Below are 179,110 nucleotides of genomic sequence, written 5' to 3'. Positions count from 1 at the left end.
GTCGCATTACTCATGCCGTGTTCACGGCAAAGGGCGGCAACAGGTGTACCAGATTCAGCCTGCTTCAAGATGGACATGATTTGGCTGTCAGTAAATTTAGATGTTTTCATGCAGAATCTCCTGCTTATATCTTAAGAGAAAATTCTACTTTTAAATCCTATTATTTTTAGGGTGGATTACCGATGGATTTCAGAAATCCAAGATGCAAAGAATAAAAGATATACGCAAGCTTTTAAAAACATTTATATAAGTGCTATAAAACCAGCAAGTGGAAAATTTGAATTTATTATTAAGCATGACCTATTTGAGAGCATAAATCATCGTATAGAAGTATCTTTTAAAGATAGTACAACTATAAGTCATTTTAAAACAGCTACTCAAAGTCTAAATATTAAAAAAGATATGTCTATAGAGGTACTTGAGGATTGGGTGAAAGGCTTACAATCCACTCATCAAAAACTAAAAACAGAAAGTGAAAAATTAAAACTTGAAGATTTGACCTTCGAGGTAATAAAAGTGGGTCAAAGTCACCGAAAAAAACTTCCTAACTTTATTGAAGCATTTTTATCAATTTTGGAAAATCAATAAGCCCTTTTATTAAGTAAGCTTCCTGTTGTTATTTGTACTGATTAAGGGTGATATTGCTAAAATAAATCAAATCATTAGCGATGTAATTGTTTATATACCCATGCCAGAAACTCGTTTTTATGCCTTATCGGAGGTGCTAAATTAATATTGATTATTTGCCGACTCCCAAATTTACCGATAATTTTAGAAGGTGAATCAAGCCTGACTCCTGTTTTTTGATCCTGCTGTATTTCTGAAAAAAATTCTAATAATAGATCGAGCTCCGCCTTAGTTTTGAAATTTGGTTGCTCTGCCATAAAGTTATAAACCTGCTGTAACATCTGAAAATTAACGGCACTTTTCATTTTTCATTGCTCCAGCAAGCATATTCATTCCATAATATATACCCGAAGAATTTTAAAAATATTCACTGCATTTGTTAGCTGATTGTTCACATTTAGTTATAAAAAAAACCCACCTTGCAATGAGTTTTTAATTTCTTGTTTATACGTCAATCACTGTTATAAAAATCAACCACAACTTGCATGAGTGATTTTTTTAGAAACTGGATCAATCGTAACTGTAATATGAAGAAAATATTTGATGATATGAGCCAGATTTTAATTAAATATAAGACAGCGAATATAGGATTCAATGCCAGGACTCTATTTACTGCTCACTTTATTTTGGCAAAGACTACAAACATAAATATATAAAAAATCCATAATAACGACTATTTTTTTTTATAATAATTCTAATTGAATATATGTTCTTCTTTTCCGAGTAGAAGTCTAGGCATGTGTAATACAAAACTTCTATTCATTTTAAAGAACAAACTTACTCAAATCAGTTGAGGTCTAATGATGATAAAAACAACTCTAAGCGTATTGGGACTATCTCTAGTGTCTAGCCTTGCTTTAGCTTCTGATCCATTACATGGCACTAAATGGAAAACCATCGATGATGAAACCAAAAAGCCATTATCGATTGTTCAATTTTCTGAAACCTCGAACGGTGTCCTTTCTGCAAAAATTCTAGATGTACTGGACGGTACTGAAGGTAAAAAATGCACGAAATGTGTAGGTAAATTCCATAATAAACCAATTGAAGGTTTGCAGATTGTTTCAGGTCTGAAAAAGACTGCAAAGAATGTTTATGATGGCGGAAAAATTATCGATCCTAAAAATGGTAAAACCTATAGTTTTAGTGTCAAATTATCCAATGATGGTAAAACCTTAGCGGGTCGTGGCTATATTGGTATTTCGGTTTTAGGACGTAGCCAAACCTGGATTCGTATGAACTAATCCTGATTGATGTATCAAAAAAAAAGCGACTGATTAAAGTCGCTTTTTTATGGGAGGATTACCATGTCTGCTCCTCCCGTTATTTAATAATATCGGGAGGTATGCAGATGATGCTAGCCCATATTGAATCAATATTAAGCAATATCTTCCAGTAAATTTAGTTCCTGACGCATCAATTCCTGTAATTTGAATTTTTGTGCCTTGCCTGAAGCAGTCATTGGAAATTCAGTAAAGAAGCGGACATATCGCGGTACTTTATTGTGAGAAATATGCTCTGCACAATACCTACGAATCGCTTCTTCATTTACCTGATGATGCTCGTGCAGAATAATACAAGCGCAGAGTTCCTCACCATATCTGGCATCCGGTAAACCAATGACCTGTACATCAGAAACGTCTGGATGGGTATACAGAAAATCTTCAATTTCTTTCGGGAACAGGTTTTCACCGCCACGAATGACCATATCCTTAATCCGGCCTTTGATTTTAACAAAGCCTTCTTCGTCCATTTCTGCAATATCACCAGTATGCATCCACTTGGCAACATCAATCACTTCTTGAGTCTTGTCCGTATCTTCCCAATAACCGAGCATGACTGAATAGCCGCGTACACAGAGTTCACCGAGGTTTCCACGTGGGACAACTTTGCCATTTTCATCGACAATTTTGATTTCAAGGTGTGGATGAACCCGGCCAACCGTACCGACACGACGTTCCACAGAATCTGCTGTTGAACTTTGCGCACTCACAGGCGCTGTTTCAGTCATACCATAACAGATGGTGATTTCTGTCATGTGCATGCGTTCAATCACGCGCTGCATAATTTCACGCGGACACGGGCTGCCCGCCATGATGCCGGTACGTAAGCTTGAAAGATCGAATTCATCAAACTGTTCATGTTCCAATAGGGCAATAAACATGGTCGGAACACCATACGCTGCGGTACATTTCTCTTGCTGGATGGTTTTTAAAGTGTCGAGTGGATTAAACACAGCCGATGGATACACCATGGTTGAACCATGCGTAATGCAGGCCAAGTTCCCCATCACCATACCAAAACAATGGAATAAAGGCACCGAAATACAAACCCTGTCTTGGGGTGTTAAATGAATCGCTTCACCGACAAAATAGCCATTATTCAAAATATTATTGTGCGTCAGCATGGTTCCTTTCGGATTACCCGTGGTGCCGGAAGTAAATTGAATGTTAATGGTTTCATCAAACTGCAAATCAGCGGCAATGGCATGTAACTGATCTAACTGTGCAGCCGTCGGTTCTGGCAACAAGTCAGCAAAACGGTGAATACCGGTATGCTGCTCATGGTCAATTTTAATAATGTGCTTTAAATGCGGAAGTCTTTTGGAAGAAAGCAGTTTATCTATTGATTGGGTAATTTCAGGGGCAATCTTCGTCAAGATGTCCTGATAATTACTGCTCTTAAATTGAGGTGCAATCACCAATGCCTTGCAGGATACTTTATTCAGCACATATTCAAGTTCACTGCTTTTATACGCTGGATTCAAATTGACTAAAATCATACCGGCTTTAAAGGCTGCAAATTGTGTAATGGTCCATTCCACACAATTAGGCGACCAAATCGCGATTCGATCGCCCTTTTCCAAGCCTAACTGAAGCAGGCTGCAAGCAAATGCATTGACTTGATCCTGTAGCTGTTTATAGCTTAAGCGTACATTTTGATGCACGCTGACCACAGCATCTTGTTCAGCATATTGCTGACAGGCCTGATCAAACTTTTCACCAATGGTCATCCCAAGTAAAGGCTGACTGCTTGTTCCATAGGCATAACTTAACCGTACTTGTGTCATTGAATCACTCTCCTTGATTCTTTGTAATTATGATTCTTTCACTTTAATTGTTTTGACTCAGACGACTTTCCCAAACAGCCTTATTTTTTGTGTTTAACCGATCAATGTCCCTCCTTTTAAGCAAACTCCACTTACACAAAAATCGGCAATCTGTTTGACAAAATAGTCTTTATAGGCCTGATCAAACCTCACATTTTTGGAAGGATTTAACGGTTCAATCACCACAAAAGTCATGGCACCCACCACACACAGGGCTGCGGTATTTAAATCCTCAAATCCAAACTCACCATTGATTTTACCTTCGGCAAGTATTTCATTAATGCTTTGTTTAATCAGTTGCTTACTACGAAAACGCTCATGTTCTATCGAAGGATCGACAGGTTCAAACATCAGCGAATACGCAAGCTGGGGACTGTTCAATGCACGTTTAACGAAAGTTGATACGGCCTTATGTAATTTTTCAGCGACTGGCAGATCACTTGCAGCAATGTTATTCAAAATTTGAATTTCATGCTGAATGGCATCCGACAATACTTCAATTAACACTTGGCTTTTATTATCGAAATAACGATAAACCAGACCACTGGAAACGCCAGCACGCTCAGCAATCGCCTGAATTTGCGCATCTTTAAATCCCCCTTGAGCAATCAGTTCACGAGCAGACTGCAAAATCGTTTGACGATTTTGTTCCATTCGTTCCTGCATCAATGATGATCTTTTATAACTCATAATCGTATTCTCAACCAGATAAAATGAATTGTAAATCATTTTGTGAATTTATATTCACTTTTTTGAAAAATAGTTGTATTGTAAAAATCAAGCACAACAAAAATGCTTTTTGGAACAACAAATATAACCATCAGGATGAATGAAGAAATGAATCTACAAAGCTTAAATTTCGGTTTGGATGAAACGCTAGTTGCCTTACAAGATTCAATCGCAGCATTCTGTGCAAAGGAGATTGCACCGATTGCTCAGCAAGTTGACCAAGACAATGAATTCCCTGCTCACCTTTGGAAAAAATTTGGTGATATGGGACTGCTTGGCCTGACTGTAAGTGAAGAATACGGTGGTACTAACCTGGGTTATTTGGCCCATATTATTGCCATGCAAGAAATTTCCCGCGCATCAGCATCGATTGGCTTGTCCTACGGGGCACATTCTAACTTATGCGTAAACCAAATTAAGCGAAATGGTAGCGAAGAACAAAAACAAAAGTACTTGCCTAAACTGGTTTCCGGTGATTTTGTCGGTGCTCTGGCGATGTCGGAGCCAAATGCCGGTTCAGATGTCGTTAGCATGAAGTTAAAAGCTGAAGATAAAGGGGATCATTACCTGTTGAATGGTTCAAAAATGTGGATCACCAATGGTGGTGATGCTGACGTATTGGTGGTGTATGCTAAAACTGATCTTCAAGCCGGTTCTAAAGGCATGACAGCTTTTCTGGTTGAAAAAGGCATGCCAGGTTTTAGTCATGGAACTCATTTAGATAAATTAGGCATGCGTGGTTCAAACACCTACCCGCTTTTCTTCGACAATGTAGAAGTGCCGAAAGAAAACGTGCTGGGTGGCGTGGGTAACGGCACCAAGGTGTTAATGAGCGGTTTGGACTATGAACGTGCAGTTTTAAGTGCAGGTCCACTGGGTATTATGGATGCCTGTTTAGACACGGTGATTCCTTATATTCATGACCGTAAACAGTTTGGTCAGGCGCTGGGTGAATTCCAGTTGATGCAAGGCAAAATTGCCGATATGTATTCGACTTGGCTGGCATGTAAAGCGCTGGTTTATGCCGTGGGCGCTGAATGTGACAAGGCAGAACATAGCCGTAGCTTACGTAAAGATGCAGCAAGTGCGATTTTATATGCTGCTGAAAAAGCCACCTGGATGGCAGGTGAAACCATTCAGACTTTAGGTGGTAATGGTTATATCAATGAATTTGCAGCGGGTCGTTTATGGCGTGATGCCAAACTTTATGAAATTGGTGCGGGAACTTCTGAAATCCGTCGCATGCTGATTGGTCGCGAACTGTTTAATGAAACAGCTTAAATCACGATTCATAAGCACACTGAATAACAAGGAAGTTCGAGAATGAATATATTACAAAGCAAAATTAATATTCGAAGCGAAGATTTTAAAACCAACCAAGCTGCCATGCAGATTTTGGTCGATGATTTAAAACAAAAAGCGCAGCAAATTGCTTTAGGCGGCGGTGAAAAAGCCCGTGAAAAACATTTGGCACGCGGCAAACTGTTACCGCGTGAACGGGTTGATCATCTGATTGATGCCGGAACTGCCTTTTTAGAAATTGGGCAATTGGCGGCTTATAACGTCTATCCCGATGATGTGCCTGCTGCGGGCGTGATTGCCGGAATTGGTCAAGTGAATGGTGTCACCTGCATGATTGTGGCCAATGATGCTACGGTAAAAGGTGGAACCTACTATCCGCTCACGGTGAAGAAACATTTACGTGCCCAAGAGATTGCTGAACAAAACCATTTACCGTGTATTTATCTGGTTGATTCAGGTGGTGCTTATTTACCGATGCAGGATGAAGTATTCCCGGATCGTGATCACTTCGGTCGTATTTTCTATAATCAGGCCCGTATGTCGAGCCAAGGCATTGCCCAGATTGCCGTGGTGATGGGTAGCTGTACCGCAGGCGGTGCTTATGTGCCGGCTATGTCGGACGAAACCATTATCGTGCGTAATCAAGGCACCATTTTCTTGGGTGGTCCTCCTCTGGTAAAGGCCGCGACTGGTGAAGTGGTCAGTTCTGAGGACTTGGGTGGCGGTGATGTGCATACCCGTCTTTCTGGGGTAGCCGATCATCTGGCTGAAAATGATGAACATGCGATTGCGATTGCCCGCAACATCGTGGCGAACTTAAATAAAAAACCCAATAAAACCGCAGATCAAATTGAAGTACCATTATTTGATGCAGATGAGCTGTACGGCATTGTACCAAGTGATGCGCGTAAACCTTTTGATGTGCGTGAAGTGATTGCCCGTATTGTCGATGGTTCACGTTTTGATGAATTTAAAGCCCGTTTTGGTACGACATTGATCACAGGTTTCGCTGAACTTTTTGGTATGAAAGTCGGCATCATTGCCAATAACGGTATTCTATTTTCAGAATCTGCACAAAAAGGTGCGCATTTCATTGAACTGTGTACCCAGCGCAATATTCCCCTGCTCTTTATTCAGAACATTACCGGTTTTATGGTTGGTCGCCAATATGAAAATGAAGGCATTGCCAAAAATGGCGCCAAACTGGTGATGGCGGTTGCCAATGCCAATGTACCTAAACTGACTTTGGTGATTGGTGGTTCATTTGGTGCCGGTAACTATGGCATGTGTGGTCGTGCCTATTCTCCGCGCTTCCTGTGGACTTGGCCAAACTCGCGTATTTCGGTGATGGGCGGTGAACAGGCTTCAAGTGTTTTATCAACCTTAAAACGCGACCAGATTGAACAAAAAGGTGAAAGCTGGTCAGCCGAACAGGAAGATCAATTTAAACAACCGATTCGTGATCAATATGAGCGCCAAGGTCATCCTTATTATGCATCAGCGCGTCTTTGGGATGACGGTGTGATTGATCCTGCGCAAACGCGTCAGGTGTTGGGCTTAAGCCTGGCAGCTGCTTTAAATGCACCTATTTTACCAACCAAATTTGGCGTGTTCCGCATGTAAGGGGTAAAAATAATGAGCTATCAATTTTTACAACTCGAACAACAGAATCAGGTCGCTACGGTTTGGATTAATCGTGCTGAACTCCATAATGCCTTTAATACCCAAGTGATTGAAGAACTGCATGCCTGCTTTCAGTCTTTAAATGACCGTGATGATGTACGTGTGGTGGTTTTGGCGGGTCGAGGCAAAAGCTTCTCGGCCGGTGCCGACCTGAACTGGATGAAACAGGCGGGACAAGCTTCGCAAGTGGAAAATGAAGCTGATGCGCTGAAACTGGCGAAAATGTTACAAAGTCTGGCGACTTTAAAACAGCCAACCATTGCCCGGGTACACGGTATTGCTTTTGGTGGCGGTATGGGTCTGGCTTCAGCCTGTGATATCTGTATCGCCAGCACGGACGCCAAATTTGCTACCTCTGAAGTCCGTCTAGGTCTTGCACCTTCGACCATTAGCCCTTATGTGATTCGTGCCATTGGTGCCCGCCAGGCTTCGCGCTATTTCTTAACCGCTGAACGGATTACCGCTGAACAAGCCAAGACTATTGGTTTAGTGCATGAAGTCACTCCTTCTGATGAATTAGATGACAAGATTGATGAAATTGTTCAAGCCTTGCTCTTGGGTGGACCTGAAGCACAGACAGCATCGAAACAACTGATTCAACTGGTCGACCAACAGGTATTAACCGAAGAATTACTGCTGCAAACAGCGCAACATATTGCTCATGTACGCCAGGGATCAGAGGCGAAAAATGGCTTGAGTGCTTTTTTAGATAAGCAAAGTCCTTCCTGGATTATCTCTACAGCACAACAATAACAAGGATCATACAATGTTTGAAAAAATCTTAATTGCAAACCGTGGTGAAATCGCCTGCCGTGTGATTCGTAGCGCAAAAAAACTTGGAATCGCGACGGTAGCGGTCTATTCCGATGCCGATGCACAATCGCAACATGTCAAACTGGCGGATGAAGCCATCTATATTGGCGAATCCCCAGCGGCACAAAGTTATTTACAGATTGATCGCATTATTCAGGCGGCTGTAAAAACTGGTGCTCAAGCCATTCACCCAGGCTACGGTTTCTTGTCTGAAAATGACCAGTTTGCCGAAGCCTGCCAAGCCAACAACATTACTTTTATTGGTCCACCAGTCGCAGCCATTTTGGCCATGGGTTTAAAAGCGACTTCTAAAGCCTTGATGGAAAAAGCCGGTGTTCCGCTGACACCAGGTTATCATGGCACTAATCAGGATGCTGATTTTCTAAAACAACAGGCCGATATGATTGGCTATCCGGTGCTGATTAAAGCCAGCGCTGGCGGTGGCGGTAAAGGCATGCGTCTGGTTGAACGCAGTGAAGATTTCTTAGGTTCACTGGCTTCTTGTAAAAGCGAAGCTAAATCCAGCTTCGGTAATGATGAAGTTCTGATTGAGCGTTATGTGATTAATCCGCGTCATATTGAAGTACAGGTATTTGGCGACTCACACGGCAACTATGTGCATTTATTTGAACGGGATTGCTCGGTACAGCGCCGTCATCAAAAAGTGCTTGAAGAAGCGCCTGCCCCATTGGTTTCACAAGACAAACTCGATGCCATGCGCCAAGCTGCCATTGATGCCGCGCGTGCGGTCGATTATGTCGGTGCTGGCACGGTCGAGTTCATTGTAGAGCAAGACGGCACCGCCTATTTCATGGAAATGAACACCCGTCTGCAAGTTGAGCATCCGGTCACTGAAATGATCACCGGCGTTGATCTGGTGGAATGGCAATTGCGTGTTGCCTTTGGCGAGCCATTACCGAAACAGCAAGATCAATTAAAAATTCATGGCCATGCCATTGAAGCCCGCGTCTATGCAGAAGAACCTGAAAAAGGCTTTATTCCTGCAATTGGTCAGATCAGCTATCTGCACTACCCTGAACAAAATCAGCATGTTCGGGTCGACAGCGGCATTGTTCAAGGCGATGAAATCAGCAGCTATTACGATCCGATGATTGCCAAACTGATTGTCTGGGGCGAAAATCGTGAAGCCGCTTTATTGCAAATGCATCATGCCTTAGGACAGTTCCATGTCGATGGTTTGGGCAACAATATTGCTTTTCTGGACCGCATCATTCGCTGTGACTCTTTTAAAAATGCCAAACTGGATACCAACCTGATTCAGCGTGAAGATGAGTTCCTGTTTAAAAATATTCAATCACTGCAACCTGAGCTGGTCGTGGCGACGGCATTGACCGAATTATTGTTGCGTTTTAGCAAAAATAAAGCAGCGAGCAATCCAGTTTGGCAAAGTGAAACGCTATGGCGCGTCAATATCAGCCCAAGCTATGCCATTAAGTTGAAGCTCGATGAAACACTTGTTCAAGTCAATTTAAACGCTGAAAAAGAAGGTTTTGTGGCTGAATATCAAGGTGAAAAATTCCATATTTCTGGACAACTGTTAAATAGCAATACAGTACATTTCAACATCAATGGCAAACAGGACAAAATTGCGTTTAGCCAAAATGCACACGGCCTCACCATTTTTAAAAATGGTCAAAGCCACAAGTTTGGTTATCTGAATCAGAAATTCAGTTCTGAGGACGCGCAAAGTACTGAAGGCAACTTAAAAGCGCCAATGCCAGGCGTAATTACTCAAGTTCTGGTTGCGGCGAATGATCAGGTGAAAAAAGATGATGTGCTGATGACCCTTGAAGCCATGAAAATGGAATATTCAATTCGTGCACCACATGACGGCATTGTCGCAGCTTCCTATTTCCAAGCCGGTGACCAGGTCAAAGCCGGTGATGAGCTTGTGGAATTTCAGGTACTGGTGGAGGAAGTTGCATGACTGATTTCGTCAAAATTGTAGAGGTCGGGCCACGCGATGGCTTGCAAAATGAAAAAACACCGCTGACGCTAGATGACCGGAAAAACCTGATTCTGGATTTAATGAAAACCGGTTTGCAGGCAATTGAAGTGGGTTCCTGTGTTTCGGCGAAATGGGTTCCGCAAATGGCAGACAGTGATGCACTGTTTGCCCAATTGCCGCAAGATCCGAACATTCAGTTCAGCTTGCTGACACCGAATTTGAAAGGTTTTGAGTCTGCACTGGCTGTGGGATGTAAAGAGGTTGCGGTGTTTACCGCAGCTTCTGAAAGTTTTACCCGCAAAAACATCAACTGTTCCATTGATGAAAGCTTTGAGAAGTTTGCCAATATCATGGCAGCTGCCAAAGCCAATGATATCAAGGTTCGTGGTTATGTGTCCTGTATGGTCGATTGTCCTTATGAAGGCGCTATTGATCCTCAGCAAGTCGCCAAAGTCAGCAAACGCTTACTGGATATGGGCTGCTATGAAGTGTCCTTAGGGGAAACCATCGGTACTGCCACCCCAGATCGGGTGAAAAAAGTGTGGGATGTTTGCCTTGCCGAATTAGATAGCCAGGTTTTAGCCGGTCATTTTCATAATACTTACGGTATGGCGATTGCCAATATCTATCAATCGCTTAACCAAGGCATTCGGATATTTGACTCTTCGATTGCCGGATTAGGTGGTTGTCCCTATGCCAAAGGTGCTTCGGGCAATGTGGCCACAGAAGACTTGTACTATTTATTGTCCAAGATGGGTTTTGAAACCGGTATTCACCTGGATGCCTTAATGCAGACCAGTCGCAATATCAGTCAGGTATTAAACCGCAATAATCCATCGAACTATGCCAATGCCTATTGGCAAACAAAATGTGCCTGACACAAAGCGACGATTGTTACATTGATGAAAAGTTAAAGTTGGTCATACAAAGGACTGACCAGGAATAAAAAGAGGGATCAAATGCCAAATAAAGTTTATGAAAATGCACAGGCTGCATTACAAGATATTGTTCAGGATGGTCAAACCCTGGCGGTCGGTGGCTTCGGTTTATGTGGTATCCCGGAAGCGTTAATTGCGGCACTCAAAGACACAGGTGCCAAACAACTGACCTGTATTTCCAACAATGCCGGCGTGGATGGTTTCGGTTTGGGTCTTTTACTGGAAACCAAACAAATCAAAAAAATGATTTCATCTTATGTTGGTGAAAACAAAGAATTTGAACGTCAATATTTAAACGGTGAACTGGAAGTCGAACTGACTCCGCAAGGTACACTGGCTGAAAAACTTCGTGCTGGCGGTGCCGGTATTCCTGCCTTTTTTACCCAAACCGGTGTCGGTACTTTAATTGCCGAAGGTAAAGAAGTTCGTGAATTTAATGGCAAAGAATACATTCTGGAAAATTCCTTAACTGCCGATATTGCCTTGGTCAAAGCCTATAAAGCCGATAAAGCAGGGAATCTGATTTTTCGCAAAACCGCACAAAACTTTAATCCGGTCTGTGCCATGGCTGGCAAAATCAGCATTGCTGAAGTCGAAGAAATTGTGGAAATTGGCGATTTGGATCCTGATGAAATTCATCTTCCCGGCATTTATATCAACCGGATTATTTTAAACCCCCATCCTGAAAAACGCATCGAACAAATGACATTAAAAGCGGAGGCTGTATAAATGGCTTGGACTCGTAATGAAATGGCACAGCGTGCCGCTTTGGAACTGGAAGATGGGTTCTATGTCAATTTAGGGATTGGCTTACCGACATTAGTGGCGAACTATATTCCTGAAAATATGGATGTCTGGTTACAGTCAGAAAATGGCTTGCTCGGGATTGGTGAATTTCCAACGAATGATACGGTCGATGCCGATCTGATTAATGCCGGCAAGCAAACGGTCACTGCCCGTAAAGGCGCAGCTTTTTTCTCAAGCGCTGACTCTTTTGCCATGATTCGCGGTGGTCATGTCAATATTGCCATTTTAGGTGCCATGGAAGTTTCCCGAACCGGTGATTTGGCCAACTGGATGATTCCGGGTAAAAAAGTCAAAGGCATGGGCGGTGCCATGGACCTGGTTGCCGGTGTACAAAAAGTGGTGGTGTTGATGGAACACTGTGCCAAAGATGGCACGCCAAAAATTGTGGATCAATGTTCCCTGCCGTTGACCGGTAAAGGCGTGGTACACCGGATTATTAGCGACTTGGGTGTACTCGATATTACCGCTGACGGGGTCAAACTGGTGGAACTGGCGAAAGACGTCAGCTTTGAAGAGATTCAAAAAGTTACTGGTGTCAAACTGCTTTAATAATGCTGTCTTGATGTGAGCCTCTACTCTCCTTCTCCCCTTAAAGCTGACTAAAGTTTTAAGGGGGAAATTTTTTTGGTATGGAATACTGGGTCGAACGCTTAGCTATATTCCAGCTACTTTTTAACAATAAAATATAGAATTAAGGGCATGTAACTATGCCCTTTTTTATGCTGAGTTTCATGCGATATCGCTTTAATAAATATCCCGCTGATAACGTCCTTCAAGTTTCAGTTGTGCTAATTGTTCAGTACCTAGAAGCCTTAACAAGGCTTGCTCAACTTCTTGCGCCATGCTTTTAAACTGCCACATTAAAACGCTTTAACATTGCAAAATTTGATTTACCTAAAGAAAGTACTTACCCGTATCCGCACATCAAGATGTGCTGGGTAATAGTGGTAAATATGCCTTGGTTGATGGTCGCTGGTTACACGTCCGTCAGGTTCGTGCTCTGATACAAGCGCCTGCAGCTAAACCTGCTGAAACAGCAAACACTCAAAAACCGGGCACTAAAAACTTTACTTATGGTTTAACGGTTGAAGTTACTGAATAGTGTTTATAGACAGATAAAATCTAAAAATGATTCATATAAAAAAGCCTCCATTTGAAAATAGAGGCTTTTTTATTAATAGTTATAGAAAATTAAAAGTTATAGATCGCTACCATATTAATTCGATTGTCTTCACCTGTTTTACCACCAGTGGTTGCTGCTTCTAAAGCTGTACGCTCACCATAGACATATTCCAGACCAAAACTTAGAGGCTTGGTTGGACTATAGAATACATTAGCCCATGCTTGCCATAAGTCTTTATTGGCTCTGGTAGCATTTGATTCTGCTTCAGTAGCCGGTGTTGAGGCGATAAGTGCATCAATATAGTTTTGATCTTTATCAAAAGTCATATAACCATATCCCAAAGTACCGCGTAGTTTTTCATTAAACTGTTGGGTCAAACCGACAGTAATCGAATCAAACTCACTTTGTAACAGATCACCATTTGCGGCTTTAACCACACCACTATTGGTAAAGGAAACAAAACTGCTGTCGCCTTTGACATGGTAATAATCAGCTTTTAGGGTTGTTCCCGGCACCACATCATACTTGGCACCTAGGCCTACACCCCATGCCATTTCTTCATCAGAATTAACACGTTTTTCATGACCCATGGCACGTGCACTGATGTTGAAATTATCAGCAAACTGATGGTTTAATCGTGCCGTTAATGCAGGAAAACGCTGTGTGCTTAACTTATCTTTCGGATCTTCAGCCGCTAATACCAAATTGGTTTGTGGACTAAATTTGCTGGTATAACGCACTTGTGGTGTCCGTTTCACAGCACCACCAACGAAAGCCAAGGCATCAATGGTTTCAGGCATATAATCCGGTACTGCAAAGTTTGACCAGGTTTGCCCCATCAGCCAGTTACCATAATTCACATAGGCGTGACGGATACGCAAATTATCAAGGTTGGCTCCACCCAGGAAGTCAACTTCAATTTTACCCTTCACCTCTTGCTCAGCAGCCTGAGTTTTAAAATCCAGACCTAAACGCGTTGCAGATAAAGTCGATCTGAAACGATCACTATTCCCAGCAGTACCTTCCAGTGGCACGCTATTGATCTGGTTATATGGCATATCCACACCACCACCTTCAGCCTGATAGGATGCATCTGCACGGACATTACCATACAGATTAAACTCTGCACCTTTGGCAGTTTTCAGTACAGGGGTTGCTGTAGCCACAGGCGCTGGGCGTTGAACTGCTGCAATAGCAGTTGCAGTCTGTACTGTCTGTACTTTTTGCTGTTCAACAAGGTTACGTAAAGCTTGAACTTCCTGTCTGAGCTGTTCAATTTCTTTTTGCTGTTGGGTTTGGGCTTGGGCCGCTACGCTGACTCCACCTAGACTTAGGGCAATCATGCTCATCATGAGCGTACGTTTCATTGTCGGTTGCGTGGTGTTCATCCTAAACTCACTTGTTATTGTTCGATCAAATATTAGCAATAGATTTTCACTACTGCGATGGCAATCTATTTCACTTAGACTATGGTCTTTATTGAAAATGATAAGAAATTATTGGGTTACTTTTCGCGTAATTGGTTTAGGTTCAACCTCATGCGCTGTAAGGGATTGACCATCGACAGACGCTTTTAAATTAACCAGATAAATGGCCACGGCAGCAATAATTCCAGGAATAGCGATGGCCAAAAAATTTATTTGATGAGGTAATTCAAAAGTGAGCAAGGTGCCAGTTAAGACAGGTCCAACAATGGCACCAATTCGTCCAATTCCTGATGCCCAGCCCATACCTGTTGAGCGAACTGCAGTTGGGTAAAATTGTGCAACAAAGGTATAAAGCAGAATTTGTGAGCCGATGGTTGCTGCGCCAGCAATGGCAATCAGAACATATAGCACCGCTTGTGGGCTGTTAAAACCAAGCAAGATTAAAGCAATCGCACCCACAGTAAACATAATGCTCAGTACCGGTTTTAAATGGAATTTATCTGCAAGTACTCCGCCACCAATTGCACCGATCATGCCGCCAATATTCAGGGCAAACAGGAACATTAAACTTGCACCCAATGAATAACCAGCCTGAATCATCAGTTTTGGTAACCAGCTACCTAATGCATAAACCATAAGTAGACACATAAAGAAGGCTGCCCAAAACATTAAGGTACTGAACATACGGCCTTGCTGAAATAACGCGCGTAATGGAGCATCATCACCCACAGTCGGTTCATTCAGAACAAAAGTCGTTTGTGGACCAATCTCTTGTTCAGGTGCAATTTTTTTCACAATTACACGCGTCTTTTCTGTTTCACCCTTTTTGGTCAAAAACATTAGGGATTCTGGGAGAAATTTCCAAATTAAAGGCAAGGTAAATAAAGGAATACTGGCGATATAGAACATGATTTTCCAGCCATGATCCGCAACTAGCCACGCACCCAAGAGTGCTGAAGCCATACCACCAATGGCATAACCACTAAACATAATGGCAACCAAGGTGCTGCGAATACGTTTAGGTGCATATTCTGTCATCAGCGCAACCACGTTTGGCATGACTCCGCCAATACCCAGTCCTGCCAAGAATCTTAAAATTCCAAATTCAGTCGGTGTGGTTGCAAATGCGCCCATGAAAGTAAAACCGCTAAAAATGGCAATACAGATCATGATGGTTTTTTTGCGACCCAGTTTGTCTGAGAGTGTGCCAAAACTCATGGCACCAAACATCATGCCGAACAAAGCAGTACTGGCCAGTAATCCAGCTTGTACTGAACTGAGTGCCCACTCCTGCATTAAAATTGGTAATACGACGCCGTAAATGACTAAATCATAACCGTCGAAAATAATAATCATTAAACACCAAATCAGGACTCCCCAATGAAAAGGGGTAAATTTGGCTTCATCCACTAAAGTATTTATGTTCAGTTTATTGGTATTCACTTTGCGCTCCTGCATATGAATCTTTAGATTTGTGGCAACAATGCAGCAAAGCGTTTTTTTTGTCCAAAACCGATTACATATATATTCATACCTTAAAAGTTAGACGAGTGGGATTAAAAACGAAAACAATACTTTATAGATATCTAAAAACTGGATTCTGCCGGTTGTGAGATTTTATTTTCTCTATTGAGCTTTATTTTTCTGAAAAAAATATGCCTACTGATCAAATATAGACAACTTGATCGGTAGGCATATTTCAAAAATCACGGTCTGATTTGCAGATGACAAGGCTAAAAATTAAGGCTAAAAACTGTAGCGAGATGAGACCTTGGTCTGTTAAATCACGGCACGATCATAAACAATCGCTTCAAGGTCATAAACCTGATAAATACAATCAAATAATGAGCGGATATCTTCACTTTCATCCATGCTGCGTATCGCCAGAAAAATAGGACTCACAGCAGCATCATCGAGTAAAGGAATATAATGCAAATGCGATAACTGAATGGTTCTAGCGCTTTCAGGAACAACGCAAATCCCTTCACCTGCTGCAACCAGTCCCAAAGCCAGCTGAATTTCACGTACCTCTTTTAAACTTTTTGGATCGAGACTGTATTCCGAAAAAAGCGATCGGACTTGCGTAGAAAAGTTAGGTTTGGGGTGACTTGGGTATAAGAACAGGTTCTCATCCACAATATCGGTCAGAAAGACGCCTTTCTTTTGCGAGGCAAGTGGATGACTGGCATGCACCGCGACCATTAAAGGCTCTTCGCGTAAAAGGATTCGTCTAACTGCAGGATCCGAAATTCGTAGTCGACCAAAGCCTACATCAATCCGCCCTTCCTTGAGCGCCTGAATTTGATCTTTGGTGCTCATTTCAATCAGTTCAATTTTTAAATGGGGTTGTTGCTGACGAAATAAATACACTATTTTCGGTAATAAACCATAAAGTAGAGAACCGACAAAACCCAAAGTTACAGTTTTTTCGACCATTCCCACACGCTGGGTCATAGCCTTGATTTCTTCGGCATTAGACAAAAGTTTAACAGCATGTTGATAGAAGAACTGCCCCGCTTCAGTGGTTAGTAATGGTCGACTTCCACGCTCAAAAAGCTGTATACCCAGCTCAGCTTCAAGGTTTTGTATCTGACGGCTTAAAGGAGGCTGAGCAATAAACAGTTTTTCAGCCGCTTTGGTGAAACTTTGTTCTTCCACCACAGCAACAAAGTATCGTAAATGTCTTAGTTCCATAATCAACCATACCTTTAAAGCATAATAAAATGCAAATTTAATCTTAGACAGCAAATGTTTATTCTTTTAAGGTATACCACATGAGATAGACAAAGCAAGATTGGGAAGCTTAAAGATGTACAAATCCATAGAAACGTTGCTTGTTGAAATTCCAACCATCCGTCCGCACAAGATGGCTGTGGCAACCATGCAAACCCAAACATTAGTGTTGGTAAAAGTCACCACTGAAGATGGTTTCATCGGTTGGGGCGAAGCGACCACGATTGGTGGATTGGGATATGGCGATGAAAGTCCGGAAAGCGTTAAAACCAATATTGAAACATATTTTGCACCGTTACTGAAATCACTTTCAGGTCTGAATGTCGCTCAAACGATTAAAACCCTTAAACGCAATATCAACGGTAACCGTTTTGCTAAATGTGCCATTCAAACTGCACTACTGGATATTCAGGCACAACGCTTAGGTTTACCGTTAAGCGAAATCCTCGGTGGCCGTCTGCGTGATAGCGTGCCAGTACTTTGGGTACTTGCTTCAGGTGATACTGAGAAAGACATTGCTGAAGCGAAAAAAATGATTGAGCTGAAACGTCATAACGTATTCAAACTCAAAATCGGTTCACGTCCTGTAGAAGACGATGTTGCCCATGTTTTAGCAATCAAGAAAGCTTTGGGTTCAGACATCTCGATTCGTGTCGATGTCAATCGTGCCTGGTCAGAACTTGAAGCGGTTAAAGGTATTCAGTTATTGCAAGATGGCGGTGTCGACCTGATTGAACAACCATGTGCAATTGAAAATCTGGATGCAATGCAGCGTTTAACCCGTCGCTTTGATATTGCCATTATGGCGGATGAATCATTATACGGTCCGCAGAGTGCTTATCAGATTGCCCGTAACAACGGTGCATCAGTATTTGCAGTAAAAATTGCCCAGTCAGGTGGTCTGATTGAAGGTTGTGAAGTTGGGAAAATTGCCAAACTTGCAGGCATTGATCTGTACGGTGGCACCATGCTTGAAGGACCAGTCGGTACGATTGCTTCAGCGCATGTATTCTCAACTTTCGAAAGCTTGGCCTATGGCACAGAGTTATTTGGCCCACTGCTATTGACTGAAGAAATTTTAAAAACACCGCTTCAATATCAAAACTATGAGTTGGTTTTACCAACTGTACCAGGTTTAGGTATCGAACTGGATTTAGACAAAATTGACAACTTACGTCGTCAGTAATTGAAGGAGTTAGACATGCTTTTCCAAGTACGCATGGATGTAAATATTCCGCTAGATATGCCAACTGAACAAGCCAACCAGATTAAAGCGGTTGAAAAAGCTTATTCACATGATTTACAGCGTCAAGGTAAATGGCGTCATATCTGGCGCATTACGGGTCAGTACTCAAACATCAGTATCTTTGATGTCGAGAGCAACGAAGAACTACACAATATTTTACAAGGTCTTCCTCTATATCCGTATATGAATATTGAAGTGATGCCATTAAACCGCCATCCTTCTTCTATTCATGAAGACGACCGCTAAGTTTTAAACATGCAAGATGGCGAACTTCTTCTCCATCTGCGCAAAAGCAGCATTCAAAGGGTAATTAAACAAGGATTGTGGCAGCCAGTGATCTCAAAACAAACACTGAGAAACTAGCCACCCAAAACCATACTTCCAAGGAGTAACAAAATGGATCGTCAAACGATTGAAAATGTAGTTAAAGCTTGTAACGTGGACACTTCTGAAGGTCCAGTAAATGCACGCGTACAACAAGTACTGGTACGTTTAGTTACAGATTTATTCCAAGCGATTGAAGACTTAGATTTAAGCCAATCAGAAGTTTGGAAAGGTATTGAAACTATTATCGACATTGCAAAAGCAGATGAGTTTGCATTGATGGGTTCTGCAGTAGGTCTTGAACATTTCCTTGACTTACGTGCTGATGAAGCAGATGTAAAAGCAGGTTTAACTGGTGGTACGCCACGTACGATCGAAGGTCCACTTTATGTTGCAGGTGCACCTGAATCAACTGGTTTTGCACGTATGGACGATGGTTCTGAAGAAGGCAAAATCCCGACGCTTATCATCGACGGTACAGTAACGGATACTGATGGCAACATCATTCCGGGTGCTAAAGTTGAAGTATGGCATGCAAACAGCCACGGCAACTATTCATTCTTTGATAAGTCACAAAGCCACTTTAACCTACGTCGCTCAATCTTGACAGACGAAAAAGGTCAATACACTGCGCTTACTACTATGCCTGTAGGTTATGGCTTAAACCCTGAAGGTCCACTTCAAGGCGTATTAAACCAGATCTCTCGTCATGGTCAACGCCCTGCTCACGTGCACTATTTCATCTCTGCACCGGGCTTCCGTAAATTAACGACCCAGTTCAACATCGAAGGCGACAAATACCTTTGGGATGACTTCGCATTCGGTACACGTGAAGGTTTGGTTGCAGAAGCTGTTGATGTTACTGATGAAGCTGAAATCGCGCGTCGTGGCTTGAAAGGTCCTTTCAAACACATTCAATTCAACGTCGTTCTTCAACACGATAAAGAAGGTGCACCTTCTACTGAAGTTGAACGTCGCCGCGCAAGCGCTTAATAAGCTCATGATAAGGAACCGAGATGTCAATTTCATGACATTTCGGGGACTTACCCAAATTTGGAAAGTCGGAGAACGGACATGCCACGTATTCCTGTAATTAACACCAGCCATCTCGATCGCATTGATGAATTACTTGTTGAAAACTATGAAACAGGTGAATTCAAACTTCATCGTTCAGTATTCACAGATCAAGCCTTATTCGATTTAGAGATGAAATATATCTTTGAAGGCAATTGGGTTTACCTGGCACATGAAAGCCAAATTCCGAATAATAACGATTTCTATACCACTTATATTGGCCGTCAACCAATCATCATTGCACGTAACCGTGCAGGTGAATTGAATGCCATGATTAATGCCTGTTCACACCGTGGCGCACAATTGTGTCGCAACAAGAAAGGCAATAAAGCGACCTATACCTGCCCATTCCACGGTTGGACATTTAACAACTCGGGTAAATTGTTAAAAGTTAAAGATCCTTCTGATGCAGGCTATTCAGACTGCTTTAACAAAGATGGTTCTCATGACTTGAAAAAAGTTGCCCGTTTTGAAAGCTATAAAGGTTTCTTGTTTGGCAGCTTAAACCCAGATGTTCCATCGCTAGAAGAATACCTTGGCGAAGCGACTAAAATCATGGACATGATTGTAGGTCAGTCTGATCAAGGTCTTGAAGTTTTACGTGGTGCTTCTACCTACACTTATGAAGGTAACTGGAAGTTAACTGCTGAAAATGGTGCCGATGGTTACCATGTGTCTGCAGTACACTGGAACTATGCTGCAACGACTCAGCAACGTAAAGAAAAAGAAGCTGGTGATAACATTCGTGCCATGAGTGCGGGTTCTTGGGGTAAACAAGGCGGTGGTTCTTACGGTTTCGACAATGGTCACATGTTACTTTGGACCCAATGGGCGAACCCTGAAGACCGTCCAAACTTCGCTAAAGCAGAGGAATATACCGAGAAATTCGGTGCTGCAATGGCGAAATGGATGATCGAGCGTTCTCGTAACCTGTGTATTTATCCAAACGTCTATTTCATGGATCAGTTCGGTTCACAAATTCGTGTACTTCGCCCGTTATCTCCAAGCAAAACTGAAGTGACCATTTACTGTATCGCCCCTGTGGGTGAAGACAAGGAAGCGCGTTCACGCCGTATTCGTCAGTATGAAGACTTCTTTAATGCTTCAGGTATGGCAACTCCAGATGACTTGGAAGAATTCCGTGCATGTCAAGCTGGTTATGCCGGTATTGCGCTTGAATGGAATGATATGAGCCGTGGTGCAAAACACTGGATTCAAGGTCCAGATGATGCAGCCAATGAAATTGGTTTGAAACCAAAACTTTCAGGAATTAAAACTGAAGACGAAGGTTTGTATCTTGCTCAGCATGAACACTGGTTACATCTGATGAAAGACGCGATTACTTCTGAAAAAGAACTTGCTGCAACTGAAGGAGAAAACGCATGAGCGCGATTACTTTAGAAAAAATTGCTCAATTCCTCTACAAAGAAGCTCGTTTTCTGGATGATGAACAATGGGATGACTGGTTACAGTGCTATGCCCCATCAGCAGAATTCTGGATGCCATCTTGGGATGATGATGACAAACTGACTACAGATCCTCAGTCTGAAATCTCTTTGATTTATTACCCTGACCGTCAAGGTTTAGAAGACCGCGTGTTCCGTATCAAGACTGAACGTTCTTCTGCAACCATGCCGGATACCCGTACCAGTCACAACATTTGCAATATTGAAATTGTTGAGCAAAACGGTGATCAAGTAACTGTGCGTTTTAACTGGAATACTTTGAGTTTCCGTTATAAAACCAATTACAGCTACTTCGGTATGTCACGTTATGTGATTGATTGCTCAAGCGAGCAGTTCAAAATCTTGAACAAATACGTGGTTCTCAAAAATGATTACATCAATCAAGTGATTGATGTGTATCACCTCTAAGACTGCTCCCACAGACGAAAAAACCTTTCAGCCAGATGGAAAATTGGCTGAAAGGTCCAGATTTAAAGATTTATATAGGATATTCAGCCATGTCAAACCACAATGTTGCACTTCAATTTGAAGATGGCGTTACACGTTTTATTTCTGTTTCAGACGGAGAAACCCTGTCAGACGCAGCTTACCGTCAAAAGATCAATATTCCTTTGGACTGCCGTGACGGTGCATGTGGAACGTGCCGTGCGTTTTGTGAATCAGGTTCATATGACATGCCTGAAGAAACTTATATTGAAGATGCATTAACTCCTGAAGAAGCAGCTGAAGGCTACATCCTAGCTTGTCAGTGTAAACCGACTTCAGACGCAGTATTCCAGATTCAAGCGTCATCAGAAGTTTGTAAAACTGAAATTCATGAATTCCAGGGTACTTTGGCTCGTGTAGAAAATTTATCTGACTCGACCATCACCTTTGACATCCAGTTAGACGAAGGTCAGCCGGATATTCATTTCCTTGCTGGTCAATATGTCAATGTGGGTATTCCGGGAACTACTGAAACCCGTTCTTATTCTTTCAGCTCTAAACCGGGTAACCGTTTAACCAGTTTTGTGGTACGTAACGTACCAAACGGCAAAATGAGCGAATTTTTAAGTGCCAATGCCAAAACTGGCGACAAAATGACCTTCGCGGGTCCATTTGGTAGTTTCTACTTACGTCCAGTGACTCGTCCTGTGTTAATGCTTGCAGGTGGTACGGGTATTGCACCATTTATGTCAATGTTGCAAGTGCTTGAAGAAAAAGGTTCAGAACATCCAGTACGTTTAGTTTTTGGTGTAACCAATGACTTTGACTTGGTGGCCATTGAAAAACTGAATGAACTGCAAGAGAAATTCCCGTGGTTCGAATACCGCACAGTGATTGCTAACCCAGAATCTGCACATGAGCGTAAAGGTTATGTGACAAGTCATATTGAAAATGACTGGTTAAATGCAGGCGATGTTGATATTTATCTATGTGGCCCTGTAATGATGGTAGAAGCCGTGCGTGGCTGGTTAGAGGCTGAAGGCGTTAAACCTGCAAGCTTCTTATTTGAAAAATTCTCTGCAAACTAAGTTTAAGAGACTGAGCCGGAGAATAAAATGAATCGTGCAAAAAGATTTGAAAATAAAGTTGTGATCGTAACCGGTGCCGCTCAAGGCATCGGTCGCGGTGTCGCGCTGCAAGTTGCCAGCGAAGGCGCACAAGTCGTTATGGCTGACCTCTCCCCATATGTGGAAGAAGTGCTGGCTGAAATTGAAGCCACTGGTGGCGATGCGATTACCGTCAAAGCCAATCTGGAAACTTTTGCCGGTGCCCAGTCAGTCGTTGAAAAAGCATTGGACACTTATGGCCGTGTTGACGCATTGATCAACAACGTGGGTGGTGCAATCTGGATGAAACCTTTCGAAGAATTTTCTGAAGAGGAAATTATCAAGGAAGTGAATCGTTCATTGTTCCCGACCCTGTGGTGTTGCCGTGCAGTGTTACCTGAAATGATTAAAAATCAAAAAGGTACTATAGTTAACGTTTCATCTATTGCAACACGTGGTATCAACCGTGTGCCTTACTCTGCTTCTAAAGGTGGCGTAAATGGTTTAACGGCTGCCCTCGCCTTTGAACATGCCAAAGATGGTATCCGTGTCAATGCGGTGGCAACTGGTGGTACAGAAGCGCCACCACGTAAAGTGCCACGCAATGCTAATCCTCTGACCGAGTCAGAAAAAGAATGGATGCAACAAGTCGTGGATCAAACCATTGACCGTACTTTCTTGGGGCGCTACGGCACCATTCAAGAACAGGTGAATGCGATTGTATTCCTGGCTTCAGATGAATCTTCATATATGACAGGAACTGTGGTTCCTGTAGGTGGTGGTGATCAGGGTTAAACCTGATCTCATCAAAATTCAACAGGATCATTGAAATCTAAGCATGGAGGCAATAGCGCAATGACAACCCTGTTACAAACATTAAAAGATGACTGGTCCATTTCAGCCACGGTCGCAGGATTTTTGGCCGTGCTGATCTCCTATTCAGGTCCACTCATCATTTTTTTCCAGGCTGCCCAAAAAGCGCAAGTCTCCAGTGCCATGATGATTTCGTGGATTTGGGGAATTTCAATTGGTGCAGCAGTTGCCGGTATTTTTCTTTCGATTAAATACAAAGTTCCCGTGATTACCGCATGGTCTGCACCGGGAACGGCATTATTGGTGACCTTGTTCCCCAATATTTCATTGAATGAAGCCATCGCCGCATACATCACTTCTGCTGTGGTGATTTTTTTGATTGGAATTACCGGTTATTTTGACAAGTTATTGAAATGGATTCCCCAAGATGTCGCAGCTGGCATGATGGCCGGAATCCTTTTTCAGTTTGGTCTGGGACTGTTTACTGCAACTAATACCATGCCGATGATTGTTTTTGGCATGCTGATGGTGTTTCTCATTGCAAAGCGTTTAGTGCCACGTTATGCCATGGTTTGGGTGCTTGTTTCAGGTGTAGTTCTGAGTCTGGTTTTAGGCAAGATGAATCCGGTTGATGTCCATTTCACCCTCGCCATTCCGCAATTGATTGCCCCTGAATGGAGCTGGAATTCAACCCTGAATTTAGCCATTCCGCTGATTCTGGTCAGTCTTTCCGGTCAGTTTTTACCGGGTATGGCCATCATGAAACTCAGTGGTTATGACACTCCGGCTAAACCGATTATCACGGTAACCAGTATTGCATCCTTGGCAGTCGCTTGTGTCGGTGGGATTACCATCGTTCTGGCCTCGATCACGGCTGCTTTATGTATGGGTAAAGATGCACATGAACTGAAAGACAAACGTTATATCGCCGGAATCGCCAACGGTATTTTTTACATTTTAGGCGGTTTATTTGCCGGCAGTATTGTCATGTTGTTCAGCTTACTGCCTAAAGAACTGGTCGCTGCATTAGCAGGCCTTGCTTTACTGGGTGCGATTGCAACCAATATTTCTGTCGCGATGAAAAATGAATCTTATCGAGATGCAGCTCTCATCACCTTTTTAGCCACTGCCTCAGGCATGCATTTTTTAGGGCTCAGTTCCGTATTTTGGGGTATTTGTATCGGTATCATTGCGCATTTAGTTTTAAATAAACGTGAACCGAATAGCACTGCTCTCCCTTCAACTCAAAGCTCTAAAAGTTAATGGGCAAATGATTGTCTAGGAAACATTATGATTGATAAAAGCTCCGCTTCACTGACTGAAGCACTTTCCCAAATTAAAGATGGTGCAACCATCATGATTGGTGGTTTCGGTACGGCTGGACAACCGGCTGAACTGATTGATGGCTTGATTGAATTGGGTGTGAAAGACCTGATCATCGTCAACAACAATGCCGGTAATGGCGATTACGGTTTGGCTAAACTGTTAAAAACCGGTGCGGTACGCAAAATCATCTGCTCTTTCCCTCGTCAGTCAGATTCCTATGTATTCGATGAAATCTATCGTGCCGGCAAAATTGAACTGGAACTGGTACCGCAAGGCAACCTGGCTTGCCGTATTCAGGCTGCAGGTATGGGCTTAGGTCCAATCTACACCCCAACCGGTTTTGGTACGTTGCTAGCTGAAGGCAAACCGACCCTGAACTATGAAGGCAAAGACTTTGTGCTGGAAAACCCGATCAAGGCTGACTTTGCCTTGATTAAAGCGCATAAAGGCGACCGCTGGGGCAATCTGGTATACCGTAAATCGGCACGTAACTTTGGCCCGATTATGGCCATGGCAGCCGATGTCACCATTGCCCAGGTTTCTGAAGTGGTTGAACTGGGCGCACTTGATCCAGAGCACATCATCACCCCGGGGATTTTTGTTCAACACGTGGTTGCAGTAAAACCTGCACAGTAATTGGCATTGGAGTATTAAAAGATGAGTTATACCAAATTAAGCCGTGACCAGATTGCTGAACGTGTGGCACAAGACATTCCTGATGGTGCTTATGTGAACCTCGGAATCGGCTTACCGACCAAGATTTCCAGCTACCTGCCTTCAGACAAAGACGTGTTTTTACATTCTGAAAATGGTTTATTGGCCTTTGGTCCTCCTCCTGCTGAAGAAGACCGTGATCCAGAGTTAATTAATGCCGGTAAAGAATTTGTCACCTTGCTTGAAGGTGGTTCATTCTTCCATCATGGTGATTCCTTCGCCATGATGCGTGGTGGTCACCTGGATATTGCTGTGCTTGGAGCATTCCAGGTCGCTGAAAATGGTGACCTGGCCAACTGGCATACCGGTGCACCTGATGCGATTCCTGCAGTGGGCGGTGCGATGGACTTGGCTGTTGGTGCAAAAAAAGTCTTTATCACTACAGACCACGTGACTAAAAAAGGCGAGCCAAAAATCGTCGCTGAGTTATCTTACCCTGCGACTGGCTTGAAATGTGTCGACCGCATTTACACCGACCTCTGCGTGATTGATGTCACCCCTGAAGGTATGAAAGTGATTGAGAAAGTTGAAGGTCTGTCATTTGAAGAATTGCAGTCATTGACTGGTGCCAAACTGATTGATGCGACTCAAGGCTAATACACTTTAAATAAAATTTTAAATCCCCCTAATTCCCCCTGAGAGACTTAAGCATTGCTTTAAGTCGATGTGCAAGAAAAGGAGACTTTATACCCAAGCGCAAATCATTTTGAAGCTGGGTAAGTCTCCCTCCTTTTCAGGAGGGATTAAGGGAGCTAAAAGGATTACACAATGAAAAACGCATATATCGTAGATGCCATCCGTACCCCATTCGGCCGTTATGCCGGTGGTCTGGCTCCTGTTCGTGCCGATGACCTGGGTGCACTTCCAATCAAAGCCTTGATGGAACGTAACCCGTCAGTGAACTGGGAACAGGTTGATGACGTAATTTATGGCTGTGCCAATCAGGCCGGCGAAGATAACCGTAACGTTGGTCGTATGTCATCTCTGCTTGCAGGTCTGCCTTATCAGGTGCCTGCAACGACGGTCAACCGTTTATGTGGTTCATCACTGGATGCTGTAGCAATCGCTGCACGTGCCATTAAAGCTGGTGAAGCCAATCTGATTATTGCCGGCGGTGTGGAATCCATGAGCCGTGCGCCCTTGGTGATGGGTAAATCGGAAACTGCCTTTGGTCGTAGTCAAAAACTTGAAGACACCACCATGGGCTGGCGTTTTATTAATCCAAAACTGAAAGAAATGTATGGTGTCGAAACCATGCCGCAAACTGCTGAAAATGTGGCTGCACAGTTCAACATTAGCCGTGCAGACCAAGACCAGTTCGCTTTCTCCAGTCAGCAGCGCACAGCAGCAGCACAAGCAAAAGGTTTCTTTGCCAACGAAATCGTGCCTGTGGTGATTCCACAACGTAAAGGCGAACCCGTTGTAGTGGATACTGATGAACATCCACGTGCTTCAACAACATTAGAAGCTTTAACCAAGCTGAAACCGGTGGTGAAAGCCGAAGGTACGGTGACGGCAGGTAATGCTTCCGGGATTAACGATGGTGCAGCAGCCCTGCTGATTGCTTCGGATGATGCTGTAGCACAGTATGGCTTAAAACCACGTGCCAAAATTATTGGCGCAACGGTGGTGGGCGTTGAACCTCGCATCATGGGCTTTGGTCCTGCACCTGCGATTAAAAAGCTGTTGAAACAAACCGGTTTGACTTTAGAGCAGATGGATGTCATTGAGCTGAATGAAGCCTTTTCTGCTCAAGCCTTGGCGGTAACCCGTGACCTAGGTTTAGAAGATGGTTCAACCAAAGTCAACCCGAATGGTGGCGCGATTGCTCTGGGTCATCCCCTCGGTGCATCGGGTGCACGTCTGGTGACGACTGCTTTAAACCAGCTGGAACAAACGGGTGGCAAGTATGGCCTTTGTTCAATGTGTATTGGTGTTGGTCAAGGTATTGCCTTGATTATTGAACGCGTTTAAAAAATAGAATCCTTCAAAAACCTTTCCTTGCTGTGCTTTTTTTTATAGCCATATTTAAATTTTGTACAGCAAGGATTGAGGAAGGATAAGTAATAAAAGGAATATCTATGCCAACTTTTAGCTCGAATGGTGCTGAAATCAATTACCAAACCTTTGGTAATGTGACTAAACCTGCGATCATTTTTTCAAATTCGCTTGGGACGAATTATGCAATGTGGCAACCTCAAATTGATCATTTTAAAGATGATTTTTTTGTGATTTGTTATGACACACGCGGTCATGGTGCATCATCAGCTCCACAAGGTCCCTATACCCTTGAGCAATTGGGTCAAGACGTAGTGAACCTGCTTGATCATCTTAATATTGAAAAAGCTGTTTTTTGTGGTATTTCAATGGGTGGCTTAACGGGTCAATGGCTTGCCGTTCACAAGGCCAAACGTTTTAACCAAATCATTGTCTGCAATACTGCAGCGAAAATTGGTCAAGAACAAGCGTGGAATGAACGCGCAGCACTGGTACGTGAGCAAGGTTTACAGCCGATCGCTTCAACTGCAGCTGGGCGTTGGTTTACGGATAAATTTATTCAAAGCAATGCAGCAGAAGTTGAGAAGTTGCAAAACAGCTTGGCAGCTGGTAGCGCCGAAGGTTACGCAAGTTGCTGTGAAGCTTTGGCAAAAGCAGATTTACGTGAACAGTTAGAAGAAATTCGTGTACCGGTACTGGTTATTGCAGGTCAAAAAGATCCTGTGACCACAGTTTCAGACGGTCAATATATGGTCAATCATATTAAAAATAGCGCGTTATTTGAAATTAATGCCTCGCATATTTCAAATATTGAATGTCCAAACGAGTTCAATCAGGCTGTTCAGCAGTTTATTGCTCAATAGAAAAATAACACAATTAGCCCTCACAAATTTGTGGGGGCTTTTTTTATAGCGGCTCAAAAGTAAAATTGCAGTGCTCTATAAAACCTATAAAAACCTGAATAATTTATGATACGTTTGTTTAAATCAAAAACAAAGAACTGAAAAAAATGCCAAAAATCGTGATCTTTTCCGGTGCAGGAATGAGTGCAGAAAGTGGAATCAATACATTTCGTGATCATGATGGGCTCTGGGAAAACCACAAGATTGAAGATGTCGCGACACCCGAAGCATGGCAAAGAAATCCGCAACTGGTGCAACGCTTTTATAATGCACGACGCAAAAGTGTTTTGGAAACACAGCCCAATTTAGCACATCAACTCATTGCCAAAATTCAAGACTTTGCAGAGTGTTATGTGATTACCCAAAATATAGATGACTTACATGAACGTGCTGGAAACCGGCATGTTTTACATTTACATGGCAATATTCGCTTGGCCAAAAGCTCTGCGCCTGGTGCCCAGTATTCTGAGACTTTCTATCCGATCCAAGGCTGGGAATTAAACCTGGAACGAGATAAATGTCCGCAAGGCTATCCGCTGCGTCCGCATGTGGTCTGGTTTGGCGAAGCGGTTCCGGCTTATGAACACGCCATGCAACTAGTTCAAGATGCCGATATTTTTATCGTGATCGGATCCAGTCTGGTGGTTTACCCAGTTGCCGGACTGATCCATGAAATACCTGAAAGCTGTGAAGCGTATTATATTGACCCTAAAGCCGATCACCTTCGAGTACCGCAGCAATATCATTTGATTCCCCAAACAGCAACTCAAGGTATGCAAAGCCTGTTTAGCCAGCTTGAAGAAAGATTTTCCAATAAAAGCTAAAATGAGAGAATTTTGTCCTTCAATCTCTGCCCGATTGAAACGAGATATCATTCAGGTCATTCAACTCAACAAAAGATTTGGCAGCATTATTCCATTTTATCAGTTAAAAAAGATGTCATGAACAATACCCTTTCATGACATCTTCTGTATTAATACATTGCTGCAATGATTATTTTGCTTTTTTATAAATTGAGCCTGAACCCACCAAATTTCCGGTTTTCTCGTCAATCGCAAAATCAACCACACCGGCACCTGCATTCACCTCAAGTAAACCATTCTTGCTGACTGAGGCAGGAACAGGATTTTTCTTTTCCGTTTTACCGGTTGCTTTGTCTTTTAATGTATTGGTAATGAAATAATTGTCACCATTTTTGCTAATCTCGAGTGAATTTTCAAGTTTTGGATTTTCTAGGGTATTTTTCCAAGTGCCCTGATAATCTGGTGCTTTGGCACAAGCAGTTAATAGAAGTAATAACGTGATTCCTGAAAAATATTGAATATATTTCAAAATGTTGACCTTGAGTATTGCAAAGCGGTCATTATAGAAAAAACAATCTTTCGGTTAAGCGGGTTCTTGTTGGCAAACCGTTTCAGCAGTACGGCATCTGTTTTGCTTTCGTCATTTTTTGAAATTTATATCCACATTTCATTCATAAAAATGAGAAAACCCATCATTTGATGGGTTTTCTCATATTCTAGCTAGACGTGATCTTATGCAGTTTTTTGCATGCTACCTGTTTCTTCAAATTTTGCATGCCAAGACAAAGCTTCTTGCAAAATATGCGGCGTGTGTCCGCCCTTTGCACAAGCACGGTCAAAATAGTCGTTTAAAGCTTCGCAATAGCTTGGATGTGCACAGCAGTCAATAATTTTACGGGCACGTTCACGCGGTGCCAAGCCACGCAAATCTGCCAGACCTTGCTCTGTCACCAATACATCAATGTCATGTTCAGTATGATCGGTATGACTGACCATTGGAACCACCGATGAAATTGCACCACCTTTAGCAATCGACTTGGTCACAAAAATTGCAATATGCGCATGACGAGTAAAGTCGCCTGAACCGCCAATTCCGTTCATCATTTTGGTACCGGTGACATGGGTCGAATTTACGTTGCCGTAGATATCAAACTCAAGTGCCGTGTTAATCGCAATAATCCCTAAACGGCGGATGATTTCAGGATTATTGGAAATTTCTTGCGGACGTAGCACAATCTTGTCTTTGTATTGTTCAAAGTTGCTCATGACACGCTTGGCACAAGCGTCAGAAAGCGTCATTGAACAACCTGAAGCAAAGGTCATTTTTCCAGAATCAATCAAGTCGAAAGTACAGTCCTGTAAGACTTCCGAGTACATTTCCAGATGATGGAAGTTTGAATGCTCAAAGCCCGAAAAGACTGCGTTGGCAATTGAACCCACACCTGACTGTAATGGACCTAGATTTGCCGGCAAGCGCCCTGCTGCCACTTCATTCTCAAAGAATTGAATCAGGTGTTGGGCAATCGACAAGGTGTCGCTATCGGGTTCATCCATATTGAAGGATGTATCAGGAATATCATTCAGTACAATCGCGGAAATCTTTTCCGGACTCACCTGAATGCCGATTGTACCTATACGATCGCCGGCGTGAATCAAGGGAATCGGTGCACGGTTTGGACGGGCTTTGGGCACATAAATATCATGCACACCTTCAAGTACAGGATTGATTGTATTATCAATTTCGATAATGACATGATCAGCCATTTCAATAAAGTTAGCCGAGTTACCGCATGAACCTGTTGGAATAATCTGACCATCTTCTGTAATGGCAGTTGCTGCAATGACAGCCACATTAATACGCGGTAAATTATGATGACGAATGTTATCTGCCATTTCAGACAGATGCTGATCGATATACATCACTTCGCCGGCGTTAATGGATTTACGCAAGCCCGGATCGGCTTGATAGGGATAACGACGTTGAATGGCATGCGCTTCATTTAAACGGCCATCAATTTTATTGCCTAAACTTGCACCAGTTGCCAGGGTGATTTTTAAAGGATGTTGCTGAGCATAATCAGCCAAAGCCAAAGGGACTGTTTTGGCTTCACCGGCACCACCAAAACCACTTAAACCCACTACAGCACCGTCTTGAATCAATTCAATCGCTTGTTGAGCAGACATTATTTTGTCGCGAAGGGAGACTAAGCGAATGCGTTCTAAACCATTCATAATAAAAATCTCAAAAAATACACATATTGTTTACCACCATCCCAGCACGCTGAAATGGTGGCTTTTATTGCTTATCGCATCTGTTCGTTATTGATGTTCTTAATAGCAATGTTTTTTTAATAAATAGAGTTTAGATCAGTTCAACCGCAACCGCAGTCGCTTCACCACCACCAATACATAAACTGGCAATCCCTTTCTTGCCACCAGTACGTTTTAACGCGTGAATCAAGGTCACAATAATACGTGAACCCGATGAACCCAGTGGATGTCCGAGTGCACACGCACCACCGTTCACATTGACCTTGGCTTCGTCTAAATTGAAAGCATCCATAGCCGCCATGGTCACCATCGCGAAGGCTTCATTAATTTCCCAAAGATCAACTTCTGCAGCAGTCCAGCCAGTTTGCTTTAAGACTTTCTCAATTGCGCCTACGGGAGCAATACTGAATTCAGAAGGATGCTGAGAATGGCTGGCATAAGCGAGAACTTTAGCAACGGGTTCAAGTCCACGTTCAGCTGCAATTTCTTCCGAAGTAATCACCAATGCAGATGCACCATCGCTGATTGAGCTGGAGTTTGCCGCTGTAATGGTGCCATCTTTTTTAAACGCTGGACGTAAAGTCGGAATTTTGTCTGCTTTGGCATTCAGTGGTTGCTCATCTTGCTCAACCACCACATCGCCCTTACGGCTCGATACGGTTACAGGCGCAATTTCAGCCTTGAAATAACCATTATTAATGGCAGTCACGGCTTTATTTAAAGAGCTGATCGCAAAAGCATCTTGTTGCTCGCGGGTATAGCCTTTTTTATCTGCCATTTCTTGTGCAAGGATGCCCATAGAAAGACCGGTTTCTGCATCTTCCAGACCTTCCTGGAACATGTGGTCTGTGGTTTTACCATGTCCCATACGGTAACCGCTACGTGCTTTTTCCAGTAAATATGGTGCATTACTCATGGATTCCATACCACCGGCAACCACAATTTGTGCAGAACCGGCTTTAACAGCATCGGCAGCTTGCATCACCGCTTTCATACCCGAACCACAAATTTTGTTGATGGTGGTCGCACCGGTAGAATCAGGTAAGCCTGCCTGGCGCATGGCTTGACGTGCCGGACCTTGCTTTAAACCCGCAGGTAAAACACAGCCAAAAATCACTTCATCAATATCTGTAGGCTGTAAGCCTGAACGTGCCACCACTTCTTTAATGACCACTGCGCCTAAATCGGGTGCGGTACATGCAGAAAGTGCACCTTGAAAACCACCCATCGCTGTACGTACACCATTCACAATAACAATCATTTTTTCCATCCTAATTTATAAATTTTGTTGTTTGATATGAGCAGAAGACCCTGCCCATATCATTTCCTTTTATGCAAGTAGAGGTTAAACCCAAGTGCTGAGCTTAAGATTGAGCAGTAAAGTAATCTTCTGGCAATTGCATCATCAAGTTTGAACCGGCTTTAATTTGGGCAATATGTGCAGTTAAGCCAGGTAACACTTTCTCTGCAAAGTACTGCGCCAAAATAAGTTTGTTTTGATAGAACGCTTCTGTTTTAACTTGAGCCGCCTGCGAAATTTTCGCAAACATATAGCTGAAGCTAAGTAAGCCCACAGCATGCAAGTAATTTACCGCAACACCATTGGCAAAATCAGCTGCGCCTTTCGCCTGCTCCAAAATGAACTGGGTAATCGCTTCCACTTCGGTACACGCGTTTACAGTCGCGGCTTTAATCGCCAGTGAATCATCCAGTGTAGCGACAAATTCACGAATTTCAGTGATATATTCAGCCATATTCGCACCATTGTTGCGAATGGTTTTACGACCGATTAAATCCTGCGCCTGCACACCGTTAGTGCCTTCATAAATCTGTGAGATCCGCAGGTCACGAACGCACTGTTCCATGCCCCATTCACGGATATAACCATGACCACCAAACACCATTTGTGAATCAAGTACAGCATTCAATGCCGTATCGGTTAAATAGGCTTTGGCAATTGGGGTTAACAACGCCACACGGTCATTGGCTTTTTTAACCGCTTCAGCATCACTCGAAAATTTGGTGATATCCAGTTGCTGACCGACATAGACCGCAAATGCACGCGATGCTTCATTGTTAGCACGACCGTTAAGCAACATACGACGCACATCACCGTGTACCAGAATCGAATCGGCTGGTTTCTCTGGTGATTTCACCCCTGTTGCACTGCGGCCTTGTAGACGGTCTGTCGCATATTGCGCCGCATTCTGATAGGCAAACTCAGATGCGCCTAAACCTTGAATCCCCATAGACAGACGTTCATAGTTCATCATTACGAACATGGCTGCCAGACCTTCATTTTCTTTACCCACAAGAAAACCTTTCGCAGCATCAAAGTTCAACACGCAAGTTGCAGAACCTTTAATCCCCATCTTGTGTTCAATCGAACCGGCACCCATGCTATTGCGTTCGCCCAATGAACCATCTTCATTCACGAGGAATTTCGGCACGATGAATAACGAAATACCGCGTGAACCTGCAGGTGCATCCGGTGTTTTAGCCAGTACCAGATGAATAATGTTTTCTGATAGGTCATGCTCACCACTGGTAATGAAAATTTTGGTTCCGCTAATGTCATAAGAACCATCTTCATTGCGTTCAGCTTTGGTTTTAATAATGCCTAAATCAGTCCCTGCATGCGGTTCAGTCAGACACATGGTGCCTGACCATTCTCCAGTATAAATTTTAGGTAGATAGGTTTGTTTTTGCTCTTGAGAGGCGTAGTTGTTCAATGCCATGCCTGCGCCCACAGAAAGTAGCGGGTAAAGCATAAACGAGGGATTGGTCGCCCAAATCATCTCATCGGCAAGCACCGTCAGCATTTTCGGCATGCCTTGGCCGCCCCATTCTTCTTCCGCACCCAAGCCAATCCAGCCGCCTTCTGCATATTGTTTAAATGCTTCTTTAAAACCTTTAGGCGTAGTCACAACACCATTGCTAAATTGAGCACCGCCTTCTTCATCACTTGAGCGGTTTAAATCCAGAATCACATTTTTAGAAAATTTTGCCATTTCTTCTAAAATGGCATTGGCCGTTGCCATGTCAATGTGGGCTAAGTCGTCATTGCCTTGCCAAAAATCTTCAGCCTTAAATACATCATTTAAAATAAAATCCATGTCTTTAAGAGGTGCGTTATAAATAGGCATATTGCTTTCCTTGGGTGAAGACTTCACATTGAATATTGAAGTGCTTTTTTAAGTTGTAAGAACCTAAACTGAAAATAACGAGCTTTATTTCAACCCATATATATTTAAATAAAATTTGGGCGTTCAAACCGGCTTTCAATATCCATCAGGAGAAATGGCATTGAGCTAAAATCCAGTTTGAAGGACAGCCCCATAAGGGTTTAAGAGTTAAAATGTGTTCATCATCTGATGTTCACTCGAATGTTTGCTGAATAAAACATCTTTTCTGTAATTGACTTTGAATTGAACGATTCATCCTAAAACCTAATCTTTAAATATACGGTTGAAATACTGTTTGATCAGCACATTATTCTGTTTGCGTTTAATCGGTGATTTCACGTTTCAGCGCAAAAAGACAATAAAATAATTATGGATCAATTGGAATTTTATTGGCGATTATTGACCTCTCAGGTTCTCATTTATTGACTTTTAATTTTCGCTATGCAATTGAGAGCTATCAAATTCAGAATAGGGTTAAATATAAATATCTATTTTAAATATTAATTTTTACCCATACCCGACAATGGTGGAATGGTCATCACGATTTTATGGGTATATGTTGAAGGCGCTTTTTTTAATGTCTGCTTGGGACGATTGCAATGAATACAGTACGCCAACAAAATTTTCTATTACGTAAAGAGAAAATTTTAGCCATGGCAGAAACGCTGTTGCTGGATAACAATCAGGATATTACGCTTGGAGAGTTAGCCTCTGAACTGGATATTGCCAAAGGTACAATTTATAAGCATTTTAAAAGCAAGAATCAGCTGTATTTAGAATTGATTATCTTGAATGAAAAAAGACTGTTAGAAATTTCAAAGAAATATAAAAATAATATTAAAACCTATGTCTCCCAGTACATGCTTTACAACATGTTAAATTCCAACCGCACGATTTTATTACATGTGATTGAAGACCGGTTAACCAATAATGAAAGAAAATTAAAAGAATTATTTGAAGAATTATATCAAGTCCGTGAAGAACGGATTATTGAAATCAAAGACATGACCGATGAATATTTAAAATCATTAGATAGCGCCATGTCGATTCGCGATTATTTATCTTATATCTGGACGGTGACTTATGGTGCCTCGTTATTACTCAATTCCACCCATTATCAAAAATCCATTGGTTCACGTGAACGCTTAATCAAGCTGTATATTAATCAGGCGCTCATGACTCCGGATAAAATTTCTTCGGTGGATTAATTCGGTAAGTTACTAATAATCCATGATTGAGCTGGGGGTTCTGATTAGTGATGAATGATTCCATGAGCTGAACCATCGAGTTCATTCATTTGACTGAATAATTCATGACACATCTGACGCAGCCATTGATGGCTGGTTTTATGATGACAAGACATATGCCAATATTGTTTAACCGCATAGGTGGGAAAGGTAATCGGTGCTTCAAAAATTTGTAAATTCCCACGCGACAATAAGACCTCACTTAAATAATAAGGCACTGTCGCAATTGCATCGGTTTCCTGAACCACCAGCCCGACCCCTAAATAGCTCGGTAAACGCATCAAGATATTACGTTTTAATTCTAAATTTAACAGCTCATTTTCAATATGGTAATGCCCCATGCCTGCATCAATATCAATATGCTGTTCACTAATATATTGTTCCGTGCTTAAACGGTTTCCACTCAGCCTTGGATGATCCTTGGAAGCAATCACCACATAATATTGCTCAAATAATTTTTGCTGATAAAAACCGTTTTCCAGATTCGGTAAAAAACCAATGGCTAAATCAATTTCCCCATTGGCCATTTGATAACTGGTTTCAGAAGTAATCGCACGCACATTCAAGCGAATATGGGAGGCATGTTGTTTTAAATACTGGGAAATTTTAGGCAATAACACCAAATGCGACACATCGGTCATGGCAATGGTAAATTTTTGCTGCGAGGTCGACTGATCAAAATTAATGGTGAAATTGTTAATGATCTCAACCTTACTCAGCGCCTCACTCACCAAGGGGAAAAGCTGTTTGGACAGTTCGGTCGGCACCATCTCGTTGCCAATTCTTAAAAAAAGCGGATCGTTATAATGCTGACGGATTTTATTCAGGATATTACTGACCGTCGGCTGGCTCATCGCCAGATATTCAGCTGCAACTGAAACACTTTTATATTTATAGATATAAAGAAAAACACTGAGTAATTTACAGTCAAGTTCAAACACGAATCAAAATCCCTGATCTTCTATTTTTAAAACTGCTATATCATCTGCTTTTTTCGACCTATTTCCAATGTTCATTTATATCGAATATGGCATGCAATTGTAATTAAATTGATACTTGATCATATACGCGTGACTAAGAATTAAATATTTTTTATTTATGAATCAAGCTCTAAACTGTATATCTTTTCGTCTAAGGCTTCGGTAAGATCAGTTTCAATAGGTGATAAAAACAATAGAAATATCACTTAAAACAAAAATGACATTCAAGAATAAATAACAGGAACAAGGTCCTCTATGGAAAACCAGACGTTTGATTATATTGTCATTGGTGGCGGCAGTGCCGGTTGTGTATTGGCGGGGCGTTTATCCGAAAATCCAGATATTTCAGTGTGTTTATTAGAAGCTGGCAGTCATGGCAATACATGGACGGTGAATACACCCGCTGCAGCCGTGATCAGCATACCCACAAAAATCAATAACTGGGCCTTTGAAACCGTGCCGCAAAAAGGTCTGAATGGCCGTAAAGGCTATCAACCACGCGGGAAATGTTTGGGTGGCTCATCTGCCATTAATGCCATGATTTATGTGCGTGGACATCAAAAAGACTACGATCAATGGGCAGAACTCGGCAATCACGGTTGGAGTTATCAGGAGGTGCTGCCCTACTTCATTCGCTCGGAAAATAATCATGATATTGAAAATGAATATCACGGCAATACCGGGCCATTGTCGGTATCGAATTTGCGCACTGACAGCCCATGGCATGAGCGTTATATTACGGCAGCCAAAGAACAGGGTTATAAAATTCTGGATGACTTTAATGGGGCGGAACAGGAAGGTTTAGGCGTGTATCAAGTCACGCATATTAACGGTGAGCGCTGTAGTTCAGCACGTGCCTATTTATTTCCGCATTTGCAACGCCCCAACCTGACCATTTTCACCCATGCATCCACGCAGCGCATTTTAATTGAAAATCAGATTGCGGTTGGCGTCGAAGTTAAACATGCTGGTCAAATCAAACAGCTGCGTGCCAATAAAGAAGTGTTGTTAAGCGCAGGTGCGATGCATTCACCGCAGATTTTAATGCTTTCCGGTATTGGCGATGAAAAAGAGTTGTCTGAGCATGATATTGAGGTGACTCAGCATTTACCGGGTGTCGGTAAAAATTTTCACGATCATCCCGACTTTATTTTTAGTTATACCGTCAGTGAGATTGCCGGCACTTTTGGCGTGTCACTGGCCGGTACGATCGATCTGGTGAAACAAATTTCGCGCTATCGTAAAGAACGCCGTGGCATGCTCAGCACCAACTTTGCAGAATGTGGCGGCTTTTTAAAAAGTACACCTGAAAAAGACATTCCGAATCTACAGCTGCATTTTGTGGTGGCTTTGGTCGATAACCATGCCCGCACTTTCCATGCCAGCCACGGTATTTCCTGTCATGTTTGCCTGCTGAATCCGAAAAGTCGTGGCAGCATTAAAATCAGCGGTCCAAGCATCGATGATCCTTTGCTGATCAATCCGAATTTCTTTGATCATGAAGATGATATTGAAGATATGGTCAATGCCTATAAGGTCACAGAACAACTGATGCATTCACCGGCCTTAAAAAGGCTGCATAAAAAAGATCTGTTTTGTGCTTCGGTCAAAACCGATGATGAAATTCGGCATATTTTGCGTGAACGTGCAGATACCGTGTATCACCCGGTCGGCAGCTGTAAAATGGGCGTTGATGAAATGGCCGTGGTTGATCCGCAGCTTTGTGTCTATGGCATTGAAAATTTACGTGTGGTGGATGCCTCCATCATGCCAAATGTGGTCAATGGCAATACCAATGCGCCAACCATCATGATTGCTGAAAAAGCGGTGGATATGATACGCAATAAACAATTGCACGCTTAATTCAAACAGCAAGCTCAATTTATTCTCACCTCACTTAGAGTGACTTGTTGACATATTGGAACTCTTCATAAAATATTTATAATAAATTCAAAGTTATAAGCAAAGTGAGAATAACCAAATCATAATCAAAAATTCAGGTTATTCTCTCTCACCAAAGGCAAAGGATATGTAAGATGTTGAATCACAAAATGGATCAAAATACAGATCAAAATATCTCGATCGAATTACAGCAATTATTCGAGAAACAACAACAGGCATTTACTGAAAACAGTTACCCGAGTTTAGAACAGCGTAGACAGCATCTTAAAACCTTGCAGCAATTGATTCTGCAGAATAAAACCGAGATTAATCTGGCGATTAGCCATGATTTTTCCAACCGAAGTCATTCTGAAACTGAAATGTTCGAGGTCATGACCAGCGTACTCGGCATTAAATACGCGTTAAAAAATTTGAAAAAATGGATGCGTCCCAGCAAACGTCATATTGGTATTCTTTTCCAACCTGCGACAGGTTATGTCCTGTATCAACCTGTCGGTGTGGTGGGTATCGTTGTGCCATGGAATTATCCGCTGTTTTTAGCCATTGGTCCCCTCTGCCAAGCACTCGCTGCAGGAAATCGAGTCATCTTAAAAATGAGCGAATATACGCCTGAATTTTCTGCATTATTCAAGCAACTGATTGCGCAAGCCTTTCCTGAGGATTTGGTTAGTGTGGTCAATGGTGATGCAGAAGTTGCACAGAAATTTACTCAATTACCTTTTAATCACATCTTATTTACCGGTGCCAGTGAAGTCGGTAAACATGTGATGCGTGCAGCAGCCAACAACCTCACACCAGTGACGTTGGAACTCGGTGGAAAGTCTCCAGCACTGGTTTTAGCCGATGCCAATATTCGTGAAAGTGCACGACGGATTGCCTTTGGCAAAGCCATGAATGCCGGACAGACCTGTGTTGCGCCCGATTATGTGCTGATTCCTGCGCAATTGCAGGCCCAATTTATTGAAGAATATGCGACTGCGATTCAGGAGTTTTTTCCAAAATTAGCCGATAACCCTGATTACACCGCGATTATTAACGAGCGACAGCTCAATCGTTTAAATCACTATCTTGAAGATGCAACTGCAAAAAATGCGACTGTTCATGTCATTACCGATGCCTCTTCAGGACGACGTTTAGCACATTATGTTTTAAGCAATGTCACAGATGATATGCAGGTGATGCAAAATGAAATTTTTGGTCCATTATTGCCAATTGTTACTTATCAGCAGCTTGATGAAGCGATTAACTATATTAATCAAAGACCGCGTCCTTTAGCTTTATATTATTTTGGTTATAACAAGCAAGAGCAGCAAAAAGTCCTCATGCAAACCCACAGTGGCGGTGTTTGCCTCAACGAAACCTTGGTTCATGTTGGACAGGAAGATTTACCCTTTGGCGGTGTAGGTACATCAGGACTGGGTAATTATCATGGCTATGAAGGATTTGTCACCTTTAGCCATGCGAAAGCTGTGTTTAACCGACCGAAATTTAGTTTGATGCGTCTGTTCTATCCGCCTTATGGCACATTTATTCAAAAACTGATTTTAAAACTGTTTATCCGTTAAGGTTTTGTGATTCATACAAACTGAATAAAAAAGGCTGAAGATCAACTTCAGCCTTTTTACTTATCATCAGAAAAATTCGTGCCGCATTAATCAGCAGAAATATCTTCAAATAAAACTGAAGATAAATAACGCTCACCCGCATCCGGTAAAATCACCACAATGGTTTTTCCGGCATTTTCAGGACGTGCAGCTAATTGTGCTGCCGCTGCCATTGCTGCACCACTTGAAATACCCACCAGAATACCTTCATGTGTCGCAGTTTTACGCGCCCATTCAATCGCTGCTGAACTTTCAATCGCAATGACTTCATCAACCAAATCCAAATCCAGATTTTTTGGAATAAAGTTTGCGCCAATACCCTGGATTTTATGCGGTCCCGGCGTTAATGGCTCACCACGTTTAGTTTGTCCAATAATCGGTGATTCAGCCGGTTCAACAGCAACCGAATAAAGCGGCTGATTTTTTACCTGCTCAAAATAACGTGAAATACCTGAAATGGTACCGCCTGTTCCTACACCCGAAACTAAAATATCAACTTTACCACCGGTTGCTTCCCAAATTTCAGGACCCGTAGTTTGCTCATGAATTTTAGGGTTGGCCGGATTTTCAAATTGTTGCGGTAAATAATACAGTTCCGGTTGTTCAGTGGCTAAACGCACTGCTTCATCCACAGCACCTTTCATGCCTTTAGCCGGTTCAGTCAGAACCAGATTTGCGCCAAATGCCTTTAAAACTTTACGACGTTCAACACTCATACTTGCAGGCATGGTTAAAGTGATGTCATAACCTTTTGCAGCCGCTACGAATGCAAGTGCAATCCCGGTATTTCCACTAGTCGGTTCGACAATATGCATCCCAGGTTTAAGCAAACCTTTTTCTTCAGCATCTGCAATTAAAGCGGCACCTACACGACATTTCACAGAAAATGCAGGATTACGGCTTTCAATTTTAGCCAGTACCGTTGCAGGTGAAGAAATTGAACGATTGATACGAATTAAGGGAGTGTTGCCAATAGATTCAGCATTATTACTATAAACCGCAATGCCTAAATTATTTGGTGTTGGAAATGCAGAATCTGTACTCATTTTAACTCCTTGAGCGATCTTTTGATTTTAAAGTCATGCCTTTCATCATAAGCCATTTAGACCCTGAAGATAAGATTTTCTATTCCAATTTTTTTCGCTTTAAGTATATATTTAAGCCTAAAAAACAAATATTTTTTCACATCCTCACAGCTGGGTTTTCTTAAATAGTTACAACTTAAATGACTTATTTGTCGTCAATAAGATTTGTATTTATCCTTGTTATTGCACACAATATCAAGCAAATGAAAACTGATTTAGGGAATACAATGTCTAATAAGGGTTATAGCCGATTCTATCGACAATTTACGCAAAAGATTCTAGATAAAATCGTGACACCTCAAGTCTTAGGCAATACTGAAGAATTAGAAAAAACCATAGAACAGCAACTCGATAAAAAAATAATTTGTTATGTTTTACAAGATGCGTCCATCAGCAATACCGTCATCATTGATACTGAAGCCCAAGCACGAAAACTGCCTTCGGTTTTTACACCGTTAAGCATTCAGGAGTTTAAAGAAGATGACTCCATTCTGGCTTTAAATGTACCGAGTTCCAAAAATGAGGCCTACCATTATTCGGCAAAACTCATTCGACTGATTGAAGCTTTGGAAAAATACCCTGAATACGATATTGAACTGGTACCGGTCACCGTTTTATGGGGACGCTCACCTGAATATGAAAATTCCTGGTTTAAAGCTTTATTTGCGGATGCATGGGCGACCCCATCCAAACTAAAACAAGCCTTGAATATTTCATTATATAGTCGTGAAAACTACATTGAGTTTCATAAGCCGATTTCGCTTAAATCCGCGATTGAAAAAGCCAAAATTGAACATCCGAATTTTTCACCCGCGCATTCTATTGTCAAAGAACTCAATACCAATTTTAATAAACATAAAGAAGCGATTTTAGGTCCCGACTTATCGGACCGTCGTAATCTCATTAATAAGTTAATGAAAACCGAAACGGTTCAAGATGCGATTCGCAAAGAAAGTATTGATCATAAAATTAGTATGTTTGAGGCAGAAAATCGCGCTAAAGGTTATTTAACCGAAGTGGTTTCTGATTTTTCATATTCCACCTTACGTTTCGCGGAACTTGCCTTGACCAAGTTATGGACGCAACTTTATGACGGTATTAAAGTGCATAATTTCGATACGGTGCGTGAATTAGCGAAAGATTATGAAATTGTCTATACGCCATGCCATCGCAGTCATATCGATTATTTATTGCTCTCTTACGTGATTTTTAACCGTGGACTCATGGTTCCACACATTGCCGCGGGAATTAATTTAAACCTGCCTGTTGTGGGACAAATCATGCGTGGCGGTGGTGCCTATTTTATTCGCCGTACGTTTAGTGGCAATGAGCTTTATACTTCGGTTTTTAAAGAATATTTACACAGTCTTTTATCGCGTAACACGCCTTTGGAATATTTTATTGAAGGTGGACGTTCACGTACCGGGTTATTATTGCCGCCTAAAAAGGGCATGCTTTCGATGACAGTACAAAGTCATTTACGCGGTGCGACCAAACCGATTGCTTTTATTCCGACCTATTTTGGTTATGAAAAGCTGATGGAAGGTACCTCGTACTTAAATGAACTGAATGGCAAACCCAAGGAAGCCGAATCGATCTGGGGCATTTTAAGTTCAGCGCGTAAAATTGAAAAAGTCTTTGGACAAGTCCATGTTAATTTTGGCGAACCCATTTTTCTGGATAAAATTTTAACTGCCAATCACGCAGATCAAATTAAATTAAATATTAATGATGAATTACCTCAACCTGTCGTTCAAACCGTGAATCAGGTTGCGAGTTCAATTTTAGAAAATATTAATAAAGCGGTCGTAGTTAATCCTATTTCACTGATCTCACTGATTTTACTCAATGTTGAAAATCATGCTTTAAGTGAACATGATTTAATCTCGCAGATTGATCAATATCGTCAATTATTAAATGACGCAAAATACGATTCCAGAATGATGATGACGGAATTATCCAGCGCAGAAATTATTCAATATGCTAAAAAATTAAAACAGGTTGAAACTTTTAGTCAAAATAATGAAAACTGGATTCGTGTGGCTGAAAGTCAAAAAATTCTGTTAAGTTATTTTAGTAATAATATTCTGCATTGTTTTATTGTTCCTGCATTAATCGCCATGCTGATTCAATCTTATAAAAAGATCTCATGTCACTATTTAATCGATAACGTTAAAAATATCTATCCCTATTTTAAAGAAGAGTTTTTCTTAAAATGGAATCTTGATGAACTGGAAAATGAAATTGGATTAATTTTAAATAGTTTAGAACAATTAGGCTGGATTGTTCAGCAAGACAATACGGTATCCATTGCATTAGATGAACAGATGCAAAATAAGCTGTTATCACTTGCGCATCTATCTAGCTCTAGCCTGAATAACATGATTATGATTTCAGAATTACTCAAGCAGTACGCTCCGACTCAAGCGCTGAGCATGAAAGAGTTAGAGAAAATGGGTAAAGCAGTATTGCAAAAACTTTTCCAAACTCAAAAAATTCAATCTGGCTATTATTTTGACAGTGCAACCTTAAAAAGCTTTATTTCAATACTGAAACAAAACAGCCTATTAAATATTCAGGATGATCATTTTGTGATGAGTGATGATTTTGAAGAAAAAATGTCGGCCATTTTTAATTGGTATGACCTTGATACTCGTCAAGCCATAATCGAAGCGCTTCATTTTAATGAAAAAGAATTAAAACAATTTAAGCAACCGGCTAAAAAATAAGTTCCGCATTTTTAGCGCTAAAATAAGGCATGGAGTTAAAACTCCATGCCTTATTTTATTTATATAAGAATATTTGATATTTAGCTTCATTAAAAACCATTGAAAATATTCCTTTTTCCTCATGTATTCAATTATGCAGCCCTTATACTGCGTATATGACTGATGAGTAGTATGGAAATGCTGTATGAACACCGATCTTGAAATTGCCTCTATGCATGGTTCTGTCGATATCGTTGTCACGATATTAAAATCACTCGCCAATACAGATCGCCTACTTATTTTATGTCATCTTGCTAAACAAGAACTTAATGTTTCGCAAATTGAAGAAATGACCCAAATTAATCAACCCACCTTATCTCAACAGCTGATGATGTTACGCAAAAGTGATGTAGTTTCGACCCGTCGTGACGGAAAACAGATTTTTTACTCGATTAAGGATGAAAAAATGGTGCAGCTGTTAAATACTTTATATGATTTGTATTGTCCTAAAAATATAATTTAATTAAATGAATATCAATTATTTATCTTAGTCATTTGAATAGCTTAAGACTTCTTAGCATTTTTTATGCATAATATATCTAAAATAGTGATTTAGTTTTAGATATGTCAGATTTAAAGACTCGCTTAACGACGTTGTTGCCCGCTTGGCAATGGCTGCAAAAATACAATCAAGCCAAATTTAAATCTGACCTGCTTTCTGCACTGATTGTCATTGCAATGCTGGTTCCGCAAGGTATGGCCTATGCCATGCTTGCAGGCTTGCCACCTATTATGGGTTTATATGCCAGCATTCTGCCGATGATTATTTACGCCATGGTCGGTGGTAGCCCTACGCTATCGATCGGTCCGGTTGCCATTATTTCCATGATGACCTTTGCCACTTTAAATCCACTATTTGAAGTCGGTTCTCCGGTTTATATACAAGCCGCCTGTCTGCTTGCAGTGATGGTCGGTGTGATTTCATTATTGCTCGGGATTTTTAGATTTGGCTTTCTGATTCAACTGATTAGCCATCCCGTGATTAAAAGTTTTATTATTGCTTCCGCTTTGCTGATTGCTTTAGGTCAATTCAAATTTCTGATCGATGTTCCTTTAAATGCCAATAATGTCCCTGAATTTTTGCTGAGTTTGTGGCAGTACATTCGCTATAGCAATATTCAAACCTTTATTTTTGGCCTTCTTGCTTTATTATTTCTCATCTATCTACCTAAAGTTTTAACCTCTAATGCCATTCAAAGTCGCATCGGCCCAACTGCTTTTATTTCCAAAGCATTGCCTCTGGTATTGGTGGTTGTTTCAATTGCCGCGGTTTATTTTCTAAATTTGCAACAGTACGGCATCAAAACCGTAGGAGAAATACCTTCAGGATTTCCCCCTATTACTATGCCATTTTGGAATTTGGACTTGGTCATCACCTTATTACCGGGTGCTGCGATGATCGCCATGATTAGCTTTGTCGAGTCTTTATCCATCGCACAAGCCACTGCATTACAACAGCGCAGTCATTTAAACAGCAACCAGGAACTGGTAGCTTTAGGTTTAGCCAATTTAAGTGCAGGTCTGAGTTCTGCTTTCCCCGTCACAGGCAGTTTGTCACGTACCGTGGTAAATGCGGACTCTGGTGCTAAAACTCCACTCGCAGGTGTGATGTCATCACTGCTGATTGTTCTGGTCAGCCTTTATTTCACCGGATTTTTTCGTGATTTGCCTTTAGCCATCTTGGCAGCGACCATTATCGTTTCTATCTGGAAGCTGGTCGATTTCAAACCGTTTATTGAAACCTGGCGTTATTCAAAAGCCGATGGTATCGCGATGTGGATTACTTTTTTTGGTGTGATCTGCATTGATATTACGACCGGTTTAATTATCGGTATTGTCTCCACCTTTATCCTTTTATTGTGGCGTATCAGTCGTCCACATATTGCAGTGATTGGTCTGGTTGAAGGCACGCAGCATTTTAGAAATGTGCAACGTCATCAGGTACTGACCTCTACCAAAGTTATTTCCCTGCGTATCGATGAAAATCTTACCTTCTTAAATACCAATACCTTTAAAGGTTTTTTAATTAATGCGATCAGTCCCTATGCTGATTTGGAACATGTGGTGATTAACTGTTCGAGTATCAGTGCAATTGATTTCAGTGCTTTAGAAATGCTGGAAGATATCAATGCCGAATTTAGAAAACTTAATATCAAATTGCATTTTTCGGAAATCAAGGGTCCAGTGATGGATAAATTACAGCATTCAAAACTGTTAAAGCATTTAAGTGGTCAGATTTATCTGTCCCATTTCCAGGCCATGCAGCAGCTTTCACCTGAAGTTTTTTTAAATGAATGAGATAAATACATAACTATAAATAGATCCAGCCTGTTCACAATCATGGGCTGGATTAAATCTAGTCCATGATGGTGAATAAATGAATCACTTCTAGAAAAAAATCCGACACAATATTTGAATTTTTCGACTTGAAAAATATTTAAAAATAAAAATATCAACTTTAAAAATAAGTATTTAGTTTTTATATAAAAATTATTTTTTAGCAGCAACTCTTTTAGGTATAAAATGGGAGCATATTTGTGAATTTTTTTAGTCCTCGTATTTGTAACAAGGCACCCTTATGTTCTCTGCTTTAATGCGTTTGAGTTTAGTCTCCCGAATTATTATCGCCATTATTTTAGGTATTGGTGTTGCTGTTTTGTTCCCTAATGTGGCTCCCTATTTAAGCCTGTTGGGTGACTTGTTTATTAAAGCTCTTAAATCTGTTGCACCTATATTGGTTTTTGTGTTGGTTTTATCGTCTATTGCGAATTTTAAAGTCGGACATAGCGCTAAAATCAAACCGATTATGGTGATGTATAGTGTTGGGATGTTATTGGCTGCATTAAGTGCAGTAATTGCCAGTATCATTTTTCCAAGTACCTTGTTTCTGGATATCCCTGCAAACACAGACTTGCAACCGCCAGGTAGCCTGATTGAAATCTTAAAGAATCTTCTTTTAAGTTTTGTGGCTAACCCTGTTGTGGCGATTAGTGAAGCGAACTTTATTGGTATTTTGGCTTGGGCTGTTGCTTTGGGTGCTGCATTCCGTCATGCCAATGACACTACAAAAGTGCTGCTCACCGATGCTGCAAATGCCGTAAATACAGTGATTCGTCTGGTGATTAATTTTGCCCCTGTTGGTATTTTTGGTCTGGTTGCTGTCACCGTTGCAGAAGCCGGGTTAAGTACGTTTGAAAGCTATGCACAATTATTGGCTGTGCTGATTGGCACCATGTTTTTTGTGGCATTGGTGGTTAACCCAATCATGGTGGCATTTGTTACCCGTGCAAACCCCTATCCGCTGGTTTTACAATGTCTACGTGAAAGCGGGATTACCGCATTCTTTACCCGTAGTTCGGCTGCAAATATTCCAGTGAACCTGGATTTAGCCAAACGTTTAGGCGTGAGCGAATCTACCGCGAGTGTAGCTATTCCGCTCGGTGCAACGATTAACATGGCGGGTGCCGCAGTCACCATTACCATTCTTACCTTAGCCACGGTCAATACTTTGGGTATTTCGGTTGATTTCACCACCATGCTGGTTTTATCTGTGCTTGCAACCGTTTCTGCTTGTGGTGCATCGGGTGTTGCCGGTGGTTCTTTACTGCTGATTCCTGTCGCGTGTGGCCTGTTTGGCATCAGTTCAGATATCGCCATGCAAGTGGTTGCCATTGGTATGGTCATCAGTGTTTTGCAAGATTCGACTGAAACTGCATTAAATTCTTCTACAGATGTGCTATTTACTGCTGCTGTTGACCGCGGTTTAGATTAAGATAGTCATTATTAAGATTTTTTTATGACGTCATGCCTCTTCAAACTTTACCGCTTTGGGTTCAATTAGGTGCTTTTTTTCTTGCAATGAATGCAGGAATGATTAACGTCCTCGGACTGATTACCGTATTACATCAGTCCGTTTCACATATGACCGGTAATGTCAGCATGTTGGCCATGGCTTTGCTGCATTGGCATCCTGAACAGATCCTCTACTTGAGCTTGGTTGTCCTATGTTATGTGATCGGCTCCTGTTATAGCGGATTGATACTGGGAAATAGCCACTTTAGCTTAGGACGCCGTTATGGTTATCCTTTAAGCTTGGTGGCTTTTTTTATTGGTCTGTGCTGGTTTCTACTGCCCTATTTCCCCCGTTATGCCCTGCTTTGGGCGTGTGCAGCGATGGGGGTGCAAAATGCCATGATCAGCCATTACAAAGGTGCAATTATCCGAACCACCCATTTGTCTGGTGTTTTGACCGATTTGGGTTTAGCGTTAGGTTATCGCTTACGTGGCTTAGATGTAGATCGCAGACGGATTATTCTCCATTTAGCCATTTTATTTGGCTTTTTCATGGGCGGCTTAGTTGCCAGCATGATTTATCCTTATTTAAAATTAAATTCATTCCTTGTCCCTGCGCTGTTAAGCTGGATGCTTAGCGCCGTATATTGGGTTATTTATTTTCGTTATCGACGTAGTCAAGAGTAGTTTCGGAATTTATTATGGTCAAAAATGCATTACAGGCTCAATTGCTAAAAGCCGGTTTAGTCGATAATAAAAAGGCTAAAAAACTGTCTAAACAGGCGGTTCATGAGCAACGTACTGGACAAAGCAACGAAGCCGAATTGAAAGCGAAAATTGCGCAAGATAAGCAAGAGAAACTCGCGAAAGACCAAGCCCTGGATTTAGAGAAAAAACGTCTGCTGCAAGGCAAAGAATTAAAAGCTGCCATTATCCAGATGATCAATCAGCACAAAATTCGCGACATCGATGGCGAAGTGGCTTATCAATTTATTGATGACAGCAAAATCAAAAAGATTTATCTGAATCAGCAAATTTATAATGCGCTGGTTTCAGGTTCATTGGTGATTGCCAAAGAAAGCGAAAGTTATGCCGTTTTGCCTAAAGCTTTGGCAGATCGTATTAATGACAAAATGGAAGGCTTCATTATTGTCAATAATTCTGAAAAGAATGAACAAATCACCGATGAAGAAGATCCATACGCAGCTTATGTGATCCCTGATGATTTGATGTGGTAAGTTCAGCTTATCTTTTTATCTGTAATTAAAAATAGCGATGTCAATATGGGTATTGGCATCGTTCCAAAATTAAAAACAAGATGGAATAAAATTCCAAAAATACTCGCTGCCTGATCTCAACATGACACAAAGTCGTTAATTCAGTTTGGGTTCATGTAGCTAAAACGTTATCTTTAGCGATGATTAAAACATAACTATATAAACTATAAAGAATTTTTAATTTTCTATATTGAGGGTGCAGTTTTGCAGCATTTTGCTTTTATCCAGAATATTCAAGATTGGTCAGATCAATATCCATGGTTGGAGATGCTGACCTCTTTAAGTATCTTGATTTTCCTGGCAGTTCTTGCAAATTTTATTGCCAAGCAGGTGGTGGTTCGGGGTATTCGCAAGCTTGTCTCCAAGATGAAGTCGGCGAATTCGAGTATTTTTGCTGAACATAATGTTATCCGCCGTATTTCCAACATCGTGCCTGCGATTGTGATTATGAATGGCATCGTGACAGTTCCGCACCTTTCAGAAAAAATAGTCACTTTTGTTCAAATGGGCGCGCAAGCCTTTATTTTCCTGACTCTGGCACTGGCCATCAGTGAATTTTTAAGCATTTTCAATCTGATTTATCAACGTAATCCAAAATCAAAAAATAAGCCGATTAAAGGCTATTTACAGCTGGTTAAGCTGATTATCTTTATTGTCTGTGGCTTGATGATTTTAGGCACGTTCCTAGAAAAAGATGTCTTTACCTTGCTCGCAGGCTTTGGTGCCATGGCGGCAGTGCTGATGTTGGTGTTCCAAAATACCATTCTGTCTTTAGTTGCTTCAGTGCAGATTTCATCTTATGACATGGTGCGGGTTGGCGACTGGATTGAAATGCCGACCCTGAATGCAGATGGTGATGTCATTGATATGTCATTACATACCATTACCGTGCAGAACTTTGACAAGACTTTTACCACCATTCCGACCAACAAACTGGTGACGGATACCTTTAAAAACTGGCGTGGCATGGCTGCTGCCGGTGTGCGCCGTATCAAGCGATCAATCTATATTGATCAGAGTAGCGTGCATTTTATGACAGAGCATGAACAGCAAAAACTTAAAGAGTTTTTATTGCTCGATCAATACTTAAATACCAAACATAATGAACTGGAAAGCTTCAATCAGCAATTGTCGAATCAGGCTTCCTATAATCAGCGCCGTTTAACCAATTTAGGAACATTTCGTGCTTATATCGAGTTTTACTTAAAACAGCATCCCGGCATCGCACAAAATCAGTCTTTAATTATTCGCCAATTACAACCAACTAGTGAAGGTTTGCCGCTGGAGATTTATGCTTTTACAAATACCACTGTATGGAAAGATTATGAAGCGATACAATCAGATATCTTTGATCACCTGATTGCAATTATTCCAGAATTTGGTTTGAAAGTGTATCAGGCTCCTTCTGGCGCAGATTTTAAGCAATTTGCCGCTGTTTCAGCACCGGTAGCAGAACAAAATGATCCATCAGTTTAAGTTTTAAATTAAAGAGAATGTTATATGTTGCAGTGGTTTGAAAAACTGGTTGATCCTTATCCCACCAAAGGTTTAAACGAACCACTTCCAACGCGCTTTTTCCCTTTTGTCTGGCAAGCTGCAAAAGGCGTTCGCCGGTATTTGCTGTTGCTGGTGTTATGTACCGCAGGCGCTGCAAGCTTTGAAGCCATTCTTTATTCAAAAATTGGCGATTTGGTCAACTGGTTGAGCAAGAGCCAACCTGAAACATTTTTAGCTGAGCATACGCAAAATTTGACCCTTTTGACCTGTATTTTGCTGGCCAATATTTTATTCGCCAGCATGCAATCGATTATCAAGCATCAAATTTTATACAGTTCCTTCCCGATGCGCCTGCGTTGGCGTTTTCACAACCTGCTTTTGCTGCAAAGTCTGGATTTTTTCCATAATGATTTTGCCGGCCGTTTATCTGCCAAAGTCATGCAAACTTCGCTTGCGGTACGTGAGTTCTGGGTGATTTTGGGTGACATGCTGGCTTATGTGCTGATTTACTTTGTCACCATCAGTTTTGTTCTGGGCGCAATTTCCCCTCTGCTGATTTTGCCACTTATGCTGTGGTTGGTGCTGTTTATTACTGCTGCCTGCTATTTCATTCCACGCTTAAGCAAAATTTCCAATAAACAGGCTGATGCACGTGCGGTAATGACCGGTCGTGTAACGGATGCCTATACCAATATTCAAACCGTAAAACTGTTTGCCCATGCGGGTCGTGAAAGTCAGTATGCCAAAGAATCCATGCAAGGCTTTATGATCACGGTTTATAAGCAAATGCGCTTAGGGGTTCGGTATGAAATCAGCATTAATTTACTTAGTGTGGTTTTATATGTCGGTGTTTTAGGAACAGCGATTTGGCTCTGGATCAATGGACAAGCTCAGCTGGGTATTATTGCTGCGACTACCGCGATGATCTTAAAACTCAACAGTATTGCTGAATTTATGATGTGGCAATCTTCCGCACTATTTGAAAATGTCGGTACCATTCAGGACGGCATGAAAACCATGGGTCGCCCGATTAGCATTCAAGACAAAAAAGATGCTCAGCCCTTACAGGTACAACACGGTGAAATCAAATTTGAAGATGTGTGTTTTGCCTATAACAATAAAAATATCATTGATCATTTAAATTTAACCATCAAACCGGGTGAAAAAATTGGCATTGTTGGCCGTTCCGGCGCAGGTAAATCGACCCTAATTCAACTGTTATTGCATTTTTATACCCTGAACCAAGGTCGTATTTCGATCGACGGTCAAAACATTGCAGATGTGACTCAGGATAGTTTGCGTAAAAGCATTGCCTTGGTGACGCAAGATACCTCTTTATTGCACCGCACTGTGGCTGAAAATATTAAATATGGTCGCCCACATGCAAGCGATGAAGAAATGTTTGAAGCTGTTCGCAAAGCCAAAGCAGAAGATTTTATTCCGCAACTTACCGACTTGCGTGGTAAAACGGGTTATGAAGCCTATGTGGGTGAACGTGGTGTCAAACTCTCGGGTGGACAACGTCAACGCGTGGCGATTGCACGGGTATTTTTAAAAGATGCGCCAATCTTGATTTTAGATGAAGCGACCAGTGCTTTAGACTCCGAAGTTGAAGCTGCAATTCAATCCAGTCTAGATGATTTAATGAAAGGTAAAACTGTCATTGCGATTGCCCATCGTCTGTCGACCATTGCCCAGATGGATCGTTTAATTGTACTGGATGAAGGGAAAATTGTGGAACAAGGCACGCATGATGAACTTGTTGCCCTGAATGGTATTTATGCGCATTTGTGGCAAAGACAGACCGGCAGTTTTTTGATAGAACAACAAGCATTGAAGAAAAAGGAAGCGCATTAATGCTGTATTTAGAAGATATAAAAATCGGTGATCGTTTCATCAGTCGTGAATATGAAATGACCTTGGAAGAAATCAAGCAATTTGCGCATGCGTATGATCCGCAAGTTTTCCATACCGATGAAGATCAAGCTAAAGAGCATCCTGTTTTTCAAGGGATTGCAGCCAGTGGCTGGCACACTTGTGCAGTGACCATGCGTTTATGGACAGAATGTTTTCCTGTCGCTTACGGCCTGATTGGCTCGGAATCCAACCTGCGCTGGCCACGACCAACTCGCCCTGGCGATAAAGTTCATGTTGAAGTTGAAATTGTTGCGATTACGCCATCAAAAACCAAAACTGACCGCGCTATAGTGAGCTATGTTACTCAGGCATTGAATCAAAATAATGATCTGCTGCTTATCTCTACAACGAAAATTGTGGTTTTTAAAAAGGAATTTAAACCTGTTTAATTGATGGCTTTGAACAAGTTGTCGAACAATTTTAATAGGATGCTGTTTCTTTTCATGCCAATATGAAAAATTAACAAATAGAAAAAACGACTAAAGTGCAATGGATAGCGCATGAAAACGATTTCTCCAAGACAAGATCAAGGAATACCCGGAGTTTACGGTCTGCTCCTTTTAGATGTGGTGTCACGTTGGGGCTACAATGCAGAAGCATTGTTTACCCCTTTTCATTTAAGCAGCGAGCAGTTGGCGGAGCCAAATTTTCGTATTCCAACGCCTGTTGCAAATGAACTGGTTAAACATGCATTACGTTTAACCGGTGAACCGACGCTGGGTTTTCATTTGGGTACCCAAATGCGAATTTCCATTCATGGTTTTATTGGCTATGCCATTATGACTGCGCACGATATTAGCGATGCCTTGGTCTTGGCCAACCGTTTTATACAGCTACGGTTGCCCTTTTTACAGCTTTATTTTTCTACCTTTGGTGACAAAGCTACGCTGCAATTGCAATGTGATTTTGAGATTGAGCCTTTAAGAACTGAAATTGCCATTGCCTTGACTTTCGGTATTATCACCATGGCAAAAGCCTTGACTGGCTGTGATAAATTATCTGGCGAGATTGATTTCGATTTCCCAAAACCGCCCGGTTTTGAACGCTATATGGCAAAATTTCCATCGCATACTTTCCGTTTTGAACAACCCCATTTATTGTCTAGCTTTGATAAAAAATACCTGAGTTTAAAAATGGTCAATGCTGACCCGCTTGCCAGCCAGATTGCGATTAACCAATGTGAAGCTGAACTCTCAGCATTAGGTGAACGTCGACGTTTGGCCATGCGGGTGCGTGATATTTTGACCAATTCAGAACAACATTATTTAAGCATCGAAAATGTCGCGGATCGATTGCATATGTCCGATCGTACTTTAAAACGCCAACTGGCTGCCGAAGGAACCTCTTTTTCTACCTTGGTCGATGAAGTGCGTTATCGTCATGCAACCTCGCTGCTTTCCCGAACCGATTACACCTTAGAGCTAATTGCAGATGAACTGGGCTATAGTGATGTGGCCAATTTTAGTCGTGCTTTTAAGCGTTGGAGTGGCCGCAGTCCAAGCAATTGGCGCAAAGATCCCTATTTATAAACTTTTGTTTTTATCAAAAAACCTGTATAAAACATGGCAAAAATGATTTGAATATTTTAAAGGAGTCATCAATGAATCACCCTTCAGAATTAAAGTACGCCAGTACGCACGAATGGGTCAAAATTGAAGGTGATCTGGTTGTTACCGGTATTTCCGACCATGCACAGGATGCTTTAGGGGATTTGGTCTATGTGGAAGCGCCAGAAGTAGGCCAGCAAATCACCGCTGGTGAACAAGCCGGTGTGGTGGAATCGGTTAAAACAGCTTCTGATATTCATGCACCTGTTTCAGGCGAAGTGGTTGAAGTGAATCCAGCGCTTGAAGATGATCCAGACTTTGTCAATGATGATCCGTATGGCAAGGGCTGGATTTATAAAATCAAGCCAAACAATATGGCGGATGTCGAAAAGTTACTTTCAAGCAGTGAATATGAAGCAGGTTTATAATCCTGTTTTAAATAAAAAAATCAGTCTTTCGGGCTGATTTTTTTATTTCAGGTAATTTTAATTTTAAAAAATTACTTAAAAATCACAATATGATATTAAGCACCAATAAAAACACCAATATTGCTTAAATTGTTATATTACATTATTACAATGCTGTACTTTTTAGCCATATTCTTCTAGAATTAATCCCATCCAACGATGATCTGACTTATCTTCAATTACAAAAAATGATTTATAACTAAAAAATAGTGACCTCGATAAGCCTCTTTAGTCGTCTTTTTCTTATAAATTTAGGTAAATCATGACTCCAGTAAATACACAACAGTTATGGAATAAGTCCTTTATTCTATGTCTCGCCAATAATCTATTTTTGTTTATATTTTATTTTGCACAAACTACAATTTTACCAATTTATATTGTAAATGAATTAGATGGAACTTTAGCGCAAGCGGGTTTAGCCATGACGCTATTTATGGCCTCATCGATTGCCGTTCGCCCCTTTAGTGGTTTAATTATCGAGAAAATTGGTCGAAAAAAAGCGCTTTATATTTCAGAAACTTTGTTCTGTCTTTTTTCATTTGCCTATATTTTTGCAGATAATCTGACTTTTCTTTTAGTCATCCGCCTGTTACATGGTATCTGGTTTAGTATTTTAACCACGGTTACCGTTCCGATTGCCAATGACTTTATTCCTGCAAACCGTAAGGGTGAAGGCATGGGATATTTTGTCATGTCAGTCAACTTGGGGATTGTACTGGGTCCTTTAATTGGTCTTAGCTTGATTCAGCCACTGTCTTATCAAATGGTTGCAGCAATTTTAGCCGGAATTATCTGCGTAGGCTTTGCATTTTGCTTCCTGATTCCAATTCAAGAAAGCATAAAAAGCCAAGTTGAAACCGTTAAACGTAAATTATCTGTTCATGATTTTGTTGAAAAGAAAGCCTTGCCCATTTCTATTATGGCCATGATCGTCTCTTTTTCTTATGCCAGTATCATGTCCTTCATTTCGACATTTGCAGAATCAAAAAATTTACTGTCTTATGCAAGTTTATTCTTTGTCATCTTTGCGATTTCCATGATGAGCTTGCGACCCATCACCGGGAAAATTTATGATCGTAAAGGGCCAAATTATGTGGTTTACCCTGCTATTGCGCTATTTTCCATTGGGCTGATTGTTTTAAGCCAAATCAATAGCGTGACTGGATTGATGATTGCAGCGGTATTTGTCGGTATGGGCTTTGGTTCAGCTCAACCCTGCTTGCAAACCATTTCCATTCAGCATTTACCAAAAGATCGAATTGGGCATGCAACCTCAACCTTCTTCACCTGTTATGACATCGGTATTGCGATTGGTTCAATCTTGCTGGGTGTGGTGATTGCTCATCAGGGCTACAGCTTTGCCTATCTGCTCTGTGCATTGATCACGGCATTAAGTTTGGTTTTTTATAAATTATTTGTAGATCGTAAACATACAGCAGCATAAAAAAACTTCAAACCAGACTCATCTAATAGAAATATGCATCAGCCTAAAATTGGATGATGCATATTTTTTATAGTTTCACTTTATAATATTAAAATATTCCTCAACTAAGCTTGGTTCATCTCCTTGGTTTCACTTTCTTCAGGATTACTTTCCTGCATCATGCTAAATGATGATGCTGAACCAGATACAGATTGATCATCTCTAGGACTTTTTAACTTGATCTGTAAACGCAACTCATTCATGGAATCTGCATTACGCAAGGCTTCTTCATAACTAATCGCACCTTCATTATACAAATCAAATAAGGCCTGATCGAAAGTTTGCATGCCCAATTCACGGGATTTTTTCATGATTTCTTTGATTTCATGCAATTGGCCTTTCAAAATAATATCGCCAATCAAGGGAGTATTCAGCAAAATTTCAATGGCAGCACGACGACCACTGCCATCTTGAGTTCGCACCAGACGCTGGGAAATAATCGCTTTCATATTGGAAGACAAGTCCATCAGCAATTGATTTTTTCGTTCTTCCGGGAAAAAGTTAATGATTCGATCAAGCGCCTGGTTGGCATTATTGGCGTGTAGCGTTCCTAAACATAAATGCCCGGTTTCCGCAAAAGCAATCGCATGTTCCATGGTTTCGGTATCACGGATTTCACCAATCAAAATTACATCGGGTGCCTGACGCAAGGTATTTTTCAAGGCATTGTGCCATGAGTGGCTATCTACACCCACTTCACGGTGAGTCACCATCGATTTCTTATGCTTATGGACATATTCCACCGGATCTTCAACGGTAATGATATGCCCGGCTGAATTTTCATTACGATGATCAATCATTGCTGCTAAAGACGTGGATTTACCTGAACCAGTAGCTCCAACGACAAGGATCAACCCGCGTTTTGCCATCATTACGTCTTTTAATGTTTCAGGCAGTTTTAACTTGGTGAAATTTGGAATTTCCGCGGTAATGGTTCGAATCACCATGCCGACTTGTAACTGTTGTTGAAATACATTAATCCGGAAGCGTGAAACATCGGGAACGCTAATGGCAAAATTACATTCGAGTTCTTTTTCAAATTCCTGGCGTTGTTTTTCATTCATTAAACTGTAGGCAAATAATTTTGTCTTATCTGCAGTTAATGTCTGTTGCCCAATTGGTTTCATTAAGCCTTGATGTTTAATGCTGGGTGGAAAATCGGCTGAAATAAATAAGTCCGAGCCGCCATATTCCACCACTTTAGTCAGCATATGAAATATTATTTTACGCGCTTCTTCCAATAATTCCGCACTATACATATTTTTCCCCATTTAAAATTATTTCAAGTACTCAGCAATATCTATATTAAATTGTATTTATTAAACAATTAGTTATTACTGAGTATCAATTTCAATTATTGTGCCTAAAGAAGCGATATGACTCAAATTTGTTAATTCCAAGCAGTTAAAAGAATTAATAAAAAATGTATAGAGCATCAACAAAGCATTGTTCTAAATTTAAACAGACAACATAAATGTGCTTATAAGAAACAATAAAGCCCCGATCAACGGGGCTTTATTAGAAAATAATCATGCTTTTTAAAAATATTAAGCACTACGTTTTAATTGAGTAATACGCAATGAATCTGCAACATCCAATAAAAGTTGCTGGGTTTTATCCCAACCTAAACAGCCATCAGTCACAGATTGACCATAGGTCATCTCACATGAAATCTTTTGCTGGCCATCAACCAGATAGCTTTCTAGCATCACGCCACGAACATTGCTTTGTAGATGTTCATCTACAATGGTACGTAAAACTTCAGGTTGCAATAAGGGATTTTTGTGACTATTACCATGACTGCAATCAATCACCAAGGCCGGCAATTCACCTTTAGCTTTTTCTTTAATGTTCTCGATTTCAGCCAATTGGTAATTAGGACCCGAATTTGCACCGCGTAAAATCAAATGCGCTTTTCGATTGCCTTGTGATTCTAAAATACAAGGCAATCCTGATTGGCTCATTCCTAAGAATTCATGTGGATGTGAAGCCGATTGAATGGCATCAAGCGCAATTTGAATTGAACCATCCGTGCCATTTTTGAAACCAATGCTGTAAGGCATGTGGCTTGAAATTTCACGGTGAATTTGCGATTCGCTGGTACGTGCACCAATTGCACCCCAAGCCAGTAAATCATCGAAATATGCGGTTGCCATCGGGCTTAAAATTTCCGATGCAATCGGCAAACCCATTTCTATAATTTGCAGATATAACTCACGTGATTTTTCCAAACCCAATTGCATGTTGGATGAACCATCTAAATTTGGGTCATATAAAAAACCTTTCCAACCAATCGTGGTACGTGGTTTTTCAATATAGGTGCGCATCACCAGAAAAATCTGATCTGATACTTGGCTTTGTAATTGTTGTAGTTTTTCAGCATATTCAAGTGCAGAAATGGGATCATGAATTGAACATGGACCGGTCACCACCATCAAACGATGATCTTTGCCATCTAGAATATTTTGAATGGTTTGACGCTGCTCGGCAATTTGTTGAGCCAGTTTTGCAGATAAAGGAAATTGTGCCTTCAATTGATCAGGCAAACTTAAAGTGGTTTCTTTTGCAGTTGTTTGCGTTTGTTGTAAAGCAGTATTTAAAGCATTCATTGGTCTTTCCTGGGGACTTTTTTCAGTCCAATCTTTTATTTGAGCGTTATGGGTCTAATGGATTGCAAGGCAAGAGTCATCGTTTGACTAAAGTAAAACCAATAAGAGTTGCTAAAATATGAGTAATTTAATGTTTTCATGCGCTAACTCCAAAATATATAAAAAATAAAGCATAAAAAAACCTGATCAGGGTTGCCGATCAGGTATTAACTTGGTGGGCAACCATTTCTTGCCCGAACGCGTTCAGGCAATTATCTAAATTGCCAAAAATAATAACGTGCGTTTGAGATGACTGGTTGCTTTAACATCTTTATTTCTTCAAAAAAGTATGTGTCTCAAAATTAAAATACGCTGTATTCATCAATTTGACAAGAATTTTATATAAAATAAAAATACATAAATTAGTCAACTTTTACTTATATATTGTTTAAAAATAAAGCTTGGCCATCAAACTTCAATTTCATCGTTTTTTATTTTTACATTTTTTAGATCAATTTTTTAATATCTGAATCCTGCTGGGCAGTTTCTATAAAAATAAAAGACCATCCATTGGCATTAAAAGATAAAATGCGTTCTATACCGAAGGCTTGATGTGTTTACCACATATAACGAAGGATGTATTCATGTTCCAACATGTTGATAGTTATGCAGGTGATCCAATTCTTTCTCTTATGGAAGAGTTTGGAAAAGACCAACGCTCTCATAAAGTTAATCTAAGTATTGGACTTTATTACAACGAAGATAATATTGTTCCTCAATTAAATGCCATTAAAGCCGCCTATAAAAATATTGAAGCGAGCAATTATCAGGTCAAGCTCTATTTACCTATGGATGGTTTGAAGTCTTATAATCAGGCTACTCAAGCCCTTGTTTTAGGTCAAGATAGTCCAGCCCGTTGTGATGGTCGTGCGGTAACGATTCAAACTTTGGGCGGTTCTGGCGCACTTAAAGTGGGTGCCGATTTTCTTAAAAAATATTTTCCGGAATCTGATGTTTGGGTCAGTCAACCAACGTGGGAAAATCATATTGCCATCTTTAATGGGGCTGGTATTCACTCGCATTTCTATCCTTATTTTGATGCAGTGACCAATGGTGTTAATGTGCCAGCCATGCTGGAAAAATTAAGCCAGCTTCCGGCAAAAAGCATTGTGCTGTTACACCCATGTTGCCATAACCCGACAGGTGCAGATTTAACAGCTGCTGAATGGGATCAAGTAATTGAAGTATTAAAAAAACAGGATCTGATTCCTTTCCTGGATATTGCCTACCAAGGTTTTGGCCAAGGTTTAGAACAAGATGCTTATGCCATTCGTGCTTTAGATCAAGCAGGCATGAATTTTATTATTAGCAATTCATTCTCTAAAATTTTCTCACTCTATGGTGAGCGTGTGGGTGGCTTAACTTTTGTTTGTGATGATCAAGCTACTGCACAAAAAGTATTGGGTCAGTTAAAAGCCACTGTACGTCGTATTTACTCAAGCCCTCCAACTACAGGTGCCTTGTTGGTGGATAATGTTCTGAATGATGCTGATCTGACTGCACAGTGGGAAGCTGAACTGAAAGAAATGCGCGAACGTATTATTAAAATGCGTCAAATTTTGAATGAGAAATTAAGCCAAGCTTTGCCTGAACGTGACTTTAGTTATCTGGTCAAACAGCAAGGTATGTTTAGCTACACAGGCTTAACGGCTGAACAGGTTGATATCTTAAAAGATCAATATGGTATCTATCTCGTTCGCAGTGGTCGTATGTGTGCAGCCGGTCTAAATTTAAATAATATTGATTATGTCGCTGAGTCTATTGCAGAAGTCATTAAAGCCACTGCTTAAACAAGCTGATATAAAAAAACGGGCTATATATGCCCGTTTTTTTATTTTAAAGAAGATTAATCTTTAAAATGTACGACTGTACGAATTGATTTACCTTCGTGCATCAAATCAAAAGCTTCATTAATTTTGTCTAGACCCATGGTATGCGTTACGAAAGGTTCAAGTTGAATCTCGCCTTTCATTGCATCTTCAACCATGCCCGGAAGTTGTGAACGACCTTTCACACCACCAAAAGCTGTGCCTTTCCAGGTACGACCAGTAACCAACTGGAACGGACGGGTCGAAATTTCCTGACCTGCTCCGGCTACACCAATAATCACGGATTGTCCCCAACCACGGTGTGCACATTCAAGCGCAGAACGCATCACATTGACGTTACCAATACATTCAAACGAATGGTCTACGCCCCAACCGGTCATTTCAACAATGACTTCCTGAATCGGTTTGTCATATTCTTTTGGATTTAGGAAATCTGTCGCACCAAATTCTTCAGCCAGTTTGAATTTGTCTGGATTGGTATCAACCACAATAATTCGACCCGCTTTAGCTTGGCGAGCACCTTGCACAACCGCAAGACCAATACCGCCTAGACCAAACACCGCAACTGAGTCGCCTGCTTGAACTTTTGCAGTGTTATGTACCGCACCAATACCTGTGGTTACGCCACAACCCAATAAACATACATGTTCAGGATTTGCTTCCGGGTTGATTTTCGCCAAAGACACTTCAGCAACCACGGTATATTCACTGAAAGTTGAACAACCCATATAGTGATAAATCGGCTGACCATTATAAGAAAAACGTGTTGTACCATCTGGCATTAAGCCCTTACCTTGAGTCGCACGAACTGCGACACACAGGTTGGTTTTTCCAGATTTACAGAATAAACATTCACCACATTCAGCGGTATAAAGTGGAATGACGTGGTCGCCCGGTTTAACACTGGTCACGCCCTCGCCAACTTCTACCACAATGCCGGCACCTTCATGACCCAATACCGCCGGAAAAACACCTTCAGGATCCTCACCGGATAAAGTAAAAGCATCGGTATGACATACGCCGGTATGGGTGATTTTCACCAAGACTTCACCTGCTTTCGGTGGAGCAACATCCAGTTCAACAATTTGAAGCGGTTGACCCGGACCAAATGCGACTGCAGCACGTGATTTCATGAAATAGCATCCTTTATTTGATTATTTAACAGATGAGCTACAGTAACCGCTTTTTATTGTCCGATTCAACCTATAACATGATGATAATATGTACGTATAACTTTATGACTTCATAACAATTATGCAAATTAGACACTCTACTCAAGCTGTCTTACTTTCATTTGCAGTCATCACACTGACAGGATGCAGTTTGCCGATGAATGAATCAAAAAAGCAGTTTCCAATTCAGGTTCATGCCGAGCACTGGTTAAACGGTTCCAATGTTGATACACAAATTACTCAGGGCTTAACTGCCTATCTGTCTTTAGATGATGCTTTTATCAGTATTGCCTCAAGGCTGCATCTGATTAATAAAGCCCAATATAATATCGATTTGCAATATTACATCTGGGAAGATGACTCGATTGGTCACATGATGCTGGCTGAATTGCTCAAGGCCGCAGATCGGGGGGTAAAAATCCGTTTATTGATTGATGACCAGAATGGTTCTCAACTCGATGCAACCTTAAAACAACTGGCACAGCATCCCAATTTTGAAATTAAAATATTTAATCCTTATACCTTTAGAGCTAGAAAATTACGCTTATTTGATTATTTTTTTCGTTTCAACCAAATCAATCACCGTATGCACAATAAGCTGATTATCGCAGATGGCGCCATTGCGGTTACCGGTGGGCGCAATATCAGCCGTGAATACTTTGATGCAAGTGAAAATTTCCAGTTTACCGACATGGATATTCTGTTCTATGGAAATGCAGTCGACCATGCCAATCAAGTATTTCAAGACTTCTGGAATGATGATTTAAGCTATTCAGTCCAACAACTGCTGGGCGATGCCAAGCCAGAACAACTTGCCAAATTGCGCAAATATTATGAACTGACCGCTTTACAAAAAGATCAGCTGAAAAAACGGATTGAATTGGCAGAAAAACAAATCAATCAGCACTTAAAAGACAGTCCCATCAATTGGGCAAAAGCATATTTTGTCGCAGATTCGCCGGATAAAATTCGTGGAAAGACAACTCATGATCAGCTCATTTATCGTCAGATGCTGAATATTATGGGTGAACCGAAGCAGCATCTTGAACTGGTTTCTGCCTATTTTGTGCCGACCCGTCAAGGTACAGATTATTTAGCCACGCTGGTCAAAAACGATGTTGAGGTTCGAGTATTGACCAATTCATTCTTGGCCAATGATGTTCCTTTGGTACATGCCTTTTATAAAAAATATCGTCATGATTTATTGCAAAGTGGGGTCAAACTTTATGAGTTTAAGCCCTATATTGAACGACATAAACGTACCTGGTATGAAGTGGTCACAGGCAATGTGATTCCCGCCAAAAATAAAAATGCCTCAAGCTTGCATGCAAAATTCTTTGATATCGACGGTATGGTGTTTATTGGTTCATTTAACTTTGACCCACGTTCAGCCAATTTAAATACTGAAGTCGGATTGGTGGTTGAATCAGATGTGCTTCAAAATCAGATTTCTACATCACTGGATCAATACCTGCCGCAAATTGCTTATGAATTAAAACTCAACCCACAAGGGGAAGTCATTTGGCTGGATCATCAAAAAAATGGTTCTATCGTTGAATACAATCAAGACCCTGAAAGCACCAAATTCCAAAGATTTGCAATGAAAGTGGTGTCTTATTTCCCGATTGAATGGTTGATGTAATGACAATCGAATGACATCAAAATACACATCGTGCTTTTAGTTCCAGTGGTACTTCAATATTGTTATGACTTATAAGATCTTGAAGGCTATTTATACATATTTCAGATCAATCAACACAATGTTTTACTCATTTCCTGATTTGCTTTAACATTCCACTTTTCGAGTTTTTAACTCATTTATCTCCTGATCGTGACCCTCTGCAATGCAATTTTTTGATTTAAGTCGTCAATTTAATTTAAGTGATATTTTAACCCCCTACAAAACACTGAATCAGCTTGGACAACAAGAATGGTTTTTAGCCAAAGTCCGTGTGGAATATGACTGCTTATCTGATTCTGAAATTCTTGAAGGTCAGGCTGTTTTGAAATCCAGTGAAAACACTCAACTGGAATTGGAATGGATAATTCAGGATACCGGTGCAGAATTGCAGGTCTTATTTAAAGGCATTGAAACTGAAGCAAATGAAGAAACCTTACTCTTGGTTAAAGGTGCTCAAATTGTCGATAGTGAACAAAAGAAAATTTCTGTACAAGCTTTAAGTCTTTGGATTGATGGCACATTACTACCGATGCTACCGAATATTCGCCGTGAAATTAAATCCCGTTTAAATTTATGGGACTATGTTGAATATGATGGATAGGGGTTGAAATCTATTCAAACTGAATTAAACATCTTTATTTAATTTTTGAAACTCGATTTTGGCATGAATGACCAGTCAGATCGCTAAAAACTGTATTCAACTTTTCCTCATATTACTGAATAATATTGAAAATAATAAAAAGGGAAATCAAAATGAATCATCATGAATGGTCGCATATTCACAAAGTCGTGAATGATGCGCAAAAAGCAGCAATGCACTGCTCTATTGCCACTGTTGATGCATAGTTGCAACCCACCATCACGCCTATAGGCACTTTATTTCTTAAAGACAACCAAACCGGTTTTTTCTTTGATACTTATGCTGAATCTTTTAAAGAAAATTTGCCCCAGAATAATAAAGCCTGTATTCAAGCGATTAATAGCAGTCGATTATTTTGGTTGAAATCTCTATTAAAAGGTCAATTTAGTGATTATCCGGGTGTGCGGCTCTATGTCGAAATCGGGGAACTACGCCCTGCTACTCATGAAGAATTAGCTCAAATTTCACAGCGTATTCAAAGTCTGAAATGGACTAAAGGCAGTCAACTCATCTGGTCTGATTTTACTCAGGTACGGGATTTTAGCGTGCAGTCTTTTAGATGGGTTAAATATCCAAAGATGATGCCATTCAATATTTAAACTTACTTATAGTAGGCCTATTTCATTAAATAACTGACTATAGGCTTCAGCTTTTTTCTCTATAGCGAGTGGATAAGCGCGTGATGAAGATGGCATACGATATAAAGTCAGGTTGCGTTCAGCAAAATAAGCTTTAGAGGATTCACCAATCACCGGTTTAAGTGTTCCCTCAGGCATAGAAAGCATTAAAGTATCGGTGGCTTTATCGCCTGTGGTCATAATGCTGTGACATTGAGGAATCTGTTGTAGCAGCTTGGCTATATCAGTCGGCTTGGCGATTTGCAGAAATTTATCCGAAGCATTGCCTTTGAGGCGAACGATTTGATAGGCCGTATCAAAAATTGCAATGCCTTTTTCCATTAAAAAGTCACGGATCTGCTGTTCCTTGAAATTTTTATTCGCGATATCTAAAAAGTGTTCTTTATTTTGAAAGAAAACCAAACCAAAAATCTTCCACATGTCATTTTGATAGTTTGGATAATAGAACTCCATTTTCCAGCGGCTTTTAGGCGGTGGAAAACTCCCCATCATGAGCAATTTGGCATTTTTGGGTAAAAAGGGTTTAAGTGGATGAGTTTCAATTTCCAGTTCGGTGGTCATAACAGCCCATTTATCAATCTTTAGCCTAATTTAAAACATTTGACGGATTTTATCTGCCACCTGTTCACCCCAAAGTGCATAAATTTCCTTACTTGGATGAAAGCCGTCTGCTGCCATTTCCAAGTTTAAGCTTTTAAATCGTGCCAGATCATATTCAATCCATTGCATATTAGCTTGCTGCTGCACGAATTTGCCAAGAGTTTTATTCATGCCTTTGGCATATTGTCCAAATAGCCATGCCAGTGGATTGGGTAAAGCTGGAAACATGTTCATCGGCGGCACACCAGCGGCAATAATCAATTCAGGTATAAATTTCTGGTTAATCTCTGCATAAAGTTGTTGCTGTTTTTGAATCCAGTTTTTAGGGGGTGTTAGTTTAGTAATGTCATTTACCCCGACAGAGGTAATCACCACATCAAAGTGTTGAGCCGGCATATTTTGGGCAGTTTTAATGACTTGTCCTGTGGTATGCCCTGTTTTCGCTTCCAGCGTATAACTGATTTGGTATTGATCTTTTAACTGATTCAACACAGCACCCAATAAAGCATCCTCCTGAATTTCAACCCCGACACCTGCTGCTGCCGAATCGCCTAAAATTAAAATAGACAGCGGTTTTCCTGTTCCGATAATCCCCTGACGGTTTCCTTCGGGTTCTGCTAAGCGTAAAGTATTTTTTTTGACTGCATTGCCTTGAATAATCAGGGATGGAATAAGGGCGATAGTCGAAATTTTTAAAAACATAAAGGATGCAAATAGCAGAAAAATCCAGATCAATATATGATTTTGCCTTGTTAAAAGCATTGACCCAATGTGCATATTGTTAGAAATATCACGAGCGTCTTCATTTGCTTGATCTTTTTGTTAATACGATTCGAGCATGATCATTTCATTGATCAGAGGTTAATAATAAGCCGTTACTGTTTCATCTAAAGCGGAACTTCTATTCAGGATATATCTTCTTTCAATTATTCTAAAAATTCAGTTTGATCTGATTAGACTAAAAAATCAGCTTTTCAGTAAGTTAATAAATATTTATTCATAAAAAAGCTAAAGGACTGCATTTTTTGGAAAAATTACTTACTTTTTTTCTGGAATTCATATTAAAGTATCATTTGGAAATTTAAACACGAAACTCTCATAAATTTATTATTGACTTAGCGAAGAGTAATCAATATGGACTATTGGAATAGTGTTTTATTAATAGCAATAATTGCAATAGTTGGGCTCAGCGTTATCACCTTGATCGTCGGCTGTAAAATTTGGAAAAATCTTGTCGTTACGCTTATTATTGCAACTCTTATCAGCTTTCTCATTTTATGCGCGATTAGCTTTTTGTGGAGTCAGGGTATTTATGTACCTTGGAGCAATAATAATCTTTGGAATGAGGTTTTGACTGTTGAAATGGGACTCATGAGTTTTGTCATAGGTGGCGTGAGCACTTTCATGATCATGTTAGGCATCCTGATTTCTAAAAATAATAGATAATTGCGTCGCTATGACGATCTGAATGTTTATTAAAAAAATCCTGGAAAAAATAAAAGGCGCATTCAGCGCCTTCAATTCATTCGCTCCTCAACCCAACTTATTTACCCACTTTAGTGGCAATACTTTCATTGCCAAACCTAATGGCAACCAAGGCCATTCTGGGACATAAGCTTTGACGGGTGCTTTTTCAATGGCTTTCACCAGTAAATGCGATCCTGTTTTTTCATCGACTTCAAAAGGTAATTTCTTCGCGCCTTCATTCAGTTCAGTACGAATATAACCCGGGAAAATGGTGGTGACTTTAATGGGCGTATCAATCAGTTCTGCACGAATACCTTCAGCCAAGTGTGCAACCCCTGCCTTGCTTGCACCGTACGCAGTTAAATGTTTTGGCATGCCACGCATTGCACTCATCGATGAAATCATCACCAGATGACCAGAATTTTGCGCACGGAAAATTTCAACAGCCGCTTCACATTGCGCTAAAGCAGAAATAAAGTTGGTTTCTACCGTGGCACGGTTAATTTCAAAATTGCCTTTGCCAATACGACGACCATCTCCAACACCTGCGTTTACGATCACACGGTCAATCGTGCCAAATTCCTCTTTGAAAGCTTTAAACACTTCAAAAACTTGATCGTAATTGGTCACGTCCAAAGTTTTTGCAATCACTTTAATGCCATATTTGCTTTCAAGTTCTTGCTTTAAAGTTTCAAGACGCTCCAAACGACGTGCGCAAATAGCAAGGTTATAGCCTTTTTGTGCAAATTCACGTGCCATTCCCGCACCAATACCTGAGCTTGCCCCAGTAATTAAAATCGTTTTTGCCATGATCTATTCCTTGTCTATTTTTTTAATATCAAATCCATGTCAGTAATTGAGGATCTTCAGCTTTAATAAAATGATGTTCGTTTAAACTCAATAATTGCGGCTCGTTTCCAACCAGACGTAATGTGGTCATACTGGTATTGGTAATCGCCCAGTTCAATGCAAAAGTACGATTTGGATTAAGCTCGAGTAATTTTCCTGCCGCCACCGAAATCACCCCACCCGAGGTAAATACCACGGCATAACGCGGTTTGGTTTTTGCCAATTCATCACATAAATTTTGTAGTGCTGTTTCTACACGGCTTTTAAAATCCGGCCAGGATTCATCATATTCATGGTGATAGTCACCACCGGTCCAGCGTTCAATAGCACCTTCAAAAATTTTGGCTAAATACGCCCGTGGATTGACTTCATTTTCGACATCCTGTTTTAACAAATGCGGTTCATTAAAACGCGGCTCATATTGGGCAAAAACCTGTTGATGGTTGAACTCGTTCCATGCACTGTCGGTTTGAATTTCTGCCTCGGGAAAACATTCAGCCAAAGCAAGATTGGCAGTTTGTTGATGGCGCTGCATTGAACCGGCAACGACATAAGGTTCTTCTTTCAGAATTTGATTGAAATACTGACCCAATAATTTCGCCTGTAATTCGCCATTCGGTGAAAGTTTGTCATAACTTTCCGCACCAAATGAAGCCTGTCCGTGACGAATCAGATAAATTGTGGTCATTTTACTTTTCCTAAAATTTCCTGAAGTTTTACTTTATATTTTTGTGCAATGTCATTGGCTTCGAACTTCTGTTTACCAATCAGTTTTAACGCACGAATATGTAAAGCATGAATGACGATCCAGAAATCTTTAAATGCGGGATTATTGGTTTGTTTATGATGATAACGGTAATAAATTTGTTGCGCGATCACGGCTAAACGGAAAATGCCGAACACTTCATAGAAGGTCCAGTTTTCAGGCTGAAGACCTGTTTTTTCTAAATAATAATCTACCACTTCTTTACGGGTAAACATGCCTTTTAAATGGGTGGGCTGACGACGTGTCACTTTAAAAATTTGATTGTCAGTCTCTTCTACCCAATATGCCAAAGCTGAACCCAAATCCATCAGTGGATCGCCCAACGTTGCCATTTCCCAGTCCAGCACGCCAATGACCTGAGTGGGATGATTCGGATCTAAAATCACATTATCAAAACGCCAGTCATTGTGGATGATGCAGCTGGTCGAATCCGCAGGAATATTGTCTTTGAGCCAGTTACGTACATATTTAAATGAAGGTACATTGAAGGTTTTGGCTTTTTCATAACGTGCATCCCAACCTTCAACCTGACGACGACAATAACCGTCGCCCTTACCCAGTTTTTCCAGCTCTGTCCCTTGATAAGGTACTTGATGTAGTTCAATCAACTTATCAATCACATTGATACACAATTCGTGAACTTGAGCTTCGTTAAAATGCAGTTCTTTGGGTAAATTGGCCCGTGGAATAATGCCTTCTATGCGTTGCATGACATAGAAGTCACAACCAATCACGGATTCGTCCTGACACAATGCCACCATTTTAGGCAATACAGGATAGAACGGTGCCAGATTTTTTTGCATATTGTATTCACGTGCCATGTCATGAGCCGATTTGGCTTTAGTCCCTTTAGGCGGACGCCGTAGAATTAAATCAGCATTGCCGTATTTCAAATGGTAAGTCCAGTTTGAAGCTCCACCTGAATATTGAGTGACTTCTACCTGCCCCTGTAAATCAATCCCTTGTTCCTTTAACCAGTTTTCTACTGCGGTTACGTCCAGTTCTTCGCCCGGACGAACATTTCCACTCACATCAATGACTGACATTGTTATTTTCCTAAATCTTCAATTTCAAAAGACTTCTTACATTATCTTATTTATACCTTTTTCATTTTCTATTGACAGGAAAATTTGTACAAAGTTGTAAGAAGTCTCATCTACAATATTTTTTAGATATTACTTGCGACGTGAACCGTAACCACGTTTTGCCAGTTCAAGTTTGGCAATCATGCCTTTATGCACTTCATCGGGACCATCGGCCAAACGAAGGCTACGTGCTTGAGCAAAGAAACCAGTCAATGGTGTATCACGTGAAACACCTGCACCGCCGTGAATTTGGATCGCCATATCCACCACTTTCTCCAATACACTTGGCGCAACCACTTTAATCGCAGAAATTTCAGTTAAAGCAGCCATATTGCCTAGAGTATCCATTTTATAGGCTGCATATAAAGTTAAAAGACGTGCTTGATCTATGGCAACACGTGCTTCGGCAACACGTTCCAGGTTACCGCCCAATTTTAAAATTTCTTTACCAAAAGCAGTTCGGCTCATGCCACGGTCAATCATCAATTCTAATGATTTTTCTGCCGCGCCAATACAACGCATGCAATGATGAATACGTCCTGGTCCCAAACGACCTTGGGCAATTTCGAAACCTTGTCCTGCACCGCCAATAAAGTTGGCAACTGGAACATGGACATTATTGAAACTAATTTCGCCGTGTCCATGTGGTGCATCATAATCACCAAATACCGGCAACATCCTTTCAATTTTTACACCCGTAGTTTCTACAGGAACCAAAACCATGGAATGTTGATGGTGACGGTCTTTGCTTTCATCTGGCGTATGCGCCATAAAAATGATGATTTTTGCGTTTGGATCGCCCAAACCTGAGGACCACCATTTACGACCATTTAAAACAATTTCATCACCTTCAATGACCGCCGTCGCCTGCATATTGGTTGCATCACTTGAAGCGACATTGGGTTCAGTCATACAGAAAACCGAACGAATTTTTCCTTCCAATAATGGGGTTAACCATTGCTGTTTTTGTTGTTCAGAACCATAACGCCACAACACTTCCATGTTGCCACTGTCAGGCGCATTACAGTTAAAAACGACCGGTGCAATTAAACTGCGACCTGTCAGTTCGGCAATATGGGCATATTCCTGTACAGATAAACCTTGGCCTAAAACAGGATCAGGCAGAAACATATTCCAAAGCCCAGCTACTTTGGCTTTATCTTTAAGAACTTCTATTTGCGCTGGCCACTGCCATGTGGTCCAGTCACCACCTTGATTCAGCGTATGAACTTCATTCCAAAATTCAGTTTCAACCGGTTCAATTTCATTTTTTATAAAGGTTTTGGCACGTTCTACAAAATCTTGTGCACGTGCTGATAATTCAAACATGCTAACTTCCCTCTAAATATTGTCATCACTGCTCTTTACAACACCTTAGCTTGAAAACTACTATGAACAAAATGATTTAATTCAATATAAGACTATGAACAATATTCATAATAAAAGTACGATGAGTAGTACCGTTGATATGGCAATTTTCCACCGTATCGATATTAATTTATATCCACTTTTTATTGCGATTTATCAGCAAAGCAGTATCTCTAAAGCTGCTCAAATTTTATGTATCACCCAATCTGCTGCCAGCCATGCTTTACAACGGCTAAGACAGCATTTGCAGGATGATTTATTTGTCCGTGCAGGCAGCAAAATGTTACCCACACCTTTTGCTGAACAAATTTATCCGGTGATTAAAAATGCCTTGATTGCAATTCAAAGCATTTCAATACAAAAACAAAATTTTGACCCGAGCATGGTACAGACCTTAAAAATTGCCGTGCATGATGAAATCGAGCCGATTATTTTCCCTAAACTGGTGGAACATTTTCATCAACTCAATTTAGCGATTCAATTTTCAAGTATTAAGTTAGACCGTAAAAATGTCCTTACCGATCTTGCCACTCAGCAGATTGATTTTGTGATTGATTTAGAACAAAACTTTGGCGACAAAATTCAATTTGAAAAACTGGTACAAGACCAATTTGTGGTGTGTACTCAACAGCAAAGCATGACCGAAGATATTTATCTGGCCTCACCGCATATTGGCGTTTCATCACGACGTACCGGGGTTTTGGTGGAAGATATTTATTTGAACCGAAAACAACTTTCCCGTCAGATTTTTTTACGTTGTCAGCATTATTCAACTGCCCTGCAGATTTTAAGCCAGCAGCCTCAAGCTATTCTTACCATTCCTAAAAATATATTGGTTCATTTACAACTGGCCGATGGTTTGAATATTTTTGATGTTCCTGTAGAACTTCCAAATATTGATTTGGGAATGTATTGGAATAGTGATTTAGAATTAAATTCACGGCATAGTTTTTTGCGAAGCGAAATTTCTAAAATCTTTGCTTAGGCTATTTTGTATAGATATATTTATTATACTTAGGCTATTTATCAGTGACGTATAGTCTTTAACAGTTTACAAAATGCTTAGGCTATTTTTATTACTACAAAATAAAACACTGATTGTTTAGCTTTTAAGCCGTGCAAATAATGGCTTTCACCTACAATGCTCCATCTCCAAGCTGTGTCGATATACGGCTAATTCTTAAGGATTTGGGTTATAACTTTGTTGCATCTCTCTACGACCTGGCAAATTGTGCTAGGGCTATTCGCTTTATGTATTTCCTATTATTTACTGCATAAAATTACCATTTACTTAAAGGATATATTTCGTCCGTTTAAAAAAGGTAAAAAATATTGGTGCCGTGTTAATGCAGTGAGCGACGGCGATACCCTCACCTGCTACCGTTTTAATATCAGACGCTCTGAAACCAAGTTACGCTTTGCTTATGTGGATGCACCTGAATCTAGTCAAAGCTATGGCAAGGAATCCAAACGACTGGTCCAAAGCATGGTCAAAGATAAAATGGTTCGGGTCAAAATTACCGATATCGACCGTTATGGACGCTGTGTCGGTGTGGTCTATCGTTATCGTAAAAATATCAATGAAGAGATGGTTAAACGTGGTGCAGCTTGGGTCTATGAAGAATACATCAAAGATAAAAAGCATCTACACTATATGATGTCACTTCAAGACAAAGCCAAAAAACAGAAAAAAGGTTTATGGAAAAGTTCCCGTCCTGTACGTCCGAGTGTTTATCGTAAACAGAATAAATAACAGGATTAAATTTTTATTATAAAAAAATATCAGATGGCTTTAGATCAGACGCGCCAATTCATTATATATGAGTTGGCGGAATTCTTTCATACACAGTTTAATTTCAGTATCGTTAAGTGAACTAAAACCAAGTACAAAACCATATTCACGATCATATTCATAAAACTGGCTTAGACGTGTAATTGCAATATTGTGTAATTCTGCACCATTTACTAATGCTTGTTCAAGGGTATTTGGAATCTCTGCTTTAAAATAACATGCAAGCTGCATACTGGGATGATGCTGTTTCACAAAAAAAAATTCAGATAAATACAATTCAAAACAATTCATAAATGTTTGGTAGCGCTTTAAATAGAGCTGCTGCATCTGTCTTAAATATTCAGCGTAGTGTCCGCGTTGCATAAAATTTCCAAGTAAAACCTGAAAATATTGAGACGGCGCACTGCCATCGATATAATTGCGATAGCGCTTAAAAGGCTCAATTAACGCTTTGGGTAAAATCAAATAAGAAAGTCTTAAACTCGGTAGAATATATTTACTAAAAGAACCCAGATAAATCGTTCTTTGGTAAGGGTCTAAACCTAAAATGGCGGTGTTTTGACTTTTATTCAGTAACAGTGAATCATAGTCATCTTCAAGAATATAACTATTATTTTTTTCTGCATATTCAATAATTTGTTCTTTGCGTGTTGCACTCATTTGAATGCCGCTGGGATACTGATTCGCCGGAGTCACATAAATTGCTTTTGCATCCTGAATATCGTCACAATCCTGTATTTTCAAACCTTCACGATCTAAACCCATACATTTTAAATCCAGATTCATATGCTTAAAAAGTTGATAGGCATTCGAATAATATGGATTTTCCATAATGATTTTATCATTCGGATTAAATAATACCCGTCCACAAAGATATAAAGCTTGCTGTGTGCTATTCACAATAAGCACTTGCTCTGCAGATATTTGGGTATTACGATTTAAATTAATGTGCTGGGCAATTTCCTGACACAATAAATCATCACCAGCAGCATTATCTTTTAAAAAAATATTTAATCCATATTGGCTTAGCGCATTTTTTTCAGTTTCGTACCATTTTTTAAACGGGAAATTACGTATTTCAGGCATGCCATCGGCAAAAAAATTCAGGTTTTGATCAAAAAATAGATTTTCTAATTGCTCGGTATTCTCTGGAAGTCGGTATTCAACTGCTTCAGATGCTAGCTGTTCTACTTTTACGTGTGCCCTAATAAACGTACCTTTGCCTTTAATCCGTTGCAATACACCTTCTTGTTCTAATTGGGCATACACTTTTTCTACCGTGTCACGAGATATCCCTAAATATTCGGATAAAAACCGTGTAGATGGACATTTAAAATCGGACTGCAGGTTTAATTTTGGCAAGGTTGCTTTAATGGCTAAATATATTTTGGTTCTTAATTTATTTTCATTGGTCTGTGCAAAATTTTGGCTTAACAATTGGATAAATTCATTTTGTTTCATTTCACAACCTGCACGCATCCAACTTATATTTATTTCACAATAATCAAAAATGCCTTATCGAAACAAGGCATTATTTTCAGAAGGTCTTCATCCTGCGAGCGAATCATCTATTGATTTGTACCTTGGCTGCTTCAGCCAGCTTCTTCTGATGTGAAGGCATATACTCTGGCTCATTGGTTACTGCCAGGAAGAAAAACCCAAGGAACATGCAGCCTAATAACAGGCTAATTCCCACCACTAAATACGGGAAAGGTTTTTTAGGTTCGTTCATTAACATACCTCAATTTCGATTCAAGATTGTTTTTAAAGATGGTTTCAGTAAATTCACCAAAGACGGATAATTTTTCAAAAAGATGTTCGCTATACATTAAATCGTCAATCAAATGCGCTGCATCATCTAATTTCATATGAAACTGGCGGCTGACTAAAGGTGCATTTTCCTGCGCGATGCTTTGACAGACTTGTGCCAATTCTGGTGTCTTTCTTTTCCAGAATAGTTTTTTAAAATCAATTTCCGGCAAATTAAACTGGTTATGATCCAGTACAATTTCATCTATCCGGACTTGGAATAAACTTTCTAATTGTTGTTTTGTGGCCGGATTCAGCCCACTTTGTCCGATCATCGTCAGATGCTGACAAGCAGGATCAAGTAATGCTTTAGCTAAAGCATATATTCCAAATTCAGCCGCATTAAATTCTGTTGGCACCAAATCCAGACATAGATTCATTTCAGTAACCGATTGCTGATTTTCCAGTTCTAAAGCATCGAGACGGAAATAATGCGCATAGACCTGTTCAACAATATTTTGTCGTGGAGCGATATAAATCGTATTTTGATTCAACACTGCATGAATAAAAGGCGTAAATAAATAACTTAGGCTATTTTCTAAAGTCGAACTTTGAATGATGTAATTATGGGATGATTGCTGCGCAGATCGAACCGCTAGGCTTTGCTGAAGAATAACATCAAATTCGTCAAGGGATTCAATCCCCAGTCGTTGCAAAATTTTTGTAGAATCAATTTGAGTAAATTCAAAAAAATCTAAAATAAATTGGAAGCTTAGGCTTCGCAGCATGATCGCCTCGGACAATACGCACTATAAAATGAATAAACATAATATAGAACTTAAACCTCGATAAAGTGGTCTGCTCTACAAAAACAAAGTGGTCTGTTTTTAGCAGACCACTTTTAAAGTAACTTTCTTTCGTTATTAAATATAGGCCAACTGAATTAAGAGCCGGAATGCCCCAGCCACTAGAGCTAAAGCAAAAAATCCGCCTAGCCACAAAACAATAAACCACTGGGTTTGTGAGAGTTTCATATTCACTCCTTAATGATAGCCTTTATCACCAATTCGTACTTTATCGCGGAATACCCAATAGGATAATCCTGTATAAATCAGAATAATCGGAATCAAAAGCAGTGCACCAATTAAGGCAAATAACTGACTGCTTTGCGGTGCAGCTGCATCCCAAATCGTAACGGATGGCGGAATGATATAAGGCCATAAACTGATGAGAAAACCGGTATATGCCAAAAACACCAAAGCCAGAGTGTAGATAAATGGACTGAGTTCTTTGCGTTGCTTGCAAGCGCGTAAAGCCAGAAAGGTAAACACCAAAACCAGAATCGGGACTGGACTAAAATAAGTGAGTTGCGGTTGATTGAACCAGCGTTCTGCAATTGCCGGATGCGCCAAAGGTGTATAGATACTGACGCCGCCAAAAATAATAAATAAGGCAATAATCATCTTCGGCATGAGTTGATACATTCGATTTTGCAAGTCCGCATCAGTTTTAAAGATCAGCCAGCCACAACCTAAAGTGGCATACAGCACCACTACACCGATACCCGTAAAGACTGAAAATGGCGTTAACCAGTCCAAACCACCTCCGGTATAGATTCTATTGGTGGTTTTAATCCCTTGAATATATGCACCCAGAATAATCCCCTGCAAAAATCCGGTTAAAATGGAACCGCCAATAAAGGCCATGTCCCAAAGATGTCGGTTACGTCTGGATTTAAAACGGAATTCAAAAGCCACGCCGCGGAAAATAAGTGCAATCACCATCAGAATGATGGGGAGATATAGCGCAGAAAGCACCGTCGAATACACCAGGGGAAATGCAGCAAATAAGCCTGCCCCACCCAATACCATCCAGGTTTCATTGCCATCCCATACCGGAGCAACAGTATTCATCATCACGTCACGTTCTTGTTGGGCTTTAAAGAAAGGAAACAAGATGCCGATGCCTAAGTCAAAACCATCCAGTACCACATAAATCAGTACACCAACGGCAATAATTACAATCCAGATAAAAGATAAATCAATCATTTGTCATTCTCCTGGTGATTGTCGAGAGGTGGACCATCCAGCTCTTCATCGGTACTGCCCAATGGACGATGTGAGGCTTGAATGACCTTTTCTTCACTATGCGGTACTGAATGAACAAATTCCGGACCTTTATGCATGATTCGCAACATGTAATAAATGCCGATCCCAAAGACCACGCAATACACCACGACAAAAATAATCAGGGTTAATCCGACCTGTTCTGCCGATACCGGTGATAACGCATCTTTAGTCCGCATTACACCATAGACCACCCAAGGTTGACGTCCCACCTCTGTCGTAAACCATCCAGCCAGCATTGCAATAAAACCGGAGGGTCCCATAATCAGTGCAAAACGGTGAAACCATGGACTTTCATAGAACCGGCCAGTTTTCCTAAGCCATAAACCGATTAGCGCTAATAACAGCATCAACACGCCCAGACCTACCATGATCCGAAAGCTCCAAAACACAATGGTTGAATTTGGTCGGTCTTCAGGTGCAAACTCTTTCAAGCCCTGAACTTTGCCATTCATGGAATGGGTTAAAATCAGGCTTCCCACATTTGGAATACCTATCGCATATTTGGTTTCTTCTGCCTGCATATCTGGAATACCAAATAAGTACAAAGGCATGCCTTCATTATGATTGGTTTCCCAGTGCCCTTCTATCGCAGCGATTTTTGCAGGTTGATACTTTAAGGTATTGATACCATGCATATCTCCAATCAGAACCTGCAAAGGTGTAAGAACCAATATCATCCATAAAGCCATGGAAAAAGACGTTTTGACCAATGCATCACGGCGACCTTTGATTAAATGCCATGCTGCTGTGCTCGCAACCAGCAAGGCCGATACCAAGAATGCAGCCATTGCCATATGCGCCAAGCGATATGGAAACGAGGGATTAAACACAATCGCAAGCCAGTCCTGCGGCACGATAATGCCATTTTCAATGCTGAAACCTTGGGGTGTCTGCATCCAGCTGTTAGAAGACAGAATCCAAAACATGGAAATACAGGTGCCGACTGCCACCATGACGGTGGCAAAGAAATGTGCCCGAGGACCAACACGCCCCCAACCAAATAGCATAATGCCCAGAAATCCGGCTTCCAGGAAAAAGGCACTCAGCACCTCATAGGCTAAAAGTGGTCCGGTTACACTGCCTGAAATACGGGAAAATTCACTCCAGTTGGTTCCGAACTGGTAACTCATGACCACGCCAGAGACCACTCCCATACCAAAGGCAATGGCAAATATCTTGACCCAAAACTTGAACAGGTCTTGATAGACCGGATTTTGAGTTCTAAGCCAGCGCCACTCTAAAACAGCAAGGAAGCTCGCTAGACCAATCGAAATTGCAGGGAAAATAATATGAAACGAGACGGTGAAAGCAAATTGGATTCGTGCCAGTTCAAGTGCGGTTAATCCTAGATTCATAACATCACCTTTTTAAATTCGTTAATGTGGTGATTGAGCACGCAGATACACAGTCGCGCTATTTTGTTGTTTTGACCTGTTTCAGAATACCCTCGAAACTTCATTGAAGTATGTTGATTTATTATTTCACCATCATTTAAAAAAACTAAAATTTGGGCAAAAGCTGTCTGTTTCCTCGCATATGAAGGAAAGAAATGAATATTCATACTGATCTCGATAAAATGGTTGGTCAGTTGCACGTCTAAAATATGGAATGCAATTTTTATAGAGATAAAGGCGGAGCTCGACCCTGCGGCATTAAAAATAGTCGTTGCAGCTCGAAATAAACGTGTTTAAAGGTCTGTACTAATACGGAGACAGGCAACTGAATTCGATCCATCCCTATTTGAATAGCAAAATCAGAGGTCACAACCAAGTCAACATAGACCTTACAATACTGACGTAGCAACCCACGACGTAGAAACAAAATTCTATTCCAAACATATATACACTGGACGATTCACTAGAAAGTGTTTGAACCTATACTTTAAATTCCAAGCACTTCAATACACTCTTCCCCCTACTCACTACAGTTTATAAAGAAGCATTTTAAAAGTGGTCTGAATTCATTTATGTGATGGGTCTTTTTTTGCCTATAAATCCTGCTTTCAGCTTGCTTAATACTTGAACAACCGTTTAAAGAGGCGTAAAGTTTAATTAATTTAGTTACCCTAGCTAACTATTATGTCTCCCCAACTTAAATTCCGTGCTTCATTATTGCGCTGCGCGCGCCTAATGAGTGATGAAATCAATACCATTTTATTGCCCCATCAATTGAATTACTCCTTATGGCAAGTGCTGTATGTGATTCAGTTAAAACAAGGCTGTACCTCTATCGACATTGCGGAATATCTGAATGTCTCCAAGCCCTCCATTGCAAAACGTATTCATGCACTGATGCAACTGGAAGTACTTGAACACGTGGATACTGAAGATAAACGGCAAAAGAAACTGATCCTGAGTGCAAAAGGTATAGAACTTTTTCAAATTTGCTCTGAAAAAATGGATGTGTTTGAACAAAAACTGTTATTGCCAGTAGATCAAAATTCACAAAATTGCACATTAGACACCCTTCATACACTTATGGAACATCTGCAAGAGCTTAAATCAGGTACACAACCATGAATGAAAATGCTCCCTTATGGTCAAAAAATTTTATTCTTGTCAGCTCGATTAACTTTCAGCTTGTACTGACTTTCTATTTGTTGGTGGTGGTTATTGTCGGTTATGCTGTTGCTGAACTCGGTGCCACCACGGCACAAGCAGGTCTAGTCTCGGGTTTATTTATTGTCGGTACGCTGATTGGCCGTTTGTTTGTTGGTAAATTTCTGGAACGCTTTGGACGTAAAACCACGCTGATGGTGGGTTTAACCGGCTTCCTGATCTTTTCTGGCTTCTACTTCATGAAGTTCGATGTCGGCATGCTCTTGCTTGTACGATTTATGCATGGCTTTATGATGGGCATGGCCTCCACTGTTTTAGGCACCATCATTGCACAAATATTGCCGCCAACTCGTCGTGGTGAAGGCATTGGTTACTACAGCATGAGCAGTACTTTGGGAACGGCGATTGGTCCTTTCCTCGCCATATGGATGATGCTGCACATTGGTTATGATGCCATTTTTATTGTTTCAAGCATTATCGCGGTGAGCTGTCTGGTGGTTGCTCTTCTGATTCAAGTGCCGAATCTTCCGCAACAAAACAACCCACTGGATATTTCTGTACCCGCTAAGAAACCCAGCTGGATTTCCCAATTTATTGAACACAAAGCACTGCCGATTTCATTCATTATGTTATTGGCTTCCATTTGCTATTCAGGTGTGTTGTCCTTCATCAACTTTTACGCCAAAGAAATTGATCTGGTTGAAACAGCCTCTTTTTTCTTTTTGATGTATGCCATTGCCATCTTGATCTCGCGTCCATTTACCGGCCCACTAATGGATCGTAAAGGCGAAAATATCATTATGTATCCTGCTTTTATCATTATGGCAATTGCTCTGGTTTTATTAAGTCAGGTGCAAAGTTCGTTTATGCTGTTGCTTTGTGCGAGTTTACTGGGTTTCGGTTATGGCAACATTCAGTCAGTTTGCCAAACGGTTGCGGTAAAAAGTGCCAGTATTGAGCGTATGGGTTTTGCCACTTCGACCTTCTTTATTTTTCTGGATGCAGGTTTAGGGTTTGGTCCTTATTTCATTGGTCAGGCACTGGATTACATCGACTATTCACAACTGTATTTCTACAGTGCAATGTGTGTTTTAGTCTGTATCGTCATCTACTACCTATTGCATGGTCGCAAGGCAAGTAAACACCAACACGCCTCTGCTTAAAACAAGCCTCTAAAAATAGCGATGATAGAAAGTTCCTTCTATAAAGACAGATTCAAAAAAGAGAGGTCATATTGACCTCTCTTTTTTATTTTTTTCTTATAAAATCAACAATTATTTAAAGACTTTAAAACGAACTGCATCATCCATGTAGCCTTTGTCTTTGGCTTCACCTTCTACAGAACCAAACACGAGCTGGGCACGAAGTTTCCAGCTTGCAGGAATATTCCATTCAGCATGCACTTGTTCATCCACAATCGGGTTGTAATGCTGCAGTGATGCACCTAAACCATCCGTATGTAACGCAGTCCAAGTCGCAAATTGTGCAATTGCTGTGGAATGTTCTGCCCAAACCGGGAAATTGTCGGCATAAGATGGGAACTGCTCTTGCAAGCCTTTAATCACATCCATATCTTCAAAAAATAAAACCGTACCGACACCGGCAGCAAAGCTGTCCATTTTGGCACTGGTTTTTGCAGCAGCTTCTGCATCTGTTGCATAAGACTTGAGTTTTTCTTTTACAAAGCCCCAAAATTTTTCGTGCTGCTCATTAAATAAAATTACGGCACGTGAAGATTGCGAGTTAAAAGATGATGGACTTTGTTTAATAGCATGTTGAATCAATTGAGTTAAATATTCTGGGCTTTGCTCTACATTTTTACCCACTGCATAAATGGTACGGCGTTTATTAATTAAATCTAAAAACTGATTCGACATTGAATGAAATCCTTTGATATTTCCTCGGGAAGATTTGAAACAATCTGCTTACACTGTTAAGAAAATGTGAAATATCAAATTTTATAACCATGCAGATGCAAATTTATTGCTGTCCTACCATATGCAATAATAATTCCAATATCTAGTACATTTTATTGATAATTAAATCTTTAATTTTTTATATAGAATCTTGCCTACAATTTAGCTAGGTCTTTGATAAATTCAGCAACCATAAAAAATCCCCCAATATTTGGAGGATTCTTATTACATTTTAGGGTGTTTTAGAATTTAGCATTCAAGACACTTTGCGATACCTTATGCTTCCAGATATCACGTAAGGTTGGCAAATAGAATTTTTCACCAATTTCAACCAGTTCAGCATCAATCAATGCATGAATTTCATGCATAAATAAATAATCCAATTCAACTGTTTTCAGCATCTTATTGGTTTTAGCAAACTCTTTACGTTTTTGTTGCGCAGTTTTAACCAATTGATCGGCATAGTTCTTATTTTTAAATTGGCTAATTGCATTTAAACGTAATTCAATTACGCCCCAGCCACTTAACAGTAATTTGAACAACTCAAAATCTTTTGTGGTCGATTCCCAGGTCATTTCATCCAAATTTTCATCGTTAGGAAGCACTGGAAGAAGCAGTTCCATCACACTCGGAAAAATTTTTTTAAAATTCAAAATAAATTTAACAGGATGCTCACCCGGATAATCCTTAAATTGCACCTTTTTCTGAACATCTGTTAAATAAATATAGAGCATTAAATTTTTTCCTAGATAAATTACTGTTTTATATAGCCTTATTTTTTGCCTTGCAAAACTAATGCAAAATAAGTGCAAAACAGTAATAAAAAACGAAATACATTTTAGCAATTATGACAATTTATTCAACGCTAAATTGAGCTTTATACATCTGATCAATTTGAGGCATACTCTTATGAAATACTTTGTTGAAAAAATTAGGTAGCGAGATTTAGTTTTAAATTTCATAAGATCAAATTCACATTCCATTAAGTTAGTTCAATTCCATAGAGACTTTTAACTCATGCAAAAATTCGACGGTAATATTAAAAATATCCCAGTATTGACTGATGAAAAATTAACACAGCAATTAATCCCCGCTCGTTTTATTCCTGAAACGCCAGATGAACTAAAAGATAAAAATGTTGTTTATATTTTTGACAGCGAAGATTCATTCAATCTGACTTACGATGAGTTGGTCGAAATTGTGAGTAAAGCAAGAATGGCTGGGCCTAGAATGATTCCAGTGCTGGGAACAGTAAATTAATCACAAGGAGAATATAGATATGGAAGAGTATAAAGTTTCTTTTTATTTAGATAATGAAACGCTAGATTTAGAGTGCGAAGGAATATTTAAAGCCACCAATAAAAGTGAGGCAATTAACAGGGCGGCTAAAGAGCTAAATCCTACAGACAAAGGTTTTCATACTATAATGATATGGGGAAGACCTGATTAAATTTTTTTTACAAACCCTCAATAAATATGTATTTATATATTAAGACTAACTCTTTAGATTGGTCTTTTATTTAATTGCCGATGAGTCAAAAATACTCACGACAACTTTCCCATCAAATATAAATACTTTCGTAACAAGGCTTAGTAATGACAACCGATGTAGATCTATCGTTAGCAGAATTCCAGCACCTTTGTAGACAACAAATTGAATATTTGGATGCTATTAGTAACTTACAGTCATTTCAGATGGTTAAAATTAAAACTCAAATAAAAAATTTAGAATACGCAAAAAAGAAAAATTACAAGAATAAGATCTACAATATTATTTTAACGGATGGAAAAGTTGAAATTCGTGCTCAATCTGATTTTCATATTATTGAAAACATAAAAGATAATGATTTTGTTGAAGTTATCTGTTTCTGCCAACCCACAAAAGATTATAAAAATGAATCATTAGAAATGTCTGCCAATATTATTTCAGTCCGTACGCTGAGCAAAGAAGAAGTACCTTCTGATATCAATCATGCCACTACAATATTAAAAAGCCTAAATTTAAAACCTAATCGCTTTCCTAGAGATAATAATAGAATAACTTTAAGTTTAATTTATTCATCTTCTAGTGCGGCACAAGTACATCAGGATTTTCTAGGAGCATTAGGCGATTTTAAGCACGAGATTGAAATTGAAGAACTTAAGACACGATTCAATAATATTGATGAATTATTGGCGACTATTGAGATGGCAAAAGGAAATGTAATAGCCATTATACGTGGCGGTGGTGACAGTAATGATTTAATGATTTTCGATGAAGACAAGGTCTTGCAAAAAATTGCTGATCTTAAGTCTTATCGTATTGCAGGTATTGGACACAGTGCGGATAATAACTTAGTCAATGCTGTAGTAGATTATTCTGCAACAACCCCTACTGATGCAGGAAATCACCTTAAAGAGCAATTGATGCAAAATAAACGTGATATGTGGGAAATTTCAAATTTAAGACAAAATTTTAAAAACTTAGAAGCTAATGTATTAGAGCTTGAAACTAAAAACAATGAATTACAGAATAGGATAGTTGCCACAAGAATGCCAACTAAATCCACAAATATTAATAATATACTTATTGTGGTAATTGTCGTTCTAATTTTAATTGTAATCGTTAAATAATTTTTAAATTATTAATGGAAATAAAACCCTCAATTGAGGGTTTTTTCTTCCGGCCATGCTTCACTTAATCGCTCAACATCAATTGCGTGGCCATCTGCTTTTTCTGCCATGCTTCTATATTCTGCTGTGCAAGCTTCGAGTAACTTTGAGTTGGTAACGGTGTACTCAATGATGGTTTCTTTGGAAGCTGTGGACAAACGTTTGTTGGCTTCGCTGAGTTGCTTTGACAGCCCACTAGCAGCCAGATCAGCACTACGAGCAGCAGCATTCGCATCTTGTATTTTTTTAATCGCATTCTGTTCGACCTCTATTATTTTTGCTGACCATGTTTGCATGATGGTGACTTTTTCTTTTTGAGCCTGATCAATCGCATCTTCATAAGGTTTAATTGCTTCTGCAATATCAGCTTCGCGCTCTGCTTCACTGTGCTCAAGTGCCAAGTGTTTCCATGCACCAAAGGCAACTGCTAGTGCAAGTAAGGCCAGCAGCACCACAATCACAGCTTTGTAGAATTGGGCTAGAAAGAGATCCAGCATCGTCTAGGCCTCCGTCACTTTCGTTGCAGATACGTTTTTGATAATTGGCAGTTGATAGCGAATAGCAGCTGGACGATTAGTTTTCCCATACCAGTAATACTCAAGATCCTTTGGATCAAAAGTCGCATAACAGACCATATTGTCCTGATTGCCACCATAGCCAACGATCTTACCTGCCGGTGTAATACCGACAACAAAGAACACATGACCACCGCCTGAACGTGTTTTTGTAGCGATACAACCATAGGCTGGTTTGGCTAATTTTCGTTTTTCATCACGATAGGCTAAAGCTCGATACCATGCTGATGGATAAGGTACACCGGCACGCTTTAAACAAATCGCAGTAAATACGCCACACCACGGTGTTTCATCTTCTGACCACCAAGCTTTGAGCTCTTTTAACCAGTTAATGATGGTCGGGTTATGACGGGTTTTGCTTGTGTCTTCTTTTAGGCCATTATGTTTATAGGCTTCTATCATCCAGGCTAATTCAGGTGCTTGCTTTGTCATTTCTTCCCATTCCCCCAAATTGCAAGAAATGCAGATTTAATCTCATGCATAACTTCACTTATAGGTTTCCCCTGCAGTAATGCAACAGACTGGTAAACAATACCGATCCCCAGCAAGCCAAATACTGCGAAGAACAGCATGATTGCGCCTTGGTACATCGTGGATACATGGAGTAAGTCGAAGTATTCGATGAACGCTGAACCGCCATATAAGCTGACAGTTACACTGGCCATGAATTTGACGATGACATTCAGTGAGACTTCTATCTTTCCGTCTTTATCAATGTCACCACTCAGGACCAATGCCAAGATTGCACCAACGACTGCAGGTACGATCTTAATGATCCAGGGGATGGTGTTCTCTTGCATAACGCTCTCAATACAAATGCTGAATTAATGCATTCATCATTCATTTTTTAGTGTCAGTTACGCGAACCCTACACGGGATTAATTTGCTTAATATATTGTTTAATCTATTTATTATCCTTCATTAATAGCAGGAGTAACATAGTGGAAAATAATTCATCTCTTGAAGTCTTTGGTAAGTTTCTCCAGCTTCAACAACAGCCAAATAAACTATCGGAAGAACTTTTTAAAAATGGTTGGTATCCTATAAAATTAATTGCGAGGGTAGAAAAAGATCCTCAAGAAAGGATTGATGGATATATGGAGCGTCTTATAGCAGGTCGTTATTATGATCAAATAAAAAAAGAATATTGTTATGAGCAGTATCCGGATAGAGCCCATATTTTAAAAGAAGCATTTCTTTTATTTGAACAAGAAAGATATATCGCTTGTATTCCATTATTTTTAGCTCAAGCCGATGGAATAGCTAAAGATTTTGGAACGCATGGTGTTTTTGCTGGTAAGGAAAAAGATGAAGCAATTCTAGAGAAAAAAAAGTTCTTGTTTTATATTTCTAAAAAAATTGGAAACAATACCTCAATAAATAATAATTTAATGAAATTATTTTATAGCTCAATTTTTATTGGAATTGAAGAATATAAAAATATAAGTCTTATAAAACATACCGATACTACTAACACTTTAGAAAATAATTCTTTAAATAGGCATGGAATAATGCATGGTAATAAAGAATATCTCAACTATGGCACAAGAACCAATGCTCTAAAAACGATTAGTTTTATTTTATTCGTTATTAATCTTATTTCAGATTTTAAACAATTAGAGTTAGATCAATAAATTCATTAACATACCCTACTACTTATTATTAAAAAACCTACTATCTTATTTTCATAGATAGTAGGTTATGCATCTGACCTCTTTATTTAAACAAGAAAAATATTTATTTCTTATTTTCCAGATTCAAGTATTCAAAATTTTGGAGTGCACATTATTTAATTTTCAAACGCAAAACGCCCTATATCTGCATCCTCACGTTTCTTGTTCGGCAGATAAATACCATGCTCTGCTTGCTTCACACGTTTTTCACGCTGACGTAAACTTTGCATCGCCTGGACTCTACTAATCCGGCGTGATGGGTTTTTCTGGTTGAATGCCTGAATCTCTGTCCAGATTTCCTTTTGGCCATCTGCATCATCACGCTGAATGGCACGGACATAATCGGTCATCAGTTCAGTGCGACGCTTATCCAGGCGCTTGGTATGAGAGTAAATCGCGCTACGTCCTTCGGTGGCCAAGCGCACCTCACTTGGGCTAAAACCAATAGCCTGTGATGCAAGGCTTAACATGCCGACTTCATCTTTAATCATGACACCGGTTTTATCCTGGGCACCTTCGGTCGCATAACGAATAGATCTCAACGGAGAGCGTAAGAATACCGGTGACATGGTTTCCACCCCTCGCATACCGTGTCCTTGCCCTATTTCAGCCAAGCCTTTAAAGGTATTGGTTAGAATCCCTACCACTGGGCCTAATCCACTCATCACCATAGCATCACTAAAGTCTTTACCTTCTAGCCCATCCTGCACATCAGGTAATAACAAATTATTGATTCCAACACGACCAGACAAATCCGCTGGCCCAAACCGTGAAGCACCCTTCATGAGAACTTCTGAAGTTTTTGTACCCAGTGCATCGGCTAGTGCATTACGCAGTGCAGCCTCTGCATCCCATGGCTCATCGTCATCGCTTCCAAGCATTGAAGCCACTGCCAAAATTGGACCAACCAAAGGCAAACCCATTACACCAGCAAATATGGTGTGCATTCCGATAATACCGGCTAAGGCACGTTGAGCTTCACGGCGTGCTTCTGGGGTTTCACCTTTAAGCGACTGGTGAGCTGTACGCGCTAAGGTGTAAATCATGTTCTGGCCAAACTGTTTAAACAGAAAAATTACTTTGGCAATATTACCTTGCATGATCCGTGGCCGGTTACCTGAAGAATAATCGAAGTGGCCCTTATAGGTAGAATCCATTGCTTGTTCAAAAGCCTGATCGTGCATTGAACCGCTTTCACGCGCCAACCGGTAAGCTGCAATAAATGTCACTTCACGGTTAAAACGTTCGGCATTGTGGAACAAAGTACTTGCGACTCGCATAATCGGACGTAGTTTCCACATCACCCCACTGTCTTCACCTTGGGCAATACCAGCTAAGTCATGTGCCATGGTCACATCGATCACACCACGACGCACAGCTTCTTCATAGGCCTTGAGCTCATCGCCTTTCAGAATCTTGCCAATATCATTTTCCCAGTTCTTTGGGTTGATCCCATTAATCGATACGCCTTTGCGGAAATCATTTGATGCCTGAGCCAAAGCTGCGCCAGCCTTATCATATCCCCACTTAGCACCCATCTGAGGATAGGCCACCAATACTGTTTGCAAGGTGTTTACTGCTGCTGATGCCGGTGATAAGCCCAAGTAATATAAAAAGCCCAAACTGGTTAAAGCTGTAGATAATGGATGTGAATTCGCCTCCATCATGTTTTTATGACGTTTATTCATCTCATCGATAACTTGTTGAGCTACCGGCTGATCATAGTCATCATCAATTTTGGCCTGTTCTGTGGCATGCTTCTGCATCCCATCCAGCATTTCTTCAAGTTGATCTTTATAGCGCAGCTTGGCCAGATAGCTACCACCGTGAAACATATTCTGTGCAAAGGCACGGCGAGCATCCTGGCTAAAACCTGCAGTACCTTTACGGTGTACACTGTGTTTGGCATAACTTAGGTCTGGCAATGATTTCAAATACAATTGCCCTAAAATGTCCTCAAGCTCTGCCTGACGTTGTGCATTCAAACCAAAGCTGCCTAATTCATTGAACAGGTTGGTCATAAAGCCACGCCCTACACCATCACGTGCAGCATCATATTCCTTATCCAGCATTGGCTTATGTACTTTGGCATTCGGATAATCACCCTGCAGGATCTCACGCAGTTTATGTGCTTCAGATAAGGTTTCAGCACGACTGACACTAATCACCTGATCTTTTGTGTCACGAACAAGTACTACATATTTACCAAAACGCTGTAATGGGAAGTACACGCCCTGCGTATAGCCAAAGAAATTAGCATCCATCTGCTGCAGTAATTCAGTCTTTTTCTGATTACTCATACTTGAGCGTAAAATACGTTCCTGAATCGCCTGACGCACATCCCTGTGATGTTTTTTATAAGCATCACGTGCTTTTCTATATACCTTTTTCGCATCATCAGACAGTGCATCAAACTGTTTTTTCAGCTTGGTGTATTCTGCAACATTGTCACCTGGCTGATATGGTTTGGCCGGATCGATCTTGGTCAAGGTTGCATCGTGCATGACATTGGCCAACTCTTTTTCATCTTTCAAATCTGCCCAACGGCGTGCCAGATCATCGGAGAGTGCAGCCACTTCGTTTTGATCAGCATCCATCATCGCCACCATATCGTTATATGGCTTCAGCTGTGGTAATAATTTTTGATATAACTCTGTCAACTGACGACGACCCAGTGCGCCAAGAACATACTGCAAAGCATGTGTGGCTTTATAACCTGCCTCGGTTTTAAGTTTGTCACGGCCCTGCTTATTCATATTGCCAACCAGATTCTGAATAATCTGCTGAGCATTGGCTTGGCGACTGAACAATACAGCATTGTCCACGGTTAGACGGTTACTGCCGGTCTGCTCAAGACGTTCTTTAATATCAAGTCGGTCCTGTGCGGTACCATTCATAAAGGTCTGTGTTAAAACAGCGCGTTCAAGTGTGGTTGAACCGGCTGTAGGTGTATAGATACTGGACAGCTTGATCGGATGCTGACGCGCATTGCTTGCCAGGCGTTCAAAGTCATCCCGGGTAAATTCCTGGGTAGACGTGTGTGTACTTTCCTTGATCCGTCCGGTTGCAATGCCTTCAAAAATATCTTTTTCAGCATTGTATTTGACGCTCTTGATTTCAGGATAAACTTCTGCCACAGCTTCATAACTTGCAAACATCATCTGTTCGATGTTGTGTACATGATCACCCTCGATCCAGTCTAAAGGTTTTACTACCGGATTACCTTTCACTTGGTTTGCGTGTGGTGCCAAGTGCTTTGTAGTACCAAATTTTAAAGCACTGGACAGCATATTTTCCAGGCGACGTGTCATGGCACGATCAGACAGGCCCACCGGATCACCGATAAATACCAGGTCATTGTTATGCGCATAGTTCGCTACTAGGTTATAAACCTCTTTACCACGACTACCTTCACTCAGTTGTGAAGCATTAACCCAAACATCATTTCCATTTTGCGCTACCACAACCATTTTTTTGTTCGGCATATACACCTGGAACAATTTGTCATAACGGCCATTACTGTTATGTGTCGGGATTTCTTCAACCACTAGCTCACTGTTAAGTTCAGCTGCAATCTCTGCAAAGTCAGACTTTGCAGAGATTGGCAATTGGAAAGCATCATTGTCTTGCGATAGTGCAGTCCAGACACTTGCAAGGCTGAAATCCAGATTCAAACGCTTGTCACTGGTACGATTTAATGCCTTACCTTTGGCTTTCTGTGTTCTGAAATCCTGGTTAGATGCAATCATGCGTTCAGCCAGGGCAACCATATCGTTAGGCGTTAAATTGATATTCATACCCAAACGATCAAAAGCCCATGCCTTCACTGCACTCACGACCTTATCAATAAAGCGCTTGATTGCACTTTTTTGCAGGGCATTCATCTCTTGCTGAGTCGAAGCCAGGGTTAAAAGATAAGGCAGGTATTCCAGCTGCTGTGTTTTGGTATCAGTTTCACGCTCTGCCAGGTGTTTTGCTTCAAGTGCAAGCGGATGTTTACGCTTGACCATATCGTTGAAGATACCCATAAGGTCAGCATACTGTTCCGGATCCATGGTGTTCTGGAATCCACCGTGGCCACCAAGTTCATGCAGAAAGGTTGGGATAATACTGGCTTCATTCAGATTATTTGCAACCAAGGTGACACGGCCATTCTGATAAAAGCCTTCTACACCTGGTTCATTCACAGTACTGACAATATCGAGCAGTCCACGTTTTTCCAGACTAGAGATTGTCTTTTCACCAAAACGCTTAACCAAGGCTTCACGCACTTGTTCTGGTGTACTGCCATGGTCCTTCTGACCATCTACACGACTATAAAGCCGTTGACCTGTTTCAGTCTTCTCGGTTTGCAGTCCACCGATCAGATCATCAAAGGCCTGATTAATTGCGACACGTTCTTCACCAGATGGAAAAGGTCGCTTCACGCCATAAGGTGTAAGGATACCTACATTTTCAGGACCATAATTCAGGAAAGGACTACGCGCATTTTTTGCAGCGATCTTGTCTTCAACATAGCCCTGGAATGCACGTGCTGACATTTCGTGTGGCGTGGTCCAATAATCACTACCACGACCTTGATCCAGTTCTTTGGCATTCATGGCAAATTCAGTCGGTACAGACTTGTACTTGGTCGTGCTTTGCTGTGCTTCAGCCAGCATCTTTAAACGACCGAGATAGCGACTCATGCTGCCGCGAAGATAGTCTAGTACTCCCTTAAAGTCAGCATTAAATCCTGATCGACCACGGACAGCTTTAAAAATCTCATTGATCTTGTCCAGTGCATCATTAGTATGGCGGTACCCACCAAAGGTACTACGGCTTTTCGGATTATTGCGTGCCTCTGTTTCGAGTAACTGACCTGTGATAATTAGCTCTGCTGCAGTGTCGAACTCTACCAACTGGTCTGCAGAGGCAGGTTTATTAAAACGTTTGTAGTACTGCGGATCGAGCTGCTTGGTTAAATTCTCACGGATAGAATTTAGCTTATCCTGAATTTCATCACGTGAACGTGCCACAAACTCGTCTGCTGCCTGTGTATCTTCAATATAAGCCTGTGACTTTCTAAACATTGTTACCATGAGCTTTTCAAAGTCATTGCGTACATCTTCACGTACACCAGACTTCACCACCTTAAAACCATGACTTGCAAAACGATCTGCTGGATTCGCTTTCACATTCAAGCTACGTGATCCATCCTCATGCTGGATCCATGCAGAACTTGCTGAACCATCCTGACGTGATAGATAGTGATCGAATGCATGCCACCATTCATGGGCAAGCGATCCAGCACCATTCATTTTAGTTAGGTTAATCACGACACGACTAGATTCATAGTGTGCTTTAGCACTACTTAAGCCTTGGCCACGTGCGCCAAACGCCAGTGCAAGTTCTCCATTCAGGCTTAAAGCTTCCGGTGGGATGTTCAAGACTTCAGCAAGATCCATCAGGCCATCAAATGCATCATTCAATAATTCCTGACGTTCTACCTGGTTATTCCAGTTACCGAACTCCACACCCCGGAATCCAAATACACGGCTAAAGTCAGAATCTTTTGCATCCCCTTCACGGCGGGCCACACCTGTACGTTGGGTATTCTCGGGACGCGGCAAATCCAGTTCACCAAATGTGGTATTAGTCTCTAAAATTTCCTGGGCATGACGTACCAGGTATTCATTTGCTGCATCACGGGTATCAAACAACTGCTGAACAACCTGTACATGTTTACGGTCTGATACGGTTCGGACAATGATATAGCCTTTTTCCCCATCTTTCGTATCGGTGGTGACACGATGCTTCATAGCGACCGCTGCAACAGGTAAAAACTTCTCAGCTTCTTCCTGGCTGTTAAACATCTGATTGGTAAGACGACGGTTATTACCCATCCAGTCCTTATTTTTGGTATCTGAAATCGTCCACTTGCCGACTTCAGCTGGATTGGATGATGCTGCAATTTCAGAAATATCAAAACGCTTTGCCCAAGTTGGACGATCATCTTTAGGTTTTTCTGCTGCAGGTTTTTTACCAGTTTTTACTGCAGTATCTTTACGGGCACCACCAATTTTTTCACCAAAGTCCTGGATGACTTCTTTTGGTTTTGTAGCAGCAGGTTTTGAACTTTCCAGTTTTTCCGGAGAGTTGGATTTTACTTCTGTTGTTTGCGTTTCTGCATCCGAGCTTTCATTAGTGGCTCGTTGTCCTGTTCCGCCAGACGTGACAGTGTTTCGGTCATCAGGTTGCGGGCTTGCGAAGATGTCTTGTTGCTTGTCTGTTTCTTGTTGATCGAGTCGGTCAAGGGTCTCACCTCTTAATTGAGTATTGTTTTTAGGCTTATCACCAAACAGATTTTCACCATTCGATTGCTGCATGGCCTGTTGTGCATAATGATTTAGTGCATCTGCCACACGTTCACGGCCACGTGCCCGGGTATATTTATCACCACGATAGAATACGCTTAAGAAATCTAACGTTACCGGATCTACCGCACCACTAAATATATCATCCTGCGCTACGAGATCGGCAAGTTTTGTGCTGGTGACACGTGCTTTTTGGACAAGGTGTACTGCTTCCACCAGATTCGGAGTAACATCCAGATCTTTAGGAATCTGGCCATTGATAGCCATATCACGCATTTTTGCCCAGAACCCAGCAACATCAGTCAGTGCATTACCAATAGCCTTGATATCAGATTCAGTGCTTTCAAATACCTGATCGACAATGAAGGTGTCATTGTAGGCCGCTGCTACCAATGCCGCATTGATACGACGCTGACCATCCTGAGTCAGTCCGGTACCAGCACTAAGCATTTTTCCACGTTCACTGGTGGGTACCAGCTCAGTCACAAAGCGGTTCACAAAGTCACGATTAGCCGCATTATTGATATCACCACCACGGTATTGATCAAGCAGATCCACCACTGTTTTTGCATCTACCATAGCCTGTTCGGTCGGACTCATGGTAAGAGTGGTGCTTTCATTGGATTCACGGGTATAGTCACGCAATTCCTGGTCACTCATGGCTGTCGTACGCTCACGCACCAGTACAGGATTTTTCATATCCGATACATCATAGCCTTGCTCAGACAGCCATTGTTTATAGGCTTCACCTTTTCCAGTTTCATAGGCTTTACGGATGGCTAAGGTGCGTCCATTGCCTGATTCCACCACACCTTCTGCAGATACAATCGGTGCACCGCTGGCAGTACTTGGATTTTCACCAAGCAATTTTGGATTAAGGTTGCTGGCAATGTCATGCACTTGAGCAATTGAAGTAGGTCGGCTGCGGTCACGTGGTTGCAAGTGTTGAGGAAAGTTTAGATTGACTGCGCCATTGGCATCATTGGATGTGATTAAACTGTCTGCTTCTACCACCTTGTGACGTACTTCAATTTCACGGTTGGTACCAGGTGTATAAACCTTTTCAGTTTTACCTTGAGCTGCTGTATTGGTACCTTTATTTGTGAGGGGACCATCATCATTATTTTTTAAATCACCTGCAGGTTTTTTGGTATCCCCATCTTTTAGCCAGGTCTTGAACTCATCTTTGCTCATGGCACGTACAGGTCCGACATTCCAGCCATCATCAAAGTTAGATGAATAGGCCTGAATCGCTTCTTCCTGCGAGTTAAATCCCATCATGACCTTATGTTCATCAAAGCCACCTGTTTTCTGGTCAATCTGATCCACAATAAAAATCTGATCTGATTCTGGGTTACGGCCTACATAGGTATCAATATTTTCGTTGTCTGCGCCGATACTGCGTTTGAAATATCCGTAATGGTCACTCATGGTATGCGCCCATTCCTTTCCATTAGGATCGGTACCACGACGTTCTGAACCACGCGGATTTTCTACAGCAATATCTAAACCATGAACTTTAATATGCCCTTTCTTATAATTACCCGCCTCGATCTGTGCCTGAGTAGGTTCTGGTAAATCGTTCTGAATACTGGTTGCAGCTGCATGTGCAGCTTGATCAATAGGGTTATCTTCCTGCAACTTAGCAATTTGCTTACGCAATTGTGCTTTTTTAGGTACAGATTTTTCTGTAGCTAGCTGCGCTTCAAGTTCAGATACTCTGGTTTGATTATTGCTAGTTTGAATCTCATTTTGGGTAACCTGACCCGCATTAATTTGTGCAGTACTTTGTCCATTAGATTGTTCGCTATTACCTACCCATTCACCGCTATGTTGATCCTTAACAGCCGTGACTTTACCGATAAAGGTTTTCGGATTGTAGTCGATCTTATAATTTGGATTATTCTTAACCTTGTCATATTCACGGTCAGATAATTCATAACTGCCTGAACTTTCGATTTCGTCAGCAATAGCAGTGACACGCGCATTCGTTAGACCATGGGTTTCACGTACACGATCATTTGCTTCTGTGAAGATTTCAGGGTTTTCTTCACGCATTCTTTGACGGACAGCGTTTACTTTTGCGATAGAGCGATCCATCTTGGCAAAGTTTTCACGGTGATTTTCAACAGTAGACTTTTGTGGGCTGTCGATATTTACATCACTCTGTGCCTGAATAGAAAGCTCATTCTGTAATTTAGCAATCTGCTTACGAATCTGAGCCTTTTTAGGTACGCTTTTTTCAGTGGCAAGCTGTGCTTCTAGTTCAGTTACTTTGGATTGTGCACCAAGTAGTTTGGATTTTACTTCGCTAGTTTGGATTTCATTTATACTTTGGTTGGATGAGATCGTCCGACCTGCATCAGATTGCGCAGGTTGTAGCCCCTTCTGCGCTGCTCCTGTTTTTGTTCCCATTGCAGACGCTGCAGCGGTGTCATGTTGTTCAGAAAGTGGTTGGCTTCCATTGTCAGCCTGTGCATTTCCTGGCTGTACCGCTTCATTCTGAGTGCGTCCAATATCGGTGACTGGTGCATTCTGTTCTCCTTGTTGACGTTGCTTCAGTTGCTCAATGGCTGTTGTGACTTCTGACCCATAAGTACTTTGTTTGCCATGGATCTGTTCCGGTGTGAGATCTCGTACCGTATCTGCTGCCCGTTGTAGTGGTTCATTATTATCTGTTGTTTTTTCAGTTGAATTAGAAGATGGTTCAGCTGCTGCTTGTGCCTGCATCTCAATTTGCATCTGTTGAGACATGCCACTATCTACTGCAGTGGCTGCAGCAGCAGACAATGGCCCCAAGTTCGGATCAATGCCCATCTGTTCCGATGGTTTTGGTGCAGACTGCGGTGATTGCCCACCGTAATTGATCAGGTTATCGGCATCAGTAGACATCTGATCATATTCAAAATTCTGACGTGTCTGTGCTTGCTCTGTGGCACCTTGTTGACCAGCAGGAATATATTCACCTTGTAGGCCATTATAGCTAAGACCAGGTGCACCACCATTCCCACCGGTTGGCACTGGTAGCATTGGAGTACTGCCATTAGTATCTGTATCGTCGCTGGCTTCTGGATTCCCAGTATTTGGCTGACCTGCCCATTTAGATGCTTGACTGGTCCCTGCTACGGTACCACCCATGGCCATACCTGCCAGAGTGCCCATAACGATGGCATCATCTACACCTTCAAAGAGATCCTTGTCTAAGGCATAATTTTGTAGCACCTGCTCAGTCACTGACTGCGGCATTTCTTCAAGCAGACCTTCACTGATTGCACCGAGTACTACGCTTTTAGGAATACTCGAGAAGGGAATTTGTGAAATTTCACCAGCTACCTGTTCAGGCTTTACCCCCCGAGCCATCAGCGTATCTACATCCTCAAAACCTAATTTTCTGGCAACTGTACCACCAAGAAAGCCAAGCAAACTTCCAGCGACACCAGTACCTGCAGCTGCAGCAGTTTGTTTCCCAGTCAATAGACCATCCTCAGTTTTCTGACGGATCTGTTCAGCTTGAGCACCGGCCATGACCAGACCTTCGCCTGCAGCACCCGCAGCAACCGGATTAATCAGGCCTCTAGACGCTACATTTAGTCCACGACCTGCCAAACCGCCTAGTGCCATAGAAGGTAATGATTCAACCACTGTATTTGTAATCATGGATGGGTTGGATAAAGCTACTTTGGTTTTATCAACAATCCCTTCTGCATCAGCAAACTCTTGTGATTGAACCTTCGCATGATCGGTTTTTTGATCCTGCCAGTACTTTTGTCCATCACCCAGTTTGAAATTTTCTGAAAGATTATCTACAGCTTTACCGGCACGACCACCGGTATACAGATCGGCAACACCCACTGCAACATCTGGTACCGCTGCCAGACCACCCATCAGTGACGCACCTAAATCACGAACATGGCCACCAAAGCCTTTATCTACTGCCTTAGCAGTACTTGGATCAAACTTGGAATTTTTATCTTTTGAAGCTGACGTTGTATTTGCCACAGGCTTGGCAGTACTGGGATCAAATTTAGATCCACCTTGCGCATTTATTTTGGTGATATTCTGGTCATCTAAGAAAGGATTATTAATAGCGTTGGAATCAGGCATGACACACTCCTATGGTATGTCTGAATCATGCTATTTCTGCTTTGTACTGGTCGAACCCTACAAAACTATTGCATTCATAATGATTTCGGTACTTAATAATCTATAAAAAATGAGGGATAACATAATGTTAAAAAAAGTGATTTTAACAAGCCTAATATTTGGGTTTTCATTACCGTATGTTCAGGCCAAGAATTACTACAAATGGGTAGACAGTAAGGGGAATGTCACCTATTCGAGCAAGCCACCACCGGCAGGTGCAAAACAGCAGAAGATTGAAACTTTAAGATCACTCGGATCTACACCAGCGGCTTCAACCCAACGGAAAGAATTTAAATCTAATGCTTCTATACCTGACACTTATGTAAATCACTATCAAAATAGAACGGCATATAAGGCACCTCGTCAGCCTGAACGTAGTGCAGAAGATGAAGCTTTAAGACAAAAAATAATTAAGGAAGCCAGTACTCCATATGCAGGAGCAAAGGGCTTAACAGGTAGTCAGCTAAGAACATTAGCAGCTATGAATGGCGTGGATGTGCCTGCTGACAATTCAAATTCAAGAAACTCTTATTCAGCACCCACATCACCTCCAACACAAGCACTACCCCCAACCCATATGACTAGTTGTGACGGATCAGGCTGTTGGGATAATCAAGGCAACCGTTATAATGGCAATAATGGCACTTATTATAATAATGGTCGTATGTGCCGAGATATTGGCGGGCAAATGCAATGTAATTGATAAAAAGCCACCATTAAGGTGGCTTTTTATTTAAGGGATTGGTACATATTCTCCGTTGACTACATAGGCCCGGTTGCCATTGGCATCCTCAACCACCTGGTAATTTTGAAACTGCTGTGCCGCTTTCCCTTGGCCTTGTTGTGAGTTACCAAGCTCAACATACTGCTTTGTTTGAGTATCAAAAATCTGTTGTGGACGATTGACCATGACACCAGCTTCCTGATCCCATTCCTGACCACCGCCAACAGTCATGTAACGATCTTTACCGCTTTGGTCCTTCGCACCAGTTAATCGGTTGATACGCTGCATGATAGATTGACGTTGCTCGTCTGTTTCAGCCTTATCGTACATTTCATTGAGTTTTTCAACACGTGCCGCATTACGAATACCAAAGCCTTCCTTAGATTCAGTTAAGGTCATTTCACGATTAAACTTACTCTTGTCATTTTCCAGGTTGGCACCAAAACGCATATTCTGGCCATTCTCACCCAACACGGCACGTTCGTTAGAACCTTGTTCACGCATCATGGTTTGTGCAATATTTGCAGTATTATTTGCAGTATTGTTAGCCTGACTGGTGGCATTGTTGGCATCGGTGTTATACATCGTCACCGCACGGCCATCCTCACCAGTCTGCATTTCTGCAAGCTGTGAGCGTTGACTTGAAGTCATGCCACGTGCGCCCTTAATCGGTGCCTGGATTTGCGCCAGTACATTACGACGTTCTGCTTCCTGGGCATCATTACGCTGCGGCCGGTCAGGGTACTGAATACCAAAACCCTGGCCACCGTTCATTGACTGCTGAATAGCACGATCAATTTGTTCTTGTGATGCACCCATTTCACGTGTATTGGCCATAAAATTAGCCACACCTTTTGGATCATTGGCCCGACCGGTAATGCCTGACGACTGTAACTCTGGCACACCTTGAGAACGTGCTTGTGCTGCTGCTTGAGGGTTGGCATAGCTAAAGCTGTTGCCCTGCTGATTGATTTTATAAGGATCATTCCCGGTTGCTTGTGGTGCTGCTTGTGCACCAGGATACATAGCATCATTCAAGCCTTGCTCAAAACTTGGTTTTGCGGCTGCCTGTTGTGGTGGAGCAGCTGCCGCCGGTGCTTTATTTTTCTGTGCATTATGTGCAGCAAAACGCGCTTGCTGTGCTGCCAGGTCTGCTTTTGCCTGGTTGAGTTGTTTGTCCGGGAAGCGTTGGCCAAGCATACCAAAAGATGCTGCATTGCCTACATCAGACATAACACCAGTTGCACGAATACCAAAATTCGCCAATTCTCCTCGATTCGCATTCGGATCTAATCCCATACGTGTCGCATAGTCCCCGGTATCGGTATTAAAGCCTTCTACAGCACCGCCAATCATGGAACCAATACCATGCAAAACACCTAAGCCTTTTGCAGCACCCAAGGCTTTACTTCCGGCACGTTCCAGGAACCCAGGAGGACGCACACCACCGCCACCGGTTGCTGATGTGGTTGCCGGTAAATTAGATACTGGTCGTGACTGGCCTTCAATTGTCCGACCTGTTGTTTGCATTGATCCACCTGGCTGTTGTGGCGTAGCCTGTCGTCCAACAAAGTCCTGAGCATGTGCGGTCGATGGAGGCGGATTAGGTACACGCGCCTGACCCTCAAACGTCTGACCAATCTTTGCTTGTGGTACACCACCTTGTTGTGGTTGACGACCAAGAAACTCTTGTGCATGTCCGGCTGAAGGTACATTAGTTCCGCGACGAGCTTTACGAATATCATCTGCAGATGGGTAAGGCGATACTAATCCACCATTCGCAAAGAACAATTCAGGCTTGTTTTCCTGACCACCACGACCAATACCAAAACCAACTGTCGGCTGATTAACCTGCGTATGGGTTTGATCTTTCATTTGTTCCAGGGCTTGCACACCCACCTGATGAACCTGGTCAGGCGTGAGTTGGAATTCACCGTTACTGAGATTAACGTCTGTGGGCCGTCCTAGACGAGCTAGGTTTTCCTCCCCGATGGCATCGGTTGAATCTTTAGGCATAATATAAGAACCACTAGGCACGGTCTTTTTAATATCGTCAGATGTGCCAGTGCCTTTACCTTCAATCATGCCACCTTTGGAACTGTTGGGCTGCTTAGACTTGCCCTTTTGCTGAATTCCAAACATAAAAACGCCCTAAATTTTCAAATTTTATCCATTATGGAAAACATAAAAATTTAGGGCGAACCTTACAGGAATGAATCAATAGTTATAGTTGTGGCTTTCACTCTTACTATTACTGGTTGATGAAGAAGTACTTGCAGATCCGCTACCGCTGATACTGGCTGATACGTGTGCTGCACTCATGGCACCGGCAGCAAGCTGTGCCGTATATTGGCCCATCGCTTTGGCTGATTCAAGTGCAATGTTTGCTTCCTGAATCGCTTTCTGCATTTTGGCTTCATACTCCTTGAGCTGCATTTCAGCATAAGCAATATTGGTCCGAGTATTCATGTCAGCATAGCGTGACTGCATTTCTGCTTGGCTGACTTCCAAACCGGCTGATGCTCTCCAGGCATCAACTTCTGCACTGAATGCAGCTGTATTTTGCTGAACCTCTGACAAATTTGCCTGTAGTTCTGCTTTGTATGCTTCCAGATCGGCTTGATACTTGCCAATCCATACACGTGCCGCTTCCATTTTTAATTGGATCTGCTGACCTTTAACATTGGCCTTGGCTTGTACGCCTTGAATCGTAGACGCATAAGCACGTGCTTGGGCATCGAATAAACCTGCCTTGCTTGTTTCACCTCTGATCTGTGCTTCATAGGCTTCGACCTTGACCTTTTCCGCATTGATCTGTTCACTGTAGGCTTGAACATCGGAACGATACGCATCAAACTGGTTTTTAATCACGTCGGCACGAACGGATGCACCTTGTACCAATGCCTTATAGACTTCCACGTTGGACAATACCGCATCCATCTTGGCCTTGTAGACCTGAACGTATTGCTCATTGATCTGTCCTACAGCGGCTTGCGCATCAACTGCGGTTTTATATGCTGTGAGTTTTGCAATCGCGCCATCGAGCTTGATTCTGTAAACATCAGATAAAACTTTAAAAGATTCATTCTGCGCATTAAAAAATGCAATCTGCGCATTAAAAACGCTCATTTGGCTTTCAGCGTTAAATTTGGCCACTTCAAATAAGCGATTGGCAACATTGTTAAAGATATTCGTAGTCAGCTGCTCAAGTGCCATGCCTTGTTGCACCAAGAAACGGATCTGCTCGATCTCCATCTTTGACGCTTCAATCAGAATATCCCGATTCAGTTCACTGGCTTTAAGCTGCCCTTGTTCACGAATACTTGCCACTTGCTTGACCAACATGCCAGGTGGCATAGAAAAATTACGTGTAGCCCAATCATTAACGACCTCTTGAACAGCACGTGACGTTTCACGGCTTTCACGGCTACGCGCCCGATTAAACAATGCTTCTTCAATCGGTTTAGGTAATCCGGTACCACCTTGCATCCCCTCTTTAACGTAGTCTGAAAGGCCCTCTAATAATTCCGATTCATACTCTGGTTCCGCCCACTCAATAAATACATCGGGTACAGTGAGATCGCTAATTGATGGGGGGATACCATCAAAGTTAGGCAGTTCTGGAAATTCAAAAGTCGGAATCTCAATCTGTTTCAGTTCATCCATTTCAGGCAGGTTTAAAACAGGTGAATCCGGAATCTGAACATCGGTATCAATAAACGGGCGTACAGGTACTTCAATATTAGCGATACCTGGTGCGCTTGGTAGCTCTATCGTCGGCATGACCGGTGCATCAGGCATATTCAGATCATCTAAATCCAATTCACTAAGCAGGTTCTCAATGCTTTGAAATTCAGGCAATGTTGGTTTGTCGAGCTTGATCGATGTAAATTTTGGTGAATCCGACAGATCGATATTTGGTACCGGTGTTTCGGGTATCTGCATTCGTGTCGGTGGGTCAATCTGTGCGACTGTAACTTCTTTAATACCGGCAAGCGATTGGGATAATTCATTGCGATAGCGTGAAGAAACACTATCGAGCTTATCCATTTGATCCATTACCGTAGTAATGGCTGCATCCATCACCCCATCCGGCTCAACTCTTGAGGTAATACTCATTATATTCTCCTGTTGGTTTTGGTAAATTCCATGGATAGCGCGTTAATTTTTGCGGATTGTGCTGCAATTGAAATTGCAAACGCAAAATGCCGTCCACGTAAACCACGACCAAACACCACACGACCATTGGTAAGATGATCGGCTACTTCATTTGCCAATAGATAACGATATGTAGAAGGCTGACCGCTTTGTGTTGTGGTTACTGCGATACTTAGCTGCTTATCATCACCTGTCATTTCATATTCTAAAAATGCTGCGGTTGGGTGTACCAGGTTGTCACCAAAATCAAGTTTACCTGTTTGAATCAATCCCTGAATTGCATTGCTCGGTTGACCAAGCGCATATACCCCTTGAGCATTCCAACCATACAACTGACCATTGATCACGCTTAAACCATCGAAGGTGTAAGGCATGTATCGGCTCATTGCCCAGGTATCCGTATTCGCGGTCCATGCCTGGCCATAAGATTTACTGTCTTTAATCGTATCGTATAAAGAAAAGTAATCATTGCTGTCAGAACGTGCAATCAGTTTGCATTGTTCAACAGCACCAAAACGAATGCTGTCAATCGCATGGTTATTTAGCTGAACATTCGATAAAACCTCATCACTAAATACTAGATCATCAAAGGTGTAGCTTTTTGCATAGAGTTTATCCTGGTAGAAATCCTCTAAAAGAATGCTATCGGTGACTTGTACGGATGCAACGGTATTGGCTTGATCGGTTAATTTAAATTGATCATAGCTAGACTGCTTTGCATACCGCTTTGCTGTAATGGTTTCATTGAGTTGAATTGAATCTTTGCTATTCGCTTTAATTTTAGCGAGTGTTGCATCGCCTAAACTAATTTGATCGTCTGTGTATTCAGATAAGAATGCGTATGCTGAATCAGTAAGTTTAAATTGCTCAAGCAGGTTGGTACGCGCAATCTTTTGACTTGTGACGCTATCAGATAGCTGAAAAGCATCATAGGCGGTATGGATCACACCATTTTGATTCACCTCATCTGCAAGATGAAAAGAATCGCCAAAATCAACCCTGATACGTGTTTCTGTTAAATCCGAAAGTACCAGGTAATCTTCTGCCATCGATTTCAAGCGTAGCCAGGTTGAATCCGATAGAAAGATATTGTCTAGTGCATCGTCACGATAAATCGCCATGCTGTGCTCCATAAAAAGCACCGATGACCATTCACCGGTGCTTTAGATTTTATGATGTTGCAGTAACGCGATAGCCAATTTCAAACACATCACCGTTTTGGAATACACGTGCAGCAGGGTATTTGGTCGCAGACAGCAACACACCAGTCGTACCGCCACGTTGGTTATTGGTCAGTAGGGCAACACCAGTCACATTCACTTGTGAAGTCGTTGCAATAGTCACGCTTGCCACGCTTGCAAAATTATCAATGTATTTCTGGTCGGTTGTATCAGATGGGATAAATTGTGGACGTGTCGCATTGGTATATCCCTCAGTCAGTGAAACAATCTCACCGGCTGTTGCAGCAAAGTTCGCAGCAGTCCAATTGTCTGCCGGTGCGGTTGCACCATTAAACAATGCCAAATACGAACCTGCAGGTTTTGCTTTAGAACCAATCGCCACGTTTAACACATGGATCAGGGCTTCCTTTGGAATCAAATTTTTAGTGAAGGTCGCTTCACCACCATTGACGCGATCCATATATTCACCCGAAAGCATGAAGCCATGTTTCGGAAAGAAGATACCTTCGTCAGTTTCGTCAAAATTCTCATTGAGTGCGTCTTTCATCAAGACGCGCTGTAGTTTTGCATCCATGGTTATGGCCTATATTGTAAATAAAACCTAATTTACAACTGCAACCAATCGATCTCCAAACCCTACAAGCTGACAGGATTGTGCTGTAATTCCCTGGATGGCTTCCGATTGTAATTCTACCAATTGACCTTCTGCCGTCCCCACTACAAAACCATTCTCAGCCAGCCATACGGCACACCATGTGCCGCCCTGAGAAAGTGACTTAACCATATCACTATGCAGCAAATGACTGCTTGCATAGACAGGTGCGCGTGATGCCTTTTGTTCAATGGCCATGTTGCGCACGTCCTGACCACGGACAAACACCACATGATCCGCTTGTCCTACCCAAATACCACCATCCACCGGCTCAATAAAACGGATTCGTTGCGGAAACTGGATAAAGTTATATCTATCGTCTGTTAAGTGGTAAGTCATGGCTTCGGAAAAATACAGCACATTGGAACGTACCACCCACAAACGACCACGCCATAAGCGCAGGAAATCACCGCTTTTCATTGGAGATAGGTACTGGAAAGTCGCAGCCCGGCCCAATTCCGGCAGGGCCGGTATATCGATACTCATGGTACCAATCGGCAGTTCAAATGCCTGGCGCAATTCACCACCACCAGGATCAGTCATATAGATCCGCACATGCGTCACATTGCTGTCTAAACACATCGGCAATTGCAGTTGCACACCGCTTTTATCCAAGAGCTGAACACTCTCGATTTCAGACAAGGCTGATTCAAGCCCATTGGCCACCCAGGAAATTGCAAAACTATAATCCCCTTGATCCAGGCTGTAGCCAGTTTTTGAACTTGCTTGTGGTTGGGCCGGTGTATCGATGGTCAGTTTTTTGGCCGTGTTGCCGTCATAGGTAAATAGTCCTTGATCGCAAGCCATGCACACCAGGTTATTCAGCACGATATGCTGTACCGGACCTGGGCCGCATTCAAGTAATGGCTCAGTTTGCCAGGTATCAGGATTGACCTTGACCCATTGATCCCCCAGGGCCGCGAAACAGTCCTGGTGTAATGGCGATTGCCATAAGCAGCGTAACGCCTGGTCACTCTGCAGCTGCATTGCCTGGGACAGTTCAGCCCGGCCAGTATCCGTGAAATTGATATTCACCGCATCCCGGACAAACAGCCCAGGTGAATCCCCTTTCATTTCCAGTGCGGCATCTTCCTTGACGTTATTCACCCCAAGAAAGGCCGGTATTTTTTTTGTAGCCATACGGCCCCCTATTCGTTAATCACACCAATAAAAGCCTTGGATATATGAGTTTCATTTAATCTGGTGTAACCAAAGCGATAGTTTTGGCCGGCCAGATTCTTTAAAGAGATATTGGCATATTCAGCATCCCCAAAGACAACCTTACAGGCATCTTCATATACAACGGTACCATTCTCTGGATTCGGTGAGAGTGAATAAAATGCAGGCGTATGCTGTTGATCATGTAGTTTCACCGCACGATCCATCACCGAACATCCCATGTTATAAAAGTTTTCTCGGCCACCGTCCTTGTTGATGGTGTATTCCTCTACTGGTGGAGGTTCGCCACCATAAGAGATAAGGGTGATTCCGGTAGGAGGGTGTACGATATTGGATACGTCTGCAGGTAATCCACCGATCCAGTCACCATAATCGGCAAAGTCTGAATTTTCCTCTGTTTTGTAATAATAGATTTCGGCCCATACCGGAAAACTATCTACCGGCCACGGTCTACCATTACGCGGCATGGTCTGTTCAATCGTGACCCAATGCCAGGAAAAATCATAGGTCCAGAAGCCATAGGAGTTGGGATCGGTTATTCCATACTGGCGCAGTGTTTCCCGATAAGATCCTTGATCATGCCATTCCTGATGGCCGTAAAAACTTATATTGCGATTAAGATAGGGAATGATAAAGCCCTGACGCATCCCAATATTGCCGGTGCTTTGCTCTGTGCGCTTATGGGTGTAATAGCGTCTACGTGTCAATATACCTTCGGTAGATCCGTAAAAACCAAAGTTAGCAAAAGGTTTCCCCCATCCCTGATCCTTGCCTTCAATAGTCGTGGTATAGACTGACCCCGGTATTTCCTTGCGATTGTCGAAATCAGTTGAGTAATAATCACCGCCATTATAAACACCACCTGTCAGGCGTTTTTCTTCCCAATTCCCGACAATCATGCTTTCTTCAAAATTGGAAATCGTTTTCTCTGTAAACTTGCGGTCATCCCGATAGTTCTTAATCACCTTTAAGGTGTCACCAATGTAATAGGCAAAAATAATGGTATCGATATATGGGTAAGTATCTTTATCACCTAAAGGCTTAAAGTTCATGGAAACACAGCCACCTTCAAATGGTTCAGGTAGTTTTATCCGTTGTCCTTCGTGCAAGTAACCCTCATTGGTGATGACTAGACCTGCTTTACTCTGAGCGATTGGATCAAGGCGCAAGTTATCCCAATACTCAATATCAGCCGCACCATTTCGACTACGCGCCCGGTCCATAATTTCAGATTCATCGACACGTCTGATTTTGTAACGAATCGATGCAAGTTGACCAGGTTCAGTGCTTTCTTTTAATGCGTTAAATAGCCTGGATAGATATTCACTTAATAAGTCGCGTTCATACGTGGACCAGTCTTGTGATACCTGCTTACTTTTAGCCCATCCCCGATTCTCAGCCGAAAGCATTTGGAAGCGAATCATAAAAGTATAGCCATAGCAAAAACCGTCATCCGAATAGTCAAAACAGGTATTTATCGCTTCGGTACAATCCAGATTACTACTCCACCCACATGCGGAAGAATAAGCTGAATATTGAAAGAATTTACCTGTATCACCTAAACGGATAATTGCGCCGGCACGTACCCACCGATAAAACTCTGCACCCAATGGAAAGCCCTCACCGCTTGGCATACCGCCAAAACGATTCAGGATTTTCTCAATTTCACTATCCCCAATAGTTTCAATATACTCGCGGAAGGCTGTGGTAGTCGTTGCCGGCACCAATGGTAAAGGCATTGCCCATATCCCGACATTATTAATCTTGATTAACCACGGCTCACGCTTCTCATCAAATGCTACCAGGTCTGTATCATTGAATTGAAAGTTGTATTGATACTGGCCATTGGTCGGTGCTCGGCCAGTGTATCCAGGCAAGCAGCAGTTTTCGATTTCTGGCCGGATCTTTTCGCTCACTTCAAAAGGCAAGGTATAACGCAGCTGCTCGTATATATCCTCTTGTGGTAGCTTCTCGAAATCCTGACGACCATAAGCCCCAACAATTTGTACGACCTGAGCCATACTGCCGCTATACCAGGTCGCATGTTGCTGTTGATACTGACTGTGTTCTGTTCGTCCGGGTCGATTACGCAGTATTTCAGGAATGAACATTTGAAAATCGGGTGCATAGGTACAGCGGAATCGCTGCATATCTAGATAATCCGGCCCCATACCTTCATAGTTGGTCATTCTGCGCCGTGTTTCATTACTGAATCGAACACCGATCCCGGAACCATCTTGAGAAATAGCATTCATTACGATGCCGGAAAACAAAAAAGGGATTTCCAGGTGCGTAAAACCGTCCTCTTGTGTAGCTGTGGTCCTTGTACCCGGTTTAAAGGCAATAGCCCTGAATACACCACCACTATCCGTCAGGATTACGCTGCCGCCATCTGGCAAAACACGGGTGTATTTCAGGCTTTCCAGTTCAGAAATAGCCTTGAAGTTGGTGAGCTTCTTGGCACAGTTATCAATAAAAGCCTGATCTTGATCTGTTAAAGGCTCACCATAACTGAACAGTCCATATGGTTTAGGTTCGTGCATGTACTTCGCTCACAACTGTTTAAAATAGGCCGCCTTTACGGTAGTTATCGCTGTTGCCATCCGGCCTGATGTAATGTACGGCAGGTTTAATATCTGGTATGCCAATCGCAAGCGAACTCAATCCACCGACCTGAACTGTCTGTTTAGGAATGGCCGGTTCGTATTTACGCATCCAGACTTGTAGACGGCCCTGGAAATTATCCCGATCATAGATAGCGACCTGAGCACTGTCAAAACCCTCAGTCCGTATCTCGCGCACACGGTCACTGATCCATGCGGTACCGTAACGGCTCATCACACCGCCACCTAGAACAAAAGGCACATGCGCACCAACACGTAACCCTTTCCACATATACGGTGTATCGCCATTTAATCGTGTACCCATAGACTGTGACAGCAAGCCAGTCATTTTGATTTCACGATGGAAGTGATCAATAGCAGGCTTGCCCAATTCAGATAAATTAAACCCTTTTGGTTGCGGCATGATACGCGGTTCGATATGTTTAATCTTTGCCGATCCAAACAGGGAGAATAATGGAGGACGGATAAAGGAAACATGCTGCGTACCAATCGGCCCCAATTGCCCCATACGCATATTGTTAAATCCTTTAGGCCGGATAAAGCTGCTTTGCAGCCATACGCGATGATCCCCTATCCTTAACTGACTACCCAACGCAGCAGATACACGTTGATGATAATGACTGATCCTTGGTACACCCAAAGCAATACCAGGTTTGTCCCGGCCTGCAACACCATAACCATTAATATGATGTAACGGCAATTGTTGCGGTGGATGGTTTGCCCTAGCCTGTTCAGGTGGTTTATCTGTGACCCAAATAGTTAAAGGTGAGGTGCGCGGCTTTGGTGGTACCAAGTTTTCTATCCATTCCTCCACATAAACACGTCGATTCTTATGCTCTACCCTTGGGGTGCCATATAAACGGTCATAGTATCCAGGCTCAACACGAATGGTATTGGCTGTCACGACTGCAGTGCCATATAGCGTCATTGGCTTTTCGCTATCAGGTTGAAGTACATTTTGTAGTACTGTATGCCGTTTTTCATTACCTTCTCTTGGAAAGTTATCAGTCCGCATACCAGGTGGGGAAATCCGTTTTGGCAGATAATTCCCTGCACCGATTTCCTCAATTTTATGTGTCTTGGTAAATTGAGGGATGGCCACACCATAATTTCTAAAATCTACTATTTGTTTTCGATCTGCAATCGTAGTACGGCCAAAAATCTGAGCATTCAATCCATTAACATATAAGGGCCGGGTGTACAGACCGATATATGACTGTCCGTATTCGTCCATAGCAATACCACGTGCTCGTAGCTGTGGCGTTTTATTGCGGATCTGCGGCTCACCAACACGATTCTGTGCAATCCATTTTGGAAATATCTTGGTAAAGCGTTCCTCAATGAATGCAGACCCATATCGCACACTATCAATTCCACGTGCTTCAATATAACGAACTCCAAGCTTTACTTCCGGCATTGGTATTACCGGTGCAGCAATAGAGTAATCAGACTGGATTCTCACATTGCGAATTGCATGAGATAGCATAGACTGACCAAACAGGGATTGTTCACCCAGGCTGATAAAGCGATAAATACGACGTGTGTTCTCTACATGCGGTGTCCCAAACAGTTCAAAATTAACACCTGGTAAGTTATAGCGTTTACCACTCAACCAGATAATATGGTTCGTGCTGAAATATGGAGGTTCAATACTTGGCATTCGGAATGACCGTATACCATCGGCCACCATCGTTTTAGTTGCTTCAACTTCAATCGGTGATGCCAAACCGACTGGATGTATAGTACGTGCGACATTGACAATATCTGCATATCCAAATTTCTGCATCAATGTGCCAAAGGTTGGCACCCTTCGATTACGGTTAAGGACCTGCAGCGGTTCCTTAGTGGTGTAGTCGTCATACTGCCACTTGCCAGTGGTTTTATCCTGCTCGTAATGAAATGGCGCAATATACTGTGTGCTATTAAATACCTTTTGTCTGCCCCATCGGTGATCGTGCGTTTCACCTGCAGTTAGAAATCCTTTCAGATAGATATGCTGCACAAAGTTATAAATTTCGGTTTCACCGAAAATAGTGCTGAATCCTGACGGAAGTAAGGTCTGATTTTCAGGAATAATCCGGCTACCAAATCGCGCTGAATCATGCCCGATCATACCGACAGATCGTGACATGCCGATCTGGTGATTGGATGGAAATTGCTGAAACAGACCACGTGGCTCAATATAGCGCGGATTATATTCAATCCATGCTCTACCATATCTGGCCATATCAAAATTGCTATTGGCTTCTACATAACGCAAGCCGAAAGCAACAAGGGTTTTAGCACCCCAAAGGGTTGATACATTCTCCTGCTTCACGGTTGCTTTTTGCAGGTTAAAGCTGATACGAGCACGACCTGCGGCAAAGCTCCCCAAGCCAGCTATAGGGATATATGCGCGTAGGCTCTGGATCTTTAACTGACCAAATACCAGACTATCCCGACCAGTAGTGCGCAAGTAACGTAGTTTGTTCTCAATCTTAATTGAGCCAAATGCTGTCTGACCCAAACCCTGTGGCGCAACATAACGACGTAGGTTTGCGGCCTTCGCTTCACCTGACACAAAACTATTGATGCCAGATAGTCGAATATAGTTTAAACGGTTATCGACTAACGGCTTACCATATAAGGTTGCAGCATACCCACCAGGCCGCACATAACGGTTTTTGGTAATGATCGTAAAACGACCATAGCCCGAAGCATTTAAACCCGGTGGTTGGATAAACTTATGAAAATTCCGAGCATTAGGTAAACCATATTGGTTTGATAACAAGCCAGTTAGTTGAATACGCTCATTGCGGTTACGGATAAACGTTTGACCAGAAGCAAATGAATCAAAACCAATCCCACCTATGTTCTGTTCTTCGCCACTGGCTTTATGTGCGAAATTTAAAACAATATTGTACTTAGATGAGCGATTCAGCACTTCATCAAAATTAAGGATGATATTGTATTTTGATGAAGTGTTTTGCGTCATACCAATATCTCTTATTTTACATTGTCTTGTGCTGCAATATTATGGTCATTATGCGGATCAACCGCCATTACAATATTAGGGTAGAAATGCGATCCATGCACAATAAACTTCCCATCTTCATCACTCATGGTGCGGCTCAATACTGCTTTGGTATTTCGATTAAGCACAACCACTTCACATGAAATGGGTACACCTTCATGTCGGATCTGACCTTTGATCAACGACGCGTTCACACTGTGGTCGGTTGCGGTTCCCTTGACTTCAGAATCAATACGCATTAGATTTCTCCAAGATTGATAATAATTGAGCCATGTCGAATGGATGACCCCATGTGCTTTCGCTTGATATAGGCATTACCATTTTCACTAAATATTGCTGTTGGAGGTTCTGATTTTAATGTTGAGTTAAGTACACACCGGAGCAGTGGAATTACACCAAGGTAAGCCTTCTGCACATCACGTGCATGAAAATTGCAGTGATAAACTCCATCTTCTTGATTTTTAATATAAGCGTCTGCGTATCCAGTGAATCCGGATGAATCTATACCATAATTCATCCGAGTTTCGTTTGCATTCACCGCTGCACCAGTCACATAAGTGCCGTCACGATTTTTTAAAAGCAGTAAATAGCCACCAACTTGTCCTGAGAATGTAGAGTCTGCACCACTATACCCACTAGAACTTAAAGCACTATAGTCATGACGCGCTGACAAAAACGGACAGTCTTTACCATCAAAAATCCCAAAGCCATAACATACTGAATAACCACTGTATGTGGTAGTGAGATGCTCAGGCAATGTTGTTGGCAAGATAAAAAAATTCTCATCATTACCAACCAATATCCAACCTCGCACCCCTTCAATAGCTGTACCACCTAGATTGATTGTGCCGCCACCAGTGGTATCACTGGTTGCATACACCCATCTCGCCCAACCAATAATTGCGCTAGTGGTGCCTGCTGTGCCTGTGCCGATCCAATTTTTTGTTGGTAGTACAGGATCAAATGGTGCCTGATTACCACTAATGTCATCGATACCAGTACAAGATTCCAGAATACCCACTTTCGCAAATTTGGCGCGTGTAGGTGTATGCAGCGGATCACAGGTATCATCGACCCGTAAATAATATGGGTTCTTACTGGTATCCTTTGCCTGAAAAACAGCGCGACCCGTATCACTAAACGGCATTGACCATCCGAGTGGCGCGAGGCGACAACTTAAAGTTTCAGTAATAGTTTGATCCGGTAATTCAACTAAAAACTCAACTGTGTTTTGTGTTAAACCAAGGACTTTAAACTCAGCATTTAAAACAACTTGGCTTGATCCGGAAAGCTTAATCCATTGGAAAATTTGTAGATTGTGATTGTTCGCAAACGTAGCAACTCCCACACCATCGCTGATAACCACAGAAATAATATCTTGCTCACCAAAACCATCAATCAAACAGGTCTTTAGAGCATGAACCAGATCACCCCAGGTGTTTGTAAGTTGGGGAGCATTAAAGTTTTGTGAACTAAACCACTTTACCGGACCACTCATTTCAGCTCACCATATACCGTTTCGTTTGGCCAATATCCTTTTGCTGTATGCCAGGCTTCAAATTCATTAAACAGCTTGCTTTCATCGGCCAGGACTTCTGGCTCAATTATCTGTTTAATCCAGTCCTCAATGTTGTGTGTGCCCTGTTCGCCTTGGGCGCGTGTTTCGCAGCAGAACATTTGGAATGGTGCGGAATTGATCAAAGTGAACCAATCATGTATTAGATTCACACCACCCATAACGATAGGTTCTGGCGCAATGGATTCCATATTGATAACAATTGGCTCAGGTTTGTTCTCGGACATTTAGATTCTCCAAAAGCCTACAAGAATGTAGGCACGTTTAATGGTGCTTACACCTTGTAGATCTTATTGGTCCCGTTATCCCATGTGATAATAATGTCACCACCATTCGGTGTGATCGGTAAGCCAGTTGCTGTATCCAGAAAGGCCAGCAATGGGCTTGTAGCTTCCTGCCCTGAATCCACATAGATCACGATGGCACCAATCGCACCACCAGAAACCGCTGTGAATGTTGCATCGTTAGCATCAGCTGCGCCACCAGCCGTGGTTTTACCTGTTAGCGTGACTGGACCTGCAATACGTGCAGAACCTGAAATATCAGAAAGGAATTTGTGAGTGGACGCATTGACGGTATATGCCGATGTACTAACCAGGAGCACTTTTACTGTGTCGGTTAGCCAGTTGAATTGGCCTTCAAGATAACCCTTTCGGGCTTCGTCATAGAGGGTATTCGCCATGATAATTATCCAAATAATAAAAACATGGCTTTATGATGTGAAAGTAGGGTTAGACTCGACCAACCCTACACGGGCCTTAGGAACTTATGGCCAGAAAGGTGTGACATGGTGTTCAAAATCTTCACGTACTTCACGACGTAAATTACTATCAGGTCGATCACCGAAGTAATCAATAAACTTGTACTCTGCGATCTGGGCACGGTTTGGATCCATGAACTCTGTATCTGGAACACTGAAGGCTTTATGCAATGCCCATTGCACCAGGTGTGCATGATGTGCCTGGTTAATTTCAGGCTGATCTGTATCCTCCACCATATCTACAAGCGGTAAACGATAGCCTTCAACGATCAAGGTGCCGTCTTGTTCAGGACGTGGTACCAGACGCAAACCTGTGTCAGATTGAATAGCATGTTCTGGATCACCCATTCTTGTGCGCCAGTTGCTATGATAGCGATGACTCAAAATCTCCTCAGAAGCCAACTTCACTTCACGTTCACACTGACCATCCCCAAGGTCAAAGCGCAAGTGTGTTAATTCATAGATACGTGAATCAAGCGGATACTGTGCCTGCCCTGCTATAATTTCAATACGGCAGATCGTGGTATCTTCTGATTCATGCAAAAGACGACCACGGATACAGGCCTCACGAACTGCATCATTCAGCCATGCATCCACATCTTCAGTACTATTGAAGTATGGCTCTACCAAATCACTCGCTTCGACACGAAAACGTCGACGCAATTCATTTAAGTCCATATTTAGATCACTCCAAATTGACGTACTTTCTCAACCGCTTTGTCTTTCAGCTCATCCAGCTTGAATGAGTTCGGATTTACTTTTTCACCGTATTTCGCTTCGATGTAATCCGTGACTGCCTTTTTGGTACCGAACTGCTTGATCGATTCAACCTCATTGAAGATATGGTCTTGGCGCTCCTGCTCCTTTTTTTTCTGGGCTTCCTGTTGGGCCAGAATCTCTGCAGTATCATCTTGCACTTCAGATGATGCTGTCTGCTCTGCTTCCACTTCTTTAAACTCAGGATGACTCAGAAACTGCTTGGCATAGTTGCTTGGTACCGTACGTGCAACACCACGGTTAAATACCAGCTTTGTGCCGTAGAGGTTATCTTGGTACTGCTCTTTAGGTCCCTGATAAACAATGGTCACACCTGCAACTGGTGTAGCACCGACAGACTGTGACTTGGCTTTCTGTGCAGCCACCTGAAGTTGTAATTTAACCAGCTCACCATTCAATGCAGATACATCATCAGGATCTGGCAGGTCTTTGAGCAAAGTCACTACAGCTTTAAATAGATAGTCTTTGGTTTTCTGCTCTACAGGTAACTGGTCATAAGGCAAAATACAAGGATGGGTTTTATTTTCAAGGTCTTTGATTTCACCATAGACCCAACCATCCGTCTCTTTCTGTGCTAGCCATGATTCATGTGACTGCTCAGGTGTGGTATCTGGATTTTCTAAATGCAGCTTTACGCCATATGCCAAACTTTTTTTAAGTTCTTCAGGCGTTTCTTCCCATGGCATGTGCGAATGGTCACCTATCGATGCGCAGTAAGCTATATTCATTCCATGTGCAAGTGATGCCAATAAAGCGATTTTCATAATGATTCCTCATGTGAAATATAAAAAAGGGATGGTGACTCGCTGAAAAATCATCCATCCCATAAACTTCATGTTTTTATGCTTTTACTTAACGTGGACCGGTTAATTCACCTGACACCACGATCTTGATATCAGATGCTTTGGCATTGTCTGCGCCACCAATGGTCAATGTTAAAATCGCTGATTTAGGTAATGTTACTAGCTTGGTACCGGTTGCACGTAAACGTGCCGCAGTAGCCAGTGCACCAGCACTAATGAAATACGCTGCATCCTGTGGTGCTTCTGTTGAGTCCGTACCATCAGCATATTTAAAGCCCAATGATCCAGTCACAGCTTCGGTCATCGCAGTTCCAATCAGCACCTGTGCATCATCCAGCCGGAAACCTACTGGCAGTACACCCAGTTCAATTACATCACCAGATTTCACTGCAGTATCCGAATCAGAATCCAGTACTGCACCAGCTGCATTGGTAGCCAATGAGAAAACCAAGGCTGTCACGTTGCCGTATGGCACCGCACCACCGAATCGATTGACGAATCCGCTTTTACGTTTAATTATCGCCATGAGTTAAATACTCCTAAAATTTGACGGAGGGCCGATCACTCAGCCCTGTTTCAGCCTTAGCCCTGAATCTTCACTACGGTATCGACTGCAATCACACCATGATCGGTGTACTGCATATTGCTACCATCGCCATCCACATCGACATCAAAGCGGATTTTCTTCACGCCACGAATTGTTCCGATCAACAGCTCGGCTTTATCGCCATGATCCAGATCACCCTTTTCAGACCAGAAGTACGGCACACCCGAAGTTTTGTGTGCAGCAAAGGCTTCTGCAAGCGCTTGGCCACCCAAGATGATTGAGCGATCCACCGCATGAGCTTTACCAAAACTTGCTGGTACTAGCGCTGAAGATTCAGCTTCTGAGGTGTAACTGGTCGCATACTTGATTGCATTACCTGCAAAGAAGCGAATCGCATGTGACATTTTGCGGATCAGGAAACCATTCCAGATACCCACATCACCACGGAACAATGGATGCAACTTGGCATTCGATGCACGTGCAACCGCATCAGCTTGGAACTGACGGAAGGTCGGCTGTTTTGAGAACCAGTTGTACTGTGCAGGTGAAACAAGCCAAACACGAAGTGGTGAATCCTCTGCACCATCATCCCCTTCAACCTTGATACACGGTGGTGGCAGGATCATGTCATCCAGTACCTGCTTCATAGAATCCACAGCGTCTAAGGTAAATAGATCTGTAGTCGCAATAGAAGCTTCACCTGCATTGGCAGTGAATGATTTAACACCTTGGCCATCGACCATGAAGTGACGGTTTTTGGTTGGTGCTAAAACTTTATTGACCATGATCTTATTGAACTTCGGATCATTCTCGGTCGGAATTGGCCATTCCACATTCTTAACGAAACCACGTGCCCCACACAGATGAACCAAAAGAGACATATCGCTATAGCGATCCATCAAGTCCTGAGCAATTGGGCGGCCCATACGACGGAAGTCCACCGGACTACGGATCTGCGTCATCACATTACCTAGATCCACTGGGAAACGTGCTTGGTCTACACGCAGACGATCTTCAACGATCGACATGCCGACACCACGACCTTCAGCGTATTCGCTACCCATGATTGGATAAGCATTTACTGGCTGGATCAGGTTGTATGTGACTTCATCACCCAGGCCTTTACCCAAGTCTTGAACACGTACAATCGGCATGTATTTGGAGGTTTGTTTTTTAATGGTCGCTTCTGCACTGCCTTCACCTTTTGGCATTGGGCCAATCAGGTTATTCAGCGTGCTCTTACGACGTAAGCTTTTTGCAAACAGTCCAACGGACTGTTGCATCATATTGGTTTTATCGCCGTATGCGGCATGGGTTTTATCAGTCATGGTATTCTCCACTAACAAATTTATGCACGGCGGCTCATGTACGCTTCGACTTGATCAGGGGTCCAGTTCTCCATTTCTGCGAGAAGTTCAGGGCCACTCAAATTCGATAAACGTTCATCAGCAGATAATCCGGCAGGTGAACCTGCAGGTAGATCTGTGACGCTGTGCGGTACTTTGGATGGAGCGTTCTGTACAGCTTGCTTGGCTTTCTCTACCATTGCCTGTGTCGGCGCTGGTGTATCAACCTTTTGACTGACATTGTTTTGGGTCTTAAACAAACTTAAGAGTTCAACCACCTGCTCTGCATTGCCTTTGTTCAGTACATCGTCATAGGCATTTTTTACAAAGCTTGGCTGTGCATCTTTCCATGCCTGAAATTCTTGCGATTCTGCAATCGAGTCATAATCAGGATGTTCTGTTGCGATATAAGCAAAGTGTTGCTGTTCTGCACTCAGCTGTTGCTGCTGCTTGAACGGTGCAAGGGCTTCATTCATCATGCTCTGCACTTGTGCAGATACACGCTGATTCACAAGTGCTTCAACTCCCTTGGCAATAGCTTCTTCCGAGAAGTCACCAAACATGGCCATCACATCGGCATTGTTTCCACTTGCCTCAATGACTGCCTCTGCTACAGCTGCATTCTGCTGTGCGACCTGAGTATTGCCAGGTGTCTGCTGTACTGCTAACTGCGCAGTGAGTTCTTCCACTTGCTGCTTATAAATTCTTGCTTGTTCACGGGTTTCTTGCAGTCGTTCATAAGGAATGGTGTGTTTTCCATCCTTGGTTAAGACCACAGAGTTTTCCGCATTTTCTTCAACTGGTGGCGTTGGTTCAGCGGCCGGGGGTGTTACCACTGGTTCTGAAGGCGTTGCCTCAGGTGAAGCTGTCCCTGCATCTGCTTTTACGTCTTCTGGTGTAGTGGCTGGCACACTACCTGTTTCTGCAGCTTGTTCTGCAGTCTCGCCAAATAGCGCAGCTTCTAATAAGCTTGCGCCCAGATTCGGTTGATCAGCGTTCGCGTCAATGTTCGTCGTTAAATGCTCTGTATTACTCATGCCTTTCCTGCCACTTATCGCTGTAGCCGCATATAGGTGAAGTGCTGACTTTTAAGAGTCGCTTGCTGTCGATTGCTCAACATAGGCATGAGTATTTGGGATATGGCAAGTGGTGGTCGAACCCTACACAGGGGCGAAAGATAGGCGTAAAAAAACCACTGCTTAGAGTGGTTTAATGTGGAGTGCCATGTAGTGTAGAAATTCTCAATTCACTTTTAGAACTTCTTCATTGATTGCTTGAATTAGATTTAACGACACCACAACGTGAGAATCATCGCTGCATAGATTTAGTAATTCTGCTGCGTTGTATGATGCTGCAATCACTTTAGCCATATATAACTTTTCACCGAAGCACACATCGCAACCGTTTTGACCATCAGTCTCAAGCAGTGATAGAAGTGCATAATGCTTTATTGTCATTGGCATGACTCCACATCTGCGATGGCTTGTTTTACTTGAATCCAATAAGGATCTGAATGTGAACCTGAAACCATGTATTCATATTTAGCCATTTCAATTGATTCAAAATCTTTAATGATCAACTCATGACTTTCAACCAGGCGTTTTAGCTCAAAACCATTAAGAATGATATCAACCCCATCAATATCAAAACCAACCCATTTATCATCAACTTGCTTTGCATAGAATATTGCTTCATTCCATCCATACTTCTTAACAAACTCATTCGCTTTCATTCTTATTCTCCAAAAAAAAGCCCACCCTTGGGGGAAGGTGGGCAAAAAGGGGTAAGAACCCACAGCATAATTTGAATCCCTTTTACCGACACGGATAAGGGTGATCCGATTCAAGGCACAACAACCATAAAGCCCGTCTAAACGGTTATTTAACAATGCTTCTGTTTCTCCCAAAACGTCCACACTGAATGTATTTGAATGCATGGTACTTTTATAAATGCGCCAGGATCGCGCTTCCCATATCCACTTAGCAGATTATCCTTCCCAGCTTTCGCCTGTCAGGACTACGCAAACGCCACCGTTTTAATGGCACCACAAATATCAGGCCCTGAGCGTAGGAGTCGAACCTACCGTACCTGAGGGATTGGTACGCACACCGCCTGCGGCCAAGGATAAGTGCCACTTTTAGCGTGTGTGGCTCACGCGGTCTTTCCCGATGTCATCAGTTGTTATTGTGCCCATAGCGGCTTTTATGGTTCATTAGATACTGAAAAACTTATCGACCAATATCGTGCTATGCCGTCCAACCTTCGAGCGCTTCGGTTGGCAGTCCTCTGTACAAGGCGCTCTGTCCCATGACCTTTCGGTTTCGCTTGAGTCTCACAAGCTCATCAGATGGGTTTGCTAGTCTATTCCTAGCAGTCAATTGATTGACAAGCGCACGGTACAAACGATTTCTTGTGGTTCTGCTTTCCCTGCGGCTAACCCCAGTTGCTACTTGCATTACTCCACCGCATCGGCTGCGGATTCAATCAATGTGCTCGTCTTTCCGAACCGTCAATGGAAATTCAACAAACCTTGGCTTGTTCACCGAGCGATGCTCAAAACCACCCGATATATTTATAGTAAGTCGCCGGTTTACGACGACGTGTATAAAAAAAACACAAACAGTTCAAAGTGGTAAAAATTTTAATTGCTCGACAAAAAACTCAAAGGTGCTTTGTTGAATTGACTCGGACTCGTTGTCGAAAAGCAGACTATATCGATCATCGATACGGCGGAACGAGAATGGAATACTATTGGCCGTCATACAGTACAGATTCAGTGCATCAGATGATTCATGCTCAATGGTGAACTCAGTATCATTAGTCCAACTATTCAGAAAATTATCGAAGCGCTGTGCCAGTGGTCCTTCCTCTGCATCCAACCAGTGCGGCTCATCTTCCTGCTTGGGCTGGGTGGCAATGGCCACAGCTATAGCCATGGTCAATGCAGAAAGTTTGAATGGTGGTGCACCAATAGTGCCGATATTGTTATGACTCATCTGTGCTTGGTGCCTCCGCCTTATCTGCGGCCTGCTGACCGATGGACAATGCCTCATCAATCAGCTTTACGAGTTCTTTGTACTTACTCAACCAAGCACCCAATCATTTTTATAAACCATTTCTTTAAGCACACGGATCGCAGCTGCAAATGCCACTTCTTCAGTGATGCCATTCGCTGTGATTTCTAGTGTAGGCTCTGGTGCTGCATTCACGGCAATCATGCACTTCCAATAATCCAGCTGCTCGTTGGTAACTGCCCAAACATATTCAAATGACACAGGGCCTACATACTTGAGAACTTGTTGTGTTGAAATACTCTCCCAAGGTGACATAGGTAATTCATCTCGACTGACCAAAGGACTAAAACCTGTAGTTAATGCAAAACCTATAGCATCTGAGCCCCGCTGTGACGCTTCTTTTAAAGCATCTGAAGACGCTGTATCACAATCGTTTACGCTTTGCTGAGTATTAGGATTGGCTTTGATATTAGCAACGGATCCACCAAGTTCTTTTGCTAATCGCGCTACGACCAAGTCATATAAGCCGGAAGACTTTATACGAGGATCACGAATACATTCCCGCAATTGTGCAATAAGATTTGGATCGGTGAAGGTTGAATTGTAACCGCCACCTGATCCTGAGCAAGACTTTGACCCTTCCTCTGACTCTGATGGATCTTTAGGATCTTCTGGCAAAACCTGTCCTAATTCTGCCTTAGGGCTTTCACTGATACTCACACCAACTATGCCTTCACCTATACCAAGCGCAAGAGCTTGATTCACCAATTCACTTATTGGCTCACGTAAAGCACCAGCCTTAGTAACTGCATCTGTTAGTTCTGGCGATGCACCACACTTTTCAATGGCTAAACATAGGTCATAAATTTGATTTAGGATTGGAATGCGTGTATCAAGCAGCTCATTAGCTTTTTCACTAAGTTCTTTTTTTGCATCTGTATGTGACATGAATGTCTCCTGGTGGATTATCTGTATTGATCTTTGGAATTAATGTCTTTGATATATGCATGCTCCATCAGGTACGAAGCAGCCATGATGATCAGTACGCAGACCGTCAAGGAAATAATGATCGCAGCAAGACCAAGGCGTTCCGTGTGATAGAGGATTAATGAAAAGATCAGCAAGCTGAGAAGGATCAGAAGTATTATTTTTTTCATATGCATCATCATCTCAAAGACTATGTAGATGATGATGCTGTTATGGTTTACGTCATGCTGTATAAAATTCAAGCATTTAGATATGTATTATTTCTGCCATAAAAATAGCCTCATCTGGTAATGAGGCTATTGTTTGGTGCTGGTTTACGTCTATAAGCTCAATATTCAACCAAGATTATCACTGGTACGAGCTGTCTCAATTCCTTGCAACCCAGTAGATGGCTGCTGTGGTATCGGAGGATTCATTGGACTGGTATTCTGCTGTACCTGCATCTCGGCAATACCTTCACTGCCGATCTGAGCACCTTCACCTTCTAAGTATGGCGAACGGATATCGCGTGCTGCTACTTCACCAGGTATAGGTAAGTTCGGATCATCACCCATTGGATTAGGTCGTTGATACCCAGCACCCTGCATGATGATATCGGCAATCGGTGCCGCTTGTGGTACCTGTGCCACCTGTACCGCCCCTTGAACTGCACTGTACTGCGACTGAACGCCAGTCTGCACAGCTTTAGCATCCACCAACTTGATATCACTTTCTGTCTTACGCTCTTTTAAGCGCAGCTCTTGTAGCTTGATCTCATTGCCAGATTCTTTCAGTGCCTGAGCCACTGCATCCTTAATACGTTGTTCCACTTGCTCTGGTGTAGGTGCATCCACTGCATCACGGATCGACTGAATGATGTCGCGTTTAAACGGCGTATCTGTAAGTGCAATAAGGTACGGCAGAATCGTTTGCTGAATATTTGGTGGCAATGACTTGGTAACTTCAGACAATGCGGCAAGCTGCTGTGCACGGAATCCGCTTGTACTTGGCACATCCTCAAGAATGACTTTAATGCGCGTACGCTGTACATCATTAGACAGATAGGTATAACCCATTGGATCTGTCTCCGGCTTATTAATATGCACACGACGTTCTGCAGTAATCGCATCACCTTCGATCACCACGACTTCTTCCTTGCTGCCCAGGTCTTCTACAATCATGGAAAGCAATAACTCACCAACCATGGTACGGGCTTCTTTAAAGTGATCCATGATTTTGCGTAATGCTTGGTTCGATTGATCGATTTGCAGCTGCTCTTGTCGTCCACTTGTTGCATTACCCTGCCGGCCCTGAAAGCCTGAAGTAATACTGCTGGTACGTTCAATCGAGATCCGGCTATCTTCAAGCAATTTAAACTGATGCTGATTCAACTCAAAGTCACGTTCAACTTCAAATGTTGCCCCAGTTTTGGCCATGTGCTGCTGATTCAGTTCAATGTATGCATCTGGTCGTGCAATCTGCTGCATGATCTGGCCACGTGTCATCTGTGATGCACCACGTGTAGTGGTCACACGCACCGAACTTAAACCCCAACGCAGTTTAGCCTGGGTCGAATTGATCAGGTCTTGGCTGTACTTCATGTCACGTACAAAGCCGTATGGAATGCCGGTATTGTCCTCACGGAATCCTATGAACGGTACATATGGGAAATTATCATGCGGATATGGAGTCGGCCCATCGTATAGGCAATGTGGGCCCATCCAATAGCTACGACGCATTTTAGCCACTGGTGCACGCTCTGGAATGGCATAACCATTTGCTGCAGCATAAATATGGGCTGGGTTGTTCTCATCAAACTCAACGATCCGGCCATCATCGAAGCGCAACATCGTTAATTCTACCCAACGTCGGTACCAGACTTCTGAGACATTAATCTCTTTAGATGTCTGATCGAACCAGAAACGCTCTGTCTTAGACCAGGCTTGAGCTTCACCCCAGGCATTACGCAGACCGGTAGAATTACCACCATCGATCATACTGTCATGCTGCCACCACAAAGCACCATGCCGGCCAATCGTCTCAATCAGTTCTTTATGCTGAGGGAATGCAATCTTAAGACGCTGCGGATGCACCCAACGATTACGACGCAACCAACGTGCATCACTTAAATCATCCTCTTGGGCCTTCATATCCCAATGGATTTCATTACGGTTCACGGCGACACAGCGATATGGATATTTTAGTGGATCTGCTTCACGTTTGACCTCAACCCAACCAATGCCACAGCCAATCATAGGCCGGAATGCATCACTACAGGCTTTATCTGCCTTGGATAGTCGCTCAGCCTGATTCAACTTATAGTTCAGTGCATCAGAAACATCCTGTCCACCAGGTTCGCCATTGGGTGTTACACGCCAGTCTGTCCGTGTTTCCAGCTCATGGCCTTCAATGGCACGCAATGCAGGACCGATCATATTCTCAATTGCAGGAGGAATACCGATCAACTTCATCCGTGTCAGTAGCTCACTGTCCAGCTGATTACCATCGGCATAGTCCATTTCTTTATCTGCAATAGTACGCCAGACCGGTTGCTGTTCTATCTCGTCATGGATTTCATTGAGTTCTTGAAGATCCAATGCCATTTCATCTTTAGCTTCTGGCGTATCAGTCACTGAGTTTTCGTCATTCTGCATGCTGCTACCTGTTACATTAGTCGCCAGTCGAGTGGCTCATCGTTGTAGTTATCTTGGCGTTTTGGTTCATCTTCTGCGAACCCTACACGGCTCTCCACAACATCCTCGATCATCCCTGCATCTTTAGCCTGTGCCCATTGACGCAAGGCATCTGCACCTTCGGAACAGCCATTGGCTTTGTTCGGTTGATCAATGAAGCATTTATCTGCTTTGGAGAATTTCTTCTGATAACCCTCGATCCGTTCAATACCCAACTTGCAGCCGTCTTTATCGAACCATGCATTCTTTAGATGCTTACGTGTGGACTGGATCCCATGGATAAGCTGAGTGATACGCGGCACGATGACAAAGTTATGACCAGGTAATAGTTCTTCCAGCTGCTCCATGACCGACTTATTGAAGTCACCTAAGCGCTGGTGTGCTGCATCATGTGGTAGGAAATGGGTGTGATAGAGATATCCATGAGATGCAATCTCTGCTGCATAATGTCTTAGATCTTGGCCATGCTTCTCGTAGTAGCGAATAAAACGGTCTTGGCCATTCATGATCTGTTGGTACCAGATCGCACAGCCGTCATGATTCCCGATATCCCAATAGGTATAAGTCGGTACATCCAATACTTCGATCTGACCAATACCACCGCGCTTACGCAGTGCCAGCATATCCTTGGCATAGTAGTTACCATCTTTGGCCACTTGAAATGCCTCATCCGGGAATGATGGGTATTCCTGCCACATCTTGGCACTATCGCCACGCAGGTCGTTGTCCCGTGTCAGCACATACCAGGCACGCTGATCAGGATCGAGACGCATCTTGATCCCCATTTTCTGCCGTACGATCAGCTCAACTTCATCCAGTTCTTCATGATCCCTGGCTGAGATAGTGACTTGAGTAGAATCAATCCGGTACTTGGGTTCTTGCCACCAGGCATAGAAATGGAAACGGTAGTCTTTGGATGTGAGGATTTTACGCAGCAGATAGTTTGTCTGTGCTGCCTGAACCATTGCATAGAATGATCCGTTACGTCCTTCCGCCGTGGATTCAATCACCAGCACACCATTGGTCGGTACGGTTGGGATCGAACCGGTAATAACCTCATCATCTTTGGCCGGATCACTCGCACAGATCTTACCGAACTCGGAAATCAGCATGCGGTGGATGGTACCGGAACGGAATGATGTCGCTACACGGATGCTCGATCCATTGTGGCCAAACTCAATTTCTGACTTGTTGTAGGCTTTTAAAGGAAAGCGTGCTCTGATTTCATCTGGAAGGTTGTCATAGGCAAACTTGATCTTGTCCTTGAAGATACTGAAAACCGTCGGCAAGTCCTGAGCGATAATGGCGCAGTTCTGGTTAGCATTGAACAGTGCATGGTCCAGCCACAAGATACAGATCAGCGTAGTAAAACCCAGCTGACGTGCTTTTAAAATAATATTGCGGTGCCACAACCGGTTTAAAAATTTGATCTGTGCAGCGTTCGGTTTAAATGGCAGCTCAAAGGTATCGGCTTCAATGACATTTCCCAGCTCATCTTTGAAGTCATCACCCTTAATTTTGATCTTATACAGACAGCCTGAAAAAATACGCCATTGCGGATCAGCAAGGCATCTTTCCAGTTCTTCTTTATTTGTGGGTAGTTCGGCTAAGTTGGTGTTATACATCATATAATCACCACTTTTGCACAATCATGGTGCGCTTTTATTGCACGTACGTGCATGAAATGATTTTGATGTGGGTCGTTAGTCGTTCTATTCACGTAGCATCCCCATTTTCATTATCGAACTCAGGGTCATGTGCTACAGGCTGGAATGTAGATGAATTGCTTTGCGCGATTCTGTTGATCAATGCAGTCAGGTCATCAGCTTTTTCTTCTTGCTTTTTATCCAGGCCATAGGCTTGTACTTCCAGACCAACCAAAGTCTTGAGCGTGTCGCCCAGATCCTTCATCGACTTCACTCGGTTCGGCAGCTGGATGATCTTCATGTACAGGTCATTCAGTTTGTCCTGGCCTTTGTCATCCTCTTTACGCATGACATCACCGAAGTCATAAAGCAGATTGGCGTTCTCAATCCCGATCATGTGTTCCAGTTCATCAAACAAACCCATGCACAATGAGCGTGCACGTTGAATATCTTTGCGCTGGTTTAGTTGAATGCCGGCAATGAGATTGGCATTCGCGTCGATGGTTTCTTTTTCTGTGGCCTTATATTCAGGTGAGTTGCGTACCTCAGTGCGTACCACCTGAGTGCGTACTATTGCTTCTGCTTTTGCATGAATTTTTCCATTTAAATCTCGGGTCCATTCCTGTGTCTTTGCACGCTTACGAATAGCACCATCAGACACGCCAAAGGCTTGTGCTATCTGTCTTATAGACTGCACGCCTGCACGATATTCGATTTCAATACGCTCCCAATCAGGAGCTACTTTCTTCTCTGACATCACACCACCTTTGTTTACAAGGTGATGATGGGAGTGCGCAGTGCGTACTGTCGAACCCTACAGTTTTACGTAGTGCGTACATGTTCCACGTCGTATGTTTCATGAACGAATAGGCGAAAAAAAAGCCCTGGTGGACAGGGCTAGATATTTACGCTTTGTGGAAATTTCTAATCGAACTAGACAAACTACTTTAAGTCATAAAGATTTGACTGGGAAACAGGAAACTTAAAGCCTAATTCACTAATGAGTTTTTGTAGTGTATTCAAAAACCATTTTGGAGCATGTGGTGACACAATGATTTCCTCTATTAAATCATTAGGCTCGATATCTACAGATACAATTGATGTTTTATCCTTTTTTAGAACTTCTAAAGTTTGAGCAATATTCTCATTTTTATATTCATAAATTTCGTCAATGAGTGCTTGTAATTGATTAGAAGTCTCAACAGTTGGTTCCTCATTTTTTAATTTTTTAATTTTTTCCATATTGTTGCTGTTCCACTTTTCATAATTTTTAACTTGCGAGTTTTGAATTTCCTTACATATTGCTTCCCTTTCATCTTTGCAGTTGTTATCAATTAAAAGCAGCCGATATTCTTTCTCATGATCAAATGATTCACGCTTCATAAACAAAGCACTATGGGGATTTACATTCGTAATATCCTTTAGCTGAACATCCTCTAATTTAGAATCGTATGTCACTTTGCTATAAACAATTTGATGATTATTTTTAGGTTTTAATGATTCTTTTAATAAATGAGCTTTAGTTTTTATTACTAAAGACTCTGGCGATTTGCAGTATAATTTCCACATACCTGCTGACTCAAATTCATTCAAATGCCAGCAACTTACATAAGCATAATAATTATAAACAGAGACTGCATCAGTTAATATCCCATTTACGAAGTTTATGGTACCTTCATCAAATTCATTAAGGGAATGCAAACCCTTTCTAGCCAATTCGATAAAATTAGCGGCATATCCTTCAAATGTATCTTCAAACTTATCATAACGAGGAAAAACCAACTTTTTATGCAAAATCAAATCAAGAAATTTCGATAAATCCAGATACCGCCACAAAGTGGCAGTATCATCAACATCATTAACTAAATCCATAATAACCCTATTAATTTATTATTTAGGCAAGACCATAAAACTTCGCTAACGAATCAGCCAATAGTGTACCTGCAGTAGCGATACCAATATCCCATGTACCATTGGCAGCCTTCCCCATCATTGTTGAAATCCAACCACCAACCTTTTCACCAAATCTGTTTGGCTCTGTCGGGGTAGCATCATGCTGAATTGCATCTTTTAAACTCTGAATATCAGAAAAAGCTACATTATTATCTGCGAGGTGTTTGGCCAAGGAATCAAAATCCATTCCCTTTATGTTCATCTGATTATTTTGATTAATAGTCCCACCAGATACAGTTCCAACTACACCCTGCATATTTTGAATATTGAAATGATTTACAGACATGGCTACTTCCTTTTCTTTTTTGGTAAATTTGAACCCTTTCCCTAGAATTCCATCTTCTTCTAATTGTAAAGACCAATTATAGATAATATTCCGAACCCTTGTACAAATGGACATAAGCTGAGGACGATAAACCATGATCCTTGGTTCAAGCTGTACAAACCTGTCTTGTAAATTCATAAGTGCGTTTTTAGCTTGATTATTTATTAGATATTGAAAAGAATTTCCTTCTTGCATTAGAAGATTTCTGATATCACCCACTGATTGCCTGATACTTAAAGATGTTACTACTTCATTCAGTTCATCTGGAATTATAAAAGGTATTAATCCACGCTGAGGATTAAAAGCTTTAAGCTGGCCCTTTATCTTTCTATACTTTGGAAGCTTTTTATCCCCGTAACCTTCTAATTCCAGTTCGCACCACTTTCTAAATTTTTTGATTTTCAATTTTCTTGATACTAAGAGTGCTTTATTAAGTAATTCTTCAATATCACTATTTGGGTCACCAGCTAAACTTTGAAGTTGCAACACTATTGAATCAGACAATTCAAATACCTATAAAGAAGGGATAAATAATTAAAAGACATAATAATTTATTTACCCCAAACATCAATATCCAAGATCATTTCATTTGAGTAAATCTGGATGACCACCTGACGATAGCCTTTCAATCATGAGCTGACCATCACCCGATATCAGATGTGACATTCCGTTATGAACCACTTTCATCAAACAGCCCTCCTTGAATCTTAGCCTCATGGATCCGTTCAATACTGCGTGACAGCTTACTGACCTGAGTAGCAATATTATTGGTGACATAACTCATGCTACGACCCATCTCAATGTTGCTGTACTGCATGGCATCGCTCACCATTAAACAGCCCAAATCTCGCCCTTCTTTAGGGGTTAATGTCAAAACAAGATCATCTCCGATCTCAATCTTTACTGTACCGTCATTCAGCACGGTTTTAGTGATCATGCGTGCAGGACGATGCTGTTGCACCGGCATATAAACGCCACGTTCAACGCGATTCACCTGATTGGTATCCACTAGATAACTTAAGCGATCGTCAATCTGCCCCCGGGTAAGATGTGGCAATGCAATCTGCAGAGTTTCACGTGTGATAATCTGCCCTTGGTTATGTAGATCCACACATGCTTCAAAAATCATGATAGTCGATGACTTTTTTTCGTCGTTTTGCTCTGCATCGGTATGCTTTTTGCGCTCTGCCATGAGTTTAAACCTCTGTAATCTCTATGCCATGCACTGACATCATCAAGTGCTTTTTTATACGGTAGGTATCTTTCTTACGTGTCTCTACACACTTAACGTCTTCAACAATCTGTTGGCCATTCCGCGTATAAACAAAGTCTGCAACATAACGTAGCGCTGGTTTAGTACGTGATTCACTGCTGAACTTCACCTTAGGTGCAAGCACAAAAGCCATCTGCAGCTTTAGATCCTGAATAATTCCGTTGCGTTCCATTGTCTGTAGAGTGTGATATCGCCTTTCTTCTTTCTTTGAATCAAATTTAAGGCCATTTATTTCGGTCTTGGTGTTGTTGTACTTCTGCTTTTTGTCCCCATCAGTAGCTTTAGGCTTAGCGCATAGGTGCCCTAAGCCTGCTTTCCGAAGTTCCCGATCAGTCAATACCGCAGACATAGGCTATTTATTCAGCAGCTAGATCCCAGGCGCAAACTAGCCCGGTATTTTCTGCCACAAGTTCATCCAAAGTTTTAACTTTAGGTAAGCCAGATACTGCTTTAGCTGTATTTGTTTTAAACACTGCCATAACACGACGCTCAAAATTGAAGTACATCCCCGCGCTAGCCAAGGCGAAATGTAAAAAATTAGGTTTATGATGCATTCTTTTCTCCAAAAATTTATCCCTTCAATTTCTGTAAACCTATATTGAATGGCAACGTCTTGCTGTCTAAAGAAACACCAAGTAATTTATTTTTTGGTATTCAGCGAGTGAGATTGATGTCATTGGTACCTCGCAATGTCACAACCCTTTCATAAGAGCGATTCAGGTTTTCTTCCACTGAGATTCCTTGCTGAAATCCAATTTCTAAAATTTTAATTTGATGTGAAAAATCAAAATGCCCTTTGCTAAAAAAGCCCTCAACCAATCTAAGCACAGCAACCAGATGGTTTTTTGTGTCAGAGTCGTAAAATTCTTCTACTTTTTTAAAATCGCTTAAAAATTTAAAATGCTGATTACTGGCTTCACGAAAACCAACACCAATATTTAGCCACTCTCTTGTCACAAGATCTGGACACCACTGCACTATTTGCCAAGTCCCTTTAATCATGCTGCACCTCGCCATACCAAAATTTCAGACTCTTTACGACGGTTGAAATAGGCAAAAATATTAGATTTCTCAAATTTCATCTGTGCAACTTTGCGTCCTGTTTTTTCGGCATATTGCTTAACGAATGCAGGATCCAATGACCAACAAATTGAATGATTCAACTCATCTTCATTGGTGTAGGCACGATATGCAGTCACAACCTTAGGAAGTCTAGAAAACTCTCTACGTTCACTGGTTTTCATTATTTTTTGACGGTTGCGTCTTTTGCTTTCAAATAGCTCAATCCACTGTTCTTGTTGTTCAAATGAGCCACCAGCTTTCCAGGCTGTGCCCAGAAGGTTCCAGTAGTTACTATCGTCGATAATTTTATTGTGATTGCCCTGCATGAAAGCCAGCATCAAGTGATGTGGTACCAGGCACATAGCTCGGGCAATATTGGCATCGTTATTCATGCTTATTCCATTCCACCTAATTTCACCAAAGCAGCCCCGATCAACATAAAAATAAACAATAGTGCTTTGTTCACGACACATCCCCAAAATCAAAAGCAGATTGGTGAACAGCAGGCTGACGATCCAACAAAGGTCTGGTCATATCAGATAACAAACGCTGTTCTTCTGCTTCAACCAGTGGCATAGCATTCATAATATTGCGGTACTCACGGTTACTCAGGCTCTGCTCATTGGCTGGAAGGGTGATATACAGCACCTGGTCTTCAGTCATATCAACAAACTTTAAAATCATCTTGCGACGTGACAGGTTTTTAGTGCCGGCATTGAACCAGTTTTTGATTCGGCTTAATTTGATCAGACCGCAAAACTCATTTGGATCTTCACAGTGGTGGTGAACAGGACGTGGTTTAAAGTTTGGTCCTGGTAATTCAGTAATCTTCCCCTGGTACCCTTTTAGCATTTCATCCAGTGCACGACGTTGAGCCTGCTTTTCCGAATAATTCCCCACGTAACGTGCTGCTTTTTGTGCTTCTATGTGCTGTAAAGTCATCTCAATTCCCCTCAAAGATGCTTAGTTAATTTGGCTCTACGGAATATGATGTGTAAATCTATTCTATAGAGCCTAGTTAAAATTGTTAGCTTTGTGTGGAATTTACTTCCCCATTAAGTAACTTATCAAAACAAGAATTACAGTAACCAAGTCCTAAACCAGATATTTCACCTATAGGCTTAGCTGAACAAATCTGACATACATGAGACTGTTCTATTAGTGCAATTAGTTCTTCCTCAGATAAGAAATCTGAATGCTTAACGACATTGCCAAGAATCTCCCTATGGTTATTCTTGAACAACAGTTTGGCTCTTAACATTTCAAAGCTATAACCACGACCTTGGCGATTAATAACCTTTGCTACACCATTCATTGCTTCGGTATAACCATTTGTTAACGGCTTGTCGAAGTATGCAAGTATTTCCTCTCGCCAATTCTTAACCGCTGTAACCAATGGCTTAAAGTCTTTGCCTGTTTTCTTCATCTCTGGTGGGATGATGTCAAGCCAGTCATTAAGCACTTGCTCTGCATCATTACGATTATCTTGATCGTAAATGCAGTAGAACAGCTCTTTGAGGTTATGCGCTATTGCTACGTGTGGTTCATTTGCAAGCCACATATCAGTGTTGTAGAGGCCATGTTCATCAAGGTTCTTGTATCGCATCCTAAGCAAAGATTTACGACGCATCCAGTCCTTGCCAATCGCTTTCGCACGATCTTTTGACAATTGAATACGAACTCCATCCATAGCTTGATTTGCCATGCGGACAACGTGGAACTTATCAACAATGATTGGCATATTTGGGAATACAGCTCGAATAGCATCCTTGTAAGGCTTCCACATATCCATAATAAAGCCTTCGATTGGCGCGTTCCTGTTGCGTTGTATCCAGTTAGAAACAGCAGCCTTATCGCGCGTATCAAACATATCGATGTATCGGCGTTGTTCAACATTCACGACTACAAAGCGTTGTTTGCCATCAATCTTAGTTTCATCAATGCCGATCCAACCACTTAAATCAGGCTCATATGCTTCATTTAGGCGACTAACGTACTCATTAGCTATGGAACGTACCGTCTTATCATCACAACCTATACGCTTTGCAATGTTCACAAAGGTATCGATAAAGCATTCATTTTGAATAATCTCGACGCAACGCTCTGTCATACGTGTATTTGGCTCAATACCATCAATAGGTTGAATGAACGTTCCACCGCAATCTCTGCAACGGTATCGTTTCAATACAGCCTGAACGATGACAGGCGAGCCGCGTACTGGGCCGTCACGATAGGCTATGGTCTTTGGGCCATGTTTATAGAAGTGCTTAGAACCACATTTTAAACAGCAATCAGGCTGCACTAAGTATTCAGCTTTAATGGTTAACTCTTTACCATGCTCAACACTCAGTACAGCCCAATTTGAAAGAGCTAGGATGTCAGTCATTTAATAATGTTTTCAGAATAAAAACTTAAAGATATTATATCGTCACCGATTTTTAAATGTGTATGCTCCCCATTGTCATGATGATGCAATGAAACCTCATCATCTATGTTGTAGTCTGAATGTTGCAAGACAATACCATAGCAGAGCTTATTGAGTGATGTGTTGCCAATAACATCTTCGCCGCAATCTAATTTACCTCTGTAATAATCCAAATAACTTTCAGCCTCTTCTTTTGCATCTTTTAAGTTTGAATGGTAATTAAATCCATATTCAACATCATGACTAAAAAACATGGGTTCTTTGGGAATTGACTTATTTAGACCTCTTTCACCACACTCAACTTTTACAAGTTTTTCCCACATTTTAAAGCAAGCGCCTACTAAAGGATCTTGAAATGCTCCATTGCTCATTTTGAACTGACCATCACTCAACCCAAACAGCGCAATATAATCTTCTTTAAAATCACGTTCTGTTGTATAGCTCATTTTAATTATTCCACACGATATTCCGAAATAAGAATATAACATGATTTAGTTAATTACACACGATATTCCGAATAGCCGTTAATTTTTGCTAGTTTTCTTAGAATTCGATCTACCAAAATCGACTTCCTAATCTCTATTTTTTCAAACACTCACGAATAACCTTAGGCACCTTCACTCCATCCATTTCACACTTTTCCAAGTACGATTCAGGATCATTGAAAGGATCTGGCCATGGATCGGCTATTGGTGTTGGCTTTACCTGTAAGCGCTGAGGCTTTGGCACATGACGGTTTTTCACATTCATCCGCTTTTTAAGTTCTTCCAGTGCTTGTTGAGCCACTGCATTCGGCACGGGCTGATGATCAATATCATCAGGTTCCTTTGGTTCAGCTAATTGTTTAACTGCTTTCAGTTCTTCATCAGGTTCGCCACGCTCTTTCGCTTCTGTGATCAGTCTCTTGTAAACACTGCAATACACGTTATGCACAGTATCGGTAGGCTTTAAGCTGCCATACGGCCCAACCACTGTATAAAACGCGTCCTTAGCAATACGGTTGATGCAACAAACTCGGTTTGATTTCTCGTAGTTCAGTGCTTGCAACCATGCTTCATCAGGAGTCTGGTATTCATAAACACCTTTGCACCAGTTTTTGAACTCAGGAATCGATGGTGGCCATTCGGCTGTATCAAGGCGTTTTAATCCACGAAGAAACTGTTCATAAGTTAGACCTGAAAGTTTTTCGACAAACTTCTCAATAACCTGACCTTTCTTGAGACCTGACCATTGATCAGTAAATTTCTTGCCGTACATGAGAAGCATGTCTTCAACCAACTTGCGTGCATCCAATTCACTGAATTGCTGGATGGCCTGAGTGTTTTCATGTTGAGCTAATTCATTACGCATATTTACCACCCTCCACTTCGTGCACATCACGCATTGCAGGCTGATCATCACCGCTGATCTCAGACATCCAATCGCTTACTTCGCTCTGGGTACGACCTGCTGCATTTGAAAAAGGCTTTTGTTTTTTAGGAAGAGACTTAGCTTCACGCAGATTACGTACTTCGTCTTTGTTGTTTTGAATCCAGGTAAACCACTTCACCAGCCATAGGCTTGGTGTGTTTTTGCTATCAGACTTAGCTGAGAAGAAATCACCGAAGTTTGTAAACATGGCAATCAGGTCTTGTTCAGGTAGACCAGGATTGCGCTGCTGCCCAAGTTTTATGAAATCGTAATGAATCGGATATACCTGTACACATTCCAAAATCGAATAGCGTTTGTGATCCCCAACCTGGTATTGAGAAAATTGAATGAGAGGAAAAGAAATTTTTTCTTCGCACGCATTACTACTACCACTACTATAAATACTGGTTATTGGTTCATGGTTATTGGTTAATGGTTTATGGTTTATGGTTGGTTGCTCGTCCGTTAAATTTCCGTTCAACGTTGCTTCAACGGTCGTTGGATTTTCGTTTAACCGACCTTCAACGGTCGTTGGATTTTCGCTATTCGAACGATCATCATTTGATGAACCGCCATTAGGGTCTTGTTGCTTTTTCGCTGCACGCTTTTTAGCAGATGCTTTACCAGCGTCACTAGCCTGTTTGCGCTTGCCATGGAACTCAACGATTTCACGTTCACAACGATTGTTGATGTAAGCACCATCCTCAAGAGTAAAAAACTCATCAAGAACATATTTCAAAGCAGATGTCTGATCTTCAGTTGCGCATTGCAGACGACGGGCCAAACGCTCCAAATTGGATGCATCAATTGGCTTTTCAGTGTCGTAATACATATCCAGGAGATCACGGTAAATGGCACGCTCAACCAAACTCAAATGACGCGTAGCATTATTGAAATCCCCAATATGATGCTGGTAATAATTCATAACCACTCCCCACGCTCAATCGTAAAATAAGTGCATTCAAGATTTTCTTCGTGAATAACCCGAAGGCGATTTAACGCATCTTCAAAAGAATCACACTGGTATATGGTTTGACCTTTTGTTGTGTAGCCACCACCATTACAAAATACCCAACCAAGGATGCGGTAGCGTTTCGAGCCACCCAGTAGCTTACTCATGCCACCATCCCTTCACTTGTCAGCGTCTCAACAACCCACTGTTCACCCTTGTTGGTGAATTTGGATTGTGGATAGCCTTGTTCTGTCTGCTTGACTTCGCCATAACCTTTTTTGATAAACCAATCAGCAAAAGTGCGACCTGCAATACGGCGGTCATACACACCTAGATCAGCAAGGTATTGATTAAGTTTTACAGCCGATAATCCAATCTTTTTACCAACTTGAGAGGCGTTCAAAAGGTTTTTTGTGTCGGCAACCTTGTCAAAATATTGAACTTTAGGGGCTACTATCTGGAGTTGTTGTTCTGCTGATTGCTTGGCTTTATATTGCTCCGCCCAAGCCATTGCAGCTTCGGCTGGGTCGGTGAAGTCAGGAAGTAATGCCACAGGTTGCTTTAGTGCTTCTTCCATGGCTGTCATGCGGTCAAAGACTTGAGCCTGTAATTCGTAGCTGTATGACATAGCCATGAGGCAAGCTTCACGTTTTGGGAAGCGGTAGCAAGGGCGTTGCTCACCATTTCCAGCAAGATAAGACGAGCGAAATTTTTCGCTGGTCTCTAGCCCTAAAACCTTTGGTACTTTTGCCATAAAATCAGCATGGCGAAGCTGAACTGGCTTTTCGTCAAACTTGCGGCTGTCGTTGATATAGTCAACAAGCTCAAGCGATACCATGGTCACTTGGTCTGTGTTATTATCATTTTGAATTTGTGCTAACATATTCATTGTTCATTGACTCCAAAGTTTTGAACATCAAGCTCAGTAGTTCGCGCTACTGGGCTTTCTTTATTTATGGACGATGTATTCACCGTATTCGTGGTATTGCCGAATGCTCTACTGAGATACTCATGTTGTTTCTTAAACTTTATGAGTTTTTCTATGGCTGCATTCCGAATCCATTCCGAACGCTTTATGTCGTCCATTGCTGCCAGCGCATCAATCGCTTGTAGCGCATCATGTGTCATGCGGACTGATGTTGAGTCAGTCTTTTTCCCATGCACATCAAGAAAACCTAAATCCAATGCTTCTTGCATTTCATCTACTCCCATCACGCAACATCCTTGTTGCGAACCACGCCTGAAATATGCGGATTTAAGAAGATGTGCGGATACTGGAGTTTTACTTCCGCAGGTATCCCTCTTGTCATCCAGTTTTGAACTCGCTGTTTGCTTTTTAAGCCAAGCATCTCAGCAACTTTTGTTGACCCACCAAGAGCAACAATGATGTCTTTATCAGTGCTGATAGACATTTCACTCTCCACTAAACATTTGTGTACTAGATGGTAAACGCTGTGTTTACTAATGTCAAATCATTTGTTTAACACAATTTGTTTACTGTTGAGATAATAAAACCAAGAATAAAAGGGGTTTGTTATGCACGAATCATTTAAAAGACTGCTTGAAATAAGCAATGGGTTGAGTCAGGAAGAAATAGCAAGACGTATTGATGAATCACCGCAAACGCTGACCAATTGGAAGAAGCGTGGTGTATCAAAAGCTGGGGCTTTAAAAGCGGCTGCTGAGTTTGACTGTTCTGCAAACTGGATTTTAAGTGGTGTGGGCGATAGCTCCAGCAGTGATGTTTCTCGTGTTGTTGGCTGGGATAGCTCCACCCCACTAGATAGTGATGAGATTGAGATACCATTCCATAAAGATGTTTTGGTGTCTTGTGGTTCAGGTTCGCTTAGCGAAATATTAAATTCGGAATCAAGAAAACTAAGACTAAGCACCTCAACATTAAGGCGTTATGGTGTTGATCCAGCAAATGCACTTGCATTAACAGCATTCGGCAATTCAATGACTCCAGTCATAAATGATGGCGCAACGGTTTACGTTGATATAGGCAGAAAAAATGTTATTGATGGCAAGATTTATGCAATATGCCACGGTGGTCTTTTTAAGTTTAAGTACCTATACAGAATGCCAATGGGCGGCATAAGGATTGTTAGTGCTAATAGTGACGAATACAAAGAAGAAGTTTTGACGCAGCAAGAAATTATTGACCAGGAGTTTGAAGTTATTGCTTACGCATTTAACGTGCAAAATTCGCTACCATAGATAAGTAAACAAAATGAAATTTTAAGACTGCTTATGCGGTCTTTTTTTATGTCTATATAAAACAGTTGTTTATAAATTAATTACACATTTGTTTATTTAAAGTGTTGACTACAGTACACATCATGTTTACTATTTACCTCGTACCCAATAAATACGAGATAACCATGACTCAATTCAAAACCCTAGCAACTGGCACAAACCACACAAGTCTAATTGTCTGTGATGGTGAGCTAAAAGTGGTTCGTCTTGGTGAGGTTATTGCGGTTATCACGAACTGGTAAAAACAAAAAAGCCCAGCAACTTTCGACGGGAACTGGGCTTCAACACAACGAGGTAATTATGAACCAAACCGCATCCCACAGTCAAACCCCTAAGTTTGGCCACATCCCATCAACAGGGATTCTTCGTCAGCAACCGCCTTCTAGTAAGCAGATTGCTAAGTCAAATAAACGCGCTAAAGCGAAAGCCTGGATGCAAGACACGATGGCAGTTTTAGTGGTTCTTGGAACTATTGGCTCAGTGCCTTTAATGGTTCGCAGCTGTGCAGATGATGTGGATCGTCAAGCGGTTGAGGCGGTTAAGCTTCAGGCTCAAGTTGGGGGTGTTAAGTAATGGACATGTCTCAAAAACGCAAATTGCTTATAGCTGTAGAAACACTGGCAGTTCGTCCTGGTAATGCTGACGCAGAAACTATTAAAGATGCTTTGGTTGGCTTTCAAGAATTAATCAAGGATGTAACTGCGAATCAAATCAACGTTGTTTATGCGTACGGTGAATCAAATGACTTGTAATTGTAAGGCTGACTTTACTGAAAAGTTTCTAAATCGCGTTAAAGAGGCTAATCCAGATTCAACTAATCATGAAGTTGAACTGACTGGTTACACCAATGTTTTTGGAACAAATGCGGCTGGACAAACCACGCTTGAGCTTAACGGTTTTATGCCGGTGGAAATAAAACACACGGTTAAGCATAAAAAGACTGGTGTTGAGCGAGTTAAAAAAGAAAAGACCAGCTTTCTATTTACTTACTGCCCTTTTTGCGGTGTTCCATACAAGAAAAAAGCAACAGGAGAAGCATCATGAATATGAGCACTAAACCTGAAAATAAATTCTCTGAATACCTAGGCAATGATGAGCAAGGCAATATGCGCCTTCGTCTAGGCACTAAGTTCGCCGCAATCTATGTCGAGAAAGGCAAAGATATTTACAAGGAAACCTCTAAAGGTCTTGTAAAGGTAACCCTTGAAGAATTGGTTTCTAAACCATGGATTCGTGAAAACTTCGAACGTGAACGTGCTTTTCAACGTAGTAAGGCTTTGGCCGTTGGTCTGCAAAGTTCTCACATTCCATTACGTGAACGTCGTGCATACAAAAAACGTATGGGCTGGGTTGGCGCACATTAATTTTCGATTTTTTGAGGGAAAAATCATGACAAATCAAACCCAGATCTCTGATCTACAGAATATACAGCAGTCATTAAAAGCGCCTAAGAAGCACTACAACGAATTCGGTAAATTTAAATACCGTAAGTTTGAAGACATTCTCGAAGAACTAAAACCTTTGCTCTGCAGCTTTGGCTGCACATTGGTATTAAGCGATGAGGTTAAGGAAATGGCGGGTCAACTTGTCTTGACAGCAAATGCTCGCTTTATCGATTCACACGGCGCAATAACAGAAGTTCATGCTCATGCTGGTATTGAGGCGAAAAAAGGTATGGATATGGCGCAGACCTTTGGGGTCAGCTCATCCTATGCCCGTAAGTACGCTTTGAATGGCCTGTTTCTGATCGATGACAGCAATGATCCAGATACCAATGAACATCATCGGGTAATTGAGCATGCCCAGCAAGGCAACAGAAACCAACAGCAAAAAAGCAATCAACGCCAGCAGAACGACCAGCGTCAAGGCCAACAAAATAATCAAGGGCAAATTCAACAGCAGAATACCCAGCATTCCGAAAAAGGTGATTTAAAAACTCGTTTTAACCAGGCACTTAAAACCATACCTCAGGTTGAAGATATCAACGTCCTGAATGGTGCTTTAAAAACTTTTCAAAATTCTGATTTTTATCCAACGATTCTGAAAACGTGTAAAGCACGTGCGCATCAGCTTGGTTACGATTTTACAGGTTGAGATTAAACAATGCATGACGCAAGTATTGAACAAAAGGGTTTTAACTACCTTAACCACCTACCCGATCCCATCAAACCGATGGGGTCAATTGACCGGGCAATGAGAAAGGCATTCTTTGCTTTTCTCCTCAATGATCAGTACCGCATTTTAAGCGTCTGTAAAAAGAAAAAGATTGTGACCTTGGTGCACCCTACCCGTGGTCAGGTCACGATCACCGCTTCAGAACAACTAAATGCTGAAGGTAAAAAGCGTTACCAGGTGTTTTTTAAAGTTTATTTCAAAAGGGGTTCAGCTTTTATCGACCAGCTGAACAGCCAGATTCAAATTCGCGTCGCAGCATAAATTAAGGGGAATACAAGCATGGCACAACAAAATTTATTAACGATCGATAAGCAAGAACTTGAAGTTATCGTTGAAAAAAATAAAGGGGATGCATTTCGCGCTGTAGTTGAGCAGGTTGAAGCGCAATTATTGTCGATGACTTTGGTTCAGACACGTGGCAACCAGACACTTACTGCAGAGGTACTAGGTTTAAACCGGGGCACGCTGCGTAAAAAATTAAAAAATCACGGCATGTTGAACTAATTTTCTATTCTGGACTCCGCTCATGACTAATCTTAAAGATTTAAACAGTTTAAAAATGGATAAAAACCTTGGCAAAGTACTTGATGCCCTGGTTAATGACCCATTTGGTTTATCTGCTGCACAAATTGCGAACAATTCCAAAATGTCGTTAAAAACCGTTAAAAATTGCCTTGCTGTCTTAATGCAAGATGAAAAAATTCGCTTAGATAATTTAGGTGTATATCACACCATGCAAAAAGCCAATGAGGTAGATGCTGCGCCAGTAACTCAAAAGGCGACGCAATCGGTTGTCAGTGCACAGACAGGCAAGGTAATGGAAGTGGTTAAAGAGACTATTAAAGTTGATGCCCCTACTCCACCTACACAGTCCATTAGTGCTGAAGGCTTTGACGCCAAAATCACGCCAACTAGCTTGCTTGGCATTATTCCAGTCGCACAGCCTCAGGCAGAACAGCAACCAGTGAAAGCTACAGATGATAAGAGTAAGCCAATCAAGGTGCGTATTCTCGATTTTATAAACAGTCACTGCTTACTTTCATTTAATGGTGTTACTTCATTTGAGATTGCTCAAGAACTCGAAATTACTAAACGCCAGGCTGATAACGCTTGCTATGCCCTGCAGAATCAAGGCTGCTTAAAGTCAGAAGGCGAAGCAGATAGTAAGCAATATTTTTATGTTCAGGATATTCCGCGTAAACGTGCAGAACCATGTATGAAAAAAACTCCGAAATTGGCTAAGACCACCGCTGCCTCTCCTTTCGATGGCTGGATCGAGCGTCAAGTCATTGAGACCCAGACTGTAAAGCTGACCGAAGAACAATTGGAAGAAGTACTTAAGCATGTATTCAACATGGATCAGGTCACTTTCCTGACCCCGCTTCCAGATCCTTATGTGGTGGAACTCAAAATGGAGGTGGTTCGTTGATGGATATTTCAGAACAAGATTATCAAAAAGCTGTTGCTGTTGTTATGGATTGCTCAAGTGGTAGTGTTTCAAATCTACAGCGTAAATTGTATTGGGGGTATGCTCGCGCAGCTGCTGCTATTGATCGCATGCAAGAGGAATTTATTGTTAGCCCAATGTCTGCATCTGGAAGACGTGATGTTTACCCAAGCGATATACATCAGTTATGGAAAGACCTTAATGCAGCCAAAGCTCAAGCGGTGCCGGAATGGAAAGACTACACAGTTGAATCTCCGCGCACTGATGGTCGGTATCAAATCTTCGCCAATGGTGAGCAGTTTGCGGCAGATTGGGAATCGCCTTACGGATTCTCAAGTGCAGAGGATGGAGCAGCATTAATTCAGGAATTAATCACTCACTGGTCTGTGTTGGGTGGTGATCCAGTGATCGAAGCACAGGAGCCGGCACCTTTAAAACTTGGTGATCTAGTTGAGCCTATAGACCATCGATACACGCTAGCCAGTGGTTGTGAACGCTACCCATATGCATATGTTGTGAATACAAACCCTTTTCAGCTTATGTCGGAAGAAGGCGATATGTATTGGTGTTGCACTGTTGAAGCAGGTGGATACAAGCTTATCAAATCAAATGATCAATTACCGGAAGCCGTATCCCTCAGAATGATTAGAGAGGGGTTGCTTGCACCAGTTGAAGCACAGGAGCAAAGTCATGAAAATGGGTGAATTCAACACTCTAATCAAACCGATAGAGCGACCATTGCGTAGTTTTCATTGTGGTTTTGATTATCTTGAAAAATGGATTGTAGCTGAAAGCGAATATTGTGCGGATGGGATTGATTTTAACTCTGATTTTCAGCGCGGCCATGTTTGGACAGAGCAGCAGCAAGTTTATTTTTTAGAAAATGTACTAAGAAGAATTGTGGATGAGAGTGGCTTAACCATTCGTTTCAATAATCCAGTTTGGAGTGAAACTAAATTAACAGGTGATATGCCTGATCAAACTGTTTGTGTTGATGGGTTGCAAAGATTAACAGCTATTCGCAAATTCATTAAAGGTGAATTAACCGTGTTTGGAATCAAGCATGATGACTTGCCAATGCGTGTAATTTTGCGAGATCTGCGAATCGTTATCCAGATGTATGACTTTAAGTATAAAAAGGATCTACTCAGATTTTATTTGGATATTAATAGTGGTGGAACAGCTCACACAGATAATGAATTGAATCGAGTTCATGGTTTATTAAAAATGGCACAGGAGCAAAGTCATGAAAAATAGATTTTATCTTGCTTGCTTCCGCGACAATGTTGGCTCTAATGTGAGTTTTCAGCGCAAAGAATATTCTGGTTATAACACTGACATAGATCAGGCGCATGTGTGTACTTTGGAAGAAGCTCAGCATCACTATAACTATGCACGTGAATATGACCTACCAATCTCAGCAGATCATGTTGATGCATTGGTTGTTTGGAAGGTTGATCATCAATACATCCCTACTGAAACACAACCTTTCACGGATATTCACAATACGTACGTGGCTTTCAAAAAAGGCTTATGGGATGGAAATGATGTTTATTGGTTAAATATCGATAAATGCAGCACATCAACTGATTTTGATGATACTTCAATATTTGGTCACTCAGTCGCTAAAAAATTAGATTCAAGCTATGTGGTTATTCCATTTAACTTGGCAGACAAAGCAAAACGTCGCACCTTTGATTTTAAAAAGTTAAATAAGCGAACCATGGTTTCTGGTGCTGGCCTTAAAACCCCTGAACATTTGAAAAAAGTTAGTCGCAAAAAAGAGGATACTAAAACTCGTTTTAATTGTCCTGAATGCGGAAAAATCAATTGGCAGCACAATCCTTATGATTTTGAGGGATGTAACCACTGCTGTCATGGATGGAGAGAATCAGCATGATCAATCTTGAATTAGCAAAAGACATTCGTGAATCTCTGGCAGCTCGAAAAATTGGCGGTACTGGTATTGAGTTGAATAGTGAAGAAGCTGAACTTGCGTATGAAATTTTCAACGATTACATCATGCGGAATGATGAAGCAAGTGTTGATGCAAAGTTGCCTTTTGAAGTAATCCAAATTTTGAAGGAGACTCCCTGATGGCCTGCCTTATCAAGGTATCGGAATTTATTAAGCGCGTGTATGGAGAAAAAGATTCAACCCCTCCTACTCCGCAAACCATCACACGTTCTTGCCGTCGTGGTGAATTGCCGGCAGAACAAAAAGGTAAGCTTTGGTATATTGATTGGGATATATATCAAAAACAAACTGGCGATGATCTTATTGATCGAGTACTGAATAGCTGAGGTATGCCATGGCACGACCACGCGCTAAAAGAAACAAAGACTTGCCACCCAATCTGTATCGTAGCGGTAACAATACTTGGCGTTATCGCCATCCTTTAACTGGTAAATATCACGGTATGGGTGATGATAAAACTAAAGCAGTGAATGCAGCTCGAAAGCTTAACGATATTTTAACCCCAGCAACCGATCTAGTATCGGTTGTAATGGGTGAAATAACTTTTGGTGAATTTTCTCAAAAGTTTTTAACTGAAAAACGTCGTAAAGATGGCCGGCCACTCGCTGACAACACAGTAAGAAGCTATAGCCATAGTTTAAATAGATGTACTGAGTGGGAAAATGTTGCACTTTCATCCATTACTTTGTTTATGGTTAATAAACTACTTGAGAGTCTACCTGCATCAACAAGTATTGAAACTCGTAGTTTACTCATTCAGATCTTTGATTTAGCAATAAGTAAAGGGCTTGTGACCGATAACCCTGCAGCCCAAACTATTAAGCGATATCGAATTAAACAGCGTAAACGCCACACATTGGAAGGCTTAACAGCTATTCGAAATGTATCACCTCAGTGGCTTAAAAATGCAATTGATTTGGCAATGCTTACAACCCAGCGGCGCATAGACATTATCAATATGAAATGGACTGATATTCAGGATGGTCATTTACATGTTGCACAAGAAAAAACCACAGATGATCCAGAAGATGAGTTTGAATTATTAGAAGGTGCTGGGTATGTACGGATTAAAATTAATGATGAATTACAGCGTGTTTTAGACCGCTGTAAAGATAATGTTTTAAGTCCATACATTATCCATAGGGTACCGAAAGGGAAAACTAAAAACCGTGGCCAAACTAAGGATCATTGGACACAAATAGAAGCTCAATACGTTTCTAGGGAATTCTTGAATGCAAGCAGAGCAGCCAATGCTTATCCTGAATTGAATGGTCGCCAACTGCCAAGTTTTCATGAAATTCGAGCCCTCTCAATTCATTTGCATAAAAAGGCGGGGAAATCAGCCCAAACGTTAGCCGGTCATGCAACAGAAAGAATGACTGAAGTTTATGCATCAGGACATGAGATTATTTGGAATGATGCGGATGTTGGTATTGATCTACCATTTAATGCAGATTGATCGACAAAAAATTAAAGCCACTCTTATAAGTGGCTTTTTTAATTGGCTGAACTGCCTGAAAAACTATCTGCAAAACTATATTGCAACTCATTGTTTTCTATAATATCTATAATTGCTATTTTTCCTATATTTTACAGGAATATTAGCCCCCTAATTTACATATAAAACAAAAGCTTAGATTAATTAAAAATGTATTTTAAATAAACATCAAGCATAATCAATCATCAGCAGTTAATTTCTCGCTATATTGTACGCATATATGCCTCAGATAAAAACCACTGATGATCAATAGATCAGTGTTCAAGCCTTTAGATGCTTATTTCACGTTAGCTGAAACCATATTTTCAGGGATCACCACAGCATCAAACTGTTCTGCTGTCACCAGATTCAATTCAACCGCAACCTGTTTTAAAGTCTTACCTTCTTTATATGCGGTTTTTGCCACTTTTGCTGCATTTTCATAGCCGATTACCGGATTTAAAGCGGTGACCAACATGAGCGAGTTATGCAGGAAATAATCAATTTTTTCCCGGTTTGGTTCAATACCCACAGCGCAATGATCATTAAAACTATTACATGCATCACCCAGTAATTGAATCGATTGCAATAAGTTAAATGCAATCACTGGCATAAATACGTTCAACTCAAAGTTACCCGAAGCTCCAGCGACATTAATTGTCGTGTCATTACCCAATACTTGAGCGACGACCATAGTCATGGCTTCACTTTGGGTCGGATTAACCTTGCCTGGCATAATGCTTGAGCCGGGTTCATTTTCAGGAATCCGAATCTCACCAAAACCACAACGCGGACCACTGGCTAACCATCTAATATCATTGGCAATTTTATTTAGACTGGCTGCCAATGTTTTCAAAGCACCTGATGCAAATACCGCAGCATCACGCCCTGCCAAAGCTTCAAACTTGTTCGGTGCAGTGACAAAAGGTAAATCGGTTAAGCTTGCCAATTGTGCCGCTGCTTTTACGGCGTAATCAGGATGTGCATTTAAGCCAGTTCCGACTGCCGTACCGCCTAAAGGCAACTCATATAAGCCCAATAAGGCATAATGTAAACGTTTTAAGCCATGATCGAGCTGCGCCACATAACCACTAAATTCTTGCCCCAACGTTAACGGCGTTGCATCTTGTAAATGCGTACGTCCAATTTTCACAATGTCCGAAAACTCTTTCGACTTTTCATCTAATGTATCGCGTAAACGTTGTACTGCTGGAATGAGCAGTTCATTGATCTGCAAGCTTGCTGCGACATGAATAGCCGTTGGAAAAGAGTCATTGGTCGATTGTGCACGGTTCACATGATCATTCGGGTGTACTGGTTTTTGCGAACCTAAAGGATTGCCCAGTTTTTGATTGGCAATATTGGCAATCACTTCATTACAGTTCATATTGCTTTGCGTACCTGAACCTGTTTGCCACACCACCAATGGAAACTGTGCATCCCATTTCCCAGCAATCACTTCTTCCGCTGCATTGACAATATAATGTGACAATTCATGCGGAATTTGATCTAACTCGGCATTGGTGATGGCTGCCGCTTTTTTTACCAGACCCATGGCCCGAATCATGGATCGGGGTAAGCGTTCTTGCCCAATTTTAAAGTTTTGCAAACTACGCTGTGTTTGCGCACCCCACATTGCTTCACTCGGAACTTCAACATCGCCCATGGTGTCGTGTTCAATACGTGTCTGCATCATCAACCTCATTTCCATGTAGTTTTATAACTTTCGCTAATTCAACTGTTTTGACATATTTAATGATCTTAATCAAACATTTTACAATTATAAATGATTATTATTTACATAAATTTTCTTTAACGTCCTTTTAGGGTTTGCTGATAAAAGCGCCAGGAATCTTCTATGATTTGGGTAATCGTGCGTTTAGGCTGCCATTTTAAAATTTCATGTGCTTTCCCTGCAGTTGCCCCAATCTGGTCTAATTCAGCATAGGCATAAAATGGTGCATCTATGGTTTTAATTTCGCTCTTGGTGACTTTGGCGACTTCACTCAGCAAAGCGCGAATCGATATATTCTGCCCTGCAATATTAAAAGCATCACAGGTATAGGGCTGAGTTCTGAGCCACTGTAAAGTCGCTATAATCGCATCACAACAATCCAACACATGTAAAAAGCTGCGTTCAACGGTGCGGTCCAAGGTCTGAGCTTGCTGACGTAACTCGATATAGTCTCGTTGCTTGGCTGCAGCTTGCAGTGCCAAGGGAATAATATTTTTAGGCAAGGGTGCAACAAACTCGCCTAAAACAGCATGTTCAAATGCACCCGAAATATTACTTAATCTCAAGATCGCAATTTTCCACTCACTGTCTGTGAGTGCGGTATCTCGTATGATTTCTTCTGCCATTTGTTGCGACTTGATATAAGGATTCGGATAAGAATAGTTAAAAGGTGTGTCTTCTGACAGGGTCGAACTTGACTGTCCATACACCGCCAAACTGGATAAATGAATTAAGGTTCTTACTCCAGTGCGCTGCATGGCACGCAGCAAACTCATAATGCAACTGACATTATCGTTATAGTATTCCAGCGGCTTAAGTGCTGATTCTTCAATTGATTTAAAGCCTGCGGCATGAATGACCGCTTCTACAGAATATTGTTCAAAAACTTTGTTTAAAGCCGGTGTATTTCGAATATCAATTTTGACAAATGGCACATACATGCCTGAAATATATTCAAGTCGTTCTAAGGTTTGTAAATTTGCATTGGATAAATTATCGACAATAATGACTTCTTGCCCATGCGCCATCAGGCTTAAAGCAATATGTGAACCTATAAAGCCTAAACCACCAGTCACTAAAATCATTGTATACTACCTTTTTCTTATGAAGTCTGGATGCATCAACATTGGATTGGGCATTCCTCAAGTGAATTTCAATGAGTACCTTATTACTAATTACCTCCGCTCCGACCTCGATCTATGCTTGGCATGCCCTTGGTTTAGCACAGGCTTTACACGCTAAAAACCAAGCATTTCGCGTTTTTTTCTATCAGGACGGTGTTTCTGTTGCGAATGCCTTACAGTGGACTCCTGATGATCAACGTCATCTGACTGAAGAGTGGCAAAAGTTGGCCATTCGTTTGCCGGTTTGTGTCAGTGCTGCATTGGCACGTGGTATTACCGATCAGGAAAATGCAAAACGACATCAAATTAGTCAACAAAATCTTGCTCAAGGCTTTGAATTGGTTGGACTGGGTGAACTTGCCGATGCCGTCCAATCAGCACAACGTCTGATTCAATTCTAAGACGTTATTTTTTGGAATTTGTTGCTTTTAAAAGGTAAATTGTGTGAAATCTGTACTCGTTATTTTAACTCAAGCCAATCTTGCCAATTTACAAGTGCATGAAAGCTTGTCTGCCACCATGGTGCTGGCGACTTTCGGCTGTGAAGTCAAAGTCTTGCTGCAAGATGCAGCTTTAAGTTTACTCAACTCAGAACTGCAATTTGAACAGCTTAAACATGCCTTCAAAGTAGCATCCAATATGGTCGATAGCTTTGAGTTTTATGACCTCACCCCTGTGTTAGTGGAAAAGAAAAATCAGCACGCTCACTTTGTGACTCAAGCTCAACAGGATATTGAATTTGTGGAGCTGAATAGTGAGTTTATTCAAAATTTTGATTTTGTGCTGTACTGGTAAAGATGATGAGTGAAATAATCATGTCGAATAAAAGCTTATATTTAGTGCAAAGTAATTTTTCAGCGACCCCATCGGTACTGACAAAACTCGAACAACTCTACAGCCCTGAAGATAGCGTGATTTTAATGGGTGAATCGGTATTACAGTTTCAACAGCCTTTCTTGCAACAATTGAATTGCCTCTATGTATTGGAAACTGATGCTGAAATTTTGGCAGGACAAAAAACTGAGAATATGAAGATTATTTCTTATGCCGAATTTGCAGACATTTGCCTGAACCATACCCGTTGTATTCGTTTGAACTAATTTGAGATTAATGATGAATTTAGAACTCGATCAAGATGGTCACTTAGTCGATTACACTATTTGGAATGAAGAAGTTGCTCAAGAGCTAGCAAATACTTTAAGTTTAGAACTTACAGCTTGGCATTTTGAAGTCCTGCATGCGGTACGCCAGTTCTATCAACAGTTTGGTCATTCACCTGCGACTCGCCCCTTGATTAAATTTCTGATGAAAACGGTCAGTTCTGACATTAATAATGCAGTGTTACAAGACAAATTTAATACTGGTTTGGTGGCACGTCATTTAAGCCGTTTGGCAGGTATTCCTAAACCACCGAATTGTCTATAAATAGGATTGATCCAGGTTTAAGACTGGATTTTATGTCGTTCTAAATAGCTGGTGTGATCAGCTCATTTTATTTGGCAAAGTTATTCAGCTTTAATCAAGAAACCACTTATAGCTTAATGGCACGTTCTATTTCGACACCCTTTGCCATGGAACTGACTTCAAATATTGGCGGTTTGGTTGAACTGGTAATTTTATTTACCATGATTACCGGTATTGCGGGAGTGGCCATGGCAGATATGATTTTGCTGGCTTTAAAGCTTAATTGAAGCAAAAATATTTAAAGCCAAACCACAGGTAAATAAAAACTCAATATCACCAAACACAACAGACTCACAGCCTCACAAATTTCAATACTTGCTCCGACTGTATCACCAGTTATTCCACCAATTCGCTGAATAAATTTGTAGCGTAAATAGATTAAGATGCTTATAAATATTATTGCAGTTAAAATCCCCGCCCAAGAAAAATATGCAGATGCAACCAAACACAATATAAATAGAATCACTGCGCCCGTTTTAGGAATAAATTCTGCGATTGAAGATCCTAAACCTTTTTCACGCACGTATTGGGTAGTCAAAAATAAAAATAAGGGGGCTAAACGACCCAATATCGGAAATAAAATCAGCGCAGAATAGAGTTGTTTTTCTAACAATACATACAGTGCTGACCATTTAATCAGACATAGGATAATTAAACTTAAAACCCCAATAGGACCACAACTCGGGTCTTTCATGATTTTTAATGTGCGCTCTTTATCGCCAAAACCACCGACCCAGGCATCGGCAGTATCAGCTAAACCATCAAGGTGTAAACCACCTGTCAACCAGATCCAGACCACTAAAATCAAACTGCTTAGCAAGATTACCGGCAATGCATGCAGCAGCGTGGCAATAGCAAATAAAATTACACCAATCATCAAGCCAATCAGTGGATAAAACAGTAAAGATTGACCATTTTGCTGTGTGCTCGGCATTTCTTTCAACTGAACAGGAAATGTCGTTAAAAACTGCAAGGCAATAAAAAATGGTGTCATTGCTGTTATTCCTTGAGCAAATGAATTGAAGCATCTTCATGAATTGCAAAGGAATTGAGTTGTCCTAATTCTGCAGTCATTTTTAAAATATCATCCAGTGAGTGATTTAAAGCGATACATTTTAAAAGTTTAATCACACCGCCATGCGTCACCACTAAAGCATGCTGCCAACCATTTTCCAGCATCTGTTGTTGCATTTTTTCCAGACTATTGCAGATGCGTTGATAAAAATCCTGCATATTTTCTGCATTCGGCGGACTGAATATAGTCGGTTGTTGCCAAAAATTCGCCAGTAATTCAGGTTCATTTTCATAAATCATTTGGATGGATATACCTTCCCAATCGCCAAAATGCATTTCTTGCAAACCTGCATCGTAAAAGATAGGTCGTTGCTTTTGATCGGCGACCGATTCTGCAAATAAACGGCAGCGTTTTAAGGGCGAACTAAAGATCACATCCCATTGCACCGATTTATGCATAGAATCGGGCTTAACTGCATGCCAAGACTGATCTATGGTCTGCTGCATCTGCGACCAACCCAATTCGGTTAAGTCATCATCTGTAGAACCGCGCAAGGTATGACTTAGAGTCGTTTCACCATGGCGAAGCAGATCAATCTTTAACATGTTCAATATCCTGTTGAATACTTTTAAGATTAAACCTTTTCTCCAATAACGGCTGCTTCTGCAAAAGTGGCCATGTTGTTATGCAGACTGCACGCCAGTTTAATCACGCCTAAAGCAGCTCCTGCACCACTACCTTCGCCTAAACGCAAGTCCAGTTTGAGTAATGGATTTTTTGCATTCAGTTCCTGCAATAAACGCTGATGTCCATATTCAGCCGATTGATGTCCAAACAGCATCCACTCACGGACTACAGGATTTAAACGTACCGCTACAAGTGCTGAAACTGTGGTTATAAAACCATCTACCAGCATAGGCAAACCGAGCTGTGCACAGCGAATATAGGCACCCGTCATTGCTGCAATTTCTAAACCACCGACCGAGCAAAGTGCTTTAAAGACATCCTGAGCAACATAATCTTGGTGTAAAGCGATGGCTTGGTTAATGACATTTTTTTTATGAATTAATTGTTCTTCACGAATACCCGTACCTACACCTGTGAGCTGTTCAGCAGGTTCATTCAGTAAAAAACAGGCAACTGCTGATGCAGAACAGGTATTGCCAATGCCCATTTCCCCAGCAACATAAATAGATGCACCATAAGCAACGGCATCTTCTACGCTTTTACATCCCAGATTCATGGCTTCAATACACTGCGCTTCAGTCATGGCAACGTGTTTGGCAAAATTTGCTGTTCCCGGAATAATACAATAACGTTCTACGCCTGCATATTCATAGGCATCACCCACAGAACCACAGTCAATGACTTGTAATTTGGCATTATATTCTTTAGCAATCACGCTGATACAAGCGCCGCCCGTGGTGAAGTTTTGTAGCATTTGGCGTGTCACGGCTTGTGGATAGGCAGAAATATTTTCTTCCATTACGCCATGATCACCAGCAAAAATCGTAATCCAAGGCTGGTCTACATTGGGACGTGGATTGTCTTGCAAACTTGCCAATAGCACCGCGGTATTTTCAAGTTCAGATAATGAGCCTGTTGGTTTGGTCAGTTGTAATTGATGTTCTTCAGCCAGTTTTTTTGCTTCCGCACTTGGCATTTTACACGCATCCAACCACCAGTTCATTATTTCTCTCCTTTTAAAATCATGGGAAAACCTGCAATACAAAACACCACTTTATCGGCAATTTGCCCTAACTGTTGATGCAAACGTCCCGACTCATCAACAAATTTACGGCTAAGTTCACCCATCGGGATCACGCCCAAACCTGTTTCATTACTGACTAAAATAACGTCTGACTCTAATATCGGTAAAATATCCAGCAGCTTTTGGCATTGGTGCATCTGTAATTCAGGATTTTCATGCATCAATAAATTGCTCATCCACAAGGTCAAGCAATCGACCAGAATCACTTGATTAGGTTGATCCAGCTCGATTAAACAATTGGCTAAATATAAAGGTTCTTCAATTACAGTCCAATGTGCTGGACGTTGTGCTTGATGATGATGAATACGTTGCTGCATTTCGGCATCGAATGCTTGTGCGGTTGCAATATAAGTTACATTAAGATTTGAATCTTTTGCGATTTGTTCCGCAAGGCGACTTTTACCAGAACGTGCGCCACCTAAAATGAGTTGCATCATACGTCACCCAATTGAAATTGATGAAATGGATAGAGCTGACCTTGCAATATTTTTGCGTTATATGTGCCAAAAGTCAGTTGATCGACTGGAAATTCAAAGCTTTTTTGTTCAATGCTGTTGATACGATTAAAAATTAAATCGCTATTAAAATCTTGATGATACAAACCTAAAGTAAGATGTGGACAATAGTCGAGCGGTGCAATTTCATCGCAACTTTGTCCGAGTAAATGACGCAATTTTAAAAGGATGCCATTTTCATCAATAATTTCGACAAATAAGGCACTTTCAAAACTGTTGATGCGACCTGTTTTTAATTGAATTTTATTCTGAAAATCATTTGTTAAATGTTGAATATGTTGATGCATCTTTTCAATGCAAAAATCATCATCCCAAACTGGGTTTTGCTCGGTGAGAAAACCACAAATAAATAAAGTAATGTGAAATTGACGGGTATTGGGCGTGTATAAAAAATCTGAAAAAACCGAACGCAGCTGATTTAAATACTCTAATAATTCTGGATGCTCAATTTCGATATACCATAACGAAAAATGCTCGCGTTCGCGATGCCATTCAGGATAATCCCCTGCAAGTGTAGGAACAACGGGCGTAGAAGGCTTTAAGAACACACATCAAATCACTTTAAATTCAATCACCTTATTAAAGCATGAATAATATTAATTTTCTCGAGGTGTTGATTTAGTAATATTCAACCAACAATGAATTATATTCAGCTTTTTCATACTTAAATCGTGTCACAAACTTCATTGCTTTATCAATAAATCCCCAGCCACCAACTTAGAACTATAACCGCATAAAGAAAATCACACCGGAACTGAAGATGGCTGCATATTCTTTTGATAACACAGAAAATAAACAGCGAGCAACATAAACATGATCATTAATAAATAAAATGGATAATCGCTATGCCACTGATACAAACCGGTACTGATCAATGGACCAAATACAAAACTTAAAGCTTGGGTCGCAGTACAAAAACTGGCAACTTTAACCTGTAGATGCTGTGGTGCAGATTGGGCAGCACTTGTAGTAAATGCCGGAGTAAGACAAGCCACAGCAACACCATATAAAACATAAGCACTTTGGAAAATATGAATATGTGTGGTGAGAATGGAGATCAGCAAGCCAAGCATCATGCACACCAGCCCAATCCACAATAAGCACTGCACAGACCATTGTAAAAACTTGGAAATAGCCGTTTGCATAATCACTAATGATATTCCGGCAATCAAAGAACATTGGGCAAAGTAAATTGCACTCTGCTGAGTCGAAATTTGAAATTGATCTTGTATATAAAAACCTGCGGTGAGATTTAATGTGACAATCGCAATATAGAGACTAAATCCTAATACAAACCACCCCATACTGTTCCGCAAAGAAAATGCTTTATGGTGGGTGAATATCGTATTTTCAGTGGGTATAACCTGCTCAGAAATATGAGAAACATCAGCTTCTTGGCGATCAAATTTCAGTACAACATAAAGGCTAATTACAGCAAAAATAATAAAGGCAGCCCATAACGGCGTCAGCATGCCCCAAGCCAATAAAAGCGTCGTTAAAAATGGTCCAAGCACCAAACCTGCACTATTTAATGCTCCAAACTTGGACATGGTCTGGCTGCGATGTTGTTCTGAGCTATATTTGGTCATGACATAGGTTTGTAAAGCGATTTGTGGCATCGCCATAAAAATGCCCATACTTGCCCGAGCCATCAATAACAAAGTAAACAGCAGCATCGTAGCAAGATGATATTCAAGACCATAAGCCAAAACTGCAGTAAATAAGCCCCAAGTGAGGGTCATACCGATAAAACCAACACTTAATAAACTATAAATACTGTATTTATTTTGCTGCTTAGAAATGTAGATCGCCCCGATCGCCATCAATAATGCACCTGCCGAAATCAAGGCTCCACCTTGCAGTTCGGTCATTTTCATTTGACGAACCAAAGGTGCAAGTATGGGCAAAATCATCGAGAAACAACCACCATTCGCTAGGCTTGCAGCGATAAGAATCTTATTGTTTTGATTCATTATTCAATTTAACCAAATTTTATTTTTATACACGCAACAATAGCAGCTTAATGAATTTTGTCCATTTTATATTCAACTCATATTTTTTGTTTTTTAACGGGTTAATAATTTTCAACAATCATAAAATTTTCAAGTTAGCTGTGACAAGTGATTCCAAGTTACTCAGCGTGCACACGAATTAAATTTTAAAATATTGTTTTATATAATTAATTTTTTTATATATTTTAAATGTACCGTAATATGTACTGTAAAAAATAAAAGTGACTAGGATTCTAGTCTATTTTTAGATAATTATACCAAATAAAGCATAGGTGACACGCCTCAATTTTCGGACAGGCTTTTAAGTGCTTGTCAGCAACTGAAATTTGATAGCTTAATTATTGTGTATTCTTCTTTGTTGCTGTTTGCAGTAACATAGCAAAAACATAGAGAAATGGTTTTTTTGGTGGCTCTTTTAGTCTGTACAGGGATATATAAAATATCGAAAAAACTTTAAGCTTTTAATTAATTGATCATCTCTTGACCGCTTTAAAATAAATAATCAATATAGATATACTAAAAAATACAGAGAATAACTGATGATAGATTTAACAAAGATTGTAAAAGATACAATTGGAGCAGAATCATTCTATCCACTAGAAAAAATACAAAATGCAATTTTCAGCTGTGATTCAACAGATATAAATTTTGCTAAAGACATGCTAAATACGTTCAAAAGAAATTATGAAAAGTTGAATCAACAAATTAAGAATGAAGATTTTTATGATGATTACTACTTTGATATTGAATTTAAAACTCTTTTTTTAGCAATAGACAGGTTGTATAGCTTATTAGGTAACAGCCAGTCTGAAGAAGATCGACTAGATGCTACAATATATCAATCATATATTAGAAGCCAAGATAAACACCTAAGAGCAGCTCTTGAAGAACTATAAGCTAATGCCTCTGTCAAAATCTCATCTGAATGATCTTTATCTTTAATAAAGTTTTTAAGTACTTCTGCATGCATCGCCCAAGTATCAAAGTCCTTCATTTGGATCTGACGGACTTCAATATCAATATCCAAAATAGGAAATTTAATACTTCGATTTGTTGCTAAGAAAAAATCATTCATGATGGAATCTCGGGGAAAAATTTAAGCATTAAAAAAGCACCATGAGGTGCTTTTCTTTTGGCGTTAAAAAACTAAAGTGGTTGATATTCCATAAATGCATATGACATGGTTTTTCTCATAAATCAGTTTTATAATATAAAGGTGACACTTTTATTTTTTGCTATTTAGGCTTTTTCATGAAAAACAACTCCTCATCAGATGACTCAGAATCAACCGTTTTAGGTTGGAAATTCGTTGCCATAGTTGGTGCTATAACCACTATCTTTTTTACTTTTCTATACTTAGCCATGACCAGCGACCCAGACTATATGCCTAACCGCAAACCCAAGGCAACAATCCAAGAAGCTGCCCCAACCAGCACCCCCCAACCACAAGAAAAAACCACGCCTGAGTAATAAAAGAGCAAACAACCACAAGTTCTACATATAAGCGGCATTAAAAAAGCACCCTAGGGTCAAGCCCCTCTGAAAATTGGTTGATTTTTTGAGGGGTTTTATTTTTATAAATGAAATAATTTTAATTGTATCAAGTAGTTATATTGGCTCTATTGCCAAAATCTTTGTTTGATATTTGAAGATTAATTTATCTGCGGCTCTACCAATTAAAAAATCGAACTAATATCCATATCTCATCTATCAAGATGAGCATAAAATATCTCGAAAAATAAGGAAATTTAGATATAAAGAATTTTCCGTTACAATTTGAATGCTACATCTTTTTCATAATCAATAGCCTCTAACATAAAAAGATCATTTGTTCTTAGGGTATTTATTTTTTTTGGCATTTTTATGGGTGATAAATTGAAAGAAATAACAACATTTACTGGTTGTTTTATTGCCGGAACTTTAATCCGTGTTCAAAGAAATCTTGATTTACCACATATAATGTGGAAACAGATTGAAGATATTCAAATCGGAGATTTAGTTTTATCAAGACCTGAAGATGGTACAGATATTCAGGAGTATAAGCCTGTAGTTAATACTTTTAAACTAGATAAAAAACCAGTATGGGTACTGCGTACTTTAGAGTTAGTGGCTGATTTTATTAACAACCCAACTCTTTCTTCCGAAATTATTGCAACAGCTAACCACTCCTTCTGGGTATGTGGCATTGCTTCAATTGCTGGAGAGTTAGATAGTTTAGTATTAACTCAAGGACGATGGAGCCGCCTTGATCAGTTAAATAATGGCGATGTTGTTCAGTCAAATAATAAATATTTTGTCGTGTTACATGCAACGCAATTATATCAAACAGAAGAAGCGCATATTGCATGGGCGTTAGACCCTGAAGGCGATGGCTATGGTTCAGCTTTTGATTTGAATACTATTAGAGAAACAGGAAGGATAAATGGGAAGTTTGCTTATAATTCTTATCATTCTGAGAATGAACAAGGAGAAAGTGAATATATTCCATATCTCGCTGATGTCTATAATTTTGAAGTTGAAGATTATCATACCTACTATGTCGGGACACGATCATTCTGGGTTCACAATACCAATTGTGGGGCATTTACGAACCCAAATGACCAAGTACCATAGTCTCTTTATTGAAAATTTATCAACCAATTTTCAGAGGGGCTTGCCCTAGGGTGCTTTTATTATTAATGGCAGTGTCGTGTTCCTGTACTTCTTTCATTGTGACATCCATCACTAGCTGTGCGACCACTATGCGAATAAGCTATAGTTACAACCAAAGTTAAAAGCACTAAAGCTATAATCTTGTTCAAAATATCCCTACATTTTAAATGTATAAGATTCATTTATAGCTGAAGCAGGTTATTTATAAAGCATTAAAAAACCACCCGGAGATGGCGAGAGTGTGGTTTTTATTCAAATAAGCATCGCCGCATAAGTCTCTCAATTTCAGTAATTGCAGTCATTAATAAATCTCTTTTCTTGCGATAACTTCCTAAAACACTACCCGCCAGGCTTGCATCTGCTTTAGCCAGATCAAGTTGAAGTGATAATTTGTTGTGAATATTGTTATAGCTTTGGTCTTGTAAGCGAATAAATTCTCTTGTTTCAAAGAATGCCTTAACTAATGCCCATCGCTACGGCAATAGGATTCACAGTACGACCGCTTGAACTTGTGTTGGTATATAACCATGCTCCAAATTGCAGTAACCATCCCTCTAAATCAAAACGTGACCCTTAATGCGACTTTTGTTATTTTAAGGGAATAGGAAAAGTGAGTAATAATGTGAGTAACACATAAAACCATACTCAAATTAATAGTGTTAAATCACATGATTATTCATCAATAATATCGGCAAATTTAGCACCTAAAACCCGAGCTAGATCATCAGGCTTCACCCCTATATCCAACCCTCTTCTTCCACCACTGACATATATCTTGTTCAATAACGCTGCAGACCCATCAACTACCGTTTTTAATCGCTTTTTTTGCCCGACTGGACTGATCCCACCCACCAAATAGCCAGTTAAGCGTTCGGCATCTTTAGGATCTGCCATATGTAATTTTTTAGCCCCTACTGCTGCCGCTATTTTCTTTAAACTTAATTGATGTGCAACAGGTAAAACAGCGACATAGTAAGTTTTATCATCGGTCACCAATAAAGTTTTAAAGACTTCTTTGACTTCTAAATTTAACTTTTCAGCCGCTTCTAGTCCAAAACTTTTTGCATTTACATCATGCTCATATTCGTGGATAGAAAATTCAATTTTATTTGATTTTAAAACTTTGCAAGCAGGTGTCATTTGTCGATGATATAAAAAATGGAATAAATAAATTATATGCTTTTTCAAAGTCAATGTTTAGCATGCTTAGGCTATTTTAATCTTATTAACTCATCTCTAGAACACTTTGTCTGAGAATCTAAGTGAGTAAATATCCATATACTAATTTGTATTTGAAATTATGAGAATAAAACTATTTAAATAATTTGATATTTATTATTAGGTTATGAATAAAAAATACAATAAAAACTAAAGCTTCAGTTTTCACTCAACCTTGAAGCTTCTATATTTCTTGTTGGAAGCTCTCCCCCCAAGGCAGAGCCCCTATGACTTCCTGACCATTTATAAAAAATATTCCCAAATGACGTAACCTAAACCGAATCCGATGAATGAATAAAGTGTAATGATGAAGAATACAAAGCTAGCTTTATTTTTCTTTTTTAAAAAATTCATATTGATCCTCAAGGCTTAGTCTAAATTGCATCATATTATTGCACTAATTTAGAGCATATTAAACATTAATAATTTCAACTACGATAGTACAGGCAATACAATGAGCTTAGCTGCAATACTAATTTGTCTTTAGATGCTCTTGTCTGGATTCGAGACGAGAGGAAATAGCCCTGAATCTTTACGAGCTAAAACTTCCACATTAATTAATAAACCAACCAGGTCATTTTAAAATTGGGTTGTCGCCTATTTCTCGCTCAGACTTAAATTTTTAAGTCATTGATATTTAAATTAATATACAAGAATTACAGCGGAAACACTCTGACGAATGGAATGGACATCAGATCCCTACTTTTTTGACTTCTTGTAACAAATATACTGCTAAACAAACTATAAAATAGGATTTTGGCTATAGGACATTTCCATGGCTTGGCTTATCACTAAGTACGCTATCACGGCAGGTATGATTGTACTTATTTCAGAAGTTGCTAAACGTAGTGACCGCTTAGGAGGACTAATTTCAGCCTTACCTATCGTGACGGTACTTGTGCTGATATGGATGAAACTTGAGCATCAAGATCCACAAAAAATTTCAAATCATGCTTGGTATACCTTTTGGTATGTGGTGCCGACCTTGCCTATGTTCTTAGCATTCCCCATACTTTATCAGCGTTATGGATTTTGGCCATCTATAGCCATTTGCTGTGTAATGACTGTTCTTATCTTCATTTTATGGGCTGCTGTATTGCGACATTTCGGCATTGATCTACTGTAAATAAAAGAAGGGCCATTATGTTAGTTTTCCTAAAATCAACATAATACACGCTATACGGAATGTAATTAAATTGTCATATAAAATCAGTACAATACGATATTGTAAAAAGCCCATTCACCCTCGAATGGGCTTTTTTAATGATTTATCAATTAAAGACGTATTCAAAAAATCTTAAATGTCCAGCTTATTGCCCGTTATTCTTTATTTAACAGTCGATCAAGCACGCCAAATTTTTTGAATATTTTCGCACGGCGTTTTGAATGAATATTGGCTTTATTTAAATCGCCCTCGTAATGGTCAAATACACGTTTATCCATCATTTTAAACCATAGCGATGGAATTAAAGCCGGCAATAACATGGTTGCATAACCACTTGGCAGTTCAGGCGCTTCATCAAAATTACGTAGCGCCTGGAATGGACGTGTAGGATAGGCATGATGATCTGAATGGCGCTGTAACTGGTACAAAAACAAATTGGTGGTAATGTTATTATTATTCCAGCTATGTTCTGGCATAGTACGCGCATATGAGCCATCTGGTTTTTTATCACGCATCAAACCGTAATGTTCAATATAGTTAATAATTTCAAATAAACTCACTCCGTAAAAAGCCTGTGTCGCCAAATACGGAATCACATCCTTACCAAACAGCTTCAACATGGTGGCATGAAAACCTGCACTCATCGCCCAGCCTTGAAACAGTTCATTTTCCTTACTAAAGAAAGATAAACCTTTGCGTTTTAAACGGTTCTTTTCAATTTCAACTGCCGATTTAATACCGCCAAATATCGTTCTTGGCCAAAACTCATAAAAGGTTTCCCCCATTTTAGACGATGCCGGATCTTCAGGTGTTGCCGCACGTTTATGATGTCCATACGGATGCTCTACCCGAAAATGGTTGTAAAACAGCGGCATTAATGTGGCATGAGAAAGATAGTGATCTTTTTTATTCGGACGGTGTGATAACTCATGGGCAGTATTGACCCCCACGCCATTAATTGCTCCCATAGAAATCCCTAACAGGATCTGATCCAGAAAAGAGGTTTCTTTACGACTCACCACATAGCCTGCAAATAGATTGGCGGCCATTTGCAAAGGAATAAACAGTTTCACAATACGGTCGTAATAAGGATCGTTCACTAATGAGGTAATTTGGTCATCACTTGGATTGTTACTGTCCTTGCCTACAATGGCATCAACACTGGGAATAATCACATGCAGCAATAGAGGACCACCTAAAGCAAATATTTTTTTCGTCGCCTTTGGACCAAACTGATAGCCTGCCAAAATCCCCATGCCAATCACAGGTAAACCCGGGCTTAATAACCACCAATAGCGTTTTTTATCGAGGGCTAAACCTGAAGCAGTTGGTAGGGTTTGAATTGGTGTTCGATTTAAATTTACTGGTGCATTCATGCTGGCGATCTTCCCTATTTTTTGTTCTACCGTTATATTTCTAGAAATGGGCCATCAAGAACAGTTTTAAACGTCCAAAAAAGCTATGCAAACGTCCTTGGCATCAATAGCCAATATTTGACCTGAAAACACATGCTTGAGTGAATCGAAGCTTTTTATAATTTTTATTAGATGATGACAGAACGATAATACATGGATGCTTTAAGTAAAATTTTTGATGATATTCATCTAAATAAATCTGAATATATTTATTTAAAACCACAAGGTGACTGGGCATATTCGTATCAGGAACAAGATGCCATGATTGGCTATGTGGTTCTGGTGGGCCATATGACCATTCAGCTTACTCCACACACCCAACTTCAGGTCGAAGCGGGTGATCTGGTGCTGATCCCTTCAGGGCAAAATCATTCTTGCCACAGCAGTCATAAAAGCAATTTAGTCGAAGCCTTGAATATCACCGAACTTTTTGATCAGAAAAGACAAGAGACCATTGAGTTTGGAAGTACCAGTGGTGAACCTGCGCTCATTTTAGCGATTCGTTGTCATATTGATACCATTATGGCGCGGCCTTTACTGAATGCCCTGCCCGACTATATTCATATTCACCATATAACTGGCAGTACCGTACCGGAATGGCTACAAATTGGCTTACATTTTTTGGCGGTGGAAGCCTATCAAATTCGTCCGGGTCGCGACAAAATTCTCGATCATCTGGTCAGTATTCTATTTATTAAATGTGTACGCGATTATATTGCACAATTACAGGATTCCAATAACTGGCTCAGGGCTTTGGCGCATACCGAACTGGCGAATGCTTTGGCTGCTATTCACGGTAAGCCTGATCAGGCCTGGACGGTAGAAAGTCTGGCTGAACAATGTTGCATGTCCCGTTCCAAGTTCGCCACCTTATTTAGCAATATCGTGGGTGAAACACCGTTGGCGTATTTACAGCAATATCGTTTTCGTTTGGCCTCACAGCATTTACGTGAAGGGCAATTATCGATTCAGCAAATTGCCCATCGTGTCGGTTATTCTTCAGAAACAGCCTTTAGCCAAACCTTTAAACGACTGTTTGATTTAACCCCTAGCCAGTATCGGCAACAATTTCAGTAAATTATTCTGGATTTGATGTATTCACCGGATTTAAGATGTTCAAAATGGCTTGAACAGGATCTTCACTATTTCCAGAAAGCAATTTCTTGTGCATGGTGATGTGCTGCATCGCCTGAATCTGTGCAGTTTCAATATTCATCAGTTTTTCAATTTCAACAGCCAAATTTTCCGGCGTTGCATCACTTTGAATCAATTCCCGAATGACTTTTTTACCAGCAATAATATTGGGTAAAGAATAATAAGGAATTTTAATCAGGAATTTGATCACCACATAAGTCAGCCAGTTCAACTTATAAAATGTCACCATCGGACGATGCAATAACATCGCCTCTAAAGTTGCAGTTCCTGATGCTAACGCCACAATATTTGAGGCATTCATGACCTGACGACCAATTTTAGATTCCGTATCTGTATTTTCCATCAAGCAAACTTTAGCGACAAAATCAGCAGGATACTGTTTTAGCAATGCTTCAATCTGCTGCTTGCGTGCATCATTAATCGCAGGAATCAAAAATACATATTCAGGGTGCTTTTCGCTCACGATTTTGGCTGCATCCAGCACCAATGGACCGAGTCTTTCAATTTCACCACGGCGGCTGCCTGGTAAAAGTGCAATATGTTTATGTTCAACGTTTAAGCCAAGTTCTTGCTTGGCCTCAATCAGTGGGTTTGTGAGCGGCAATTGACTTGCCAATGGATGACCGACAAAAGCAGCGGGTACATCAAATTGCTTATAAAAGGCTTTTTCAAACGGAAATAAACACAGCACCAAATCAATACTGGCTTTAATGCCATGTACCCGTCCCTGACGCCATGCCCAAACTGAAGGACTGACATATTGCACAGTTTTAATCGGCAGATTTTTCTGTTTTAAGCTTTTGGATAAGCGCAAATTAAAGTCCGGTGCATCAATCCCCACAAATACATCGACCGGATCTTTAGTCCATGTATCGACCAGTCCATCACGGACTGCAAACAGTTTTTTAATATCTTTTAAGACTTCAACAATCCCCATCACCGATAAAATATCCATCGAATAATAGCTTTTAAAGCCTTCTGCAATCATTTGCGGACCACCAATACCTTCAAATTCGGCATCAATTCCTTGCTCACGAAAACTACGGATGAGTTTAGCACCAAGCGTATCTCCAGACACTTCCCCAACCACGATACCGATTTTAAGCTTCCGATTTTGCAAGTGTTTATCCTCAAATTTTTTAAAGTTTAACATAGCTGATCTTTCAGATTAATCATGATAGCGGTGCAAAGCTATTTTTTCTCATCAGAAATGAGGCTTTATCGTCTTACCTGATCAATGCTATTTTCTATTTCTTTTTTTAGAATAAGTAAATCAATAATCAAGACAACGACTTATATGGAAAAGTCATAACATATGCACGTTTTTTGATATTTGGCATATAACCATGTTTGGTCCACTCGAATTTATTTTAGCAGGTGTTTTGGTCGGTTTCTGCGTTGGAATTACAGGTGTTGGTGGAGGTTCATTAATGACTCCCATCCTGATTAGCCTGTTTAGAATCGAGCCACATATTGCCATTGGAACAGACTTACTGTATGCCGCAATTTCAAAATTCTGCGGTTCAATTGTCCATGCAAAAAAAATGAATATTGTCTGGCCGATTGTCCTTTGGCTTGCTGTGGGTAGTATTCCCGCTTCGTTTGCAACCCATTGGGTTTTAGAAAATTACCTCAGTCATTCAAGTAGCTATAAAGCTGTTTTGACCATGGTCTTGGGCTTTATGTTGACCCTGACCGGTATTTCTATCGTGTTCCGCAGTCACATTGAACGCTTCTTTAACAAGTTCCGTAAGGATGTCCCTTTGGATATGACGCAGGATTTGGAAAAGGTGAACCTGCAAGCGAAAGACAAACGCGCTTATATTATCATTATGGGTATTGTACTTGGCGTATTTGTGACCCTTTCTTCAGTCGGTGCAGGTGCGTTTGGTATCATGGCGCTTGTGCTGATGTTCCCGAATTTACCGATGATCCGTATTATCGGTTCCGATGTCGTCCATGCAGTTCTTTTGACTTTAGTCGCAGGGCTTGGACACATGAGCTCGGGTAATGTAGATTTACATTTACTCGGATGGTTATTGGTCGGTTCAATTCCTGCAATTATCGTTGGAACTTTGATCAGTTCCCGCCTGCCAGAAAAAATTATCCGTAAGATTCTCGGTATTACCCTATTCGCATTAGGCATGAATTTCATGCTTCATCCGGTCAAAGCAAAACCTGTAGAAAAACCGGCTACAGCGCAAGTGATCATTATTGAAAAATCGATGAAAGTTTAATTTAACTATACGATTCATCACTTTTTTTTGACCTATATATTGATCTTTTTTATAACATTGTGAACATACATTCGTGTTATATTCAGATTGAAAATAAACTTTTGTATGATCGAACCAGTGACGGCAATGAATACACTACAGTCAAAACCTATTACACAATCTGACATCGACGACGTGAATGTGCAAAGCATTCAGCCTCTTGTAACTCCAGCTGAATTAAAAAAAGAGTTGCCTCTGACTGAACATGCCTATCAAACCGTCCTTAAAGGCCGTGAAACTATTCGCAATATCTTGGATGGCAAAGACAAACGTCTATTCGTGGTCATTGGTCCTTGCTCGATTCATGACACGGTTGCTGCACATGAATATGCGGATCGTCTCAAAGTTTTAAGCGAAAAAGTAAAAGACACCCTTTATATTGTAATGCGCGTTTATTTTGAAAAACCGCGTACCACGGTAGGCTGGAAAGGTTTAATTAATGACCCTGACATGAATGACTCTTTCAATATTGAAAAAGGTCTTCGTATTGGTCGTCAACTTTTAGTTGAACTGAATGAAAAAGGATTACCGTGCGCTACTGAAGCACTTGATCCGAACTCACCGCAGTACTACCAAGATTTAATTTCATGGTCAGCGATTGGTGCACGTACCACCGAAAGCCAGACGCATCGTGAAATGTCTTCAGGCTTATCATCACCTGTCGGCTTTAAAAATGGTACAGATGGCGGTTTAACCGTTGCGACCAATGCCATGCAATCGGTGAAACACGGTCACAGCTTCCTCGGTCTAAATGATCAAGGTCAGGTTTCAGTCATTCGCACCAGTGGTAACCAATATGCACACGTAGTTCTACGTGGTGGTAATGGCAAACCGAACTATGATGCAGGTTCTGTTGCAGAAGCTGAAAATGCTTTAGCGAAAGCCAAAGTCAGCAACAAAATCATGATTGATGCCAGCCATGCCAATTCAAACAAAGACCCGTACTTACAACCGCTGGTATTGAAAAACATCACAGAACAAATTCTGGATGGCAACAAGTCGATTGTTGGTCTTATGGTTGAAAGTCATCTTAAAGGCGGTCGCCAGGATATTCCTGAAAATCTGGATGATCTTGAATACGGCAAATCAGTGACTGACGGCTGTATTGATTGGGAAACCACAGAAAAAGCCCTGCTCGATATGCATGAAGCACTCAAAGACGTTTTATCAAATCGCTAAGAGATTTAAAACGCCATCTAACCAGATGGCGTTTCTACTTTAAACCTTAGGAAAAATTTTATCTTATGAATCAAATTGAAAATGCATTAAGCCACATCGAGAATTTCCAGTTTATTCACGAACACCTATTCACCTCAGCTCAGCCCACTGCTGAACAGTTGAAACTGATTAAAGAATACGGCGTGACCACGATTGTGAATCTGGGATTGTCTGATGCAGAGCAGCATTTAGATCATGAAGATAAAATTTGTTTAGATGTTGGCTTAAATTATATCCAACTGCCGATTTCGCCAGAAACACCGTCTGATGACCAATGTTTACTGATATTAGACATGCTGGCTCATTTAGTACAAGAACAAATGGTCTGGGTACATTGCAGCAAAAATTATCATGTCAGTAGTTTGATGTATTTATATCGTCAGTACTATATGGATATGGACATGCCTACGGCACAAGAGCTGATGCACAGCATTTGGGAACCGAATGAAACCTGGACAGGTCTCATCCATGCGGTAGCCCTACAACTGCAAGGTCGCAAAGCCACCAAAGAATTACAGCAGTCACTGATCCATCCAGATCATTTTGGCTGATGCGAAATCAAAACGGTTGCAGTCGATAAAATTCCTTCTCCACGTCCGGTAAAGCCTAATTTTTCTGTGGTTGTGGCTTTAACGCTAATTTGTGTTACATGTACATCCAGAACATCTGCAATACTTTGACGCATTTCTAAATTATGTTTCGCCAATTTTGGGCGTTCACATGCGACTGTAATATCGGCATTATTTAACACATAACCACGATCTAAAATCAGTTGATAGACATGTTTAAGCAAAACACGGCTATCAGCACCTTTAAATTTCGGATCGGTATCTGGAAAATGCTGTCCGATATCACCCAAAGCCAAAGCACCCAATAACGCATCACATAAAGCATGCAACACCACATCACCATCTGAATGCGCTTTTAGGCCTTGAGTATGTGGAATTTTAATCCCTGCCAAAGTAACAAAGTCACCTTCTTCAAAGGCGTGTACATCCATTCCCTGTCCAATTCGAATTTGTGCGACCACTTTGAGCATCCTTAAGAAATAAATGATTGAGATGTTGTATTCACGCTTTCTATTTCGCTATAGTTACATCAGCGCAACATAGTGAAATTATAAGCGATCATGCTGGTGAATACCGATATTAATCTCATTAAAACATTAAGCACATTATTCAGTATTGGCTGTTTGTGCTCAACTTTGGCTCATGCTCAAAAAATTGATTGTTCTAGCCCCAATACTTCGTCAATGAAACAGATTTGTGCTGAAAGTTTTGCCCAATCGCGAGAGAAATTAAACAATCATTATATTACTGCATTTTTGGTCAGTGATGCACCGGTTCACTTATTGGAAGATACGCATACTTTATGGTTTAAGCGTTTACAACAATGTAAAAGTCTGGACTGTTATAAGCAACAATTTGAACTGCGCATTGAAGATCTCAACTTTTATACCTCGCTCAATCAGAGTTTAACCAATCATTATTTAAAATTTGAAAATGGGCAAATTGCCAGCCAACCTGTGCATTTACAAGTCCATCAACTCAGCAAAGATAGAATTAAAATTGAAGGTATCGCCTACCGCAATCCAAACAATAAACTGGAAACACAAACTATTCCTTTTTTGGCCTATACAACGCCTGATCAGAAAAATGAAATCATGGATAATGAACACGATTGCAAATATCAGTTCGATTTTAGTAAGGCCATTTTATCAGTTAAAACAGAACAGAAAGGCTGTGAACGTTTTGCAGGTATCTATCGGATTTATGATTAATTACTCAATTTAATTTTATAAAAAGTGTTCTGCTGATGGATGATCATTCGATTCAGAAAATTGCCATTGAGACAGCTATAAACCTAGTCGCGGCTGAACATTCACAACCTTTTGGCTTTGGGGTAGATGTATATAAAGTCTCGGATAAAATTTTTATGATGACGATGATTTATCAAGGCAAAAAAATTGTCACTCTAAAATGCTCCCCGCAAGACTCTGAAATGCTGCGTGATATCTATCCGTCGATTCGTCCCGGATATCACATGAATAAAAAGCACTGGATCACGATTTATCCAGGCAAAGAAATCGCCACGAAATTAGTGCAAGATTTAGTCATTGCCTCATATGAACTGGTAATCAGTAAATTACCTAAACACCAGAAAACAGGTTTAGAAGCTAAAAAATAAAAAGCATGAAGTTAGAACTCCATGCTTTTTAAATTGCTTAAACTGGATGTTGTGAAGCGACTTGCTGACTAATCATCACAGCTGTCGCTGCGGATAATGTCCAGCCTAAATGACCATGCCCAGTATTATAAAAAACCCGTTCACGCTTTCCACGGCGTACTATCGGCATCATATTGGGCATCATCGGACGTAAACCTGCCCAAGGTACGACATTTTCAGTGGTAATATTAAAATTCTTGTTCACCCAATCGGTCAGCGGCTGAATACGATCTGCACGGATATCCCGGTTATAACCATTAAATTCAGCCGTGCCTGCAACACGTAGACGATCTGCACCTAAACGTGAAGTGACAATTTTCGCACTTTCATCCAACAGGCTCACCCACGGCGCATTCTTAATGCTGTCCTCATCATTTAAATCTAGCGTAATAGAATAACCCTTGACTGGATAGACATTGACGCGATCACCCAATAAATTTGCCAAGTGATAGCTTCCGACACCGCCACACACCACCACGGCATCCGCTTCCAATGATTCAACTGAAGTTGCATTTAAATGCATATTTTCATTACTGGCATGATAAAGCACAGTGACACCTTTGGCATGATGTTTCACATCAGTCACTTCCATGCCAAACATATATTTCACACCATATTTTTCAGATGCCTCAGCAAGCCCTTTAGTAAATTTATGAATATCGCCAGTGGCATCTCCGGGACAATAAAAACCGCCATAATATTCGCCTTTCAAACTCGGCTCTATACTTTTAATTTCTTCCAGTGTAACCGGAATTCTTTCCAAACCACCCTCAGTAAGCAAAGTATTCACCCGAGTTGCCACTTCATAATCAAGCTTGCTGTGATAGAAATGCAGAATTCCACGCTTTTCCAAATCAAACTGAATATTTTCTTGTTCAGCAACAGCAAATAAACGCTCACGGGCTAATAGCGCCATTTTTACGGTATCTCGAGTATTGGCTTCGTAATTTTTAATATTGCCGAGGAATTCCATTAACCAGCCATATTTATGTAGGTCAAATGAAGGGTTAAGTAACAGTGGTGCATTCTTATTCGACATCCACTTGATACCTTTCAGTACTGTGGCTTTTTGGTTCCAAACTTCTGCATTGCAGGCAGACAGTTGTCCGCCATTGGCAAATGAGGTTTCCATGGCTGGATATAAATGTTTATCCATGACGGTAACTTTATAGCCCAATTTTGCCAGCTCATAGGCGGAAGTAACACCGGTAATTCCTGATCCGATCACAACGATATGACACATACGACACTCCCTGGAAATGTGTATACATTTCTTTTGAGCCCCATCTGTCATTGATACCTGAGAGCTTCGATCATGACGTTAAAAACTTAACGCTGACCATCCCCTTCGGTGAGCATATTGACTGAATATGCTTCTCTCCAGATTTTTGAAATTATTACAGTCCTTTTGCCTGAGAGTTTCCGGGGTCGTTGCTCCTTCGGCGTGTTCACAGAAGAACATCTCTCCTGCAATAATTACTTATATTAATATGAGCAACTTTTGTACCATTCGCGAGCACTAAATTCATTTATTTGTTAATTAATTCATCTTAAATAAAAATATTCATACTAATCAAATAATTAAAACAAAAAAATAAATTTAAGAAAAATTAAATATCGTAAAAATAAAGTGAAATCAGTTATTCAAATTGTGCTGTTGTAGTGATTAAAATGCACCATTTTAGACACCTTATTTACATCTCTTTAATTACCGACTTTGTCATATGTTGTAATTTCAAATCAATCAAAGGTTGTCCTACATGCGCCTCAATTGGATACGATTCAACACATGCTGTTTTTGAATAACCACAGCGTTCGTAATATTGAATCAGCTCTGTTCTGGCATCAAGTACAAACATTTCATAACTGATCAAGGTTGGACAAATTGCTAATGCCTTTTGTTCAGCATATTTTAAAATCTGTTTTCCGATGCCCTGATTTTGCCAGTGTGAATTTACACAAAAAGTTCCTATTTCAACGGCATTTTTCTGAAAGGTTAAACCGATACAGGCCACTAAAGCAGAATCTAAATCTTCAACCATTTCAGCTACAAATAGAGAAAAATTCTGCTGGCTCAAACTATCCAATAACTGCTGATCATTGATTCGATCTCCAGCAACAATATCCTGTTCACTGGTCCAACTAGCACCTGTATTTGTACGATATGCCTGATTAATCAATCCTATGAGGTTGTTGATATCATTTAAATTTGCGGTTCTATATCTTAATCGCTTCATTATTTTTCTAAAAAATTGAATTGAAAGAAAATTACCACAAAGCATCATCAAACAAAATTCTATCCATAAAAAAACCAGACTTTAAGTCTGGTTTTTTTATCATTAAAGCTCGTAGCCTTAACGAGTTACTTCAGTTTAAATCGGTGCAAATGGCACAACCACATCCGCATTTTGTGCACGATGGCGCATGAAGTGATCCATCAATACGATCGCAAACATAGCTTCAGCGATTGGTGTCGCACGAACGCCTACACAAGGATCATGACGACCTTTGGTCAATACGTCCGTATCTTCACGATCGATATTAATGGTTTTACCTGGGGTGGTAATACTTGCAGTTGGTTTCAGTGCAATCGCCACACGAATGGTTTGACCACTTGAAATACCACCCAGAATCCCGCCTGCATGATTGGCAAGAAAACCGTCTGTCGTCAATTCATCACGCGATTCATGACCAAACTGTTCTGCAACTGCAAAACCATCACCAATTTCTACGCCTTTAACTGCATTGATGCTCATCATCGCATGTGCAATATCCGCATCTAAACGATCAAATACTGGCTCGCCCCAACCTACAGGAACATTCTCTGCAAGAATTTCCAACTTCGCACCACAGCTAGTGCCTTGTTCGCGAAGTGAAGTGACTAATGCTTCAAAACGTGGCACTGCATCAACATCGCCACAGAAAAATGGATTGTTTGGAACTTCATTCCAATCTAATTTTTCGGTTTTTTCCGTACCAATTTGTGTGACATGACCACGAATGTTAATACTAAACTTTTCAGCCAGATATTTTTTCGCAATTGCACCCGCAGCCACACGCATTGCAGTTTCACGTGCGCTTGAGCGACCGCCACCACGATAATCACGGAAACCATACTTTTGGGTATAGGTATAGTCAGCATGACCCGGACGGAAAGTTTGCGCAATATTGCCGTAGTCTTTGGATTTTTGATCCGTATTACGAATCAATAAACCAATTGATGTACCTGTAGTTTTACCTTCAAATACACCTGAAATAATTTCGACTTCATCCGGCTCTTTACGCTGAGTTGCGAATTTAGAGGTACCCGGTTTGCGGCGGTCTAAATCTTTTTGTAAATCTGCTTCAGTCAGTTCGATCCCAGGCGGCACACCATCGACAATTGCCATCAGGCCAACGCCATGAGATTCACCACAAGTCGTTACACGGAACAGTTGTCCAATACTATTACCTGCCATGTTCACAACTCCTTATGCTTGAACAGATTGTACAAATAAATCACGGTATTTACGGCATTGCTCTGCAGTTAAAGCAAAAATACCCGAACCACCTTTTTGGAAAGTTAACCAATGGAAATCAACAGTATTAAAGTTCTGTTTCATTGCCCATTCAGAGTTACCTACTTCAATCACGATTAAGCCATTTTCAGTTAAGTAATCCGCGGCTTGCGCCAACATTTTACGAACCAAGTCTAAACCGTCTTGACCTGCAGCAAGTGCAAGTTCTGGCTCATGTAAAAATTCAGCCGGTAAATCAGCCATATCTTCTGCATCCACATACGGTGGATTCGATACAATTAAATCGTATTGATTTTCAGCAGGAATTTTTGCGAATAAATCTGATTCCATCAATGCAACCTGATATTGCATATTGTGATGTTCAGCGTTAATCGACGCCACTTCTAAAGCTTCTTTAGAAATATCGGTTGCATCCACTTCAGATTCAGGGAAGGCATAAGCCAAGGCAATCGCGATACAGCCCGAACCGGTACACATATCTAAAATACGACGTGGGGTTTGCGGATTATTATTTTCAGGAAGATTGTTCAATGCTTCACGCACCAGACCATTTTCATCTAGGCAATAGGGTGCAAAGCGTTGGTTAATCAATTCAGCAATCGGCGAACGTGGAATAAGCACACGTTCATCCACGTAATAAGGTTTGTCGCAGAAATATGCAAGATTCAACAAATATGAAGTTGGCACTTTTTCATTGATACGACGTTCCAGCAAACTGATAAATTCAGCTTTTTCACTTGGCAGTAATTTCGCATCTAAAATTTCTGGATTTGCGTTCCAGTCCAGTGCCAGTGTTTGCAATACTAAAGCCGAACTTTCTGCAAAAAAGTCTTCTGTACCTTGACCCAAGTGTGCATCGTATTGACGTAGAGCTGAAACACCAAAACGGATAAAATCACGAATAGTCGTTAGGTTTTCAGCGGCTTCCTGTAAATGTTCAGGGCTAATTGTCAGTTGATCCACTTAAGGCATCTCCAAGGTCAAATTTTTAAAGCGCCTTATGATACCTTGTTTTAGCCGTTTTGATTAGCATTTTCATTCAAAGCAAGTAGATAAAATACAACATGAATACTATTTTAATCCGTACTCAAGCATATCTGCACGTGCCATTGTCAATTGTAAAAAACAACCCGTATAAGTCGTGTTTTTTTGCTCAAATTTATTTTTCTCAAAACCACAAACCTGATCTCTTTGCTTTAACCAGTCTTGCTGTATTTGTTTTACCAGCTGTTTTTCTGAACTTGGGGTATTCGATAGCTTTTTCTTATAGTTTTGTTTCACTCGTTTATTCTGTACTTTTGATTCATGTTTTTGACACGCAGAAATTTCTTTAATCTGACTTTGTGCGGACTTCATACAGGGTTCGTAATCTTTAGAATAACCCATGGCCCAGCTATTTACAGCCAATCCCAAACAACACAGAATAGAAAATTGAATAGTGCGTTTCATTTAAATCCCCCAAAATAATACAAATAATTTTAAAAATTTTTATCGAGTTTCTATATAGCATTTTTTTAGTCTGCTTTCAAAAACAAAGATTGAAACTAAGCAAATTGACCCAATAAATGTTCAATCTATTTTACAATTTTTCGATCTATGAGCTACAAACACAATAATTTAATGGCAATGCGCCAAAACTACTGGAATGACACAGATTCAGTCCAGGTTGAAAGCGAGAAACAATTTTTTCAGCAAACCTTGATTGAACACGGCATCTACACAGCCCCATCAGAAGATGATGCCAAATATCTGTTCTTTAGCTTACCCAGCATTATTATTGTCAAAGGTTATGCCCTCGGTTTTAAACATGACATTGTTCAAGCCATGATTTTTAAACATATTCAAGATAATAAAACCGTGTTGAAGCAAAAAAGTGACATTAAAATTCAATTCCGCATGTAAATATTTATCTAATCTACCTTCATCACAATTGCCTGTGCGGGTATCCTTCTCAAGGCTGATAAAAGTGTGAGTAACCCATTTATTTCACTCGTGTGAAAAGCGTCTAGTTCTTATAGGACTGGAGCTTTTATGGAAAATAAATTAAATATTAAGCATATTAATGCCCTGTACAGCAGGTTGAACTTTTTTAATACGTGAATACGCGGTAATATCCGCTACAATTAATTATTCTGCGACTTGCTGATTAAAGGATTTTGTTTAATGTCAGATCAGAACGATAAGCTTAAACAACTCAAAACCTCCTCTATGGATCGACGTTTATCTATTGCTAAAGCATCCTTACTAGCAGGAACGCGATGGGCGGCCTCTAGCGCAACCACCATGTTTTCCAGTGAAGCAGAAAAAGAAAAGAAACGTAAAAAAGCCATGAAAGAACAAGCTGATTATCTTGTTTCTGAAATTGGAAAACTTAAAGGTTCTATCGTTAAAATTGGGCAAATGATGGCGCTTTATGGCGAACATTTTTTACCTGAAGAAATTACTCAAGCGCTGAATACTTTAAATAATCAAACCATCGCCCTTGCTTGGCCGGCGATTAAACAACATTTAGAACAACAACTGGGTTCTAAGCTGAATGATTTAACCATTGATCATGAACCTTTAGGCACGGCCTCTTTAGCCCAGGTACATCGCGCCACACGAAAATCAGATGGTTTGGAAATTGTACTCAAAATCCAGTATCCAGGTGTAGCAGCTGCCATTGATTCAGACATGAGCCTGTTTAAAAACATGCTCAAATTGACCCGGATGGTGCCACAAACACGCGAATTTGATCAATGGTTTGATGAAGTTCGCGAAATGATGCATCGCGAAGTGAATTATGACATTGAAGCTGCGACCACACGTCGTTTTGCCGAACGTTTAAAAGATGATCCACGCTATATCGTGCCGCAGATTGTGGATGAATATTGCACCGATCAAATTCTATGTATGACCTTTGAACGAGGCGTGCCGATCAATAGCCCTGTCATGCTGTCTCTGCCTCAAGAGCGTCGCAACCAACTCGGTGAAGCTTCTCTCGAGATTGCAGTACGTGAAATTTTTGAATGGGGCGAAATGCAAACCGATCCAAATTTTGGTAATTATCTGGTGCGTTTGGGCAATGGTGAAGATAATCAAGATAAAATTGTACTGTTAGATTTTGGGGCCATTCGTCAATTTGACGAACATTTGCTGAGTGTTGCACGCAATTTAATCCAGGCCGGTTATCGTCACGATAGTGATGAAATGGTTCGTGCCATGACGGGTTATGAATTCTTTGACTCCATTCCGCAAAGCATTAAGCCAGACATGGCCAAAGTGTTTTTATTGGCCACTGAAGCATTTAGTACAACTGCTAATAATCCAGACTTACCTGAAGGTGTGATGGATGAGCAGCAACGCTATGACTGGAAAAAAAGCCAATTGCATAGTCGCGTAATGCAACGTGCATCCAAATCGATGGCATCGCGTTATTTCAGCGTTCCCCCGAAAGAATTTATGTTTATTAGTCGTAAATTCATTGGGGCATACACTTTTATGACTGTCATTGATGCAAAAACCAATGTGCGAAAGATGGTCGAAAAATTTTTATAATCTATTCTGACTAGAGTGACTGCATTGTCATTCTAGTCAACCTTATCTTTCTAGCCTGCCTTTATAATGATTAAAAACAATATTATTCAATCATTTAATAACTTTAAAATTCATTTTCAACCATTCATCCAAGTCATTTTTAATTGTCAGTCATGACATAGTCTTTTCCAAATTCGCATGTCAGCATAAAAATATAAAGAATCGAAAATCGATGGACGATAACAATGACCAATATGGTAAACAAAGCACAAGGATTTGGGCTATCACTGATCACTAAAATTGCCGGTAGCGAGGTTCTTGATCAATTCAAACTGCGTAAATTTCTTGAAAAATCGTTATATCAAGGTTCAAAAATCGGTTTTAAAACCTTAACCAAAACCCAAAAAGCATTTAAAGCCAATTCTCAGGTCAGCAAACAACGCCTTCCCAATCAACACAAGTCATTATTTGATTTAAGCTTGACTGAAGAACAGCAAATGACTTGTGATGTGATGGATCAATTTGCAGCAGAAGTGCTTTACCCCTTAGCGGCTGAAGCAGACAATAATGAAAAATTTCCCGTAGCACTTTGGCAACATGCTACTAATTTAGGACTGAATTACTATGCGCTTCCTGAAGCTTTAGGCGGTGTAGCAACGGAAAAAAATATTCTAAGTAATATCCTCATTGCAGAACATTTAGCCAAAGGTGATTTCAGCTTAACGGCAGGCTTACTGTCCACATTTAGTGTGATTAATGCGATTACCCAATGGGGTTCTGAAAAAGTTCAGTCCACCTATTTAGCAAGCTTTGTAAATGATCCCGATATTCATGCGACATTTGCGGTACAAGAAGCAACCGCTGCATTTAACCCTTTCAAGCTAAAAACCAAAGCAACTTCAATCCATGGAAAATACACCCTTCAGGGTGAAAAAACTCTAGTGTTATTAGGTGAAACTGCCGATCTATTTCTGGTGAATGCTGAACTGAATGGCTCACCCGAAGTTTTCATTGTAAAACGCGACAGCAGTATTACCGTGAAGAAAAGTCCAGCTATGGGGTTAAAAGCTGCAGAAACAGTGAGCTTACACTTTAATAATAGTCCGGCTGAATTATTAGGTGATGATGACTTTAATTACCCAGCCTTCTTGGATTTGGGCAACCTGATGTGGTGCGCCATGGCTGTGGGAACTTGTGAAGCCGTAAAAGCCTATTGCATTGAATATGCCAATCAACGTACTGCTTTTGGTGAACCTATTTCGCACCGCCAGAGTGTGGCATTTATGATTGCAGATATGGCAATTGAAATTGAAGCCATGCGCATGTTGATTTTAAACGCAGCCAGTCTCGCTGAAGCAGGTCAACCTTTTCATCGTGAATCCTATTTGTCACGTTTACTCTGTGCAGAAAAATCGATGAAAATCGGCACCGATGGTGTGCAAATTCTAGGTGGTCATGGTTTTATCAAGGAACACCCGGTTGAGCGCTGGTACCGTGACCTACGTGCGACAGCAATATTACATTCAGGCTTACATGCTTAATCTATAACAATAAGGAATCGAGCCAATGAATTTACAAAATCCTAAAAAATTTAAGATGTTGATAGATCAAGCCCATGAATCTGCTTTAAATGTCCTACGCCCCATTTCACGTAAATATGACAAAGCTGAACACAGCTATCCCAAGGAACTCGACATGTTTGCCTCACTCATTGATGGCATGAACGATGGTGGCGAAGGCATCAATGCGGGGGCAGCTGTAGGAAAGCGCGGTACTACAGAAACTGGAAATAAAAATGGCGTCAATATGTCTACCGTTCTTGGGGTCATTGAGATGTGCTATGGGGATACCGGCTTATTACTCAGTATGCCTCGTCAGGGTTTAGGGAATTCTGCCATTGCAGCAGTGGCAAATGATGAACAGCTGCAACGCTTTAAAGGCACATGGGCAGCAATGGCGATTACTGAACCCGATTGCGGTTCAGACTCGGCAGCAATTCGAACCACAGCCACTAAAGATGGTGACCATTATCTTTTAAATGGTGAAAAGATTTTCGTGACCTCTGGTGAGCGTGCCGACTCTGTAGTCGTCTGGGCAACTTTAGATAAAAAGCTCGGACGGGCTGCAATTAAATCCTTCGTTGTACCCAAAAGGACAGAAGGAATGAAAGTGGAATGCCTTGAACATAAACTGGGGATCAAAGCATCAGATACGGCTATGATTAGCTTCGTTGACTGTCGTGTTCCTGCTGAAAACCTACTCGGTCATGCTGAAATTGATGTCGCCAAAGGTTTCGCAGGTGTTATGGAAACTTTTGACAATACTCGTCCTTTGGTAGCCGCCATGGCAGTCGGTTGTGCAAAAGCCTCTTTAGAAAGAATTAAAGAAATTTTTAAAGATCAATTAGATGAAAATTACGCTATGCCCTATTTGCAAATCTCCCATATTGCAGCACAAATTTACCGCATGGAAGCTGAATGGGAAGCTGCTCGCTTACTGACCATGAAAGCTGCATGGATGGCGGATAATAAAAAGCCGAACTCACGAGAAGCCTCCATTTCCAAAGCAAAGGCAGGACGAATGTGTAATGAAATCACCTTGAAATGTGTAGAACTTGCTGCAAGTATCGGTTATAACGAAGATGAACTATTAGAGAAATGGGCGCGTGATTCAAAAATTTTGGATATTTTTGAAGGCACCCAACAGATTCAACAATTGATTATTGCCCGTCGGGAATTGGGCAAGAGTTCAAGTGAGTTAAAATAATTTCTCGCTTTTTCAAAGCATAAAATCGGCCAAAAGATGGATTTTTATCAGATATAGCGTTATAAAAATCCATCTTTTTTTATTTCTATATATTTAAGCTTATGTATCAAGTTAGACTTATTCAAGCACAAGATAATGCTGAAATTGCACGCATCATTCGCGAAGTTTCCAAAGAGTTTGGGCTTGCTCCTGAATCAGGTTTTGCTGTAGCTGACCCAATTCTAGATGACTTATACACGGTTTATCATCAACCTAATGCGCAATATTGGGTAATTGAAAATGAACAGGGTAAAATTTTGGGTGGTGGTGGTTTATCGCCTTTAAAAGGTGATCACACCATTCTAGAAATTCAAAAAATGTATTTTTTACCAGAAATACGTGGTCTAGGATTCGCCAAGCAACTTCTAGAAGAAGCTTTTCAGTTTACCCTACAACATGGTTTTCATTCTTGCTATTTAGAAACCACCAAAGAACTTTGGCAAGCCGTCAAACTTTATGAAAAATTAGGGTTTGAATATTTAAATCACCCCAAAGGCAACACAGGTCATAGTCAAGCCTGTGAAATCTGGATGGAAAAACGACTGTAATTCTTCTACATTTTTAAAAATGTTCTCGCCTTCAAAAGAACATTTTTTAATTTGGGATTTCCTAAATTCACCCTTTTGATTTTATATCCCATGTCAGCATTTGCTTACACGGAAAGCATTCATTAACCCCTATGCTAAAATCAGCAGGAGCCTTAATATAAAAATATCAGGAATCATGATGTTTCCATAATAAAAATAATAAACGATATAAGCAGGATGCATAAGGGTAAAACAGGAGTTATACCTTGTAACTAATATGAATAAGCCCCATCACGATGATGGGGCTTATTTTTGCCAAGAATTTTCAAACCTTAACAAGAATAAGCCAAAATCTGTACAGCTTCATGGGTTCGGCTTGCTAATGTTGAACTTTCAATCAGTCATTCAGGATCACTAAAATGTCTAAAAAAGCCTTATTTATTACTTCCAATGTGGGCGTAGAACAAGATGAGCTGATCAAACCGTCTGAATATTTACAATCAAAAGGTATTGAAGTGATTCATGCCGCAGAAGAACAAAAGGATGTTCAAACGGTTAAGAGTGATAAGGAACGTGCAACCTCTTATACTCCACAAACCACTTTATCTAGAGTCTCTCCGGAAGATTATGATATTTTGGTCATTCCTGGAGGAACGGTAAATGCTGATACCCTTCGATTAAATAAGGATGCTCACAAAATTGTTCAGCACTTTGCAGATAATGCAAAACCTATTGCTGCCATTTGTCACGGACCTTGGGTATTAATTAATGCGGAAAGAATTAAAGATAAAAATTTAACCTCTTATAAAAGTATAAAACTGGATTTAGAAAATGCAGGTGCGAATTGGGTCGATGAAGAAGTTCACCGCTGCAATACCAACAATTGGCCATTGATTACATCACGAAGCCCAGATGATATCCCTGCTTTTAATCAAGCCATTGTGCAAGAATTGAGTAATTAAGGAATCTTTAAGCGATGAGTCCCATTAACATAATGGGACACTTTAATTTAAGGCTTGAAACATTCAATTATTGAATACTTCATTCATAAAAATACTTCACAAATCGTTTGAATAATACTAAACATCGACTATTGACTCGTTTCACGCAGACCACTAGCATAACTTCAATAAAATTTTACTTTGGGTTTCTAACCTTGTTAATTACGCATCATTTATCTAACTTACGCTCAAAATTATCCCCTAATAATTTTTTTACATTTAAATCAACAGCTATCGTCATTACTGCTCTAGCTTTTACCGGCTGTACATCCTTTGGTGGGAGTTCAGTCGCTAAACGATCTGCCAAACTATCCACTGGCATACAAAAAGCATATGCTGTTGCACCCGATACGGCAAATCGTGTCTCTCCCATGATTATCCAAAGTGCGGACAAATATGCTGTTGATCCATTACTTTTGGCTGCCATGATCCGACAAGAATCAAGTTATAAGAACTATGCCATTTCATCCGCAGGTGCTGTTGGACTTACTCAGGTGATTCCACGTTACTGGCAACAAACCTGTCCAGGTGATTTAAGTGATGAATATCATAATATTAATTGTGGCACCTATATTTTAGCCACCTATAACAATAAAGCAGGAAGTTGGCCTAAAGCTCTTGCCTATTACAATGTTGGACCTGCAGGCTATAACTCTAGCACTAAGATGAAAAAACAAGGTGAAAAGTATGCAAGACAAGTTAAACAACATCACAACACTTTAAAGGGTGCTTTATAAATTTAATCGAAATCCTTCTTTCTATTGGATAGGAGGATATTACTCATATTCATTTGTTATATTTTAGACTCTAAGTAACGCTCGAAAACCTCGAGAAGCATAATAAGATTCTGCTCCATTATGATAAACAAAAACTCGTCCATAGCGTTTATCCGCAAAAAGAGCCCCGCCTTTCTTGCGGATATCATCCGGTGTAAATAACCAGCTTGAAGTTTTCATATCAATTGAATCTATCGCTTGCAGTTCATAATAATCATGCTCGGTTAACAATTCGACTCCCATAACTGAAGCAAGATCCAAGACTGTATTTTCAGGTTTATTGGCTTTCAGAGAATCTAGTGCTTTTTGGTCATAACATAAGCTCCTACGACCTGCTGGGCTCTCTATACTACAATCCATAAAAATATACTGATCGGTAATATGATCATGCAATACCACATCAGGCTCACCACCTATTTTCTCCATTGCATGTAATGACCACATTTCAGCGAGGCTTGTTTTCAGCTTGTGCTGGATTTTCAACCATTGCATCGCCTTATGCCGCTGCATATTTTGTTCAAATCGTATTTTTAGAATATTTAAAAGATCTGCTGTTTGTTCTGTAGTTAATTGTTCCCCCGATGAATTTATTTTCTTTCATTTTATATCGCTCTATTTTTATTTTAAATATTTTGCATGATTTTTTTCACAGACTACAAGGCTGAAAATAATGAGGAATTGTATAGATCATGTCATTTCCGCTTTTTCTTTATTCCGCCCATAAAAAATCCCCCTGCTCTACGAGTCAGGGGGATTTTAGAATAATGAGCTGGCGATGACTTACTCTCACATGGGTAACCCCACACTACCATCAGCGCAAAGAGGTTTCACTTCTGAGTTCGGGAA

General features: G+C 41.1%; 179 protein-coding genes, 1 rRNA gene, 4 pseudogenes and 1 riboswitch. Of the genes and pseudogenes, 89 read left to right on the top strand and 95 right to left on the bottom strand.

The window, feature by feature from the left end:
- Positions 1-110, bottom strand: a 110-nt coding sequence (locus tag HLH16_RS01615) for a transposase (RefSeq protein ID WP_171527972.1), incomplete at its 3' end; no start/stop codon positions are given.
- 61 nt (positions 111-171) lie between these two features.
- Between HLH16_RS01615 and HLH16_RS01610 the strand changes: the two genes are divergently transcribed.
- Positions 172-588 carry a hypothetical protein gene (locus HLH16_RS01610; protein WP_171527971.1) on the top strand — a complete coding sequence of 139 codons (417 nt, stop codon included), beginning with the start codon at positions 172-174 and terminating at the stop codon, positions 586-588.
- Positions 589-662: 74 nt separating this feature from the next.
- Here HLH16_RS01610 and HLH16_RS01605 read toward each other — a convergent pair whose 3' ends face one another.
- Positions 663-932 carry a hypothetical protein gene (locus tag HLH16_RS01605; RefSeq protein ID WP_171527970.1) on the bottom strand — a complete coding sequence of 90 codons (270 nt, stop codon included), beginning with the start codon at positions 930-932 and terminating at the stop codon, positions 663-665.
- Between the two features lie 498 nt (positions 933-1,430).
- Between HLH16_RS01605 and HLH16_RS01600 the strand changes: the two genes are divergently transcribed.
- Entirely contained in the window at positions 1,431-1,871 is a 441-nt protein-coding gene (locus tag HLH16_RS01600; RefSeq protein WP_171527981.1) for a DUF2147 domain-containing protein, read from the top strand.
- 134 nt (positions 1,872-2,005) lie between these two features.
- Here HLH16_RS01600 and HLH16_RS01595 read toward each other — a convergent pair whose 3' ends face one another.
- Together HLH16_RS01595 and HLH16_RS01590 are read right to left on the bottom strand one after the other, a co-directional pair.
- Positions 2,006-3,697 (bottom strand): AMP-binding protein, encoded by a 1,692-nt coding sequence (locus HLH16_RS01595; protein ID WP_171527969.1) that lies wholly within the window; start codon positions 3,695-3,697, stop codon positions 2,006-2,008.
- Between the two features lie 93 nt (positions 3,698-3,790).
- Positions 3,791-4,426, bottom strand: coding sequence for a TetR/AcrR family transcriptional regulator (locus tag HLH16_RS01590; protein ID WP_171527968.1), 636 nt, complete (start codon positions 4,424-4,426; stop codon positions 3,791-3,793).
- A 147-nt stretch (positions 4,427-4,573) separates the two neighbouring features.
- Between HLH16_RS01590 and HLH16_RS01585 the strand changes: the two genes are divergently transcribed.
- From HLH16_RS01585 to HLH16_RS15605, 8 genes are all read left to right on the top strand, one after another.
- Positions 4,574-5,746 (top strand): isovaleryl-CoA dehydrogenase, encoded by a 1,173-nt coding sequence (locus HLH16_RS01585; protein ID WP_131287128.1) that lies wholly within the window; start codon positions 4,574-4,576, stop codon positions 5,744-5,746.
- Positions 5,747-5,788: 42 nt separating this feature from the next.
- Complete coding sequence (locus HLH16_RS01580; protein ID WP_171527967.1) at positions 5,789-7,390, top strand: carboxyl transferase domain-containing protein; 1,602 nt, start codon at positions 5,789-5,791, stop codon at positions 7,388-7,390.
- Positions 7,391-7,402: 12 nt separating this feature from the next.
- Entirely contained in the window at positions 7,403-8,203 is an 801-nt protein-coding gene (locus HLH16_RS01575; protein WP_171527966.1) for an enoyl-CoA hydratase/isomerase family protein, read from the top strand.
- A 13-nt stretch (positions 8,204-8,216) separates the two neighbouring features.
- Positions 8,217-10,211 (top strand): acetyl/propionyl/methylcrotonyl-CoA carboxylase subunit alpha, encoded by a 1,995-nt coding sequence (locus HLH16_RS01570; RefSeq protein WP_171527965.1) that lies wholly within the window; start codon positions 8,217-8,219, stop codon positions 10,209-10,211.
- The gene (locus HLH16_RS01565) at positions 10,208-11,110 is read left to right on the top strand and encodes a hydroxymethylglutaryl-CoA lyase (RefSeq protein WP_171527964.1); all 903 of its coding nucleotides are present in this window, start codon (positions 10,208-10,210) and stop codon (positions 11,108-11,110) included. Before HLH16_RS01570 ends, HLH16_RS01565 begins: the two co-directional genes overlap by 4 nt.
- 81 nt (positions 11,111-11,191) lie before the next feature.
- Complete coding sequence (locus HLH16_RS01560) at positions 11,192-11,899, top strand: CoA transferase subunit A (RefSeq protein ID WP_171527963.1); 708 nt, start codon at positions 11,192-11,194, stop codon at positions 11,897-11,899.
- Positions 11,900-12,526 carry a CoA transferase subunit B gene (locus HLH16_RS01555; protein ID WP_171527962.1) on the top strand — a complete coding sequence of 209 codons (627 nt, stop codon included), beginning with the start codon at positions 11,900-11,902 and terminating at the stop codon, positions 12,524-12,526.
- Between the two features lie 382 nt (positions 12,527-12,908).
- Positions 12,909-13,079, top strand: coding sequence for a hypothetical protein (locus tag HLH16_RS15605; RefSeq protein WP_214646588.1), 171 nt, complete (start codon positions 12,909-12,911; stop codon positions 13,077-13,079).
- Between the two features lie 89 nt (positions 13,080-13,168).
- Here the strand turns inward: HLH16_RS15605 and HLH16_RS01545 are convergent, their stop codons facing one another.
- The 3 genes from HLH16_RS01545 to HLH16_RS01535 form a co-directional block, all read right to left on the bottom strand.
- Positions 13,169-14,488 carry a DcaP family trimeric outer membrane transporter gene (locus HLH16_RS01545; RefSeq protein WP_171527961.1) on the bottom strand — a complete coding sequence of 440 codons (1,320 nt, stop codon included), beginning with the start codon at positions 14,486-14,488 and terminating at the stop codon, positions 13,169-13,171.
- A gap of 108 nt (positions 14,489-14,596) precedes the next feature.
- Complete coding sequence (locus HLH16_RS01540; protein WP_171527960.1) at positions 14,597-15,970, bottom strand: MFS transporter; 1,374 nt, start codon at positions 15,968-15,970, stop codon at positions 14,597-14,599.
- 336 nt (positions 15,971-16,306) lie between these two features.
- Positions 16,307-17,221, bottom strand: coding sequence for a LysR family transcriptional regulator (locus HLH16_RS01535; protein WP_171527959.1), 915 nt, complete (start codon positions 17,219-17,221; stop codon positions 16,307-16,309).
- A gap of 115 nt (positions 17,222-17,336) precedes the next feature.
- Between HLH16_RS01535 and HLH16_RS01530 the strand changes: the two genes are divergently transcribed.
- The 13 genes from HLH16_RS01530 (at position 17,337) to HLH16_RS01470 (ending at position 29,479) form a co-directional block, all read left to right on the top strand.
- The gene (locus HLH16_RS01530) at positions 17,337-18,446 is read left to right on the top strand and encodes a muconate/chloromuconate family cycloisomerase (protein ID WP_131287148.1); all 1,110 of its coding nucleotides are present in this window, start codon (positions 17,337-17,339) and stop codon (positions 18,444-18,446) included.
- A gap of 15 nt (positions 18,447-18,461) precedes the next feature.
- Complete coding sequence (gene catC / locus HLH16_RS01525) at positions 18,462-18,752, top strand: muconolactone Delta-isomerase (protein WP_067722604.1); 291 nt, start codon at positions 18,462-18,464, stop codon at positions 18,750-18,752.
- A gap of 150 nt (positions 18,753-18,902) precedes the next feature.
- A complete protein-coding gene (gene catA / locus HLH16_RS01520; protein WP_131287150.1) occupies positions 18,903-19,823 on the top strand; it encodes a catechol 1,2-dioxygenase in 921 nt (306 codons plus the stop codon).
- A gap of 81 nt (positions 19,824-19,904) precedes the next feature.
- The gene (benA, locus tag HLH16_RS01515) at positions 19,905-21,290 is read left to right on the top strand and encodes a benzoate 1,2-dioxygenase large subunit (protein WP_171527958.1); all 1,386 of its coding nucleotides are present in this window, start codon (positions 19,905-19,907) and stop codon (positions 21,288-21,290) included.
- Positions 21,287-21,778 (top strand): benzoate 1,2-dioxygenase small subunit, encoded by a 492-nt coding sequence (gene benB / locus HLH16_RS01510; protein ID WP_086193257.1) that lies wholly within the window; start codon positions 21,287-21,289, stop codon positions 21,776-21,778. The genes benA and benB overlap by 4 nt, the downstream gene beginning before the upstream one ends.
- An 89-nt stretch (positions 21,779-21,867) precedes the next feature.
- Positions 21,868-22,884, top strand: coding sequence for a benzoate 1,2-dioxygenase electron transfer component BenC (gene benC / locus HLH16_RS01505; RefSeq protein WP_171527957.1), 1,017 nt, complete (start codon positions 21,868-21,870; stop codon positions 22,882-22,884).
- Positions 22,885-22,911: 27 nt separating this feature from the next.
- Entirely contained in the window at positions 22,912-23,697 is a 786-nt protein-coding gene (gene benD, locus HLH16_RS01500) for a benzoate diol dehydrogenase BenD (RefSeq protein ID WP_131287154.1), read from the top strand.
- Between the two features lie 60 nt (positions 23,698-23,757).
- Positions 23,758-24,978 (top strand): benzoate/H(+) symporter BenE, encoded by a 1,221-nt coding sequence (gene benE / locus HLH16_RS01495; protein ID WP_171527956.1) that lies wholly within the window; start codon positions 23,758-23,760, stop codon positions 24,976-24,978.
- A 27-nt stretch (positions 24,979-25,005) separates the two neighbouring features.
- A complete protein-coding gene (locus tag HLH16_RS01490; protein ID WP_171527955.1) occupies positions 25,006-25,677 on the top strand; it encodes a 3-oxoacid CoA-transferase subunit A in 672 nt (223 codons plus the stop codon).
- 21 nt (positions 25,678-25,698) lie between these two features.
- Complete coding sequence (locus HLH16_RS01485) at positions 25,699-26,352, top strand: 3-oxoacid CoA-transferase subunit B (RefSeq protein ID WP_171527954.1); 654 nt, start codon at positions 25,699-25,701, stop codon at positions 26,350-26,352.
- 171 nt (positions 26,353-26,523) lie between these two features.
- Positions 26,524-27,729 carry a 3-oxoadipyl-CoA thiolase gene (gene pcaF, locus HLH16_RS01480; RefSeq protein WP_171527953.1) on the top strand — a complete coding sequence of 402 codons (1,206 nt, stop codon included), beginning with the start codon at positions 26,524-26,526 and terminating at the stop codon, positions 27,727-27,729.
- Positions 27,730-27,836: 107 nt separating this feature from the next.
- Complete coding sequence (gene pcaD / locus HLH16_RS01475) at positions 27,837-28,616, top strand: 3-oxoadipate enol-lactonase (RefSeq protein ID WP_067722621.1); 780 nt, start codon at positions 27,837-27,839, stop codon at positions 28,614-28,616.
- Between the two features lie 146 nt (positions 28,617-28,762).
- Positions 28,763-29,479 (top strand): SIR2 family NAD-dependent protein deacylase, encoded by a 717-nt coding sequence (locus tag HLH16_RS01470; protein WP_171527952.1) that lies wholly within the window; start codon positions 28,763-28,765, stop codon positions 29,477-29,479.
- Between the two features lie 169 nt (positions 29,480-29,648).
- Here HLH16_RS01470 and HLH16_RS01465 read toward each other — a convergent pair whose 3' ends face one another.
- The 4 genes from HLH16_RS01465 to HLH16_RS01450 form a co-directional block, all read right to left on the bottom strand.
- Positions 29,649-29,987: a hypothetical protein gene (locus HLH16_RS01465; protein WP_171527951.1), complete on the bottom strand. Its 339-nt coding sequence runs from the start codon at positions 29,985-29,987 to the stop codon at positions 29,649-29,651.
- A gap of 203 nt (positions 29,988-30,190) precedes the next feature.
- The gene (gene scpC, locus HLH16_RS01460) at positions 30,191-31,690 is read right to left on the bottom strand and encodes a succinyl-CoA:acetate CoA-transferase ScpC (RefSeq protein ID WP_171527950.1); all 1,500 of its coding nucleotides are present in this window, start codon (positions 31,688-31,690) and stop codon (positions 30,191-30,193) included.
- Positions 31,691-31,820: 130 nt separating this feature from the next.
- Positions 31,821-32,990 (bottom strand): thiolase family protein, encoded by a 1,170-nt coding sequence (locus tag HLH16_RS01455; protein WP_171527949.1) that lies wholly within the window; start codon positions 32,988-32,990, stop codon positions 31,821-31,823.
- A 103-nt stretch (positions 32,991-33,093) separates the two neighbouring features.
- Positions 33,094-34,875: an acyl-CoA dehydrogenase C-terminal domain-containing protein gene (locus tag HLH16_RS01450; protein WP_171527948.1), complete on the bottom strand. Its 1,782-nt coding sequence runs from the start codon at positions 34,873-34,875 to the stop codon at positions 33,094-33,096.
- Between the two features lie 638 nt (positions 34,876-35,513).
- Here HLH16_RS01450 and HLH16_RS01445 point away from each other — a divergent pair.
- Positions 35,514-36,122: a TetR/AcrR family transcriptional regulator gene (locus HLH16_RS01445; protein ID WP_131287174.1), complete on the top strand. Its 609-nt coding sequence runs from the start codon at positions 35,514-35,516 to the stop codon at positions 36,120-36,122.
- A gap of 44 nt (positions 36,123-36,166) precedes the next feature.
- On the opposite strand, the gene HLH16_RS01440 is transcribed toward HLH16_RS01445, so the two are convergent.
- Complete coding sequence (locus HLH16_RS01440; protein WP_171527947.1) at positions 36,167-37,102, bottom strand: LysR family transcriptional regulator; 936 nt, start codon at positions 37,100-37,102, stop codon at positions 36,167-36,169.
- 294 nt (positions 37,103-37,396) lie between these two features.
- Between HLH16_RS01440 and HLH16_RS01435 the strand changes: the two genes are divergently transcribed.
- Positions 37,397-39,004, top strand: coding sequence for a GMC family oxidoreductase (locus HLH16_RS01435; protein WP_171527946.1), 1,608 nt, complete (start codon positions 37,397-37,399; stop codon positions 39,002-39,004).
- Between the two features lie 173 nt (positions 39,005-39,177).
- Positions 39,178-40,608 (top strand): coniferyl aldehyde dehydrogenase, encoded by a 1,431-nt coding sequence (locus HLH16_RS01430; RefSeq protein WP_250850209.1) that lies wholly within the window; start codon positions 39,178-39,180, stop codon positions 40,606-40,608.
- Positions 40,609-40,694: 86 nt separating this feature from the next.
- Here HLH16_RS01430 and cysK read toward each other — a convergent pair whose 3' ends face one another.
- The gene (gene cysK / locus HLH16_RS01425; RefSeq protein ID WP_214646586.1) at positions 40,695-41,693 is read right to left on the bottom strand and encodes a cysteine synthase A; all 999 of its coding nucleotides are present in this window, start codon (positions 41,691-41,693) and stop codon (positions 40,695-40,697) included.
- A 266-nt stretch (positions 41,694-41,959) separates the two neighbouring features.
- On the opposite strand from cysK, the gene plsB reads away from it, so the two are divergent.
- The 12 genes from plsB (at position 41,960) to HLH16_RS01365 (ending at position 56,441) form a co-directional block, all read left to right on the top strand.
- Positions 41,960-44,461 carry a glycerol-3-phosphate 1-O-acyltransferase PlsB gene (plsB, locus tag HLH16_RS01420; RefSeq protein WP_171527945.1) on the top strand — a complete coding sequence of 834 codons (2,502 nt, stop codon included), beginning with the start codon at positions 41,960-41,962 and terminating at the stop codon, positions 44,459-44,461.
- A gap of 184 nt (positions 44,462-44,645) precedes the next feature.
- Complete coding sequence (locus HLH16_RS01415) at positions 44,646-44,963, top strand: ArsR/SmtB family transcription factor (protein WP_171527944.1); 318 nt, start codon at positions 44,646-44,648, stop codon at positions 44,961-44,963.
- Positions 44,964-45,064: 101 nt separating this feature from the next.
- A complete protein-coding gene (locus HLH16_RS01410; protein WP_171527943.1) occupies positions 45,065-46,798 on the top strand; it encodes a SulP family inorganic anion transporter in 1,734 nt (577 codons plus the stop codon).
- A gap of 280 nt (positions 46,799-47,078) precedes the next feature.
- The gene (gene sstT, locus HLH16_RS01405; RefSeq protein ID WP_131287185.1) at positions 47,079-48,272 is read left to right on the top strand and encodes a serine/threonine transporter SstT; all 1,194 of its coding nucleotides are present in this window, start codon (positions 47,079-47,081) and stop codon (positions 48,270-48,272) included.
- Positions 48,273-48,304: 32 nt separating this feature from the next.
- Entirely contained in the window at positions 48,305-48,979 is a 675-nt protein-coding gene (locus HLH16_RS01400; protein WP_171527942.1) for a YoaK family protein, read from the top strand.
- A 14-nt stretch (positions 48,980-48,993) separates the two neighbouring features.
- Positions 48,994-49,530, top strand: coding sequence for a DUF2058 domain-containing protein (locus HLH16_RS01395; protein WP_171527941.1), 537 nt, complete (start codon positions 48,994-48,996; stop codon positions 49,528-49,530).
- A 243-nt stretch (positions 49,531-49,773) separates the two neighbouring features.
- Positions 49,774-51,045, top strand: a complete 1,272-nt coding sequence (locus tag HLH16_RS01390) for a mechanosensitive ion channel family protein (protein ID WP_171527940.1) — start codon at positions 49,774-49,776, stop codon at positions 51,043-51,045.
- 24 nt (positions 51,046-51,069) lie between these two features.
- On the top strand, positions 51,070-52,923 hold the full coding sequence (locus tag HLH16_RS01385) for an ABC transporter ATP-binding protein (RefSeq protein WP_171527939.1): 1,854 nt from the start codon (positions 51,070-51,072) through the stop codon (positions 52,921-52,923).
- Positions 52,923-53,372, top strand: coding sequence for a MaoC family dehydratase (locus HLH16_RS01380; RefSeq protein ID WP_171527938.1), 450 nt, complete (start codon positions 52,923-52,925; stop codon positions 53,370-53,372). The genes HLH16_RS01385 and HLH16_RS01380 overlap by 1 nt, the downstream gene beginning before the upstream one ends.
- 111 nt (positions 53,373-53,483) lie before the next feature.
- The gene (locus HLH16_RS01375) at positions 53,484-54,512 is read left to right on the top strand and encodes a helix-turn-helix transcriptional regulator (RefSeq protein ID WP_171527937.1); all 1,029 of its coding nucleotides are present in this window, start codon (positions 53,484-53,486) and stop codon (positions 54,510-54,512) included.
- 71 nt (positions 54,513-54,583) lie between these two features.
- The gene (gcvH, locus tag HLH16_RS01370; protein ID WP_171527936.1) at positions 54,584-54,958 is read left to right on the top strand and encodes a glycine cleavage system protein GcvH; all 375 of its coding nucleotides are present in this window, start codon (positions 54,584-54,586) and stop codon (positions 54,956-54,958) included.
- 301 nt (positions 54,959-55,259) lie between these two features.
- Positions 55,260-56,441 (top strand): MFS transporter, encoded by a 1,182-nt coding sequence (locus HLH16_RS01365; RefSeq protein WP_171527935.1) that lies wholly within the window; start codon positions 55,260-55,262, stop codon positions 56,439-56,441.
- Positions 56,442-56,545: 104 nt separating this feature from the next.
- Here the strand turns inward: HLH16_RS01365 and HLH16_RS01360 are convergent, their stop codons facing one another.
- Positions 56,546-57,739 (bottom strand): PilT/PilU family type 4a pilus ATPase, encoded by a 1,194-nt coding sequence (locus tag HLH16_RS01360; RefSeq protein WP_171527934.1) that lies wholly within the window; start codon positions 57,737-57,739, stop codon positions 56,546-56,548.
- A 288-nt stretch (positions 57,740-58,027) separates the two neighbouring features.
- On the bottom strand, positions 58,028-59,089 hold the full coding sequence (locus HLH16_RS01355) for a 3-deoxy-7-phosphoheptulonate synthase (protein WP_171527933.1): 1,062 nt from the start codon (positions 59,087-59,089) through the stop codon (positions 58,028-58,030).
- Between the two features lie 623 nt (positions 59,090-59,712).
- Between HLH16_RS01355 and HLH16_RS01350 the strand changes: the two genes are divergently transcribed.
- A complete protein-coding gene (locus HLH16_RS01350) occupies positions 59,713-60,918 on the top strand; it encodes an amino acid aminotransferase (RefSeq protein ID WP_171527932.1) in 1,206 nt (401 codons plus the stop codon).
- Between the two features lie 56 nt (positions 60,919-60,974).
- Here HLH16_RS01350 and HLH16_RS01345 read toward each other — a convergent pair whose 3' ends face one another.
- Positions 60,975-62,090 carry an S-(hydroxymethyl)glutathione dehydrogenase/class III alcohol dehydrogenase gene (locus HLH16_RS01345; protein WP_171527931.1) on the bottom strand — a complete coding sequence of 372 codons (1,116 nt, stop codon included), beginning with the start codon at positions 62,088-62,090 and terminating at the stop codon, positions 60,975-60,977.
- 121 nt (positions 62,091-62,211) lie between these two features.
- Here HLH16_RS01345 and HLH16_RS01340 point away from each other — a divergent pair, with 121 nt between their 5' ends.
- From HLH16_RS01340 to HLH16_RS01330, 3 genes and pseudogenes are all read left to right on the top strand, one after another.
- Positions 62,212-63,771: a phospholipase D family protein gene (locus HLH16_RS01340; RefSeq protein ID WP_171527930.1), complete on the top strand. Its 1,560-nt coding sequence runs from the start codon at positions 62,212-62,214 to the stop codon at positions 63,769-63,771.
- A gap of 202 nt (positions 63,772-63,973) precedes the next feature.
- Positions 63,974-64,411 carry a hypothetical protein gene (locus HLH16_RS01335; protein WP_171527929.1) on the top strand — a complete coding sequence of 146 codons (438 nt, stop codon included), beginning with the start codon at positions 63,974-63,976 and terminating at the stop codon, positions 64,409-64,411.
- A gap of 152 nt (positions 64,412-64,563) precedes the next feature.
- Positions 64,564-65,049 (top strand): annotated as a pseudogene (locus HLH16_RS01330) (pyridoxamine 5'-phosphate oxidase family protein).
- A 6-nt stretch (positions 65,050-65,055) separates the two neighbouring features.
- Here the strand turns inward: HLH16_RS01330 and HLH16_RS01325 are convergent.
- Positions 65,056-65,649 carry a uracil-DNA glycosylase family protein gene (locus tag HLH16_RS01325; protein WP_171527928.1) on the bottom strand — a complete coding sequence of 198 codons (594 nt, stop codon included), beginning with the start codon at positions 65,647-65,649 and terminating at the stop codon, positions 65,056-65,058.
- A 30-nt stretch (positions 65,650-65,679) separates the two neighbouring features.
- On the bottom strand, positions 65,680-66,390 hold the full coding sequence (locus HLH16_RS01320; RefSeq protein WP_131287216.1) for an SGNH/GDSL hydrolase family protein: 711 nt from the start codon (positions 66,388-66,390) through the stop codon (positions 65,680-65,682).
- Between the two features lie 432 nt (positions 66,391-66,822).
- On the opposite strand from HLH16_RS01320, the gene HLH16_RS01315 reads away from it, so the two are divergent.
- A complete protein-coding gene (locus tag HLH16_RS01315) occupies positions 66,823-67,134 on the top strand; it encodes a hypothetical protein (protein WP_131287218.1) in 312 nt (103 codons plus the stop codon).
- A gap of 87 nt (positions 67,135-67,221) precedes the next feature.
- Here the strand turns inward: HLH16_RS01315 and HLH16_RS01310 are convergent, their stop codons facing one another.
- The 4 genes from HLH16_RS01310 to HLH16_RS01295 form a co-directional block, all read right to left on the bottom strand.
- Positions 67,222-67,965, bottom strand: a complete 744-nt coding sequence (locus HLH16_RS01310) for an SDR family oxidoreductase (RefSeq protein WP_171527927.1) — start codon at positions 67,963-67,965, stop codon at positions 67,222-67,224.
- Positions 67,966-67,993: 28 nt separating this feature from the next.
- Positions 67,994-68,692 (bottom strand): histidine phosphatase family protein, encoded by a 699-nt coding sequence (locus tag HLH16_RS01305; protein ID WP_171527926.1) that lies wholly within the window; start codon positions 68,690-68,692, stop codon positions 67,994-67,996.
- Positions 68,689-69,816 (bottom strand): phosphotransferase family protein, encoded by a 1,128-nt coding sequence (locus tag HLH16_RS01300; protein WP_171527925.1) that lies wholly within the window; start codon positions 69,814-69,816, stop codon positions 68,689-68,691. Before HLH16_RS01300 ends, HLH16_RS01305 begins: the two co-directional genes overlap by 4 nt.
- Before the next feature lie 129 nt (positions 69,817-69,945).
- Positions 69,946-71,184, bottom strand: a complete 1,239-nt coding sequence (locus HLH16_RS01295) for an acyl-CoA dehydrogenase family protein (protein ID WP_171527924.1) — start codon at positions 71,182-71,184, stop codon at positions 69,946-69,948.
- A 94-nt stretch (positions 71,185-71,278) separates the two neighbouring features.
- On the opposite strand from HLH16_RS01295, the gene HLH16_RS01290 reads away from it, so the two are divergent.
- Positions 71,279-72,208 carry a LysR family transcriptional regulator gene (locus HLH16_RS01290; protein ID WP_171527923.1) on the top strand — a complete coding sequence of 310 codons (930 nt, stop codon included), beginning with the start codon at positions 71,279-71,281 and terminating at the stop codon, positions 72,206-72,208.
- A gap of 216 nt (positions 72,209-72,424) precedes the next feature.
- Complete coding sequence (locus HLH16_RS01285; protein WP_171527922.1) at positions 72,425-72,976, top strand: thermonuclease family protein; 552 nt, start codon at positions 72,425-72,427, stop codon at positions 72,974-72,976.
- 39 nt (positions 72,977-73,015) lie between these two features.
- On the opposite strand, the gene HLH16_RS01280 is transcribed toward HLH16_RS01285, so the two are convergent.
- From HLH16_RS01280 to HLH16_RS15985, 7 genes and pseudogenes are all read right to left on the bottom strand, one after another.
- Positions 73,016-74,476 carry an aminotransferase-like domain-containing protein gene (locus HLH16_RS01280; protein ID WP_171527921.1) on the bottom strand — a complete coding sequence of 487 codons (1,461 nt, stop codon included), beginning with the start codon at positions 74,474-74,476 and terminating at the stop codon, positions 73,016-73,018.
- Between the two features lie 103 nt (positions 74,477-74,579).
- A complete protein-coding gene (locus tag HLH16_RS01275; RefSeq protein ID WP_165541289.1) occupies positions 74,580-74,747 on the bottom strand; it encodes a cbb3-type cytochrome oxidase assembly protein in 168 nt (55 codons plus the stop codon).
- The gene (locus HLH16_RS01270) at positions 74,734-75,552 is read right to left on the bottom strand and encodes a hypothetical protein (RefSeq protein WP_131287234.1); all 819 of its coding nucleotides are present in this window, start codon (positions 75,550-75,552) and stop codon (positions 74,734-74,736) included. Before HLH16_RS01270 ends, HLH16_RS01275 begins: the two co-directional genes overlap by 14 nt.
- 135 nt (positions 75,553-75,687) lie before the next feature.
- On the bottom strand, positions 75,688-75,798 hold the full coding sequence (locus HLH16_RS01265; RefSeq protein WP_086193303.1) for a DUF2474 domain-containing protein: 111 nt from the start codon (positions 75,796-75,798) through the stop codon (positions 75,688-75,690).
- A 9-nt stretch (positions 75,799-75,807) separates the two neighbouring features.
- Entirely contained in the window at positions 75,808-76,812 is a 1,005-nt protein-coding gene (gene cydB, locus HLH16_RS01260; RefSeq protein WP_171527920.1) for a cytochrome d ubiquinol oxidase subunit II, read from the bottom strand.
- Positions 76,809-78,248 (bottom strand): cytochrome ubiquinol oxidase subunit I, encoded by a 1,440-nt coding sequence (locus tag HLH16_RS01255; protein ID WP_131287238.1) that lies wholly within the window; start codon positions 78,246-78,248, stop codon positions 76,809-76,811. The genes cydB and HLH16_RS01255 overlap by 4 nt, the downstream gene beginning before the upstream one ends.
- A 262-nt stretch (positions 78,249-78,510) precedes the next feature.
- Positions 78,511-78,591: pseudogene (locus HLH16_RS15985) on the bottom strand (DUF2946 domain-containing protein); the annotation flags it as partial.
- Between the two features lie 377 nt (positions 78,592-78,968).
- On the opposite strand from HLH16_RS15985, the gene HLH16_RS01250 reads away from it, so the two are divergent.
- Entirely contained in the window at positions 78,969-79,412 is a 444-nt protein-coding gene (locus HLH16_RS01250; RefSeq protein WP_502699783.1) for a MarR family winged helix-turn-helix transcriptional regulator, read from the top strand.
- Entirely contained in the window at positions 79,409-80,614 is a 1,206-nt protein-coding gene (locus HLH16_RS01245) for an MFS transporter (RefSeq protein WP_131287240.1), read from the top strand. The genes HLH16_RS01250 and HLH16_RS01245 overlap by 4 nt, the downstream gene beginning before the upstream one ends.
- Positions 80,615-80,725: 111 nt before the next feature.
- Here HLH16_RS01245 and HLH16_RS01240 read toward each other — a convergent pair whose 3' ends face one another.
- Both HLH16_RS01240 and HLH16_RS01235 read right to left on the bottom strand, forming a co-directional pair.
- Entirely contained in the window at positions 80,726-81,328 is a 603-nt protein-coding gene (locus HLH16_RS01240; RefSeq protein WP_131287242.1) for a nitroreductase family protein, read from the bottom strand.
- 281 nt (positions 81,329-81,609) lie between these two features.
- The gene (locus tag HLH16_RS01235; RefSeq protein WP_171527919.1) at positions 81,610-82,101 is read right to left on the bottom strand and encodes a hypothetical protein; all 492 of its coding nucleotides are present in this window, start codon (positions 82,099-82,101) and stop codon (positions 81,610-81,612) included.
- Positions 82,102-82,384: 283 nt separating this feature from the next.
- Here HLH16_RS01235 and HLH16_RS01230 point away from each other — a divergent pair, with 283 nt between their 5' ends.
- The 3 genes from HLH16_RS01230 to HLH16_RS01220 all read left to right on the top strand — a co-directional run bounded on the left by HLH16_RS01230 (position 82,385) and on the right by HLH16_RS01220 (position 83,980).
- Positions 82,385-82,627: a hypothetical protein gene (locus HLH16_RS01230; RefSeq protein WP_171527918.1), complete on the top strand. Its 243-nt coding sequence runs from the start codon at positions 82,385-82,387 to the stop codon at positions 82,625-82,627.
- A gap of 19 nt (positions 82,628-82,646) precedes the next feature.
- Complete coding sequence (locus HLH16_RS01225) at positions 82,647-82,817, top strand: hypothetical protein (protein ID WP_171527917.1); 171 nt, start codon at positions 82,647-82,649, stop codon at positions 82,815-82,817.
- A gap of 146 nt (positions 82,818-82,963) precedes the next feature.
- Positions 82,964-83,980 carry an exodeoxyribonuclease VII large subunit gene (locus HLH16_RS01220; protein ID WP_171527916.1) on the top strand — a complete coding sequence of 339 codons (1,017 nt, stop codon included), beginning with the start codon at positions 82,964-82,966 and terminating at the stop codon, positions 83,978-83,980.
- A gap of 29 nt (positions 83,981-84,009) precedes the next feature.
- Here the strand turns inward: HLH16_RS01220 and HLH16_RS01215 are convergent, their stop codons facing one another.
- The 3 genes and pseudogenes from HLH16_RS01215 to HLH16_RS01205 form a co-directional block, all read right to left on the bottom strand.
- The gene (locus HLH16_RS01215; protein ID WP_171527915.1) at positions 84,010-84,516 is read right to left on the bottom strand and encodes a hypothetical protein; all 507 of its coding nucleotides are present in this window, start codon (positions 84,514-84,516) and stop codon (positions 84,010-84,012) included.
- 3 nt (positions 84,517-84,519) lie between these two features.
- Positions 84,520-85,008, bottom strand: a pseudogene (locus tag HLH16_RS01210) (TIGR02594 family protein); the annotation flags it as partial.
- A gap of 14 nt (positions 85,009-85,022) precedes the next feature.
- A complete protein-coding gene (locus HLH16_RS01205; RefSeq protein WP_171527913.1) occupies positions 85,023-85,394 on the bottom strand; it encodes a hypothetical protein in 372 nt (123 codons plus the stop codon).
- Positions 85,395-85,535: 141 nt separating this feature from the next.
- Here HLH16_RS01205 and HLH16_RS01200 point away from each other — a divergent pair, with 141 nt between their 5' ends.
- Positions 85,536-86,228 (top strand): hypothetical protein, encoded by a 693-nt coding sequence (locus tag HLH16_RS01200; protein ID WP_171527912.1) that lies wholly within the window; start codon positions 85,536-85,538, stop codon positions 86,226-86,228.
- Between the two features lie 155 nt (positions 86,229-86,383).
- Here the strand turns inward: HLH16_RS01200 and HLH16_RS15680 are convergent, their stop codons facing one another.
- Positions 86,384-96,727, bottom strand: a complete 10,344-nt coding sequence (locus tag HLH16_RS15680; protein ID WP_250850207.1) for a PLxRFG domain-containing protein — start codon at positions 96,725-96,727, stop codon at positions 86,384-86,386.
- Between the two features lie 124 nt (positions 96,728-96,851).
- Here HLH16_RS15680 and HLH16_RS01180 point away from each other — a divergent pair, with 124 nt between their 5' ends.
- On the top strand, positions 96,852-97,469 hold the full coding sequence (locus tag HLH16_RS01180; protein WP_171527911.1) for a DUF4124 domain-containing protein: 618 nt from the start codon (positions 96,852-96,854) through the stop codon (positions 97,467-97,469).
- Positions 97,470-97,499: 30 nt separating this feature from the next.
- Here HLH16_RS01180 and HLH16_RS01175 read toward each other — a convergent pair whose 3' ends face one another.
- The 39 genes from HLH16_RS01175 to HLH16_RS00985 all read right to left on the bottom strand — a co-directional run bounded on the left by HLH16_RS01175 (position 97,500) and on the right by HLH16_RS00985 (position 135,237).
- Positions 97,500-99,632, bottom strand: a complete 2,133-nt coding sequence (locus HLH16_RS01175; protein WP_171527910.1) for a hypothetical protein — start codon at positions 99,630-99,632, stop codon at positions 97,500-97,502.
- 75 nt (positions 99,633-99,707) lie between these two features.
- Positions 99,708-101,609 (bottom strand): hypothetical protein, encoded by a 1,902-nt coding sequence (locus tag HLH16_RS01170; protein ID WP_171527909.1) that lies wholly within the window; start codon positions 101,607-101,609, stop codon positions 99,708-99,710.
- On the bottom strand, positions 101,609-102,769 hold the full coding sequence (locus tag HLH16_RS01165) for a hypothetical protein (protein ID WP_171527908.1): 1,161 nt from the start codon (positions 102,767-102,769) through the stop codon (positions 101,609-101,611). The genes HLH16_RS01170 and HLH16_RS01165 overlap by 1 nt, the downstream gene beginning before the upstream one ends.
- A 49-nt stretch (positions 102,770-102,818) precedes the next feature.
- Positions 102,819-103,403, bottom strand: a complete 585-nt coding sequence (locus HLH16_RS01160) for a hypothetical protein (protein WP_171527907.1) — start codon at positions 103,401-103,403, stop codon at positions 102,819-102,821.
- A 27-nt stretch (positions 103,404-103,430) separates the two neighbouring features.
- The gene (locus HLH16_RS01155) at positions 103,431-104,294 is read right to left on the bottom strand and encodes a hypothetical protein (RefSeq protein ID WP_250850206.1); all 864 of its coding nucleotides are present in this window, start codon (positions 104,292-104,294) and stop codon (positions 103,431-103,433) included.
- 335 nt (positions 104,295-104,629) lie between these two features.
- The gene (locus tag HLH16_RS01150) at positions 104,630-107,203 is read right to left on the bottom strand and encodes a hypothetical protein (RefSeq protein WP_171527905.1); all 2,574 of its coding nucleotides are present in this window, start codon (positions 107,201-107,203) and stop codon (positions 104,630-104,632) included.
- Between the two features lie 19 nt (positions 107,204-107,222).
- Positions 107,223-110,258, bottom strand: a complete 3,036-nt coding sequence (locus HLH16_RS01145; RefSeq protein WP_171527904.1) for a hypothetical protein — start codon at positions 110,256-110,258, stop codon at positions 107,223-107,225.
- Between the two features lie 11 nt (positions 110,259-110,269).
- On the bottom strand, positions 110,270-110,536 hold the full coding sequence (locus HLH16_RS01140; protein WP_171527903.1) for a hypothetical protein: 267 nt from the start codon (positions 110,534-110,536) through the stop codon (positions 110,270-110,272).
- The gene (locus HLH16_RS01135; RefSeq protein WP_171527902.1) at positions 110,536-111,795 is read right to left on the bottom strand and encodes a hypothetical protein; all 1,260 of its coding nucleotides are present in this window, start codon (positions 111,793-111,795) and stop codon (positions 110,536-110,538) included. Before HLH16_RS01135 ends, HLH16_RS01140 begins: the two co-directional genes overlap by 1 nt.
- Positions 111,792-112,100 carry a hypothetical protein gene (locus tag HLH16_RS01130; RefSeq protein ID WP_171527901.1) on the bottom strand — a complete coding sequence of 103 codons (309 nt, stop codon included), beginning with the start codon at positions 112,098-112,100 and terminating at the stop codon, positions 111,792-111,794. The genes HLH16_RS01135 and HLH16_RS01130 overlap by 4 nt, the downstream gene beginning before the upstream one ends.
- Before the next feature lie 47 nt (positions 112,101-112,147).
- Positions 112,148-112,555, bottom strand: a complete 408-nt coding sequence (locus HLH16_RS01125) for a hypothetical protein (protein WP_171527900.1) — start codon at positions 112,553-112,555, stop codon at positions 112,148-112,150.
- 84 nt (positions 112,556-112,639) lie between these two features.
- Positions 112,640-113,311, bottom strand: a complete 672-nt coding sequence (locus HLH16_RS01120) for a phage adaptor protein (RefSeq protein ID WP_171527899.1) — start codon at positions 113,309-113,311, stop codon at positions 112,640-112,642.
- Positions 113,312-113,313: 2 nt separating this feature from the next.
- Complete coding sequence (locus HLH16_RS01115) at positions 113,314-114,174, bottom strand: RyR domain-containing protein (protein ID WP_171527898.1); 861 nt, start codon at positions 114,172-114,174, stop codon at positions 113,314-113,316.
- Positions 114,175-114,262: 88 nt separating this feature from the next.
- Entirely contained in the window at positions 114,263-114,739 is a 477-nt protein-coding gene (locus tag HLH16_RS01110; protein ID WP_171527897.1) for a hypothetical protein, read from the bottom strand.
- 56 nt (positions 114,740-114,795) lie between these two features.
- Positions 114,796-116,088: a phage capsid family protein gene (locus HLH16_RS01105; protein WP_171527896.1), complete on the bottom strand. Its 1,293-nt coding sequence runs from the start codon at positions 116,086-116,088 to the stop codon at positions 114,796-114,798.
- Between the two features lie 20 nt (positions 116,089-116,108).
- Positions 116,109-117,143 (bottom strand): hypothetical protein, encoded by a 1,035-nt coding sequence (locus tag HLH16_RS01100; protein WP_171527895.1) that lies wholly within the window; start codon positions 117,141-117,143, stop codon positions 116,109-116,111.
- A 204-nt stretch (positions 117,144-117,347) separates the two neighbouring features.
- Positions 117,348-117,563 (bottom strand): hypothetical protein, encoded by a 216-nt coding sequence (locus tag HLH16_RS01095; protein ID WP_171527894.1) that lies wholly within the window; start codon positions 117,561-117,563, stop codon positions 117,348-117,350.
- Complete coding sequence (locus HLH16_RS01090; protein ID WP_171527893.1) at positions 117,560-118,012, bottom strand: hypothetical protein; 453 nt, start codon at positions 118,010-118,012, stop codon at positions 117,560-117,562. The genes HLH16_RS01095 and HLH16_RS01090 overlap by 4 nt, the downstream gene beginning before the upstream one ends.
- A 718-nt stretch (positions 118,013-118,730) precedes the next feature.
- Positions 118,731-119,102: a hypothetical protein gene (locus HLH16_RS01085; RefSeq protein ID WP_171527892.1), complete on the bottom strand. Its 372-nt coding sequence runs from the start codon at positions 119,100-119,102 to the stop codon at positions 118,731-118,733.
- Positions 119,103-119,189: 87 nt separating this feature from the next.
- Positions 119,190-120,068, bottom strand: a complete 879-nt coding sequence (locus HLH16_RS01080) for a hypothetical protein (RefSeq protein ID WP_171527891.1) — start codon at positions 120,066-120,068, stop codon at positions 119,190-119,192.
- 374 nt (positions 120,069-120,442) lie between these two features.
- Positions 120,443-122,740 carry a portal protein gene (locus HLH16_RS01075; protein WP_171527890.1) on the bottom strand — a complete coding sequence of 766 codons (2,298 nt, stop codon included), beginning with the start codon at positions 122,738-122,740 and terminating at the stop codon, positions 120,443-120,445.
- Between the two features lie 11 nt (positions 122,741-122,751).
- Entirely contained in the window at positions 122,752-124,407 is a 1,656-nt protein-coding gene (locus HLH16_RS01070) for a terminase large subunit (RefSeq protein WP_171527889.1), read from the bottom strand.
- A gap of 88 nt (positions 124,408-124,495) precedes the next feature.
- A complete protein-coding gene (locus HLH16_RS01065) occupies positions 124,496-125,182 on the bottom strand; it encodes a hypothetical protein (RefSeq protein WP_171527888.1) in 687 nt (228 codons plus the stop codon).
- A gap of 185 nt (positions 125,183-125,367) precedes the next feature.
- Entirely contained in the window at positions 125,368-126,297 is a 930-nt protein-coding gene (locus HLH16_RS01060; protein WP_171527887.1) for a DUF2971 domain-containing protein, read from the bottom strand.
- Between the two features lie 22 nt (positions 126,298-126,319).
- Complete coding sequence (locus HLH16_RS01055) at positions 126,320-127,207, bottom strand: AbiTii domain-containing protein (protein ID WP_171527886.1); 888 nt, start codon at positions 127,205-127,207, stop codon at positions 126,320-126,322.
- 166 nt (positions 127,208-127,373) lie between these two features.
- Positions 127,374-127,895, bottom strand: a complete 522-nt coding sequence (locus HLH16_RS01050) for a hypothetical protein (RefSeq protein WP_171527885.1) — start codon at positions 127,893-127,895, stop codon at positions 127,374-127,376.
- 4 nt (positions 127,896-127,899) lie between these two features.
- On the bottom strand, positions 127,900-128,325 hold the full coding sequence (locus HLH16_RS01045; RefSeq protein WP_171527884.1) for a DUF1064 domain-containing protein: 426 nt from the start codon (positions 128,323-128,325) through the stop codon (positions 127,900-127,902).
- A 7-nt stretch (positions 128,326-128,332) separates the two neighbouring features.
- Complete coding sequence (locus HLH16_RS01040) at positions 128,333-128,530, bottom strand: hypothetical protein (protein WP_171527883.1); 198 nt, start codon at positions 128,528-128,530, stop codon at positions 128,333-128,335.
- A gap of 100 nt (positions 128,531-128,630) precedes the next feature.
- A complete protein-coding gene (locus tag HLH16_RS01035) occupies positions 128,631-128,978 on the bottom strand; it encodes a hypothetical protein (RefSeq protein ID WP_171527882.1) in 348 nt (115 codons plus the stop codon).
- Positions 128,975-129,430, bottom strand: a complete 456-nt coding sequence (locus tag HLH16_RS01030; protein ID WP_171527881.1) for a hypothetical protein — start codon at positions 129,428-129,430, stop codon at positions 128,975-128,977. Before HLH16_RS01030 ends, HLH16_RS01035 begins: the two co-directional genes overlap by 4 nt.
- 70 nt (positions 129,431-129,500) lie before the next feature.
- Positions 129,501-129,980 carry a hypothetical protein gene (locus HLH16_RS01025; protein WP_171527880.1) on the bottom strand — a complete coding sequence of 160 codons (480 nt, stop codon included), beginning with the start codon at positions 129,978-129,980 and terminating at the stop codon, positions 129,501-129,503.
- Positions 129,981-130,065: 85 nt separating this feature from the next.
- Positions 130,066-131,424: an ISL3 family transposase gene (locus tag HLH16_RS01020; protein WP_171527879.1), complete on the bottom strand. Its 1,359-nt coding sequence runs from the start codon at positions 131,422-131,424 to the stop codon at positions 130,066-130,068.
- Positions 131,421-131,909 carry a hypothetical protein gene (locus tag HLH16_RS01015; RefSeq protein WP_171527878.1) on the bottom strand — a complete coding sequence of 163 codons (489 nt, stop codon included), beginning with the start codon at positions 131,907-131,909 and terminating at the stop codon, positions 131,421-131,423. Before HLH16_RS01015 ends, HLH16_RS01020 begins: the two co-directional genes overlap by 4 nt.
- Before the next feature lie 133 nt (positions 131,910-132,042).
- Positions 132,043-132,813 (bottom strand): hypothetical protein, encoded by a 771-nt coding sequence (locus HLH16_RS01010; protein WP_171527877.1) that lies wholly within the window; start codon positions 132,811-132,813, stop codon positions 132,043-132,045.
- A complete protein-coding gene (locus HLH16_RS01005) occupies positions 132,806-133,798 on the bottom strand; it encodes a YdaU family protein (RefSeq protein ID WP_171527876.1) in 993 nt (330 codons plus the stop codon). Before HLH16_RS01005 ends, HLH16_RS01010 begins: the two co-directional genes overlap by 8 nt.
- Positions 133,795-133,992, bottom strand: coding sequence for a hypothetical protein (locus HLH16_RS01000; RefSeq protein WP_171527875.1), 198 nt, complete (start codon positions 133,990-133,992; stop codon positions 133,795-133,797). Before HLH16_RS01000 ends, HLH16_RS01005 begins: the two co-directional genes overlap by 4 nt.
- Positions 133,989-134,714, bottom strand: coding sequence for a phage antirepressor KilAC domain-containing protein (locus HLH16_RS00995; protein ID WP_250850205.1), 726 nt, complete (start codon positions 134,712-134,714; stop codon positions 133,989-133,991). The genes HLH16_RS01000 and HLH16_RS00995 overlap by 4 nt, the downstream gene beginning before the upstream one ends.
- Positions 134,711-135,040, bottom strand: coding sequence for a hypothetical protein (locus HLH16_RS00990; protein WP_171527874.1), 330 nt, complete (start codon positions 135,038-135,040; stop codon positions 134,711-134,713). Before HLH16_RS00990 ends, HLH16_RS00995 begins: the two co-directional genes overlap by 4 nt.
- Positions 135,037-135,237, bottom strand: coding sequence for a hypothetical protein (locus HLH16_RS00985; protein WP_171527873.1), 201 nt, complete (start codon positions 135,235-135,237; stop codon positions 135,037-135,039). Before HLH16_RS00985 ends, HLH16_RS00990 begins: the two co-directional genes overlap by 4 nt.
- Positions 135,238-135,361: 124 nt before the next feature.
- Here HLH16_RS00985 and HLH16_RS00980 point away from each other — a divergent pair, with 124 nt between their 5' ends.
- The 15 genes from HLH16_RS00980 to HLH16_RS00910 all read left to right on the top strand — a co-directional run bounded on the left by HLH16_RS00980 (position 135,362) and on the right by HLH16_RS00910 (position 143,142).
- Positions 135,362-136,045: a LexA family transcriptional regulator gene (locus HLH16_RS00980; protein ID WP_171527872.1), complete on the top strand. Its 684-nt coding sequence runs from the start codon at positions 135,362-135,364 to the stop codon at positions 136,043-136,045.
- A gap of 339 nt (positions 136,046-136,384) precedes the next feature.
- On the top strand, positions 136,385-136,657 hold the full coding sequence (locus tag HLH16_RS00975; protein ID WP_171527871.1) for a hypothetical protein: 273 nt from the start codon (positions 136,385-136,387) through the stop codon (positions 136,655-136,657).
- Entirely contained in the window at positions 136,657-136,836 is a 180-nt protein-coding gene (locus HLH16_RS00970; RefSeq protein WP_171527870.1) for a hypothetical protein, read from the top strand. Before HLH16_RS00975 ends, HLH16_RS00970 begins: the two co-directional genes overlap by 1 nt.
- The gene (locus tag HLH16_RS00965; RefSeq protein ID WP_171527869.1) at positions 136,826-137,128 is read left to right on the top strand and encodes a hypothetical protein; all 303 of its coding nucleotides are present in this window, start codon (positions 136,826-136,828) and stop codon (positions 137,126-137,128) included. Before HLH16_RS00970 ends, HLH16_RS00965 begins: the two co-directional genes overlap by 11 nt.
- Entirely contained in the window at positions 137,125-137,448 is a 324-nt protein-coding gene (locus HLH16_RS00960) for a hypothetical protein (protein ID WP_250850204.1), read from the top strand. Before HLH16_RS00965 ends, HLH16_RS00960 begins: the two co-directional genes overlap by 4 nt.
- A gap of 25 nt (positions 137,449-137,473) precedes the next feature.
- The gene (locus HLH16_RS00955; RefSeq protein WP_171527868.1) at positions 137,474-138,178 is read left to right on the top strand and encodes an ERF family protein; all 705 of its coding nucleotides are present in this window, start codon (positions 137,474-137,476) and stop codon (positions 138,176-138,178) included.
- A 9-nt stretch (positions 138,179-138,187) separates the two neighbouring features.
- Positions 138,188-138,520, top strand: coding sequence for a hypothetical protein (locus HLH16_RS00950; RefSeq protein ID WP_171527867.1), 333 nt, complete (start codon positions 138,188-138,190; stop codon positions 138,518-138,520).
- A gap of 18 nt (positions 138,521-138,538) precedes the next feature.
- Positions 138,539-138,763 (top strand): helix-turn-helix domain-containing protein, encoded by a 225-nt coding sequence (locus tag HLH16_RS00945; protein WP_171527866.1) that lies wholly within the window; start codon positions 138,539-138,541, stop codon positions 138,761-138,763.
- 22 nt (positions 138,764-138,785) lie between these two features.
- Positions 138,786-139,688 carry a hypothetical protein gene (locus HLH16_RS00940; protein ID WP_171527865.1) on the top strand — a complete coding sequence of 301 codons (903 nt, stop codon included), beginning with the start codon at positions 138,786-138,788 and terminating at the stop codon, positions 139,686-139,688.
- A complete protein-coding gene (locus tag HLH16_RS00935) occupies positions 139,688-140,410 on the top strand; it encodes a DNA translocase FtsK (RefSeq protein ID WP_284729900.1) in 723 nt (240 codons plus the stop codon). Before HLH16_RS00940 ends, HLH16_RS00935 begins: the two co-directional genes overlap by 1 nt.
- A complete protein-coding gene (locus tag HLH16_RS00930) occupies positions 140,397-140,963 on the top strand; it encodes a DUF262 domain-containing protein (RefSeq protein ID WP_171527863.1) in 567 nt (188 codons plus the stop codon). The genes HLH16_RS00935 and HLH16_RS00930 overlap by 14 nt, the downstream gene beginning before the upstream one ends.
- Positions 140,953-141,606, top strand: a complete 654-nt coding sequence (locus HLH16_RS00925; RefSeq protein WP_171527862.1) for a hypothetical protein — start codon at positions 140,953-140,955, stop codon at positions 141,604-141,606. The genes HLH16_RS00930 and HLH16_RS00925 overlap by 11 nt, the downstream gene beginning before the upstream one ends.
- A complete protein-coding gene (locus HLH16_RS00920; RefSeq protein ID WP_171527861.1) occupies positions 141,603-141,803 on the top strand; it encodes a hypothetical protein in 201 nt (66 codons plus the stop codon). The genes HLH16_RS00925 and HLH16_RS00920 overlap by 4 nt, the downstream gene beginning before the upstream one ends.
- Positions 141,803-142,009, top strand: a complete 207-nt coding sequence (locus HLH16_RS00915; RefSeq protein ID WP_171527860.1) for a hypothetical protein — start codon at positions 141,803-141,805, stop codon at positions 142,007-142,009. The genes HLH16_RS00920 and HLH16_RS00915 overlap by 1 nt, the downstream gene beginning before the upstream one ends.
- 8 nt (positions 142,010-142,017) lie before the next feature.
- Entirely contained in the window at positions 142,018-143,142 is a 1,125-nt protein-coding gene (locus HLH16_RS00910) for a phage integrase Arm DNA-binding domain-containing protein (RefSeq protein ID WP_171527859.1), read from the top strand.
- A 316-nt stretch (positions 143,143-143,458) separates the two neighbouring features.
- On the opposite strand, the gene fumC is transcribed toward HLH16_RS00910, so the two are convergent.
- Positions 143,459-144,853: a class II fumarate hydratase gene (fumC, locus tag HLH16_RS00905; protein WP_171527976.1), complete on the bottom strand. Its 1,395-nt coding sequence runs from the start codon at positions 144,851-144,853 to the stop codon at positions 143,459-143,461.
- A gap of 119 nt (positions 144,854-144,972) precedes the next feature.
- Positions 144,973-145,980 (bottom strand): SDR family NAD(P)-dependent oxidoreductase, encoded by a 1,008-nt coding sequence (locus tag HLH16_RS00900; protein WP_171527858.1) that lies wholly within the window; start codon positions 145,978-145,980, stop codon positions 144,973-144,975.
- 71 nt (positions 145,981-146,051) lie between these two features.
- Between HLH16_RS00900 and tusD the strand changes: the two genes are divergently transcribed.
- The 5 genes and pseudogenes from tusD to HLH16_RS00875 all read left to right on the top strand — a co-directional run.
- Positions 146,052-146,420 (top strand): sulfurtransferase complex subunit TusD, encoded by a 369-nt coding sequence (gene tusD, locus HLH16_RS00895; RefSeq protein ID WP_131287247.1) that lies wholly within the window; start codon positions 146,052-146,054, stop codon positions 146,418-146,420.
- 43 nt (positions 146,421-146,463) lie between these two features.
- On the top strand, positions 146,464-146,814 hold the full coding sequence (locus HLH16_RS00890) for a hypothetical protein (RefSeq protein WP_131287249.1): 351 nt from the start codon (positions 146,464-146,466) through the stop codon (positions 146,812-146,814).
- 5 nt (positions 146,815-146,819) lie between these two features.
- On the top strand, positions 146,820-147,119 hold the full coding sequence (locus tag HLH16_RS00885) for a DsrH/TusB family sulfur metabolism protein (protein ID WP_250850203.1): 300 nt from the start codon (positions 146,820-146,822) through the stop codon (positions 147,117-147,119).
- A 13-nt stretch (positions 147,120-147,132) separates the two neighbouring features.
- The gene (locus HLH16_RS00880; protein ID WP_131287338.1) at positions 147,133-147,444 is read left to right on the top strand and encodes a TusE/DsrC/DsvC family sulfur relay protein; all 312 of its coding nucleotides are present in this window, start codon (positions 147,133-147,135) and stop codon (positions 147,442-147,444) included.
- 44 nt (positions 147,445-147,488) lie between these two features.
- Positions 147,489-147,704, top strand: a pseudogene (locus tag HLH16_RS00875) (LrgB family protein); the annotation flags it as partial.
- A 17-nt stretch (positions 147,705-147,721) separates the two neighbouring features.
- On the opposite strand, the gene HLH16_RS00870 reads toward HLH16_RS00875, so the two are convergent.
- From HLH16_RS00870 to HLH16_RS00845, 6 genes are all read right to left on the bottom strand, one after another.
- Complete coding sequence (locus HLH16_RS00870; RefSeq protein WP_131287252.1) at positions 147,722-148,477, bottom strand: adenosylcobinamide-GDP ribazoletransferase; 756 nt, start codon at positions 148,475-148,477, stop codon at positions 147,722-147,724.
- A gap of 5 nt (positions 148,478-148,482) precedes the next feature.
- Positions 148,483-149,103: a histidine phosphatase family protein gene (locus HLH16_RS00865; protein WP_131287254.1), complete on the bottom strand. Its 621-nt coding sequence runs from the start codon at positions 149,101-149,103 to the stop codon at positions 148,483-148,485.
- A 29-nt stretch (positions 149,104-149,132) separates the two neighbouring features.
- On the bottom strand, positions 149,133-150,188 hold the full coding sequence (gene cobT / locus HLH16_RS00860) for a nicotinate-nucleotide--dimethylbenzimidazole phosphoribosyltransferase (RefSeq protein WP_131287256.1): 1,056 nt from the start codon (positions 150,186-150,188) through the stop codon (positions 149,133-149,135).
- The gene (cobU, locus tag HLH16_RS00855; RefSeq protein WP_131287258.1) at positions 150,188-150,706 is read right to left on the bottom strand and encodes a bifunctional adenosylcobinamide kinase/adenosylcobinamide-phosphate guanylyltransferase; all 519 of its coding nucleotides are present in this window, start codon (positions 150,704-150,706) and stop codon (positions 150,188-150,190) included. The genes cobT and cobU overlap by 1 nt, the downstream gene beginning before the upstream one ends.
- The gene (locus tag HLH16_RS00850) at positions 150,703-151,332 is read right to left on the bottom strand and encodes a 2'-5' RNA ligase family protein (RefSeq protein ID WP_171527857.1); all 630 of its coding nucleotides are present in this window, start codon (positions 151,330-151,332) and stop codon (positions 150,703-150,705) included. Before HLH16_RS00850 ends, cobU begins: the two co-directional genes overlap by 4 nt.
- A 195-nt stretch (positions 151,333-151,527) precedes the next feature.
- Entirely contained in the window at positions 151,528-152,757 is a 1,230-nt protein-coding gene (locus HLH16_RS00845) for an MFS transporter (protein WP_171527856.1), read from the bottom strand.
- 578 nt (positions 152,758-153,335) lie between these two features.
- Between HLH16_RS00845 and HLH16_RS00840 the strand changes: the two genes are divergently transcribed.
- The 3 genes from HLH16_RS00840 (at position 153,336) to HLH16_RS00830 (ending at position 155,409) form a co-directional block, all read left to right on the top strand.
- On the top strand, positions 153,336-153,692 hold the full coding sequence (locus tag HLH16_RS00840) for a hypothetical protein (protein ID WP_171527855.1): 357 nt from the start codon (positions 153,336-153,338) through the stop codon (positions 153,690-153,692).
- Positions 153,693-154,047: 355 nt separating this feature from the next.
- Positions 154,048-154,266, top strand: a complete 219-nt coding sequence (locus HLH16_RS00835) for a hypothetical protein (RefSeq protein WP_067722770.1) — start codon at positions 154,048-154,050, stop codon at positions 154,264-154,266.
- 393 nt (positions 154,267-154,659) lie between these two features.
- Positions 154,660-155,409: a Hint domain-containing protein gene (locus HLH16_RS00830; protein WP_104852550.1), complete on the top strand. Its 750-nt coding sequence runs from the start codon at positions 154,660-154,662 to the stop codon at positions 155,407-155,409.
- Positions 155,410-155,471: 62 nt separating this feature from the next.
- On the opposite strand, the gene HLH16_RS00825 is transcribed toward HLH16_RS00830, so the two are convergent.
- From HLH16_RS00825 to HLH16_RS00815, 3 genes are all read right to left on the bottom strand, one after another.
- Positions 155,472-155,630 carry a YHYH domain-containing protein gene (locus HLH16_RS00825; protein WP_250850202.1) on the bottom strand — a complete coding sequence of 53 codons (159 nt, stop codon included), beginning with the start codon at positions 155,628-155,630 and terminating at the stop codon, positions 155,472-155,474.
- A 490-nt stretch (positions 155,631-156,120) separates the two neighbouring features.
- Positions 156,121-156,588, bottom strand: coding sequence for a Cys-tRNA(Pro) deacylase (gene ybaK, locus HLH16_RS00820; protein ID WP_171527974.1), 468 nt, complete (start codon positions 156,586-156,588; stop codon positions 156,121-156,123).
- 321 nt (positions 156,589-156,909) lie between these two features.
- The gene (locus HLH16_RS00815) at positions 156,910-157,020 is read right to left on the bottom strand and encodes a hypothetical protein (RefSeq protein WP_086194801.1); all 111 of its coding nucleotides are present in this window, start codon (positions 157,018-157,020) and stop codon (positions 156,910-156,912) included.
- A 421-nt stretch (positions 157,021-157,441) separates the two neighbouring features.
- On the opposite strand from HLH16_RS00815, the gene HLH16_RS00810 reads away from it, so the two are divergent.
- Positions 157,442-157,792 (top strand): DUF3147 family protein, encoded by a 351-nt coding sequence (locus HLH16_RS00810; RefSeq protein WP_171527854.1) that lies wholly within the window; start codon positions 157,442-157,444, stop codon positions 157,790-157,792.
- 194 nt (positions 157,793-157,986) lie between these two features.
- Here HLH16_RS00810 and HLH16_RS00805 read toward each other — a convergent pair whose 3' ends face one another.
- On the bottom strand, positions 157,987-159,207 hold the full coding sequence (locus HLH16_RS00805) for an alkane 1-monooxygenase (protein ID WP_171527853.1): 1,221 nt from the start codon (positions 159,205-159,207) through the stop codon (positions 157,987-157,989).
- A 192-nt stretch (positions 159,208-159,399) separates the two neighbouring features.
- Here HLH16_RS00805 and HLH16_RS00800 point away from each other — a divergent pair, with 192 nt between their 5' ends.
- On the top strand, positions 159,400-160,323 hold the full coding sequence (locus HLH16_RS00800; RefSeq protein ID WP_171527852.1) for an AraC family transcriptional regulator: 924 nt from the start codon (positions 159,400-159,402) through the stop codon (positions 160,321-160,323).
- A gap of 1 nt (position 160,324) precedes the next feature.
- Here HLH16_RS00800 and lpxB read toward each other — a convergent pair whose 3' ends face one another.
- Positions 160,325-161,521, bottom strand: coding sequence for a lipid-A-disaccharide synthase (gene lpxB / locus HLH16_RS00795; RefSeq protein WP_171527851.1), 1,197 nt, complete (start codon positions 161,519-161,521; stop codon positions 160,325-160,327).
- 226 nt (positions 161,522-161,747) lie between these two features.
- On the opposite strand from lpxB, the gene HLH16_RS00790 reads away from it, so the two are divergent.
- From HLH16_RS00790 to HLH16_RS00780, 3 genes are all read left to right on the top strand, one after another.
- Positions 161,748-162,638: a sulfite exporter TauE/SafE family protein gene (locus tag HLH16_RS00790; protein ID WP_171527850.1), complete on the top strand. Its 891-nt coding sequence runs from the start codon at positions 161,748-161,750 to the stop codon at positions 162,636-162,638.
- 126 nt (positions 162,639-162,764) lie between these two features.
- Complete coding sequence (locus HLH16_RS00785) at positions 162,765-163,856, top strand: 3-deoxy-7-phosphoheptulonate synthase (protein ID WP_214646585.1); 1,092 nt, start codon at positions 162,765-162,767, stop codon at positions 163,854-163,856.
- A 65-nt stretch (positions 163,857-163,921) separates the two neighbouring features.
- On the top strand, positions 163,922-164,446 hold the full coding sequence (locus HLH16_RS00780; RefSeq protein ID WP_171527848.1) for a protein tyrosine phosphatase family protein: 525 nt from the start codon (positions 163,922-163,924) through the stop codon (positions 164,444-164,446).
- On the opposite strand, the gene ispF is transcribed toward HLH16_RS00780, so the two are convergent.
- Positions 164,434-164,925 carry a 2-C-methyl-D-erythritol 2,4-cyclodiphosphate synthase gene (gene ispF, locus HLH16_RS00775; RefSeq protein WP_171527847.1) on the bottom strand — a complete coding sequence of 164 codons (492 nt, stop codon included), beginning with the start codon at positions 164,923-164,925 and terminating at the stop codon, positions 164,434-164,436. The two genes, HLH16_RS00780 and ispF, sit on opposite strands and share 13 nt — an antisense overlap.
- 99 nt (positions 164,926-165,024) lie before the next feature.
- Here ispF and HLH16_RS00770 point away from each other — a divergent pair, with 99 nt between their 5' ends.
- Entirely contained in the window at positions 165,025-165,675 is a 651-nt protein-coding gene (locus HLH16_RS00770) for an A1S_1983 family putative colistin resistance protein (RefSeq protein ID WP_171527846.1), read from the top strand.
- A 35-nt stretch (positions 165,676-165,710) separates the two neighbouring features.
- Entirely contained in the window at positions 165,711-166,082 is a 372-nt protein-coding gene (locus tag HLH16_RS00765) for an MmcQ/YjbR family DNA-binding protein (RefSeq protein WP_171527845.1), read from the top strand.
- Between the two features lie 37 nt (positions 166,083-166,119).
- On the opposite strand, the gene HLH16_RS00760 is transcribed toward HLH16_RS00765, so the two are convergent.
- From HLH16_RS00760 to HLH16_RS00740, 5 genes are all read right to left on the bottom strand, one after another.
- Positions 166,120-167,364 (bottom strand): D-amino acid dehydrogenase, encoded by a 1,245-nt coding sequence (locus HLH16_RS00760; protein ID WP_171527844.1) that lies wholly within the window; start codon positions 167,362-167,364, stop codon positions 166,120-166,122.
- Between the two features lie 147 nt (positions 167,365-167,511).
- A riboswitch (glycine riboswitch) is annotated at positions 167,512-167,601 on the bottom strand.
- Positions 167,602-167,815: 214 nt separating this feature from the next.
- Positions 167,816-168,406: a GNAT family N-acetyltransferase gene (locus HLH16_RS00755; protein ID WP_502707624.1), complete on the bottom strand. Its 591-nt coding sequence runs from the start codon at positions 168,404-168,406 to the stop codon at positions 167,816-167,818.
- A gap of 87 nt (positions 168,407-168,493) precedes the next feature.
- Entirely contained in the window at positions 168,494-169,579 is a 1,086-nt protein-coding gene (gene aroC / locus HLH16_RS00750) for a chorismate synthase (RefSeq protein ID WP_171527843.1), read from the bottom strand.
- A gap of 12 nt (positions 169,580-169,591) precedes the next feature.
- On the bottom strand, positions 169,592-170,602 hold the full coding sequence (gene prmB, locus HLH16_RS00745; protein WP_171527842.1) for a 50S ribosomal protein L3 N(5)-glutamine methyltransferase: 1,011 nt from the start codon (positions 170,600-170,602) through the stop codon (positions 169,592-169,594).
- Positions 170,603-170,710: 108 nt separating this feature from the next.
- Positions 170,711-171,088 (bottom strand): lysozyme inhibitor LprI family protein, encoded by a 378-nt coding sequence (locus tag HLH16_RS00740; protein WP_171527841.1) that lies wholly within the window; start codon positions 171,086-171,088, stop codon positions 170,711-170,713.
- Positions 171,089-171,235: 147 nt separating this feature from the next.
- Here HLH16_RS00740 and HLH16_RS00735 point away from each other — a divergent pair, with 147 nt between their 5' ends.
- The 7 genes from HLH16_RS00735 (at position 171,236) to HLH16_RS00705 (ending at position 178,225) form a co-directional block, all read left to right on the top strand.
- Positions 171,236-171,541, top strand: coding sequence for a hypothetical protein (locus HLH16_RS00735; RefSeq protein WP_171527840.1), 306 nt, complete (start codon positions 171,236-171,238; stop codon positions 171,539-171,541).
- Positions 171,542-171,802: 261 nt separating this feature from the next.
- Complete coding sequence (locus HLH16_RS00730) at positions 171,803-173,176, top strand: ABC1 kinase family protein (RefSeq protein WP_171527839.1); 1,374 nt, start codon at positions 171,803-171,805, stop codon at positions 173,174-173,176.
- A gap of 224 nt (positions 173,177-173,400) precedes the next feature.
- Positions 173,401-174,696 (top strand): acyl-CoA dehydrogenase family protein, encoded by a 1,296-nt coding sequence (locus tag HLH16_RS00725; protein ID WP_171527838.1) that lies wholly within the window; start codon positions 173,401-173,403, stop codon positions 174,694-174,696.
- Positions 174,697-174,721: 25 nt separating this feature from the next.
- Positions 174,722-175,921, top strand: coding sequence for an acyl-CoA dehydrogenase family protein (locus tag HLH16_RS00720; RefSeq protein WP_171527837.1), 1,200 nt, complete (start codon positions 174,722-174,724; stop codon positions 175,919-175,921).
- A gap of 101 nt (positions 175,922-176,022) precedes the next feature.
- A complete protein-coding gene (locus HLH16_RS00715; protein WP_171527836.1) occupies positions 176,023-176,508 on the top strand; it encodes a GNAT family N-acetyltransferase in 486 nt (161 codons plus the stop codon).
- Positions 176,509-176,906: 398 nt separating this feature from the next.
- Positions 176,907-177,449, top strand: coding sequence for a type 1 glutamine amidotransferase domain-containing protein (locus HLH16_RS00710; RefSeq protein ID WP_171527835.1), 543 nt, complete (start codon positions 176,907-176,909; stop codon positions 177,447-177,449).
- Positions 177,450-177,643: 194 nt separating this feature from the next.
- Positions 177,644-178,225 (top strand): lytic transglycosylase domain-containing protein, encoded by a 582-nt coding sequence (locus tag HLH16_RS00705; protein WP_171527834.1) that lies wholly within the window; start codon positions 177,644-177,646, stop codon positions 178,223-178,225.
- Positions 178,226-178,288: 63 nt separating this feature from the next.
- Here the strand turns inward: HLH16_RS00705 and HLH16_RS00700 are convergent, their stop codons facing one another.
- Together HLH16_RS00700 and rrf are read right to left on the bottom strand one after the other, a co-directional pair.
- Positions 178,289-178,855 carry a DUF4256 domain-containing protein gene (locus HLH16_RS00700; protein WP_350643828.1) on the bottom strand — a complete coding sequence of 189 codons (567 nt, stop codon included), beginning with the start codon at positions 178,853-178,855 and terminating at the stop codon, positions 178,289-178,291.
- A gap of 176 nt (positions 178,856-179,031) precedes the next feature.
- A 5S ribosomal RNA gene (rrf, locus tag HLH16_RS15980) occupies positions 179,032-179,110 on the bottom strand; the annotation flags it as partial.

Source organism: Acinetobacter sp. ANC 5378 (assembly GCF_013004315.1).
GTDB lineage: Bacteria > Pseudomonadota > Gammaproteobacteria > Pseudomonadales > Moraxellaceae > Acinetobacter.
The sequence above is the reverse complement of the archived record's forward strand: the minus strand, read 5'-3'. Positions and strand labels throughout refer to the sequence as shown.

What these genes read in the sequence shown, in the direction of transcription:
- HLH16_RS01345 (WP_171527931.1), bottom strand. Translation starts at nt 62,090, where the DNA reads ATGAAATCACGTGCTGCAGTCGCATTTGGTCCGGGTCAACCGCTTCAA.
- HLH16_RS00780 (WP_171527848.1), top strand. Translation starts at nt 163,922, where the DNA reads ATGAATCAAATTGAAAATGCATTAAGCCACATCGAGAATTTCCAGTTT.
- HLH16_RS00810 (WP_171527854.1), top strand. Translation starts at nt 157,442, where the DNA reads ATGGCTTGGCTTATCACTAAGTACGCTATCACGGCAGGTATGATTGTA.
- HLH16_RS01400 (WP_171527942.1), top strand. Translation starts at nt 48,305, where the DNA reads ATGCCTCTTCAAACTTTACCGCTTTGGGTTCAATTAGGTGCTTTTTTT.
- HLH16_RS00910 (WP_171527859.1), top strand. Translation starts at nt 142,018, where the DNA reads ATGGCACGACCACGCGCTAAAAGAAACAAAGACTTGCCACCCAATCTG.
- HLH16_RS00935 (WP_284729900.1), top strand. Translation starts at nt 139,688, where the DNA reads ATGGATATTTCAGAACAAGATTATCAAAAAGCTGTTGCTGTTGTTATG.
- HLH16_RS00940 (WP_171527865.1), top strand. Translation starts at nt 138,786, where the DNA reads ATGACTAATCTTAAAGATTTAAACAGTTTAAAAATGGATAAAAACCTT.
- HLH16_RS01470 (WP_171527952.1), top strand. Translation starts at nt 28,763, where the DNA reads ATGCCAAAAATCGTGATCTTTTCCGGTGCAGGAATGAGTGCAGAAAGT.
- HLH16_RS01340 (WP_171527930.1), top strand. Translation starts at nt 62,212, where the DNA reads ATGCAAATTAGACACTCTACTCAAGCTGTCTTACTTTCATTTGCAGTC.
- HLH16_RS00845 (WP_171527856.1), bottom strand. Translation starts at nt 152,757, where the DNA reads ATGAATCAAAACAATAAGATTCTTATCGCTGCAAGCCTAGCGAATGGT.
- benC (WP_171527957.1), top strand. Translation starts at nt 21,868, where the DNA reads ATGTCAAACCACAATGTTGCACTTCAATTTGAAGATGGCGTTACACGT.
- HLH16_RS00915 (WP_171527860.1), top strand. Translation starts at nt 141,803, where the DNA reads ATGGCCTGCCTTATCAAGGTATCGGAATTTATTAAGCGCGTGTATGGA.
- HLH16_RS01415 (WP_171527944.1), top strand. Translation starts at nt 44,646, where the DNA reads ATGAACACCGATCTTGAAATTGCCTCTATGCATGGTTCTGTCGATATC.
- HLH16_RS01560 (WP_171527963.1), top strand. Translation starts at nt 11,192, where the DNA reads ATGCCAAATAAAGTTTATGAAAATGCACAGGCTGCATTACAAGATATT.
- HLH16_RS00785 (WP_214646585.1), top strand. Translation starts at nt 162,765, where the DNA reads ATGAATACACTACAGTCAAAACCTATTACACAATCTGACATCGACGAC.
- scpC (WP_171527950.1), bottom strand. Translation starts at nt 31,690, where the DNA reads ATGAATGGTTTAGAACGCATTCGCTTAGTCTCCCTTCGCGACAAAATA.
- HLH16_RS01315 (WP_131287218.1), top strand. Translation starts at nt 66,823, where the DNA reads ATGGACTATTGGAATAGTGTTTTATTAATAGCAATAATTGCAATAGTT.
- HLH16_RS01170 (WP_171527909.1), bottom strand. Translation starts at nt 101,609, where the DNA reads ATGAGTATTACCTCAAGAGTTGAGCCGGATGGGGTGATGGATGCAGCC.
- HLH16_RS01115 (WP_171527898.1), bottom strand. Translation starts at nt 114,174, where the DNA reads ATGAAAATCGCTTTATTGGCATCACTTGCACATGGAATGAATATAGCT.
- benD (WP_131287154.1), top strand. Translation starts at nt 22,912, where the DNA reads ATGAATCGTGCAAAAAGATTTGAAAATAAAGTTGTGATCGTAACCGGT.
- catA (WP_131287150.1), top strand. Translation starts at nt 18,903, where the DNA reads ATGGATCGTCAAACGATTGAAAATGTAGTTAAAGCTTGTAACGTGGAC.
- HLH16_RS00955 (WP_171527868.1), top strand. Translation starts at nt 137,474, where the DNA reads ATGACAAATCAAACCCAGATCTCTGATCTACAGAATATACAGCAGTCA.
- HLH16_RS00870 (WP_131287252.1), bottom strand. Translation starts at nt 148,477, where the DNA reads ATGACACCATTTTTTATTGCCTTGCAGTTTTTAACGACATTTCCTGTT.
- HLH16_RS01050 (WP_171527885.1), bottom strand. Translation starts at nt 127,895, where the DNA reads ATGGCAGAGCGCAAAAAGCATACCGATGCAGAGCAAAACGACGAAAAA.
- fumC (WP_171527976.1), bottom strand. Translation starts at nt 144,853, where the DNA reads ATGCAGACACGTATTGAACACGACACCATGGGCGATGTTGAAGTTCCG.
- HLH16_RS00760 (WP_171527844.1), bottom strand. Translation starts at nt 167,364, where the DNA reads ATGTGTCATATCGTTGTGATCGGATCAGGAATTACCGGTGTTACTTCC.
- HLH16_RS00825 (WP_250850202.1), bottom strand. Translation starts at nt 155,630, where the DNA reads ATGAATCTTATACATTTAAAATGTAGGGATATTTTGAACAAGATTATA.
- HLH16_RS00770 (WP_171527846.1), top strand. Translation starts at nt 165,025, where the DNA reads ATGCTGGTGAATACCGATATTAATCTCATTAAAACATTAAGCACATTA.
- HLH16_RS01105 (WP_171527896.1), bottom strand. Translation starts at nt 116,088, where the DNA reads ATGACTGATAAAACCCATGCCGCATACGGCGATAAAACCAATATGATG.
- HLH16_RS01565 (WP_171527964.1), top strand. Translation starts at nt 10,208, where the DNA reads ATGACTGATTTCGTCAAAATTGTAGAGGTCGGGCCACGCGATGGCTTG.
- HLH16_RS01410 (WP_171527943.1), top strand. Translation starts at nt 45,065, where the DNA reads ATGTCAGATTTAAAGACTCGCTTAACGACGTTGTTGCCCGCTTGGCAA.
- HLH16_RS01010 (WP_171527877.1), bottom strand. Translation starts at nt 132,813, where the DNA reads ATGCGTAATGAATTAGCTCAACATGAAAACACTCAGGCCATCCAGCAA.
- HLH16_RS00710 (WP_171527835.1), top strand. Translation starts at nt 176,907, where the DNA reads ATGTCTAAAAAAGCCTTATTTATTACTTCCAATGTGGGCGTAGAACAA.
- HLH16_RS00920 (WP_171527861.1), top strand. Translation starts at nt 141,603, where the DNA reads ATGATCAATCTTGAATTAGCAAAAGACATTCGTGAATCTCTGGCAGCT.
- HLH16_RS01000 (WP_171527875.1), bottom strand. Translation starts at nt 133,992, where the DNA reads ATGAGTAAGCTACTGGGTGGCTCGAAACGCTACCGCATCCTTGGTTGG.
- benA (WP_171527958.1), top strand. Translation starts at nt 19,905, where the DNA reads ATGCCACGTATTCCTGTAATTAACACCAGCCATCTCGATCGCATTGAT.
- HLH16_RS00865 (WP_131287254.1), bottom strand. Translation starts at nt 149,103, where the DNA reads ATGTTAAAGATTGATCTGCTTCGCCATGGTGAAACGACTCTAAGTCAT.
- HLH16_RS00725 (WP_171527838.1), top strand. Translation starts at nt 173,401, where the DNA reads ATGACCAATATGGTAAACAAAGCACAAGGATTTGGGCTATCACTGATC.
- HLH16_RS01015 (WP_171527878.1), bottom strand. Translation starts at nt 131,909, where the DNA reads ATGAGCTATACAACAGAACGTGATTTTAAAGAAGATTATATTGCGCTG.
- HLH16_RS01045 (WP_171527884.1), bottom strand. Translation starts at nt 128,325, where the DNA reads ATGTCTGCGGTATTGACTGATCGGGAACTTCGGAAAGCAGGCTTAGGG.
- HLH16_RS00765 (WP_171527845.1), top strand. Translation starts at nt 165,711, where the DNA reads ATGGATGATCATTCGATTCAGAAAATTGCCATTGAGACAGCTATAAAC.
- HLH16_RS00985 (WP_171527873.1), bottom strand. Translation starts at nt 135,237, where the DNA reads ATGTCTATCAGCACTGATAAAGACATCATTGTTGCTCTTGGTGGGTCA.
- HLH16_RS01380 (WP_171527938.1), top strand. Translation starts at nt 52,923, where the DNA reads ATGCTGTATTTAGAAGATATAAAAATCGGTGATCGTTTCATCAGTCGT.
- cobU (WP_131287258.1), bottom strand. Translation starts at nt 150,706, where the DNA reads ATGATGCAACTCATTTTAGGTGGCGCACGTTCTGGTAAAAGTCGCCTT.
- HLH16_RS00800 (WP_171527852.1), top strand. Translation starts at nt 159,400, where the DNA reads ATGGATGCTTTAAGTAAAATTTTTGATGATATTCATCTAAATAAATCT.
- HLH16_RS00970 (WP_171527870.1), top strand. Translation starts at nt 136,657, where the DNA reads ATGGACATGTCTCAAAAACGCAAATTGCTTATAGCTGTAGAAACACTG.
- HLH16_RS01245 (WP_131287240.1), top strand. Translation starts at nt 79,409, where the DNA reads ATGAATGAAAATGCTCCCTTATGGTCAAAAAATTTTATTCTTGTCAGC.
- HLH16_RS01450 (WP_171527948.1), bottom strand. Translation starts at nt 34,875, where the DNA reads ATGCCTATTTATAACGCACCTCTTAAAGACATGGATTTTATTTTAAAT.
- HLH16_RS01445 (WP_131287174.1), top strand. Translation starts at nt 35,514, where the DNA reads ATGAATACAGTACGCCAACAAAATTTTCTATTACGTAAAGAGAAAATT.
- HLH16_RS01075 (WP_171527890.1), bottom strand. Translation starts at nt 122,740, where the DNA reads ATGCAGAATGACGAAAACTCAGTGACTGATACGCCAGAAGCTAAAGAT.
- HLH16_RS01120 (WP_171527899.1), bottom strand. Translation starts at nt 113,311, where the DNA reads ATGGACTTAAATGAATTGCGTCGACGTTTTCGTGTCGAAGCGAGTGAT.
- HLH16_RS01225 (WP_171527917.1), top strand. Translation starts at nt 82,647, where the DNA reads ATGGAAGAGTATAAAGTTTCTTTTTATTTAGATAATGAAACGCTAGAT.
- HLH16_RS01350 (WP_171527932.1), top strand. Translation starts at nt 59,713, where the DNA reads ATGTTCCAACATGTTGATAGTTATGCAGGTGATCCAATTCTTTCTCTT.
- HLH16_RS01385 (WP_171527939.1), top strand. Translation starts at nt 51,070, where the DNA reads ATGTTGCAGTGGTTTGAAAAACTGGTTGATCCTTATCCCACCAAAGGT.
- HLH16_RS01320 (WP_131287216.1), bottom strand. Translation starts at nt 66,390, where the DNA reads ATGTTTTTAAAAATTTCGACTATCGCCCTTATTCCATCCCTGATTATT.
- HLH16_RS00980 (WP_171527872.1), top strand. Translation starts at nt 135,362, where the DNA reads ATGCACGAATCATTTAAAAGACTGCTTGAAATAAGCAATGGGTTGAGT.
- HLH16_RS01490 (WP_171527955.1), top strand. Translation starts at nt 25,006, where the DNA reads ATGATTGATAAAAGCTCCGCTTCACTGACTGAAGCACTTTCCCAAATT.
- HLH16_RS01295 (WP_171527924.1), bottom strand. Translation starts at nt 71,184, where the DNA reads ATGTTTGAATTATCAGCACGTGCACAAGATTTTGTAGAACGTGCCAAA.
- gcvH (WP_171527936.1), top strand. Translation starts at nt 54,584, where the DNA reads ATGAATCACCCTTCAGAATTAAAGTACGCCAGTACGCACGAATGGGTC.
- HLH16_RS00880 (WP_131287338.1), top strand. Translation starts at nt 147,133, where the DNA reads ATGAATTTAGAACTCGATCAAGATGGTCACTTAGTCGATTACACTATT.
- catC (WP_067722604.1), top strand. Translation starts at nt 18,462, where the DNA reads ATGCTTTTCCAAGTACGCATGGATGTAAATATTCCGCTAGATATGCCA.
- HLH16_RS01455 (WP_171527949.1), bottom strand. Translation starts at nt 32,990, where the DNA reads ATGATTGTTATTGTGAATGGTGTACGTACAGCGATGGGTGGTTTTCAA.
- HLH16_RS01590 (WP_171527968.1), bottom strand. Translation starts at nt 4,426, where the DNA reads ATGAGTTATAAAAGATCATCATTGATGCAGGAACGAATGGAACAAAAT.
- tusD (WP_131287247.1), top strand. Translation starts at nt 146,052, where the DNA reads ATGAGTACCTTATTACTAATTACCTCCGCTCCGACCTCGATCTATGCT.
- HLH16_RS01085 (WP_171527892.1), bottom strand. Translation starts at nt 119,102, where the DNA reads ATGAGTCATAACAATATCGGCACTATTGGTGCACCACCATTCAAACTT.
- HLH16_RS01530 (WP_131287148.1), top strand. Translation starts at nt 17,337, where the DNA reads ATGTACAAATCCATAGAAACGTTGCTTGTTGAAATTCCAACCATCCGT.
- HLH16_RS01575 (WP_171527966.1), top strand. Translation starts at nt 7,403, where the DNA reads ATGAGCTATCAATTTTTACAACTCGAACAACAGAATCAGGTCGCTACG.
- HLH16_RS00830 (WP_104852550.1), top strand. Translation starts at nt 154,660, where the DNA reads ATGGGTGATAAATTGAAAGAAATAACAACATTTACTGGTTGTTTTATT.
- HLH16_RS01535 (WP_171527959.1), bottom strand. Translation starts at nt 17,221, where the DNA reads ATGGAACTAAGACATTTACGATACTTTGTTGCTGTGGTGGAAGAACAA.
- HLH16_RS01555 (WP_171527962.1), top strand. Translation starts at nt 11,900, where the DNA reads ATGGCTTGGACTCGTAATGAAATGGCACAGCGTGCCGCTTTGGAACTG.
- HLH16_RS01025 (WP_171527880.1), bottom strand. Translation starts at nt 129,980, where the DNA reads ATGACTTTACAGCACATAGAAGCACAAAAAGCAGCACGTTACGTGGGG.
- HLH16_RS01600 (WP_171527981.1), top strand. Translation starts at nt 1,431, where the DNA reads ATGATAAAAACAACTCTAAGCGTATTGGGACTATCTCTAGTGTCTAGC.
- HLH16_RS01435 (WP_171527946.1), top strand. Translation starts at nt 37,397, where the DNA reads ATGGAAAACCAGACGTTTGATTATATTGTCATTGGTGGCGGCAGTGCC.
- HLH16_RS01290 (WP_171527923.1), top strand. Translation starts at nt 71,279, where the DNA reads ATGAACAATATTCATAATAAAAGTACGATGAGTAGTACCGTTGATATG.
- HLH16_RS01125 (WP_171527900.1), bottom strand. Translation starts at nt 112,555, where the DNA reads ATGGCGAATACCCTCTATGACGAAGCCCGAAAGGGTTATCTTGAAGGC.
- HLH16_RS00965 (WP_171527869.1), top strand. Translation starts at nt 136,826, where the DNA reads ATGACTTGTAATTGTAAGGCTGACTTTACTGAAAAGTTTCTAAATCGC.
- cysK (WP_214646586.1), bottom strand. Translation starts at nt 41,693, where the DNA reads ATGAGTACAGATTCTGCATTTCCAACACCAAATAATTTAGGCATTGCG.
- HLH16_RS01265 (WP_086193303.1), bottom strand. Translation starts at nt 75,798, where the DNA reads ATGAAACTCTCACAAACCCAGTGGTTTATTGTTTTGTGGCTAGGCGGA.
- HLH16_RS00815 (WP_086194801.1), bottom strand. Translation starts at nt 157,020, where the DNA reads ATGAATTTTTTAAAAAAGAAAAATAAAGCTAGCTTTGTATTCTTCATC.
- HLH16_RS01140 (WP_171527903.1), bottom strand. Translation starts at nt 110,536, where the DNA reads ATGCGTATTGATTCTGAAGTCAAGGGAACCGCAACCGACCACAGTGTG.
- HLH16_RS00995 (WP_250850205.1), bottom strand. Translation starts at nt 134,714, where the DNA reads ATGAATATGTTAGCACAAATTCAAAATGATAATAACACAGACCAAGTG.
- HLH16_RS01160 (WP_171527907.1), bottom strand. Translation starts at nt 103,403, where the DNA reads ATGGATGCAAAACTACAGCGCGTCTTGATGAAAGACGCACTCAATGAG.
- HLH16_RS01585 (WP_131287128.1), top strand. Translation starts at nt 4,574, where the DNA reads ATGAATCTACAAAGCTTAAATTTCGGTTTGGATGAAACGCTAGTTGCC.
- plsB (WP_171527945.1), top strand. Translation starts at nt 41,960, where the DNA reads ATGTCTAATAAGGGTTATAGCCGATTCTATCGACAATTTACGCAAAAG.
- HLH16_RS00790 (WP_171527850.1), top strand. Translation starts at nt 161,748, where the DNA reads ATGTTTGGTCCACTCGAATTTATTTTAGCAGGTGTTTTGGTCGGTTTC.
- HLH16_RS01280 (WP_171527921.1), bottom strand. Translation starts at nt 74,476, where the DNA reads ATGAAACAAAATGAATTTATCCAATTGTTAAGCCAAAATTTTGCACAG.
- benB (WP_086193257.1), top strand. Translation starts at nt 21,287, where the DNA reads ATGAGCGCGATTACTTTAGAAAAAATTGCTCAATTCCTCTACAAAGAA.
- sstT (WP_131287185.1), top strand. Translation starts at nt 47,079, where the DNA reads ATGTTCTCTGCTTTAATGCGTTTGAGTTTAGTCTCCCGAATTATTATC.
- HLH16_RS00945 (WP_171527866.1), top strand. Translation starts at nt 138,539, where the DNA reads ATGGCACAACAAAATTTATTAACGATCGATAAGCAAGAACTTGAAGTT.
- HLH16_RS00840 (WP_171527855.1), top strand. Translation starts at nt 153,336, where the DNA reads ATGATAGATTTAACAAAGATTGTAAAAGATACAATTGGAGCAGAATCA.
- HLH16_RS00900 (WP_171527858.1), bottom strand. Translation starts at nt 145,980, where the DNA reads ATGATTTTAGTGACTGGTGGTTTAGGCTTTATAGGTTCACATATTGCT.
- HLH16_RS00720 (WP_171527837.1), top strand. Translation starts at nt 174,722, where the DNA reads ATGAATTTACAAAATCCTAAAAAATTTAAGATGTTGATAGATCAAGCC.
- HLH16_RS01430 (WP_250850209.1), top strand. Translation starts at nt 39,178, where the DNA reads ATGTTGAATCACAAAATGGATCAAAATACAGATCAAAATATCTCGATC.
- HLH16_RS01030 (WP_171527881.1), bottom strand. Translation starts at nt 129,430, where the DNA reads ATGAATAACGATGCCAATATTGCCCGAGCTATGTGCCTGGTACCACAT.
- pcaD (WP_067722621.1), top strand. Translation starts at nt 27,837, where the DNA reads ATGCCAACTTTTAGCTCGAATGGTGCTGAAATCAATTACCAAACCTTT.
- HLH16_RS01580 (WP_171527967.1), top strand. Translation starts at nt 5,789, where the DNA reads ATGAATATATTACAAAGCAAAATTAATATTCGAAGCGAAGATTTTAAA.
- HLH16_RS01605 (WP_171527970.1), bottom strand. Translation starts at nt 932, where the DNA reads ATGAAAAGTGCCGTTAATTTTCAGATGTTACAGCAGGTTTATAACTTT.
- HLH16_RS01100 (WP_171527895.1), bottom strand. Translation starts at nt 117,143, where the DNA reads ATGAGTAATACAGAGCATTTAACGACGAACATTGACGCGAACGCTGAT.
- HLH16_RS01310 (WP_171527927.1), bottom strand. Translation starts at nt 67,965, where the DNA reads ATGGCAAAAACGATTTTAATTACTGGGGCAAGCTCAGGTATTGGTGCG.
- pcaF (WP_171527953.1), top strand. Translation starts at nt 26,524, where the DNA reads ATGAAAAACGCATATATCGTAGATGCCATCCGTACCCCATTCGGCCGT.
- HLH16_RS00755 (WP_502707624.1), bottom strand. Translation starts at nt 168,406, where the DNA reads ATGATGCTTTGTGGTAATTTTCTTTCAATTCAATTTTTTAGAAAAATA.
- HLH16_RS01255 (WP_131287238.1), bottom strand. Translation starts at nt 78,248, where the DNA reads ATGAATCTAGGATTAACCGCACTTGAACTGGCACGAATCCAATTTGCT.
- HLH16_RS00930 (WP_171527863.1), top strand. Translation starts at nt 140,397, where the DNA reads ATGAAAATGGGTGAATTCAACACTCTAATCAAACCGATAGAGCGACCA.
- HLH16_RS01375 (WP_171527937.1), top strand. Translation starts at nt 53,484, where the DNA reads ATGAAAACGATTTCTCCAAGACAAGATCAAGGAATACCCGGAGTTTAC.
- HLH16_RS01485 (WP_171527954.1), top strand. Translation starts at nt 25,699, where the DNA reads ATGAGTTATACCAAATTAAGCCGTGACCAGATTGCTGAACGTGTGGCA.
- HLH16_RS00735 (WP_171527840.1), top strand. Translation starts at nt 171,236, where the DNA reads ATGAGCTACAAACACAATAATTTAATGGCAATGCGCCAAAACTACTGG.
- HLH16_RS01355 (WP_171527933.1), bottom strand. Translation starts at nt 59,089, where the DNA reads ATGAATGCTTTAAATACTGCTTTACAACAAACGCAAACAACTGCAAAA.
- HLH16_RS01395 (WP_171527941.1), top strand. Translation starts at nt 48,994, where the DNA reads ATGGTCAAAAATGCATTACAGGCTCAATTGCTAAAAGCCGGTTTAGTC.
- HLH16_RS01360 (WP_171527934.1), bottom strand. Translation starts at nt 57,739, where the DNA reads ATGTATAGTGCGGAATTATTGGAAGAAGCGCGTAAAATAATATTTCAT.
- HLH16_RS01035 (WP_171527882.1), bottom strand. Translation starts at nt 128,978, where the DNA reads ATGATTAAAGGGACTTGGCAAATAGTGCAGTGGTGTCCAGATCTTGTG.
- HLH16_RS00950 (WP_171527867.1), top strand. Translation starts at nt 138,188, where the DNA reads ATGCATGACGCAAGTATTGAACAAAAGGGTTTTAACTACCTTAACCAC.
- HLH16_RS01365 (WP_171527935.1), top strand. Translation starts at nt 55,260, where the DNA reads ATGACTCCAGTAAATACACAACAGTTATGGAATAAGTCCTTTATTCTA.
- HLH16_RS00975 (WP_171527871.1), top strand. Translation starts at nt 136,385, where the DNA reads ATGAACCAAACCGCATCCCACAGTCAAACCCCTAAGTTTGGCCACATC.
- HLH16_RS01070 (WP_171527889.1), bottom strand. Translation starts at nt 124,407, where the DNA reads ATGATGTATAACACCAACTTAGCCGAACTACCCACAAATAAAGAAGAA.
- HLH16_RS01095 (WP_171527894.1), bottom strand. Translation starts at nt 117,563, where the DNA reads ATGACAATAAAGCATTATGCACTTCTATCACTGCTTGAGACTGATGGT.
- HLH16_RS01135 (WP_171527902.1), bottom strand. Translation starts at nt 111,795, where the DNA reads ATGAGTGGTCCGGTAAAGTGGTTTAGTTCACAAAACTTTAATGCTCCC.
- HLH16_RS01335 (WP_171527929.1), top strand. Translation starts at nt 63,974, where the DNA reads ATGCAATTTTTTGATTTAAGTCGTCAATTTAATTTAAGTGATATTTTA.
- HLH16_RS01020 (WP_171527879.1), bottom strand. Translation starts at nt 131,424, where the DNA reads ATGACTGACATCCTAGCTCTTTCAAATTGGGCTGTACTGAGTGTTGAG.
- HLH16_RS00805 (WP_171527853.1), bottom strand. Translation starts at nt 159,207, where the DNA reads ATGAATGCACCAGTAAATTTAAATCGAACACCAATTCAAACCCTACCA.
- HLH16_RS01220 (WP_171527916.1), top strand. Translation starts at nt 82,964, where the DNA reads ATGACAACCGATGTAGATCTATCGTTAGCAGAATTCCAGCACCTTTGT.
- HLH16_RS00925 (WP_171527862.1), top strand. Translation starts at nt 140,953, where the DNA reads ATGAAAAATAGATTTTATCTTGCTTGCTTCCGCGACAATGTTGGCTCT.
- HLH16_RS01150 (WP_171527905.1), bottom strand. Translation starts at nt 107,203, where the DNA reads ATGCACGAACCTAAACCATATGGACTGTTCAGTTATGGTGAGCCTTTA.
- HLH16_RS01545 (WP_171527961.1), bottom strand. Translation starts at nt 14,488, where the DNA reads ATGAACACCACGCAACCGACAATGAAACGTACGCTCATGATGAGCATG.
- benE (WP_171527956.1), top strand. Translation starts at nt 23,758, where the DNA reads ATGACAACCCTGTTACAAACATTAAAAGATGACTGGTCCATTTCAGCC.
- HLH16_RS01175 (WP_171527910.1), bottom strand. Translation starts at nt 99,632, where the DNA reads ATGTTTGGAATTCAGCAAAAGGGCAAGTCTAAGCAGCCCAACAGTTCC.
- aroC (WP_171527843.1), bottom strand. Translation starts at nt 169,579, where the DNA reads ATGGCAGGTAATAGTATTGGACAACTGTTCCGTGTAACGACTTGTGGT.
- ybaK (WP_171527974.1), bottom strand. Translation starts at nt 156,588, where the DNA reads ATGACACCTGCTTGCAAAGTTTTAAAATCAAATAAAATTGAATTTTCT.
- HLH16_RS01570 (WP_171527965.1), top strand. Translation starts at nt 8,217, where the DNA reads ATGTTTGAAAAAATCTTAATTGCAAACCGTGGTGAAATCGCCTGCCGT.
- HLH16_RS01110 (WP_171527897.1), bottom strand. Translation starts at nt 114,739, where the DNA reads ATGGCGATAATTAAACGTAAAAGCGGATTCGTCAATCGATTCGGTGGT.
- cydB (WP_171527920.1), bottom strand. Translation starts at nt 76,812, where the DNA reads ATGATTGATTTATCTTTTATCTGGATTGTAATTATTGCCGTTGGTGTA.
- HLH16_RS01165 (WP_171527908.1), bottom strand. Translation starts at nt 102,769, where the DNA reads ATGGCGATTTATCGTGACGATGCACTAGACAATATCTTTCTATCGGAT.
- HLH16_RS01275 (WP_165541289.1), bottom strand. Translation starts at nt 74,747, where the DNA reads ATGAACGAACCTAAAAAACCTTTCCCGTATTTAGTGGTGGGAATTAGC.
- HLH16_RS00885 (WP_250850203.1), top strand. Translation starts at nt 146,820, where the DNA reads ATGAGTGAAATAATCATGTCGAATAAAAGCTTATATTTAGTGCAAAGT.
- HLH16_RS01180 (WP_171527911.1), top strand. Translation starts at nt 96,852, where the DNA reads ATGTTAAAAAAAGTGATTTTAACAAGCCTAATATTTGGGTTTTCATTA.
- HLH16_RS15680 (WP_250850207.1), bottom strand. Translation starts at nt 96,727, where the DNA reads ATGCCTGATTCCAACGCTATTAATAATCCTTTCTTAGATGACCAGAAT.
- HLH16_RS01240 (WP_131287242.1), bottom strand. Translation starts at nt 81,328, where the DNA reads ATGTCGAATCAGTTTTTAGATTTAATTAATAAACGCCGTACCATTTAT.
- HLH16_RS01215 (WP_171527915.1), bottom strand. Translation starts at nt 84,516, where the DNA reads ATGCTGGATCTCTTTCTAGCCCAATTCTACAAAGCTGTGATTGTGGTG.
- HLH16_RS00715 (WP_171527836.1), top strand. Translation starts at nt 176,023, where the DNA reads ATGTATCAAGTTAGACTTATTCAAGCACAAGATAATGCTGAAATTGCA.
- HLH16_RS01235 (WP_171527919.1), bottom strand. Translation starts at nt 82,101, where the DNA reads ATGCTCTATATTTATTTAACAGATGTTCAGAAAAAGGTGCAATTTAAG.
- HLH16_RS01065 (WP_171527888.1), bottom strand. Translation starts at nt 125,182, where the DNA reads ATGTCAGAGAAGAAAGTAGCTCCTGATTGGGAGCGTATTGAAATCGAA.
- HLH16_RS00730 (WP_171527839.1), top strand. Translation starts at nt 171,803, where the DNA reads ATGTCAGATCAGAACGATAAGCTTAAACAACTCAAAACCTCCTCTATG.
- HLH16_RS01005 (WP_171527876.1), bottom strand. Translation starts at nt 133,798, where the DNA reads ATGAATTATTACCAGCATCATATTGGGGATTTCAATAATGCTACGCGT.
- HLH16_RS00740 (WP_171527841.1), bottom strand. Translation starts at nt 171,088, where the DNA reads ATGAAACGCACTATTCAATTTTCTATTCTGTGTTGTTTGGGATTGGCT.
- HLH16_RS01205 (WP_171527913.1), bottom strand. Translation starts at nt 85,394, where the DNA reads ATGCAAGAGAACACCATCCCCTGGATCATTAAGATCGTACCTGCAGTC.
- HLH16_RS01145 (WP_171527904.1), bottom strand. Translation starts at nt 110,258, where the DNA reads ATGACGCAAAACACTTCATCAAAATACAATATCATCCTTAATTTTGAT.
- HLH16_RS01040 (WP_171527883.1), bottom strand. Translation starts at nt 128,530, where the DNA reads ATGCATCATAAACCTAATTTTTTACATTTCGCCTTGGCTAGCGCGGGG.
- HLH16_RS01080 (WP_171527891.1), bottom strand. Translation starts at nt 120,068, where the DNA reads ATGTCACATACAGATGCAAAAAAAGAACTTAGTGAAAAAGCTAATGAG.
- HLH16_RS01305 (WP_171527926.1), bottom strand. Translation starts at nt 68,692, where the DNA reads ATGACCACAATTTATCTGATTCGTCACGGACAGGCTTCATTTGGTGCG.
- HLH16_RS01595 (WP_171527969.1), bottom strand. Translation starts at nt 3,697, where the DNA reads ATGACACAAGTACGGTTAAGTTATGCCTATGGAACAAGCAGTCAGCCT.
- cobT (WP_131287256.1), bottom strand. Translation starts at nt 150,188, where the DNA reads ATGAACTGGTGGTTGGATGCGTGTAAAATGCCAAGTGCGGAAGCAAAA.
- HLH16_RS01325 (WP_171527928.1), bottom strand. Translation starts at nt 65,649, where the DNA reads ATGACCACCGAACTGGAAATTGAAACTCATCCACTTAAACCCTTTTTA.
- HLH16_RS01270 (WP_131287234.1), bottom strand. Translation starts at nt 75,552, where the DNA reads ATGCTGCGAAGCCTAAGCTTCCAATTTATTTTAGATTTTTTTGAATTT.
- HLH16_RS00835 (WP_067722770.1), top strand. Translation starts at nt 154,048, where the DNA reads ATGAAAAACAACTCCTCATCAGATGACTCAGAATCAACCGTTTTAGGT.
- HLH16_RS00960 (WP_250850204.1), top strand. Translation starts at nt 137,125, where the DNA reads ATGAATATGAGCACTAAACCTGAAAATAAATTCTCTGAATACCTAGGC.
- HLH16_RS01060 (WP_171527887.1), bottom strand. Translation starts at nt 126,297, where the DNA reads ATGGATTTAGTTAATGATGTTGATGATACTGCCACTTTGTGGCGGTAT.
- HLH16_RS01230 (WP_171527918.1), top strand. Translation starts at nt 82,385, where the DNA reads ATGCAAAAATTCGACGGTAATATTAAAAATATCCCAGTATTGACTGAT.
- HLH16_RS01300 (WP_171527925.1), bottom strand. Translation starts at nt 69,816, where the DNA reads ATGTCAGTCATTGATGTGAGTGGAAATGTTCGTCCGGGCGAAGAACTG.
- HLH16_RS01130 (WP_171527901.1), bottom strand. Translation starts at nt 112,100, where the DNA reads ATGTCCGAGAACAAACCTGAGCCAATTGTTATCAATATGGAATCCATT.